This window comes from Pseudomonas sp. TE9122 (assembly GCF_056278925.1).
On record NZ_JBWBQI010000001.1, the window covers coordinates 3,246,162 to 3,475,791 of the forward strand.

General features: G+C 59.9%; 206 protein-coding genes, 4 tRNA genes and 4 pseudogenes (2 of these 214 only partly in view). 90 read left to right on the forward strand and 124 right to left on the reverse strand.

The annotated features are described in order from the left end of the window. A protein-coding gene (locus tag ACZ9BE_RS14520) for an acetyl/propionyl/methylcrotonyl-CoA carboxylase subunit alpha (RefSeq protein ID WP_476249608.1) crosses the window boundary here: on the forward strand, positions 1-1,592 show its 3' portion. Its footprint begins 358 nt before the window's first position; 1,592 of the gene's 1,950 nt are visible here — the last part of the coding sequence; its start codon lies off the left edge, out of view; it ends in the stop codon at positions 1,590-1,592. 42 nt (positions 1,593-1,634) lie between these two features. Here ACZ9BE_RS14520 and ACZ9BE_RS14525 read toward each other — a convergent pair whose 3' ends face one another. Next, positions 1,635-2,294: a LexA family protein gene (locus ACZ9BE_RS14525; protein ID WP_071172928.1), complete on the reverse strand. Its 660-nt coding sequence runs from the start codon at positions 2,292-2,294 to the stop codon at positions 1,635-1,637. Between the two features lie 130 nt (positions 2,295-2,424). On the opposite strand from ACZ9BE_RS14525, the gene ACZ9BE_RS14530 reads away from it, so the two are divergent. Continuing rightward, positions 2,425-2,823 carry a DUF6124 family protein gene (locus tag ACZ9BE_RS14530; protein ID WP_056789870.1) on the forward strand — a complete coding sequence of 133 codons (399 nt, stop codon included), beginning with the start codon at positions 2,425-2,427 and terminating at the stop codon, positions 2,821-2,823. A gap of 104 nt (positions 2,824-2,927) precedes the next feature. Here the strand turns inward: ACZ9BE_RS14530 and ACZ9BE_RS14535 are convergent, their stop codons facing one another. After that, positions 2,928-3,146 carry a hypothetical protein gene (locus ACZ9BE_RS14535; protein WP_143979101.1) on the reverse strand — a complete coding sequence of 73 codons (219 nt, stop codon included), beginning with the start codon at positions 3,144-3,146 and terminating at the stop codon, positions 2,928-2,930. A 95-nt stretch (positions 3,147-3,241) separates the two neighbouring features. Between ACZ9BE_RS14535 and ACZ9BE_RS14540 the strand changes: the two genes are divergently transcribed. Next, positions 3,242-4,393, forward strand: a complete 1,152-nt coding sequence (locus ACZ9BE_RS14540; protein WP_095182092.1) for a M14 family metallopeptidase — start codon at positions 3,242-3,244, stop codon at positions 4,391-4,393. Positions 4,394-4,452: 59 nt separating this feature from the next. Here ACZ9BE_RS14540 and ACZ9BE_RS14545 read toward each other — a convergent pair whose 3' ends face one another. Together ACZ9BE_RS14545 and ACZ9BE_RS14550 are read right to left on the reverse strand one after the other, a co-directional pair. Further along, entirely contained in the window at positions 4,453-4,998 is a 546-nt protein-coding gene (locus ACZ9BE_RS14545) for a cytochrome b (RefSeq protein ID WP_129999585.1), read from the reverse strand. After that, positions 4,995-6,101 carry a catalase family peroxidase gene (locus tag ACZ9BE_RS14550; RefSeq protein WP_476249609.1) on the reverse strand — a complete coding sequence of 369 codons (1,107 nt, stop codon included), beginning with the start codon at positions 6,099-6,101 and terminating at the stop codon, positions 4,995-4,997. Before ACZ9BE_RS14550 ends, ACZ9BE_RS14545 begins: the two co-directional genes overlap by 4 nt. A gap of 156 nt (positions 6,102-6,257) precedes the next feature. Here ACZ9BE_RS14550 and ACZ9BE_RS14555 point away from each other — a divergent pair, with 156 nt between their 5' ends. The 4 genes from ACZ9BE_RS14555 to ACZ9BE_RS14570 all read left to right on the forward strand — a co-directional run bounded on the left by ACZ9BE_RS14555 (position 6,258) and on the right by ACZ9BE_RS14570 (position 10,385). Next, complete coding sequence (locus ACZ9BE_RS14555) at positions 6,258-6,764, forward strand: sigma-70 family RNA polymerase sigma factor (protein ID WP_041477125.1); 507 nt, start codon at positions 6,258-6,260, stop codon at positions 6,762-6,764. Next, positions 6,761-7,516, forward strand: coding sequence for an anti-sigma factor family protein (locus ACZ9BE_RS14560; RefSeq protein WP_122703728.1), 756 nt, complete (start codon positions 6,761-6,763; stop codon positions 7,514-7,516). The genes ACZ9BE_RS14555 and ACZ9BE_RS14560 overlap by 4 nt, the downstream gene beginning before the upstream one ends. Positions 7,517-7,721: 205 nt before the next feature. After that, positions 7,722-8,852: a cell division protein ZapE gene (zapE, locus tag ACZ9BE_RS14565; RefSeq protein WP_476249610.1), complete on the forward strand. Its 1,131-nt coding sequence runs from the start codon at positions 7,722-7,724 to the stop codon at positions 8,850-8,852. A 219-nt stretch (positions 8,853-9,071) separates the two neighbouring features. After that, complete coding sequence (locus tag ACZ9BE_RS14570) at positions 9,072-10,385, forward strand: protein kinase (RefSeq protein WP_476249611.1); 1,314 nt, start codon at positions 9,072-9,074, stop codon at positions 10,383-10,385. Positions 10,386-10,487: 102 nt separating this feature from the next. Here ACZ9BE_RS14570 and ACZ9BE_RS14575 read toward each other — a convergent pair whose 3' ends face one another. Next, positions 10,488-11,192, reverse strand: a complete 705-nt coding sequence (locus ACZ9BE_RS14575) for a YebC/PmpR family DNA-binding transcriptional regulator (protein WP_252882301.1) — start codon at positions 11,190-11,192, stop codon at positions 10,488-10,490. A gap of 221 nt (positions 11,193-11,413) precedes the next feature. Between ACZ9BE_RS14575 and ACZ9BE_RS14580 the strand changes: the two genes are divergently transcribed. Then, positions 11,414-12,802, forward strand: a complete 1,389-nt coding sequence (locus ACZ9BE_RS14580) for a type VI secretion system Vgr family protein (protein ID WP_476249612.1) — start codon at positions 11,414-11,416, stop codon at positions 12,800-12,802. 8 nt (positions 12,803-12,810) lie between these two features. Here ACZ9BE_RS14580 and ACZ9BE_RS14585 read toward each other — a convergent pair whose 3' ends face one another. Both ACZ9BE_RS14585 and ACZ9BE_RS14590 read right to left on the reverse strand, forming a co-directional pair. Beyond that, positions 12,811-14,202 (reverse strand): FAD-dependent oxidoreductase, encoded by a 1,392-nt coding sequence (locus tag ACZ9BE_RS14585; RefSeq protein WP_476249613.1) that lies wholly within the window; start codon positions 14,200-14,202, stop codon positions 12,811-12,813. A 72-nt stretch (positions 14,203-14,274) separates the two neighbouring features. Further along, positions 14,275-15,600 carry an MFS transporter gene (locus ACZ9BE_RS14590; protein WP_056788787.1) on the reverse strand — a complete coding sequence of 442 codons (1,326 nt, stop codon included), beginning with the start codon at positions 15,598-15,600 and terminating at the stop codon, positions 14,275-14,277. A 270-nt stretch (positions 15,601-15,870) separates the two neighbouring features. Here ACZ9BE_RS14590 and ACZ9BE_RS14595 point away from each other — a divergent pair, with 270 nt between their 5' ends. After that, a complete protein-coding gene (locus ACZ9BE_RS14595) occupies positions 15,871-16,743 on the forward strand; it encodes a LysR family transcriptional regulator (RefSeq protein ID WP_258706936.1) in 873 nt (290 codons plus the stop codon). 96 nt (positions 16,744-16,839) lie between these two features. Here ACZ9BE_RS14595 and ACZ9BE_RS14600 read toward each other — a convergent pair whose 3' ends face one another. Continuing rightward, the gene (locus tag ACZ9BE_RS14600) at positions 16,840-17,700 is read right to left on the reverse strand and encodes a LysR substrate-binding domain-containing protein (protein ID WP_476249614.1); all 861 of its coding nucleotides are present in this window, start codon (positions 17,698-17,700) and stop codon (positions 16,840-16,842) included. Between the two features lie 113 nt (positions 17,701-17,813). On the opposite strand from ACZ9BE_RS14600, the gene ACZ9BE_RS14605 reads away from it, so the two are divergent. After that, the gene (locus ACZ9BE_RS14605; protein ID WP_323621052.1) at positions 17,814-18,923 is read left to right on the forward strand and encodes a 2-aminoethylphosphonate--pyruvate transaminase; all 1,110 of its coding nucleotides are present in this window, start codon (positions 17,814-17,816) and stop codon (positions 18,921-18,923) included. 143 nt (positions 18,924-19,066) lie between these two features. Further along, positions 19,067-19,894 carry a phosphonoacetaldehyde hydrolase gene (gene phnX / locus ACZ9BE_RS14610; RefSeq protein WP_095182103.1) on the forward strand — a complete coding sequence of 276 codons (828 nt, stop codon included), beginning with the start codon at positions 19,067-19,069 and terminating at the stop codon, positions 19,892-19,894. A gap of 86 nt (positions 19,895-19,980) precedes the next feature. Here phnX and ACZ9BE_RS14615 read toward each other — a convergent pair whose 3' ends face one another. Next, positions 19,981-20,322, reverse strand: a complete 342-nt coding sequence (locus tag ACZ9BE_RS14615) for a hypothetical protein (protein WP_143498023.1) — start codon at positions 20,320-20,322, stop codon at positions 19,981-19,983. Between ACZ9BE_RS14615 and ACZ9BE_RS14620 the strand changes: the two genes are divergently transcribed. Continuing rightward, on the forward strand, positions 20,300-20,770 hold the full coding sequence (locus ACZ9BE_RS14620) for a hypothetical protein (RefSeq protein WP_476249615.1): 471 nt from the start codon (positions 20,300-20,302) through the stop codon (positions 20,768-20,770). The genes ACZ9BE_RS14615 and ACZ9BE_RS14620 overlap by 23 nt on opposite strands. 141 nt (positions 20,771-20,911) lie before the next feature. Here the strand turns inward: ACZ9BE_RS14620 and ACZ9BE_RS14625 are convergent, their stop codons facing one another. Both ACZ9BE_RS14625 and ACZ9BE_RS14630 read right to left on the reverse strand, forming a co-directional pair. Continuing rightward, positions 20,912-21,835, reverse strand: coding sequence for a 1-aminocyclopropane-1-carboxylate deaminase/D-cysteine desulfhydrase (locus ACZ9BE_RS14625; protein ID WP_476249616.1), 924 nt, complete (start codon positions 21,833-21,835; stop codon positions 20,912-20,914). A gap of 125 nt (positions 21,836-21,960) precedes the next feature. Continuing rightward, on the reverse strand, positions 21,961-24,000 hold the full coding sequence (locus ACZ9BE_RS14630; RefSeq protein ID WP_056788766.1) for an NADPH-dependent 2,4-dienoyl-CoA reductase: 2,040 nt from the start codon (positions 23,998-24,000) through the stop codon (positions 21,961-21,963). A 208-nt stretch (positions 24,001-24,208) separates the two neighbouring features. On the opposite strand from ACZ9BE_RS14630, the gene ACZ9BE_RS14635 reads away from it, so the two are divergent. Both ACZ9BE_RS14635 and ACZ9BE_RS14640 read left to right on the forward strand, forming a co-directional pair. After that, on the forward strand, positions 24,209-25,339 hold the full coding sequence (locus ACZ9BE_RS14635; RefSeq protein ID WP_476249617.1) for a nitrilase-related carbon-nitrogen hydrolase: 1,131 nt from the start codon (positions 24,209-24,211) through the stop codon (positions 25,337-25,339). 3 nt (positions 25,340-25,342) lie between these two features. Beyond that, positions 25,343-26,383 carry an AraC family transcriptional regulator gene (locus tag ACZ9BE_RS14640; protein ID WP_252876591.1) on the forward strand — a complete coding sequence of 347 codons (1,041 nt, stop codon included), beginning with the start codon at positions 25,343-25,345 and terminating at the stop codon, positions 26,381-26,383. Positions 26,384-26,769: 386 nt separating this feature from the next. Here ACZ9BE_RS14640 and ACZ9BE_RS14645 read toward each other — a convergent pair whose 3' ends face one another. From ACZ9BE_RS14645 to ACZ9BE_RS14695, 11 genes are all read right to left on the reverse strand, one after another. Next, complete coding sequence (locus ACZ9BE_RS14645) at positions 26,770-27,624, reverse strand: DUF2242 domain-containing protein (RefSeq protein ID WP_252886453.1); 855 nt, start codon at positions 27,622-27,624, stop codon at positions 26,770-26,772. 749 nt (positions 27,625-28,373) lie between these two features. Further along, entirely contained in the window at positions 28,374-30,245 is a 1,872-nt protein-coding gene (locus ACZ9BE_RS14650; RefSeq protein ID WP_150634904.1) for a SurA N-terminal domain-containing protein, read from the reverse strand. A 227-nt stretch (positions 30,246-30,472) separates the two neighbouring features. Then, complete coding sequence (locus tag ACZ9BE_RS14655; RefSeq protein ID WP_016775333.1) at positions 30,473-30,745, reverse strand: HU family DNA-binding protein; 273 nt, start codon at positions 30,743-30,745, stop codon at positions 30,473-30,475. A 149-nt stretch (positions 30,746-30,894) separates the two neighbouring features. After that, positions 30,895-33,291, reverse strand: coding sequence for an endopeptidase La (gene lon / locus ACZ9BE_RS14660; RefSeq protein WP_016775334.1), 2,397 nt, complete (start codon positions 33,289-33,291; stop codon positions 30,895-30,897). A 163-nt stretch (positions 33,292-33,454) separates the two neighbouring features. Continuing rightward, complete coding sequence (clpX, locus tag ACZ9BE_RS14665; protein WP_016775335.1) at positions 33,455-34,738, reverse strand: ATP-dependent Clp protease ATP-binding subunit ClpX; 1,284 nt, start codon at positions 34,736-34,738, stop codon at positions 33,455-33,457. A gap of 112 nt (positions 34,739-34,850) precedes the next feature. Beyond that, positions 34,851-35,486 (reverse strand): ATP-dependent Clp endopeptidase proteolytic subunit ClpP, encoded by a 636-nt coding sequence (gene clpP / locus ACZ9BE_RS14670; RefSeq protein WP_016775336.1) that lies wholly within the window; start codon positions 35,484-35,486, stop codon positions 34,851-34,853. Between the two features lie 92 nt (positions 35,487-35,578). Continuing rightward, entirely contained in the window at positions 35,579-36,889 is a 1,311-nt protein-coding gene (tig, locus tag ACZ9BE_RS14675) for a trigger factor (protein ID WP_016775337.1), read from the reverse strand. Positions 36,890-37,290: 401 nt separating this feature from the next. Further along, positions 37,291-37,366, reverse strand: a tRNA-His gene (locus tag ACZ9BE_RS14680). Positions 37,367-37,443: 77 nt separating this feature from the next. After that, positions 37,444-37,528, reverse strand: a tRNA-Leu gene (locus ACZ9BE_RS14685). A 57-nt stretch (positions 37,529-37,585) separates the two neighbouring features. Next, positions 37,586-37,661: transfer RNA gene (locus ACZ9BE_RS14690), tRNA-His, on the reverse strand. 32 nt (positions 37,662-37,693) lie between these two features. Continuing rightward, positions 37,694-37,770: transfer RNA gene (locus tag ACZ9BE_RS14695), tRNA-Arg, on the reverse strand. Positions 37,771-38,045: 275 nt separating this feature from the next. On the opposite strand from ACZ9BE_RS14695, the gene folD reads away from it, so the two are divergent. Continuing rightward, positions 38,046-38,900, forward strand: coding sequence for a bifunctional methylenetetrahydrofolate dehydrogenase/methenyltetrahydrofolate cyclohydrolase FolD (gene folD / locus ACZ9BE_RS14700; protein WP_016775338.1), 855 nt, complete (start codon positions 38,046-38,048; stop codon positions 38,898-38,900). 230 nt (positions 38,901-39,130) lie between these two features. Then, on the forward strand, positions 39,131-40,069 hold the full coding sequence (gene pbpG / locus ACZ9BE_RS14705; RefSeq protein WP_056788757.1) for a D-alanyl-D-alanine endopeptidase: 939 nt from the start codon (positions 39,131-39,133) through the stop codon (positions 40,067-40,069). Positions 40,070-40,123: 54 nt separating this feature from the next. Here the strand turns inward: pbpG and ACZ9BE_RS14710 are convergent, their stop codons facing one another. The 3 genes from ACZ9BE_RS14710 to ACZ9BE_RS14720 form a co-directional block, all read right to left on the reverse strand. Further along, positions 40,124-40,330, reverse strand: a complete 207-nt coding sequence (locus ACZ9BE_RS14710; RefSeq protein ID WP_041477156.1) for a hypothetical protein — start codon at positions 40,328-40,330, stop codon at positions 40,124-40,126. A 12-nt stretch (positions 40,331-40,342) separates the two neighbouring features. Further along, positions 40,343-40,549 carry a DUF6021 family protein gene (locus tag ACZ9BE_RS14715; protein ID WP_056788754.1) on the reverse strand — a complete coding sequence of 69 codons (207 nt, stop codon included), beginning with the start codon at positions 40,547-40,549 and terminating at the stop codon, positions 40,343-40,345. Between the two features lie 90 nt (positions 40,550-40,639). After that, positions 40,640-41,311 (reverse strand): cysteine peptidase family C39 domain-containing protein, encoded by a 672-nt coding sequence (locus tag ACZ9BE_RS14720; protein WP_252882310.1) that lies wholly within the window; start codon positions 41,309-41,311, stop codon positions 40,640-40,642. A gap of 235 nt (positions 41,312-41,546) precedes the next feature. Here ACZ9BE_RS14720 and ACZ9BE_RS14725 point away from each other — a divergent pair, with 235 nt between their 5' ends. Further along, the gene (locus ACZ9BE_RS14725) at positions 41,547-41,711 is read left to right on the forward strand and encodes a hypothetical protein (protein WP_252867897.1); all 165 of its coding nucleotides are present in this window, start codon (positions 41,547-41,549) and stop codon (positions 41,709-41,711) included. A 261-nt stretch (positions 41,712-41,972) separates the two neighbouring features. On the opposite strand, the gene ACZ9BE_RS14730 is transcribed toward ACZ9BE_RS14725, so the two are convergent. After that, the gene (locus tag ACZ9BE_RS14730; RefSeq protein WP_056788748.1) at positions 41,973-42,722 is read right to left on the reverse strand and encodes a TerC family protein; all 750 of its coding nucleotides are present in this window, start codon (positions 42,720-42,722) and stop codon (positions 41,973-41,975) included. 29 nt (positions 42,723-42,751) lie between these two features. Further along, positions 42,752-42,994: a hypothetical protein gene (locus ACZ9BE_RS14735; RefSeq protein ID WP_024013465.1), complete on the reverse strand. Its 243-nt coding sequence runs from the start codon at positions 42,992-42,994 to the stop codon at positions 42,752-42,754. A gap of 133 nt (positions 42,995-43,127) precedes the next feature. Between ACZ9BE_RS14735 and nhaR the strand changes: the two genes are divergently transcribed. Further along, the gene (gene nhaR, locus ACZ9BE_RS14740) at positions 43,128-44,027 is read left to right on the forward strand and encodes a transcriptional activator NhaR (protein ID WP_016775345.1); all 900 of its coding nucleotides are present in this window, start codon (positions 43,128-43,130) and stop codon (positions 44,025-44,027) included. On the opposite strand, the gene ACZ9BE_RS14745 is transcribed toward nhaR, so the two are convergent. After that, on the reverse strand, positions 44,022-45,179 hold the full coding sequence (locus tag ACZ9BE_RS14745; protein WP_024013467.1) for an MFS transporter: 1,158 nt from the start codon (positions 45,177-45,179) through the stop codon (positions 44,022-44,024). The two genes, nhaR and ACZ9BE_RS14745, sit on opposite strands and share 6 nt — an antisense overlap. Before the next feature lie 307 nt (positions 45,180-45,486). On the opposite strand from ACZ9BE_RS14745, the gene sstT reads away from it, so the two are divergent. Continuing rightward, complete coding sequence (gene sstT / locus ACZ9BE_RS14750) at positions 45,487-46,719, forward strand: serine/threonine transporter SstT (RefSeq protein ID WP_150741182.1); 1,233 nt, start codon at positions 45,487-45,489, stop codon at positions 46,717-46,719. Between the two features lie 158 nt (positions 46,720-46,877). Here the strand turns inward: sstT and ACZ9BE_RS14755 are convergent, their stop codons facing one another. Continuing rightward, complete coding sequence (locus ACZ9BE_RS14755; RefSeq protein ID WP_041477165.1) at positions 46,878-47,387, reverse strand: DUF1993 domain-containing protein; 510 nt, start codon at positions 47,385-47,387, stop codon at positions 46,878-46,880. A 125-nt stretch (positions 47,388-47,512) separates the two neighbouring features. Between ACZ9BE_RS14755 and ACZ9BE_RS14760 the strand changes: the two genes are divergently transcribed. Then, entirely contained in the window at positions 47,513-48,157 is a 645-nt protein-coding gene (locus tag ACZ9BE_RS14760; protein WP_150741184.1) for a YceH family protein, read from the forward strand. Positions 48,158-48,285: 128 nt separating this feature from the next. Here the strand turns inward: ACZ9BE_RS14760 and ACZ9BE_RS14765 are convergent, their stop codons facing one another. Together ACZ9BE_RS14765 and ACZ9BE_RS14770 are read right to left on the reverse strand one after the other, a co-directional pair. After that, the gene (locus ACZ9BE_RS14765; RefSeq protein ID WP_041477167.1) at positions 48,286-48,804 is read right to left on the reverse strand and encodes a cupin domain-containing protein; all 519 of its coding nucleotides are present in this window, start codon (positions 48,802-48,804) and stop codon (positions 48,286-48,288) included. A 187-nt stretch (positions 48,805-48,991) separates the two neighbouring features. Continuing rightward, positions 48,992-49,810 carry a shikimate 5-dehydrogenase gene (locus ACZ9BE_RS14770; RefSeq protein ID WP_476249618.1) on the reverse strand — a complete coding sequence of 273 codons (819 nt, stop codon included), beginning with the start codon at positions 49,808-49,810 and terminating at the stop codon, positions 48,992-48,994. A 243-nt stretch (positions 49,811-50,053) separates the two neighbouring features. Between ACZ9BE_RS14770 and ACZ9BE_RS14775 the strand changes: the two genes are divergently transcribed. The 3 genes from ACZ9BE_RS14775 (at position 50,054) to ACZ9BE_RS14785 (ending at position 51,145) form a co-directional block, all read left to right on the forward strand. Then, entirely contained in the window at positions 50,054-50,434 is a 381-nt protein-coding gene (locus tag ACZ9BE_RS14775; RefSeq protein WP_024013471.1) for a hypothetical protein, read from the forward strand. A gap of 230 nt (positions 50,435-50,664) precedes the next feature. Next, a complete protein-coding gene (locus tag ACZ9BE_RS14780) occupies positions 50,665-50,859 on the forward strand; it encodes a hypothetical protein (RefSeq protein ID WP_016770691.1) in 195 nt (64 codons plus the stop codon). A 103-nt stretch (positions 50,860-50,962) separates the two neighbouring features. After that, complete coding sequence (locus ACZ9BE_RS14785; protein ID WP_041477171.1) at positions 50,963-51,145, forward strand: hypothetical protein; 183 nt, start codon at positions 50,963-50,965, stop codon at positions 51,143-51,145. Here the strand turns inward: ACZ9BE_RS14785 and ACZ9BE_RS14790 are convergent. Further along, positions 51,142-52,203, reverse strand: coding sequence for an AI-2E family transporter (locus tag ACZ9BE_RS14790; protein WP_041477173.1), 1,062 nt, complete (start codon positions 52,201-52,203; stop codon positions 51,142-51,144). The genes ACZ9BE_RS14785 and ACZ9BE_RS14790 overlap by 4 nt on opposite strands. Before the next feature lie 156 nt (positions 52,204-52,359). On the opposite strand from ACZ9BE_RS14790, the gene trhP reads away from it, so the two are divergent. Next, positions 52,360-53,688 carry a prephenate-dependent tRNA uridine(34) hydroxylase TrhP gene (gene trhP, locus ACZ9BE_RS14795; protein WP_476249619.1) on the forward strand — a complete coding sequence of 443 codons (1,329 nt, stop codon included), beginning with the start codon at positions 52,360-52,362 and terminating at the stop codon, positions 53,686-53,688. A 159-nt stretch (positions 53,689-53,847) separates the two neighbouring features. On the opposite strand, the gene ACZ9BE_RS14800 is transcribed toward trhP, so the two are convergent. Both ACZ9BE_RS14800 and ACZ9BE_RS14805 read right to left on the reverse strand, forming a co-directional pair. After that, positions 53,848-54,078: a hypothetical protein gene (locus ACZ9BE_RS14800; protein WP_353188401.1), complete on the reverse strand. Its 231-nt coding sequence runs from the start codon at positions 54,076-54,078 to the stop codon at positions 53,848-53,850. 91 nt (positions 54,079-54,169) lie between these two features. Beyond that, entirely contained in the window at positions 54,170-54,883 is a 714-nt protein-coding gene (locus ACZ9BE_RS14805; protein ID WP_460095048.1) for a FadR/GntR family transcriptional regulator, read from the reverse strand. Positions 54,884-55,237: 354 nt separating this feature from the next. Between ACZ9BE_RS14805 and ACZ9BE_RS14810 the strand changes: the two genes are divergently transcribed. Further along, positions 55,238-56,584, forward strand: a complete 1,347-nt coding sequence (locus ACZ9BE_RS14810; RefSeq protein ID WP_323167920.1) for an MFS transporter — start codon at positions 55,238-55,240, stop codon at positions 56,582-56,584. Between the two features lie 25 nt (positions 56,585-56,609). Next, on the forward strand, positions 56,610-57,953 hold the full coding sequence (gene gudD / locus ACZ9BE_RS14815; RefSeq protein WP_476249620.1) for a glucarate dehydratase: 1,344 nt from the start codon (positions 56,610-56,612) through the stop codon (positions 57,951-57,953). Positions 57,954-58,083: 130 nt separating this feature from the next. Here gudD and ACZ9BE_RS14820 read toward each other — a convergent pair whose 3' ends face one another. Continuing rightward, complete coding sequence (locus ACZ9BE_RS14820) at positions 58,084-58,956, reverse strand: LysR family transcriptional regulator (protein ID WP_476249621.1); 873 nt, start codon at positions 58,954-58,956, stop codon at positions 58,084-58,086. 160 nt (positions 58,957-59,116) lie between these two features. On the opposite strand from ACZ9BE_RS14820, the gene ampC reads away from it, so the two are divergent. Next, on the forward strand, positions 59,117-60,283 hold the full coding sequence (ampC, locus tag ACZ9BE_RS14825) for a class C beta-lactamase (protein ID WP_476249622.1): 1,167 nt from the start codon (positions 59,117-59,119) through the stop codon (positions 60,281-60,283). 282 nt (positions 60,284-60,565) lie between these two features. Here the strand turns inward: ampC and ACZ9BE_RS14830 are convergent, their stop codons facing one another. The 3 genes from ACZ9BE_RS14830 to ACZ9BE_RS14840 all read right to left on the reverse strand — a co-directional run bounded on the left by ACZ9BE_RS14830 (position 60,566) and on the right by ACZ9BE_RS14840 (position 63,084). Then, positions 60,566-61,126, reverse strand: a complete 561-nt coding sequence (locus tag ACZ9BE_RS14830; RefSeq protein ID WP_116659119.1) for a DUF4174 domain-containing protein — start codon at positions 61,124-61,126, stop codon at positions 60,566-60,568. Positions 61,127-61,312: 186 nt separating this feature from the next. After that, on the reverse strand, positions 61,313-62,098 hold the full coding sequence (locus tag ACZ9BE_RS14835) for a sulfite exporter TauE/SafE family protein (protein ID WP_041477188.1): 786 nt from the start codon (positions 62,096-62,098) through the stop codon (positions 61,313-61,315). Between the two features lie 236 nt (positions 62,099-62,334). Continuing rightward, entirely contained in the window at positions 62,335-63,084 is a 750-nt protein-coding gene (locus ACZ9BE_RS14840; protein ID WP_016775367.1) for a hypothetical protein, read from the reverse strand. A gap of 277 nt (positions 63,085-63,361) precedes the next feature. On the opposite strand from ACZ9BE_RS14840, the gene ACZ9BE_RS14845 reads away from it, so the two are divergent. The 3 genes from ACZ9BE_RS14845 (at position 63,362) to ACZ9BE_RS14855 (ending at position 66,076) form a co-directional block, all read left to right on the forward strand. Next, positions 63,362-64,510 (forward strand): aldose epimerase family protein, encoded by a 1,149-nt coding sequence (locus tag ACZ9BE_RS14845; RefSeq protein WP_476249623.1) that lies wholly within the window; start codon positions 63,362-63,364, stop codon positions 64,508-64,510. Between the two features lie 249 nt (positions 64,511-64,759). Then, positions 64,760-65,581: an aldo/keto reductase gene (locus ACZ9BE_RS14850; RefSeq protein WP_476249624.1), complete on the forward strand. Its 822-nt coding sequence runs from the start codon at positions 64,760-64,762 to the stop codon at positions 65,579-65,581. A 24-nt stretch (positions 65,582-65,605) separates the two neighbouring features. After that, complete coding sequence (locus ACZ9BE_RS14855) at positions 65,606-66,076, forward strand: DUF1810 domain-containing protein (protein WP_423662271.1); 471 nt, start codon at positions 65,606-65,608, stop codon at positions 66,074-66,076. On the opposite strand, the gene ACZ9BE_RS14860 is transcribed toward ACZ9BE_RS14855, so the two are convergent. After that, positions 66,041-68,401 carry a DNA polymerase II gene (locus tag ACZ9BE_RS14860; RefSeq protein WP_476249625.1) on the reverse strand — a complete coding sequence of 787 codons (2,361 nt, stop codon included), beginning with the start codon at positions 68,399-68,401 and terminating at the stop codon, positions 66,041-66,043. The two genes, ACZ9BE_RS14855 and ACZ9BE_RS14860, sit on opposite strands and share 36 nt — an antisense overlap. A 396-nt stretch (positions 68,402-68,797) precedes the next feature. Between ACZ9BE_RS14860 and ACZ9BE_RS14865 the strand changes: the two genes are divergently transcribed. Beyond that, a complete protein-coding gene (locus ACZ9BE_RS14865) occupies positions 68,798-69,238 on the forward strand; it encodes a CBS domain-containing protein (protein ID WP_041477195.1) in 441 nt (146 codons plus the stop codon). 178 nt (positions 69,239-69,416) lie between these two features. Here ACZ9BE_RS14865 and ACZ9BE_RS14870 read toward each other — a convergent pair whose 3' ends face one another. Continuing rightward, positions 69,417-70,040, reverse strand: coding sequence for a glutathione S-transferase N-terminal domain-containing protein (locus tag ACZ9BE_RS14870; protein WP_073471360.1), 624 nt, complete (start codon positions 70,038-70,040; stop codon positions 69,417-69,419). Between the two features lie 1,071 nt (positions 70,041-71,111). On the opposite strand from ACZ9BE_RS14870, the gene ACZ9BE_RS14875 reads away from it, so the two are divergent. The 12 genes from ACZ9BE_RS14875 (at position 71,112) to ACZ9BE_RS14930 (ending at position 84,552) form a co-directional block, all read left to right on the forward strand. After that, entirely contained in the window at positions 71,112-71,936 is an 825-nt protein-coding gene (locus ACZ9BE_RS14875; RefSeq protein ID WP_252882360.1) for an energy transducer TonB, read from the forward strand. Between the two features lie 45 nt (positions 71,937-71,981). Then, the gene (locus ACZ9BE_RS14880; RefSeq protein WP_041477200.1) at positions 71,982-72,689 is read left to right on the forward strand and encodes a MotA/TolQ/ExbB proton channel family protein; all 708 of its coding nucleotides are present in this window, start codon (positions 71,982-71,984) and stop codon (positions 72,687-72,689) included. Continuing rightward, positions 72,689-73,090 (forward strand): ExbD/TolR family protein, encoded by a 402-nt coding sequence (locus tag ACZ9BE_RS14885; protein ID WP_041477201.1) that lies wholly within the window; start codon positions 72,689-72,691, stop codon positions 73,088-73,090. Before ACZ9BE_RS14880 ends, ACZ9BE_RS14885 begins: the two co-directional genes overlap by 1 nt. A 211-nt stretch (positions 73,091-73,301) precedes the next feature. Then, a complete protein-coding gene (locus ACZ9BE_RS14890) occupies positions 73,302-76,013 on the forward strand; it encodes a TonB-dependent receptor (protein ID WP_041477203.1) in 2,712 nt (903 codons plus the stop codon). 228 nt (positions 76,014-76,241) lie between these two features. Further along, complete coding sequence (locus ACZ9BE_RS14895) at positions 76,242-78,107, forward strand: extracellular solute-binding protein (RefSeq protein WP_476249626.1); 1,866 nt, start codon at positions 76,242-76,244, stop codon at positions 78,105-78,107. 1 nt (position 78,108) lies between these two features. Beyond that, complete coding sequence (locus tag ACZ9BE_RS14900; protein ID WP_476249627.1) at positions 78,109-79,173, forward strand: microcin C ABC transporter permease YejB; 1,065 nt, start codon at positions 78,109-78,111, stop codon at positions 79,171-79,173. After that, positions 79,173-80,195 (forward strand): ABC transporter permease, encoded by a 1,023-nt coding sequence (locus ACZ9BE_RS14905; protein WP_056788667.1) that lies wholly within the window; start codon positions 79,173-79,175, stop codon positions 80,193-80,195. Before ACZ9BE_RS14900 ends, ACZ9BE_RS14905 begins: the two co-directional genes overlap by 1 nt. Before the next feature lies 1 nt (position 80,196). After that, a complete protein-coding gene (locus ACZ9BE_RS14910; RefSeq protein ID WP_476249628.1) occupies positions 80,197-81,831 on the forward strand; it encodes an ABC transporter ATP-binding protein in 1,635 nt (544 codons plus the stop codon). Positions 81,832-82,001: 170 nt separating this feature from the next. Continuing rightward, positions 82,002-82,523 carry a DUF3455 domain-containing protein gene (locus tag ACZ9BE_RS14915; protein ID WP_476249629.1) on the forward strand — a complete coding sequence of 174 codons (522 nt, stop codon included), beginning with the start codon at positions 82,002-82,004 and terminating at the stop codon, positions 82,521-82,523. Positions 82,524-82,684: 161 nt separating this feature from the next. Then, positions 82,685-83,212, forward strand: coding sequence for a sigma-70 family RNA polymerase sigma factor (locus tag ACZ9BE_RS14920; RefSeq protein ID WP_095182134.1), 528 nt, complete (start codon positions 82,685-82,687; stop codon positions 83,210-83,212). Then, entirely contained in the window at positions 83,209-83,901 is a 693-nt protein-coding gene (locus tag ACZ9BE_RS14925) for an anti-sigma factor (protein WP_095182135.1), read from the forward strand. Before ACZ9BE_RS14920 ends, ACZ9BE_RS14925 begins: the two co-directional genes overlap by 4 nt. A gap of 132 nt (positions 83,902-84,033) precedes the next feature. Further along, positions 84,034-84,552: a phage infection protein gene (locus ACZ9BE_RS14930; protein WP_217862971.1), complete on the forward strand. Its 519-nt coding sequence runs from the start codon at positions 84,034-84,036 to the stop codon at positions 84,550-84,552. Positions 84,553-84,622: 70 nt separating this feature from the next. Here the strand turns inward: ACZ9BE_RS14930 and ACZ9BE_RS14935 are convergent, their stop codons facing one another. Continuing rightward, positions 84,623-85,705 carry a DUF1615 domain-containing protein gene (locus ACZ9BE_RS14935; RefSeq protein ID WP_460161083.1) on the reverse strand — a complete coding sequence of 361 codons (1,083 nt, stop codon included), beginning with the start codon at positions 85,703-85,705 and terminating at the stop codon, positions 84,623-84,625. Between the two features lie 268 nt (positions 85,706-85,973). Here ACZ9BE_RS14935 and ACZ9BE_RS14940 point away from each other — a divergent pair, with 268 nt between their 5' ends. The 4 genes and pseudogenes from ACZ9BE_RS14940 to ACZ9BE_RS14955 all read left to right on the forward strand — a co-directional run bounded on the left by ACZ9BE_RS14940 (position 85,974) and on the right by ACZ9BE_RS14955 (position 90,474). Next, a complete protein-coding gene (locus ACZ9BE_RS14940) occupies positions 85,974-88,178 on the forward strand; it encodes a TonB-dependent receptor (RefSeq protein ID WP_110646956.1) in 2,205 nt (734 codons plus the stop codon). A 202-nt stretch (positions 88,179-88,380) separates the two neighbouring features. After that, positions 88,381-88,587: pseudogene (locus ACZ9BE_RS14945) on the forward strand (FAD-dependent oxidoreductase); the annotation flags it as partial. Between the two features lie 130 nt (positions 88,588-88,717). Continuing rightward, positions 88,718-89,908, forward strand: a complete 1,191-nt coding sequence (locus tag ACZ9BE_RS14950) for an FAD-dependent monooxygenase (protein WP_476249630.1) — start codon at positions 88,718-88,720, stop codon at positions 89,906-89,908. A 122-nt stretch (positions 89,909-90,030) separates the two neighbouring features. Next, the gene (locus ACZ9BE_RS14955) at positions 90,031-90,474 is read left to right on the forward strand and encodes a hypothetical protein (RefSeq protein WP_150634883.1); all 444 of its coding nucleotides are present in this window, start codon (positions 90,031-90,033) and stop codon (positions 90,472-90,474) included. Between the two features lie 96 nt (positions 90,475-90,570). On the opposite strand, the gene hemB is transcribed toward ACZ9BE_RS14955, so the two are convergent. Further along, complete coding sequence (gene hemB, locus ACZ9BE_RS14960) at positions 90,571-91,545, reverse strand: porphobilinogen synthase (RefSeq protein WP_016775388.1); 975 nt, start codon at positions 91,543-91,545, stop codon at positions 90,571-90,573. 223 nt (positions 91,546-91,768) lie between these two features. Further along, positions 91,769-92,467 (reverse strand): glutathione binding-like protein, encoded by a 699-nt coding sequence (locus ACZ9BE_RS14965; RefSeq protein WP_041477217.1) that lies wholly within the window; start codon positions 92,465-92,467, stop codon positions 91,769-91,771. A gap of 283 nt (positions 92,468-92,750) precedes the next feature. On the opposite strand from ACZ9BE_RS14965, the gene ACZ9BE_RS14970 reads away from it, so the two are divergent. Continuing rightward, positions 92,751-93,425 carry a hypothetical protein gene (locus ACZ9BE_RS14970; RefSeq protein ID WP_024013504.1) on the forward strand — a complete coding sequence of 225 codons (675 nt, stop codon included), beginning with the start codon at positions 92,751-92,753 and terminating at the stop codon, positions 93,423-93,425. A gap of 109 nt (positions 93,426-93,534) precedes the next feature. Here ACZ9BE_RS14970 and mnmH read toward each other — a convergent pair whose 3' ends face one another. The 9 genes from mnmH to ACZ9BE_RS15015 all read right to left on the reverse strand — a co-directional run bounded on the left by mnmH (position 93,535) and on the right by ACZ9BE_RS15015 (position 105,813). Continuing rightward, positions 93,535-94,641 (reverse strand): tRNA 2-selenouridine(34) synthase MnmH, encoded by a 1,107-nt coding sequence (gene mnmH, locus ACZ9BE_RS14975; RefSeq protein WP_460143504.1) that lies wholly within the window; start codon positions 94,639-94,641, stop codon positions 93,535-93,537. Further along, on the reverse strand, positions 94,641-95,675 hold the full coding sequence (selD, locus tag ACZ9BE_RS14980) for a selenide, water dikinase SelD (protein WP_073471375.1): 1,035 nt from the start codon (positions 95,673-95,675) through the stop codon (positions 94,641-94,643). Before selD ends, mnmH begins: the two co-directional genes overlap by 1 nt. Positions 95,676-95,847: 172 nt before the next feature. Then, positions 95,848-96,957, reverse strand: coding sequence for a hypothetical protein (locus tag ACZ9BE_RS14985; RefSeq protein WP_476249631.1), 1,110 nt, complete (start codon positions 96,955-96,957; stop codon positions 95,848-95,850). Beyond that, a complete protein-coding gene (locus ACZ9BE_RS14990; protein WP_476249632.1) occupies positions 96,947-100,531 on the reverse strand; it encodes a toxin VasX in 3,585 nt (1,194 codons plus the stop codon). The genes ACZ9BE_RS14985 and ACZ9BE_RS14990 overlap by 11 nt, the downstream gene beginning before the upstream one ends. Continuing rightward, on the reverse strand, positions 100,528-101,394 hold the full coding sequence (locus ACZ9BE_RS14995) for a DUF4123 domain-containing protein (protein WP_476249633.1): 867 nt from the start codon (positions 101,392-101,394) through the stop codon (positions 100,528-100,530). Before ACZ9BE_RS14995 ends, ACZ9BE_RS14990 begins: the two co-directional genes overlap by 4 nt. Beyond that, positions 101,391-103,394, reverse strand: a complete 2,004-nt coding sequence (gene tssI / locus ACZ9BE_RS15000; protein ID WP_476249634.1) for a type VI secretion system tip protein TssI/VgrG — start codon at positions 103,392-103,394, stop codon at positions 101,391-101,393. The genes ACZ9BE_RS14995 and tssI overlap by 4 nt, the downstream gene beginning before the upstream one ends. A 270-nt stretch (positions 103,395-103,664) precedes the next feature. Continuing rightward, positions 103,665-104,621, reverse strand: coding sequence for a quinone oxidoreductase family protein (locus tag ACZ9BE_RS15005; RefSeq protein ID WP_150634877.1), 957 nt, complete (start codon positions 104,619-104,621; stop codon positions 103,665-103,667). Between the two features lie 30 nt (positions 104,622-104,651). Further along, positions 104,652-104,825, reverse strand: a complete 174-nt coding sequence (locus ACZ9BE_RS15010; RefSeq protein WP_081932387.1) for a DUF1427 family protein — start codon at positions 104,823-104,825, stop codon at positions 104,652-104,654. Between the two features lie 211 nt (positions 104,826-105,036). Beyond that, on the reverse strand, positions 105,037-105,813 hold the full coding sequence (locus ACZ9BE_RS15015; protein WP_056791359.1) for an AraC family transcriptional regulator: 777 nt from the start codon (positions 105,811-105,813) through the stop codon (positions 105,037-105,039). Positions 105,814-105,950: 137 nt separating this feature from the next. Here ACZ9BE_RS15015 and ACZ9BE_RS15020 point away from each other — a divergent pair, with 137 nt between their 5' ends. Together ACZ9BE_RS15020 and ACZ9BE_RS15025 are read left to right on the forward strand one after the other, a co-directional pair. Continuing rightward, complete coding sequence (locus ACZ9BE_RS15020) at positions 105,951-106,178, forward strand: DUF6555 family protein (protein WP_016775403.1); 228 nt, start codon at positions 105,951-105,953, stop codon at positions 106,176-106,178. 49 nt (positions 106,179-106,227) lie between these two features. Then, complete coding sequence (locus ACZ9BE_RS15025; protein ID WP_056791362.1) at positions 106,228-106,500, forward strand: hypothetical protein; 273 nt, start codon at positions 106,228-106,230, stop codon at positions 106,498-106,500. A gap of 22 nt (positions 106,501-106,522) precedes the next feature. Here the strand turns inward: ACZ9BE_RS15025 and ACZ9BE_RS15030 are convergent, their stop codons facing one another. From ACZ9BE_RS15030 to ACZ9BE_RS15040, 3 genes are all read right to left on the reverse strand, one after another. Then, positions 106,523-106,690, reverse strand: a complete 168-nt coding sequence (locus tag ACZ9BE_RS15030; protein WP_016775405.1) for a metallothionein — start codon at positions 106,688-106,690, stop codon at positions 106,523-106,525. Between the two features lie 510 nt (positions 106,691-107,200). Further along, positions 107,201-107,653 carry a DMT family transporter gene (locus tag ACZ9BE_RS15035; RefSeq protein ID WP_476249635.1) on the reverse strand — a complete coding sequence of 151 codons (453 nt, stop codon included), beginning with the start codon at positions 107,651-107,653 and terminating at the stop codon, positions 107,201-107,203. A gap of 3 nt (positions 107,654-107,656) precedes the next feature. Beyond that, the gene (locus tag ACZ9BE_RS15040; protein WP_095182149.1) at positions 107,657-108,142 is read right to left on the reverse strand and encodes a DMT family transporter; all 486 of its coding nucleotides are present in this window, start codon (positions 108,140-108,142) and stop codon (positions 107,657-107,659) included. Between the two features lie 113 nt (positions 108,143-108,255). Here ACZ9BE_RS15040 and ACZ9BE_RS15045 point away from each other — a divergent pair, with 113 nt between their 5' ends. Then, positions 108,256-109,191: a LysR family transcriptional regulator gene (locus ACZ9BE_RS15045; RefSeq protein WP_476249636.1), complete on the forward strand. Its 936-nt coding sequence runs from the start codon at positions 108,256-108,258 to the stop codon at positions 109,189-109,191. A 200-nt stretch (positions 109,192-109,391) separates the two neighbouring features. Here the strand turns inward: ACZ9BE_RS15045 and ACZ9BE_RS15050 are convergent, their stop codons facing one another. The 3 genes and pseudogenes from ACZ9BE_RS15050 to ACZ9BE_RS15060 form a co-directional block, all read right to left on the reverse strand. Then, entirely contained in the window at positions 109,392-110,213 is an 822-nt protein-coding gene (locus ACZ9BE_RS15050) for a methyl-accepting chemotaxis protein (RefSeq protein ID WP_370695145.1), read from the reverse strand. A gap of 36 nt (positions 110,214-110,249) precedes the next feature. Beyond that, a pseudogene (locus ACZ9BE_RS15055) lies at positions 110,250-111,074 on the reverse strand (cache domain-containing protein); the annotation flags it as partial. Between the two features lie 202 nt (positions 111,075-111,276). Next, on the reverse strand, positions 111,277-112,593 hold the full coding sequence (locus ACZ9BE_RS15060) for a Na+/H+ antiporter family protein (protein ID WP_056791374.1): 1,317 nt from the start codon (positions 112,591-112,593) through the stop codon (positions 111,277-111,279). Positions 112,594-114,162: 1,569 nt separating this feature from the next. On the opposite strand from ACZ9BE_RS15060, the pseudogene ACZ9BE_RS15065 reads away from it, so the two are divergent. Both ACZ9BE_RS15065 and ACZ9BE_RS15070 read left to right on the forward strand, forming a co-directional pair. After that, positions 114,163-114,309: pseudogene (locus ACZ9BE_RS15065) on the forward strand (HAMP domain-containing protein); the annotation flags it as partial. A 102-nt stretch (positions 114,310-114,411) separates the two neighbouring features. Further along, entirely contained in the window at positions 114,412-115,167 is a 756-nt protein-coding gene (locus ACZ9BE_RS15070; protein ID WP_370593523.1) for a methyl-accepting chemotaxis protein, read from the forward strand. 203 nt (positions 115,168-115,370) lie between these two features. Here the strand turns inward: ACZ9BE_RS15070 and ACZ9BE_RS15075 are convergent, their stop codons facing one another. The 4 genes from ACZ9BE_RS15075 to ACZ9BE_RS15090 are packed head-to-tail and all read right to left on the reverse strand — an operon-like array spanning position 115,371 to position 117,972. Further along, positions 115,371-116,684, reverse strand: coding sequence for a sensor histidine kinase (locus ACZ9BE_RS15075; RefSeq protein WP_476249637.1), 1,314 nt, complete (start codon positions 116,682-116,684; stop codon positions 115,371-115,373). Continuing rightward, positions 116,681-117,349: a response regulator transcription factor gene (locus tag ACZ9BE_RS15080; protein WP_016775412.1), complete on the reverse strand. Its 669-nt coding sequence runs from the start codon at positions 117,347-117,349 to the stop codon at positions 116,681-116,683. The genes ACZ9BE_RS15075 and ACZ9BE_RS15080 overlap by 4 nt, the downstream gene beginning before the upstream one ends. 3 nt (positions 117,350-117,352) lie before the next feature. Next, positions 117,353-117,664: a PepSY domain-containing protein gene (locus tag ACZ9BE_RS15085; protein ID WP_016775413.1), complete on the reverse strand. Its 312-nt coding sequence runs from the start codon at positions 117,662-117,664 to the stop codon at positions 117,353-117,355. Continuing rightward, positions 117,664-117,972, reverse strand: a complete 309-nt coding sequence (locus ACZ9BE_RS15090) for a PepSY domain-containing protein (RefSeq protein ID WP_236169380.1) — start codon at positions 117,970-117,972, stop codon at positions 117,664-117,666. Before ACZ9BE_RS15090 ends, ACZ9BE_RS15085 begins: the two co-directional genes overlap by 1 nt. Positions 117,973-118,263: 291 nt before the next feature. On the opposite strand from ACZ9BE_RS15090, the gene ACZ9BE_RS15095 reads away from it, so the two are divergent. The 4 genes from ACZ9BE_RS15095 to codA all read left to right on the forward strand — a co-directional run bounded on the left by ACZ9BE_RS15095 (position 118,264) and on the right by codA (position 122,666). Continuing rightward, on the forward strand, positions 118,264-119,343 hold the full coding sequence (locus ACZ9BE_RS15095; protein WP_476249638.1) for a patatin-like phospholipase family protein: 1,080 nt from the start codon (positions 118,264-118,266) through the stop codon (positions 119,341-119,343). An 85-nt stretch (positions 119,344-119,428) separates the two neighbouring features. After that, a complete protein-coding gene (queD, locus tag ACZ9BE_RS15100; protein ID WP_007915588.1) occupies positions 119,429-119,785 on the forward strand; it encodes a 6-carboxytetrahydropterin synthase QueD in 357 nt (118 codons plus the stop codon). Between the two features lie 359 nt (positions 119,786-120,144). Next, on the forward strand, positions 120,145-121,416 hold the full coding sequence (gene codB / locus ACZ9BE_RS15105) for a cytosine permease (protein ID WP_056791386.1): 1,272 nt from the start codon (positions 120,145-120,147) through the stop codon (positions 121,414-121,416). Positions 121,417-121,430: 14 nt separating this feature from the next. Then, a complete protein-coding gene (gene codA / locus ACZ9BE_RS15110) occupies positions 121,431-122,666 on the forward strand; it encodes a cytosine deaminase (RefSeq protein WP_039763460.1) in 1,236 nt (411 codons plus the stop codon). Between the two features lie 129 nt (positions 122,667-122,795). Here the strand turns inward: codA and ACZ9BE_RS15115 are convergent, their stop codons facing one another. Next, positions 122,796-123,776 (reverse strand): diaminopimelate epimerase, encoded by a 981-nt coding sequence (locus tag ACZ9BE_RS15115; protein ID WP_476249639.1) that lies wholly within the window; start codon positions 123,774-123,776, stop codon positions 122,796-122,798. Between the two features lie 244 nt (positions 123,777-124,020). Here ACZ9BE_RS15115 and ACZ9BE_RS15120 point away from each other — a divergent pair, with 244 nt between their 5' ends. Continuing rightward, positions 124,021-125,172, forward strand: coding sequence for an MFS transporter (locus ACZ9BE_RS15120; RefSeq protein ID WP_095182435.1), 1,152 nt, complete (start codon positions 124,021-124,023; stop codon positions 125,170-125,172). A gap of 92 nt (positions 125,173-125,264) precedes the next feature. Here the strand turns inward: ACZ9BE_RS15120 and ACZ9BE_RS15125 are convergent, their stop codons facing one another. The 13 genes from ACZ9BE_RS15125 to ACZ9BE_RS15185 all read right to left on the reverse strand — a co-directional run bounded on the left by ACZ9BE_RS15125 (position 125,265) and on the right by ACZ9BE_RS15185 (position 137,681). Continuing rightward, positions 125,265-127,691 carry a TonB-dependent siderophore receptor gene (locus ACZ9BE_RS15125; RefSeq protein ID WP_476249640.1) on the reverse strand — a complete coding sequence of 809 codons (2,427 nt, stop codon included), beginning with the start codon at positions 127,689-127,691 and terminating at the stop codon, positions 125,265-125,267. A gap of 98 nt (positions 127,692-127,789) precedes the next feature. Next, a complete protein-coding gene (locus ACZ9BE_RS15130; RefSeq protein ID WP_476249641.1) occupies positions 127,790-128,773 on the reverse strand; it encodes a FecR family protein in 984 nt (327 codons plus the stop codon). Between the two features lie 88 nt (positions 128,774-128,861). Continuing rightward, on the reverse strand, positions 128,862-129,353 hold the full coding sequence (locus tag ACZ9BE_RS15135) for a sigma-70 family RNA polymerase sigma factor (RefSeq protein ID WP_476249642.1): 492 nt from the start codon (positions 129,351-129,353) through the stop codon (positions 128,862-128,864). 85 nt (positions 129,354-129,438) lie between these two features. Further along, positions 129,439-130,044 carry an anthranilate synthase component II gene (locus tag ACZ9BE_RS15140; RefSeq protein WP_476249643.1) on the reverse strand — a complete coding sequence of 202 codons (606 nt, stop codon included), beginning with the start codon at positions 130,042-130,044 and terminating at the stop codon, positions 129,439-129,441. Next, a complete protein-coding gene (locus ACZ9BE_RS15145) occupies positions 130,025-131,548 on the reverse strand; it encodes an anthranilate synthase component I family protein (protein WP_460143520.1) in 1,524 nt (507 codons plus the stop codon). Before ACZ9BE_RS15145 ends, ACZ9BE_RS15140 begins: the two co-directional genes overlap by 20 nt. Before the next feature lie 156 nt (positions 131,549-131,704). Next, positions 131,705-132,316: a glutathione S-transferase family protein gene (locus tag ACZ9BE_RS15150; protein WP_460143521.1), complete on the reverse strand. Its 612-nt coding sequence runs from the start codon at positions 132,314-132,316 to the stop codon at positions 131,705-131,707. Positions 132,317-132,407: 91 nt separating this feature from the next. Beyond that, positions 132,408-133,220, reverse strand: coding sequence for a glutamate racemase (murI, locus tag ACZ9BE_RS15155; RefSeq protein WP_476249644.1), 813 nt, complete (start codon positions 133,218-133,220; stop codon positions 132,408-132,410). A gap of 31 nt (positions 133,221-133,251) precedes the next feature. Further along, complete coding sequence (locus tag ACZ9BE_RS15160) at positions 133,252-133,854, reverse strand: LysE family translocator (protein ID WP_476249645.1); 603 nt, start codon at positions 133,852-133,854, stop codon at positions 133,252-133,254. Positions 133,855-133,941: 87 nt separating this feature from the next. Then, positions 133,942-134,655: a glutamine amidotransferase-related protein gene (locus ACZ9BE_RS15165; RefSeq protein WP_460143523.1), complete on the reverse strand. Its 714-nt coding sequence runs from the start codon at positions 134,653-134,655 to the stop codon at positions 133,942-133,944. A 45-nt stretch (positions 134,656-134,700) separates the two neighbouring features. After that, a complete protein-coding gene (locus tag ACZ9BE_RS15170) occupies positions 134,701-135,879 on the reverse strand; it encodes a 4-hydroxybenzoate 3-monooxygenase (protein WP_476249646.1) in 1,179 nt (392 codons plus the stop codon). An 82-nt stretch (positions 135,880-135,961) separates the two neighbouring features. Further along, positions 135,962-136,339, reverse strand: coding sequence for a c-type cytochrome (locus tag ACZ9BE_RS15175; protein ID WP_073471400.1), 378 nt, complete (start codon positions 136,337-136,339; stop codon positions 135,962-135,964). A gap of 617 nt (positions 136,340-136,956) precedes the next feature. Next, on the reverse strand, positions 136,957-137,127 hold the full coding sequence (locus tag ACZ9BE_RS15180) for a hypothetical protein (RefSeq protein WP_157115956.1): 171 nt from the start codon (positions 137,125-137,127) through the stop codon (positions 136,957-136,959). A gap of 113 nt (positions 137,128-137,240) precedes the next feature. Next, positions 137,241-137,681, reverse strand: a complete 441-nt coding sequence (locus ACZ9BE_RS15185) for a carboxymuconolactone decarboxylase family protein (protein WP_016775423.1) — start codon at positions 137,679-137,681, stop codon at positions 137,241-137,243. Between the two features lie 189 nt (positions 137,682-137,870). Between ACZ9BE_RS15185 and ACZ9BE_RS15190 the strand changes: the two genes are divergently transcribed. Next, positions 137,871-138,236: a hypothetical protein gene (locus ACZ9BE_RS15190; protein WP_476249647.1), complete on the forward strand. Its 366-nt coding sequence runs from the start codon at positions 137,871-137,873 to the stop codon at positions 138,234-138,236. A 159-nt stretch (positions 138,237-138,395) separates the two neighbouring features. Here ACZ9BE_RS15190 and ACZ9BE_RS15195 read toward each other — a convergent pair whose 3' ends face one another. The 3 genes from ACZ9BE_RS15195 to ACZ9BE_RS15205 form a co-directional block, all read right to left on the reverse strand. After that, entirely contained in the window at positions 138,396-139,964 is a 1,569-nt protein-coding gene (locus ACZ9BE_RS15195; RefSeq protein ID WP_460062136.1) for a sensor domain-containing diguanylate cyclase, read from the reverse strand. A 174-nt stretch (positions 139,965-140,138) separates the two neighbouring features. Then, positions 140,139-140,912, reverse strand: coding sequence for an aldolase (locus ACZ9BE_RS15200; RefSeq protein WP_476249648.1), 774 nt, complete (start codon positions 140,910-140,912; stop codon positions 140,139-140,141). An 11-nt stretch (positions 140,913-140,923) separates the two neighbouring features. Then, entirely contained in the window at positions 140,924-141,631 is a 708-nt protein-coding gene (locus ACZ9BE_RS15205) for a haloacid dehalogenase type II (protein WP_315435427.1), read from the reverse strand. 108 nt (positions 141,632-141,739) lie between these two features. Here ACZ9BE_RS15205 and ACZ9BE_RS15210 point away from each other — a divergent pair, with 108 nt between their 5' ends. Next, on the forward strand, positions 141,740-142,597 hold the full coding sequence (locus ACZ9BE_RS15210) for a LysR substrate-binding domain-containing protein (RefSeq protein ID WP_217852083.1): 858 nt from the start codon (positions 141,740-141,742) through the stop codon (positions 142,595-142,597). A 177-nt stretch (positions 142,598-142,774) separates the two neighbouring features. Here ACZ9BE_RS15210 and ACZ9BE_RS15215 read toward each other — a convergent pair whose 3' ends face one another. Then, positions 142,775-143,443 (reverse strand): ribonuclease T2 family protein, encoded by a 669-nt coding sequence (locus ACZ9BE_RS15215; protein ID WP_476249649.1) that lies wholly within the window; start codon positions 143,441-143,443, stop codon positions 142,775-142,777. Between the two features lie 164 nt (positions 143,444-143,607). On the opposite strand from ACZ9BE_RS15215, the gene ACZ9BE_RS15220 reads away from it, so the two are divergent. The 5 genes from ACZ9BE_RS15220 to ACZ9BE_RS15240 all read left to right on the forward strand — a co-directional run bounded on the left by ACZ9BE_RS15220 (position 143,608) and on the right by ACZ9BE_RS15240 (position 147,310). Continuing rightward, positions 143,608-144,078, forward strand: coding sequence for a hypothetical protein (locus ACZ9BE_RS15220; protein ID WP_252867940.1), 471 nt, complete (start codon positions 143,608-143,610; stop codon positions 144,076-144,078). Between the two features lie 108 nt (positions 144,079-144,186). Continuing rightward, positions 144,187-145,455 (forward strand): hypothetical protein, encoded by a 1,269-nt coding sequence (locus ACZ9BE_RS15225; protein WP_252867941.1) that lies wholly within the window; start codon positions 144,187-144,189, stop codon positions 145,453-145,455. Between the two features lie 34 nt (positions 145,456-145,489). After that, positions 145,490-146,275 (forward strand): transporter substrate-binding domain-containing protein, encoded by a 786-nt coding sequence (locus ACZ9BE_RS15230; RefSeq protein WP_353188503.1) that lies wholly within the window; start codon positions 145,490-145,492, stop codon positions 146,273-146,275. A 178-nt stretch (positions 146,276-146,453) separates the two neighbouring features. After that, positions 146,454-146,888, forward strand: coding sequence for a YeeE/YedE family protein (locus ACZ9BE_RS15235; RefSeq protein WP_476249650.1), 435 nt, complete (start codon positions 146,454-146,456; stop codon positions 146,886-146,888). 2 nt (positions 146,889-146,890) lie between these two features. Next, positions 146,891-147,310, forward strand: coding sequence for a DUF6691 family protein (locus ACZ9BE_RS15240; protein ID WP_076563632.1), 420 nt, complete (start codon positions 146,891-146,893; stop codon positions 147,308-147,310). 58 nt (positions 147,311-147,368) lie between these two features. Here ACZ9BE_RS15240 and rimA read toward each other — a convergent pair whose 3' ends face one another. The 4 genes and pseudogenes from rimA to lepB form a co-directional block, all read right to left on the reverse strand. Continuing rightward, positions 147,369-148,178, reverse strand: coding sequence for a S6 modification regulatory phosphodiesterase RimA (gene rimA, locus ACZ9BE_RS15245; RefSeq protein ID WP_460068242.1), 810 nt, complete (start codon positions 148,176-148,178; stop codon positions 147,369-147,371). 141 nt (positions 148,179-148,319) lie between these two features. Continuing rightward, positions 148,320-149,192 (reverse strand): methyl-accepting chemotaxis protein, encoded by an 873-nt coding sequence (locus ACZ9BE_RS15250; RefSeq protein WP_370695147.1) that lies wholly within the window; start codon positions 149,190-149,192, stop codon positions 148,320-148,322. A gap of 33 nt (positions 149,193-149,225) precedes the next feature. Next, positions 149,226-150,254 (reverse strand): annotated as a pseudogene (locus ACZ9BE_RS15255) (methyl-accepting chemotaxis protein); the annotation flags it as partial. 622 nt (positions 150,255-150,876) lie between these two features. Continuing rightward, positions 150,877-151,674, reverse strand: coding sequence for a signal peptidase I (gene lepB / locus ACZ9BE_RS15260; RefSeq protein WP_476249651.1), 798 nt, complete (start codon positions 151,672-151,674; stop codon positions 150,877-150,879). 647 nt (positions 151,675-152,321) lie between these two features. Between lepB and dusA the strand changes: the two genes are divergently transcribed. Together dusA and ACZ9BE_RS15270 are read left to right on the forward strand one after the other, a co-directional pair. Continuing rightward, positions 152,322-153,308, forward strand: a complete 987-nt coding sequence (dusA, locus tag ACZ9BE_RS15265; protein ID WP_476249652.1) for a tRNA dihydrouridine(20/20a) synthase DusA — start codon at positions 152,322-152,324, stop codon at positions 153,306-153,308. 27 nt (positions 153,309-153,335) lie between these two features. Beyond that, positions 153,336-153,755, forward strand: coding sequence for a DUF2388 domain-containing protein (locus tag ACZ9BE_RS15270; RefSeq protein WP_252884584.1), 420 nt, complete (start codon positions 153,336-153,338; stop codon positions 153,753-153,755). On the opposite strand, the gene ACZ9BE_RS15275 is transcribed toward ACZ9BE_RS15270, so the two are convergent. Further along, positions 153,756-154,589 (reverse strand): undecaprenyl-diphosphate phosphatase, encoded by an 834-nt coding sequence (locus ACZ9BE_RS15275; RefSeq protein WP_150741238.1) that lies wholly within the window; start codon positions 154,587-154,589, stop codon positions 153,756-153,758. Between the two features lie 573 nt (positions 154,590-155,162). Here ACZ9BE_RS15275 and ACZ9BE_RS15280 point away from each other — a divergent pair. The 3 genes from ACZ9BE_RS15280 to ACZ9BE_RS15290 all read left to right on the forward strand — a co-directional run bounded on the left by ACZ9BE_RS15280 (position 155,163) and on the right by ACZ9BE_RS15290 (position 158,625). Then, positions 155,163-155,903 carry a winged helix-turn-helix domain-containing protein gene (locus tag ACZ9BE_RS15280; protein WP_476249653.1) on the forward strand — a complete coding sequence of 247 codons (741 nt, stop codon included), beginning with the start codon at positions 155,163-155,165 and terminating at the stop codon, positions 155,901-155,903. A gap of 277 nt (positions 155,904-156,180) precedes the next feature. Continuing rightward, positions 156,181-156,840, forward strand: a complete 660-nt coding sequence (locus ACZ9BE_RS15285; RefSeq protein WP_041477289.1) for a winged helix-turn-helix domain-containing protein — start codon at positions 156,181-156,183, stop codon at positions 156,838-156,840. Positions 156,841-157,230: 390 nt separating this feature from the next. Continuing rightward, a complete protein-coding gene (locus ACZ9BE_RS15290) occupies positions 157,231-158,625 on the forward strand; it encodes an undecaprenyl-phosphate glucose phosphotransferase (protein ID WP_252867993.1) in 1,395 nt (464 codons plus the stop codon). Between the two features lie 323 nt (positions 158,626-158,948). On the opposite strand, the gene ACZ9BE_RS15295 is transcribed toward ACZ9BE_RS15290, so the two are convergent. The 6 genes from ACZ9BE_RS15295 to galE form a co-directional block, all read right to left on the reverse strand. Further along, positions 158,949-161,027, reverse strand: a complete 2,079-nt coding sequence (locus ACZ9BE_RS15295; RefSeq protein WP_252867994.1) for a YjbH domain-containing protein — start codon at positions 161,025-161,027, stop codon at positions 158,949-158,951. Then, a complete protein-coding gene (locus ACZ9BE_RS15300; protein WP_476249654.1) occupies positions 161,024-161,785 on the reverse strand; it encodes a capsule biosynthesis GfcC family protein in 762 nt (253 codons plus the stop codon). The genes ACZ9BE_RS15295 and ACZ9BE_RS15300 overlap by 4 nt, the downstream gene beginning before the upstream one ends. Then, complete coding sequence (locus ACZ9BE_RS15305) at positions 161,782-162,447, reverse strand: YjbF family lipoprotein (RefSeq protein ID WP_476249655.1); 666 nt, start codon at positions 162,445-162,447, stop codon at positions 161,782-161,784. Before ACZ9BE_RS15305 ends, ACZ9BE_RS15300 begins: the two co-directional genes overlap by 4 nt. Positions 162,448-162,459: 12 nt before the next feature. Beyond that, positions 162,460-163,575 carry a polysaccharide biosynthesis/export family protein gene (locus ACZ9BE_RS15310; protein WP_177180896.1) on the reverse strand — a complete coding sequence of 372 codons (1,116 nt, stop codon included), beginning with the start codon at positions 163,573-163,575 and terminating at the stop codon, positions 162,460-162,462. A 91-nt stretch (positions 163,576-163,666) separates the two neighbouring features. Continuing rightward, positions 163,667-163,903 carry a hypothetical protein gene (locus ACZ9BE_RS15315; protein ID WP_016775457.1) on the reverse strand — a complete coding sequence of 79 codons (237 nt, stop codon included), beginning with the start codon at positions 163,901-163,903 and terminating at the stop codon, positions 163,667-163,669. 230 nt (positions 163,904-164,133) lie between these two features. Further along, complete coding sequence (gene galE / locus ACZ9BE_RS15320; protein ID WP_073471420.1) at positions 164,134-165,150, reverse strand: UDP-glucose 4-epimerase GalE; 1,017 nt, start codon at positions 165,148-165,150, stop codon at positions 164,134-164,136. Positions 165,151-165,537: 387 nt separating this feature from the next. Here galE and galU point away from each other — a divergent pair, with 387 nt between their 5' ends. Both galU and ACZ9BE_RS15330 read left to right on the forward strand, forming a co-directional pair. Further along, positions 165,538-166,371 carry a UTP--glucose-1-phosphate uridylyltransferase GalU gene (galU, locus tag ACZ9BE_RS15325; protein WP_041477294.1) on the forward strand — a complete coding sequence of 278 codons (834 nt, stop codon included), beginning with the start codon at positions 165,538-165,540 and terminating at the stop codon, positions 166,369-166,371. A gap of 32 nt (positions 166,372-166,403) precedes the next feature. Then, positions 166,404-166,817 carry a mannose-1-phosphate guanylyltransferase gene (locus ACZ9BE_RS15330; RefSeq protein ID WP_150634839.1) on the forward strand — a complete coding sequence of 138 codons (414 nt, stop codon included), beginning with the start codon at positions 166,404-166,406 and terminating at the stop codon, positions 166,815-166,817. A gap of 178 nt (positions 166,818-166,995) precedes the next feature. On the opposite strand, the gene ACZ9BE_RS15335 is transcribed toward ACZ9BE_RS15330, so the two are convergent. The 8 genes from ACZ9BE_RS15335 to ACZ9BE_RS15370 all read right to left on the reverse strand — a co-directional run bounded on the left by ACZ9BE_RS15335 (position 166,996) and on the right by ACZ9BE_RS15370 (position 176,567). Further along, positions 166,996-168,126: an SGNH/GDSL hydrolase family protein gene (locus ACZ9BE_RS15335; RefSeq protein ID WP_476249656.1), complete on the reverse strand. Its 1,131-nt coding sequence runs from the start codon at positions 168,124-168,126 to the stop codon at positions 166,996-166,998. Positions 168,127-168,231: 105 nt separating this feature from the next. Continuing rightward, positions 168,232-169,278, reverse strand: a complete 1,047-nt coding sequence (locus ACZ9BE_RS15340) for an acyltransferase family protein (RefSeq protein WP_476249657.1) — start codon at positions 169,276-169,278, stop codon at positions 168,232-168,234. Positions 169,279-169,290: 12 nt separating this feature from the next. Further along, entirely contained in the window at positions 169,291-170,394 is a 1,104-nt protein-coding gene (locus ACZ9BE_RS15345; RefSeq protein WP_476249658.1) for a hypothetical protein, read from the reverse strand. Beyond that, a complete protein-coding gene (locus tag ACZ9BE_RS15350; protein WP_476249659.1) occupies positions 170,385-171,617 on the reverse strand; it encodes an MATE family efflux transporter in 1,233 nt (410 codons plus the stop codon). Before ACZ9BE_RS15350 ends, ACZ9BE_RS15345 begins: the two co-directional genes overlap by 10 nt. Next, positions 171,614-172,726, reverse strand: a complete 1,113-nt coding sequence (locus ACZ9BE_RS15355; RefSeq protein ID WP_041477306.1) for a polysaccharide pyruvyl transferase family protein — start codon at positions 172,724-172,726, stop codon at positions 171,614-171,616. The genes ACZ9BE_RS15350 and ACZ9BE_RS15355 overlap by 4 nt, the downstream gene beginning before the upstream one ends. Positions 172,727-172,741: 15 nt before the next feature. Then, entirely contained in the window at positions 172,742-173,824 is a 1,083-nt protein-coding gene (locus tag ACZ9BE_RS15360; RefSeq protein ID WP_116657877.1) for a glycosyltransferase, read from the reverse strand. Positions 173,825-173,864: 40 nt separating this feature from the next. Then, positions 173,865-176,087 (reverse strand): polysaccharide biosynthesis tyrosine autokinase, encoded by a 2,223-nt coding sequence (locus tag ACZ9BE_RS15365; protein ID WP_460143538.1) that lies wholly within the window; start codon positions 176,085-176,087, stop codon positions 173,865-173,867. A 39-nt stretch (positions 176,088-176,126) separates the two neighbouring features. After that, positions 176,127-176,567: a low molecular weight protein-tyrosine-phosphatase gene (locus ACZ9BE_RS15370; RefSeq protein ID WP_016775466.1), complete on the reverse strand. Its 441-nt coding sequence runs from the start codon at positions 176,565-176,567 to the stop codon at positions 176,127-176,129. Positions 176,568-176,856: 289 nt separating this feature from the next. On the opposite strand from ACZ9BE_RS15370, the gene ACZ9BE_RS15375 reads away from it, so the two are divergent. Together ACZ9BE_RS15375 and tal are read left to right on the forward strand one after the other, a co-directional pair. Beyond that, positions 176,857-177,813 carry a glycosyl hydrolase family 5 gene (locus tag ACZ9BE_RS15375; RefSeq protein WP_476249660.1) on the forward strand — a complete coding sequence of 319 codons (957 nt, stop codon included), beginning with the start codon at positions 176,857-176,859 and terminating at the stop codon, positions 177,811-177,813. A 202-nt stretch (positions 177,814-178,015) separates the two neighbouring features. Next, positions 178,016-178,942, forward strand: coding sequence for a transaldolase (tal, locus tag ACZ9BE_RS15380; protein ID WP_016775468.1), 927 nt, complete (start codon positions 178,016-178,018; stop codon positions 178,940-178,942). Positions 178,943-179,156: 214 nt separating this feature from the next. Here tal and rssC read toward each other — a convergent pair whose 3' ends face one another. The 3 genes from rssC to ACZ9BE_RS15395 all read right to left on the reverse strand — a co-directional run bounded on the left by rssC (position 179,157) and on the right by ACZ9BE_RS15395 (position 181,856). Further along, positions 179,157-179,639, reverse strand: coding sequence for an anti-sigma factor antagonist RssC (rssC, locus tag ACZ9BE_RS15385; protein WP_003226553.1), 483 nt, complete (start codon positions 179,637-179,639; stop codon positions 179,157-179,159). Beyond that, positions 179,639-180,820, reverse strand: coding sequence for a two-component system response regulator RssB (gene rssB, locus ACZ9BE_RS15390; protein ID WP_041477317.1), 1,182 nt, complete (start codon positions 180,818-180,820; stop codon positions 179,639-179,641). Before rssB ends, rssC begins: the two co-directional genes overlap by 1 nt. Before the next feature lie 346 nt (positions 180,821-181,166). Continuing rightward, positions 181,167-181,856, reverse strand: coding sequence for an MlaA family lipoprotein (locus tag ACZ9BE_RS15395; protein WP_016775470.1), 690 nt, complete (start codon positions 181,854-181,856; stop codon positions 181,167-181,169). Between the two features lie 199 nt (positions 181,857-182,055). Between ACZ9BE_RS15395 and ACZ9BE_RS15400 the strand changes: the two genes are divergently transcribed. Then, positions 182,056-182,676, forward strand: coding sequence for an HAD family phosphatase (locus ACZ9BE_RS15400; RefSeq protein WP_150634833.1), 621 nt, complete (start codon positions 182,056-182,058; stop codon positions 182,674-182,676). Between the two features lie 108 nt (positions 182,677-182,784). Beyond that, the gene (locus tag ACZ9BE_RS15405) at positions 182,785-183,051 is read left to right on the forward strand and encodes a DUF4404 family protein (RefSeq protein WP_056791483.1); all 267 of its coding nucleotides are present in this window, start codon (positions 182,785-182,787) and stop codon (positions 183,049-183,051) included. 187 nt (positions 183,052-183,238) lie between these two features. Here ACZ9BE_RS15405 and queF read toward each other — a convergent pair whose 3' ends face one another. Next, positions 183,239-184,069, reverse strand: coding sequence for an NADPH-dependent 7-cyano-7-deazaguanine reductase QueF (queF, locus tag ACZ9BE_RS15410; protein WP_150634831.1), 831 nt, complete (start codon positions 184,067-184,069; stop codon positions 183,239-183,241). 61 nt (positions 184,070-184,130) lie between these two features. Continuing rightward, entirely contained in the window at positions 184,131-184,664 is a 534-nt protein-coding gene (gene copI / locus ACZ9BE_RS15415) for a copper-resistant cuproprotein CopI (RefSeq protein ID WP_056791490.1), read from the reverse strand. Between the two features lie 166 nt (positions 184,665-184,830). Between copI and ACZ9BE_RS15420 the strand changes: the two genes are divergently transcribed. Both ACZ9BE_RS15420 and ACZ9BE_RS15425 read left to right on the forward strand, forming a co-directional pair. Next, complete coding sequence (locus ACZ9BE_RS15420) at positions 184,831-185,511, forward strand: heavy metal response regulator transcription factor (protein ID WP_252868006.1); 681 nt, start codon at positions 184,831-184,833, stop codon at positions 185,509-185,511. Next, a complete protein-coding gene (locus tag ACZ9BE_RS15425) occupies positions 185,511-186,857 on the forward strand; it encodes a heavy metal sensor histidine kinase (RefSeq protein WP_476249661.1) in 1,347 nt (448 codons plus the stop codon). Before ACZ9BE_RS15420 ends, ACZ9BE_RS15425 begins: the two co-directional genes overlap by 1 nt. 119 nt (positions 186,858-186,976) lie before the next feature. Here ACZ9BE_RS15425 and ACZ9BE_RS15430 read toward each other — a convergent pair whose 3' ends face one another. From ACZ9BE_RS15430 to ACZ9BE_RS15440, 3 genes are all read right to left on the reverse strand, one after another. Next, entirely contained in the window at positions 186,977-188,221 is a 1,245-nt protein-coding gene (locus ACZ9BE_RS15430) for a lipoprotein-releasing ABC transporter permease subunit (RefSeq protein ID WP_310217257.1), read from the reverse strand. Between the two features lie 63 nt (positions 188,222-188,284). After that, positions 188,285-188,983 carry a lipoprotein-releasing ABC transporter ATP-binding protein LolD gene (gene lolD, locus ACZ9BE_RS15435; protein ID WP_024013628.1) on the reverse strand — a complete coding sequence of 233 codons (699 nt, stop codon included), beginning with the start codon at positions 188,981-188,983 and terminating at the stop codon, positions 188,285-188,287. After that, positions 188,976-190,226, reverse strand: a complete 1,251-nt coding sequence (locus ACZ9BE_RS15440; protein WP_041477329.1) for a lipoprotein-releasing ABC transporter permease subunit — start codon at positions 190,224-190,226, stop codon at positions 188,976-188,978. Before ACZ9BE_RS15440 ends, lolD begins: the two co-directional genes overlap by 8 nt. Positions 190,227-190,320: 94 nt before the next feature. On the opposite strand from ACZ9BE_RS15440, the gene ACZ9BE_RS15445 reads away from it, so the two are divergent. Both ACZ9BE_RS15445 and ACZ9BE_RS15450 read left to right on the forward strand, forming a co-directional pair. Further along, a complete protein-coding gene (locus ACZ9BE_RS15445) occupies positions 190,321-190,902 on the forward strand; it encodes a PilZ domain-containing protein (protein WP_016775478.1) in 582 nt (193 codons plus the stop codon). Positions 190,903-190,916: 14 nt separating this feature from the next. Beyond that, on the forward strand, positions 190,917-191,639 hold the full coding sequence (locus ACZ9BE_RS15450; protein ID WP_041477331.1) for a glycerophosphodiester phosphodiesterase: 723 nt from the start codon (positions 190,917-190,919) through the stop codon (positions 191,637-191,639). Between the two features lie 42 nt (positions 191,640-191,681). On the opposite strand, the gene sthA is transcribed toward ACZ9BE_RS15450, so the two are convergent. After that, positions 191,682-193,076 carry a Si-specific NAD(P)(+) transhydrogenase gene (sthA, locus tag ACZ9BE_RS15455; RefSeq protein ID WP_039760770.1) on the reverse strand — a complete coding sequence of 465 codons (1,395 nt, stop codon included), beginning with the start codon at positions 193,074-193,076 and terminating at the stop codon, positions 191,682-191,684. A 201-nt stretch (positions 193,077-193,277) separates the two neighbouring features. After that, on the reverse strand, positions 193,278-194,324 hold the full coding sequence (locus tag ACZ9BE_RS15460; RefSeq protein ID WP_310217266.1) for an FAD:protein FMN transferase: 1,047 nt from the start codon (positions 194,322-194,324) through the stop codon (positions 193,278-193,280). Positions 194,325-194,399: 75 nt separating this feature from the next. Here ACZ9BE_RS15460 and tcuC point away from each other — a divergent pair, with 75 nt between their 5' ends. Continuing rightward, a complete protein-coding gene (tcuC, locus tag ACZ9BE_RS15465) occupies positions 194,400-195,698 on the forward strand; it encodes an MFS transporter (RefSeq protein ID WP_041477332.1) in 1,299 nt (432 codons plus the stop codon). 172 nt (positions 195,699-195,870) lie between these two features. Here tcuC and ACZ9BE_RS15470 read toward each other — a convergent pair whose 3' ends face one another. Beyond that, complete coding sequence (locus tag ACZ9BE_RS15470) at positions 195,871-197,334, reverse strand: glyceraldehyde-3-phosphate dehydrogenase (protein ID WP_016775482.1); 1,464 nt, start codon at positions 197,332-197,334, stop codon at positions 195,871-195,873. A 354-nt stretch (positions 197,335-197,688) separates the two neighbouring features. Between ACZ9BE_RS15470 and mfd the strand changes: the two genes are divergently transcribed. Genes mfd through ACZ9BE_RS15485 form a run of 3 tightly spaced genes read left to right on the forward strand, consistent with a single transcriptional unit; the run spans position 197,689 to position 204,417 of the window. After that, positions 197,689-201,138, forward strand: coding sequence for a transcription-repair coupling factor (gene mfd, locus ACZ9BE_RS15475; protein WP_024013632.1), 3,450 nt, complete (start codon positions 197,689-197,691; stop codon positions 201,136-201,138). 10 nt (positions 201,139-201,148) lie between these two features. Beyond that, positions 201,149-201,715: a CsiV family protein gene (locus ACZ9BE_RS15480; RefSeq protein ID WP_056791507.1), complete on the forward strand. Its 567-nt coding sequence runs from the start codon at positions 201,149-201,151 to the stop codon at positions 201,713-201,715. A gap of 11 nt (positions 201,716-201,726) precedes the next feature. Further along, positions 201,727-204,417, forward strand: coding sequence for a DEAD/DEAH box helicase (locus ACZ9BE_RS15485; RefSeq protein ID WP_041477338.1), 2,691 nt, complete (start codon positions 201,727-201,729; stop codon positions 204,415-204,417). A 125-nt stretch (positions 204,418-204,542) separates the two neighbouring features. Here the strand turns inward: ACZ9BE_RS15485 and ACZ9BE_RS15490 are convergent, their stop codons facing one another. The 4 genes from ACZ9BE_RS15490 to ACZ9BE_RS15505 all read right to left on the reverse strand — a co-directional run bounded on the left by ACZ9BE_RS15490 (position 204,543) and on the right by ACZ9BE_RS15505 (position 210,473). Next, the gene (locus ACZ9BE_RS15490; RefSeq protein WP_476249662.1) at positions 204,543-207,836 is read right to left on the reverse strand and encodes a DEAD/DEAH box helicase; all 3,294 of its coding nucleotides are present in this window, start codon (positions 207,834-207,836) and stop codon (positions 204,543-204,545) included. Positions 207,837-207,845: 9 nt separating this feature from the next. After that, positions 207,846-208,583, reverse strand: a complete 738-nt coding sequence (locus ACZ9BE_RS15495) for an S-methyl-5'-thioinosine phosphorylase (protein ID WP_476249663.1) — start codon at positions 208,581-208,583, stop codon at positions 207,846-207,848. A gap of 13 nt (positions 208,584-208,596) precedes the next feature. After that, positions 208,597-209,595 carry a beta-N-acetylhexosaminidase gene (nagZ, locus tag ACZ9BE_RS15500; protein ID WP_177434164.1) on the reverse strand — a complete coding sequence of 333 codons (999 nt, stop codon included), beginning with the start codon at positions 209,593-209,595 and terminating at the stop codon, positions 208,597-208,599. A 170-nt stretch (positions 209,596-209,765) separates the two neighbouring features. Continuing rightward, complete coding sequence (locus tag ACZ9BE_RS15505) at positions 209,766-210,473, reverse strand: TetR/AcrR family transcriptional regulator (RefSeq protein WP_056791523.1); 708 nt, start codon at positions 210,471-210,473, stop codon at positions 209,766-209,768. Positions 210,474-210,702: 229 nt separating this feature from the next. Between ACZ9BE_RS15505 and lexA the strand changes: the two genes are divergently transcribed. Further along, the gene (lexA, locus tag ACZ9BE_RS15510; protein ID WP_016775490.1) at positions 210,703-211,311 is read left to right on the forward strand and encodes a transcriptional repressor LexA; all 609 of its coding nucleotides are present in this window, start codon (positions 210,703-210,705) and stop codon (positions 211,309-211,311) included. Between the two features lie 10 nt (positions 211,312-211,321). Further along, on the forward strand, positions 211,322-211,795 hold the full coding sequence (gene sulA, locus ACZ9BE_RS15515; protein WP_476249664.1) for an SOS-induced cell division inhibitor SulA: 474 nt from the start codon (positions 211,322-211,324) through the stop codon (positions 211,793-211,795). 97 nt (positions 211,796-211,892) lie between these two features. Here the strand turns inward: sulA and ACZ9BE_RS15520 are convergent, their stop codons facing one another. The 7 genes from ACZ9BE_RS15520 to ACZ9BE_RS15550 form a co-directional block, all read right to left on the reverse strand. Next, positions 211,893-212,126: a hypothetical protein gene (locus ACZ9BE_RS15520; protein WP_003226592.1), complete on the reverse strand. Its 234-nt coding sequence runs from the start codon at positions 212,124-212,126 to the stop codon at positions 211,893-211,895. 106 nt (positions 212,127-212,232) lie between these two features. After that, positions 212,233-212,757 (reverse strand): DUF6586 family protein, encoded by a 525-nt coding sequence (locus ACZ9BE_RS15525; RefSeq protein ID WP_150634824.1) that lies wholly within the window; start codon positions 212,755-212,757, stop codon positions 212,233-212,235. Positions 212,758-212,901: 144 nt separating this feature from the next. Further along, positions 212,902-215,535 carry a type I DNA topoisomerase gene (gene topA, locus ACZ9BE_RS15530; protein WP_041477349.1) on the reverse strand — a complete coding sequence of 878 codons (2,634 nt, stop codon included), beginning with the start codon at positions 215,533-215,535 and terminating at the stop codon, positions 212,902-212,904. A 114-nt stretch (positions 215,536-215,649) separates the two neighbouring features. Beyond that, entirely contained in the window at positions 215,650-215,886 is a 237-nt protein-coding gene (locus ACZ9BE_RS15535; protein ID WP_133340511.1) for a DUF1653 domain-containing protein, read from the reverse strand. A gap of 93 nt (positions 215,887-215,979) precedes the next feature. Continuing rightward, a complete protein-coding gene (fadA, locus tag ACZ9BE_RS15540; protein WP_095182362.1) occupies positions 215,980-217,155 on the reverse strand; it encodes an acetyl-CoA C-acyltransferase FadA in 1,176 nt (391 codons plus the stop codon). A gap of 29 nt (positions 217,156-217,184) precedes the next feature. Continuing rightward, positions 217,185-219,332 carry a fatty acid oxidation complex subunit alpha FadB gene (fadB, locus tag ACZ9BE_RS15545; protein WP_024013640.1) on the reverse strand — a complete coding sequence of 716 codons (2,148 nt, stop codon included), beginning with the start codon at positions 219,330-219,332 and terminating at the stop codon, positions 217,185-217,187. Positions 219,333-219,857: 525 nt separating this feature from the next. Next, complete coding sequence (locus ACZ9BE_RS15550; protein ID WP_056791532.1) at positions 219,858-220,295, reverse strand: hypothetical protein; 438 nt, start codon at positions 220,293-220,295, stop codon at positions 219,858-219,860. A gap of 103 nt (positions 220,296-220,398) precedes the next feature. On the opposite strand from ACZ9BE_RS15550, the gene ACZ9BE_RS15555 reads away from it, so the two are divergent. Continuing rightward, positions 220,399-220,836 (forward strand): universal stress protein, encoded by a 438-nt coding sequence (locus ACZ9BE_RS15555; protein ID WP_016775498.1) that lies wholly within the window; start codon positions 220,399-220,401, stop codon positions 220,834-220,836. A 192-nt stretch (positions 220,837-221,028) separates the two neighbouring features. Here the strand turns inward: ACZ9BE_RS15555 and ACZ9BE_RS15560 are convergent, their stop codons facing one another. After that, entirely contained in the window at positions 221,029-222,951 is a 1,923-nt protein-coding gene (locus ACZ9BE_RS15560) for an ATP-binding cassette domain-containing protein (protein WP_039760799.1), read from the reverse strand. 214 nt (positions 222,952-223,165) lie between these two features. On the opposite strand from ACZ9BE_RS15560, the gene ACZ9BE_RS15565 reads away from it, so the two are divergent. Next, positions 223,166-225,094: a transglycosylase SLT domain-containing protein gene (locus tag ACZ9BE_RS15565; RefSeq protein ID WP_056791535.1), complete on the forward strand. Its 1,929-nt coding sequence runs from the start codon at positions 223,166-223,168 to the stop codon at positions 225,092-225,094. A gap of 82 nt (positions 225,095-225,176) precedes the next feature. Here the strand turns inward: ACZ9BE_RS15565 and ACZ9BE_RS15570 are convergent, their stop codons facing one another. After that, positions 225,177-226,958, reverse strand: coding sequence for an ABC transporter transmembrane domain-containing protein (locus ACZ9BE_RS15570; protein WP_476249665.1), 1,782 nt, complete (start codon positions 226,956-226,958; stop codon positions 225,177-225,179). A gap of 258 nt (positions 226,959-227,216) precedes the next feature. Here ACZ9BE_RS15570 and ACZ9BE_RS15575 point away from each other — a divergent pair, with 258 nt between their 5' ends. Next, entirely contained in the window at positions 227,217-227,396 is a 180-nt protein-coding gene (locus tag ACZ9BE_RS15575) for a PA1571 family protein (RefSeq protein WP_024013646.1), read from the forward strand. Positions 227,397-227,563: 167 nt separating this feature from the next. Here ACZ9BE_RS15575 and pdxB read toward each other — a convergent pair whose 3' ends face one another. Then, positions 227,564-228,706, reverse strand: a complete 1,143-nt coding sequence (gene pdxB, locus ACZ9BE_RS15580; RefSeq protein WP_476249666.1) for a 4-phosphoerythronate dehydrogenase PdxB — start codon at positions 228,704-228,706, stop codon at positions 227,564-227,566. A 160-nt stretch (positions 228,707-228,866) separates the two neighbouring features. Here pdxB and ACZ9BE_RS15585 point away from each other — a divergent pair, with 160 nt between their 5' ends. Then, positions 228,867-229,630, forward strand: the 5' portion of a protein-coding gene (locus ACZ9BE_RS15585) for an MATE family efflux transporter (protein WP_038862250.1). It continues 646 nt past the right edge of the window; only the first 764 of its 1,410 coding nucleotides appear in the window; it begins with the start codon at positions 228,867-228,869; its stop codon lies off the right edge, out of view.

Sequence of the window (229,630 nt, forward strand, 5' to 3'; positions counted from 1 at the left end):
AATCCGCCGCCAAAGCGTTGATGGAAAAGGCCGGTGTGCCTTTGGTGCCGGGCTATCACGGCGAGGCGCAGGACCTCGACACCTTCCGCGAAGCCTGCGAACGCATCGGTTATCCGGTGCTGCTCAAGGCTACGGCCGGCGGCGGTGGTAAAGGCATGAAAGTCGTCGAGGATGTCAGCCAACTGGCTGAAGCCCTCGCCTCGGCGCAGCGCGAAGCGCAATCGTCGTTTGGCGACTCGCGGATGCTGGTGGAAAAGTATTTGCTCAAGCCACGTCACGTGGAGATTCAGGTGTTCGCCGATCAGCACGGCAACTGCCTGTATCTCAACGAGCGCGACTGCTCGATCCAGCGTCGTCACCAGAAAGTCGTCGAAGAAGCCCCGGCGCCGGGCCTGACGCCCGAGCTACGCCGGGCAATGGGCGAAGCGGCCGTGCGTTCAGCGCAGGCAATCGGTTATGTCGGCGCCGGCACCGTGGAGTTTTTGCTGGATGCGCGCGGCGAGTTTTTCTTCATGGAGATGAACACGCGGCTGCAGGTCGAGCACCCGGTGACCGAAGCAATCACCGGGCTTGATCTGGTCGCCTGGCAGATTCGCGTCGCCCGTGGGGAAACGCTGCCGATCACTCAGGCGCAGGTGCCGCTCAATGGTCATGCGATCGAAGTGCGTTTGTATGCCGAGGATCCGGCGAATGATTTCCTGCCGGCCACCGGGCGGCTGGACTTGTATCGCGAATCGGCACAGGGCGCGGGGCGGCGGGTGGACAGCGGCGTTGAGGAAGGTGACGAGATATCGCCCTTCTACGACCCGATGCTCGGCAAGCTGATTGCTTGGGGTGAAGATCGCGAACAGGCGCGCTTGCGTCTGTTGAGCATGCTCGACGAGTTTGCGATTGGCGGGCTGAAGACCAACATCAATTTCCTGCGCCGGATCATCGCGCATCCGGCGTTTGCGGCGGCAGAGCTGGATACCGGGTTCATTCCGCGCTATCAGGAGCAATTGCTGCCAGCACCAGGCACGTTGAGCGATGAGTTCTGGCAGGCGGCGGCGCAGGCGTTTGCGCAGAGTCTGCCGCAGCGTGCTCGGGCGGATGATCCCGCTTCGCCGTGGGCTTCAGGTGGCGGATTGCGAGCAGGTTTGCCGGCGCAAATCACCTTGCATTTGAGTTGCGAGGGACAGGATCGCGCGTTGACCTTGAGAACTGCGGCCCATGCAAAACTGCTGGGCGAAGCACTAATCGTCGAGCATGACGGCGTGCGCCGCACATTGCGGGCGATTCGTCAGGCTGGCGCGTTGTATCTGGAATGGGACGGCGAGTTGCGGCGCATCGAAGCGTTCGATCCGATCAGCGCCGTCGAGGCCAGCCACAGCCATCAGGGCGGTCTGACCGCGCCAATGAACGGCAGCATCGTACGCGTGCTGGTCGAAACGGGACAGTCGGTTGAGGCCGGGGCGCAACTGGTGGTGCTGGAAGCCATGAAGATGGAACACAGCATCCGCGCGCCGCAGGCCGGTGTGATCAAAGCGCTGTACTGCCAGGAAGGCGATATGGTCAGTGAAGGCAGCGCTTTGGTTGAACTGGAAGAGGGATGAAATAAAAGGATCGATCCTGGCCTTGAGCGAGGATCGATCCGTTCAGTAACGCGCCGTTGCCTGAACCACCACGCCGATGATCCGGCATTCATCGGTGAGCAGGGTTTTCGGCCAGGTCGGATTGAGCGGCACCAGGTAACGCTGGCCGGCCTGTTCGTCGAGTTTGCGGAAAATCGCCTCTTCGCTGTCCGGCCACTGGGCGATCACCAGTTTGCCAGGCACTGCCTCCAACTCCGGATCGACCAGAATCAGCATGCCCTCGGCAACGCTCTGGCCGCTCGGCGCGGTCATCGAATCCCCCGTCACCGTCAGCCAGAACGCCGCACCGCCGCGAGCGTGGTAATCCGTCAGTTCGAAGCGCTGCTTCGCTGATGCTCCGGGATAGCTCGCCGCAGTGTCACGCACTTCGCACGGTGCACGCCAATCGCAGACCGGATAACGGAAGTACGGGTTGTACTTCTGCGCCAGCGGCATCTCGTCTTCCGGCGTCGGCTGCGGTTCGCGAATCACCAGAACGACTTCGAGGAAGTCCATTCCCAGCGCCTTGAGCACGCGGTTCATTTCGGTAACACCGGGTTCGCGACGCTTGTTCAGCCAATGACCGATCCCGCCCTGGGACATGCCGACGCGCTCTCCGAGCTCTGTTTGAGTGACTTTGAGTTCACTCATCTTGGCCTTGACCAACTCAATCCATTTATCCATGTGCCGCACCTTACGCGGACGTCTTCGACCGGCAAAACACATATTGTAGTATTTAAATCCTAGTCACAAATACAGGCGGTACTATCCTAGAGGAACGGACTTTCAATCGAACATGGAGTGACGTTTCATGATGAACATCAGCAGCAAAGACATGCCCGATCTGCAAATTGACACCAGCTTCACCTCCCCTCAGGGCAATGCCGCCGCACAGCGCGCGCTGGACTACTACTTGAAACCGACTGTTTCGAAATCCGAGACGGACGAACGTTTTTTCAATGTCAAAGGCCATCTCAGCGGCGAGGAAGCACTGGTGCATGCCTCGGATCTGTTGCGATGTGCGGCCGCCACCGCGTTCAAGGCCGCAGAAAACCTGCAAGGCACCAGTCGCGATCTGGCCTTTTCGGTGGTGCACATGGTGGATATGGCGCGGGCGATGGTCGACCATTCGATCGACAACGATGAAGTCACGGCGGACAAGGTACGGGCGGACAGGAAAGAATTTTCCCATCGCGCAGATAAAAACATTTGACTTGCAAATGATAATGATTATTATTGCAAGCAGCTGGTCGCGAGATCAGTCGATGGACCAGAGACCTTAGGTCGGTCTTCTGGACTATCTCCTCATCAGGCTAATCACGGTTTTTGACCCGGCTTTTTGCCGGGTCTTTTTTTGCCCGTTTTTCGGGCTTGTGTCTTCAGGCTAATGAAGTCTTTGGGTGCTGCAAATTCGATGGCGCGGATAATATCAAAAGAATATTGATTGGCAAGCCGAGCCCAGCCACATTGGGCGAAACTAATGGCAATCAGCACTTGAGAATCAATCGCATAGCCTCTAAGCTGCTGGCGCGTCACGGAAGACGCCCCCCGCTACACCCGCGATTCCCCTCGGTTTCAGCCCTGCCTGCGTGTAAAGTACCGGTCATAAAAATCCTGATCAGGAACCGACCATGACCGTGGCCAAATCTTCGTTCGACATCAGCGCCAATTTCGACAGCGGCAATATCCAAGTCATCGATATCAGCAACCCGCTCAGTCCCGTCCTGGCCATCCGCCCGGACACCCGCAGCGCTCATTTTCAGTGGTTCCACTTCAAGGCCAGCGGCCTGCATGTGCACCAGGAACACTGGTTCCGCCTGGTCAACGCCAGCCAATCGACCTACAGCAAAGGCTGGCCGGGCTATCAAGCGGTGGCGTCGTATGATCACGTCAACTGGTTCCGCATCCCTACCAGCTTCGAAGGCGACAGCCTGCGCTTCTGCCTCGAAGCCGAACAGACCCACGCCTGGTTCGCCTACTTCGAACCCTACAGCCGCGGCCGTCACAATTGGTTGATCGAGCAAGCGCTGAGCAAGGCTGGCACCGAATTGCTGGCGACCGGCAAAAGTGTCGAGGGCCGCGACATTCAGCTGCTGCGCAAAGGTACCGGTGCCGAAGGCCAGCGCAAGATCTGGATCATCGCCCAGCAGCATCCGGGCGAGCACATGGCTGAATGGTTCATGGAAGGTGTGATCGAGCGTCTGGAGCGCCAGGACGATCCGGTATTGAACAAACTGTTGGCCAGCGCCGATCTTTATCTGGTGCCGAACATGAACCCGGACGGCGCGTTCCACGGCCACCTGCGCACCAATGCCATGGGGCAGGACTTGAACCGGGCCTGGCGGAACGCCAGCCAGGACATCAGCCCGGAAGTGCTATTCGTTCAGCAGCAGATGCAAAAGTATGGCGTCGATGCGTTTATCGACGTACACGGCGACGAAACCATACCTCACGTTTTCACCGCCGGCTGTGAAGGCAATCCTGGTTTTACGCCGCGCATCGAAAAGCTTGAAGAGCATTTCCGCAGCCACTTGAAGCACACCACCAAAGACTTCCAGACCACCTATGGCTACACCCGCGACGAACCGGGACAGGCCAACATGACCCTGGCCTGCAACAGCGTCGGACAGAAATACGACTGCCTGTCGCTGACCCTGGAGATGCCGTTCAAGGACCACGACGACCACCCGGACAAGATCACCGGCTGGTCGGGCAAACGTTCCAAGCAACTGGGTAAAGACGTGTTGACCACCCTCGCCGACATGGTCGACACCCTGCGCTGATCCCCTTCCCTGCAACAACAAAAGATCGCAGCCGGCCTGCGATCTTTTGCGTTATAGGGTCAGCCGCGATCGCGCCCGCGCAACATGCTGTCGAGCACTTCGTCACGACGCACCCAGCCATGGAACAGCGCCGCCGCCAGGTGCAGCAGCACTGTCAGAAACAGCAGATACGCCAAATAGCCATGGGACTTGCGCAGCAACGCAAACAGTTGCGCGTCGGCCGGCACAATTGGCGGCAGATGCAGCGACGCCGAGAGCATCACCGGCTCGCCCGAGGCACTGATCATCGCCCAGCCGAGCAACGGCAACACCAGCATCAACGCATACAACAAGACGTGGGAAGCCTTGGCTGCGAGCACCTGCCAGCCCGGCAGATCATCCGGCAGCGGCGGTTGGCGCGTGGTGAAACGCACCAGCAGGCGCACGATCACCAGCGCCAGAATCGCGATGCCCAGGGGCTTGTGCAGATGAATCAGCCATTCATGGCGAGACGACACCGAAGTGACCATGCCCGCGCCGATAAACAGCATGGCGATGATCATCAGCGCCATCAGCCAGTGCAGCAGGCGCGCCAGCAAAACGAAATGCGTCGGTTGCTTGTTCATGGACGAGCCTCCTGTTTGGCGGCGGGCAACTGGCTGACTTCGCTGGTGCGACGCAGGTAGGAATCGGCATAGCCGGCAGAACGCGCGGCCAGCAGTGGATCTTCCGATCCTTGAATCCCGGCCGGCAGCACCAGCGGGTCGTAGTTGATGTCACGGCACTCGCCACTGAGTTGCGGCTGGGTCTTCACCAGCACCAGGGTTCCGGCGTTCAACACTTTGCGATCTGCGGGCCAGGTCTTGCTGGCATCGTTCACCGGGTCACCGGCGTTGGCCAGGGTGATGTTCAACTGAAAGCGCAAGGGTGCGGCGGCCAAGCGTTGCACCAGATCCTTCTCGAGAAAGTCCGCGCCTTCAGGGGCCGTGGCACCCGCCGCGTCCTGCGCCAGCGGCGTCATGCTCCAGCGTACGGCCTGTTTTTTACCGTTGCCATCGATCAGATAGAACGCATTGATGCTGTTATAGGTTTCGGTGGCGTAGCTGGCCGAAGGCTTGGCGGTCTTCACCCACGTCAGAAACGGCACGGCTTCCGGATGTGCGGCAAAAAACGCCGGCACCTTCGTCGGGTCTGGCTTGCCGGTGGCTGGATCCGGCGACTGCGCCTGCTGCAATTGGTAGAACGCTTCGGGCGTGCCCACCGGAAATACCGGCATGCTGTTCATCCCGGTGCGCCATTGCTGACCGTTCGCCTGGGTGAAGCGCAGCGCCAGGCTGCGGATCGGTACGGCGCTGTCCGGCGCGTAGGGATTGCCGGCCGGCAAGGCGAAACGCCCCACCACCGGTGTCTGCGGCAGGTTGAACACCTGTGCCGTGGAGAACGCGCGCGCCTCGCCGCTGCTTTCGAAATGGCCGATCACGCAGACACCCTTGGCGTGATTGCGACGAAAGCCGGGATGCACGCCGTTGTTCTTTTCCAGCACATCGACCAACGCTTTTGGCGTCAATCGTTGTGGGTCAAGGTTGCCATGCACGTAGGCAAACGCCCCGGCCACGGCAGCGACAATCACGGCAATGCCGCCCAGACGTAAAACCAGGCTCGCGGCGCTCAGTGGCTCGCGCGGCGGCCTGCCGGGCGGTGCAGCGTTTGGGGACGAGCGATCAACCATGAATATCTCCAGGCCATCGGCCACAAGTGGAAAGAGTCAGCAAGACGCCCCCCGTCCGGGTTTATTCCACGGTGCGGTATTTATTTTCGCGCGCGGGGAATAACCTGCGCTGACGGGCGTCTTCCTAGTCCACAGCGTAGCGACCAGCAGACATTCATGAGCGAATTCGACGAACAGTTGAGAGAAATCATTCCCAGATTGCGCCGCTTCGCCGTGTCGTTGACGCGCAACAGCAGCAGCGCTGACGATCTGGTCCAGGCCAGCCTCGAGCGGGCGCTGTCGGCGTGGGGCGAAAAACGCGCCGATGGCGACTTGCGCGCCTGGCTGTTTGCAATCCTCTATCGGCAATTTCTCGATGCGCACCGTCGTTCGCGGCGCTATGCGCGGATGCTGGAATTTTTCACCGGTCGCGACGATGCCGAGCCGTCTGTGGAACGCACGGTGATTGCCCAGTCGACCCTGCAAGCCTTCGAACGCCTGCCCACCGAACAGCGCGCTTTGCTGCTGATGGTCTCGGTGGAAGGCCTGTCCTATAAAGAGGTCGCCGAGATCCTCGGCGCCCCGATCGGCACCGTGATGTCGCGCCTGTCCCGCGCCCGCCAGGCCTTGCGCCAACTCAGCGACGGCGAAATCAGCAGCCCTTCCTTGCGGATACTCAAATGATCAGCCTGCCTCCCAGCGAACGTGATTTGCACGCCTATGTCGACCACCAGCTCAGCGACGCCGATCGGCGCGTGCTCGAGACCTGGCTGGCCAGTCACCCTGAAGAAGCGGCGCAGGTGCGCGCCTGGCAACGCGACGCCCAGCAGCTGCGCGCAGCGCTGAGTGGCGCGTTGCAGCAACCGGCCAATCCGGCGCTTGACCCGATGATGATTCGCCAGCGCCGCCGCCAGCAGTCCCGTCGGCACCTGGCCAGCGCGGCGGTGCTGCTGATTGCCGTGAGCATTGGTGGTTTCAGTGGCTGGCAGGCACGGGAAATGACCTTGGTGCGCCCTGCGCAATTGCCGATGACTGACGCGTTGCAAGCCTATCGCCTGATCGCCCAGCAAGGCGTACTGCCCGCCGATTACAAGGTCGACAGCGACGGCGACATGCAGCGTTGGCTCGACCGCTACTTCAGCGGTGCCGGGCGCTTGCCGGACTTGAAAGCTGCCGGATTCGAGCCGGTCAGCGGGCGTTTGCTCAGCACCGATGAAGGCGCGGCGGCAATGGTGATGTATGAGGATGGCAGCGGTCACAAGGTCAGTTTCTACCTGCGTCCACCGGGGCCGAAAAACACCCTGCTGCCGCGCGGTTCGCGCAGCGATGGCGATCTGCAGGCCGATTACTGGTCAGGGCCGGGTTACAACTATGCGGTGGTCAGCCCGACCGACTCGCCGGCAGCAGAGTTGCTCAAGCAATCGCCACCGTTCTGAAATCCGCCTCTGGTAGGAGCTGACGAGTGCAACGAGGCTGCGATCTGTTGGCGGCAACCCAGATCAAAAGATCGCAGCCTCGTTGCACTCGTCAGCTCCTACAGGGGAATCATGCATATTTCATGGAGCCTATGTCCGAGGTCTGGTTAAACTTTAGCGCCGAGCTCCGGTGGAGTCGGCCCAATCAACCAGGAGCCTGCCCCGCGTGCCCGCCCGAACGCCGAAACGATCACGACTGAGCCAACGCTGGCCGTTGTTGCGCCGCCTGTTCGGCAAAAGCCTGCCCGTCAGCGCCGGGCACGATGCTCATGCCGCGACCATCCGCGATTATTTCCGCGACAAAGCCAAAAGCCAGGGCTACACCCTTAGCCGCAGTCAGCAGCACGTCATCGACTGCATGGCGCAGCAGGCCAGCGTACTGCTGGGCGACAGCGGCCACACACCGCCGAGTCTGTACCTGTACGGAGCCGTCGGGCGCGGCAAGAGCTGGTTGCTCGAGGGGTTCTTCCAGGCGCTGCCGATCACGCGCAAACGTCGCCTGCATTTCCATCAGTTTTTTGCCCGGCTGCACGACGGCATGTTCCGTCACCGCCTGCAGGAAGACGCGCTGGAAATCACCCTGGATGAGTTGCTGGAAGATTGCCAGGTGCTGTGTTTCGACGAATTTCATGTGCACGACATCGGCGACGCGATGCTGATCACGCGTTTGTTCAAGGCACTGTTCAAACGGCGGATCATGCTGCTGGTAACCTCCAACTACGCGCCGGAAGGCCTGCTGCCCAATCCGCTGTATCACGCACGCTTCAAACCGGTGATCGAGCTGATCAACACGCGCATGCAGGTGATGGAAGTCGGCGGCGACCACGACTACCGCACACTCAACCGCCAACACACGCATCAAGTGTTTACCCAAGGGCATTACGTCTGGCCGGCTTCAACAGCCCAGCGCCAGGCTCTGGACCTGCCACCAGCCGACGCGCCTGCCCTTGCCCTCGAGGTTGGCAAGCGCCAGCTTCAGGCCCGTTTTTGCCAAGGCCGGCGAGTCGCGTTCACCTTCAACGATCTGTGTGAACAGCCAACGGCAGTGATGGATTATCTGCAACTGTGCCAGCGTTTCGACCAGTGGATCATCGATGACCTGCCGCCGCTCGGCGAGTGTCCGATCGCCGTGCAACAGCGCTTCATCAATCTGATCGACGTGCTCTACGATCAGGACAAGCACCTGACCCTGCTCGGCCAACTGCCGCTAGGCCAGAGCCTGGAAGGTCACGCCATTGACCTGGCGCGCACGCGCAGCCGGTTGGGTCAGTTGCAGGAAATTCACGAACCCAACTGACACCCTACCCTGTGAGAGCGAGCCCTGTGGGAGCGAGCCTGCTCGCGAAAGCGGTATGTCAGTCAGGGTTCATTTAACTGATACGCCGCTTTCGCGAGCAGGCTCGCTCCCACAAGGTCCCGGGACAACTCAAAATCCGTTCAGCATCCGCTTTACCGCTATCATGTCGCCCATTCCAGCGCCCCCGCGTCGCTCCACCGATCAATAGCGAAACCAGACATGCACACCCTTGCTCAACTCCGCGCCGGCGAGCTGTCAGGCATTACCCGCCTCGACCTGTCCTGCGGGCTGACCGAATTCCCCCGCGAAATATTCCAACTGGCCGACACGCTGGAAGTGCTCAACCTCAGCGGCAACGCGCTGAGCAGCCTGCCCGATGACCTGCATCGCCTGACCCGCCTGCGCGTGCTGTTCTGCTCCGACAACCAGTTCACCGATCTGCCGACCTGCCTCGGCCAATGCACCGCGCTGACCATGGTCGGCTTCAAGGCCAACCGCATCGTCAATGTCCCTGGTGACGCTCTGCCGCCGCAGCTGCGCTGGCTGATCCTCACCGATAACCGCATCGAGAACCTGCCGAAGGAACTGGGTGAACGCCGCGCTTTGCAGAAGCTCATGCTCGCCGGCAATCGCCTGCGCTCGCTGCCAGACTCCCTGCGTCACTGCCATCGGCTGGAATTGCTGCGCATCGCCGCCAACCAGCTCAACGAACTGCCGCAGTGGCTGCTGACCTTGCCGAGCCTGACCTGGCTGGCCTACGCCGGCAATCCGCTGGAAACCGAAGCCGATGCCGCTGCCCTTGAGGCCACGCCGCTGATCGCCTGGTCGACGCTGCGCATGGAACAGCAACTAGGCGAAGGCGCTTCCGGGGTGATTTCCCGGGCAGTCTGGCAGCGTGACGATGGCACGGCGCAGGCGGTTGCGGTGAAGCTGTACAAAGGCGAGATGACCAGCGACGGCTCGCCGTTGCATGAGATGAACGCCTGCATCACCGCCGGTTTGCACCCCAACCTGATCCGCGTCGAGGGCCGCATCAGCGGCCACCCCGATCAACAGCAGGGGCTGGTGATGCAACTGATTGATCCGAGCTTCGGCAATCTCGCCGGCTTGCCGAGCCTGGCCTCGTGCTCGCGGGATGTTTATGCCGAGGACTGCCGGTTCACGGCGGAGGTTGCCCTGCGCGTCGCCAAAGGCATCGCCTCAGCGGCCGAGCACCTGCACCGCCAAGGCATTACCCACGGCGATCTGTATGGCCACAACATTCTGTTGAACGATCAGGGCGATTGTCTGCTGGGGGATTTCGGCGCGGCGTCGTTTCATGCCACCGGCGATGATGTGCAGACGCGCGCATTGCAGCGCCTGGAAGTACGTGCGTTCGGTGTGTTGTTGGGGGAATTGCTGGAGCGTGTCGACTCAGGATTGAGTACGGAGCGGCGCGCGCACCTGGAGGCGCTGGAACGACGTTGCTGTCAGGCGGATGTGCTGGGGCGGCCGGGGTTCAGTGAAGTCATCGAGATGCTGGAGAATCTGTGACCGCTGCGCGGTCATTCGCGAGCAGGCTCGCTCCCACATTGGAATGCATTGCAAATGTGGGAGCCAGCCTGCTCGCGAAGAGGTCATTCCTGGCGCGACAGATCAGCCAGCCAGACCAACAAACATGTCCTGCACGTCATCATGGTTGTCGAGGCCTTCGAGGAACGCTTCGACTTCAGCCATCTGCTCGTCGCTCAAGCCGCTGACCGGATTCTTCGGCTGGTAGCCGAGTTTCGCCGACAATACGGTGAAACCTTGTTCCGGCAGGGCTTTCTGCACAGCGTCGAGGTCGGTCGGGTCGGTGAGGAACAGCGTCGCGCCCTCTTCGCCCGGCTCGAAATCCTGGGCACCGGCTTCGATCGCAGCCATTTCCGGATCGGCTTCCGGGCTGTCCGGCGCGGCTTCGATCATGCCGACGTGGTTGAACATCCACGCAACCGAACCCGAAGCGCCCAACTGGCCCTTGCGGAACGCCACACGAATTTCCGCGACGGTGCGGTTGATGTTGTCGGTGACGCATTCGACGATCAGCGGCACCTGATGCGGCGCGAAGCCTTCGTAGGTCACGCGATGGTATTGCACGGTTTCACCCAACAGACCGGCGCCTTTCTTGATCGCGCGATCGAGGGTTTCTTTTGGCATCGAGGCTTTTTTCGCCTGTTCGACCACCAGACGCAGGTGTGCGTTGGTGGCGGTATCGGCACCGTTGCGTGCAGCAATGGTGATTTCCTTCACCAGTTTGCCGAAGATCTTCCCTTTGGCGTTGGCTGCCGCTTCTTTGTGTTTAACCTTCCACTGTGCGCCCATTACTCACTCTCTTGATCTGTGGCGCCGAGACATCTATTGGCCGACGCGTGGCGGCAAGTTTATACGGCCTAAAGTCGGCAATCGACCAAAAAAACAGCCGACGGAATCGACATCTTCATCAAAGCATGTAGGGGGATTCTGAAAAGCGCCTTTGACATGAACATTCAGCCCGACGGTTTCGTACCCTTGAAACCCCGTATCGCCTGACAGGGCCTGCTCGAATGCTCAATGACAAGGAAAGTCCCTTCACCCTTACGCTGACCGACAGCGGATTGCGCCTGCCGATGGTGCGTTTTCGCGGCGAGGAAGCGCTGAACCAGCCTTACCGTTTCGACATCGAACTGCTCGGACTGGCCCCGGCCATCGTCCCGGGATCCTTCCTGCACAGGCCAGCCTTTTTGCGGCTCAGTGAGCAGCACGGATTCCACGGCGTCATTTCCAGCGCCAGCTGCGAACATCGCGGGACGCATCGGGTCGGCTATCGACTGATTCTGGTGCCGCATCTGCAACAACTGGCGCAAACGCATAAGCGCCGCGTGTTTACTCACCTGAGTGTGCCGCAGATCATTCAACAACTGCTCGAAGAACATGCCCTGCCAGCGCACAGCTATCGCATTGAAATGAGCGTCGGTCACTACCCGGCAAGGGCGTTTTGCATTCAGTACGAAGAAAGCGATCTGGCACTGGTGCAGCGGCTATGCGAAGAAGAAGGCATCCACTATCACTTCGAACACGGGCCGGACGGACATGTCGTGGTGTTCGCTGACGACAGCCTGAGCCTGCCGCAGGAACCGGTCGAAATCCCTTTCAGTGCTGATGAGCAACCACCGTCGCCCTGCGTCAGCGCGCTCTATCAACAGCATCGCGCGGCGCCTGTACCGATGCTGCATGCGGTGCGCAATCGCGGTCAGCCAACCGGCAATGCCGAAGCCGCCAACGAGGTCTCGACCGAGTTGCCGATGCCCGCGCGATCGCCGGAACGTCTGCACGCCGAACAACGCAGTCGACGTCATCTGCAACGCCAACGCTGCCAGTTGCGCTCCATTCACGGGCGCAGTGATTGCAGCGATTTGCTCAGTGGCCGACTGCTGCTTGTGGCCGACCACCCGATTCATCATTTCAACGAACAATGGCTGATCAGCGCGGTGCGCCACCACGGGCAGCACCCTTCGATCCTTGATCCGGCGCCAAGCGTTCAGCGTTATCACAACGACTTCACTGCGCAGCCCTGGTCGACCGACTTCCGTCCGCCACTCAAACAAGCTCGCCCGAATATTGCCGGTTATCACTTGGCGAAAGTGGCGGGTGCGCCTGGGCAACCTGCGCAAGTGGACGAAAACGGCTGCCTCGCTGTAAGCCTGTGGCCGTCTGCGGATAAATCCGCCAGCGACGCCCTGTGGCTGCCGATCGCCATGAGCCGGCTCAGCGGCCCTGTCGCCATCGATCAATTACCGCGTGCTGGCAGTGAAGTGTGGGTGAGTTTCCTCGACAGCGATCCGGACCGACCGATCCTGTGCCTCAGCCACGCACGCCAGCCGCCGGAACGCGAATCAGAACCCGTGCGCGACAGCCTGTTGCTCGACTGGCTGAGCCACCGCGCCGAGCATTGATCGGCGCCTCAGCCTTTGTCCGCCTTGCCCGCCGCCGCCGCGAACCTGGCCAGGCGCACGTCCAGATGCCGAGGCCGGCGCCCGTGATCTTCGGCGCGCTCCTTACGGCGGATGGCGTTGCGCACCATCAACGAGCCGAGGTAGCGGATGGGTTCCGGCGGGAAATAACCCAGCGGCCCGTTGACCAGCGGCGAACGGGTCCACGGGTTATCCAGGCCCTGCACCAGCGCGGCGAGAATCTGCCCGCCCATGTGACACGGGCCGACGCCGCTGCCGGAATAACCGAAGCCGTAAAACACATTGCCCGCCCCGCTCATCTGGCCGAAAAACGGTAAACCGGTCACCGAACGATCCGACGGGCCGTTCCACGTCGCGTCGATTTTGATCTCGGCGAACGCCGGGAAAAAATCCGCGAGACTGCGCTTGAGCAAGCCGGCATAAGGCGACGGCTGATCGAACACCGGCAGCATCCGCCCGCCATAGGCGAAGGTGTTGCCGCCCTTGCCGAGCATGATCCGGCCGTCCGGGGTGTTGTGGTAGTAATGCACGAAAATCCGCGAATCGAGGACGCTGACGCCGCTGGTCAAACCGATTTGCTGCAGCAGGTCCGGGCGCGGCTCGGTGATCAGCATGTCACTGGAAACGATCGCCACACTGCGTTCGAACTGAGGAAACGCGCGGGCCATCCACGCATTCATCGCCAGCACCACCCGGTCGGCGATGACCTTGCCGCCGGGCGTGTGGATGCGTGCCGGGCGGCCCTCTTCCAGCCCGGTCATCGCCGTGCCTTCATGGATCTTCACGCCCGATTGCAGCGCCACCCGGCGCAGGCCGCGCACCAGTTTGCCCGGTTGCACGCTGGCAGCCGCCGGGGAAAACCAGCCCTCCAGGTGTTTTGCTGAACCAGCCATGCGCTGCACATCGGCGAGCGGTCGCTGGCTGAACGAGTTGATGCCGTTACGCTCCAGCGCCGCGATCACCGCGTCAGTTGCGCCGACCTGAGCGCGATTGGTCGCGGTGTACAGCGTGCCGTCGAGGCGGTAATCGGCATCGACGCCGTACTGCTCGCAGAACTCGCCGATCGCATGGATGCTGCGCTCCGATTCCCTGACCAGACGCACCGCTTCTTCGACGCCGAACAAGCGCTCCAGGGTGAAATACTTGGCCGACCATGACAGTGCGCAACCACCATTACGGCCACTGGCGCCGGCACCGCAGATGTCAGCTTCGATCAGCAACACCTCCAGCTCGGGGTTTTGCTGCTTGAGCATGATCGCCGTCCACAATCCGGTGTAGCCGCCGCCAACGATGCACACATCGGTGCGCACCTCGCCTTGCAGCGGTGGACACTGCTCGGATGGGTCGGCCTGCAAGGCTTGCTCGAGCCAGAACGGTCGCATGGGAAATCTCCAGTCAGAAGGTCACGACGCAACCTGCCGCGCACCGCGCAGCAGGCGACGGGGCGAAGGGTTTCAGGAACGCAGCGGTTTGACGCTCAGCGGGCAGTTGGGGATCGTTGCGCGCGGCTCCATCACGCCGACCGGCCGACTGTTCCAGTGCGGAATCAGCACCAGCGCCGAGAACAGCGCGCATCCGGCGAAGACGATAAACACCGTCACCGAGTCGAAGTAGCCCGGCAGCAAACCGCCGAGCACCGCGCCTACGGAGCCGCAGCCGTTGACGAAACCGGCGGCGGTGGCACCGGCCTTGGCCTTGCCGAAATCGATGGCGGCCGCACCGCTGATCATCGAGTCCGGGCCGTACAACGTCAGGCCCATGACGAACAGCAACGCGACGACCAACAACACGCTGCCGGTGTTCAGCGCAGCCATGAACAGCGCCAGCGTTACGGTCAGCGCCAACAGACTCAGCACGCAGGCCGGCATGCGTCGGGCGCCGAAGAGTTTGTCCGAGGCCAGGCCGATCATGATCGGCCCGAGCAATCCGGCCAGTTCAAACGCGGTGGGAATGATCGCCGCGCCAACCTTGCCGACACTGGGCATCTGCTCGAAAACAATCACTGGCCCCCACAACAGAATCGCGTAGCGCGCCGGTTTCAGCAGGAAATACGCCAGGCCCAGCACCAGCACCGTGCGGTTGCGCAGGATTTCCTTTAACGGCTCCCACACGCTGAGTTTGCTGTTGGCTGCGGTTTCCTCGGCGGTCAGTTCCGGCTCGGGCTCCACCGCCGGCAAGCCGACGTCTTCCGGTTTGTTGCGCTGGAAGATAAAGAACAGCACGGCCACCACCGCGACCACCGCCGCGCTGGAAATGAATGCCGCGTGCCAGGTGCCGACCAGCGTGTAGGCCCACCAGCCGGCGAACGGCGAGGCGACCAGACCACCAAACGCGTAACAGGAACTCCACAAGCCGAGCACGCGCCCGCGCTGCTCTGACGGGAAGAAGCTGCCAAGGTTTTTACACAGCCCCGACCAGCCAGTGGACTGCGCCAGACCTTGAATCAACATGCACGTGGCGAAGATCGGCAATGTAGCGAAACTGCCCATCACCAGCGCCGCAGCGGCGGATATCAGCAAACCGCCAAGCACTACGACTCGCGGGCCAAAGCGATCGGCGAGCATGCCCCAGGTGAACTGTCCGAGGGCATACGCCGCCAGATAGATCGCGTCGAGGTTGGCCATGGCCATTTTGTCGAGGGTGAAATCGGGGTCTTCGGCGATGCCCAGTTTGGCCACCGAAAACGCTTTGCGGGTGAAGTAGAACGCGGCGTACGCGAGCCAGGTAATAGCGAAGATCTGCACGCGCCAACGCGCCAGGGTGCCGATGTGCTTGTTCATGGTGGTTCTGACCTCAGGGTGTGAGTGTGCCGGCAGAATCGTTAAGAAAAACGCCTGTGTTTTTTATTGTTGAGCACTGCGATACCGCCCCTTCCCTTCGGCGATAACGGTCAGATGAGTCTGCTGTTGCACGCACAGGCTCATGGGCCAGCGCTGCTGCTCGACCGAGCAGTCAGCGATGGCGTGAGCCGATGAAAGCAATTACTGTTTAATAAATAAAATCGATTTATCGTATTTCACACATAAGCCGAGCTTGTTACTGGAGCCACCATGTCTGTCTCTCACGCCCAACTCAAAGCGTTCCACGCGGTGGCCGTCCATGGCAGCTTCACCCGCGCCGCCGAGCGGCTTTATCTGACGCAACCGGCGATTTCCGACCAGGTGCGCAAACTCGAAGAACGCTTCGGCGTGCTGCTGTTTCACCGCAATAAACGTTCCGTACGCCTGACCGATCTCGGCGAGCGCCTGCTGGCGATCACCCAGCGCCTGTTCGTGATCGAAGCCGAAGCGCAGGAATTGCTGCAGGAATCCCAGGCCCTGCAGACCGGCAGCCTGATTCTCGCGGTGGACGCGCCGATCCACGTGTTGCCGCAGATCGCACGGTTCTGCGAGCGCTACCCGGGCATCAGCGTGAAAATCGAAACCGGCAATACCGATGAATCGCTGTTTCGCCTGTTCAACTATCAGGCCGATCTGGCGCTGCTCGGCCGCGACGTAACCGATGAACGCTTGCTGTGTGTGCCGTTGCGCAACGATCCGATGGTGGCGTTCGTTTCGCGCAATCATCCGTGGGCCGAGCGCGAATCGATCTGTCTGGCCGATCTGGATGACACGCCACTGGTGCTGCGTGAGACCGGTTCGGTGACCCGGCAGACCCTGGAAGAGGAAATGGCCCGCGCAGGTTTGCGCATCCGCCCGGCGATTCAGGTTGAAGGTCGGGAAGCGGCGCGCGAAGCCGTGGTGGTGGGGATCGGGGTTGGTGTGGTTTCAGCGGCGGAGTTCGGCGCCGACTCACGGGTCTGCGCGTTGCCGATCACCGACTGCACGAGGCGCCTGACCGAAACCCTGGTGTGCTTGCGCGAACAGAGTTCGCGGCGGGTGGTGGCGACGTTTCTCGATATGGTTCGCGAGAGTCTTGCGTAAACAGTATCGGCCCCTTCGCGAGCAGGCTCGCTCCCACATGGGACCGCGCTCTGCAATGTGGGAGCGAGCCTGCTCGCGAAAAAGTCGCCACGGTTTTCAGGCTGGTGCCAGATCAAAAAAAGCCTGAATCAAGCGCAACTCGCGCCGGCGCTCCATGCAGCCAATCATGTGCCGGTTCATCAGCCCTTCCCCGGCAATCGGGATCGCCACCACGCGCGGGTCATGACTGACCTCCACCGATGACACCACACCGACCCCCAACTCGGCCGCGACCGCTTCGGTCACCGCCTCGCGACTGTCCAGCTCCAGCAACACCCGCGGCTGAATCGAGGCCTGCGCACACGCTTGATCAAAAGTGCGCCGGGTAATCGAACTCGGCTCGCGCAGGACCATGATCACTTGGTCCAGCTCCTTGACTTTCACTTCCCCGGAGCGATTCGCCCAGCGATGCCCCGCCGGCACCAACGCGCAGATCCGCGATTCGCTCAGCGCTTGCAGATGCAGGCCCTTGCGCGGCTCGACCTCGGTCAGCACCGCGACATCGGCGTGTTCCGACAACAGCGCCGCCAGGGTTTCCTGGGCATTGCCCAGACGCAGGTTGACGGTGATCCCCGGATAGCGCGCGCGCAAACTTGCCAACATCGGCATGACCATGTGCGGCCCATCCGCCGCCACCTCCAGACGCCCGGTCAACAATTGCCGATTGGCCTCGAGCAGCGTCTGCGCTTCTTCCGCCAGACCGAACATGGCGCGGGTGATCGCTGCCAGTTTGGTGCCCTCCTCGGTCAGTTCCACCCGTCGCGCGGTGCGCCGCAGCAAGGTGATCTGGTAGTGCTCTTCCAGTGCCTTGATGTGTCCGGTAACCGCCGGCTGGCTGATGAACAACCGCGCAGCCGCGCGGGTGAAGCTGCCTTCGCGGGCCACGGCATCGAAGGCGCGCAGCTGAAACAGATTCATGGATAACTCTCACTGATGGCTGGCATAACAACAAACAATTTGATTGATGCAGCGGCGAATTGCAACGTAGGCCCCGTAGCTTCATCCCACAGCGTTTTCGCGAGGACACACGAATGAGTACCGCCGCACCGATTCTGCTCACTCCCGGCCCGTTGACCACTTCGGCCCGCACCCGTCAGGCCATGATGGTCGACTGGGGTTCGTGGGACGACCGCTTCAACCAGCTGACCGCCAGCCTGTGCGAGCAATTGCTGGCCATCCTCAACGGCGCCGCCAGCCACCATTGCGTACCGTTACAGGGCAGCGGCACCTTCGCCGTCGAAGCGGCGATCGGCACGCTGGTACCGCGCGACGGCAAAATCCTCGTGTTGATCAATGGCGCGTATGGCAAGCGCCTGGCGAAGATCTGCGAAGTGCTCGGCCGCTCGTTCAGCACCTTCGAAACCGCCGAAGACGAACCGACCACCGCCGCTGACGTCGACCGCTTGCTGCGCGCCGACGCTGACATCACCCACGTGGCGCTGATCCACTGCGAAACCAGCACTGGCATTCTCAATCCGCTGGCCGAGATCGCCGAGGTCGTTGCGCAACATGGCAAACGTCTGATCATCGACGCCATGAGCTCATTCGGCGCGTTGCCGGTGGATGCGCAAAAAGTGCCATTCGACGCGCTGATTGCCGCTTCCGGCAAATGCCTGGAAGGCGTACCGGGGATGGGTTTTGTCTTCGCCCGCAAGGAATCGCTGGCCGCATCTGCCGGTAACTCGCACTCGCTGGCGATGGACCTGTACGACCAGCACGCCTACATGATGAAAACCGGGCAATGGCGCTTCACCCCGCCCACCCATGTGGTCGCGGCGCTGCACGAAGCGTTGCTGCAATACCGCGAAGAAGGCGGTCTGCCGGCGCGGCATGCGCGTTATGCCGCCAACTGTCAGGCGCTGATGGAAGAGATGAACAAGCTCGGCTTGCGCAGCTTCCTGCCGGCGGCGATTCAGGCGCCGATCATCGCCACTTTCCATGCCCCGCAGGATCCGCGCTACCAGTTCAAGGACTTCTATGAGCGGGTCAAGGCCAAGGGTTACATCCTCTACCCCGGCAAACTGACCCAGGTTGAAACTTTCCGCGTCGGCTGCATCGGCCACGTCACCCCGGACGAAATGCGCCAGGCCGTGGCAGCAGTAGGTGAAGTGCTGCGCGAGATGGAAGTGCTCGACATCTGAGCCTCACCAAAAATCCCCCTGTGGGAGCGAGCCTGCTCGCGAAAGCGTCGTCCCAGGCGACACATACGCTGATGTCAGACCGCTTTCGCGAGCAGGCTCGCTCCCACATTTTGATCTCATTTTCAAATCAGGAATTGATTACCATGAACTACACCAATCCAAGCAAGCTGCAAGCCGCGATCCTCGACTGGGCCGGTACCGTGGTCGATTTTGGCTCGTTCGCGCCGACGCAGATCTTCGTCGAAGCCTTCGCCGAGTTCGATGTGCAGGTGTCGATCGAAGAGGCCCGTGGGCCGATGGGCATGGGCAAGTGGGATCACATCCGCACCCTCTGTGATCAGCCGCAAGTGGCCGAGCGTTATCGCAAGGTATTCGGTCGCACGCCGACCGACGATGATGTTACCGCTATCTACAACCGCTTCATGCCGTTGCAGATCGAGAAAATCGCCGAGCACTCGGCACTGATTCCCGGCGCGCTGGACGCCATCGCCCAACTGCGCGCACAAGGCATCAAGATCGGTTCCTGCTCCGGTTACCCGAAAGCGGTCATGGACAAAGTCGTCGAACTCGCCGCCAGCAACGGCTACGTCGCCGACCACGTGGTCGCCACCGACGAAGTGCCAAACGGTCGTCCATGGCCAGCGCAAGCGTTGGCCAACGTGATCGCTCTGGGCATCGACGATGTTGCAGCGTGCGTGAAGATCGACGACACCGTGCCGGGCATTCTCGAAGGCCGCCGGGCCGGCATGTGGACGGTTGCGCTGATTTGCTCGGGCAACGCGCTGGGTCTGGATTATGAGGGTTTCCGCGCGCTGGGCAGCGATGAACTGGCCAGCGAGCGCCAGCGCATCCACGCGCTGTTCGCAAGTTCGCGGCCGCATTACATGATCGACACCATCAGCGATCTGCCGGAAGTGATCGCCGACATCAACAAGCGTCTGGCCAACGGTGAGATGCCGCAAAACGCCTGAGGCCGATAACCGGAACACCGCTGATCCATGACAATCAGCGGTGTTTTTTTGCACTGTCTTAAATAAATATATTGCCCGGTTATTACTTACTCTGAAACAAGGTTGCCCTCTGCGTCGTACGCACTACCATCGGGATGTTTAACGCTTCCGTCAGGCAATTGTTCAGTACCATCTTCCCAGACAATACGGCCATCCGGATATTCAACGGTATTATCAGACCATACGATTCGCCCGTCCGGATACTCTACCCGGCCGTCGTCATATTGAATGATGCCGTCGGGACGCTTGATCGAAGTCTTATCAACGTCAACCACGCTACCGTCAGGCAGTGTGGTCGAACCATCGACATTGACGGTCGCACCGAGTGTTTGAATCAGCGTAATCAAGGCCACCGGATCGATGTTGATGTTAAGGGTCGGCCATGGCATTGGCGGACGCTTGGTATCGACCGGCGCCACTGGTTTGGTCGGTGCTACTGGCTTGGTTGGCGCCACTGGCTTGGTCGGCGCTACCGGTTTGGTTGGTGCCACTGGCTTGGTCGGCGCTACCGGTTTGGTTGGTGCTACTGGCTTGGTTGGTGCTACTGGCTTGGTTGGCGCTACCGGCTTGGTCGGCGCTACCGGTTTGGTTGGTGCTACTGGCTTGGTTGGTGCCACTGGTTTGGTCGGTGCTACGGGTTTGGTCGGTGCTACGGGTTTGGTTGGCGCCACTGGCTTTGGTGTAGTGGTAGTGGGGCGAGGCTTGGAGATCGGACTTTTCATATTCACACTCAAATTTACAAATATAATTATGATCTTTAATAACAAACTAAAGAGCCGAACCAACAATAATCACGCACAACAAACTATTCAAACCAAAAGAACCTACAAGATATAAGCAACATAGAGTTACGCCCACAGTTCAACGCACACCAACAACTTTAAATAAGCAGAAATAATAAACCGTACAAATAAGACTTTTGTGTGTTGCAAATATCATTACGCCGAAACGCTGGCATGTACTGATCGCGTCCATCGGCTATGTCATTGCAAATCCGCGTCGCCCCTGCAAGCCCCCCGTGTGGATAAAGATCAGACGCGTGCCGATGGCAAATTCGCCTGCTTCGACATGCTGCTTGAGCGCCAGCAAGGCCTTGCCGGTGTACAGCGGTTCCAAAGGGATGCCGCTGGTTTGCTCGGTCTGATCGATGAAGGTCAGCAACGCCTCGTCAACTTTGGCGAAACCACCACGGCTGGCGTCGATCAGTTGATAGCCCGCCGCATGCTCGGTGGCGGGCGCGAGGATCGACTCGATGTTCGGCGCTACGCCGTGATCATCCGGTACCGCCAGAGCACCGTACACCGCGCGCTTGCCTTGCTCGGCGAGCGCCAGCCCGGCCAGTGTCGTGCCGGTGCCACAGGCCAGCCACCAGGCGTCGAAATCATCCCAGCCCAGCTTGGCCAATTGCTCTTCGGCTTGCTGCCTGATCGCTGCGCAACCCAGTGCGCCGGCCAGTCCACCACCGCCCTCGGGCACTGCACGCAGCGTCGGATATTGCGCTTGCCATGGCGTCCAGAATCCCGCTTCGTGCCGCGCGCGATAGCCGGCGTAACCGAGCCAATGCAACTGCATGCCGAACGCTTGCAGATCCCGCACTGTCGGCGTGTCCTGCGGGTGCCCGCGCAGCAGTCCCACGGTTTTGAAACCCAGCCGTTTGCCCGCCGCCGCCAGCGCGTGCAGGTGATTGGAATGTGCACCGCCGAGGCTGATGATACCCTCGGCGCCGGCACGCTCGGCGGCTTTGAGGTGTTCGACGAGTTTGAACCACTTGTTGCCGCTGATCAGCGGGTCGATGCGGTCCAGGCGCAGGATCGCAACCTCGATGCCGGCAGCTGCAAGCCAGTCCAGATGGAGCGGTTCGAGAGGGGCCGGGGGTAGCCAGTTGGGGGGAGGCAAAAGCATGGGCACTGCACAATCTGGAAAAGACCACATACTAGTAGGAGCTGCCGCAGGCTGCGATCTTTTGATCTTGCTTTTGAAATCAGGATCAACAGATCGCAGCCTTCGGCAGCTCCTACAGAATGTGTTTACAACTCAGCCGCCAGCCGCGAACCCTGATTGATCGCGCGCTTGGCGTCCAGCTCCGCCGCCACATCCGCGCCGCCGATCAAGTGTACGTTCTGCCCGGCTTCAACCAGACCATCGTGCAACTCACGCAACGGATCCTGCCCCGCGCAGATCACGATGTTGTCCACTGCCAGCAGTTGCGGCTCGCCGGATTCGCCGATGCGAATGTGCAAGCCTTGGTCATCAATGCTCAGGTATTCGACGCTGTTGAGCATCTGCACCTGTTTGTTCTTCAGACCGGTGCGGTGAATCCAGCCGGTGGTTTTGCCCAGACCGTCGCCAACCTTGGTTTTCTTGCGCTGCAACAGGAACACCTCGCGGGCCGGCGCATGCGGTGCCGCTTTGATTCCCGCCACACCACCACGGGCCTCCAGTTGCGTGTCGATGCCCCACTCCTTCCAGAACGCCGCGCGATCAAGACTGGTGGCCACGCCTTGATGAACGAGAAATTCCGAGACATCGAAACCGATCCCGCCCGCACCGATTACCGCGACACGCTTGCCGACCGGTTTGCGCTCGAGGATCACGTCCAGATAACTCAGCACCTTGGCATTTTCGATGCCCGGAATCGCCGGCACGCGTGGGGCGATACCGGTGGCGAGAATGATTTCGTCGTAGCCGCCCTCAACCAACTTGGCCACGTCGACGCGGGTGTTCAGGCACACCTCGACATTGGTGGTTTGCAGCTTGCGGTTGAAGTAGCGCAGGGTTTCGAAAAATTCCTCCTTGCCCGGCACGCGCTTGGCAATGTTGAACTGGCCACCGATCTCACTGGCCGAATCGAACAACGTCACCTGATGACCGCGCTCGGCGGCCACGGTGGCGGCAGACAAGCCGGCAGGGCCGGCACCGACCACGGCGATTTTCTTGATCTGCTGCACCGGCAGGTAATTGAGTTCGGTTTCGTGGCAGGCGCGCGGGTTGACCAGGCAACTGGTGAGCTTGCCGCCAAAGGTGTGGTCGAGGCACGCCTGGTTGCAGCCGATGCAGGTGTTGATTTCGTCGGCGCGGCCTTCGGCGGCTTTGTTGACGAAGTCCGGATCGGCGAGGAATGGTCGGGCCATGGAGACCATGTCGGCATCGCCCTCGGCAAGAATCTGCTCGGCAATTTCCGGGGTATTGATGCGGTTGGTGGTGATCAGCGGGATGCTCACCGAGCCGCGCAACTTGGCCGTAACCTTGCTGAACGCTGCACGCGGAACCTTGGTGGCGATGGTCGGAATCCGCGCTTCGTGCCAGCCGATACCAGTGTTGATGATGGTCGCACCGGCCTGCTCGATGGCTTTGGCCAGCATGACGATTTCATCCCAGGTACTGCCACCTTCGACCAGATCGAGCATCGACAGGCGGAAGATGATAATGAAGTTCGGCCCGACCGCTTCGCGCACACGGCGGACGATTTCCACCGGCAAGCGCATGCGGTTTTCGTAGCTGCCACCCCAGCGGTCGGTGCGGTGGTTGGTGTGCGCGGCGAGGAACTGGTTAATGAAATAACCTTCCGAGCCCATGATCTCGACGCCGTCGTATTCGGCGGTTTGCGCCAATACCGAGCAGGTGACGAAATCACTGATCTGCTTTTCGATGCCCTCTTCGTCCAGCTCTTTGGGCTTGAACGGGTTGATCGGCGCCTGAATCGCGCTCGGTGCTACTTGTTTCGGGCTGTAGGCGTAACGCCCGGCGTGAAGAATCTGCATGCAGATCTTGCCGCCCGCCTCGTGCACCGCGCGAGTGACGATGCGGTGCTTGAGCGCCTCTTCCTCGGTAGTGAGCTTGGCCGCGCCGGAATACACGCCGCCCTCGTCATTCGGGCCGATGCCGCCGGTGACCATCAGGCCGACACCGCCACGGGCACGTTCGGCGAAGTACGCCGCCATGCGTTCGAAGCCACCCGGCTTTTCTTCAAGGCCAGTGTGCATCGAGCCCATCAGGGTGCGGTTGCGCAGCGTGGTGAATCCCAGGTCCAGCGGGGCCAGCAGATGCGGGTAATGAGCGGCGGTCATCGGTAACTCCACAACGAGCGATCACGGAAAAGTTGCGGGAGCTCTGCGTCCCCCGTCAGTCATGTTCGACAGACTAAGAGTCGCACCGCTGTCACTCAATGACCGTAACTGACAAGTTATTGATCCAAATGCGCAGCGCCCCTTGGCAACCCGGGCCATGAGCCCTACCCTAGTCGCCACATCCTGTACCCGGCTGTTGTTGGTTTTCATGCGCAAACTTCTGTATCTGTTTTTCTCCATGGCCCTCGTTGCCGCCCTGACCACCTATGCCATGTGGGCGGCAGACCGGCCGGCGGGACATTACCTGTCGGACCTGCGCATCAAGCTCGCCGTCAATCAGGGCACGCCCGGCGACCGTGGCAATCTGCTCGGCATCCAGCCCGAACTGTTCCCCACCGATTACCAAAGCTCCGCACGCCTGCACCGCAAACTCGCGGCGTATCTGCAGCAGGCCCGCGATCAGGGCTTGCTCAACGAAAAAACCGTGGTGGTGTTGCCCGAGCACGTCGGCACCTGGTTGATGATCAGCGGCGAGAAAGACGAGTTGTATCAGGCGCCAACGCTGGCGGAGGCAATGAACTGGCTGGCGGCGAGCAATCCACTGCTGTTTGCCCGAGCGTGGCTGCGGGCCAAGGGCGAGCAACGCCTGGATGACGCTTATCTGCGGATGAAAGCGAAGGCCATGGCCAAGGATTACCAGGCGCTGTTCGGCGGTCTGGCCAAGGAGTTCCAGGTCACCCTGGTGGCCGGCTCCATCGTGCTGCCGGAGCCAAGCATCCGCGACGGCCGGCTCAAGCCCGGCAGCGGCGCCCTGTTCAACAGCAGCGTGGTGTTTGGTCGCGACGGCGTACCGTTGGGCCAGCCGCAGCGGCAGATGCATCCGATCTTTGATCAGCAAGGTGTGATTCAAGCCGAAGACAAACACGCCATACAGGTCGTCGACACACCGGCCGGACGCCTGGGCATCCTGATCGGCAGTGACAGCTGGTACCCCGCCAACTACCGCACCCTCGATGAGCAAGGCGCGCAACTGGTGGCGGTGCCGGCGCAGGTTATCGGCCAAGGCGCCTGGGACAAGCCATGGCGCGGCTACAAGGGTTCAAGCACGCCGGGCTCGGTCAGCCTCAAGCCCGGCGACCTCAGTGAAGGTCAGGCCTGGCACCGACTGACCCTCACCGCACAACCACCGAGCAGCCGCGCGATTGCCGGCGTCAGTGTGTTCATGCGCGGGCAGTTCTGGGATAAGTCGAGTACCGGCACAAGCTTCCTCAGCAGCAACGGCCAGCAGTTCGCCGATGGCGAGGCCCGTGGTGCGCGCTTGCTGAACGTCTGGCTGTAAACCATGAAGCCGCAGCCGATGCGCCTCGGGGATCTGTCGGTGGGTTTCGTCCATAGTCTGGCCGACGCCGTGCGCAGCCACGACGTCGATCCGCTGCCCCTGCTTGAACAATATGGCCTTGATGCAGCGCGACTGGCCGAGGCCGGGGCGCGCTTGTCGATCCCGCGTTATATGCGCCTGGGCCATGCGGCGATTCAACTCACCGGCGACCCGGCCCTGGGCCTGCGCATGGGCCGGATGATCCGCTTGAATCAGGCCGGTCTGGCCGGCATCACTGCGGCGCAAGCACCCACCGTGCGTGAAGCGGCCCGCTGCCTGACGCGCTTCGAGCCGCTTTACGGCTCGAACTATCGCGGGCAGTCCAGTTTTCATGAAGATGCCAACGGTGCCTGGTTGCGCTTCTACTCGATCAGCCCATACAACGCCTATAACCGCTTCGTGGTCGACTCGATCCTCGCCGGATGGCTGCATCAGTTGTCGAGCCTTTGCGGCGAAACGTTGCGCGCCGAGCGAATTGAAATCGAATTCGAAGCGCCGGATTACCGCGAAGCCTACACAATGCTCGGTGACTGCCCGATCCAGTTCAGCGCCGAGCGCAACCAACTGCGCCTGAGCCTGAGCAGCCTCGCCCTGCGCAACCCTGAACATTGCCCGAGCACCTGGCGACATCTGCTGCAATTGTGCGAGCGGGAGCTGGAACAACTGACCCGCACCCGCAGCCTGCGCGAGCGCATCACTCAGTTGCTCGGCCCGCTGCTCAATGGCGGCCGCGAGCCGGACCTTGAAGAAGTCGCGGCACGCCTGAAACTGCCGACCTGGACCTTGCGCCGCAAGCTCACTGAGGAAGGCACGCAATTTCGCGCGATCCTCAATGACACACGCCGCGATTTGGCGATGACCTACATCCGCGACACCGAACTGGCGTTCGGCGAAATCGCGTACCTGCTGGGCTTCGCCTCAGCTGAAGCCTTCCAGCGCGCATTCAAGCGCTGGAGCGGGCAGACGCCCGGCGAATCCCGACGAAATTACCGCTCGGGGGCCTGAAGCTCAGAGTTCCGTCGCGTCGTCAGCCGGTTCTGGTTGATCCAGTTCAAAGGCCTGGTATTCAAGCAGTTCTTCCTGATACTCATCCATCGTATGAATCCCCCAACTGCTCGCTATGAAAATGGCCTGATCAATCGACCTGTGCCCCGAGCATAAAGTGCCCGTGTGAAGGAAAAGTGAAACGCTGCCTTCATGAATAAAACGTAGCAGGTGGTTGGGGATTTATCGCGGCGATGATGCCGCAGGTGTGTAACCAGATTTTAAGCCAACCCGAAAACCACTGTGGGAGCGAGCCTGCTCGCGAAGCGGTGTGTCAGTCTAATCATCTGTCGACTGATACACCGCTTCGCGAGCAGGCTCGCTCCCACAGGGTTTCGCTTGGTTTCTTATTGGCCCGAAGCCGGCATCGCCGGAATCGGCTCGGATGGTGGCGGAATATCCGGGTTGGTCGGCGGAGTGATGGTTTCGCTGGCCGGCGCTGGCTCTTCCACGGGCGCTGGCGCAGGCGTAATCGGCGTCGACTCCGCTGGGGGCACCATCGGTTCGGAACTCACTGGCGCGGTTTCAACCGGGGCCGGTGCAGTTTCCGCAGCCGGCACGGGGACCGGTTCCGCTGCAGGTGTCGGCGCCAGAGGCGCAGGTGCAGGTGCCGCTTTTGGTTCTGGCACACCAAGATCGGTTTTCGGCTTTTCTTCGATGTGTGCAGCTTTCTTCGCATCGGCGGGCAGGAACTGCTCCACCAGCGTGAAGAAACGCTCGTAGAACTTCTGCGCAATGACCGTCTCACTGGCGACCTTGACCATCGAGTCGTCCGAGGAGCCGATCGGCATCGACACCGAGCCCAACACACCAACCCCGAGGCTGGCCGAGTTGTTGGTCTTCTTCAGCGCATAACGGTCCTGCAAGGCGTTGGCGAACACCGTCGCATGATGCCCGGCGCTGCCATCTTCGGCGCAGACCACGTTGAAGCTGATCTCGAGGTGCGTCTCGCCGGTCTGCTGGAAGCTCTTGTGCCCGCTGACCAGCTTCGGATCACTGCTGGTAATGATGTAGCCCTGACTGAGCAACGCGCGCCGGGCCGCTTCGCAACTGGCGGTGTCGGTTACCGGGTAATTGCGCGAAAAGGTGCCGGAGTCATCGAAGTTCTCATGCTCATAGATCGGCTTGTCCTTCGAACAACCGGCCACCGCAGTCAATAACAGCGCCAGCCCGACAACACGCATGGGAGTGGAAATCAACATTGAACATCCTGAGGGAAAACAGTCCGGGGCGTATTGTGCAACAGATCGTTGCCCCATGGCGCATGGAATAGTGTCAAGAATCGGTTACAACTTTACCGGTCATGGCCGTCAGGAAAAAGCCGCGTGGACAAATGATCGATCAACGCGCGCAATTTCGCCATGGCTTGTCGGCTCGACGGCCATAACACCCCAGAACCGACCGGCGTGTTCTAAAGCAAAAGAAAGGTAAAAACTCAAGATCAGGTCGGCTGCCAAGCCGCCTTCGCGAGCAGGCTCGCTCCCACAAAAGCAAAAGCAAAGCAGCGCAGCTGCCCGCGGCAAAGCCGCCCCACTCAACAATGAGCGCAAGCTCGAGTGCTTTTGATCTTGCTTTTGATCCACCGGCGACATCGGAAGGCTGAGTGGAGGGATTGATCCGGGCGTGGGAGCGCAGCGACCGTCTGGCGCAGCCAGACACAGCGGAAGGAGGTGCAGCGAAGCAAACCGGAGCCGCTGCGCCTGGATCGATCCCGCAGCGAAGGAACCCGAGCCTGCGAGGGCCGAACGTAGGAGCAAGCCTTTTTGGGTACTTTTTCGGCGTCTGGAAAAAGTGCCTCGCCGTAAGGGCGAAACCGCCAGCCGCCGCACCCGAAGAAACGGATATTCACCCAAACCACCCAGAGCATGGCCGGCCCAAAGGCCGCCAAGCCACCAAAAACAAAAAAGCCCCGACCATCAGGCCGGGGCTCCTTCAAACGTCAGTCAAAAGATCAGAACCGCTCGATCTTCGCCTCAGCTTCCAACTGCTTGCGATACGCCGCAAAGTCCTGCTGGCCCTCACGGGAAGCGAGGAAACGACGATATTGCGCTTTCTCTTCTTCCGTCGGTGCAGCTGCTTCATTGACGCCATTCAGACGCACAATCATCAGGCTGCCATCCGGCAAGGTAACGCTGGAGAACGTCGGCTTGTCCTTGGCAGCCGGCTTCGGCATACGGAACAGTGCCTGCAGCACAGCCGGATCAACCCCTTCCTGACCACGGGTGGCCGCTTCGGTGATCTTCCAGTTCTGACCGTCAATGGCCTTGTCCAGCGGCGCCTTGCCGTCGCGCAGATCAGCGATCAGCTTCTCGGCGCGGGTCTTGGCCTCGGCACTGGCGTGCTCCTTGGTCAACTGAGTGCGGATCGCCGCGCTCACGCTTTCCAGTGGCAATTGCGCAGGCTTGAGATGCTCCTTGGCGCGCAGCACGATCACGGTTTCCGGGTCCAGCTCGATGGCGGTGCTGTTGGCACCTTCATCAATCACTTCCGGACTGAACGCGGCAGTGACCACGGCACGGTTGGCTGCAACACCTTCGCCACCTTCACGGCCGAACGGCTTGGAAGTATGCACGGTCAGTTTCAGATCTGCTGCTGGCTGCGCCAGGTCAGAAGCTTCGAACGCCGAGTCTTCCAGTTGTTTGGTCGCCTCAACAAAACGCTGCTCGACCTGAGCGGCTTTCAGCTCGCGGGTCAGCTTGTCTTTCAGGCTGGCCAGGGTCGGCACTTCAGGCGCTTCCACGCCCAACAGCTTGATCAGGTGATAACCGAAGTCGGTACGAATCGGCTCGGACACCTGGTCTTTCGACAAGGAGTACAGCGCTTTTTCGAAAGCCGGGTCGTAAACGCCAGGACCGGCATAACCAAGGTCACCACCATTGTTGGCGGAACCCGGATCCTGCGAGAACTCCTTGGCCAACGCTTCGAACTTCTCGCCCTTGGCCAGACGCGCCTGGACTTCGTCGATCTTCGCCTTTGCCTGCGCTTCGGTAGTCTTGTCGTTCACTTCGATGAGGATGTGCGCGGCACGACGCTGTTCCGACAGGTTGGCGATCTCTTTCTGGTAAGCCGCCTCAAGATCTTCATCCTTGACCGCAACCTGATCGAAGAACGACGATTTCTTCAGCTCGACGTAATCGATGATCACCTGATCCGGCGTCATGAATTCCTTGGCGTGCTCGTCGTAGTAAGCCTTGACCTCGTCATCGGTCAGCTTGACCGCAGCCGGGTCGGCCTTGACGTTAAGAGTAGCGAAATCACGGGTCTGTTTTTCCAGACGGGCAAAAGCCAGCACTTCGGCGTCGGTGACGAAACCGCTGCCGGCAACACCAGCGCGCAACTGGCCGATAAGCATTTCCTGAGCCAGCATCTGACGGAACTGCATGCGGCTGTAGCCCAGTTGACGGATCACCTGGTCGAAGCGCTCGGAGCTGAACTTGCCGTCGACCTGGAATTCAGGCGTCTGCAGGATCACTTGATCCAGCGCGGCTTCGGAGAACGAGAACTTCGCCTGTTCGGCGCCTTGCAGCAGCAACTTGCGGTCGATCAGGCCTTTGAGCGCCGATTCGCGGAGCATTTTTTCGTCGAGCAAGGACGCATCGAAGTCCTTGCCCAGTTGTTGCATCAGCTGACGGCGTTGCATATCAACGGCCTGGCTCAGCTCGTTCTGGCTGATTTCGTCACCGTTGACCTTGGCCGCCTCGTTCTTGTGAGTCGTGGCCTGGAAAATGGCATCGAAACCGGTCAGGGCCATCAGTGCAACGATGACCCCGATAATGGTCTTGGCAATCCAGCCTTGTGAATTGTCCCTGATATTTTGCAGCATGCGTCCCCCAGAAACGGTTGAACTTCAATTTAGGCAACCGTGGAGCGTGGGTAGAATCCGGATAGAAGAAAGGCGCATCCGAGGATGCGCCTTCTCGTAACTGGCGGAGCGGACAGGGCTCGAACCCTCGATCCCGGCGTTACAGGTGCCTGTTCCAGCCACCTGCTCTACCGCTCCGCTGCCAAGTCAGGCTTGACCCCGACCCGGATGGGTAAAAACCTGGAAACTCAGTTAACAGCTTCTTTCAGCGCTTTACCGGCTTTGAAACCTGGCTTCTTGGCAGCCGGGATTTCCAGAGACTTGCCAGTTTGCGGGTTGCGACCGGTACGAGCCGGACGGTCAGTCACGGAGAAAGTACCGAAACCAACCAGAACAACGGAGTCGCCAGCCTTCAGAGCGCCAGTGACGGATTCGATTACAGCGTCCAGCGCACGGCCAGCAGCAGCTTTCGGGATATCAGCGGATGCAGCGATAGCATCAATCAGTTCCGACTTGTTCACTCTAAGTCCCCTTATATCTATTTTGAGATGTTTCTAAGTTTTTTGGTGAAAGCAAAAACGAGTGCTGAATGGCCTACAGACACTTAAGAGCCGCTTTATAACAAGGGCTCTAAAATGCTGTCAAGGAAAGCCCCCCAGGCTAAAACGTATTAATGCGTGCTAATTCTTTCCTTGGCATCAGACTCGCGTTTTTCGTCCTTGGCAACTATCTCCGGAGCCACATCCGGCAAGGGCTCCGGCGCGTATTGCAGCGCAATTTGCAGGACCTCGTCAATCCATTTAACCGGCTTGATCTGCAGATCCTGCTTGATATTGTCAGGAATCTCCTTCAGATCGCGGACGTTTTCTTCCGGAATAATCACAATCTTGATTCCGCCACGATGTGCCGCCAGCAGTTTTTCTTTCAAACCGCCAATTGCCAGCACTTGCCCACGCAGAGTGATCTCACCGGTCATGGCGACATCGGCGCGCACCGGAATACCGGTCAATGCCGAAACCAGCGCCGTGCACATACCGACGCCAGCACTTGGGCCGTCTTTCGGCGTAGCACCTTCCGGCATGTGAATGTGCGTGTCGCGCTTCTCGTGGAAGTCCAGCGGGATGCCCAGACTCTTGGCGCGGCTGCGCACAACGGTCTGTGCGGCAGTGATCGATTCGACCATCACATCACCCAGCGAACCGGTCTTGATCAGTTGACCTTTACCCGGAATCACTGCGGCTTCGATAGTCAGCAATTCACCGCCAACCTGAGTCCACGCCAGGCCAGTCACCTGCCCCACCTGATCCTGCTGCTCGGCCAGGCCGTAGCGGAACTTGCGCACGCCGAGGAAATGCTCGAGCAGGTCAGCTGTCACTTTTACCGAGAAGCGTTTTTCCAGCGCATGCTCTTTGACTGCCTTGCGGCAGACCTTGGCGATCTGTCGCTCGAGCCCCCGCACGCCCGCTTCACGGGTGTAATAACGGATGATGTCGCGAATCGCTTCCTCATCGAACTCCAGCTCGCCCTTCTTCAGACCATTGGCGGCGATCTGTTTCGGCGAGAGGTATTTCACAGCGATGTTGATCTTCTCGTCTTCGGTGTAACCCGGCAGACGGATGACTTCCATCCGGTCCAGCAGCGCTGGCGGGATATTCATCGAGTTCGAGGTGCACAGGAACATCACATCAGAGAGGTCGTAATCGACTTCCAGATAGTGATCGTTGAAGTTGTGATTTTGCTCGGGATCAAGCACTTCCAGCAACGCCGAAGCCGGATCGCCACGCATATCGCTGCCCATTTTGTCGATTTCATCGAGCAGGAACAGCGGGTTGCGTACGCCCACTTTTGTCATCTTTTGAATCAATCTACCCGGCATCGAACCGATGTAAGTCCGGCGGTGACCACGAATTTCCGCTTCGTCACGCACGCCGCCCAAGGCCATACGTACGAATTTGCGATTGGTGGCGTGGGCAATCGATTCCGCCAGCGAGGTTTTACCCACACCTGGAGGACCAACCAGGCACAACACCGGGCCACGGATTTTCTTCACGCGCTTCTGCACGGCGAGGTATTCAAGGATGCGCTCCTTGACCTCTTCGAGGCCGTAGTGATCGGCGTCGAGAATGTCTTCTGCACGGGCCAGGTCGAGGCGTACTTTGCTCTGCGCCTTCCACGGCACCTGCACCAGCCAGTCGATGTAGGAACGCACCACAGTGGCTTCAGCCGACATCGGCGACATCTGCTTGAGCTTGTTCAGCTCAGCGGTGGCCTTGGCCAGCGCGTCTTTCGGCAAGCCGGCAGCATCGATGCGCTTTTTCAGCTCTTCGATTTCGTTGTGGCCTTCGTCGCCGTCACCGAGTTCTTTCTGAATGGCCTTCATCTGCTCATTCAGGTAGTACTCGCGCTGGCTGCGCTCCATCTGCTTTTTGACGCGACCGCGAATGCGCTTTTCAACCTGCAGCAGGTCGATTTCGGCATCCAGCAGCGCCAGCACGTGCTCGACACGGGCCGACAGATCGATGATCTCGAGGATTTCCTGCTTCTGCTCGATTTTCAGCGCCATGTGCGCGGCCATGGTGTCGACCAGACGACCGGGCTCATCGATGCTGTTGAGCGACGACAGGACTTCAGCCGGAACCTTCTTGCCCAGCTGGACGTATTGTTCGAACTGCGACAGCAGCGTGCGCACGAAGACTTCCGACTCGCGCTCGGCGGCGTCGACTTCTTCGATCAGAGAAACTTCGGCGCGGCAGTGGCCATCGACTTCGCTGAAGCGCTCGACAGTACCACGCTGCTCGCCTTCGACCAGAACCTTGACGGTGCCGTCAGGCAGCTTCAGCAGTTGCAGAACCGTGGCAATTGTACCTACGCGATAGAGAGCGTCTTCACCGGGATCATCGTCAGCCGGGTTTCGCTGGGCCAGCAGCAGAATCTGCTTGTCACCCGTCATCGCTGCCTCGAGGGCTTCGATGGATTTCTCGCGCCCCACGAACAGCGGGATAACCATGTGCGGATAAACCACGACATCACGCAATGGCAGGAGAGGCAATTCGATGGTTGTCTTCATGATTTCGCCTCTACGGCGGCCGTATGGCCGTAATCAGATGGAATTAAGCTTGAAACCAAGATGGGGGCTGCCTCGAAAAAAAACAAGCGCAAAGCGGAGGTAAAAAACGACTTAAAAAAAAAGAGGCCCGAAGGCCCCTTCTTTGTTGCGGCGCTGTGAACGCTTACGCGTCCGGCGCTGCCTTGGCCGTCGGCTCACTGTTTTCGTAGATATACAGTGGCTTGGACTTGCCTTCGATCACGCTTTCATCGATCACGACTTTGCTCACCTCGGACTGCGAGGGGATTTCATACATCGTGTCGAGCAATACACCTTCGAGAATCGAACGCAGGCCACGGGCACCGGTTTTACGTTCCAGGGCACGCTTGGCGACCGATTTCAGCGCGTCGGAACGGAATTCCAGATCCACGCCTTCCATCTCGAACAGCTTGGCATACTGTTTGGTCAGAGCATTTTTCGGCTCGGTGAGGATTTGCATCAGCGCAGCCTCGTCGAGCTCGTCCAGTGTCGCCAGGACCGGCAGACGACCGACGAATTCCGGGATCAGACCGAACTTGACCAGATCGTCAGGCTCGACTTCACGCAGGGATTCACCGACTTTCTTGCCCTCTTCCTTGCTGCGCACTTCGGCATTGAAGCCGATGCCGCCTTTGGTGGAACGGTTCTGAATGACCTTTTCCAGGCCGGAGAACGCACCACCGCAGATGAACAGGATGTTACGGGTGTCGACCTGCAGGAATTCCTGCTGCGGATGCTTGCGGCCACCTTGCGGCGGTACCGAAGCGACCGTGCCTTCGATCAACTTGAGCAAGGCCTGCTGCACGCCTTCACCGGAAACATCGCGGGTGATCGACGGGTTGTCGGACTTGCGGGAAATCTTGTCGATTTCGTCGATGTAGACAATGCCCATCTGGGCTTTCTCTACGTCGTAATCGCACTTCTGCAGCAGCTTCTGAATGATGTTCTCGACATCTTCACCCACGTAACCGGCCTCAGTGAGGGTGGTTGCGTCGGCAATGGTGAACGGAACGTTCAGCAAGCGGGCCAGTGTTTCGGCCAGCAGGGTTTTACCGGAGCCTGTCGGGCCGATCAGCAGAATGTTGCTCTTGCCGAGTTCGACGTCGTCAGCCTTTTTGTCACGCTGGTTCAGGCGCTTGTAGTGGTTGTACACCGCTACGGCCAAAACCTTTTTCGCACGCTCCTGACCAATGACGTACTGGTCAAGGATGCCGCTGATTTCTTTAGGCGAAGGCAATTTATGCGCGCTGCTTTCGGCCTGTGCTTCCTGCACCTCCTCGCGGATGATGTCATTGCACAGGTCGACGCACTCGTCGCAGATAAAGACCGAGGGGCCGGCAATCAATTTGCGCACTTCATGCTGGCTTTTGCCACAGAAGGAGCAATAGAGCAGCTTGCCGTTGTCCTCGCCGTTGCGGGTGTCAGTCATTCGTTCGATCCAAATCCGATAGGCTTGCAACACAAGATGAAGGCTATTGCGGGCTTTTTCAAGCCCGCCGCTGATCGGACATGCCGATCAGGCCTGTTTTGCGCTGCTTATATTAAGCTGGACGCTGGTTGATCACTTCGTCGATCAGGCCGTATTCCTTCGCAGCTTCGGCACTCATGAAGTTGTCGCGATTGGTATCGCGCTCGATTTCTTCCAGAGTACGGCCGCTGTGCTTGGCCATCAGCATGTTCAGACGCTCGCGGATGAAGAGGATTTCCTTGGCGTGGATTTCGATGTCCGACGCCTGGCCCTGGAAACCGCCCAGTGGCTGGTGAATCATCACGCGCGAGTTCGGCAGGCAGAAACGCTTGCCCGGTGCACCTGCGGTAAGCAGGAATGCGCCCATGCTGCACGCCTGACCGATGCAGGTGGTCGACACGTTCGGCTTGATGAACTGCATGGTGTCGTAGATCGACATGCCGGCAGTCACCGAACCGCCCGGCGAGTTGATGTACAGATGGATGTCCTTGTCCGGGTTTTCCGCTTCAAGGAACAGCAGTTGCGCACAGATCAGGTTGGCCATGTAGTCCTCTACCGGGCCCACCAGAAAGATCACTCGCTCCTTGAGCAGGCGCGAGTAGATGTCGTAGGCGCGTTCGCCACGAGCGGACTGCTCGACAACCATCGGGACCAGGCCGCCGGCGGCCTGGATATCAGAGTTCTGCTGAATATAAGAATTACGGAACATGCTCTGCAGTCGCTCCCAAATAGTTATGTCTTGAATACGCATAAGCCAGCTCGAGAGCTGGCTTATGGTGTGCACTTCTAACGCAAAATCAATCAGTCGGCTGCTGGAGCTTCTACCGGCTTGACTGCTTCTTCGTAGGAGACCGATTTGTCGGTCACACTAGCTTTCTGCAGAACAGTATCCACAACTTGTTCTTCCAGCACAACCGAACGCACTTCGTTCAGTTGCTGCTCGTTTTTGTAGTACCACGACACGACCTGCTCTGGCTCCTGGTAAGCGGAAGCCATTTCCTGAATCATTTCGCGAACGCGAGCTTCGTCAGGCTTGAGGTCGAACTGCTTGACCACTTCAGCAACGATCAGGCCCAGCACGACGCGGCGCTTGGCTTGCTCTTCGAACAGCTCGGCCGGCAGTTGGTCTGGCTTGATGTTGCCGCCGAACTGCTGAACAGCCTGTACGCGCAGACGGTCAACTTCGTTGGACAGCAGAGCCTTTGGCACTTCGATCGGGTTGGTGGCCAGCAGACCGTCCATTACCTGATTCTTGACCTTGGATTTGATCGCTTGACGCAGTTCACGCTCCATGTTCTTGCGAACTTCGGTGCGGAAGCCGTCGATGCCGCTTTCCTTGATGCCGAATTGAGCGAAGAACTCTTCGTTCAGCTCAGGCAGCTTAGGCTCGGACACAGTGTTGACGGTCACGGTGAACTCGGCGGTTTTGCCAGCCAGGTCCAGGTTCTGATAGTCCTCAGGGAAGGTCAGGTTCAGAACGCGTTCTTCGCCGGCTTTAGCGCCAACCAGGCCTTCTTCGAAGCCCGGGATCATACGGCCGGAACCCAGTACCAGCTGAGTGCCCTTGGCGGAGCCGCCAGCGAACACTTCGCCGTCAACCTTGCCAACGAAATCGATGTTCAGCTGGTCTTCGTTCTGAGCAGCGCGGTCGGCCACTTCGAAACGGGTGTTCTGCTTGCGCAGGATGTCGAGCATCTTGTCCAGATCAGCGTCAGCCACTTCAGCGCTCAGACGCTCAACGGTGATGCCTTCGAAGCCAGCAACGGTGAACTCAGGGAAGACTTCGAATACAGCAACGTATTCCAGATCCTTGCCCGCTTCGAGCGACTTTGGCTCGATCGAAGGCGAACCGGCAGGGTTGAGCTTCTGCTCGACCACAGCTTCGTAGAAGGAAGACTGGATGACGTCGCCTACCGCTTCCTGACGCGCATCAGCACCGAAACGGCGCTTGATTTCGCTCATTGGCACTTTGCCTGGACGGAAGCCAGCAATTTTGGCCTTTTGGGCAGTCTGCTGCAGACGCTTGTTGACCTGAGTCTCGATGCGCTCTGCCGGCACGGTGACGCTCATGCGGCGCTCGAGAGCAGTAGTATTTTCAACAGAAACTTGCATGGATATTCCTCGTTGCACAGACGTTAGCCGGCCGTTTCCGACCCCAGAATCAAGGGCATGCATTCTAGTGGGTCAAACTCAAGAAGTCACCCTACTGGAAACGGGTAAAAAAACAGCAGGCAATTTATAGGGAGCGCCGCACGAATGCCGTGCACTCCACTGGCGAATACAAGCGATCACGTCAGGGCTCTGCAACAACGCTTCTATATATAGAAGCAACTACCAGATAGGCCCCGACAGGCGTTCCGGCAAAACCGGAACGACGAGCAGTTCAGCGTCATCCGATCCTTTAAAAGCGATGAAGTGCCCTGCCCTGCGCCTCGAAATCGGCCATGGCCGGATTTCGAAACCGCTAAAACAAAAAAGGCGCCAGACTGTTAAATCTGGCGCCTTTCGAAATATGGGGTGGACGATGGGGATCGAACCCACGACAACGGGAGTCACAATCCCGTGCTCTACCAACTGAGCTACGCCCACCATATTGCGTAACAAAAAAGCCAAACAACTTCTTTGTCGAAACTTCATCAGGCCCTAGGCACAGGTGAAGCTTTATTTGGTGCGGATGAAGAGACTCGAACTCTTACGCCTCGCGGCGCTGGAACCTAAATCCAGTGTGTCTACCAATTCCACCACATCCGCGGATGAAGCTTTTAAAGCAAAGGCGCCAGACCGTTAAATCTGGCGCCTTTCGAAATATGGGGTGGACGATGGGGATCGAACCCACGACAACGGGAGTCACAATCCCGTGCTCTACCAACTGAGCTACGCCCACCATATCGCGTTACTTGTGCCAAAGCTGCCTAATGGCGCACCCGGCAGGACTCGAACCTGCGACCATCCGCTTAGAAGGCGGATGCTCTATCCAGCTGAGCTACGGGCGCCTTGTTAATCTGTACTCTTAAAGGACTACAAACTAAGTGCTTTCCAGCGTCGCAGAACCTTGATTCCGCTTCACCTTCTTAACCAGTGCTAGGCTGTGCCCGACAAGTGCGACGAATAGTATAGAGGGCTCCAAAGGTCGTCAAATCCTTTTTGAAAAAAATTCATTTAATTAAAGGAGTTAGAGGAATTTGCTGACCAAGCGCCTTTGCCCTCACCGCTCGACATGCGAGAATGCGTTCTCATTTTTTCCCCTCTCGATGGTTAATCACGCGCAATGACTGCACAACTAATCGACGGCAAATCGATCGCCGCCAGCCTGCGCCAGCAGATCGCCCAACGAGTTGCCGAGCGTCGCCAGCAAGGCCTGCGCACGCCCGGCCTCGCGGTGATCCTGGTCGGCAGCGATCCTGCCTCTCAGGTTTATGTCTCGCACAAGCGTAAAGACTGTGAAGAGGTTGGCTTCCTCTCTCAAGCCTACGACCTGCCCTCCGACACCACTCAGGACGCCCTGACCGATCTGATCGATCGCCTCAACGACGATCCGGCTATCGACGGCGTTCTCCTGCAGTTGCCTCTGCCCGAACACCTCGACGCGTCCAAGCTGCTGGAACGCATCCGCCCGGACAAAGACGTCGACGGCTTCCACCCGTACAACGTCGGTCGCCTGGCCCAGCGTATTCCGCTGCTGCGCCCCTGCACCCCGAAAGGCATCATGACCTTGCTGGAAAGCACTGGCGCTGATCTTTACGGGATGGACGCGGTAGTCGTGGGCGCCTCCAATATCGTCGGTCGCCCGATGGCCATGGAATTGCTGCTGGCCGGCTGCACCGTCACTGTGACTCACCGCTTCACCAAGGATCTGGCGGGCCACGTCGGCCGCGCTGATCTGGTGGTCGTTGCCGCCGGCAAGCCGGGCCTGGTCAAGGGCGAGTGGATCAAGGAAGGCGCGATCGTGATCGACGTCGGCATCAACCGTCAGGACGACGGCAAACTGGTCGGTGATGTCGTTTACGAAACCGCCCTGCCCCGCGCCGGCTGGATCACCCCGGTACCGGGCGGCGTTGGCCCGATGACCCGCGCCTGCCTGCTGGAAAACACGCTCTACGCCGCAGAAACCCTGCACGTCTGATCGAATTTTTCCGCTGCACCAGAACCCCGCCTCGTGCGGGGTTTTTAGTGCCTGAGAAAAAACTTCAACCGTTCGCCGGAAACCGCTCTTTTTACAGGCCTTTTCACGAGATTTTCAGGTCTTACAAACAACCATCGACAGTTCTTCAGCCATACTCCTAAAATGCGCCGGTTTTGAGAAATAACCCGTTACAAACTAACGGTATATCCAACCTTTTAGAGTTCGCCCGCGTGAAAATTCTGCTCTCGATTCTGAGCCTGTTGTTTGCTGTTACAGGCACATTCATCACGCCAACGATCAACGCTGCGGAAACCACCGCTGCTCCACGTGACGCTTCGACATTGAAGATCGCGTCTGGCAGCGCCCTGCTCATGGATATGCAGACCAACAAAGTCATTTATTCCAGCAACCCTGACGTGATCGTACCGATCGCTTCCGTCAGCAAGCTGATGACTGGCCTTGTCGTGGTGGAAGCTCGACAGAACATGGACGAATGGATCGATGTCGATATCAGGAACACCCCGGAAATGAAGGGTGTGTTCTCCCGCGTCAAACTCAAGAGTGAGCTGCCGCGCCGCGAGATGCTGCTGATCGCCTTGATGTCTTCGGAAAACCGTGCCGCCGCCAGCCTCGCGCACCACTATCCAGGTGGCTACGCTGCTTTTATCGCGGCAATGAACGCCAAGGCCAAGGCGCTTGGCATGACCAGCACGCACTTTGTCGAGCCGACCGGGCTGTCAGAGCGCAACGTTTCCACCGCCCGCGACCTGAGCAAATTGCTGGTGGCCGCGCACAAGCAACCGCTTCTGGTGCAACTGACCACCACCAAGGAAAAGACCGTGGCGTTCCGCAAGCCCAACTACACCTTGGGCTTCCGCAATACCGACCACTTGGTCAATAAGGCCGATTGGGACATCAAGATTACCAAGACCGGTTTTACCAACCCGGCCGGCCATTGCCTGGTGCTGGTGACGAAGATGGGCAACCGTCCGGTCGCCCTGGTGATTCTCGATGCGTTCGGCAAATACACGCATTTTGCCGACGCCAGCCGTATCCGCAGCTGGGTGGAAACCGGGCGCAGCGCCAACGTGCCTGCCGTGGCACAGCAATACAAAGCCGACAAGAACCTCAAGAGCCGTCAGAGCGGCGTGGTCGAAGCGGCAAAGTAGATCCGGCAATCATGAAGAAGCCCCGAATGTTCGGGGCTTTTTTTCGTCTGCGCGTCAGTCGTTGGGCAGTGGCATCTTGTCGTCATCAGGAATGCCATCGCCCGAGCTCGGCTCTGGCGAAACGTCCGGCGTCAGCACATTTGGCCGCGCCATCGGGTCGCGCATCGGGCTGTCCGGGTCCAGCACCGGATCAACCTCCGGCTCCGGCGTGGTCGGTACGCTGTCAGGTTTGTGGTCATCGAAGCTTGAATCGGTACTCATACGCACCTCACATCAAGGTTTCAGATCGGCTAACGGATCATAGGGCTTGGCCGGTTTCTTCGGATCTTCACCGGGCTCGACATCCTGCGGGGCCTTAGCCGGACCGACCGGATCAACTTGCGGATCCTCGAGGTCCGGCGAATCCGGATCGAAGCCCAGATCATCGCCCGAGGAATGTTCGGACGAGTGTGGGCCTTTCGGGGTTTGGGAATCTGCCATGTTGCCTCCTTGATTCACCCGCGAAGCACGGGCATTAATCTTCAGAGGCCGGCCCGGCGCAGTCGTGCCCGGCAGATGACGAACGGAGGTTTATTGCGCCGCCAGAGCCTTTCGCGCCTGCGCCGCAGCGTTTTCTTCACCGGCCTGCGCCAGTTCATCGGCGGCTTTCAGCCAACGGGAGCGGTCGACGGCTGCCGGGATCTGCGACGGTTTCTGAATCAGGATCGCCCAGCCACCGGCCTTTTCGAGCGCTGCTTGAAAGCTGCCGAAATCCATCAACTGCCGACGATTCATGCCGGCGCGCAGCAGGACCTTCTGTTTGTTGCGGTCGTAGCCGGACAGGATCGCGTAACGCGGCTCGGCCCAGAATGCCGAACCTTCACTGAAACGCACCATGACCGGGTAGCCCGCCGCGACCTGGGTCAGCAAGGCTGGCAGCTGGCTGTCGAGCGGATAAACCACCAGGCCATATTCGCGGGCGAGGTTCTGCATGTTCTGCTGCAGCTTGTCCTCAGCGCCCGGCAAGTGCAGCGGTTTTTCCAGAAGGCCCGGGGTGATGACGATGCCTTGTTGCGACAGCAGACTGGCCAGCACCTGCGGCCCGCTCTGATTGGCTTCGCCACGATAAAAGGTGCCGCTGAGTTCAACTCGCTCCGGCAAGCGTTTGACTTCTGGCGCTACGTTGCCCGCACATCCGCTCAGCACCACCGCGCAAGCGCCGGCAAGCAACGCTCCGCGCACTCGAGAAAATACCTGCACCATCAATCACTCTCTTCCAGACGCCGGTCATCGTGTTCCGGCAACGCCAGCGATCATAGAGCCGCACCCGCCAGAGGTATAGCCTTAAACGGCAGAGCGGGCGATTGCATAGAGCAAACTGATTGGTCACTAACGACCTTTGGTCAATAGCTTGAAACACCCCATTGACTAGACTGTCACTGAAATAGAGCGAATTGCGAAAAGCGAGCGCCCGACGCAGGGCGAAGAGGAGGCACCAATGAGCCTGACCATGACCATCGTAATGTTGATAGCCGGCTGGCTGGCCGTGGCGACTGCCATGTTGTGGGGTGTGCTGCGGATTTCGCGGCGGCATCATCCGGTGCAGACGATGCCGGTTGAGGAAACAGAGAAGCATCCAGTGCGGCACGCTGCTGCGCATTGAAGATCAAGAGCCCCTCACCCTGGCCCTCTCCCGGAGGGAGAGGGAACTGACCGGGTTGTTCTTCCGAATTAGGTCGACGTGAAATATCCAGCCGAACTCAGGATCTGAAAAGCCCCCCCAATCGGCCCCCTCTCCCTCGGGAGAGGGCTGGGCGGGCGGCGTTCCGATGAGGGGCAAGCTCTAAACCACACCCCCCAACATCAAAGCGAAAAAAAACCGCCTGAGCTCAACAGCCCAGGCGGTTTTTTGTGTTCTCAGCGATTACGCCTGCTGAACAACCTTCTTCTGCTTCGCCCGGCGCGACAGCATGTTCAACACTTCGATACCGGCCGAGAACGCCATGGCCGCGTACACATAACCTTTCGGAACATGGGCGCCGAAGCCTTCGGCGATCAGCGTCATGCCGATCATGATCAGGAAGCCCAGCGCCAGCATGACCACGGTCGGGTTGTCGTTGATGAACTTGGCCAGCGGATCAGCCGCCAGCAGCATCACCAGCACCGACACCACCACCGCGATGATCATGATCGGCAAGTGTTCGGTCATGCCGACAGCGGTAATGATGCTGTCGATCGAGAACACCATGTCGAGCATCAGGATCTGACCGATGGCCGCGGCAAAACCCAGGGTTACGGTCGAAGTCGCGGTCTTCGGGTCTTCCGGCGACGGGTCCATGCTGTGATGGATCTCGGTCGTGGCCTTCCACACCAGGAACAGGCCACCGGCGATCAGGATCATGTCCTTCCAGGAGAACGCCTGGCCAAGGATTTCGATCACAGGCTCGGTCAACTGCACGATGAACGCGATGGTGCTCAACAGGGCCAGACGCAGAATCAGGGCCATGCCGATACCGATACGACGCGCCTTCTGCCGATGCTGTTCGGGCAATTTGTTGGTCAGGATCGAAATAAAGATCAGGTTATCGATGCCGAGCACGATTTCCATTACCACCAGTGTGGCCAAAGCAACCCAAGCGGTGGGGCTGGCGGCGAGTTCTAACAGATATTCCATGGGTCAGTCCTGACTCTGTGTAAGACGGTTTAGATGGTCTTGGAGGAAGATTCGGATTCTTCCGCTTGTTTTTCCGGTGTTTCTTTTTTCTCGATCAAACCACCAGTGGCATCGCTGAGCGCTTGCTCAGCGGCTTTATGGGTGTCGTCGATTGCTTGTTTGGCGGTTTCAGCCGCCGCGCCCATCAGTTGTTGGGCGCTTTTTTCCGCCTGATCACAACCGGCCAGAACCAGTAAAGACGCAAACATCACTGCGGGAAATGTGTATTTCATAAGGTTTCCTTCGAATGAACAGACAGGCGCACACACCGGCCGTCGATGGCTGGGCATTCTAGGGAGATGAACACTTCAGGAAAATTCGTATTTTTAGCGGCTATACTTCGGTTTTCACGAAGTGGCCATCACTATGCTCAATTACCGACAACTGCATTACTTCTGGGTTGTAGCCAAAACCGGCAGCATCGTCCGGGCGTGCGAGCAGCTGAACCTGACGCCACAGACGATCAGCGGACAGATTTCACTGCTCGAACAAACCTATGGCGTGGAATTGTTTCGCCGGGTTGGCCGACAGCTGGAGCTCACGGAAGCCGGGCGCCAGGCCCTGCCCTACGCCGAGCAGATGTTTCAACTGGGCGGCGAGCTGGAGCTGATGCTGCGAGCGCAGCCCAACGAGCAGCAGATCCTCTTTCGCGTCGGCGTGGCCGACGTGGTGCCCAAATCCATTGTTTATCGCCTGATCGCGCCGACCATGGAATTGAGCGAGCCGCTGCGCATCACCTGTCGCGAAGACAAACTCGAACGTCTGCTCGCTGATCTGGCCATCCAGCGTCTGGATCTGGTGATTTCCGACAGCCCGATGCCTTCGCATCTGGACATCAAAGGCTACAGCCAGAAGCTCGGTGAGTGCGGGATCAGCTTCTTCGCCACCGCCGAACTTGCCGCGCAGTATGGCCAGGATTTCCCGCGCAGCCTGCACGGCGCACCGTTGCTGATTCCCGGCGCGGAAACCGTGGTGCGCAGCCGTTTGCAGCGCTGGTTCGCCGAACAGCAGATCCAGCCGCAGATTGTCGGCGAGTTCGATGACAGTGCTTTGATGCAGGCCTTCGGCCAATCCGGCAGCGGGATTTTTATTGGTCCGAGCGTGATTGCCGAGGAAGTGAAGCGCCAGTACGGCGTCGAGCTGATTGGCCAGACCGACGCGGTGAGCGAGTCGTTCTATGCCATTTCCGTGGAGCGCAAGGTCAAGCACCCTGGCATCGTAGCGATTACCGAAGGTGCCCGACGCGAGCTGTTTACCGGATTATGAAGCGCAGACTTCACGCGGCTTCAGCGTCATCAGCACCATGGCGAGGAACACCGACAGCAGGATGAACCCAGCAGCGGCAAAGCCGAGAAAGCCCAGCCCGGCACTGTCGATCACCCGACCGCCAACCATTGCGCCCAGGCCGATACCGAGGTTGGCTCCGGCGATGTTCAGCGACGCAGCAAAGGCCGGCGCTTCCGGCGCGGCTTTCATCAGACGCACATGGCTGACCAGGAACAACGCCGCCTGGGTCACGCCCCAGATGCCCATCGCCACCGCCAGACCCACTGGCGAATGAATGTTCGGCACCAGCGAAACCATGCCCGCGATCATGAACGCACAGAACAACACCGACGCCCCCAGCGGATGCCGATCCACCGCGCGCCCGCCAAGCGAGTTGCCGATCAGCCCGACTGCGCCAAACGCCATCAGGCACCAGCCGACCACGGTGCCGTTGAAACCGGCGAGTCGTTCGAGGATGTCGGCAAGGTAGGTGTAAGCGGTAAACATGCCGCTGAACACCAGAATCGACAACAAGATATGGCCGAGCATCAGCGGGCTGCGCAGGATCTTGAACTGTGAACGGAAGCTGACCTGATGCTGGTGCAGACTGGTTTTCGGCAGATAGACAAACAGCAGCAAGGCTTTGGCAAACGCGATCAACGCGAGAATGCCGAATGCGCTGCGCCAGCCGAACGCATCGGAAATCAACGTACCGACCGGAATGCCGAACACCGTGGCGCAGACAATACCGAAGCCGATCTTGGCGATGGCGCGGCCGGCGAAATCCGGGCCGACGATGTCCACCGCCGTCTCACTGGCCAAGGCCCAGAACACCGGCAAACCCAACGCCGGAATCAGACGCGCGATGGCCATCACCCAGATATTCGGCGCCAACGCTGCAACGGTATTGGCCAGACCGAACATGATCAGAATGCTGATGAACAGTTTGCGCCGTTCGAATCGGGCGAAATACGCGGTCAGAAACGGGCCGAACAGCGCCACGGTAAAGGCGAACAAGGTCACCAGCAGCCCGGCTTGCGGGATGCTGACTTCGAGGTCTCGGGCGATCGCCGGCAACAGGCCGACAATGACGAATTCCGTGGTCAGCACCGTGAACCCGGCGGCGGACAACAGAAGAATAGGCAACAGCATGCGCAACTCCAGCAAAACGACGACACCAGCGATGACCCGGAGGCCCGCTGGCAGAACTTGAAAATGAGGATGGCGAAGCTTAACAGACTGCGTCCGCACTGAGTTGCCCAAAACTGCCGATCTGCCGGGCCGATCCGGTGGCAGATCGTCACAGGCCTGAAGGTTCACGCCTACGCTGTGATAAAGTCCGCGCCCTGAAAATCGTACAGCTGTTCAACGTGCCGTTTGGCGGCGTTGATGTCACTTCGACAGGCGTTTCGTGACTGCCCACGACGCTTCGCACCCTATAAAAAACAGAGATGCCGCTATGACCGCTTCATCCCCTTCGTTACTGCAACGCCTGAAACGCCTGAGTCTGGTGACCCAGATCGTCATTGGTCTGATCGCCGGTATCGCCCTGGCCCTGATTGCACCGGAGCTGGCGAAGTCCACCGCGTTCATCGGCAAAGTGTTTGTCTCGGCGTTGAAAGCCGTGGCGCCGATTCTGGTGTTCGTGCTGGTGATGGCCTCGATCGCCAACCACAAGCACGGCCAGGAAACCCACATCCGGCCGATCCTGTTCCTCTACCTGCTGGGCACTTTCGCCGCAGCGGTGGTGGCCGTGGTTGCCAGCATGAGCTTTCCGTCGAATCTGGTGCTGTCGACGGAAAACGTTGCTGTGACTGCGCCCGGCGGCATCGGCGAAGTCCTGCAAAGCCTGTTGCTGAGCGTCGTCGATAACCCGGTCAGCGCGCTGATGAATGCCAACTTCATCGGCATTCTGGCCTGGGCGATCGGCATGGGCATTGCCATCCGCCACGCTGGCGACACCACTCGCGAAGTGCTCGGTGACTTGTCCAACGGCGTCACCGTGATCGTCCGCGTGGTCATTCGCTTCGCGCCGCTGGGCATTTTCGGCCTGGTCGCTTCGACACTGGCCACCTCCGGTTTCGGCGCGCTGCTCGGCTACGCGCACCTGCTGGCGGTGCTGCTGGGCTGCATGCTGTTCGTCGCGCTGGTGATGAACCCGCTGATCGTGTTCTGGAAGCTGCGCCGCAATCCCTACCCGCTGACCCTGATGTGCCTGCGCGAAAGCGGCATCACCGCGTTCTTCACCCGCAGCTCGGCGGCGAACATTCCGGTCAACCTGGAATTGAGCAAGCGCCTGGGCCTGCACGAAGACACCTACTCGGTATCGATCCCGCTGGGTGCGACCATCAACATGGCCGGTGCGGCGATCACCATTACCGTGCTGACCCTGGCGGCGGTGCACACTTTAGGCATCGCAGTGGACATTCCGACCGCAATCCTGCTCAGCGTAGTCGCAGCCATTTGCGCGTGTGGTGCCTCGGGTGTGGCCGGTGGTTCGCTGCTGCTGATTCCGCTGGCGTGCAGCCTGTTCGGCATCCCGAGCGAAATCGCCATGCAGGTCGTGGCGGTGGGCTTCATTATTGGCGTGCTGCAGGATTCGGCGGAGACCGCGCTGAACTCGTCGACTGACGTGCTGTTTACAGCAGCGGCTTGCCTGGGCGAGGAAGAGAAGGCTCAGCGTACGGCGTAACCGCCTTACCTTGTGGGAGCGAGCCTGCTCGCGAAAGGGGCGAGACATTCAGCATTAATATCGCCTGATACGCTGCATTCGCGAGCAGGCTCGCTCCCACAGAAAAACAAAAGCCCGCCAAGGCGCGAACCTTGGCGGGCTTTTTCGTATCCGGGTGTTTAGAACGCGCCCATGTAATCGCGCTTGCCCACTTCAACGCCGTTATGACGCAGCAGCGCGTAGGTGGTGGTGACGTGGAAGAAGAACTGCGGCAAGCCGTAAGTCAGCAGATACGCCTGACCACTGAAGCGCTTCTCTTTCGGCGTGCCCGGACGGGTCACGATTTCGATGCCTTCCTTGCCGTCGATCTGCTCTGGCTTGATCTCGCCAATGAAGGCCAGAACCTTGGTGATCAGCGCTTGCAGTTCGGCAAAGGTAGTTTCAGTGTCGTCGTACTTCGGCAGTTCGACTTCGGCCAGACGCGCCGACACGCCTTTGGCGAAATCCACGGCGATCTGCACCTGACGCACCAGCGGGAACATGTCCGGGTACAGACGCGCTTGCAGGAAGACGCTCTGGTCGATGTTTTTCGCGCTGGCGTGGGCTTCGGCCTTTTTCAGCACATCGCTCAGGGCGTTGAGCATTTGTTGAAAAACCGGGACGGATGCGGCGTACAGTGAAATGGTCATGGCAGTCTCATGTGATGGCTGGGTAATACGTGGTGGCGATTATAGCCATGCTTGATGAGCACACGGCTTGCCTTTTGTTTGGCAAGGATTAGGCTAGGCGGCTTCGACTGCAGAGGGAACGCGCGATGAGCAACGAACAAGAATCCACCTCCGAACAGCCACGGTTAAATGCCACGGAAATCCGCATTCTCGGTGCGCTGATCGAAAAACAGGCCACCAGCCCGGAAACCTATCCGCTGACCCTCAACGCGCTGGTGCTGGCCTGCAATCAGAAAACCAGTCGCGAGCCGGTGATGAACCTCAATCAGGGTCAGGTCGGGCAGAGCCTGCGGGCGCTGGAAGGTCGAGGTTTCACCCGGCTGGTGATGGGCAGCCGTGCCGACCGCTGGGAGCACAAGGTAGACAAGGCGCTGGAGCTGGTGCCGGCACAGGTGATTCTGACTGGCTTGATGTTTCTGCGCGGCCCGCAGACCGTCAACGAACTGCTGACCCGCAGCGGGCGCATGCACGAGTTCGAGGACGCCGAGCAGGTAGTTCATCAGCTTGAACGGCTGATCGCGCGCGGTCTGGCGGTATTGATTCCGCGTCAGGCCGGGCAGCGTGAGGATCGTTATACCCATGCCCTGGGCGACCCGGCGGATGTCGAGGCAATATTGGCGGCGCGGCAAAATCCTGGGGAGCGCTCGAGCGCTGGCGTTTCCCTGGAGCGTATCGAAGAACTGGAAGCGCGGATCGCCGCACTCGAAGAACGCCTGGCCCGCCTCGAATAATCGCAACAGAACCTCTGTGGGAGCGAGCCTGCTCGCGAAAGCGTAGTGTCAGTCACCACGACCTCGAATGACCTGCCGCCTTCGCGAGCAGGCTCGCTCCCACAGGGGACATCTGCGAATTTCAGATGTTATTCCCCATCCCAATAATCCACCCCATCCACCTGCCGCGCGACAGCGACAAAGCCCGAGGCCTTGCCCTCGGCATCCACCGTGAAATTATCCATCACCGCATACTTGTTCGAATCCGGATACTCGCAGATCTCCGGCTGCTGCTGAGTGCTGATCGCCAGATAACGCAGCTCATCCGCGCTGGTATTGATGATCTGGTGAGCCTTTTCCGGTCCGCCGGGTGGGCAGGCGATCACATCACCGGCGCGGATCGGAAAACGCTCGCCTCCCAACCGCACCTCGCCCTCCCCGGCCACCACGTAGAACATCTCCTCATTGACCCGATGGCTGTGGAATGGACTGCCGCGCATGCCCGCTGGCAGTGCATACAGGCGATAACCGAGTTTCTGCGCACCGAGTTGCTGGCCGATCCGCGCGAAACGCTGCTGATAACGCCCGGCGGTGTCGCCTTCAGGGGCCAGGGCTTCGGGAAGGGCTTCGAGTTCGACCTCGTTGAGGTTGAGGATGGGCGGATGCATGGGCGGCCTCGGTTATGGTTTTTGTGGTGGGCACATCTGTGCGTGCTGGCGAGGATTATAGATAGTGATCCAGAACCGCAGCGCGGCCTTCGCGAGCAGGCTCGCTCCCACATTCAATCGCATTCCAGCTCAACCTGTGGGAGCGAGCCTGCTCGCGAAGAGGCCAGCCCAGCCACTAAAAGATCAATCAGCCACGCGCAAAATCCACCGCCGCCGCAAACTGCGCCTCATTCGGCCGCACCCCGGTGTACAGCACAAACTGCTCCAGCGCCTGGATCGCTATCACTTCCAGCCCGGTGATCACTCGCTTGCCCTCGGCCCGCGCCCGCACAATCAGCGGCGTCTCCGAAGGGATCGCCACCACGTCGAATACAGTCTCAGCCGCTTTGATCACTTCAGGCTCGAACGCCAGTTGCCCCGCCTCCGGCCCGCCGTCCATGCCTACCGGGGTGACATTGATCAGCATCTGAGGGCGCTCGTCACCCAGCTCGGCCTGCCAGCGATAACCCAGCGAATCCGCCAGGGCGCGGCCGGCCCGCTCGTTACGGGCGACAATCAAACCGTTCTTGTAGCCACCATCGCGCAGGGCGCTGGCCACCGCTTTGGCCATGCCGCCGCTGCCGCGCAGGGCGAAGGTGGAATCCTTCGGCACCGCGTGGCTCTCCAGCAATTGCGCGACGGCGATGTAATCGGTGTTGTAGGCCTTGAGGTGGCCGCCAGTGTTGACGATGGTGTTGATCGACTGGATCGCCGCCGCCGACGCATCCAGCTCATCGACCAGCGCAATGCAGGCTTCCTTGAACGGCATCGACACGCCGCAGCCACGAATGCCCAGTGCCCGGATGCCACCGACCGCGCCGGTCAGGTCCTGGCTGCTGAACGCCTTGTAGTAGAAGTTCAGGCCCAGCTGTTCATACAAATGGTTGTGAAAACGCAGACCGAAATTCCCCGGCCGCCCGGACAGGGACATGCACAATTGGGTGTCTTTGTTCGGGTTCATCTGCATGAAACTTCTCCTTCAAACGCACTTTCGGATGGACGGGATTGGCCAGCCCACCGGGTTCTGAATCATCATTTGGGCTTGTTTGTGGCGCCGCGTAGCCGGGTAAAGAAGCCGGTACAGACCTTACACAAAATTTACCCAGCGGCTGTGCTGAATTTCGCAAATTTGCTGTCTTAGCTGTATCCCCGCGACAACTGTGGGCCTGATTCAGGCCGCGGCGCCGGGTCGAAGAACCGAGGACTTATCATGATTCGTAAACTTCCCATCATGGCTTTGTTGATTGGCGCACTTGCCGTCACCGGCCAGGCTGAAGCGGGTGGTGGCCATGGCTGGCAGGGCCCTGCAGTGTTTGGCGCGATCGTCGGCTCGGCCATCATCGGCTCGGCACTGATCAACCAGGATCGGCCGGTGTACGTGCAGCAGCAGCCGGTTTATGTACAGCCGCAACCGGTCTACGTGCAGCAACCGCCACCGCCGGTCTATTACCAGCCGGCGCCGGTGTATGTGCAGCAACCGGTCTACGTGCAGCCGGCCCCCGTCTATTACGGCCCGCCTCGTGGTTATTACGGTCGCCCCCACGGCTACTACGGCGGCCCGCATGGCTACTACGGCGGTCCACGCTGGTAAGCGCAACACAGAGCCCCGTTTTCAAGCGGGGCTTTTTTATGACCGCTGGTCGGCCAACGTCTGAAAAAATCTCGCCAAGGTCGCTGTGAGAACAGTTTGAGCAGCTAAAGTCGGCATGATGGAATCGACCGTAGAGATTTTTTTCATCAAACGGTCACCGCTTTGTCATGACGGAACCGCAATCTGAATCCGTCCGTAAACAACAGATCGATAACAACAAGGACGACTGTATGCCCACACAAAACCCGCACCGCATCGTCGGTCTGTGCACCTCGAGCAAGGTGTACAGCGCACTCACCGAGCTCAAGCATCTGGAAGGCCATCGCTGCGCCAAGCTGCTGTCCCTGCTCGCCGAAAACCTCGTGCACAAGGGCCTGCTCAATGAGCGCGAAGTCATGCACATGCTCGATCAAGTGGTCGAATGACGCCAGACCTCACTGGCATCAATGACCACTATCGAAAGCGTTGATTGTCCGTCGTGCCGGCAAATCCCTAAGGTAGCCCCATCAGTTTGATGGAGGTTTTCCCATGGCACAGGTTCAAATCATGTCGGTGATCGGCAGCGCAGTTCCCGCTTCGCTGCGTGCATCCGGTTTGCTCGCTTGCTGGTATCTGGTGCGCGATGGCGAGCCGATCAGCGGCCCGCTCACCTCGTTACCAGCGGCGCAGGCCTTGTCGCAACAGGTCGCCAGCAGCACGTTTCATGCTTAAGGCAGTTGCACCTTGGGCTTGGTCTCGACGAACAGCGCCCAGCTCGACAGGAACAATGCGGCAATCAGCGGCCCGATCACAAAGCCATTGAGGCCGAAGACCGCGAGGCCGCCGAGGGTCGAGACCAGAATCAAGTAATCGGGCATTTTCGTATCTTTGCCCACCAGAATCGGGCGCAGCACGTTGTCGACCAGGCCGATCACGAATACGCCGAACAAGCCTAGCACCACGCCCTGCCAGATCATGCCGCTGAGCAGGAAGTACACCGCCACCGGCGCCCAGACAATCCCCGCACCCACCGCTGGCAACAGCGACAGAAACGCCATCAGTACCGCCCAGAGCAACGCGCTGGGAATGTCGAGAAACCAGAAAATCAGCCCGCCCAGCGCACCTTGGGTCACGGCCACCACCACGTTGCCTTTGACTGTCGCGCGCACCACGCGGTTGAACTTCAGTTGCAGGCGGCGCTTGTGGTTTTCTTCCAGCGGCACGGCGGTTCGCATCTTGCGCGCCAGCTCGGGGCCGTCACGCAGAAAGAAAAACAGCAGATAGAGCATGATGAAAAAGCTCACCACGAATTCGAACGTGCCCTGACCGAAACTGAACGCCTGAGTCGCCAGCGCCTGGCTGCCCTGCATCGCCGCTTTGACGATCTTCTCGCGCAAGCTGTCGAGTTCGCCCATGCCAAAGCGGTCGAGCAAGTGCTGAAAGTAAGGCGGCAGGCTGTGTTTGAACTGCGCCAGATACGCAGCGATGTCCAGCTCGCCGCTTTCAATGTTCTTGTAGACAGTCGCCCCTTCCTGCACCAGCAGGATGCTGACGATGATCACCGGCAGAATCGCGACCACCAGGCACAGGCTCAAGGTGCACAGCGACGTCACGTTGCGTTGCCAGCCGAACTTCTGCTGCAACCTGCGCTGTACCGGCGCAAACAGAATGCCGAGGATGACAGCCCAGAATACCGCGCCGTAGAACGGCAGCAGAATCCAGATAAAGGCCACCGTGACCAGCACCAGCAGCACTGTCAGGGATTTGAATTGCAGACTCTTTTCGTTCATATCCGGTCCATGTCAGTCAGGCGTCACGCACGCCCGCCCCACTTAGTCAGCCGCCGAGCGCGCGAGTGCCATGTTTATTCATGGAGCATAGATCCAGATCAATGAACCCTCGCAACAGCTGCCCTACCCTGCGCGGCTTTTGCGACCGACATCCAAATGCAGACTCTCATCGCCCCCGAGCTTCTCGCCCCCGCCGGCACCCTGAAAAACATGCGCTACGCCTTCGCCTACGGCGCCGATGCGGTCTACGCTGGCCAACCGCGCTACAGCCTGCGGGTGCGCAACAACGAGTTCGATCATGCCAACCTGGCGCTGGGCATCCGTGAGGCGCAGGCGCAGGGCAAGCGCTTCTACGTCGTGGTCAACATCGCCCCGCACAACGCCAAGCTGAAGACGTTTCTCAAGGATCTGGCGCCGGTGATCGAGATGGCCCCGGATGCGCTGATCATGTCCGATCCGGGCCTGATCATGCTGGTGCGCCAGCATTTTCCGCAGATGCCGATTCACCTGTCGGTGCAGGCCAACACGGTGAATTGGGCGAGCGTCGAGTTCTGGCAGCAACAGGGGCTGAGCCGGATCATCCTGTCGCGCGAACTGTCCCTCGAAGAAATCGGTGAAATCCGCGAACAGGTGCCGGACATGGAGCTGGAGGTGTTCGTGCATGGCGCGCTGTGCATGGCCTATTCCGGGCGCTGCCTGCTTTCCGGTTACATGAACAAGCGCGATGCCAATCAGGGCACCTGCACCAACGCCTGCCGCTGGAAGTACACGGCGCAGGAAGCCACGGAAAACCAGCTCGGCGAGATCGTCCAGACCTTTCAGCCCGAGCCGACGCTGGGTCTCGGCGCACCGACCGATCAAGTCTTCCTGCTCCAGGAAGCCAACCGCCCCGACGAATTGATGCCGGCGTTCGAAGACGAACACGGCACCTACATCATGAACGCCAAGGATCTGCGCGCGGTGCAGCATGTCGAGCGGCTGACGCGCATGGGCGTGCACTCCTTGAAAATCGAAGGCCGGACCAAATCGCATTTCTACTGCGCACGCACCACCCAGGTATATCGCCGGGCGATCGATGATGCCGTGGCCGGGCGCGAGTTCGATCGCAGCCTGATGCTGGATCTGGAATCGCTGGCCCAGCGCGGCTACACCGAAGGTTTTCTGCGCCGACATGTGCACGACGAATATCAGAATTATCAACACGGCAGTTCGGTGTCGGAGCGTCAGCAGTTCGTTGGCGAGCTGACCGGCGAGCGCCGTGATCGCCTGGCCGAAGTGAAAGTGAAGAATCGTTTTGCCGTGGGCGATCATCTGGAACTGATGACGCCCAAGGGCAATTTCCATTTTGATCTGCATGAGTTGCAGAGTGTCAGCGGGCAAGCGATCGAAGTGGCGCCGGGGGACGGGCATACGGTGTACGTGCCGATTCCGGACGCGGTGGATTTGCGCTTTGGGTTGTTGATGCGGGATTTGCGTGTTGGTTGACTGGCGATCTTGTCTGGCACTCGCAGCATGGCCGTAATTTGCTGCGAAGCCGATGCCGTCTTCGCGAGCAGGCTCGCTCCCACAGGGAGTTTGTGTCATCCACTGTGGGAGCGAGCCTGCTCGCGAAGAGGCCGGCGAACTCAGCGGATCATCCGGACTTCAGCGCAAATCATCCGACAACGGCGTCGGCTCGTCCGCCGGCGGTACATTGTCGTCATCCGGCGGATCCTTCCAGTCATCCGGCCGGTCGGCATCGCTCAATGGGTCGCGGCCCAGGTCCATGCCCGGCGGGGCGTCGTGATCGCTCAGGGTCGGCTCGTCAGTGCCGGATACGGGGCGGGTCTGCTCGGTGGGCGCCACGCCACCGGGAACAAGCGAGTCATCAGCCATGCTGCACCTCACAATACTGGCCCGGATTATCCGGGGCGTATTGTTTGGAAGCGCGACCGTTGACGGCGTGCGATAGATCAGACCAGCGGCATCAGCCTTGGGCGGTAAAGCGATCGCGACTGTTGGTCAGGTGCAACCACATCGCGGCACGGGCGGCATCGGCGTCCTGACGTTTGATCGCATTCAGAATCGCCTCGTGTTCCAGATTGGCCAAGTGGCCGAGCTTGCTCAGATCCGCCGCGCCGCGCTCGGCGGCATTCAGGCGATTGCGCGGGATCATCGCACTGCCCAGGTGCTGCATGATCTCGCTGAAACAAGCGTTGCCGGTGGCCTCGGCGATCAGCAGATGAAAACGCCGATCGGCTTCCACGCAGCTGTCATTGTTTGCCAGCATCCGTTGATAGTCATCCAGCGCCTGACGCATCTGCTGCACCTGCTGCTCACTGCGCCGCTGCGCCGCCAGCGCCGCCGCTTGCGTTTCCAGGCCCATGCGCAGCTCAAGAATGCTGCGCACGCCGAGCGCCGTGTCGACATTCAGGCGCAGGCCCTGCTCCGCTGCGCGCTCGATGACGAAAGTACCGATGCCATGGCGCGTCTCCACCAGCCCCGAGGCCTGCAACTTGGAAATCGCCTCGCGCACCACCGTGCGGCTGACGCCGTGCTCCTGAACGATGGAGTTCTCCGAAGGCAGCTTGTCACCGGGCGACAGTTGCCCGAGCAGGATGCTCTGGGTGAGCTTTTCCACCAGGTCATGAGCGAGGTTGTGCGTGCGTTTGCGCGCGGGCGCGTCGAGGTCTTCTTGCATGGTCGGTTCCGGTGATCGGGGCTTGCCGATCGTAGCACTGCGGAATGACGGTTGAGATGGATTTTAGCGGTCGATAGGCCATCTACTTGTATGACAACACTCAATTACGTCGAATATTTTCGATAGCCAGCCATCACGCATCACCATTCATATCTCAAAAAGGCGCTCCGCTCGACTGGCGCAACAATCAATAAATACGAGCTTAAATCCTGTTTTCGCATAAGAAACCGAACAATCAGAAGAATTTAATCGCCCTCCCCACTTGTAGGACAAAAAATTACAGTTGTATGATGTCTAGCAACAACGCAGCACCCAGCTCTACCCGCATAAAAATAATCAGTGGGAGAAACATCAGTGAAAACCTCCATCTCCGGGGTGCAGGACAGCGTCGACCCGACGCTCGCCTCAGCCATCTCGAAAGTGAAACGCCACGTCCTGCCGCTCTTCGTGATCATGTTCATCGTCAATTACATTGACCGGGTGAACATCGGCTTCGTCCGCACCCACATGGAAACCGATCTGGGCATTGGTGCTGCCGCCTACGGCTTCGGCGCCGGGCTGTTCTTCATCGGCTACGCGCTGTTCGAAGTGCCGTCCAACATGCTTCTGCAAAAAGTCGGCGCGCGGATCTGGCTGACCCGCATCATGTTCACCTGGGGCATAGTCGCGGCCTGCATGGCGTTCATCCAGAACGAAACCCACTTCTATATTCTGCGTTTCCTGCTCGGTGTCGCCGAGGCCGGGTTCTTTCCCGGGGTGATTTATTACTTCACCCGTTGGCTGCCCGGCGTCGAGCGCGGCAAGGCGATCGCGATTTTCCTCAGCGGCTCGGCCGTGGCCTCGCTGATCTCCGGCCCGCTGTCCGGTCTGCTCCTGCAGATCAATGGGCTGGGCATGCACGGCTGGCAATGGATGTATTTCATCGAGGGGATGTTCTCGGTGTGCCTGTGCGTGTTTGTCTGGTTCTGGCTGGATGCCAAACCCCACGACGCCAAATGGCTGAGCCGCGCCGAACAGGATGCGCTGGTCAGCGCCATCGACGACGAGCAAAAGGCCCGCGAAGCGGCGACGCCGATCCGGCCGTCGCTGGGCAAACTGCTCAAGGACCGGCAGATCATTCTGTTCTGCCTGATCTACTTCTTCATTCAGTTGACCATTTATGCGGCGACTTTCTGGCTGCCGAGCATCATCAAGAAGATGGGCGAACTCAGCGACGTGCAGGTCGGCCTGTTCAACTCGATTCCATGGTTGCTGTCGATCGTCGGCATGTACGCCTTCGCCTCGCTGTCGGCGAAGTGGAAACATCAACAAGCTTGGGTCGCCACCGCCCTGTTGATCGCCGCAGCGGGGATGTTCATGTCCACCACTGGCGGGCCGATCTTCGCCTTCGTCGCGATCTGCTTTGCGGCGCTGGGCTTCAAATCCGCCTCGTCACTGTTCTGGCCGATTCCCCAGGCTTATCTGGATGCACGCATCGCGGCGGCAGTGATCGCGCTGATCAACTCGGTGGGCAACCTCGGCGGCTTCGTCGCACCGACCACTTTTGGCCTGCTTGAGCAACACACCGGCTCGATTCAGGGCGGCCTCTATGGTCTGGCCGCGACCTCGATCATCGCCGCAATTATCGTCTTCGCCGCGCGCACCACGCCGAAACCCGCTGCTGAAAAGGCTGTGGCCGACGCCGCGCCGAAACACGCCTGACTTCGTCTCGACAAGGAAAACAATAATGACTGTTCACGACACCGCCAAAGCTCCGATCATCACCGACATGCAGGTCATTCCGGTGGCCGGTCACGACGGCATGCTGCTCAACCTGAGCGGCGCCCACGGGCCGTTTTTCACCCGCAACATCGTCATCCTCAAGGACAACGCCGGCCATACCGGCGTCGGCGAAGTGCCCGGTGGCGAGCGCATTCGCCAGACCCTGGAAGACGCGCGCAATCTGGTGGTCGGCAGCCCGATCGGCACGTACCAGAAAATTCTCAACCAGGTGCGCCAGACCTTCGCCGACCGCGATGCCGGCGGCCGTGGTCTGCAGACGTTCGACCTGCGCATCACCATTCACGCGGTCACCGGCCTGGAAGCCGCCCTCCTCGACCTGCTCGGCCAGCATCTGGACGTGCCGGTGGCGGCGCTGCTCGGTGAAGGTCAGCAACGCGACGAAGTGAAGATGCTCGGTTATCTGTTCTACGTCGGCGATCAACACGAAACCGATCTCGCCTACCGCAGCGAACCGGACGCCGACAACGACTGGTTCCGCGTGCGCCACGAGAAAGCCATGACCGCCGAAGCGGTCGTGCGTCTGGCCGAGGCGGCGCACGCCAAGTACGGCTTCAAGGATTTCAAACTCAAGGGCGGCGTGCTCAGCGGCGATGCCGAAATCGAAGCGGTCACAGCACTGGCCGAACGCTTCCCCGACGCGCGGATTACCCTCGACCCGAACGGTGCATGGTCATTGAAAGAGGCGATTCGTCTATGCCGCGATCAGCATCACGTACTCGCCTACGCCGAAGACCCGTGCGGTGCGGAAAACGGTTATTCCGGTCGCGAAGTCATGGCTGAATTCCGCCGCGCCACCGGGCTGAAAACCGCGACCAACATGATCGCCACCGACTGGCGCGAAATGGGCCACGCGATTCAGTTGCAGTCAGTGGACATCCCGCTGGCCGACCCGCACTTCTGGACCATGCAGGGTTCGGTGCGGGTCGCGCAGATGTGCCACGAATGGGGCCTGACTTGGGGTTCGCATTCCAACAACCACTTCGATATCTCTCTGGCGATGTTTACCCACGTCGCCGCTGCGGCACCGGGCGACATCACGGCCATCGACACCCATTGGATCTGGCAGGACGGCCAGCGTCTGACCAAGGCACCGCTGCAAATTGTCGACGGCTGCGTGCAAGTGCCGCAGAAACCGGGACTGGGCGTGGAGCTGGATCTGGATCAAGTGGCCAAGGCCCACGAACTGTACAAAAGCATGGGCCTCGGCGCGCGGGACGACAGTGTGGCGATGCAGTTCCTGATTCCGGGGTGGAAATTCGATAACAAGCGGCCGTGTCTGGTGCGGTGATCCAGCAGGCGCCGCTGATTTCAATTGTGGGAGCGAGCCTGCTCGCGAAGGCGTCAGGTCAGTCGATAGTGCTGTCGCTGATGCACCGCTTTCGCGAGCAGGCTCGCTCCCACAAGGGGGGGGGTTTGTGTCAGGCAGAAACTTGCAGTAACCACGCCTTGAACGCGTTCATCGCCACCGTTTCCGCTCGCGACTGCAACCGCGTCAGCCAGTAACTGCCGGTGGTGATCTCGATCGCGAACGGCTGGCAAATCGCATCAGCCGCCAGTTGCCGGGCGAACATCAGCGGTGGTGCCAACGCCACGCCGCCGCCCTGCAACGCCGTTTCCATCATCGCCAGTGAAGAGTCGAAGACGATGCTTTGCGGTGGCGCGGCCTGCGCCGCCAGTCCCGCTGCGTGAAACCACTGCGGCCATTCATCAGTGCGATAGGAACGCAGCAAGGTTTGCTGCAACAGGTCCGCCGGCGCGTGCAGTTGCCGGGCAATCTCCGGCACGCATAACACCGACAACGGCGCATCGAGCAAGCGTGTCGCCTCGATGCCATGCCAGGCGCCAGCGCCGAAACGAATCGCGTAATCCAGCCCTTCCGCCGCCACATCGACCCGGTTGTTATTCGTCGAGAGGCGTAAATCGATCAGCGGATATTTCGCCCGAAAGTCCGCCAGCCTCGGCAACAGCCAGCCCACGGCAAACGTGCCCACCGCGCCGACCGTCAACATGTCGCGATACTGCCCACCAGCCAGACGCTCGAGCATCTGCGCAATGTGGTCGAATGAGGTGCTGAGCACCGGCAGCAAGGTTTCGCCTTCACTGGTCAGCATCAGACCACGGGGCAGGCGTTTGAACAGGGTCAGGTTGAGCTGCGCTTCCAGGCTTTTGACCTGATGGCTGACCGCTGCCTGCGTTACGCACAGTTCGACGGCGGCGCGGGTGAAGCTCAGGTGGCGTGCCGAAGCTTCAAACGCGCGCAGAGCGTTGAGCGGCAGTTGCGGTCGAATCATGGGTTGTCCCAAATTTTTCTAAGGGTTCGTGCGAGTTTTCATCGTTTGTCGAAGGTCGGCAAAGTGCCTAAATTAACCGCGCTGATCAGCCGCCCGATGAAAAAATCACCCGCAGTGTAGCGGGATACAACAAACGACACTCATGGAGAGTGATTCACTCATGTGTTCCTTCAAACCGAGCAAGGTCTTTTCCCACAGCGCTTTCGCACTGTTCTTTGGCAGCGTTGCCTGTCATGCCGCAACGCCGACCGATGGGCAATTGCAGGCACTGGTCAGCCAAGCCGTCACCCCGGTGATGCAGCAAAACAACATCCCGGGGCTGACCGTGGCGATCACGCTGAATGGCCAGGCGCATTACTTTAACTACGGGGTTGCCGCTAAAGACACCGGGCAAAAGGTCAGCGAAAACACCCTGTTCGAAGTCGGCTCGGTGAGCAAAACCTTCACCGCCACCCTCGCCGGTTACGCCCAGGCCACCGGCAAACTCGACCTGTCGAGCAAGGCCAGCCAGCTCTGGCCTGAGCTCAAGGGCAGCGCCTTCGACAACATCAGCGTGCTGCAACTGGGCACCTACAGTGCTGGCGGTCTGCCGCTGCAATTTCCTGCTGAGGCGGATTCTTCCGACAAGATGCTCGGCTATTACCAACAGTGGAAACCGCAATTTCCCGCCGGCAGCCATCGCCTGTATTCCAACCCGAGCCTGGGCCTGTTCGGCTACCTGACGGCGAAAAGCCTCGGCCAACCGTTCGAGCAGTCAATGACCCAATCCCTGCTGCCGAAACTCGGTTTGCAGCACACCTTCCTCAGCGTGCCGCCAGCGCAGTCGAAGCTTTACGCCCAAGGCTACGACAGCGCCGACCAACCCGTGCGCGTCAGCCCCGGCGCCCTTGACGCCGAGGCCTACGGCATCAAAACCAGCGCCGCCGACCTGCTGCGTTACGTCCAGGCACAACTGAAACCGGCCAGCCTTGCGCCTGATCTGCACCAAGCCATCGCCAACACCCACATCGGTTATTACCGCGTCGGCGACATGACCCAAGGCCTGGGCTGGGAACGCTACGCCTACCCGATCACCCTGGAAAAACTGCAAAACGGCAACTCGACCCCCATGGCCATGGAACCTCACAAAGTCGAGTGGCTGACCCCGCCGCAAGCTGAGCCGGCCAATGTGCTGTTCAATAAAACAGGTTCTACACGGGGCTTTGGCGCGTATGTGGCGTTTGTGCCGTCGCGGGACATGGGCATTGTGATTCTTGCCAACAAGAATTACCCGAATGCCGAACGGGTGAAGATTGCGCACACGGTTTTCGCGGCGTTGGCGGATTAAGAGCAAAAGATCGCGGCCCGAGCCTTCTGCGGCTCCTACAGGATCGGGTTTTCACTCGGTTAACGTTGGAGGTGTCGCAGGCTGCAACAACTTTCGATCAGAAGATGACTTGTGGGAGCGAGCCTGCTCGCGACTGCGCTCGATCAGTCACCTTTCAGCGCCTGAAAAACCGCTATCGCGAGCAGGCTCGCTCCCACATTTGAACTGTGCACTTCACAAAAAAATGTGGGAGCTGGTCTACCAGCTCCCACAGGGATTTTGCTTCACTCACGCAACGCGCAATCAATCATCCGGCATCTGCGGCGGTTTGCTCGGTTTTGCCGGTTTGCTGCCCTTCGCGCCTTTAGCCGGTTCCGGCTCGGTGGCGGCAGGCGTTTGTGCGGCGGCCGCAGCGGCGGCTTCTTTTTCGGCCATGGGCATGGCGTCGATGGTTTCGAAGATTTTCGCCAGGCTCAATGCCTTGGCTTCGTCACCCGAGGCGGAGAGCTTGGTTTCGCCGTCCTTGCCCACCAGGAACACTTTTGGATAAGCGCCGGCGCCGAGCTTCAGCGAGCGCAGCAGGGCCATGGTGTCCTGCTGGCCCATGTCCTTGCCGTCGAGCTGGCCGGACATGCTGAGGATGGTGTAGACCTTGATGTTGCGGTCGGTGACGCCCTTTTTGTTGGCCGGGTCTTCCAGTGACTTTTTCAGGCTCAGCCAGACCGGGTCGACGGTGCTTTGCGCAATCACGATCAGCGGGCGGGCGCGGCCCACGTCCCCGGCCAGGGGTGAATCGCTGTCAGCGGCGAACAGGGGGCCGGCGATTGCCAGCAAGAGGGTCAGGGTCAGGGACCTGATGAGCATGCGCATCTCCTTTTGATATCCACGCACTACTGATTGCGCATCGTGGCGATTGTTCCGGCGGCGTCTGGCAAAAAGGCATTGCCCTGTCAGAAGCTTAGGTCAGGGAGAGCTTTGCGCAACATGGCGCGAGCGATCATCGGCACCTCCCTACGGCCGCTGCACAGGAAGTGTTTTTTCCAGGCTGAGTCAGAACGCCAACTTGTAACCAATCAACACCAGCATCGTCGCCAGGCACGGGCGCAGGACTTCGTCGGAGATGCGACCGGTCAGGTGGCTGCCGAGCCAGATGCCCGGCAGCGAGCCCATCAGCAGGAAGCCCAGCACGCCCCAGTCCATGTTGCCCATGCTTGCGTGGCCGAGGCCGGCGACGAGGGTCAGTGGAACGGCGTGGGCGATTTCCGTGCCGACCAGGCGCCGGGTTGGCAGCAGTGGGTAAAGGATGAACAAGGCGACGGTGCCCAGTGCGCCGGCACCGATCGAGGTCAGGGCAACCATGGTGCCGAGGATCAGACCGGTGATCACCGTCATCACGTTAAGCCGCGAACCGCTCGGGTTGTAGTTGCCGCCGGCGCGTTTGTGGGCAAATTCGAGCAAGCGTTTCTTGAAGAAAATCGCCAGGGCGGTGGCGAAGAGGACGAAGCCGAGCGCCTGCTTGATAATGGCGTTCATCGCGTCCGGCGCGGTGTGCAGGGTGCTGAGGAACCACAGGGTCATGGCCACGGCTGGCACACTGCCGAGGGTCAGCCAGCCGGTGATCGCCCAGTCGATGTTCTTGTTCTTCTTGTGAACGAGGACGCCGCTGGATTTGGTGATCGCGGCGTACAACAGGTCCGTACCCACCGCCGTCGCCGGGTTGATGCCGAACCACAGCAGGATCGGCGTCATCAACGAACCGCCGCCGACACCGGTCATGCCGACGATAAACCCCACCACCAGCCCGGCAATCACCAGGCCGAAATTTGCCAATTCCATTCAAACGTCCAGAAAACGACAGGAAAATCTGGCCCGCAGCATAGCGATTTTTCTTATAACCACATATATCGATGCGGTCTATGGTTATGCCATATCGAATTTGCTGCAGTTCCCTGTGGGAGCGAGCCTGCTCGCGAAGGGGTGTGTCGGCCGACCGATGAGTTGAATAACGCAACGCATTCGCGAGCAGACTCGCTCCCACAGTGGATCTTTGCGCTACAGAAAACCTGCCGTGCTCACTGCACCGGGAGGAAATTCAGAAACAGCAGGCTCTGCGCGTAATTCAGTCCGATCCTGCGATAGCGCTCATCGAGCATCTGCGTGAGCAGGTCGAGGCGCGCGACGATTTTGCTGAATTCGGTGGCGAAGCTGAGGTTGCTGCCCTCCTCCGAGATTTCGTTGGAGAACAGCAACGGCTGGCCTTCCTTGTTTTGTCGTTGCGACAGAATCCACATGGCTTTTTCGATGTTACGCGCGGCGTTGTGCACGAAAGTCGGGTTGATCGCGTCGGTCATGTAGAACTCGGTGCGATTGCCGTGAGCGGTAACCAGCATGCTGCCGATTGCATAGATGAAGGCGCCGACGCGGTCGCCGAGGAATTCCGGGCTCATCGCATAGCTCAGCGCCGCCAGATCCTTACGCCCGCCCAGCACGGGCAACGGCTGCTGTTGCTCGACAGCGAGACGCACCTGTTTCACTGCGGCGTTGACGGTGAGGAAACCGGATTTGCGCAGTTCTTCGGGGTTGCGCAGGTAGAGCTTGCCCATCAGCCGGTAAAGGCTGTCGAGGTTGTCGCGCATCGCCAGGGTGGCCATGCGGTCGACGCTGGTCTGCAGAAATTCCTGCGGCTGCCCTTCACGTATCTGATTGAAAAATCCATTGCCGTTCTGGTGACTGCAGCCGCTGAGCAACAGCGACAACAGACAGGCCAGCAGCAGGCACGGGCGGCGGTGAGCGGCGGTGATCAGGGCAAAAACACTCGGCATGAAATCTCGGACAGGCACATTCCTGTGCGGCGGGAGTCACCGCATCCTGGCCATGCATAGAGCCGCCGATTGCGAAAAAGTGCAGTGCTCCGGCGGTGAAGCCGACCTTCGGCGCTTTTCGCCATGTCAATTAGTCGGACTTTATATTTGCCAACAGCGGTAAATCCGCTATAAATCTTCTTTCTCGACTCAAATAGCATGACTAGTGACATATAGGAGCAGCCTTCGGCAGCTCCTACGGTCAATACGAAAACAACAACAAAAAGGAAGGTCAACCATGCTTCAATCCCGTCACCTGCTCTCCGGCCTCGGACTGTCCCTGATGATCGCTACCCTTTCCGCCAACGCGGCGGGCCTGACCGCCGAACACAAAGCCTTCGGCAAAACCAATGACGGCACGCCTGTCGAACAGTACATCCTGCGCAACAGCCACGGCATGCAGGCCACCGTGATCACCTACGGCGCGACCCTGCAAGCGCTGAAAGTCGCCGACAAGCACGGCAAGTTCGACGACATCGTGTTGGGTTTTGACGATGTGCAGGGCTATCAGAAAGGCACCGCGTACTTCGGCGCGACCATCGGCCGCTTCGGCAATCGTTTGGCCGAAGGTGCTTTCGAACTTGATGGCAAGCGTTATCAAGTGCCGCAGAACGACAAATCCAACGCCCTGCACGGCGGCCCCGAAGGTTTCGACAAGAAAGTCTGGAAGGCCAAAGAAACCAAGGACAAGGATTCGGTTGGCGTAACCCTGACCTACCTCTCGGCCGACGGCGAGATGGGCTTCCCAGGCAATCTGACCGCCGAAGTCACCTATCGCCTGACCGACAACAACGAGCTGCGCATCGACTACAAGGCCAGCACCGACAAGCCGACCGTGCTCAACCTGACCAACCATAGCTACTTCAACCTGGCCGGTGCCGGCAATGGCGATATTCTCAAGCAAGTCGCCATGATCAACTCCAGCCATTACACGCCAGTCACCGCCAAACTGATCCCGACCGGGGAGCTGGCGCCTGTCGCCGGTACGCCGATGGACTTCAGCAAACCGACGGCAATCGGCACGCACATCAAGGCTGATCATCCGCAGCTGAAGTTCGCCGAGCCGAAACAGGGCGGCTTCGATTTCAACTGGGCGCTGGACACCAAGGGCGATGTCAGCAAGCTCGCCACCGAAGTCAGCGACCCGCAATCCGGACGCGTCCTGCAACTGTTCACCAGCGAGCCGGGCGTGCAGTTCTATACCAGCAACTTCCTCGACGGCACGGTCAAGGGCAAGGGCGGCAAGGTCTATCCACACTGGGGCGCGTTCACCCTCGAGACCCAACACTACCCGGATTCGCCGAACCAGCCGGACTTCCCGAGCACGCGGCTTGATCCGGGGCAGACTTACGCCCACAGCGTGATCCTGAAGTTCTCCACCAAGTAACCTGCCATGCTCCCCCTGTGGCGAGGGGATTCATCCCCGTTGGGATGCGAAGCAGCCCCAAAAACCTGCAATAGAACGCTGTCTGATACAGCGCGAGTTGCAGGATCGGGGCTGCTTCGCAGCCCAGCGGGGATAAATCCCCTCGCCACGATTGACCGGTTTCATCCTTGGCTCCTCCTTCCTTCCGGGAACCCTTGCTCTATCCTGCTGCCCACTAAAGATATCGACTCTTTAAGGCAGGAGGTTTGGATGCGTACTCTTGAATTGGCCGGCGTACAGGTTCCCGTGATTGGTCAGGGCACCTGGCGCATGGGCGAGGATCGTTCGGCGCACAGCCGTGAAGTGGCGGCGCTGCGCACGGGCATCGAGCTCGGCATGACCCTGATCGACACCGCCGAGATGTACGCCGAGGGCGGTGCCGAAACGGTGGTCGGCGAAGCCATCGCCGGTCTGCGCGATCAAGTCTTTCTGGTCAGCAAGGTCTACCCGCACAACGCCAGCCGCCAGGGCATCCCGCAAGCCTGCGAGCGCAGTTTGCGTCGGCTCGGTACCGACTACATCGATCTGTATCTGCTGCACTGGCGCGGTCAGTATCCGCTGGAGGAAACCGTCGAAGCCTTCGAACGCCTGCGCGAGGACGGCAAGATCGGCCGTTGGGGTGTGTCGAATTTCGATGTCGACGACCTCGAAGAACTGTCCAGCTCGGCCTGCGCCACCAATCAGGTGCTGTACAACCTCGAGGAGCGCGGCATCGAATTCGATCTGCTGCCGTGGTGCCAGCATCAGCGCCTGCCGTTGATGGCTTACTGCCCGATCGGCCAGGGCGGCGCGATGCTCGCCGAGCCGGTCCTGCAAGACATTGCCAGCCGTCACAACGCCACCCCGGCGCAGGTTTCGCTGGCGTGGCTCCTGCGCCATGACGGCGTGATTGCGATTCCCAAGGCTGTGCGCCCGGAGCATGTGCAACTCAATGCCCAGGCGGCCCAGTTGCAACTGGACGCCGGGGATCTGGCGGCGCTGGACAAGGTGTTTCCGGCGCCACAACGCAAGCAGCGGCTGGCCATGGTCTGAGCTGCCGACTGTGAGGGCTTCGCCATGAGAAGCACAGATCTGCACGACCCGTACAACCTGCAACGTTTTGTCCAGGCACAGGACCCGGTGTTCGACCGGGTCCAGCGTGAACTTGAAACTGGCCGCAAGCGCAGCCACTGGATGTGGTTCGTCTTCCCGCAATTCGCCGGGTTGGGCGGCAGCGAGATGGCCCGGCGCTTTGCCATTGGTTCAGCCGAGGAAGCCCAGGCGTATCTGGCCCAGGAGCTGCTCGGGGCGCGGCTGCGCACTTGCACGCAACTGGTGCTGAATGTGCCGCAGCGCTCGATTGCAGACATTTTCGGCCATCCCGATGACCTGAAATTTCATTCTTCGATGACTCTGTTCGCCCAGTTCAGCGCCGAGGACAGCCTGTTCCATCAGGCACTGGAGCGGTACTTCCACGGCATTCTCGATGAATGGACGCTGCAATTGCTCGACTCAAAACAGGCCCAGTTGCCCACCGATCAGGGTTGAGAAGTCGTCGTCGACAAACGGCAGAATCGCATCCGCTACCGGTTGCAATTGGCGGGTGATGTAGTGGTCGTAGTCGATGGCGGCGCGGCGTACCTCCAGCGGCTCCGGGCCGGCCAGGGTGATGACGTAGCTGATCCAGCCGCCGTTCTGATATTGCCGTGGCCGCCCGTGCTCGGCGTTGTATTCGTCGGCCAGCCGCGCCGCGCGGACGTGCGGCGGCACGTTGCGTTCATAATCGTCGAGGGTGCGGCGCAGGCGCTTGCGGTAGATCAGCCGATCGTCGAACTCGCCAGCGAGCGTCTTGCGCACGTAGTCGCGCACGTAATCCTGATACGGCTTGCGCTGGAAAATCCGCTCATACAGCTCCTGCTGAAATTGCCGCGCCAGCAGCGACCAGTCGGTGCGCACGGTCTCTAGGCCCTTGTAGACCATTTCTTCGCTGCCATCGGCGCGGGTAACGAGGCCGGCGTAGCGCTTCTTGCTGCCCTCCTCGGCGCCGCGAATCGTCGGCATCAGAAAGCGCTTGTAGTGAATCTCGAACTGCAATTCCAGCGCGCTTTCCAGCCCGTATTCCTCGCGCACATGCGCGCGCCACCAATCGTTGACGTGCTTGACCAGCGCATGGCCGATCTGCGCTGCTTCTTCCTGGCCGTGCAGACTGCGCAGCCAGACGAAGGTTGAATCGGTGTCGCCGTAAATGACCGCGTGGCCCTGTTCTTCGATCAACTGGCGGGTGCGCAGCATGATTTCGTGGCCGCGCAAAGTGATCGACGAGGCGAGCCGGGTATCGAAAAAACGGCAACCACTGGAGCCGAGCACGCCGTAGAAGGCGTTCATGATGATCTTTAACGCCTGGGACAGCGGCGCATTGTGCTCGCGCTTGGCGGTTTCGCGCCCTTCGGCCACCCGCGCCACGATGGACGGCAGACAATGGCGGGTGCGCGAGAAGCGTGCGCCACGAAAACCCGGCACCGAGTCGGCGTCATCCGGGTGTTGCAGGCCCTCGATCAAGCCCACCGGGTCGATCAGAAAGGTGCGGATGATCGACGGGTAAAGGCTTTTGTAATCGAGGACCAACACCGATTCGTAAAGCCCCGGGCGTGAATCCATGACAAACCCGCCGGGGCTGGCCTGCGGTGGATTGGTGCCCAGATTGGGTGCAACGAAGCCCTGGCGATGCATCAACGGCATGTACAAATGGGTGAACGCGGCGACCGAACCGCCGCTGCGGTCGGCCGGCAAACCGGTGACGCTGGCGCGTTCGAGCAAAAACGTCAGCAGTTCGGTCTTGGCGAAGATCCGCGTGACCAGTTCGCAGTCCTTGAGGTTGTACTTGGCCAGCGCCGGTTTGTCCTCGGCGAACATGCGGTTGATCTCGTCCATGCGCTGGTATGGGTTGTTGATCGCCTTGCCTTCGCCGAGCAGGGTCTGCGCGACGTTTTCCAGACTGAACGAGGGAAAACTCCAGGTCGCCGAACGCAACGACTCGATGCCATCGATGATCAGCCGCCCCGCTGCCGAGGCGAAGTAGTGATTGCGGCTGCCGTGCTCGCGCCACTGCATTTCTTCGCCGCCACGACCGATCTTCAGCGGCACGCCAAGACGCCGTGCGTGTTCATGGAGGATGCGCAAATCGAACTGCACGACGTTCCAGCCAATGATCGCGTCAGGGTCGTGGCGGGCGAACCAGTCGTTGAGCTTCTTCAGAATGAGCGTGCGCGAATCGCAGTATTCAAGGTCGAAATCGACAATGCTGGCATCGCCATTCGGCGCGCCGAGCATGTACACCTGGCGCTCGCCACAGCCTTCCAGCGCGATGGAATACAGCTCGCCGTTTTCGGTGGTCTCGATGTCGAGTGAGACCAAGCGCAGTTTCGGCCGGTAAATGGGGTCGGGTTTCAGTTGGGCGTTGATCAGCACGCCGTCAGCATCAGGCGTGCCGCCGAACAGCACCGGCGCGGTGATGAAGCGCTCCATCAGATAGCGTTCCGGGGGGCGCACGTCGGCTTCAAAGACGTCGACGCCGGCGCGGTTGAGCGCGGTTTCGAGGCGCATCAACTGGCCGTGCTGCTGGCAATACAGACCGAGCACCGGACGATGCTGAAAATCCAGCAGCGCCAACGGTCGCAGTTCCACATTCTTTTCATCGTGCAGCAGACGCTCGGCCGCTTCACGCTGGGCGGCGGGAATAAACGCCACCGATGGCTGATGCGCCAGACGCACACGGCGCGGCCCGGCGTCCGTTGCCAGCCAGAACTCGACTTCGGTGCCGGCCGGCGTATCGCGCCAATGCCGGGTCAGGACGAAGCCCTGCTGTAAATCCACCACTGCGACCTCAACGTTTCAATCAGAACGCCATTCTACGCAGCATTTGTGGCGAGGGGATTTATCCCCGCTGGCCGCGAAGCGGCCCCGCTTTTAATGAAAGGGCCTGCTGCGCAGGCCAGCGGGGATAAATCCCCTCGCCACAGATAAATCCCATCACCACAGATAAATCCCATCACCACAGATAAATCTTATTGCCACAGATAAATCCTCTGCCACAGATAATCCCCCTTGTTACAGATAAATCCCCTAGCCACAGACGCTTCATTCACCGATACAAAGATGTTTTTTCCGGCAAATGGCGTTTTTTGCACGCTAACTGCCGCTTTGCCACCTTGCTCTGCGCAGCTGCGTCTACGATGCTTGATGAACAACGACAACACCTGAGTAACCGCCATGAAGACCGTCGCCCAACTGCTCAAGCTCAAAGATCAGAAAAATCAGGAAGTGCACCAGATCAAACCCGATCACATGGTGCTCGAAGCGCTGATGAAGATGGCCGAGAAAAACGTCGGCGCCTTGCTGGTGGTCGAAGACGACAAAGTGGTCGGCATCATCAGCGAGCGTGATTACGCACGCAAACTGGTACTGCACGGACGCTCTTCGGTGGGCACGCCAGTGCGCGACATCATGGTCAAGGACGTGATCACCGTGGATACCCGACAAACCGTCGACACCTGCCTTGGCATCATGTCGGACAAACGCCTGCGCCACTTGCCGGTGGTCGAGGACGGCCAGTTGATCGGCCTGTTGTCGATCGGCGACCTGGTGAAAGAGGCGATTGCCGAACAGGCCGAACTGATCAAACAGCTGGAGCAGTACATTCGCGGCGACTGAGCCCACCGCCGTGATCCCCTTGTGGGAGCGAGCCTGCTCGCGAATGCGCCAGGTCAGAGATAATCGTTCCCACGCTCTGCGTGGGAATGCAGCCCGGGACGCTCCGCGTCCCTCTAAAGCCGAACGCGGAGCGTCCGTTGAGGCATTCCCACGCAGAGCGTGGGAACGATCGCGCCTGTCAGGCCGGCCAGTGCCGCTCGAACACCGGTGCCAGCACCGGGTGCCGGTCGATCCTTTGCAGCCATGCATAAAAGCCCGGGCGGGTCTGGCGCAGGTGTTCGCGGCTGCCGGCCCAGCGGCTCACCACGGCCGCCAGCACATCCAGTGCGCCGGGCGTTTCATCATCCAGATACAGCTCCCCGGAAAACTGATCGGCAAACACCTCCCAACTGAAGTGCAGGCGCTGGCGGGTGCCGGCGATCAGGTTTTGCCGTGCGCTCTCGTCGGGCGTGCTCAGCCAGCGCTCGGGGTAATCGATGATGCCGACCGCTGCGTAGCAATTGCTGACGATATAGGCGAGGCCGCGAATTGCCTGATCACGATCGGCAGCCTTGCTCGGCAGCAGGCCGGACTTGGGAAACGTCAGGCCCAAGTGAATAAGGATCGCCGCACTTTCGGTCATGGCGCTGCCGTCCGGCAGTTGCAGGGTCGGTATCTGTTTCAGCGGATTGAGTTTGCCCAGCGCCTCGTCGGCCTCGGCGCTGGCTTCGGTATCAATGAAGCGATAGGCGATCTGGCACAACTCCAGTGCCGCCTCGATGGCAGCCGCGCCGGAATTCTTGTGCCCGTAGAGCTGGTACATGTCCGTTCCCCCGATAAGGCCTCTGCACAGGGTAGATGGCTGGCTGGCCTGACGTAGAAAATTCTGCAAATGTGTCGTGATTGGCACGTTTTTCCCATGCACTGCCGACTTGCGAAATCGACCTTCGCCAATCAGCGCTGGCGGTGCCCATCCCGCACCAAGAGCATTCATCGAACGCTATCCGCGTTCTTGTAAGGTGCGACAGCGAACCAAAAGTTCGCCTGTCCGAGCTGGCAATAAGGAGTTCCTCCGTGAATCTTCAAATGCTCCGCCGTACGACATACCCGACTCACTCGCAAATCCAGCCCAAAGTTCAGCCGAACCTATTCAGCCTGGCGCGTTTCTCCTTTATTACCTGAAACCCAATGCACACTTTGCGTGCCTGGCGATCGAGCGATCGCCGGACGCAGAGTGTTATTTATTTTTTAAATACGGCAATTAATAAAAGGCACAACAACAAGATTGTCGAACAATGACTTTCCGTCATTGAAGTTGCACCAAAACCGCACGCCCGAATGTGATGCAGTTACCAATACTCCAGAATCAAAATAAGGAACTTGTCCCGTGAGCCGCTGAATGACTGACCTGCACCAAATCGATTCGCTACGCACCGATAGGTGCTAAGCCTGATCACCGAGCAGCCGCTCTATCCCGTCGATTGGCGTGATACAGCGTTCCCTCTGACTCGCTCTGGAAAAAGCCCTTCTGCGAGGACTTGAGGAGCGCTTCGCGCCGAATAAACAGTGGGCAAACTTGAAACTTATATAAATGCGACATCAATAACACCGAAGATATGCGTTCAACCCGTTTCAGCAACATCTGGCACACCTGTTGCAAACTGTAACAAACCTGAGACAGCTCACGTCTCCACACAACAACAAGCCACGGAATGGATAATGAACAATCGATATAGATGCTACTAAACCACTAAGTTTGTTCGAGGCCGTTTGTACAGATAGTCCAACTATCGGCTCGCGTACACCTTGAAGAAAGTTGCACCCACTCACTCGAACATCAGCCATATGTTCGGACGGCACCTTATTGCCCTTCATCTGACCCGAGGGAGCTTTAATGAACGATGCGGTAAAGCACAAAACCCTGCCGGGGCCGTTGCAGCAAGCGCCGGTCCCGCCGGCAACGGGCAAGCCGGCGTTTGCAGCCAACACGTCACGACCCGGCGGGTTGAACAAACCACAGATGCTTTTGCTGATCGCGGTATCGGCGCTGATACACGGCGGCGCGTGGTGGTTCTTTCATCAGGCACGGCCGGAGCCACTGCCGACGCCGCCGGAAATTCCGGAAATGACCGTCGAGTTGACCAGCCCGACGCCTCCGGCCCCACCGACACCGGAACCACCACCGCCGCCCCCGCCTCCACCGCCGCCGGAACCCGAGCAGCCTGTGGAAGACGAGGACGCGGTCAAGCCGCCGCCCAAACCGGTGGAGAAGCCCAAGCCAATCGAAAAACCAAAACCGGTCGAGAAACCCAAACCGGTGAAGAAAGTCGAGCCACCGAAAGCGCCGCCGGCCCCGGCGCAACCTGCCGCACCTGCGGCGCCGACGACACCGAGCGCACCACCGGCACCCCCTGCTGCGCCCGCTCCGGTCAAGGAGTCGGCAGCGATTTCCGGCCTGGCCAGCCTTGGCAACCCGCCGCCGGAATACCCGTCGCTGGCGCTGCGCCGCAATTGGGAAGGCAGCGTGGTGCTGCGCATTCAGGTGCTGGCCAACGGCCGTGCCGGTGCGGTGACGGTGACCAAGTCCAGCGGCAAACCGCAACTGGATGAGGCGGCCGTCGCGGCGGTGAAGAACTGGAAGTTCATTCCGGCCAAGCGCGGTGACACGCCGATCGACGGCTTCGCCACCCAGACCATCGATTTCAAATTGCCGCAATGACGGCGCAACCGACTCATTACTGATTAACGCAAGCGAGGTGTAGCCATGAACGATTCACTGTCTTCGATGATTGTCCCCGGTGTGCTCTGGGGTCTGGTGCTGTTTTCCGTGGTCAGTTGGGCGATCCTGCTGGTCAAGTCGGCCCAGTACCTGCGCCAGAAAGCGCAGAACAAACAGTTCGCCAAAGCCTTCTGGAGCGCGCCGGACCTGCTCACCGCCGCCGAACACGCCAGCCAGTATCCGGGCTCGCTGGCGCGCATCGCCAGCAGTGGTTTCGAAGCCCTGCTGGTGGAAGATTCGCCGCGCACCACGCAGCAACTGGCGCACACCATCAACCGCTCCGACCGCCTGGAACGCAACCTGCGCCAGCAGATCCAGAAAGAACGTCGCTCGCTGGAAAACGGCCAGGCGATCCTCGCCAGTATCGGCAGCACCGCGCCGTTCATTGGTCTGTTCGGCACCGTGTGGGGAATCATGGAAGCCCTGCAAAGCATTGGCGAAACCGGCTCGGCCAGCCTTGAAGCGGTCGCCGGGCCTATCGGCCACGCGCTGATCGCCACCGGCGTGGGCATCGCCGTCGCCGTGCCGGCAGTGCTGATCTACAACTTCTTCCTGCGTCGGCTGAAACTCGCCTCGGCGGACATGGACGACTTCGCCCACGACTTCGACGCCCTCGCCTCGCGCAGTGCCTTTTCCATCAGCCGCCAGGCCATTGCCAGCAAAAGCACCACCGCCGTGCGGGAGGCTAGCTGATGTCGTTTTCCACTCAAGACAGCGATGAAGTGCTCAGCGAAATGAACGTCACGCCGCTGGTCGACGTGATGCTCGTGCTGCTGGTGGTGTTCATTGTCACCGCGCCGCTAATGACCAACGCGATCAAGGTCAACCTGCCGAAAACCGACGCCGTCGCCCCTGCCGAAAAGAAAGACCCGGTGGTGGTCAGCGTCGATCAGGACGGCAAGTTCTATCTGGCCAAGACCGAACTGGCCCCGGAATCCCTCGAGGCCAGTCTCAAGGAGGTCAAGGCCAAGGACGCCGACGTGCGCGTGCAGTTGCAGGCCGACGCCGCCGTCAATTACGGCCAGGTGGCCAAGGCCATGGCATCGATCGAACGCTCCGGCATCAGCAAGATTTCGGTGATGACCACCCACTGAGTGCGGTGCCGGATGGGTGTTGAAACACCCGCCCGGCGCCGCTGAAAAAAAGAAATCCCGTCGCACCCGGCCGACCGAAAAAACGCCACGCGTCTTCGGAGGGGATCGGCTTGCTTGAAGAAAGTGGTTTTCCGCGCGCGGTATCACCGGAAGCGGAGCAATGAGCGGCTCACAAGGCCAATTCGATAACGTCTGAAAATCGGAAACAACCATGCTGATGAACACTCCACGCTTCACGCTCAAACCTTTGGTGGCAACGATGTCTCGCCACCGTTTCGTTCCGCTGTATCTGGTGGCCATGGGGATGGGCGCCGGGACCGTGCAAGCGGCCGAGGACGACAACAATGCCACGCCGGCAGCCGCTGTCGTGGCGGCGCCGACCACGCAACTGCAACGGGTCGAAGTGACCGGTTCGGCGATTCGCCGGGTCGATGCGGAAACGGCGGTGCCGATCACCATCCTCAAGGCTGACGAGCTGCGCAAACAGGGCGTGACCACCACCGCCGAACTGGTGCAGCGCATCACCGGCAGCCAGTCGATCAACAACAGCGCCGGCTCTGTCGGCGCGGCAACGGGCGGTGCGTCGTTTGCCGACATGCGCGGCATCGGCGCGAACAAAACGCTGGTGCTGCTCAACGGTCGACGCCTGGCCAACAATGCCTTGTCCGGCACCAACTCCGCCGGCGGCGCGGTGGATCTGAACATGATCCCGTTCGCCGCCATCGAGCGCGTGGAAGTGCTGCGCGACGGCGCCTCGGCCCTGTACGGCACCGACGCCATCGGCGGTGTGATCAACTTCATCACCAAAAAATCTCTCACCGATGGCGCCCTGACCCTGGGCGGCGAAACGCCGACCCACAGCGGTGGCGGCGCGACCAAAGACATGAGCGCCAGTTGGGGCTACGGCGATCTGGAAGAAGACCGCTTCAACGTCCTCGGCGTGTTCAACTACAACAAGCAGCAGAACCTCGACGCCAACGACCGCTCCTTCGCCACCGACTATGCGCCCGGTCGCGGTCTCGATCAGACTTCCGGCACCGCGTTCCCCGGCAACTACAGCCAGAACGGCAACGCCACCAACCCGTTGGCCAACAGCAATTGCAACGGCCCCAACCTGATCGCCCGCGACGGCTTGTGCCGCTTCAGCACCCGTGAATACATCGATCTGGTGCCACAGACCGAGAAGACCTCGTTCTTCGGCAAGACCACTGCCAAGCTCGGTGATGATCACAACGCCAACCTTGAATATTTCTGGTCGCGCAACAACAACGCCGTCGCCGTCGGCCCGGCGCCACTGACTGGTCTGAGCCTGGATTCCTCGTCGCCGTACTACCCCGGCAACGGCATCACCCCGGCGCCGACCGATTTCGCCCTCGACCCGACGCAGCCGGTGGACGTCAACTGGCGCGAGACTGCCGCCGGCCCGCGTGAATCGAAAGACCAGAACACCAGCCAGCGCTTTCTGCTGAGCTTCGATGGTCTGGTTGGCGGCTGGGATTACAACGTCGGCGCCTCGTACAACCAGAACAAAATCGTCTCCAGCGTCACCAGTGGCTATGTCAGCGATCAGGCGATGATTGACGGCCTGGCCAGCGGTTTGCTCAACCCGTTCGGCCCGCAGACCGCTGCCGGCCAGCAGTACATCGATGCCGCCGCGTACCACGGCGCCTACTCCACAGCCGTGGGTCGCGTGGCCGGGTTCGATGGTCGCGTCAGCCGTGAAATCGGCGACTGGTTCGGCGCAGGTCCGTCCGGTCTGGCTCTGGGCGGCGAGTACCGCAAGGAGAAATTCCATCAGGACTTCGAGTCGTTCGCCGGCGACATCCAGAGCCTCGGCATCGACCCGGCCGGCAGCGTCGAGGGCGACCGCAGCGTCAAGGCCGCCTATGCCGAACTCAACGTGCCGGTGCTCGACAGCCTCGAACTGTCCGCCGCTGTGCGCCACGACAAATACAGCGACTTCGGCAGCACCACCAACCCGAAATATTCGTTCCGTTATCAGCCGATCAAAGAGCTGGTGGTGCGTGGTGCCTACAGCGAAGGTTTCCGCGCGCCATCGCTGTACGAGCTGTATTCGCCGCGCAGCATCACGTTCACTCAGGGTTACTACAACGATCCGGTGCTGTGTACCGGCGGCGTGGTGCAACCGGGCGGCAACGGCGGGCGCGATTGCGGTCAGCAGTTCCTCAACCAGATCGGTGGCAACGAAGATCTGGCCCCGGAGAAGGCGCGCAACGTGACGTTGGGCTTCGTCTACCAGCCGATCAGCAATCTGTCAGTGGGTCTGGATTTCTGGTGGATTCACATCTCCAACCAGATCCAGCCGTTCCCGGAATCCACCGTGTTCGATCAGGCTGGCTCCTACCCGGACCGCTTCGTGCGCAACGCCGACGGCACGCTCAACTACATCGTCACCGGCAACGCCAACCTCGGCATCGTCGAAACCAATGGTGTCGATGTGTCGCTCGACTATCGCTTCCCGAACACGCCGTACGGTCAGTTCGGCCTCGGCCTGCAAGGCACCTATGTCGACGAGTACGACTTCCAGAGCACCATCAAAGGCCCGTTCACCGACAAGGTCGGCGACTTTCAGGGTGACGGCGTGATCGCGCGCTGGAAGCACAACCTCACCGGCAGCTGGAGCCTGGGTGCGGCGCGAGCAGCGCTGACCAACCGCTTCACCACCGGTTACAACGATTACGACCGCGAGACGCACGCGCGGGTGGCGTCGTATTCGGTGTGGGATCTGTCGGCCGGTTACACCTTCAACAAAGTGCTCGACGTTGATGCCGGGATGAAGAATGTGTTCGACCGCAACCCGCCGTTCTCCAACCAGGCCTACAACTTCCAGAGCGGCTATGACCCGCGCTACACCGACCCGCTGGGCCGGACATTGTTTGCGCGCATGACTTACCACTTCTAACCGGAAACAGAACACATCTCCCCCTGTGGGAGCGAGCCTTTGTGGTGAGGGGATTTATCCCCGATGGGGTGCGAAGCGCCCCCAAGACCTGCCGACGCGGAGCATCAGAAGTACCGCATGCATTGATCTTGCGACTGCTGCGCAGCCGATCGGGGATAAATCCCCTCGCCACAAGGGCTCGCTCCCACATTGGGTCCGTGGACTTTCAGGGATTTTCAGGGTGACTTCATGAGTTTTTTGCGCAACATGGCTGGCCTGCTGCTCGGCAGTGCGCTGCTGTGCTTCGGCACTTCGGCGCTGGCCGGCGGCAGTTATGCGCTGACGGTGTACGGCGAGGCGCCGAAGTATCCGGCCGGCTTCAAGCATTTCGATTTTGTTAACCCCGACGCGCCCAAGGGCGGTTCGCTCAGCCGTGCATCGATGGAGATCGGTCAGTACAACTACATCACGCCGTATGCCGAACAGGGCATTTCGGTGGTGCAGGTCAATGACTGGGTATACGCGCCGCTGGCGTTCCGCTCGCTGGACGAGCCCTACACGGTTTACGCTCTGGTCGCGCAGCAGATCGAGCGCGATCCCGAAGGTTTGTGGGTGCGCTTCACCCTCAACCCCAAGGCACGCTTTGCCGACGGCACGCCGATCACCGCCGAAGACGTGCGCTACACCTTCAACCTGCTGATGACCAAGGGCAGCCTGAGTTATCGCCAGCAATATACCGACGTGCAAGACGTGCTGGTCGAAGGTCCACGGCAGGTCCGTTTCACCTTCAAGAACAACCTCAATCGCACCCTTGCACTGGATCTGGCGACGCTGCGCGTGCTGCCCGAGCACTGGTGGAAAACCCGCGACTTCGCCAACGGCGGCGGCTTCGAGCCACCGCTGGGCAGCGGGCCGTACCGGGTGAGCAAGGTCGACGCCGGGCGCAGCATCAGTTTCCAGCGTGACCCGGACTGGTGGGGCAAGGACCTGCCGGTCAGTCGCGGCATGTACAACTTCGACAGCCTGACGGTGAATTTCTACGGCGATACCGACGTCGCTCGCCAACTGCTGCAGGCCGGTGCATTCGATTACAACCGTGAGTTCTCCTCCTCTGGTTACGTGGTCGGCTATGACAGCCCGGCACTGCGTGACGGCCGCTTGCAGCAGTCGATCCTCGCTCCGGACAAACCCACCGCTGCTCAGGGCTTCGTGTTCAACCTGCAGAACCCGTTCTTCAAGGATCGCCGCGTGCGTCAGGCGATCAGCCTGCTCTGGGATTTCGAGTGGACCAACAAACAGATGATGCGCGGCTTCTACGTGCGTCAGAACAGCTTCTGGCCCAAGAGTGAAATGGCCGCCAGCGCCCTGCCCGATGCCGAGGAATTGAAGATCCTCGAACCGCTGCGCGGCAAGGTCCCTGACGAGGTGTTCACCACGGTCTATGAAGCGCCGAAAACCGATGGCAGCGGCTACATCCGCGACAAGCAACTGCAAGCGCTGAAGCTGCTCGCCGAAGCCGGTTGGACGGCGAAAAACAATCGTCTGGTCAACGCCGCCGGCGAGCCGCTGGAATTCACCTTTCTCGATGGCCAGGGCGGCTTCGATCGCATGCTGCTGCCGTTCAAACGCACCCTCGCTCAGATCGGCATCACGCTCAATCTGCGCCGCATCGATTCGGCGCAATACATCAACCGTCTCAACGCCCGCGATTACGACATGATCGTCTGCGCGTTCCCGCGCAGTGGCGATCCGATCGTCTCCCCGGGCCGCGAGTTGTACAGCCTGTACGGCTCGCAAAGTGCCACGCAAGTCGGCAGCTCGAACGCGATGGTGCTGGCCGATCCGGCAATCGATCAACTGATTGACGGGCTGGTCCAGGCCAACAGCCGCGAAGCCATGGTGCATTACGCCCGCGCCCTCGACCGGGTGCTGCAATGGGGTTACTACATGATTCCCAACTACTACTCCAAAGGCACGCCGACGGTGTATCAGAACCGCTTCGGCATGCCCGCCGTGCAACCTTCGTATGACGAAGGTCTCAACACCTGGTGGGAAGTCTCGGCCAGGCCGCTGACGACTCAGCAGATGAGCGCTCAGCTTGCGGGAGGCCAGTGACATGCTGCGTTATCTGAGTCGCCGATTGCTGCTGATCATCCCCACGCTGTTGTGCATTCTGGTGGTGAATTTTCTTATCGTGCAGGCCGCGCCCGGCGGGCCGGTGGAACAAGCCATCGCCCGCCTGCAAGGCATTGGCGGGCACAGCATGGGCGGCGGTGGCGAAGTCGCGGCGGTCGGCGGTGCCGGGCGCAGCAGCCGTGGGCTGGACCCGGCGCTGATCGAGGAAATCAAACACCATTACGGCTTCGACAAACCGCTGCACGAACGCCTGTGGCTGCTGCTGAAAAACTACGCACAACTGGATCTGGGCAACAGCTTCTTTCGCGGCGCCAAGGTCACCGACCTGATCGTGCAGAAGCTGCCAGTGTCGCTGTCGCTGGGCTTGTGGGCGACGCTGATCACCTACCTGATTTCGATTCCGCTGGGCATTCGCAAGGCGATCAGGAACGGCAGCGCCTTCGATGTCTGGAGCAGCACCGCGATCATCGTTGGCTATGCCATGCCAGCGTTTCTCTTCGCCATTCTGTTGATCGTGGTGTTCGCCGGGGGCAGCTACGTCAACTGGTTTCCGGTGCAGGGATTGGTCTCGGACGACTTCGCCACACTGAGCACATTGGGCAAGGTCGGCGACTACCTCTGGCACCTCGTACTGCCGGTCACGGCGCTGGTGATCGGCGGCTTCGCCACGCTGACGATCCTGACCAAAAACAGCTTTCTCAACGAGATCAGTCGCCAGTACGTGATCACCGCACGAGCCAAGGGCCTGACCGAGCGGCGCGTGCTGTACGGCCACGTGTTTCGCAACGCCATGCTGCTGGTGGTGGCCGGCGTGCCGTCGGCGCTGATCGAAGTGTTTTTCGCCGGTTCCCTGCTGATCGAAACCATCTTCAACCTCGACGGCCTCGGGCGCATGAGCTACGAAGCGGCGGTGTCGCGTGACTATCCGGTGGTGTTCGGCGCGCTGTTTCTGTTCACCCTGTTCGGCCTGCTGATCAAGCTGATCGGCGACCTCTGTTACACCCTGCTCGACCCGCGCATCGATTTTTCGGCGAGGACTGCCTGATGTTCACACTGTCGCCTCTGGGCCAGCGCCGCGTCGCGCAATTCAAGGCCAACCGCCGTGGGCGCTGGTCGCTGTGGCTGTTTATCGGCCTGTGCCTGATCTGCCTCGGTGGCGAGCTGATCGCCAATGACAAGCCGCTGGTGATCCGCTACCACGACGCCTTTTACTTCCCGATCCTCAGCGATTATCTGGAAACCGATTTCGGCGGCGAGTTGCCGTTCCAACCGGATTACGCCAGCAGCTATGTGCACAAACTGATCGAGGATCAGGGCGGCTGGATGCTGTTTCCGCCGATCCCGTTCAGTTACGACACGGTCAACTACGACCTCACCGAACCGGCGCCCAGCCCGCCGTCATCAAGCAATTGGCTGGGCACCGATGATCAGGCTCGCGATGTTCTGGCGCGGGTGATTTTCGGCACGCGGATCTCGATTCTGTTCGCGCTGATCCTCACCGCGATCAGCGCGTTGATCGGCATTCTCGCCGGGGCCTTGCAGGGCTACTACGGCGGCTGGGTCGACTTGCTCGGGCAGCGCGTTCTGGAAATCTGGTCGGGGCTGCCGGTGCTGTATCTGCTGATCATTCTGTCCGGCTTCGTCTCGCCGAGTTTCTGGTGGCTGCTGGGGATCATGGCGCTGTTTTCCTGGCTGGCGCTGGTCGACGTGGTGCGCGCCGAGTTCCTGCGGGGGCGCAATCTCGAATACGTGAAAGCCGCGCGCGCGCTGGGCCTGACCGACAGCGAACTGATGCGCCGGCACATTCTGCCCAACGCCATGACTTCCACCCTCACCTACCTGCCGTTCATTCTCACCGGCGCCATCGCCACCCTGACCGCGCTGGATTTCCTCGGCTTCGGCATGCCCGCCGGCACCGCATCGCTGGGCGAGTTGATCGGCCAGGCCAAACGCAATCTGCAGGCACCGTGGCTGGGGCTGACGGCGTTTTTTGCCCTGGCGCTGATCCTGTCTTTGTTGGTTTTCATCGGTGAAGCGTGCCGAGATGCCTTTGATCCGAGGAGCTGACATGCAAGACAACCTGATTGAAATTCGCGACCTGCGGGTGGCCTTCGCCGGGCAAGAAGTGGTGCACGGTGTGAGCCTCGATATTCGCCGTGGCGAGTGTCTGGCGCTGGTCGGCGAGTCCGGCTCGGGCAAGTCGGTGACGGCGCATTCGATCCTGCGCCTGCTGCCTGGCCAGAGCGTCAGCAGCAGCGGAGCGATTCGCTACAACGGCGTGGATTTGCTGCACGCCAGCGAACAGCAGATGCGTGGTCTGCGCGGCAATCGCATTGCGATGATTTTCCAGGAGCCGATGACTTCGCTGAACCCGCTGCACACGGTGGAAAAACAGATCAGCGAAGTGCTGGAAATCCACAAGGGCCTCAAGGGCCGCGCCGCCCGCGCGCGGACGCTGGAGCTGCTGGAACTGGTGGGTATTCGCCAGCCGTTGCAGCGACTCAAAGCCTATCCGCATCAGCTTTCCGGTGGTCAGCGCCAACGGGTAATGATCGCCATGGCGCTGGCCAACGAGCCGGAACTGTTGATTGCCGATGAACCGACCACGGCACTGGACGTGACCGTACAGCAGAAGATTCTTGAGCTGCTGATCGAGTTGCAGCAGCGCCTCGGCATGTCGCTGTTGCTGATCAGCCACGACCTCAATCTGGTACGCCGGATCGCTCAGCGCGTGTGCGTAATGCGTCAGGGCGAGATCGTTGAACAGGCCGATTGCGAGACGCTGTTCCAAGCGCCGCAACACCCCTATAGCCGGTTGTTGATCGAAGCGGAACCGAGCGGCGCGCCAGTGCCCAGTAAGTACGAGCACAACCTGCTGGAAGTCGATGATTTGAAGGTGTGGTTTGCCCTGCCGAAAAAACTCTTCAGCCGCCAGCAGGATTACATCAAAGCGGTGGACGGCGTCAGTTTCACCCTGCAACGCGGCAAGACCCTGGGGATTGTCGGCGAATCGGGGTCGGGCAAGTCGACGCTGGGCCAGGCGATCCTGCGCCTGGTCGAATCAGAGGGCAATATCCGTTTCGGCAACAAGCAGTTGAGCCTGCTCAATCAGCGTCTGATGCGCCCGTTGCGCCGGCAGATTCAGGTGGTGTTTCAGGACCCGTTCGGCAGCCTCAGCCCACGCATGTCGGTGCAGCAGATCATTGCCGAAGGCTTGCTGACCCACGGCATCGGCAGCGAGGCCGAGCGCGAGGCAGCGGTGATTCGCGTGCTGGAGGAAGTCGGCCTCGATCCGCAAAGCCGCCATCGTTATCCCCACGAATTTTCCGGCGGCCAGCGCCAGCGCATCTCCATCGCCCGCGCACTGGTGCTGGAACCGGCGCTGATCCTGCTCGACGAACCGACGTCGGCGCTGGATCGCACGGTGCAGAAGCAAGTGGTGGAGTTGTTGCGCCAGTTGCAGATCAGGCATGGGCTGACGTACCTCTTCATCAGCCATGACCTGGCGGTGGTGCATGCGCTGGCGCATGACTTGATGGTGATCAAGGACGGCAAGGTGGTTGAACAAGGCTCGTCGCGGGAGATTTTCGCTGCGCCGCAACATCCGTATACCCAGGAACTCCTGAAAGCCTCCGGCCTGAAGCCTGATGAAGAACCTTGTGGGAGCGAGCCTGCTCGCGAATGCGGTGCATCAGTCACATAAGTGCTGGCTGGCCCGACGCTTTCGCGAGCAGGCTCGCTCCCACAGGTTTGATAGGTGGTGTTTGAAATTTATTTTTCCGGCACTGCATCCAATCGCCTCCGCCACGGGTAGTCCCTGTAACAGCCCACTCTGGTGCTGTCAGCGCCCTACCCTTTTCGGAGAATCATCGGATGAACATCACCCAGCTGATTGGCTTCACCGGTTTGCTCGCCTTCACCGCGACCACCTTCGCCCAGAGCAGTTATCCCGACGCGATCAAGGTGCCGGACGGGCACAAGATTGCCCTGGAAACCACCGGGGTTGGCGAGATCACCTACGAATGCCGCGACAAACCCAATATGGCCGGGCAGACCGAGTGGACCTTTGTCGGCCCGAAAGCGGTGCTCAATGATCGCAGCGGCAAACAGGTCGGCACCTATTTCGGCCCGCCAGCGACCTGGCAAGCCAAGGACGGTTCGAAAGTCACCGGCACGCAATTGGCCGTGGCACCGTCGAGCCCGGGCAACCTGCCCTATCAACTGGTCAAGGCCAATCCGGCCGAGGGCAAAGGCGCGATGACCGGGGTCAGCTACATCCAGCGTGTCGCGCTCAAGGGCGGCATCGCGCCGGGCAGTGAGTGCACCATGGCGAACAAGGGCAAGCAGGAAGTGGTGAAGTACCAAGCGGATTATATTTTCTGGGCGGCTAACTGATATCCGGAAGCAGTGCACAATCCTGTGGGAGCGAGCTTGCTCGCGAAGAAGGAGTGTCAGTCGCCTTATTACTTTCTGACCCACCGCATTCGCGAGCAAGCTCGCTCCCACAGGGAACCATGCCTCTGGATGTTTGGGAAATGTGAGCTAGATTGCACCCCATGCCTTTACCCGAATCCGTTTTCGATTACGAAGCCCGCCTCGCCGCCTGTGCCCGAGGCGAGCGCGCGGCTTTGCGCGATTTGTATGTGCAGGAAGGCCCGCGCCTGCTCGGTGTGGCCAAGCGGCTGGTGCGCGATACGGCGCTGGCGGAGGACATTGTGCATGAGGCATTCATCAAGATCTGGCACGGCGCGGCCGGGTTCGACCCGGCGCGCGGCTCGGCGCGGGGCTGGATGTTCAGCGTGACCCGGCACCTGGCCTTGAATCAGTTGCGCAAGCAAAGTCGGGAAACGCCGTTCAGCGAAGAACATGAGACAGCGGCGTCTGATGAGGCGGTCGATGTTCACTCGGCGCGCATTCATCGCTGCCTCGAACAACTGGAACCGCAGCGGCGCAGCTGCATCCTCCATGCCTACGTCGACGGTTATAGCCACGCGCAGATTTCCGCGCGCCTCGACACGCCGCTGGGCACGGTCAAAGCGTGGATCAAGCGCAGCCTCAATGCTTTGCGGGAGTGCATGGGATGACCGGCGAATCAGCGCAGGAACGGGATGAACTGGCCGGCGAATACGTGCTCGGCACCTTGTCGTTCGAACAGCGCATCGAGGTGCAACGGCGCCTGCCGAACGATCCTGAGTTGCGCGCGGCAGTCGACGCATGGGAGCGACGTCTGCTGGAGCTGACCGATCTGGCCGAACCTCAGCAACCCTCGGCGCAGTTATGGCCACGTATCGAGCGCAGTCTCGAGCGGCTGACGGTGAGAAAACCTCTCGCTTCCTGGTGGAACCTGCTGCCGCTGTGGCGCGGTTTGAGTGCGGCGGGCCTGGCTGCGACGCTGATTCTGGGCGCGATGCTACTGACCCAGACTGCGCCGAAACCGAGTTATCTGGTCGTGCTGGTGGCGCCGCAGGACAAGGCGCCGGGTTGGGTGATTCAGGCGAGCAATGCGCGGGAGATCCAGTTGATTCCGCTGGGGGTGGTCGAGGTGCCGGCGGACAAGGCGCTGGAGTTCTGGACCAAGGCTGACGGCTGGTCGGGACCGGTTTCATTGGGACTGGTCAAACCGGGGCAAGCGTTGTCGGTGCCGCTGGACAAGTTGCCGCCGCTGCAACCCAACCAGCTGTTTGAGCTGACCCTGGAAGGCGCCAATGGCTCACCGATCGGCAAACCGACCGGGCCGATTCAGGCGATCGGGCGTGCGGTGAAGGTGCTCTGAGGCTCTGCTACGCGGTTGTCCGCAACCATCATCGACGTCGATGTTCACCATCACGGCAATGAAGTTCTCATAAAAAATTCCGGGCGTAACATCAGCTCCATACCAACCAACAACACCCCGGAGCACACCATCATGAAACGCCAGACTCTTCTCAGCATTGCTTTCTCGGTTTTCGCAGTTAACGCTTTCGCCGCCACCCCGGCGCACACCATGATCGCCGAAGGCGGTTCGGACAAGCTGATCGAAAGCCGTCTGGCCGAAGGTGGTTCCGATCGTCTGATCGAACGCCGCGTTGCCGAAGGTGGCTCGGATCGTCTGATCGAACGCCGCGTTGCTGAAGGCGGTTCGGATCGTCTGATCGAACGCCGCGTTGCCGAAGGTGGTTCCGATCGTCTGATCGAACGCCGCGTTGCCGAAGGTGGTTCGGATCGTCTGATCGAACGCCGCGTTGCCGAAGGTGGCTCGGATCGTCTGATCGAGCGCCGTGTTGCCGAAGGTGGTTCGGATCGTCTGATCGAACGCCGTGTTGCTGAAGGTGGTTCGGATCGTCTGATCGAACGCCGCGTTGCTGAAGGTGGTTCGGATCGTCTGATCGAACGCCGTGTTGCCGAAGGTGGCTCGGATCGTCTGATCGAACGCCGTGTTGCCTGATGCATGACTGCAAGCGCAACACCGCAGAGAAACCCGGCTCCCGCAGCCGGGTTTTTTATGTCTGCGTGTTTTATCCGGCCTTGGCCATGCAGCGCTTGTAGCGCTCGTCCACGCGCTTGGCGAACCAGGCTGTGGTGAGTTTGCGGGTGATCTTCGGACTCTGCAGCACAATCCCCGGCAATACCGCGCGCGGTAACGCCTTGCCTTCGGCCCGCTCCGCCAGTTCGAACACGCGCTGATAGAGTTTGGTCTCTTCGAATTCCAGGGTTTTGCCCTTCTCCAGTTGATCGCGAATCGTCGGGTTGCGCATGCCCAGCGACTTGCCGAGGGTGCGCACCGCCAGTTCGGTGCTACCGGGCATGATCGAGTCGTAGCGAATCAGGTCGCCGTCCAGAGTCAGCGGAATGCCGGACGCGCGGCTGACCGCATTCTGAAACGCGGCATTGCGACTGGCGTACCAGCCGGCGTTGAAATCGGCGAAACGATACAACGGCTCGCGGTAATTCACCGGGTAACCAAGCAAATGGGCGATGCCGAAATACATGCCGCCGCGCCGGCTGAACACTTCACGGCGGATCGTGCCGTCCACCGTGTACGGATAATCCTTGGCGTGCTCCTCGGCGAATTCGATGCTGACCTGCATCGGCCCGCCGGTGTGCACCGGGTTGAAGCCGCCGAACAGCGTGCGGCCCATCGGCACCATGCCGATGAAGTCGTCGAAAATCGCGCTCAGTTCCTTTTCACTGCGCGCCGCATTCAGACGCTCGCTGTAGGTCTTGCCGTTGGGCGAGCGCACTTGCAGAGCGCCGCTGACCAACAGGCTGGGGATGTGCACCTTGGCGGCGCGGCGGTCGATTTCGTCGCGGGCGATCTTGCCCAGGCCGGGCACCGTCGGGTCGGCCTGGAAAGTGGATTCCTGCTCGGCCACGGCCAGTACCGAACACAGATTCTGCGTGGTGGTATTGATGCCTTGTGCGGCAAACGCAGCGTAGATGTCCGTGGCCCAGCCCTGACGGTCGGCGGTTTTTGCCGGCAACAGCCGAACGATTTCCGCCTTCACTTCAGCCGGCGGACGCGGCGCCGGTTCGTTGCTGCGCTGGCTGGCGCAACCGGCGAGCAGTAGCACGGCGCCGAGAGTAATGAGTAATCGCATGTTGCTCCATCCAATCAAATTAGCCACAACACCATACACAACCCCCGTAGGAGCTGCCGCAGGCTGCGATCTTTTGATCTTGCTTTTTGCAGATCAGATCAAGATCAAAATCAGAAGATCGCAGCCTTCGGCAGCTCCTACACGCTGATGACAAACTGATTGCAAAACGTTACTGAGAAAACCTATCATTCGCGCCTGGAGTCGCATTAGCGCAAGGAGTTCCGCGCCGCCCTTATTTTTCTTTGGCCGCTCGCCTCCAGGATCCGACATGCCCGCTTCAGCTCGACTCGGCGCTCCATTTCGCCCGACTTTGCTTGCCCTGCTGTGCTCCCTGACCGTTACCGCTCACGCTGCTGAAGACAACAGCAAAGAACTGGTGCTCGACGACGTCAACGTCAATGCCCAGGCCCCTGCGCCCAACGCCCTGCCCCCGGTCTACGCTGGCGGTCAGGTTGCGCGCGGCGGCCAGTTGGGCGTGCTCGGCAATCAGGACATGATGGACGTGCCGTTCAGCGCAGCGTCCTACACCGAGCAATTGATCCAGGATCAGCAGGCGGAAAACGTCGCCGACGTGCTGCTCAACGATTCTTCCGTGCGCCAGGCCTCGGGCTTCTCCAACCAGGCGCAGGTCTTCATGATTCGCGGCCTGCCGCTCAATGGCGATGATATTTCCTATAATGGCCTGTACGGCGTATTGCCCCGGCAGATCATTTCCACCGATGCGCTGGAGCGCGTGGAAGTGTTCAAAGGCCCCAACGCTTTCATCAACGGCGTGACCCCGACCGGTTCCGGCATCGGCGGCGGCGTCAACCTGCAACCCAAGCGGGCCGGCGACGTGCCGCTGCGTCGTTACACCACCGACATCAACAGCGAAGGCCGCATCGGTCATCACTTCGACATCGGCCAGCGTTTCGGTGAAGACAACCGCTTCGGTGCGCGGGTCAACCTGTCGCAACGCGAGGGCGACACCGGCATCGATCACGAGAACCAGCGCTCGAAACTGTTCGCCATCGGTCTGGATTATCGCGGCGATGCGCTACGGGTTTCCGGTGACTTCGCCTATCAGAAGGAACGCGTCAACGGCGGCCGCAGCTCGGTCAACCTCGGCACCGCCACGCACATCCCGGATGCGCCATCGGCGGACACCAACTACGCGCCGAAATGGGGTTACACCGACATCGAAGACACCTTCGGCATGCTCCGCGCCGAGTACGACCTCAACGACAACTGGACCGCCTACGCCGCCGGTGGCGCCAAGCACACCCGTGAAGTCGGGCGCTATAACTCGACCACGCTGGTCGGCAACAGCGGCGCCTCGTTCACCACCGGCTCGTTCGTCCCGCATGACGAGGACAACACCAGCGTCATGGCCGGCCTCAACGGCAAATTCAACACCGGCCCGGTCAGCCACAAGCTGAATTTCGGCCTGACCGGGATCTGGGCCGAGCAGCGCAGCGCTTATGACTTCGACCTGACCCGCTACTCCAACAACATCTATCACCCGATCACTACCCCAGCGCCGGTCGGCAACTTCGCCGGTGGCGATCTCAACGATCCGGGCATCGTCGGCAAGACCTTCAACCGCAGCGTGGCGATTTCCGACACCCTCGGTTTCTTCGATGATCGCCTGCTGGTCACCGCCGGTCTGCGTCGCCAGCAACTGGTGGTGCAGGGTTACAGCTACGCCAGCTACGGCAGCGGCCCGCGTTCGTCGAGCTACGACGAATCGATCACCACTCCGGTGTACGGCATCGTGTTCAAGCCGTGGGAGCATGTGTCGTTCTACGCCAACCATATCGAAGGCCTGGCCCAAGGGCCGACTTCGCCGACCAGCTCCGGCGGTTTCCGCGTCACCAACGGCAACGAGGTCTACGCACCGAAACGCTCCAAGCAGACCGAACTGGGCGTGAAAGTCGACATGGGCACCTACGGTGCGAGCCTCGGTGTTTACCGCATCGAACAGCCAAGCGATGGCTACTGCGAAATCAACAGTCCGACCACTTGCACCTACGTCCGTGAAGGCGAACAGATCAACAAAGGCGTGGAGATGAACGTGTTCGGCGAGCCGATCGACGGCCTGCGCCTGATCAGTGGCCTGACCCTGATGGACACCGAACTGAAAAACACCCTCAACGGCGCCAACGACGGTAACCACGCCATCGGCGTGCCGACCTTCCAGTTCAACGCTGGCGTGGACTGGGACGTGCCGGGCCTGCAAGGCGTTGCGCTGAACGCGCGGATGCTGCGCACCGGCGGACAATACGCCGACGCAGCAAACAACCTCAGCCTGCCGACGTGGAACCGCTTCGATGCAGGCGCGCGTTATGCGTTCAAGGTGTCGGAGAAGGATGTGACCGTGCGGTTCGGTGTTGAGAACCTGGCGAACAAGAAGTACTGGGAATCGGCTCAGGGCGGCTACCTGACCCAGGGCGAACCGCGAGTGGCGAAGTTGTCGGGGACGATCGACTTCTAAGCGTCATTGCGTCGTAAAAAAAGGCCCCGCAGCTTCACGGTTGCGGGGCCTTTCTGGTTTTTGTGGTGCTTGACCGGACGCTTCGCGAGCAGGCTCGCTCCCACACTGGAATGCGTTCCCTGTGGGAGCGAGCCTGCTCGCGAAGAGGCCGGAACTGGCGACCTGATCCATACTTGCTGCACAGCCACAGGAGGACAGCCCCATGAACCGCAGCGACGTGCTGATCATCGGCGCCGGCCCGACCGGTCTGGTCCTGGCGCTGTGGCTGAGCAAACTCGGCGTGCGCGTGCGCATCATCGACAAGACCTCGGCGCCAGGCACCACTTCCCGCGCTCTGGCCGTGCAGGCACGCACCCTCGAGCTGTATCGCCAACTCGACCTCGCCGACACCATCGTGCCGTCGCGGCCATCAGGTCGCTGCGGCGAATTTCTGGGTCAACGGCAAACCGGTCGCGCACCTGCCACTCAAGCGCATCGGCGAAGGCCTGACGCCCTACGCGTTTGTCGAGATTTTCCCGCAGGACGAGCACGAACGGCTGTTGCTCGAGCGCCTCGAAGATTACGGCGTCAGTGTGGAGCGCAATACCGCACTGGACAGCTTCGAGGAAACCGGCGACACCCTCACCGCCCACCTGCGCCTGCCCGATGGCCGGCAGGAAGTCTGTCAGGCCTGCTATCTGGCCGGTTGCGACGGCGCCCGTTCGGTGGTGCGCAAAGCCCTCGACACCGACTTCCCCGGCGGCACCTATCAGCAGATTTTCTACGTCGCCGATATCACGGCCAGCGGCCCGGCGCTCAATGGCGAGTTGCATCTGGACCTGGACCAAGCGGATTTTCTCGCGGTGTTTCCACTGGCCGGCGAAGGCCGCGCGCGACTGATCGGCACGGTGCTTGACGAACGCGCCGAGCGTGCCGAAACCCTGCAATTTGCCGACGTCAGCAGCCGCGCCATCGAACACCTGAAAGTGCATATCGAAGACGTGCACTGGTTCTCCACTTACCGCGTGCATCACCGCGTGGCCGAGCACTTTCGCAACGGCCGGGCGTTTCTGCTCGGCGATGCCGCCCATGTACACAGTCCGGCCGGTGGCCAGGGCATGAACACGGGCATTGGCGATGCAATCAATCTGGCCTGGAAGCTCGCCGCCGTGCTCAGCGGTGGTGCCGAACCGAAACTGCTCGACACCTACGAAACCGAGCGCATCGCCTTCGCTCGCCGACTGGTCTCCACCACCGACAAGGTCTTCAGTTTCGTCACCGCGCAGGGTCGCATGGCCGATCTGCTACGGATGCGTGTGGCGCCGTTTCTGCTGCCGAAAATGGCCGGGTTCGAAGCCAGCCGCGAATTCCTGTTTCGCACGGTCTCGCAAGTCACCCTCAACTATCGCGGCATGCCACTGAGCCAGGGTGAAGCCGGCCACGTGCACGGCGGCGACCGCTTGCCGTGGGCGCATGATGGCGAAGGGGATAATTTCGAACCGCTACGGCAGCCATGCTGGCAGGTGCATGTGTACGGCGACACCAGCGACGAGATGATCGCCTGGTGCGCCGAACACCACTTGCCGCTGCACGTCTTCGACTGGCGCCCGGCGTTTGAAACGGCGGGATTGGGGCGCAACGGATTTTATCTGTTGCGGCCGGATACCTATGTGGCGATTGCCGATAGCAGCGCCGATCCGAAGGTGATCGAACGCTACTTCCTCGATCACGGCATCCGGCCTTTTCAGTGACCTTCACACTTTGTTGGCCAGCCATTCGTCGGAAAGACCTGAACACCTGTCAACTCTGACAGTGGACGCATTGCGCAGCGCCACCTCTAATCATTGCTCACCGTTTTCAAGGAGCAATCAAGATGGAACTGTCCACCGCAGACCAAGTGCAAGACATAGAGGTCACTGGAACATTAAACGCACTGTTCGAAGTCGCCGACCACCAACCTTTAAATGCTGCTTTGATCGAGTTGCGTTCAACCCAGCGGGTAAAATATGAGTTCCGAGGGAGAACGGAGGCCAACGACAGGTCTTTTATATTTCAAATTTTCAGCGATCTGGAAGATGGAACATATGAAATACCTTCGACCTACTACCAGTACGCCGCATTCTACTTTGCAAATCATGCAGGTTGGACGTACGCATCGCCCAATCAATCAATCTTGCATCTAACGATTTCTGAAAATAAAACTCGTTTCAGTGGAGTAATCAAAGCTGATTTCGATCCAGTCGAACACAAAACTGGTGCTTCAACGCTGTATGTCACTGCGTCGCTAGGTGTCAAACTCAGCAAAGCTCTTTTCTGATAAAAATCGAATCATGGAGACGATCGCAACCTGACGCCTCTGCCTACAAGGAGCAACCATTCCATACAGGCAATGCTGCAAGTTGCGATTCCTTTCTCAGATCCCCGCCAACGCCAGATCCATCGCAAAGTAAGTGAAGATCAGATCCGCCCCGGCACGCTTGATCGCGCCAAGGCTTTCGCGGACCACGCGATCCTCATCGATCGCCCCAGCCTGGGCGCCGAACTTGATCATCGCGTATTCACCGCTGACCTGATACGCCGCCAATGGCAGGTTCGAGGCCTGGCGGATGTCGCGGATGATGTCGAGGTAGGCGCCGGCCGGTTTGACCATCAGCGCATCGGCGCCTTCCTGTTCATCGAGCAGCGATTCGCGCAGGGCTTCGCGGCGGTTCATCGGGTTCATCTGATAGCTTTTGCGGTCGCCCTTGAGCGCGCTGCCGCCGGCCTCGCGGAACGGGCCGTAGAGTGCCGAAGCGAATTTGGTCGAGTAGGCCATGATCGGAATCTGCGTGAAGCCGGCAGCGTCGAGCGCCTGGCGAATCGCGCGCACCTGGCCGTCCATCGCCGCCGACGGCGCAATCACGTCAGCACCGGCGCGGGCGGCCGCTACGGCTTGTTTACCGAGGTTGATCAGGGTCTGGTCATTGTCGACTTCGTGGTTGTGCATCACGCCGCAATGGCCGTGATCGGTGTACTCGCAGAAGCAGGTGTCGGACATCACGATCATTTCCGGCACGGCGTCCTTGGCAATGCGCGACATGCGCGACACCAGACCGTCTTCGCGCCAGGTGTCGCTGCCGTTGGCATCGAGATGATGGGACACGCCAAAGGTCATCACCGACTTGATCCCGGCACGGGCATAGCGCTCGATTTCACTGGCCAGTTTACGCTCGGGGATGCGCTGCACGCCGGGCATGCTGGTGATCGGCACGAAGTCGTCGATGTCTTCCTCGACGAAGATTGGCAGCACCAGATCGTTCAGGCTGAACTCGGTTTCCTGGAACAGACTGCGCAGGCTCGCATTGCGGCGCAGACGGCGGGGACGTGCTTCGGGGAACTGACTGGACATGGGGCCTTTCCTGAAAACAGCGGATGAGACGAAAGTCGTAGGGGGCGAAGCTTATGCCTTGCGGCGGGTGCGGGACAAACCTGGATCAATCAAGAGAGCGTTACCGCAGGTGCAATAATCCTTGTAGGAGCTGCCGAAGGCTGCGATCTCTTGATCTTGTTTTTTAGGATCAAAGTCAAAAGATCGCAGCCTTCGGCAGCTCCTACAGGGGGAACGCGGTGAGTCAGGACGGGATGGTCAGGCCACGAATGACTGCCGGGCGAGCTAGAAACCGCTCCAGCACTCGGGTGACGTTGGGGAAATTCTCAATCCCGACCAGATCCCCCGCCTCGTAAAATCCGAGCAGATTGCGCACCCACGGGAACGTGGCGATGTCGGCGATGGTGTAGCGCTCGCCCATGATCCAGTCGCGGCCTTCGAGGCGAGTGTTGAGCACATTCAGCAGGCGTTTGCTCTCCTCGACATACCGATCGCGGGGACGCTTGTCCTCGTAATCCTTGCCGGCAAATTTGTTGAAGAAACCGAGCTGGCCGAACATCGGGCCGATGCCGCCCATCTGCCACATCAGCCATTGGATGGTCTCGTAGCGCAGCGCGCCTTCCTGAGCGAGCAGCTGGCCGCTCTTGTCGGCCAGATAAATCAGGATCGCGCCGGATTCGAACAGCGGCAGCGGTTTATCTTCAGGGCCATGTGGGTCAAGGATCGCCGGGATCTTGTTGTTCGGGTTCAGCGAGAGAAATTCCGCCGAGGTCTGGTCGTTGGTGTCGAAACCGACGCGGTGCGGCTCGTAGGGCAAGCCGATCTCTTCGAGCATGATCGACACTTTGACGCCGTTGGGGGTCGGCAGGGAGTAGAGCTGAATCCAGTCCGGGTACTGCGCCGGCCATTTCTGAGTAATCGGGAATGCAGACAGATCGGTCATTGGAAGCATCCAGTCACAAATTGAAAACCGATCATAAAGTAGGCCTGCCGCTGCGCCTACACGAACCGTAACATCCTGTCGCTAACCTGCCTGCATGCCCGCAAAGGTTGCCGTTAGAGTGCTGCGCACTGGCCCGGATCGAACCAAACGGGCATTACAGGACTCTGAGTTATGCCTTTCTCGCAGAGGAAGCTGTTTATGACAGGGAAACACCCGGTGCTGGGAGCCCGCGGTGCAAAGGTTTGTCAGCCTTAACCGATTTTGCTGAAGAACCCTTGAATTGATGACGAACCTGATGAGTTTCGCCAAACGTTTCAAACATCGCGCGTACGTGGCCCTGCCCTCCCTGCTGGCAGTCAGCGCGCTTTTTCTGTCCCTCGAATCCAGCGAAAGCCGCGCCCAACCGGCGGACGGCACACAGACGCTGGTGTTCCTGCGCCACGCGGAAAAGCCCGAAGGCGGCCTCGGCCAGCTCAACTGCCAGGGCCTGAACCGCGCCATCGACCTGTCGACGCTGCTGCCGGAAAAATTCGGCAAGGCCGATTACGTATTCGCCGCCAACCCGACACGCAACGTCGAGGAAGGCGAGCTGGACAATTCCTACAGCTACATTCGTCCGCTGATGACCATCAGCCCGGCCGCGATCAAGCTCGGCCTGCCGGTGAACATCGAATTCTCTGCCAACGACACCAGCGATCTGGCCCGCGAGCTGCTGGATGAGAAGTACCACAACTCGACGATCTACACCGCCTGGTCCCACGGTTATCTGCCGGATCTGATCAACAAGGTCGCTGGCAACGCAGTGGGCGAGCGGCAGAAGATCACCGATGACTGGGCCGGCGATGACTTCGACTCGCTGTATGTGCTGACCCTGAAGTGGCACAACGGCAAGGCCAGTTTGCAGAGCCATGTCTACAAACAGGGGCTGGATAACGGCAAGGACACTTGCCCGACCTGAGTTTTGTATCGCCCGATCTTGCGTCTTCGCGAGCAGGCTCGCTCCCACAGGGGAACGCATTTCAACTGTGGGAGCGAGCCTGCTCGCGAAGAGGCCAGTTGCTTGCACCTCAAGCCTTCTGGCTCACCCGCTCGCGCAAATACTCGATCACCGCCTGACGCTCCCCGGCAAACTCGATCCGCCCGCCCTTCTTCTCGCGCTGGAATACATACATCGGGTCGTAGTACTCGCGCAGCAACACGCTTGTCCAATCGCGAAACAACTCGACCGAACCGCTAAGGGCCTGTTCGGCCAGTGCAGCCTCCATCTGACCGTACAGTCGTTGATAGCGCTCGCCACCCAGGCGACGCTGAATATTGTTCAGGCTGGCAATCAATCGCTCGGCATATAGGGCGAAACCCACCTGCTCGCCATGCAAGGCGACGAACTCGGCGTGCAGGTCAATCACGTAATCCTGCAGGATTCGCTCTACCCGATTCTCGAGGCTGTCTTCAAGCCAGACCAGCGGTGCCGCTTGCATGCCCCGGTACAGCGGCAACGGCAAGGCACAGCTGCCGACCACCCGACTCTCATCTTCCAGGACAAATTGCCCGATCCCGCGGGCGCGCTTTTTCAGCACATCGACAGCCAGGTGATTTTCGAAATCGATGTTGCCCGGTTGCCCGGTGGCGCGCTTGCCGAAACTCGAACCGCGGTGATTGGCATGGCCTTCCAGATCCAGACCATTGCTCAACTGCACCAGCACTTCGGTCTTGCCAGTACCGGTCATGCCACCGAGCAGAACCAGATCGCATTCGGCCACAGCCTGATCGACGGTTTCCAGGAGGAACGTGCGCATGGCCTTGTAGCCACCGCCCACACGCGGGTAATCGATGCCACCCTCGTCCTTGATCCATTGCTGGACGATCTGTGAACGCAGGCCACCGCGGAAACAATAGAGATAGCCGTCGGGGTGGTTACGGGCGAATTCGACCCAGCCCTGAATGCGTGCCTCCCGAACCTCGGCCGACACCAGCCGCTCACCCAGTGCAATCGCGGCTTGCTGCCCGTGCTGTTTGTAACAGGTGCCGACCTGTTCGCGCTCACGGTCGTTCATCAGCGGCAGATTGATCACACCCGGGAACGCGCCGTGGGAAAATTCAACCGGCGCGCGGACATCCATCATTGGCCGGTCGTTGAGGAAAATATCGCGGTAGTCGGTGCAGTCGCGGAGCATCAAATCACCTCGACCGCGTTCGTCTGTCGCTCAACCAGTTCGCCGATCGGCGCAAGGCTCAGGCCCAGTTCGGCGGCGACGCCGAGGAACTCGGCATTACCTTCAGGCGTGACCGCAATCAGCAGACCACCGCTGGTCTGCGGATCGCACAGCACGCGTTTGTGCAACTCCTGCACGCGGCCAACCTTGCTCGAATAGCTGTCGAAGTTGCGCAGCGTACCGCCCGGCACGCAGCCCTGATCGAGGTAGTACTCGACGCTGTCCAGACGCGGCACGCGGTCATAGGCGATGCGCGCGGTCAACTGGCTGCCGTCGGCCATTTCCACCAAGTGCCCGAGCAGGCCGAAACCGGTGACGTCGGTCATCGCCGTAACGCCGGCGAGTTTGCCGAAGCGGCTGCCAGGCTTGTTCAGGGTGCACATCCAGTCGCGGGCGACACCGACGTCGGCGGCGCGCAACTTGCCCTTCTTTTCCGCGGTAGTGAGGATGCCGATGCCCAACGGTTTGGTCAGGTACAACAGGCAACCGGCGGTAGCGGTGTCGTTGCGTTTCATGTGGCGCTTTTCCACGAGGCCGGTGACGGCGAGGCCGAAGATCGGCTCCGGCGCATCGATCGAATGCCCCCCCGCCAACGGAATGCCCGCCGCGTCGCACACCGAGCGACCGCCACGAATCACTTCCCGCGCCACCTCCGGCGCCAGCACATTCACCGGCCAGCCGAGGATCGCGATCGCCATCAACGGATCGCCGCCCATCGCGTAGATGTCGCTGATCGCGTTGGTCGCGGCGATGCGGCCGAAGTCGAACGGGTCATCGACAATCGGCATGAAAAAATCGGTGGTCGACACCACACCGCGCTCGGCATCGATCGCATACACCGCCGCGTCATCACGCGATGCATTGCCGACCCAGAGTTTTGGATCGAGGTTCTGTGCGCCGCTGCCGGCGAGGATCACTTCCAGCACCTGTGGGGAAATCTTGCAGCCACAACCGGCGCCATGGCTGTATTGGGTCAGACGAATCGGCTCGCTCATGGGAGAGTCTCTGGCAATGAATGGGGCGGATTCTAGCAGAGCGCGAGAGCGCAGATTTTTGTGCTGACCGAGCGGCCCCTTCGCGAGCAGGCTCGCTCCCACATTTGTACGGTGGTCTCCTGTGGGAGCGAGCCCGCTCGCGAAGGCAATCGAACCTGCCTGCACCGCCCAGTCAGCCCCGCCTGCAAACCTCAGCAAAAATCTGCGTAATCGGCCGATGCGGCTGGCGCTTGTGCATCCGCCGCACTTGTTCACTCAGTCGCAACAACTCTTCACTGGGCTTGGCCCATTGCTCTTCGGGCAGCGGCTCGGACCAGGCGCGCATGACTTCCGGCAACGCCTGTTTGTCGATTCTTTCCAGACGGCGCACTTCCCATTCAACCAGGCGATTGGGAATCGTCCATAAAGTCATGATGTGATACAGGTACCAAAAGAACCCCGAAAGCCGCGAGCGGCGGCCTTCACGGATCTGCTGATGCATCCGCGCCCGGGCGTTACGAAAAGTGTGCAGGCCTTCGTAGGGCGGGTCGTCCGGGCCTTGCAGATCCTGCAAATCCTGAATTGATTTGAGGTCGTTGACTTCGTACTCCATGTAGCCACGAATCGCTTCCCAATGACTGATCGCGAGCTCCAGGCCGGCGCATTGGAATTCCTGGCTTATGAGGGTTTCACCTTGGTAGAAACCGATGCCCATGCCGTATTGGCGGTGGATGCCGAACTGGGTGGCACCCTTGGCTTCGATGATCCAGGCGCTGAGCGACTCCCACGGGACAAAGACCGGCTCGGTGGCGCCTTCGGGCATGAAGCAGACTTCGCGGCGTTGACGGTTGAAGCGGGTTGGGATGAGGGAGAGACGTTTTTTGTGGTGGTGATGCCAGACACCAATACCGATGAGCAAGATCAAGGGACCGCAAATTAATTCATTTTCCAACGCCACTTCGAATACACCAACCATTGATTCCCAAATCGCCTCGTTTCCATAGCCAAAAAGAATCCCTAGCAAGCCCGTAAATAAAGGAATCAAAACGAGAACCATAAAAGTTCCTGCGGTCGTCGCGCCGAGAATTAGCTGCCATGGGAATACCTCCAGTGAGCCGAGACCAAAGTCCATGTATCCGTCATTGAACGCTCCGATATGAGGTCCGTAAGGCGGCATTGATGTAGGTAATGGCAACGGTGCGAGATAGGTAATCTTCCCGCTTGGGAACGGCTCAATATCGCCCGCTTTTTTTACCCTCTCATATTCCGAACTGGAAAGAGGATTACTACGATTATTCAGCATGGTCAGCCCATTCGAGGTATTGAGTTTCTACCAGCAAAACCGGAGGGTTGTCTTTAATTGAGCCGGGAGTTACTACAGCAAAATGACCGCTATCCAGAGGGTCAATATGAATCACGCGCGTTCTTGACTCCGCCCCACCTTTGCCATTGACGGTCTGGATACATATGGCAAGTTCGAGCGTTTCTTTTGCAGGCGTATAGTCAGAATCGGGACGGATGGGGTACTGAAGACAAAGCACCAAACCATCTGGTGATGACTTCACGATTCGCAGACTGCTCAATATCTCCTCACTGATGACTTCCTTGCGCACTTGCGGCACACCGCGACCATGCAGCGGTGCAACAAGTCGATGGGCGCCGATTCCCAAGCGTCGACTCGGTTTACCGTTTAACGGCGGCAGAAGATCGTTTAGCGCCAGCCTCGGCAGAACCAAATGAATATCACTGGGTTTGGCGCCAAATAATAAAGTCTTCAGCCAGGTGTCACTGGGATCAGGTCCTGATTGGGCGTAAGGAGCGTGTATCAAAAACGCCAGATAATTTTGATAGTCATCCAGGGAGTGGTCACCGCGCATCTCTTCATCACGGCTCCAGGGCGTGACTTTCAACCACTTATCGTGGGCAGAGAGGTTGTAGCGATGGAATAGCCACGTTCCGACGAATTCCAGCACGGTGAACAACGCACCGGCGAGATTGAAGCGAAAAAATACAGTAGAAAGACGTGTGCCAGCGGCAGCCCACGCCGCTGCGCGTGCCGAACTGTTCGCTGCAGTCAACACTTTAAAAGAAGCGTGAAAAGTGTTGCTCGCCCCATATCCGTTAGTTGCAACTATACCTGCGGCGCCCAACGTCGCCACCGCAGCCGCTTTCTGCTCAAATTGAGTGCCACTACGAATTGCATCTTGCCACTTTCGATCGCTAATTCTGAAGCTGGCAAACGAAGTTCTCAAACCCAGAACATAAGTAAACGCCCCCAACCCAACATGCAACTTCCCCATCTGCACATGAACCTGTCGCAGCGCTTCAACCTGCATGCTGGCAATAAGACTCGCGCTTCGAGCCTTGAGCGCCGTATCGGCAAGCCCTTGCGCAGCGGTAAATCCGGCTGCGCCTGTCGCGATTACGGCAGCAACAAAATCCGCTCGTTTCTTCCTGTCCCTCGTCTGCTTCATCACCTCTCGATAAGCCCCCACCAAATTCACCACCTGCACCAACACCACCAACAACCCCATCCCCTCCGTCCGCACCAGGCTCGCCTTCGAAACTCCCGCCACTCCCGCGCGAATGTTCTCCAGCAATCCTCGCAATTCCCCTTGCTGCGCCGGCGGAAACACCACCGTCAATCCCGCTTTCGCCGGGGTGGCGCCGTACAGCCGCGCCGAGCGATCCGGCAGTTCGTCGATCGGGCTTAACGCTGCCGCCAGTCTTCCTTCGAACAAGGCCAGTTGCGTGCGCACGCGGACGATTTCCTGCTGCAATTCCACCGCGCGGGCGGTTTTGTGGCCTTGGCGGTTTTTATTGTGGGTGAGCTGGTTGCGTTCGCGGTTGAGGGTTTTCAGGTAGTCGCGCTCGCGCAGCACTTCCTTGATCGTGGCTTGCAGCGCCGCTTGCTCCGCCGGGGTGGACACGGTGAAGGTCACGCCGCTGGTTCGCGCGGCGTCGAACACGCGCAGGCGCAGGGCTTTGGGCAGGCGCTGGAACAGTTCGTCGAGGTCGGGAATTTTCTCGCCGGCGAGATCAAAGCCTTCCAGCGCCCGGCTCAGGCCGAGGTTCAGCGCCGGGCTGTAGGTGTCCTGCACGGCATCGGCGAGGACGCGGCTGTGTGCCGGCAGATCATCCAGCGCGGGCAGCTGCGGCTGCTCGATGCTCTGCAATTTGGCCAGCCAGTCCGGCAGGTTGTTGAACATCGCCATGCCGGCGTTGAACAGCGTTGAATATTGCCCGGCCTGTTCGGTCTGCAAACGCAGCGACAAGGTGTAGAACAACGGGCGGGTCAGTTGCGGGTGTTGTTCGAGGTAATCGAGCATTTGTTCGTTGGCCGCGTCGCTGCGGCCGATGTCCTTGAGGCAGGCGTATTCGCTGGCGAGCGCCTGATCGATCTGCACTTGACCGTCGAAATACCACGCCGAGCGATGGAAACGCCCGGCGCACAGCAGTTGCGCGCGATCGGCGGTGATGCGTTCGAGCAGGCGATTCCAGCGTCCGAGGTTGTCGCGATGACTGTTCAGAACCTCGTCCATCGCCGGGCGGTCGATCAGGTCGTTGATGCCGCGTTTGCCGCTGAGCAACGGGCCGTCGAGCACGTCTCTCATGCGTCGGTTCTGATCCTTGCCGAGGTCGACCAGTGTGTTCAGGTGGCGCTCGACGAAGTCGGCCGGGGCGACTTCAGCAAAATATTCGCGGGTGTAAAAGCGTCGGTCCGCCTCGGCGGTGACGCGAGCGTGCGCGGTGAAATCAGGGGCGACGCCATCAAAGCGGTTCAGCGCCAATGACTCGTCTAAAGCCTTTTCGCGCTGTTGCTGCAGTTCAGGTCGAGCCTGGGTATCGGTCGGGACAACCTCACCACCTTTGTTCAAATACTCGAGCAGCGCCTGCCGGGTATTTTCCCGATCCGGCTCGGGCAATTGCTCCAGTTCAGCAAACAATGCCTGGGCGCGCGGATCGTCGCTGGCCTTGGCCAGGGTGTCGAAATCCTGAGCGCCCAACTGGCTCAGCGACTCGATGTAGCTGGCCAGCAGATAGTCGCGCTCGTTGTTGTCGGTGTTGCTCCACTGCTCGATCCAGCCGACTACCAGGTCCTGATAATCGGCCAGATCGCGCATCACCCCGAGGTCGTCGTTGACCAGCAGAAACAGCGTGTCGTCCTGATAAGGCCCGCGCACCCGACCAAGAAATTCGCCGATATGCGCCTCGCGAAAACGTCGTGGGTTTTCCCACAGATAGGGTTCGCGTTCGTGCTCCGGCGCATCGCTGACCTGCACCGCCGGCATCCGCGTGGCGTCTGCCTCGGCCAGCGGTTTCGCTGTGCAGGCCACTTCCGCCAGCCACTGTTTCGCCTGAGCCACGGTGAGCAAATGCTCGCCGCCGATCAGACAATGCACCGGGCCGAGATCGACGGCCTGCATGAAGTGCTCGCGTTCCTCCGCGCTGTCCAGCACCTGTCGGCATTTCGCCGCGCTCAACTGCACATCGGCGAAGGTCACGTAGAGCGTGCTTTTGCGCGAGAAGATCAACGCCGGACGTTCTTCGATGGCGCTGCGCTGATCCTCGCTGACGCTTTTGCCGCGATGCAGCAATGCGCTGATGACGCCTTCCAGCACGCGGTATTCGTAGAGCTCGCCGCTGAGACTGTCGACGATGTACAGCCAACCGTCGCGCAGGCGGCGGATGCCCATGGGGCGCGTGGTCAGGGTGTACGGCAGCGTGATTTCGGTGCTGGGGTCGAAGGGTTTTTCCACCAGGCCGTACGCGAGGGGCAACAGTTGCACGTGGGTGTTGCGCAAGGGGCAGGCGGCGGGTGCACCAATGGGCGCTTTCGAGGCGGCTAACGCATCGAGGTTGGCGGGGTGGTTCATGATTGATGTCTCTCAGAGGCCCATCGAAAGGCTATTGCAGCGGCAATCGCAACGCGCTCGCCGGGGGATTGCAGCGAAGGTGTGTGCATCAGCTGATGGATCTGCGGATGCCGACTGCACGCTGCATCGTCCAGCCATGCCACCACGTTGGCGTACAGCAGAATCTCGGACGGGCTGCTCAAGGCAAGCTCGCTGGCATGGGCGTGGATGCGTTCCAGCAATTGCCAACGTTCAACTGCCGTGTCCCCGGCATGAAAGTCAGGAAAGTGCTTGAGCAGATGGGTATCGATGTCGAGCAACACCCGCCGCCGATCCACCCGATCCAGCGCGGCATCCTGCTCCGCACTCAACCGATACGGCGCCACCAGCGCCCCACCCTGCCCGTGCCGAGGTCGCTGACAGTGCCAGACTCCCCGCGCGCCATCCGCCGTGACCACGCACCCCAGCGGCCCGAACAGACTCGCATCGCCGCTGGCAAACAGCGCCTGCGCCACGGCGGCATCCGCCAGCCGCAACAACACCGGCGAGCCGACCGGCAACTCGACGATCAGCAACTGACGCAAGTGCGCGACGATTTCATGCGCCGGCGCGGCGCTGAACAACAGCACGCCCCATTCCTGTTGGGCGTGCTGGCGATAAAACCGCGCTACCGGATCGTCAGCGTCAGCGAGCGCCACCAGCAGCGGCGAGACGTCACGCAGGGCCGAAAACGGTGGCTGGTCGTATAGCGCAAAAGCGTTGGCGGCGGGGTCGAGCCTTCGCAGTTGCGCCGGCAAATCGGCGATCGTCGCACCGTCGAGCAGCACAAACGCCTGCTGCTCAGCCCACGGCAAACCTTCAGGCCAATCCGTCAAAAGGCTCATGCCTGGGCTGCCTCGCAGATCAGGCAACGCGAGGTCCGCGTGGTCAGCAGCGCATGCCGTTGCTGCACGGCATCGAACGTCGCCTTGAGCAACGGCGCGGCCCCCGGCAGCAAGGGTTCCGCTGGCAGACACACCGTCGGCGCCCCGCCCTGCACCACCGGCACACTGCTGAAAATGCCGGCGGCGCCGACCGTCAGCCAATGCCCGCCAGCAGCCAGGGTGATCTGCAGGCCACTGTTGAAAACCACCTGCTCGCCCGCGCCGAAATGCAGCTGCTGCGCGGCACTGACGCGCTGGCTGGCGACCCGCACATGCTGCTCGCCCTGCACCCACAGATGATCGTCCTGCTTGAGTTCAGTCAGGCGATTGCCATGGGTCAGATGATGTTCTTCGTCGCGCAACTCAAGGCTGGAGACGCCGCCAATCACTTGGCTGTGCAGGTTGTCGATCTGCACACGCAAGTCATTGAGCACGTGCTGCACCAAGTCGCGCTGCGCCCTGATGGAGATTTCTTCCGCGCCTTGCCGGTCCTCGATGCGCAGTTCGTTGTAACCACCGCCACCGGGACTGCTCTGGCTGCGCCAGATGCTACGCGTCTGTTGCGCCGGCAGGTCCAGTGGCACCGGGGTTTCGGCGTTGGGCAGGCAGGCGAGCACATGCGGTTTGTCCGGATCGCCATCGGTGAACCCCACCAGCACTTCCATACCGACGCGAGGAATCTGCACGCTGCCGTAGCGGTCATGTGCCCAGGCAGTGGCCACGCGCAGCCAGCAACTTGACTGTTCATCACGCTGGCCGTCGCGATCCCAGAGCATTTGCACTTTCACGCGGCCGTAGGCATCGCTGTAGATTTCTTCGCCGGGCGGGCCGGTCACCACCGCCAGCTGACTGCCGCTGACGCGCGGTTTGACATGCCTGAGCTGCGCGCGAAACACCACGTCCCACGGCGTCGCGACGAAATGGTTGCGATAGCCCTGACTGAAACCATCTGCGTCAGCCTGCTCGGTGAACGCTTCCTCGAGCACTTGCGGCTGTTTGCCGATGTGCTCGACCTCGGTCAGCAACCATAAATCGTTGCAGTCGGCGCGCGAGTAATCCGCCATGGTCATGAAACTGCCGCCGCGCATCAGCGCCTGATTGCTGCGCCCGTTAGCCAGACGATAGTCGGCACCATGGCGCTCCAGCGCACGCTGGCTGAGGTGCTTGCCGCGCTCGCGATGGGTGAACTGCCCGGGAAACTCATAATCTTCCAGCAGCGGAAACCGCGCTGCACTGACCTTGGCGTCCAACTGCACCGCAGGCTTTTCGAAGTGATAATCGCGGCGCTCGACGAGGTTGGAGCGTGGCTCCAGGCGCACAGTGAACTGGTCGATAACCGGCGCATCGGCAACCAGGCCGTTGCCCTGCACATAGCGCGTCGTCACGTCGTGTTTGAGGAACGCCGTTTGATCGTCGCCGAACACCAACAGGTGCGCCTCACGGCGGTGGCGGAAGTGAAAGTGCAGGCCCTCCTCTTCGCACAGCCTCTGGATGAAGTGCAGATCGGATTCCTGGTATTGCACGCAATACACCCGCGCCGGGTACTCGGCGCTGAGCTGAAAACACCAGGCATCGGCCTGCATGCCGTGATCGCTCAACACATTGGCGATGATCTGCGGCACGCTCAGGTTCTGGAAAATCCGCTGATTGCGCCGATGCGCGAGGTAGGCAAGATGCGGCGCCAGGGTGATCTGGTAACGGCTCAGCCGAACACCGCAATCACCCTGACCGACCCGATAGACCAGCCCGTGCATGCCGCTACCGTCGGCACCGAAACAGAGAAAGGCCGGCCGATGCAGCAAGCCTTCCAGATCCACATCGGGCCGCTCGCTGACCAGCTCGAGATCCAGTTCGTAGGTCTGGTTGAGCACTTCCCGGGTGCGAAAACCGAACACTTGAAGATCGTGGGCAACGCCTTCTATCTCGAGAGTGAAAACAACGGGCCTGCCAGCGATGCGCATCCACCTGTCCCTGTGTCTGATTGAAAGACGGGACTGTGCAACGGTGCACTGCAATGGGTGAAGTCAGAGGTTTCCCTGTTTTGCCGGTCTGCGAGCGAAAAGGACGTGGCCCACAGAGAAGCGGCCTGGATCCTACGGAAATGATCCCGAATCCTATGCCTTTCCACTGTGGGAGCGAGCCTGCTCGCGAAAGCGGTGTGTCAGTCGGCGAATGTTTAACTGATCCACCGTCATCGCGAGCAGGCTCGCTCCCACAGGGATTTGCGTGAGTCAGGGCAGCAAAATGATCTTGTCGCCACCGCCCTGATTGACCTCTTCATAGCGCGCCGGCCCTTCAGCCAGCGGCACTTGCATCAGGCCCTGCGGCAGCGGCAAGCGATCCTCATCGAAGAAGCGCCCGAACTGCTCGAGCATCGCCGCGCACGCCTCGACGCCGTACAACAACGAGTTGATCCCGACCACCGAGCCGCCCTTGCGATACAGCGCCAGCGCCGGCAATTGCACATGGCCGTCGACCGGTGCGGCGATGATGGCGATGCGGCCGAAGGTCGCCAGTGCCGCCACCGAGGCGGGCAGCCAGAAACCGGTGGTGTCGAAGATCACATCGGCGCCGCCGCGATACACCGCGTTGACCTGGGAACCGAGGTCTTCTGGCTTATCCAGTTGAATCGTCTGATAGCCCTGCTGCTGCAGATCGGCTACCTGCTCGGGCCGGCGCGCCGCCGCCAGCAATTGCGCGCCGCGCACTTTTGCCAGGGCCAAAGCCGCGGTTGCCACTGCCCCGCCGCCGATCACCAGCAAGCGCGTGTCGGCGCTGACCAGGCTGCGTTCCAGCGCATCCCACGCCGTGGTGTACGGCACGCCAAGGCTGGCCGCCTGAGCGAAACTCAAATGCGCCGGTTTGTGCGCCACGCCACGGGCCGGCAATTTGACGAATTGCGCATGTGCGCCGTCGGCGAAGAAGCCCAGCTCGCGCCCGGTACCCCAGACTTCCTGACCGATCAACGCTTGCGGCCCCTCGACCACCACCCCGGCAAAATCCCGCCCCGGAACCCGTGGCAGTGTGGTGTAGGGAAAACGCCCGAGGACGTTTTTCACATCGCTGGGATTGAGCCCGGCAGCCTTGATCTGCACCAGCACTTCATCGGCGCCGGGCACCGGGGTCGGAACGTCGACGAAACGCAGGGAAGACAGGTCGCCGGTCTGATCGAATTGCAACGCTTTCATGGGCACATCCACCGAAAAGAAAAAGGAAATTCAGGACACCCAGCCAGCGACCAGTTGCCGGCCCAACGGCCACAACTGCTCACCGGCCAACATGCCGAGCAGACCGACCAGCGCGATGGCCGGTGGGGCGGGAGAACGGAAATCGAGCGCGCCGTAGAGCAGGCCGACGCCCAGGCCGATGGCCAGAGAAATGAGGTAGTTCATGAAAGGAACTCCGCCGCGATAAGTGATGGGCAGAGTCTAGGGAAACGGGCGGAGCGGTATCGGCCAAGGACTTCTGAATTTCGGACAAACCTTCTGCAGCCGCCATAGAACCGTGTGGGAGCGAGCCTGCTCGCGAATGCGGTCTTCCAGTCAGCACTTCATTGCCTGGTGCAAAGCTTTCGCGAGCAGGCTCGCTCCCACATGGATCTGTTCAAGTTGCCGAGAATTGCGAAGGCGCTACGCCAAGTTCCCGGCGAAACATGTCGCTGAAACTGCTCGGTGAATAACCCAGTTCGCGAGCAATGACGCTCACCGCCACGCCTTGAATCAACGCCGCCACCGCCGTCGCCAACTGCACCTGCCGTCGCCATTCGGCGAAGCCCATGCCGAGGCTGTCCTTGAACAACCGCGCCAGGGTGCGCACGCTGGCCCCGGCGTTCTGCGCATGCTGCTCGAACGGGATCTCCAGCGACGGCGCGGCCATCACCGCCTGACACAGATTCATCAGACGCCGGTCGGACTCGTCCGGCAGTGGAATCTTCAACTGCGAACGCCTGGCCCGGCGCAGTTCCAGCAATGCCAGCCCGACCAGTGCATCGTAATACTCAGCCTCGCCGTCATCGCCCTGCGCCACCAGTCCGACGATCAACTCGCGCAGCAGACCACCGACTTCGATCACCTGCACCGTCGCATCCAGCGTCGCCGCCAGCGCCGGGCGCAGGTAGATATTGCGCATCTGCAAATCCGACACCACCCGAATCCCGTGCGGCACCCCCGGCGGCAACCACACCGCCCGCTGCGGCGGCACCACCAGCGCTTCGTGCGGGGTTTCGACCCACATCACCCCGCTCATCGCATACAGCAACTGCCCCCAGACATGCTCGTGCGGCTCGATGAACAAACCACGCGGATAGGTTCGCGCCAGCGGTTGCACGGGCACATCGGTGTCGGTCAGATCAGGGGGCGCGGCGAGGGCCATGGCGAGCATTCACAGGGGGTTGGCGAAGCCGCCATGGTAACCAGCACGCCGCGCACTCGCCAACGATAGATACCGTCGGACAATCCGAATGAATTTTCCCGGCACAGCGCGATCCGTTTAATACCACAGGGAGGAATTCGGGCTTTATGAACAACGCAAAACTTTACGTCATCGACTACACACTGCATGGCACCCCCAAGTCGTTCATTATCCGCTCGGACAAAATGGACAACGCCGAAGCCTGGCATTGGGCAAGCTGCGACGCGGGCGTGGGTCGCATCCCGCGCTTCGGCCGCGAGAAAGTGCAAAAGACCAGCAAACCGATGGCAGAAAAATTCGGTCTGGAAAACGTCACCTGGCGCCAGACCAACTGACCCCACCGCCTCCACCGCAGGCTTGGCAATCGACAGGGGGAATCGACCGATGACCGACACTTATCACACGGCCCGACTGGACTACGGCCTGACCACCTTCTTCGGCCAGATCACCAAAACGGTGAATTGCGCAGTCGCACTGGAAACGGTCGCGGATGACCCTTACCGCTTCACCTTGTGCGTCCAGGCACCGGTACCGGAAGACCTCCACCAAGCCAAGGTTGTGGTGGTCAAGGTCGAAGGGCGAACACTGCAAGGCACGGTGAGGCACTTTGAACGACAGGAAGACGACAGTCTGAAAATGGAAGTGGAGCCTGATTAGGCTCCACTTTTTTTTGCCGCGCTTATTTCGGATGAGCGCAACCGCAGCCCTTCATCGCACATTCTTCACCGTGTTTGTGGTGATGAGCGCAAGCCTCGCAGCAATAGTGTTTACCGTGTACAGCGTAGGAATGTTCGCCTTCTTTGATCGTGCAGTTGCAGCCCGGGCAGTCGCATTTTTTATCGGACATGGGACAGACTCCTTGCGTAGTGGTTGTCTGAGGCTTGAGTGGTAAGCCGTAAGGGACAGTGTAGAAGGTGGTGTTGCAGGCTGACCAACTGTTGAGAGATTGGGCGACGCAGAGATGGCTTTCGCGAGCAGGCTCGCTCCAACAAAACAGCAAAAGCAAAAGATCGCAGCCTTCGGCAGCTCCTACACACAATGAGCGCAAGCTCGAGTACCGCCCTTGATCTTGCCGTGCCGGCCCCATCGGCAGGCTGAGCGAAGGGATTGATCCGGGCGTGGGAGCGCAGCGACCGTTTGGCGCAGCCAAACACAGCGAGTGTAGGTGCAGCGAAGCAAACCGGAGCCGCTGCGCCAGGATCGATCCCGCAGCGAAGGAACCCCGAGCCCCAGCGAGCGGGCCGAACGCCGGGGCCAAGCCTTTTGGTTACTTTTTGGCGTCTGAAAAAGTGACCCGCTGTAAGAGCGGAACCGTAATCAGCAACAACCGCAGCAACGGATATGTACTCAAATCCAATCACTCAGAACGCAAACTGCTCCGATACATAAACACCAAAGCCACCGCCAGACACACCATCGCCAACATCCGACTCGCAGACAAGCCGATCGCCGGATTCCCCAACCAGCCAAAATTGTCGATCAACATCCCCATCCCCAACTGCCCGACAATCACCGCCACCGTCGCCACAGCCGTCCCGACCACCGGCACCGCGCCAACCATCACCATCATGTACACCACACCAAACAGCGCCCCGGTCAACTGCCACTTCGGCACCTCAAGCAGACTCACCGCCTGCGCCGGCTCGAAAAACAGAATCAACAACCCGGTCACCACCGCGCCCACCGCAAAGGTCAGCAGACTGCTACGCAGCACCCCCACCGTTTCACCCAGACGACCATTGATCGCGGCCTGCACACTCAACACCGCACCGGCCAGTACCACCACCGCCAACAAAATCACCAGACCCATCACTCACCCCCGCGCAATCAGAACCAAAGCCACCACAATCAAGCCCAACGCCAGCCAGCGCTCGCCGTTGACCTTCTTGCGCGTCGCGCCGAACCAGCCGAAATGGTCGATCAGCACACTCTTGCCGACCTGACCGGACAAAATCGCGATCATCGTCATGGCAATGCCGATATGCGGCGTCGCCAGCGTCAACACCACCACGTAGATCGGCCCGAGAAAACCGCCGATCAACTGCCAGCGCGGCAACTGGGTCAGCGCCGGACCTTTCTGTGGGCCGGCGAACAGCAAGAGCAAAAACAGAATTGCCGAACCCACGCCGAAGATGCTCAACGTCGCCCACAAATGCCCGACCTGCTCACCCAGCGGCCCGAGCAAACCAGCCTCGACCGACAAGCCCATACCAGCGAGAATCACCAGCGGCAGCAACAGCAGACGCAACACCGATCTTTTTAGCGGTGCAGCAACCACCCCTTCATTCAACGTCTGCATACATAACCTTCCACGCTCAAAAACAATGGCGCGGATTATCGGCTGGCGCCGCTGTGCGATAAATGGGAGCATCCGGACAACACTTTTGCGCAACACGCACAGCGAGACACGGCATGCACGGGCTCAACGAACTCGGATTCAAAGCGTTAAGGCTGTTTGTGGCGGTCCTCGACCACGGCAGTTTTTCCGAAGTCGCCCGCCGCGAAGGGGTCGCGCCCTCCTCCATTTCGCGGCAGATCCAGTTGATGGAACAGGCGCTGAACCAGCAATTGCTCTACCGCCACACCCGCGCCGTCACGCCGACCGAAGCCGGGCGCACGCTCGGCCACCATGCGCGGTTGCTGCTGGTGCAATTGGAAGAAGCCGAGCAGGCGTTGCAGGAACAGCAAAGCGAGCCCACCGGACTGGTGCGCATCAACGCCCCGGTGGTGTTTGGCCAACGCCATCTGACGCCTTGGCTCGGCCAGCTCTGCGCGCGCTATCCGAAGCTGCAACTGGATATCCAGCAAACCGACCATTACGTCGACCCGCTACAGGAAGGCGCCGACCTGCTGTTTCGCATCGGCGCGCTGCACGATTCGAGCATGCAGGCACGCATTCTGGCGCCGCACCGTTTTCAGGTCGCCGCCAGCCCGGCCTACCTCAAACGCCACGGCAGGCCGCAGCACCCGGACGAACTCGCGCAGCATCAGTGCCTGGCCTATAAAGGCGCGGCCGGTCAGCAGCGTTGGTTTTTCCGCCGCGACGGCGAGGACTGGACGCCATACACGGTCAGAGGCCCGATCACCGGCAACCACGCCGACACCCTGACCCAGGCCGCCCAGCAAGGCTTAGGGCTGGTGATGTTTCCGTCGTGGCTGATTGGCGAAGCGGTGCGCGAGGGCACGCTGGTGCCGGTGCTGAGGGAGTATCAGGTGTCGAACAGCCTGGAACCGCAGCAGATCGCGGTGCTGTGGCCGGGGAGTCGGCGGTTGTCGGTGAAGGTGAGGACGGTGATTGATTTTTTTGTCGAGTGCTTTGGCGAGATTCCCTATTGGGACAGAGCCTGAAGATCAAGAGCCCCTCACCCTAGCCCTCTCCCTGAGGGAGAGGGAACCGACCGAGGTGTCCCACCTACTGCATCGACCTGAAAAACCGCGTCGATTATGGATTCAAAGCAGGACTTTCAGGTCGGCGTAATCCCGCAATATTCCCCAATCGGTTCCCTCTCCCTCTGGGAGAGGGCTAGGGTAAGGGGCTTTTCAGGCCATCAGATACGGAACTGCCCCACCAGCTTGCCCAACCGCTGCCCCAGCTCCGCCAGACTGCGCGACGTTTGCGCGCCCAGTTGCGTTTCATCGGCGACGCTGTCCACCGCCACGGCAATCTGATGCACGCTGCGGTTGATCTCTTCGGCCACCGCCGTCTGCTCTTCCGCTGCGCTGGCGATCTGCGCGTTCATCGAGTTGATCGTCGCGATCAACTGCGCCATGGCGTCCAGCGATGCGCCAGCCTGATTGGCTTGCTGCGAAGTGCCGTCGCCGGCCTCGCTGGAACGGCGCATCGCTTCGACCGCCTGCTGCGTGCCGGCCTGCAAGCGGTCGATCATGCCCTGGATTTCCTGGGTGCTGATCTGCGTGCGGCTGGCCAGCGCGCGTACTTCGTCCGCAACCACCGCAAACCCGCGCCCGGCCTCACCGGCGCGCGCCGCTTCGATCGCGGCGTTGAGCGCCAGCAGGTTGGTCTGCTCGGCAATCGAACGGATCACCCCAAGCACGCCGACGATCGAACTGACGTCCTGCTGCAGGCTGTCCAGCGACACGCCGCTGTTGCGGATGTCGTCGACCAGCGCATGAATCTGTTTGATGCTGCCCGCGACCACGCGCTTGGCGCTCTGGCCTTCTTCGTCGGTCTGCTGAGCGGCGACGGCGGCGTTCTGTGCGCTCTTGGCGACTTCCTGGGCGGCGGCGGACATTTCGTTGATCGCCGTGGCGACCTGATCGGTTTCGTGGCGTTGACGCTCCATGGCCTGATCGGAACGCTGCGCCTGTTCCGAGACCTGGGTGACCAGACCGGTCAGTTGCGTGGTCATCTCGGTGATCTGCCGCACCAGGCCGTGGATCTTGTCGACGAAACGATTGAACGAGCCGGCCAGTTCGCCGAGTTCGTCCTGGCTGGTGATGTTCAGGCGCCGGGTCAGGTCGCCCTCGCCCGCCGCGATGTCGTCGAGGTTGGCTTTCATCAGGGTCAGCGGGCGCAGAATGGTGTTGGCCAGCAGCATGCCCGCTGCCGCGATCACCAACAGCACCAGCACCGCAACGCCGACGATGCTCAGCACCACGCCTTGCACGCGCTCCTGCACTTGCGCCTCGACCTGCGCCACTTGCGCTTCGATGCCGTCGAGGTTGACCGAGGTGCCGACCGCCATGTCCCACTTCGGCAGGTATTCGGTGTAGCCGAGTTTCGGCACCAGCACCTTGGCGTTACCCGGCAGCGGTGAGCTGTATTGCAGATAGTGGGTGCCGTCCTTGGCCACTTTGACCAGGCCGAGGTTGACGTAGACGCCGTTCGGATCGCGGTTGTCCTTGAAGCTTTTGCCCACGCCGTCGGGGTCGTTGGCCTTGAACAGGCGCACGGTTTCGGAGTCGTAGCCGAAGAAGTAGCCATCCTTGCCGTAGCGGATGCCCGAGAGCAATTTGATCGCCTGCGCCCGCGCCGCGTCGTCGCCCGGTGCGGCGGCGTCGTACAGCGGTTTGATCGTGGTCATGGCCACGGCGACGTAACTTTGCAGGGTGGCCTTGGCGTCGCTGAGCAGCCGCTCGCGGGTCTGTTCGACCTCCTTGCGCGCCTGTTCCTGGAGGATGAACAGCGTGGTCACGCTGATGACCAGCGCAAAGAGCAGCACCGGCAGAACGGCAAGGGACAGGACTTTAGCCTTGAGACTCAGGCGCATCGGGGGACTCACTCTTTTGATTTTGTTGGCGTGGTTAAAGGCTTTAACGGCACGCCGGGGCAAAAGTTGAGTCTTGAAACATCGCCGCCCCCCCTGTGGGAGCGAGCCTGCTCGCGAAAGCGTTGGCTCAGCAACCTGTGTGTCGACTGACACGACGCCTTCGCGAGCAGGCTCGCTCCCACATGGGGCAATTGTGGATTTTTTAGAGAACCATCGCCGCCACCCAGCCAAACACCAGCAGCGGCAGGTTGTAGTGCAGGAAGGTCGGTACGACGGTGTCCCAGATGTGGTGATGCTGGCCGTCGATGTTCAGGCCCGAGGTCGGGCCGAGGGTCGAGTCCGAGGCCGGCGAACCGGCATCGCCCAGCGCACCGGCAGTGCCAACGATGCAGACGATGGCGATCGGGCTGAAGCCCAGTTGCACGCACAACGGCACGAAAATCGCCGCCAGAATCGGCACCGTGGAGAACGACGAACCGATGCCCATGGTCACCAGCAAGCCCACCAGCAGCATCAACAAAGCCCCGACGCCTTTGCTGTGATTGATCCAGGCCGCCGACGATTCGACCAGCGTCTGCACCTGCCCGGTGGCCTTCATCACTTCGGCAAAGCCTGAGGCGGCGATCATGATGAAGCCGATCATCGCCATCATTTTCATGCCTTCGGTGAACAGGTCATCGGTCTCGCGCCATTTGACGATGCCCGACACCGAGAAAATCAGGAACCCGACCAGAGCGCCGATAATCATCGAGTCCAACAGCAACTGCACGACAAACGCCGAAGCGATGGCCACACCGGCGATCATCAGGCTCAGCGGGTTGTAGTGCACCGCCGTCTGCTCGACCTGTTCGATTTTGGCCAGGTCATAAACGCGCTTCTTGCGGTAGCTGATGAACGCGATCGCCAGTCCGAAAACCATGCCCAGCGCCGGAATGCCCATGGCGTGGGTGACATTGATGCCGCTGATGTCGACGCCGCTGCGGGCGACGTTGGCCAGCAGGATTTCGTTGAGGAAGATGTTGCCGAAACCCACCGGCAGAAACATGTACGGGGTGATCAGGCCAAAGGTCATGACGCAGGCGATCAGACGGCGATCGAGTTGCAGCTTGGTCAGTACATATAGAAGTGGTGGCACCAGCAGCGGAATGAAGGCGATGTGGATCGGCAGGATGTTCTGCGAGGCAATCGCCACCACCCACAGCAGGCCGATCAGCAGCCATTTGACGTTACCGCCGCCGGTTGCGTGCTGCCGATCCACCATCGCCAAAGCCTTGTCGGCCAGCGCATGGGCCAGGCCGGATTTGGCAATCGCCACGGCGAACGCGCCGAGCAAGGCGTACGACAACGCCACCGTCGCGCCGCCGCCCAGACCGCTGTTGAACGCCTTGAGTGTTGCGTCGATGCCCAGACCGCCGGTCAGGCCACCGACCAGCGCCCCGACGATCAGCGCGATCACCACATGCACGCGCGACAGGCTGAGGATCAGCATGACGCCGACGGCTGCTATGACTGCATTCATTTCACTACCTCAAAAAACACTGCGGGTGGAAACACACCGCCAGACAGGATGAGTCCGCCCGGCGCTGGCCGGCGGATTTGTATGAAGGGTCTTATTAGAGGGCGCGCACTGTGCCGCAGAGTGGCGGCGCTGTCAAAGCCCTGTGGCGAGGGGATTTATCCCCGTTGGGTGGCGAAGCCGCCCCCGGCAAACTTTAAATCAACCCTGTACGCAGGTGTCACGACTGCTTCGCAGCCGAACGGGGATAAATCCCCTCGCCACAGGACTACAGGACTACCGGACCACAGGACCACAGGACCACAGGACTACAGGACCACAGGCCCCGCATGCGGCAATCGGTCATATTGCGCTCACGGCATAAAGAAAGCCGAAACGCGGCCGCTACAGTGCAAAGTCTCAGATATTTATCGGATAAGGATGTTTTCCATGTCGCTCAGACAACTTTCCATCCAGTGGAAAATCACCCTGCTCGCCGGCCTCTGCCTGGCCGGTATCGTGACCCTGTTGGTCGGTCTTTCGCTGTATCGCATGGAACACAGCTCGGCGCTGGTCAAGGCCTCGAGCATGGAGATGCTCACCGAATCGGCGCAGGCGCGGATCGAATCGCAAGGTGAAGTGCAGGCCGCCGGCATTCGTCAGCAATTCATGGACGCCTATCAGTACGGCCACGGTTTCTCGCGGCAGGTGCTGTTTTTGCGTGAGCAGGCCGAGAAGCGCTTTCTCGATGCCTTCGATCTGCGCGAGGACATGACCCGTCAGGTCAAATCCGCGCTGCAAGCCAACCCGGACCTGCTCGGCCTGTCGCTGGTGTTCGAAGCCAATGCGCTGGACGGCAAGGACGAACTGTTCGCCGATCAGGCTGAACTGGGCAGCAACGACAAGGGCCGTTTTGCCCTGTACTGGTCGCAGCCGACCCCGGGCAAAGTCACTTCGATGGCGCTGCCGGAAAGCGACATGAGCGACACCAGCACCGGCCCCAGCGGTCAGGCTGCGAATGCCTGGTTCACCTGCCCGCGCACCACGCTCAAACCCTGCGTGATCGAGCCGTACTTCTATGTCATCGATGGCCAGAAAGTGCTGATGACCAGCATCGTCTTCCCGCTGCAGGTCAACGGCAAAGTCATCGCCTCGCTGTCGGTTGACATCAACCTCAACAGCCTGCAAGCGATCAGCCAGAACGCCAGTCGCAAGCTGTATGACGGTCAGACCGCCATCAGTATCGTCAGCCCCGCCGGCCTGCTCGCCGGTTACAGCCCGGATGCCGGCAAACTCAGCCAGCGTCTGGATGCGGTGGATCAGGCCAGCGGCAGTGAGTTGCTGCGCTTGCTCGCCTCAAGCACTGGCGTGAGCAGCCTGCACAGCAACGGCCAGTTGAAAGTGCTGTCGCCGTTCCAGCCGATTCCCGACGGACCGGCATGGGGCGTGTTGCTCGATGTGCCGGAGAAAGTCCTGGTCAGCCGCGCCGAAGCGCTCAAGCAGCAACTGGATGCGAGCAATACCTCAGGCACGCTGATCGAACTGAGCCTGGGCCTGTTCGCCGCGCTGATCGGTCTGTTGCTGGTGTGGCTGATGGCGCGCAGCGTGACCAAGCCGATCCTCGGTGTGGCGCACATGCTTGAAGACATCGCCAGCGGCGAAGGCGACCTGACCCGGCGTCTGGCCTACGACAAGCAGGACGAGCTCGGCCAGTTGGCCGGTTGGTTCAACAAGTTCCTCGACAAGTTGCAGCCGATCATCGCCGAGGTGAAGCGCTCGGTGCAGGACGCGCGCAACACTGCCGACCAGTCCTCAGCCATCGCCACCCAGACCAGCGCCGGCATGGAGCAGCAATACCGTCAGGTCGATCAGGTCGCCACCGCTTCCCACGAAATGAGCGCCACCGCCCAGGACGTCGCGCGCAGTGCCGCCCAGGCCGCCGAAGCTGCCAAGGACGCCGACCGCGCCACCCGCCAGGGTCTGACCGTGATCGACCACACCACCGCGAGCATCGACACCCTCGCCGCCGACATGAGCGCAGCGATGGTCCAGGTCGAAGGCCTGGCCGCCAACAGTGAGAAGATCGGCACGGTGCTGGAGACCATCCGCGCCATCGCCGAGCAGACCAACCTGCTCGCACTCAACGCCGCCATCGAAGCCGCCCGTGCCGGTGAAGCCGGACGCGGTTTTGCTGTGGTCGCCGATGAAGTGCGCAACCTCGCGCGCCGCACTCAGGAGTCGGTGGAGGAAACCCGCCAGGTCATCGAGCAATTGCAGAACGGCACGCAGGAAGTGGTCGGTGCGATGGGCAACAGCCATCGTCAGGCCCAGGGCAGCGTTGAGCAGGTGGGTCAGGCTGTCACGGCGTTGCGGCAGATCGGCGATGCGGTGACGGTGATCAGCGACATGAACCTGCAAATCGCCAGTGCCGCCGAAGAGCAGAGCGCAGTGGCTGAAGAGATCAATAACAACGTGGCAACGATTCGCGATGTGACCGAGTCGCTGTCCGGGCAGGCCAATGAATCGGCGCGCGTGAGCCAGTCGCTCAACAGCCTGGCGAATCAGCAGCAGCGGTTGATGGATCAGTTTCGCGTTTGATGCACAAGTGCGGGGTGTCAGTTCCAATCCCCCCTCACCCCAGCCCTCTCCCCCCAAGGGGGCGAGGGGGAAAGGGAGCCGATCTTCATGCCATTCAAGTCCTGAGTTCGACTCGGATTTCAAGTGGGTGCATCTCTCAAGAACAACACAATCAGTCCCCTCTCCCTCTGGGAGAGGGTTAGGGTGAGGGGCTTTTCAAGGGCTCACCGCCGAGGCAGTTCAATCACCACTTTCAACCCGCCCCACTCGCTTTCGCCCAACACCAGCAAGCCACCCCACGTTTCGACAATATCCCGCACGATCCCAAGGCCGAGCCCATGCCCGTGGGTCTGCTCATCCAGCCGCGTGCCACGGCTGAACACCTGAGACCGCTGCTCCTCGGGAATCCCCGGGCCGTCATCTTCCACGCTCAGGGCAAAGCCGTCAGACCGTTCGATTACACTCAAGCGCACCTCGGCATCGGCCCATTTGCAGGCGTTGTCGAGCAGGTTACCGAGCAGTTCGAGCAAATCCTCGCGGTCCCACGGCAGCTGCAAACCCGGCGGTGCGACGTAGCTCAGGGCCAGATGCTCGCCGTGAATCATGTTCAGCGTCGCCAGCAACCCCGGCAACTCGGCATCGCAATCAAACAACGCGCCGGGCAGCGCATCCCCCGCCAACCGCGCGCGATTGAGTTCGCGATTGAGGCGCTGCTGCACCTGCTCCAGTTGTTCCTTGAGGATCCTGCGCAGCTCGGGATGGTCATCGAGCTTGTCGCTGGAGGCCAGGCTGAGCAGCACCGCCAACGGGGTTTTCAGCGCGTGGCCAAGGTTGCCCAAGGCATTGCGCGAGCGCTTGAGGCTGTCTTCGGTGTGGGCGAGCAAATGGTTGATCTGCGCCACCAGCGGTTCCAGCTCCACCGGCACCTGATCGTCGAGTTGCGAGCGCTGGCCCTGCTGCAACTGAGCGATCTGCTCGCGCGCGCGTTCCAGCGGTTTCAGCGCGCGGCGCACGGTCAGGCGTTGCAGGAACAGGATCAACAGCAACGCCGCCAGCCCCAGACCGAGGCCGATCTGGCGCATGCGCTGGAAGCTGTCGCTGACCGGCGTGTAATCCTGGGCGACACTGATCGAGATCGACTGCCCCAGGCGTCGGTAGTCCGAGCGCAGTATCAGCAGGCGTTGCCCGCCCGGGCCTAGTTGCAGGTTGCTGTGCAGCCCCGGGTGCTGCAGCAGCGGCAGTTCCTGATCCCACAGCGAGCGCGAACGCCAGTGGCTGTCGGAGAAATCGATGCGAAAGTAGTGCCCGGAAAACGGCCGCTGATAGGCCGGCGACAGATGCCGCTCATCCAGCTGCAAACCTTGCGGGCCGCGCACCAGCGCTACCAGCAGGCTTTCGCTGTCGTTGCGCAGGCCGGCTTCGAGGTAGCGCTGCAAACCGACTTCGAACAACCACAGGCTGGTTTGCGCCAGCACCAGACCGACCACCACCATCACGCTGATCAGACCCAGGCTCAAACGGCGCTGGATTGATCTCATGAAGCTTGTCCGCCGAACAGGTATCCCTGACCGCGACGGGTTTCGATCACGCTTTTGCCGAGCTTGCGCCGCAGGTGATTGACGTGGACTTCGAGGACGTTGGAGTCACGCTCGGTCTCACCGTCGTAGAGGTGTTCGGCGAGGTGGCTTTTCGAGAGGATCTGTTCGGGGTGCAGCATGAAATAGCGCAGCAGGCGGAATTCAGCGGCGGTCAGCTGGATGTCGGCGCCGTCGCGAACCACGCACTGGCGGCCTTCGTCCAGATGCAGGCCGGCGGCTTGCAGGGTCGGCTGGTTGGCCTGGCCCTTGGAGCGGCGCAGCAGTGACTGAATGCGCAGGTACAGTTCTTCCGGGTGGAACGGTTTGGTCAGGTAATCGTCAGCGCCGGCTTTCAGCCCTTCGATGCGCTCGGCCCAGGAGTCGCGCGCGGTAAGGATCAGCACCGGAATCGCCAGACCGGCAGCGCGCCACTGCGCCAACACGTCCAGCCCCGGCACGCCGGGCAGGCCGAGATCGAGGATGATCAGGTCATAGGGCTCGCTGCTGCCCTGATACACCGCGTCACGACCATCGGCCAGCCAATCCACCGCGTAGCCTTGGCGCTGCAGGCCGGCGAGCAATTCGTCGGCCAGCGGTACATGGTCTTCCACCAGAAGCAAACGCATCGATCAATCTTCCTTGTCTTTGACTAACTCGCCGGTATCGGCCTTCAGGTGCAGCTCGCGCGCCACGCCTTCGACCGTCAGCAATTCGACTTCGTAAATGTACACGTCGTGTTTTTCTTCCAGCTCGACTTCCAGCAGTTTGGCGCCGGGGTAGCGATCCATGGCCTGCTGCAGCACTTGCTCCAGCGGCAGGATCACACCATCGCGACGCAGGGCCAGCGCCTCGTCCTGATCGAGGTCGCGGGCCATTGCCGTGCTGCACAACAACACCAGCGCCAGCGCCGTCAGGCGGGTGGCGCGACTATTCAGCTTCATTACGTATCCTGATGATCCCTGAGCACTTCACCATCGACCGCGTTCAACTCCAGATCCCACTTCAGCCCTTTCGGGTCGCGCAGTTCGATCTGGTAAATGAACTTGCCGTACTCTTCCTCCAGCTCGGTTTCGGTGATTTCCGAACCGGGGTGTTTTTCCAGGGCGATGGCGTTGAGCTTCTCGAAGGAGACGATAGTACCAGCGTCGCGCAAACGAAGCGCTTCGTCAGGCCCGAGATCGCGCGCCTGCGCGGTATTGGCAATGAGGCCGAGGATCGAGGCAGTGGTCAGGGCAGTCAGGGTTTTCATGGTGTCTCCGAATTCTTATATGTTGCTTACGGTGGGCACCATAGCGAGGTCAACTTAACTGAAACTGAATGGCCATCATTGTGCCCCACTGTTGGCAAGATTCCCTGTGGGAGCGAGTCTGCTCGCGAAGACGGAGTGTCAGCTGCAGCGATGTTTCTGACCCGCCGCTTTCGCGAGCAGGCTCGCTCCCACACTGGTTTTGCGTCTGCCCCGTTTGTGGGACAGGCTCACTCCTACATGGGCCTGCAACATGTGCTTATAATCGCCAGCTTGCTAACGATCGAGACCGGTATGACCGCCATCCACATCAAGTTTCCCGCCCTCACCCTCAAGGCCGGCCCACGGGCCATGGCGCGCATTCGTGCGCAGGGATTGCACGCCGCTGACGTCGGCACCCTGCCCGGTGCGGCCGGTGGGCCGAAGGCGTTGGGGATTCAGGGGCTGGATCTGGCGTTGTTCGGCGAGTGGCTGCCGGGTGCGCCGCGTGAGCGTTCGCTGATCGGCGCCTCGGTGGGTTCCTGGCGCTTCGCCAGCGCCTGCCTGCCGGACGCCGCCGAAGGCATTCGCCGCCTCGGTGAGCTGTACGCCGAGCAGCATTTCAACAAAGGCGTGACCATGGCCGAGATCAGCCAGAGCTCGCAGCGCATGCTCAATGACCTGCTCGACGGCCGCGATGCGAGCATTCTTGAAAACGCCGATTACCGCTTGAACATCATGGTGGTGAAAAGCCAGGGCCGCCTCGCCGAGGATCATCGCGGGCGCCTCGGTCTGGCGTTGGGCTCGGTGATCGCCGACAACCTGCGCGGCCGTGCACGGCTGTCGCGGCACTTCGAACGGCTGATCATCCACGATCCACGCCTGGCGCCGCCGCTTGATGCCTTGACCGATTTCCCCTCGCGTTTCGTTGCCCTCAATACCGGCAACCTGCGCCAGGCCCTGCTCGCTTCCGGGTCGATTCCGATGGTCATGGAAGGCGTGCGCGACCTGCCCGGCGCCGGCGCGGGTACGTTCCGCGATGGCGGTTTGCTCGACTACCACCTCGACCTGCCCTACAGCGGCGACGGCATCGTGCTCTATCCGCACTTCACCGATCGGGTGATTCCCGGCTGGTTCGACAAGACCCTGCCATGGCGCCGCGCTTCGGTGCAGCGTCTGCAGGATGTGCTGCTGGTCGCGCCATCGAAGGAATATCTGGCGCGCCTGCCCTACGGCAAACTGCCCGATCGAAATGACTTCAAACGCTTTATGGGCGATGCGCCGGGCCGGCAGAAATACTGGCACGCGGCGATGGACGAGAGCCGGAGACTGGGTGACGAATTCCTCGAGCTGACGGCCAACGGTCGCCTCGCCGAGCGCTTGCTGACCCTTTAGTCAGCACGGCCAAAGACAAGCTGATAAACTCGCCGCCTGCCCGAATCGCTGCGGCGAACGCCATCTGAACAGAGCCGAAAATACTGTGGAAATCTTCAAGGAATTTACTTTCGAATCCGCCCACCGCCTGCCGCACGTCCCGGACGGCCACAAGTGCGGCCGCCTGCACGGCCACTCATTCAAGGTCGCGCTGCACCTGAGCGGCGACCTCGATCCGCACACTGGCTGGATTCGCGATTTCTCCGAGATCAAAGCGATTTTCAAGCCGCTGTATGAGCGCCTCGACCACAACTACCTGAACGACATTCCTGGCCTGGAAAACCCGACCAGCGAAGTGCTGGCCAAATTCATCTGGAATGAGATGAAGCCATTGCTGCCGGAACTCAGCGCGATCCGCATTCATGAGACGTGCACCAGCGGCTGCATCTATCGCGGCGAATAAGCCGATCCGAAGACCACTGCAAAACCCTGTGGGAGCGGGCTTGCCCGCGATAGCGGAGTGTCGGACACATCAATGTTGGATGTTCCGACGCCATCGCGGGCAAGCCCGCTCCCACAGGGTTCAGTGCCGGATTGAGTTCAGAAACAGCCTCCACGGCTGTTTTTTTATGCCTATGCTGTCCGCTCCCCGCCAAGAGGGCAGCCCCATGACGGCTCGCTCCCACATTGGGCTCCTGGTGCATTCAGTGCACTGCTTTCGCGCTGAAAACCTCAGTCGCGTCTACACATTCGTTCACTTGCGCCGTTTGGCACGACCGCTGCAACCCTTCTGCGTCTTCCCCTTCCAGCAAGGACTGCCCCATGACGCAGAACGCCTCCGGCAACGATTACCCGCTCAGTGAAGTCCCCATGCACGCGCGCAAAGGCCTGGCCTCGACGGCGATGGTGTTACTGGGCTTCACGTTTTTCACTGCGACCATGTTTGCCGGCGGCAAGCTCGGGGTTGCGTTCGGTTTCGCCGAGATGATGGCGGTGATCATTGTTGGCAATCTGCTGCTGGGCCTTTACGCCGCAGGGCTGGGTTACATCGCCTTCAAGAGCGGCCTCAATTCGGTACTGATGGGCCGCTTCTGTTTTGGCGAGGTCGGCAGCAAGCTCAGCGATCTGATTCTCGGCTTCACCCAGATTGGTTGGTACGCGTGGGGCACGGCGACGGCAGCGGTGGTGATCGGCAAGTATTTCAATCTCGATGAAAGCACCGTGCTGGTCCTGATGGTGCTGTTCGGCCTCGGCTTCTGCGCTACGGCGTACATCGGTTATCGCGGACTGGAGATTCTCTCGTACATCGCGGTGCCGGCGATGATGTTGCTGCTGATGCTGTCGATGTGGGCAGCGACCGTGAAAGTCGGCGGCTTCGAAGGCTTGCTCAGCGTGGTGCCGAGCGGTTCGCTGGACTGGTCGACAGCGATCACCCTGGTGTTCGGCACCTTCGTCAGCGGCGCAACGCAAGCCACCAACTGGACGCGATTTTCGCGCTCGGCAAAAGTCGCGGTGCTGGCCAGCCTGATCGGTTTTTTCATCGGCAACGGGCTGATGGTGCTGATCGGCGCGTACGGCGCGATCGTCTATCAACAGCCGGATGTGGTTGAAGTGCTGCTGTTGCAGGGCTTCGCCATGGCCGCGATGGCCATGCTGTTGCTGAACATCTGGAGCACTCAGGACAACACCATCTACAACTTCGCCGTGGCCGGCTGCAACCTGCTGCGCACCGGGCGGCGCAAGACCGTGACCCTCGGTGGCGCGGTGATCGGCACTCTGCTCGCCCTGCTGGGCATGTACGACATGCTGGTGCCGTATCTCATCCTGCTCGGCACGGTGATTCCGCCGATTGGCGGGGTGATCATGGCTGACTTCTTCTACCGCTGGCGCGGGCACTATCCGCGTCTGGCCGACGCACGGTTGCCAGCGTTCAACTGGCCGGGCCTCGGGGCCTACGGGGTCGGAACCGTCGCTGCGTTCAGCTCGCCCTGGGTCGCGCCGCTGGTAGGAATCGCCGCTGCCGCGCTAACGTATGTCATCGTCACCGGTGTGCTGGGCGCCCGTCGCGTCAGCGCACCACTACAAGACCTATAAAGAGGATTTGCTTGATGCACATCATCAACGCCCGCCTGCGCAACCAGGAAGGCCTGCACGAATTGCACCTCGAAGACGGCCTGATCCACAGCATCGCCCGTCAGACCGAAGCGCCGACCCTCGGCGCGGATGACCTCGATGCCGGCGGCAATCTGGTGGTGCCGCCCTTCGTCGAGCCGCACATCCACCTCGACGCCACCCTCACCGCCGGCGAGCCGCGCTGGAACATGAGCGGCACGCTGTTCGAAGGCATTGAATGCTGGGGCGAGCGCAAAGTCACCATCACCGAAGAAGACACCAAGACCCGCGCCAAGAAGACCATTCAGGCCCTGGCCGCCCACGGCATTCAGCACGTGCGCACCCACGTCGACGTCACCGACCCGCAACTCACCGCGCTCAAAGCCATGCTCGAAGTGCGCGAGGAAAGCCGTCACCTGATTGACCTGCAGATCGTCGCGTTCCCGCAGGAAGGCATCGAGTCGTTCCGCAACGGGCGCGAGCTGATGGAAGAGGCGATCCGCATGGGCGCCGACGTGGTCGGCGGCATTCCGCATTTCGAGTACACCCGCGATCAGGGCGTCAGCTCGGTGAAGTTCCTCATGGACCTGGCCGAGCGTACCGGCTGCCTGGTCGATGTGCATTGCGACGAGACCGACGATCCGCATTCACGTTTCCTCGAAGTGCTTGCCGAAGAAGCGCGCAGCCGCGACATGGGCGCCCGCGTCACCGCCAGCCACACCACGGCGATGGGTTCTTATGACAATGCCTACTGCGCCAAACTGTTCCGCCTGCTCGGCCATTCCGGCATCAGCTTTGTTTCCTGCCCGACCGAAAGCATTCACCTGCAAGGACGTTTCGACAACTTCCCGAAACGCCGGGGCGTGACCCGCGTCAACGAACTGCTCGAAGCCGGCATGAACGTGTGTTTCGGTCAGGATTCGATCGTCGACCCGTGGTATCCGCTGGGTAACGGCAACATCCTGCGCGTACTTGAAGCGGGTTTGCACATCTGCCACATGCTCGGTTATCGCAACCTGCAAAGCGCGCTGGATCTGGTCACCGACAACAGCGCCAAAGCCATGCACCTGGGCGAGCGTTACGGACTGGAACAGGGCCGCCCGGCGAACCTGCTGATTCTCTCGGCGGACAGCGACTACGAAGTGATCCGCAGCCAAGGCCTGCCGCTGTATTCGATTCGCGGCGGCAAGGTGTTGATGAAGCGGCAGATGCCGGTGGTGGAGTTCAGTTGAGATTGCGCTGGGGCTGATGGCCTCATCGCTGGCAAGCCAGGCTCCCACAGGTTTTGTGTTGAGCACATGATTGGGCCCTCATGCAAAACCCTGTGGGAGCCTGGCTTGCCAGCGATGGCGTCGGCCGAATCAATCCATCAACCGCGCCGTGCCAAACAATCTGACGCGCAGCAATTCCCCTTCCGAAACCTCAAGCAAAACCGGTGCGGTGCCACCCGGCATGACCACCCGCACTTCACCCGCCTCGACCCAACCCACCCGCCACGCCGCACACGCCACTGCGCTGGCGCTGGTGCCGGATGACGCGGTTGGTCCTTCGCCACGCTCGAATACCCGGGCGAGGACTTGCTGCGGCGACGCCAGCCTGGCCCATTGCAGATTGACGCCCGCCGGGCAGGGATTGCCGGCACCGTTGGGCATGGCATAGGCGATTGCTGTAAGCCGTTGGTTCAGGGTGGGTTCACGCATCTGTTCGTTGCTCGGCAAAGCGCTTGCATCGCTGAGCAGCGTTACACAGTGCGGATTGCCGATACGGACGAATTGGCTGTGGGTCCAAGTGGGATCGAGTTGCGCCAGGGGCTGGACATGGCTGACGTCGCGATTATTGATTTGAACGCTCTCGACTGCCTGCGCCCCAACGGCTCGCGGGCCGAATCCGGGCCGGCCGAGGTCGAGCCAGAAACCGCGCACGCCTTCGACTTCGGCGGGTCTCACTGAGGTTTCCAGCGCCGCGCCTTTGTCATGATGAACGCGCAGCATGGCGCCCTGCTCCGCCATCAAGCCTTGCTCGGTTAATGCCTGAGAAAAAATCGTCAGGCCGTTACCGCTGCGCTCGGCGAGACTGCCGTCGGTGTTGACGATCAGCACATCGAACGGCGCAGATGCCTGAAACGGGCCGATCAGCAGGCCGTCACTGCGGTGGGGTTTGCCGTTGGCCGGACGCTGGCCTTCCGGCCAATCGTAGCACAGGGCGATAGCGGCTTCGCTCCAGTGCTGCCGAGATGCGGCGCAGGCGTCGGCGCTTGTGGGCAACGCGATTCCGGCCTCGCGCAAGGCTTGGGGTGAGACCACGGCGTAGATATTGCCGCGTGCGTCGTAGAACTTCGTCATGCCTTGTTCCCATATTCCATGCTGGCGAAAATCCGACTGTAAACCGCAAACCAGTGTGGGAGCGAGCCTGCTCGCGAAGGCGGTGCGTCAGTCGACAATTCCATATTTGACCCACCGCTTTCGCGAGCAGGCTCGCTCCCACAGGGTAGGATGTTCACCGTTATGCCCCGAAAGGCCTGAGATCGAACCTCAACGCCGCCAGAATGTCACTCGGGATGCAGTTGTTTTTTTGCCAAGGATCGATATGACCAGCCTCAACCCCCAAGACACGTTCGTCCCCGGACGCCTGCAACAGATGTCCACCCGCGTCGCTTTTTTCATCGCTGGCCTCGGCATCGCCGCGTGGGCGCCGCTGGTGCCGTATGCCAAGGCGCGGGCCGGGCTGGATGAGGGCACGCTGGGATTACTGCTGCTGTGCCTGGGTGTCGGCTCGATTCTGGCGATGCCGCTGGCGGGGATTCTCGCCACGCGTTTTGGTTGCCGACGAGTGGCCACCGGCGGCACCTTGCTGATCTGCGCGGCGCTGCCGTTGCTGGCGACGGTGTCATCGATCCCGGCGCTGATCGCCACGCTGTTCATGTTCGGCGCCGGTCTCGGCACGGTGGATTCGACGGTGAACCTGCAAGCAGTGATCGTCGAGCGCGCCAGCGGCAAGCACATGATGTCGGGGTTCCACGGCCTGTTCAGCCTCGGCGGCATCGTCGGTGCGGCGGGTGTCAGCGCCCTGCTCGGCCTCGGCCTGACACCGCTGGCGGCGATGCTGGTGGTAGTGGTTTTGCTGATCGGCGCCTTGCTCAAATGCGTGCCGCACATGCTGCCCTATGGCAGCGAAAGCTCCGGCCCGGCGTTCGCGATTCCCCATGGCATCGTGCTGTTTATCGGCGGCATGTGCTTCATCGTTTTCCTTACCGAAGGCGCGGCGCTGGACTGGAGCGCAGTGTTCCTCGCTCAGGAACGGGGGATCGACACGGCTTATGCGGGAATGGGTTACGCAGCGTTTGCCCTGACCATGACCGTCGGCCGTCTGCTTGGTGATCGCATCGTGCGCAAGCTGGGGGCCACGCGGATCATTCTGTTCGGCGGTCTGTTGGCGGCGGCGGGGTTGTTTCTCGCCACCTTCGCGCCGAGCTGGCAAGCGGCGCTGCTCGGTTATGCGCTGGTCGGCGCCGGTTGCTCGAACATCGTGCCGGTGCTGTACACGGCGGTGGGCAAGCAGACGGTGATGCCGGAGAGCATCGCGGTGCCGGCGATTACCACGCTGGGTTATGCAGGGATTCTCGCCGGGCCAGCGGTGATCGGTTTTGTCGCCCATGCCAGCAGCCTGAGTTTTGCCTTTGGACTGATGGCGGTATTGCTGGTGGCTGTGGCGATTGGCGGTAAAGTTCTGAAGGTCTAAAGCAAAAGATCGCAGCCTTCGGCAGCTCCTACAGGGGATCGGCGAACATCCTGTAGGAGCTGCCGAAGGCTGCGATCTTTTGCTCTTGTGTTTTAAAAACCGACGCTGGCCTGCACGAAGAACGTGCGCGGTGCGCCGACATACATCCCCGAGTTGTTGTCGCTGGAGCGGGTGAAGTATTGCTTGTCGAAGACGTTCTTCACCCCGGCACCAAGCTTGAGGTTCGACACCTGCGGACCAAAGTCATAACCGCCGCGCACGTTCCAGGTCACGTAACCCGGGATGTCGCCGTACTGCCCGTCTGCTGTGCCTTCGGTGATGTAGTTGCCGTTGAAGCTGCCATTCGCATTCACACCGGTGCCCGGCGAACGCTGTTTCGATTGGGCGAAGCCATCGATGTTCCAGGTCCAGCGATTGATGTCGTAACGCAAACCGACCGTCGCAACCTGCCGCGAATAGAACGGCAGATCGCGGCCCTTGAAGCCGGGGATCTCGCCTTCATAGGTGGCGCGGGTGTAGGTGAAACCGGCGTTGGCAGTCAAACCATCGAGGCGCGGGTCGAGTGCGGCCATGTCGTAATGCACCGAGGCTTCAATGCCCTGGTGCTTGGTCGCGCCGAGGTTGGTCCAGCCGACGTCGTTGCTGATGTATTGCAGTTCGTCATCGAAATCGATGTAGAACAGCGTCACCTCGCCGCCCCAGACATCATCGTTGTAGCGCGTGCCGATCTCGTAGGTCTTGGCCTTTTCCGGCTCCAGACCGTTGGCGGTGCTGTCACCCGAACCGCCCTGGCCGAGCTGGAAATACTGCAGGCTGCCGAACGAGGTTTCGTAATTAGCGAACAGCTTCCAGGCATCGGACAGGTGATACATCACGCTCAGCGCCGGCAGCGGCTCATTGCTTTCGATGCTGCGGTTTTTCTCCTGGACCGGCCGGCCAGCGGTGTCGAGCACGGCGCGGTCGTGCCAATCGGTGCTGATGTGTTCGAAGCGAATGCCCGGGGTGATGGTCCAGTTGCCGACGTCGATCTTGTTGTCGACATACACCGAATTGGCCTCGGTGCCGCCGGTGCGATCCTGGAACACATGGCCGTCGGAGGTCGGCGTGACCACCGGCTGGTTGTTGACCAGCGCCAGACGACTCGATTCTTCGTGCATCGCCTCTTTCAGATAGCGATAACCGACGCTGACTTCCTGGGTGGTCGGGCCGACATCGAACACCCGCGACACGCGCGGTTCGATGCCGAGGGTGTAGTAGGAACGCGGGTATGAGCTGAGGGTGCGCTGATCGCGCGCGGCGATGGTGCTGCCGCGAAAGCTGTCGGTGTAATAGGTGAGAATTTCTGCCTGGGTGCGCTCGTCGATCTGGCGGATCCACTTGAACGACACGTCTTTGCGCCGGCCTGTGAACTGGTCGTAGTCACGCACCGACTCGTACGGTTTGTCGTCGTACTGACGCTGCGTCAGGCCACCCGGCATGTCGGCACTGGCGTCGTAGTAGTGGAAGTTGAGGCTGAAATCGTCCTGATCGGTCGGCGCCCAGTGCGTCTTGAGCAGCACGTCGTCGATGTCGTTGCCGTTGTTGCGCTCGCGATAGCCGTGGCCGTTGACGCCGGAATACAACAGCGCGACGCCCATGCCGTTGTCGGCGGTGCCGCCAAGAAATGCGGTGTCGATGTGTTTCCAGCCGCCGTACTGCGTGGTTTCCAGGGCGGTGCCGATTTCGCCGGTGGTTTTCTCCGGAATCGCGCGGGTCACGAAGTTGATCACGCCGCCGACGTTCTGCGGCCCGTAGCGCACGGAACCGGCGCCGCGCACGACGTCGATGCTGTCGAGATTGCCAGAGGAAATCGGCGCCATCGACAGTTGCGGCTGGCCGTAAGGCGCGAACGCCGCTGGTACGCCATCGATCAAAACAGTCGAGCGTGGCGACAGGCGCGAAGTCAGACCGCGCACGCCGACGTTGAGGGAAATATCACTGCCGCCGGTGCCATTGGAGTCCTGCACCTGCACGCCAGGCACGCGCTTGAGCACGTCGCTGACGTTCATCGCGCCCTGCTCGACCATCGCTTCGCGGCGAATCACCGTGCGTGCGCCGGGGTGGTTCTGCACCACCGCAGCGTCCGCGTCACCGAGCCAGTCGCCGACCACTTTGATGTCGGTCACACCCAGTTCCAGGGGGCCGTTGCTGGCTGCGGAAGTCGCGGCTGGGGCGAGCGTCACCGAGCCTTCATTGATCTGATAATCGAGGCCGCTGCCCTGCAGCAACTGCCGCAGCGCCTGCTCTGGCGCGAGGTCGCCGTCTACCGCTGGAGCTTGTTTGCCGGCCACCAGCTCGGGGCTGAAAAACACCTGCAGCGAGGTTTGCTGGCCCAGTTCGCTCAAGGCCTGGCCCAGCGGTTGCGCGCGGATATGAATGGCTTCAGCGGCAAACGCCAACGGCATCGCGGCACTGACCGCGAGCGCCAAGGCCAGTGGCAACCAAGGGGATTTTTTATTGTGGGTTGTGGTGATGTTCACGTCGTACGGAGTCCTGTGGATCGCAAGAGTGTGCGGCTGTTAATGCAAACCAGTTGCAGTTGAACAGGAAGACGATGAACGGCGAAAAAACCTGAATGCTATCTGGAAATTATTTCCTGACTGCCATCGGCAAGGGTGCGCACCGTCACCGGCAGGATGCTCGGCAAGGCTTTGAGCAAGGCGTCGGTGTCGTCGGATTTGAACACGCTGGTCAGGCGCAGGCTGGCTACGTTCGGCTGGGTTACGGTCAGCGGCTTGTCGCGATAGCGCGATACTTCTGCAGCTACTTCGCTGAGGCTGGCGTTGTTGAACACCAGTTTGCCGTTGCGCCACGCGGTCAGCTGCGCCGGGTTGACCGCGTAGGCCGGCAGGACTTTGCCTTGGGCATCGACCGCAGTGCCGAGGCCTGCGGTGAGGTTGATGAATTGGTTGTCCGGGGCAGCACTTCCCTGCACCTTCACCGTGCCCTGCTCCACCGCCACGCGGGTTTGCGTGGCATCGCGGCGCACATCGAAACGCGTACCGGTGACCGTGACCCTGCCGCTGCCGGCTTCGACAATAAACGGACGCGAGGCGTCGTGTTCAACGCTGAACATCGCCTCGCCCGCGCTCAATTCGATAACCCGTCGATCCTGCTCATAACGCACCTGCAAGCGGCTGCGACTGTTCAGATCGATTACAGAACCGTCCGGCAACGCCACATGCTTGCGCTCGCCCGGCGCCGTGGCGAATTCAGCGCGGTAACCGCCCGGATGATTCAGCCCGCTGAACAGGCCAAGCCCCAGCGCCACGGCCAGAACACTCGCGGCGACGGCATAACGCAGCATCGGCCGACGTTGGCGGCGAGCTGGCGGAGTTTCGGCAAGCGCCTGCAGACGCGACGTCGGCAGCAGATCAGCAGCCGCCCACAAGTCCTGTAGCAGCTGGAATTCTGCACGGTGCTGCGGATGCTCGTTCAGCCAGGCCTCGAAGCGCTGCTGTTGCTCGACGCTGACATTCGGCTCCTGCAATCGCACGAACCATGCCGCCGCCTCGTCACGCACCGCCGCTTGCCCACAGGCGCAATCTCTCGTCTCCATCATGGAATATTCTGTCCGGCTGAGGTTGAGAGCAGGCAGGCCCCCCTGTAGGAGCTGCCGAAGGCTGCGATCTTTTCGACGTCACACGTCATCATGACTGCAAGCCATCCAGCCGCTCACGCAGATGGCGCAGGGTGCGGATCATATACTTTTCGACCATGTTCTTGGACAGCCCCAGGCGTTCGGCGATTTCTGCCTGCGTCAGGCCTTCGATCTTCTGCCATACAAAGATCTTGCGGCAGTTGAGCGGCAGCTCGGTGAGCGCGCGTTCGATGGAATCGGCCAACTGGATCGCGTGCATGTAATGCTCCGGATCGCCCGCCGACGACGCACTGTCATCGACCGCCTCCGCCTCCAGGGCGCCCCGCCGGTCCTCCCGCCGATAACCATCGACCGCGATATTGCGCGCGGTCTGATGCAGATACGCGCGGGGCTGCTGCACCGCCGCCGAATCCGCCTCGAGCACCCGCACAAAGGTGTCGTGCGCCAGATCCTCGGCCTGCGCGCGATTGCGCAGGCGACGAGTCCAGGTGCCGATCAACTCTTCGTAATGCTCGAAAAAGCCGGGTCTGCGGGGACGCATGAGGGTTGGCGACGCGCTGAGGAAAGAGGCGCGAATAGTAATGCTTCCTATTAAGGCGAGGCAATCGATTCCTCGAACAGAGCGCTCAAAGCGCGTACCTGGTCAGCCGGGTTCGCTCAACCAGTTGCAGGTAGTTTGCCAACATCGCCAGACCTTGCGGCGTCATCAATGACTCCGGGTGAAACTGCACGCCATAGATCGGCAGGTCTCGGTGCCGAAGCGCCATGATCTCACCCGGCATGCCGTCGTCATCCAGCACGTGCGCAGTAGCCACCAATTCGCCGGGCAAGACACCCGCCACCAGAGAGTGGTACCGCGCGACTTGCAAGCCGTCAGGCAAGCCGTCGAACAGGTCACGACTGTCGTGACTGATACGGGAAACCTTGCCGTGCAGCACCTGCCTCGCCCTGCGCACCTCGCCGCCGAAAGCAGCGGTAACGCATTGATGCCCCAGACAGATGCCCAATATCGGCAAACGGCCTGCGAAATGATGGATGGCCGCAAGGGAAATGCCCGCTTCTGTTGGAGAGCACGGCCCAGGCGAGACAATCAAAGACTCTGGCGCCAGCGCTTCGATGTCAGCCAAGGTCATTTCGTCATTACGACGCACTTCAACCTCAGCCCCGAGCATGCCCAGGTACTGCACGATGTTGTAGGTGAAGGAGTCGTAGTTATCGATCATTAAGTGCATATGGCAATTCCTGGCGTTGGGCGATCGATTGACAGCGGCCGGCGGCGACCCGCAGCAACTGGCTTTTCTCCAGCGTTTCCTGCCACTCACGATCGGCTACCGAATCCTGCACCACGCCGGCGCCGGCCTGAACGTAGAGACGGGCGTCTTGCAGCAGTGCGGTTCGAATGGCGATCGCCAGGTCGGCACGGCCGCTCCAGTCGAGATAACCGATCGCGCCGCCATACACCCCGCGAGAATGCGGTTCCAGTTCGGCAATGATCTCCAGCGCCCGCACCTTCGAGGCCCCGCTCAGCGTGCCTGCGGGGAAAATGCTTTTGAGCAGGTCCAGCCCGGTCACGTGGTCCGGCACCTGCCCGGTCACGGTTGAGACGATGTGCATGACATGGGAGAAATATTCCACGTTCAGCAACTGCGTCACCTGCACACTGCCGACGCGAGCCAATCGGCCGAGGTCATTGCGCGACAGGTCAACGAGCATCATATGCTCGGCAATTTCCTTCGGATCAGCGAGCAGTTCATCCCTGAGTCGGTGGTCTTCGACTGCCCCACTGCCCCGCCGGCGTGTACCAGCCATTGGCCGGGTGGCCACCGTTTGTTGCTCCTGACGAAACAACATTTCCGGAGAGGCGCCAACCACCTGGCAGTCGCCCAGGTTCAACAAGTAGCGATAAGGCGTGTGGCCCAGATCGGACAGGGATCGGTACAGCGCGACGGCGTCCTCGTCGAAAGGCAGGCTCATGCGTTGGGATAAAACCACCTGCATCACATCGCCCGCAGCGATGTAGTCCTTGATCCTGGCTACGGCCTCAATGAACGCTGACTTCGGGAAGGCCGATTCGACGACCGGCGTTGTCACCTCGACCACATGCCCGCCAGAGGCGCGCGGTACGAGCAACGGGCGCACATTTGCGATCAGTCGGTTGAGCCGATCCTGCCCACACTGGTAATCGCCCAGCGCCTTCGGGGGTTCATGCACGATGCAATAAGCCAGATGCTCGCGGTGATCCAGCACGACGAGATCCATGCTGATCAATTGCAATACATCAGGCAGCTGAAACCCAGAGGGCTTGCGCGGCACTCGACGCAGACGCGACTCGATGAGCCGAGTCGTTTCGAAACCGAAATAGCCAAAGAACCCACCGCTGAAACATGGCAGGCCCGGGCATTGCGGTATACGAAAGCCCTTCTGCAACTTGCCCAGTTCTGCCAACGGATCAATACAGTCAATCGTCACCGAAATCTGTCCGTCACGGTACAGGCGCAAGACACCCTCATCGAGTTCGACGCGCTGACTGCAAGGCAGGCCAATCACCGAGTACGCCGGCGCGAACACACCCTCGTGCCAGTGGCCGGTTTCGAACAGATAATCTTGCCCGCAGTTGGCTAGAGCCTGATACAGCGCAACGGCTTCCACCTCTGGCGGCAATGACAGGGTTTGCCAAAGCGGCACATGGGTATACCCCGCCTCGCCATAGGCAAAAAAATCTTCTAGGCTCAACATCCTTGTGTCTCCGGTTGATCACGCAGTAACAGATCGGCCAACAGCGTCATAGCCCTGCGATCAGATTTGCCATTGCGATTGAGAGGGATCTTGTAGGGTGCGGTGATGCGAATCGGACGGTTGCGGCCTGCCCCGATACCGGGGCAGGCACAGCGCTTATTTCAGCGGCGTAGCAACAAACTCGGGCAGTTGCTCCACCCGGTCAGCGTAAGCGGCAAGCGCTGTGTAGTTCTGGACCTCGACCAAGTGGGAGACCCTGAACTGGGTGAAGCGCCAGGCGGCGGCCACGGTTACATCGGCCTGAGACAACTGCGCCGTTGCAAGCCAAGGATTGGCGCTGGCTGCAGCCTTTTCCAGAAGCGCCAACGCGGCATGCAATTGCTCGGTGACGCGCGTTTGCCAAGGCTCATAGTGAAAAGCGACCGGTTTGTTGTATTCATACTCTAGCTGGACCGCTTTTTCGCATACCGCGAGGCCGAGCCCGATGAGCGACAGCACCTTTTGATGCTCCGCCGAATCCTTCGGCATCAAACTGCGGTCCGGTGCGACCTGCGCCTCCAGATAATCAAGGATCATCGATGAGTCCATGATCATTTCGCCGTTTTCGCAAATCAGCGTCGGCGCCTTGACCACCGAATTGATGGTTCGAAATTCATCCGTATCGCGAAACACCGAGATCTGCCGATGTTCATGTTCCAGCCCCATCAGCCGCATAGAAACGGCCACGCGCCGAACATAGGGTGATCCCATCATGCCAACCAGTTTCATCGCTTTCTCCTGAAATATTGACTATCCGTTTCATCGCCCCTTCCACTCCGTGTGACACTGGTGAACAAAGGGCGAAACTTGTGGTAATCGGCTATGCATCAATTGGTGCAAACGCCACCCTCGCCCCGTAGAACAACGAGGCTCGTTGTGAAACCGTTGCACTATCGCCTGTCGTCAAGAACCTGTTGCCGCCTGCTCTTGCACTTGAGAGATGAGGATTACTTTTCAGGTACTCCACCAGACTCTCAGCGGCGGCGTCGGACTGGGAAATCAGCCGCATGGAATCCGGCAGCTCGAGCCGCCAGAGGTGTTCAATAATCGGATAATGCGTACAGCCCAGTATGCAAACATCTGGCACCTGTGGAGCAGCACTCAGGAGCGCATTGACATGTTTACGAATCTCAGTGCGCAGCATGTCCTCAGGCACACCTTGTTCAATGAGCAACGCCAGGCCCTGACAGGCTTGTTGGTACACCTTTATATCGGCACGCCGATTATTGATTTGCGACGCAAAGATATTTGACTGAACCGTGTGCTGAGTCGCGAAGACCGCGACGCTTTGCACTGGATAATCACAAGCAGAGTTCGCGATCCTGTCGGCGACAGGTGCAACAACGCCGATCACCCTGCGACCGGGATGAACCTCAGCAAGCCACGTCTGCTGCAATCTTTGCAGACTGGTGGCAACCGCCGTGTTACAGGCGATGACAACTAATGAGCAGCCATACTTGAAAAGGCGAGTAATGGCGGCCTGGGTAAGATCATGGATATCGTCGACTGCATCATTGCCATAAGGTGCGTTTCCATGATCGCCCAAATAGACGAACTGCTCATCGGGCAGGGCCGACTCAAACGCGCGCATTACCGTTAAACCACCGCTGCCGAAATCAAATACGCCAATCAATCCGAATCCCTCCTTGAATACCCGTAAGTTTTCAGATAGTTGTCGCAATGGTCGCAGCGACGCCGATATATAAAACCCCTGTTACGACACTCATTTGGCGTTTTGTGCGAAGAATCTTCGCCGCATGCCCCGCCATGAGCATATACAGTGCATATACTGTGGTAGAGATGAATATTGCCGTCGACACCAATGCAATGCACTGCGGAATATACGGCAAGGCGTTATCGATGAACGTTGGAAACAAGATGATGTTGGTCAATATCCCCTTGGGATTTGTAAACGAAACGATCATCGCTCCGGTAAACATTTGCAGAGGGGTTCGCTTGCGCGAAGTGGCAACTGCAACCTGGGTATGCGAACGCAGCGCTTTAAAAGCGAGATAGAGCAGGTAAACAACGCCCACCCATTTCAGCCAGAACAAAATACCGGGGTTATCTCTTACCAATATCCCTAGACCGGACAAAACAATAACGGCGTGCCCGCCACTGGCCAGGCCGAAACCAATGGCAGCTGGAAACGATTCCTTGAAACCGTGATCCAGGGCTTGTGCCATGGAAAAGGCAACATTCGGCCCGGGAAGTATCGCGGCCGATAGAAATACTACGCAAAACAATATCCAAAGTTGAAAATCCATACCGCGCAATCCCCGCATAAGTCGCGAATTCAAGACAATATTTATTGAAGTTATTCAGTCAGGTTTTGATACTCGGACTTTCAGTTCTCAAGCAGGCGATCCGATCCATTTGGGAAGAAACGCTTTGATCCAGGTCGCCACCGCGCAATCATATTGATGCCAACCGGCAGTATGTTCGGCTGCAGGCCGGGTACCCGGCGCTTTGAGTCGTTCGCCACCGAGCATTGCCCAACGGTCGATCGTCTCGTAAGTCACTTCCGGGTGAAACTGCAGAGCGTAGGCGTTAGTTGCATATCGATAGGCTTGAACCGGAAAGGTCGAACCTTCGGCTAGCTGCGTAGCGCCTGGCGGCAGATCGAAGCCTTCGCTGTGCCATTGATAGACATGGTCTGGAAAAGGAGCGCAGGCGTCAGCCGTTATCTCGTGAGCAGCAGCCAGCGGTGTTATCGGGTAATAACCGGCCTCGGTTATCCCACCATCCAGTCGGTAGACGCGCGATCCCAAGTGCCGAGTCAGCATTTGCCCGCCCAGACAAAGACCCAGCAAAGGCTTGCCTTCCTTCAACGGCTTGGCCAACCAGTCGATCTCGTCGCGAATATAAGCGTCGTTATCATTAGCGCTCATCGGGCCGCCGTAAACGGCCACGCCCGCGTGCTCTGCCATGCACTGCGGAAGCGGATCACCGAATCGTGGTCGGCGGACATCCAGCTCAAATCCCATTTGATTCAGGAGGACGCCTACGCGGCCGGGCGTCGAGTGTCCCTGATGCAAAATAATCAAGACCTTGCGTGTTTGAGCCATTGCACAACTCCATGTGTTCACTGATCAACTTGATCTAGGCCTGATTTAAATCGACGCGGCGAAGGGAGGACTGCCCACCCACAGTTCGGCGAAATTCTGCGCCGCCGGGCCAGTGCCGAGAATGCGATCAAGTTCAGCTATTTGAAGTCGTCTGTGGAATTGAGCATTGTCGTCATAACGATGCAGCAACATCGCCATCGAATGGGAAAATTGCACATCCCGCCACACCTGTTTCAACGCAATGCCGGAATACGACAGCAACAGATCGTCCTTGTCGCTGGCATAAAAATGCTCGAAGCCACGAGCCAGAATATTGGCATCGGAGACAGCCAGGTTAAGCCCCTTGGCAGCAGTAGGCGGCACGATGTGCGCAGCATCACCCGCGAGGAACAACCTGCCCTTTTGCATTTTTTCGGCAACGAAACTTCTCAGTTGCACAATACTTTTTTCAATAATGGCCCCGCCGTCAACTTTCTCCGGCCGCCCTTCAATCCGCGATTGCAAGAGATCCCAGATGCGCGCGGCAGACCACTCATTGGGATCTTCGTCCGGAGAACATTGCAGATAAATTCTTGAAACCTTCGCCGAGCGCATGGTGAACAATGCCAGCCCGGTTTCGTGGCTGGAAAAGATGACATCCTTGGCAATTGGCGTCATTTCGGCGAGTACCGCCAGCCATGCAAACGGGTAAGCGTGAGAATAACAAGTGAGTGCGTTAGCGATTTGCGGCCGGCAAATGCCATGAAAGCCGTCGCAGCCGACAACAAAATCACATTCAACACTCTGCTGCCTGCCGTCATGTCGGAACGTCACCGAAGGCGAGTTACCATCAGTGCCATGCACTTGGACATCGGCAGCGCCAAACAGCAGCGGATACTCTGTCCGCAACCGTGCTGCGACGAGATCCTTGATGATTTCCTGTTGCCCGTAAATCATTACGGTTTGCCCGGTGAGTGCCTCGAAATCCAGTTCACGGGTAGATCCGTCGTAATGGAACTGCAGGGTGGAATGTTTCATCCCTTCAGCATGAACTCTTTCACCCACACCACTTTGTGTCAGGATGCGGACAGTCGCGGGTGTAATCTGGCCCGCACGACTGCGTCCCTCGACGTATTCCCTGGATCGGCTTTCAACAATGATATTGCTGATGTTCATCTGCGAAAGCAGTTGCCCCAACATTAATCCAGCCGGCCCTGCTCCAACGATTGCAACCTTTGTCCGCATGGGGTTGTCCCTCTGAGTAATAAGGCTTAAAGCAAACACAATTCAAATGGCCGGGACGCTGCCTTCGCCATCCATGTCGAAATCAGTTCTTCCTGAAAATCACACTGCTCATGTACTGATGCAAATCACGAAGGTCGTTAATACTCCACGCATGTGGCGGTATCTTTACCCCGTTTTCTCGCAATGTTTTCGGGATCAAATTCCCGCTGGGCCGAAGTATCACCGACGAAACGATAACCCCCGGATATTCATCAAGTCTTTTTCTGAAACCTGGCAGAGTAAGATCAGGAGTTGCCGGATTGCTTTTGTTCGCCAAGGGACCTGTCCCTCTGATGTCTGCTCCGTGGCAAACTGCGCATCGCTGCAGATACAGTTTTTTCCCGTTAGCGTTATCCGCGACGGACACGGATGTTTGCGCAGCCAATACCAAACTCAGCAACACAGTGATTTTCTTACTCATATTTTTGATGCTGCCTATTTGTACCGATGGATATGAACGACCTTGTTCCAGCGTAATCAAGGCTTGTCAAAAACCAGACGAAAGACTTCATCCGACATGCAGGCGGCCCACGATAACTTGTTGGTCGCTTCTTTCATTCCGGTTACCAAAACGTATCGCGCGCTTCCAAAAAGAAACGAACGAGTTCCAGGATCTGGTTATTTTCCGGAATTACCGGTCGGTAAGAAATTTTCCCGCGCCGAGGGTTGAAGAATAACTATTGCTACAGCGCAGAAGAAAAACAGAGCAACGATTGACTGCCTTGACGGTAAAGGCATGCGGAGGCGAACAGATAAGTAATGCGATGAGATGAAACATGCCAATCCCTTGAGCCGTTCATAGTCTGATCTATAGCGATGAGTACATCCTTACTCACGACGACTAATCTCACACTTGTTTCAGAATATGTCAACACCTGATAATCAAATTGACAACACTGAAAATATCCTGAAGCAATCAAAGTTCCGTGGTCTGAATGGTCAGCGCCAACGCCCAAGCGCTACAGACCATCAGTGTTTCTCCCAAACCCTGAAACCGGCCGGCGTGCATCAGACCCGTGCCTATCAACCAGGCATACATCAAGCCCAGCAACGCGCCTGCCGTACCCAAGCGATCGCCAAAGCGCAGCCGTGATGACTGACCGGTTCCAGGGCACCGGCGCCATGCTGGCCGGTGATGATCACGGTCTGCTTCATCATCGCCACAGCGATGGCGCCCTTGATGCGCAAGAGCGCCGAGCGCACGGGCATTGATGCCCCGCCTGCGGGAGCTGCCGCAGGCTGCGAGCTTTTGACTTTGCTTTTAAAGGACAAGATCAAATTATCGCAGCCTTGCGCAGCTCCTTCAGGGGATTGTGGGCAGCTTAGGCCTGCGGCAGTTTGCGGAAGCCCACTGCCAGGCGATTCCAGCCATTGATGGTGTTGATCGCCACCGTCAGGTCAACCAGTTCCTTCGGCGAAAACTGCGCAGCGACGACTTCATAGTCTTCGTCCGGCGCGTGGGTCAGGCTCAGTTGTGTCAGCGACTCGGTCCACAGCAGTGCGGCACGTTCACGCTCGCTGAAGAACGGCGCTTCCCGCCATGCTGTCACGGCGAACAGGCGGCGTGGGGTTTCGCCGTCCTTGATCGCGTCGGCGGTGTGCATGTCGATGCAGAATGCGCAGCCGTTGATCTGTGAAGAGCGCAGCTTGACCAGTTCGAGCAGGCTCTTTTCCAGCGACAGTTTCGAGACGGCATTTTCCAGCGCCATCATCGCTTTCATGGCATCGGGGGAAGCGGTGTAGAAATCGGCACGAGGTTGCATGGTGGGCTCCGGGGTAGCGATTGAATGTGTGGCTACGTTAGTCCCCGGGGGTGGTTCGGCAAATAGCCAATATTGCAGAAGAACGGTAGGCCACTTGGCGCGGCGACTGACCGCTCGTCACTCGACGGGCACCAAGGTTTCAGTGCGCCTGACCAATATCAGGTAATCCCCTTTATCAGGAGACGTACCATGATGACGCGCAAATTCACTTCGTTATTGTTGGCCGGCCTGCTCGCCACGGCATCCGCCGCCAGCTTCGCTGCCAATGACAGCACCGATGCGACGGGCACCAAGTCCGGCGGCGCCAGCAGTTCGACCATGCCGCCAGACAGCACGCCGGGCTCGCCTTCCGTTGACAGCAATTCTGGTGGAACCAATAACGGAACTGGCACAGGAACCGGGACAGGAACCGGGACAGGGACAGGCACTGGTTCGGGCATGGGCACTGGAACGGGCACCAATGGCGGCGTCAGCGGTTCGGGGTCCGGCGCGGGTGGCGGCACCGGTTCGGCCGGCGGCGGCACGGGTGGTGCGGGCGGTGGCACGGGCAGCTGAACGAACAAGAGCCATCCCAGATAGTCCTGCTTACATCAGGACCCAATGTGGGAGCGAGCCTGCTCGCGAAAGCGGTCTGTCAGCCAACCTTGATGCAAGCTGACACACCGATTCGCGCGCAGGCTCGCTCCCACTTCTGATGTCTGTTGATTGAAAGAATCAGCGATCCGAACGCATCAGCTCGGCAAAACCCTCTTCAGCTGTAAACACCGCCGCGCGATTGCGCCCGGCATTTTTCGCCTCATACAACGCCGCGTCCGCGCGCTGGATAAACACCTGCGGGCTGTCGTTGCCATGCGGAATGAATGAATAACAGCCCAGGCTCACGGTGAGATAACCGGTCGGCGAGCCGCTGTGGATGATGTGCTTGTCGATCACGCTGCGGCGAATCTGCCCGGCTATCGCCAGCGCGCCGTTGATGTCCGTGTCCGGCAACAGCACGGCAAACTCTTCGCCGCCATAACGCACCGCCAGATCCGACTTGCGCTGGCAGCAGGCCTTCACCACTTGCGCCACCTGCGCCAGGCATTGATCGCCGGCGACATGGCCGTAAGCGTCGTTGTAGCGCTTGAAGAAATCGATATCAAGCATGATCAGGCTGACCGGACTGACCTGGCGCGCGCCCCGGGCAAATTCGATGTCCAGCGAGCGCTCGAACAAGCGCCGATTGGCAAGTCCCGTGAGGCTGTCGTGGGTGGCGATCTGCTCCAGCGCCAGTTGCGCCTTGCGCAGGTTTTTCTCGATACGCTCGCCGTCGCGCACTTGATGAATGAACACCCAGCCGAACAGGCCAACCCCGAGAATCACCAGCGCGACAATCACGCTGGACTGAAAGGCGCGGTCATACCAGCCCTGCAGAATCGTGTCTTGCGACGTCGCCGCAGAGACCACCAGCGGATACGAGGCGAGCTGTCGATAGCCATACAAGCGGGTCACGCCGTCGACCACGGAGTTGAGCATCGCGGTGCCAGCGTTAGCGTTCGGCAGCAGGGTTTGATAGATCTCGCCGTGGGCCACCGAGGTGTTGATCAACGACTCATCAAAGGGCCGTCGCGCCAGCAAGGTGCCGTCGGTCAGCGCCAGAAACATGATGCCGCTGTCATCGAGGCTGAAGCTTTTGAAGAACTGATCGAAGTAGGACATGCGGATGCCCGCCATCAGCACGCCCTGAAAGTTGCCGAGCTGGTCGTTGACGCGTCTGGAAATCGGAATGATCCACTCGCCGTTTTCGCGGCTGCGAATCGCCGGACCGATGTGCGCAACGGTCGACGCATTCTGCTGATGGAACTTGAAATATTCGCGATCGGCCACGCCATTGCCACGAGGCAGATCGGCGAACGAAGTAATGACCCACTGCCCTTCGCGATCGAAGAGAAAGATGCCATGCAACTGATCCAGTTGCTGCGCGCGGCGGGCAAAGATCCGCTGCAACCGAGGGCGCTGCACCGCCCCGTAACCATCGTCCTGAATCCAGTCGACCAGGCTGGTCATCACCAGATCCGCCGCCCGCACAGTGTCCTCGGCCTGCTGCGCCATGGCCCTGGTCAGGTTGCCCGAAGCCATTTTCGCCACCGCCAGATCCTGACGCCGCGACTGCTCCAGTTGCAGGTACAGCAGACCGCAGAGGCATAGGCTCACCGCAACGATAAACAGCACCGCCGCTTTGCGAAGCGGCAACCGTTTGAGCGTGCCGGGGGCCTGATGCGGATCGTTATTGGGGATTGGCAAAAGCATGTCCTGGGCAGGTACGACAGGGGCGCGAGCCCGAAACCCTTGTATGTGTGAGCGTAGCCCACCGGGATGTACCGGGCAAACGCCCGCCTCCCGCCCAGTTATCGGCGCGTCGCGAGTTTGGATGATCGCTTTTCGTCGATTTATTTACGATTGCTTCTTTACGGTTAATCAGTTGTGCAGGGCCAGCCGCCGCATCGCGCTGGTCAGGTGCGCGCGGGCACTTTGCGCATCGCCTTCACGCATTTGTTCATAGGCGCGCTGCGCAATCGCATGGGGCACCGGTTTCAATTCGCGCTGAGTGGCCAGTGCCAGCAGTTGCACCTGCGCGGCGCGTTCCAGGTAATACAGATCGTCCCAGGCTTCGGCAATGCTCGGCGCGGCGATAATCACCCCGTGGTTTTTCAGAAAGAGAATGTCGGCGTCGCCCATGACGCTGGCGATGCGGTCACCTTCGGATGCGTCCAGTGCGAGACCGTTGTAATCCTCGTCCACCGCTGTGCGCCCGTAAAACTTCAGCGCAGTCTGCCCCAGCCACAGCAGCGGCGGGCCTTGCAACAGGCACAACGCGGTGGCGTGCGGCATGTGCGTGTGGAACGCGACTTTTACTCGTGGCAGTTGCTTGTGCAGGCGCGCGTGGATGTAGAACGCGGTCGCTTCGGGCTCGCCTTCGCCATCGACCACGTTGCCGGCGAAGTCGCAGACCAGCAGATTCTGCGCGGTCACTTCCGAAAAAGCGTAGCCGTATGGATTGACCAGAAACAGATCATCATGCCCCGGCAGCATCGCCGAAAAATGATTGCAGATGCCCTCCTCCAGACCATGCAATGCGGCCAGTTGAAAGCACGCAGCGAGTTCGTTGCGGGCGGTGATGACCGCTTCGGTTTCCAGGTTCAGCGTCGCGGTTGGTCTGGCTTTGCCAGTGCCGCTCAAGATATGAGCCATGGCAATTCTCCTTAGGTCCAGCCGAGGGATTTGAACAGCGGCAGCACTTGATCGAGGCTGGACAGGATCGCGTCGGGGCGATAGTCCGGCAATAACTGACGACCCGTGCCGCGATCGATCCACACGCATCGAAAGCCCATGTCCCGCGCCGCCGTGTGATCGAGCATGGGGCTGGCGCAGATGTGCACCACTTCATCCCGGGACACGCCCAATTGCTCATGAGCGTAGTCGAACAGGCGCGGCGCCGGTTTGTAGGCACCGGCCTGTTGCGCGGTGATCACCCGGTCGATATGGCCGCCGAGTTGCGCGACGTTACCGGCGATGATGTCGTCGTCAGTGTTGGAGACAATGCACAGCTTGAAGCCCATGGCTTTGAGCTGCGCGAGGGTGTCGACCACTTCGGCAAATGGCGGCATGTTCGGGATGGCCGCCGCCAGACGCTGACTGTCCTCGGACTGGCTCGGCAAGCCCAGTTCTGCCAGCGCCAGTTGCAGGCCGAGGGTGCTGAGTTCGCGAAAGGAACGGTGCGGCGGCGTTTGTTCGAGACGGTGCTCGTGACGGTCGTAGACTTCGATCAACTTAGTGGCGTCGACGGCGTGCTCGCCCTTGTCGCTGAGCATTTTTTCGACCACGGCTTTCAGGCCTTCATCCCACTGAATCAGCGTGCCGTAGCAATCGAAGGTCAGCCAGTGCGGGCGTGGCGTGTTGTTCAAGGTCATCGGTCAATCCTCCAGAGTGAGGACTTCAGCTTATGAGCGCGCAGTGATAGTGTGAAATTAAATAAACACGCCATCGTCATTCGCAAATCCACTATCAGGAACGCCGTCATGCTGGATCTGGAATTGCTGAAAACCTTTGTCTGCGTGGTCGATGAAGGCAGCTTCACCCGTGCTGCCGAACGTGTGCACCGCACCCAATCGACGGTCAGCCAGCAGGTGCGCAAACTCGAGGATCTGGTCGGCCACCCGCTACTCCTGCGCGACCGCACCGGAGTGAACGTCGCGGTCACCGAACACGGCGAACTGCTGATCCACTATGCGCGCCGATTGCTGGCGCTGTCCGCCGAAGCCACGCAAGCGCTGGCCAGTGACGTCGACCTGGAAGTGCTGCGCATCGGCATGCCGGAAGACTTCGACGCCCGGCGCATGGCCCTGATCCTCGCCGGCTTCACCCGCAACCATCCGCAGGCGCGCCTGGAAACCATCAGCGGCATGAGCCTCGACCTGCGCCAACGCCTCGACGCCGGCGACATCGACATTGCCCTGATCAAACGCGAACCCGACAGCGGCCCGGCATGGGCCACCTGGCCGGAACGACTGGTCTGGGTCAAAGGCACCGACTTCGACACCTCCAGCGGTGTGCTGCCGCTGGCGCTGTTTCCGCAGGGCTGCCTGTACCGACAACGGGCGATTCGCCTGCTCGATGTGGCGCAGCGACCGTGGCGAGTGGCGTTCGGCAGCCACAGCCTGACCGGGATTCAAGCGGCGGTAGCGTCTGGGTTAGGGATTTCGGTTTTGCCGGTTTCGGCGCTATTGCCAGAGCATGAGGTGTGTAGGGATCTGCCGGAGTTGGCGCCGACGGAACTGGCGCTGGTCAGCCGCGAGGGGGTATTGAGTGGGTTGCAGCGGGGGCTGGTGGAGTTTTTGCGTGGGGAATTGGGGGTGGATGCGGGGGGATTTGCCTGAATCCCCCGAGGATCTTTATTCGGGTTTGTTGATTTCGCGGAGGAGGTCGGCGGTGGGGATGTTCATGGTGTTTGAGTAGTAGCGTGGATCGTATTCATATTCACATTTCCAAATCCTCAGGCCAAAAAAACAGGCGCTCACGGGAGCGCCTGTTTTCCCTGGCTCATTACGGATGGTTCACCGTACCGGCGGCACCCGAATATCCCCCGCCCGGCACTGAGTCTTCACCCCTTTGCCACACGCGCCGAACTGCAAATCCTTGTCCATGCACACCCGCACTTCCGACAGCTGCGGGCCGCTGCAAATCACCGCAATTCCATCCTCGGAAATACCCGGATTGGCCTTGCGAAACAGATCGACAATCTCTTGCGCTTCGAAGTAGTACGACGTCGAGCCGAACGGCTGTAACGCCTGCGGAATCTTCACCGCGCCGAGGGCCTGATCGGACTTGTCCAGATAACCCATTGCGCCAAGACCGCTGCAGGTACCGTGCTTGGACCATTCGTGATCAAGGAGTTTTTTCGTCGGGTACATCGTCAGGCCCTTGCTGGTTTCTGCCGCCGATAGCCTGGTCAGCGGCGGGCAGGATTGCGGCCAGCCGCCCTTGGCGTATTGCGGCCACAAACCGTGCAGGACAAAACCATAACCCTTGCCTGTGCACTGCGCATCGTCCTTGTGCGTCAGACAAAAAGTCGGTGACCAGGACAGCGCCAGCAGGTAGTAGTCGAACACCCCCGCCACCGATTCGGCCTGCGCTTTCATCGACGCCGGCTGACGCGCCGAACTCGTGCCGATGCTACCGGCCGTCAGCGCGATCAGCGCCAGAATTGTAAACAGCTTTTTCATTAACCCGTTCCTTGGGACGCCTGCGTCCGTGGTTTTCGTTGTTGGCCAGACCTGGCCAGTGCTGATTTCGACACGCTTGTATTGCAAGCGCATGACGCAAGGCAAGGCCCTGCGCCGTGCAAAGGTCTACGCTGAACAGGCAGACATCCAACAAGGGAACCGACATGAGTAAAGCAGACGAACTCGCCGCCAGACTCAAGCAGACACGGCACACCCAGGCTGATGCGGCGCTGGAAATCGATTGCTGGCCTGCTCAGGTGTACGACTTGTACCACCGCATTGAGGGCTGGCTGCAACCAGTCACCGAAGTAGGACTGAAGATTCGGCGAAATCCTACGCACGTTTGCGAAAGTTCGCCGGATGGTGAAAGCCATGATTACGCGATCGACCAGTTGGTGATCGAGGCTAATCATCACAGCCTTACGTTCGATCCGATTGCGCGGTTTACCGAGGATGGCGCCGGGCGCGTGCAGATTACTCTGGAAGACAGGAATACCTATCTGCTGCGCACTGTCGATGAACACCACGAAAGTCACTGGTGGTTGCAGACGGTTGAAACCGGGCAGGAGCTGGATGCCATTGCCTTGACCGAAAATAATCTGCTGCAAGTGGTCCAGGAGGGGTTGGGACTTTAGCTCCTCGCTTTTCGTGACTGCGATACCCGCCCCGCTGATATGGCCTGCCTTCCGACGAAGGCCGGCCGCTTTTTAGACTCACAACCAATGAATGGAATCTCTGATTACATGGATGCTTCAACCGCCCCGACCTTCTCGCTTTTCTTTAAACGCAACTTCAAACACGTCCTCGATTACTGGAGTCAAATCACCGTTACGCTAGGGTTCCTGGGTGCAGGCATGGCTATTCTCGGCTTGTACATTTACACGCGCGCAATTGGCCGCACAGACTTGTTTCTAGCAGCCATCGATGCGAAAGCTGCATTGGCGCTCTGGTTGCTGTTGATCGTTTTGATCATGGTCGGCTACTTGGGTGTACTTTTTGCCAGCGCCTGGTTCTATGGCGTCACCGTATCAATGTTTGACAAAGTGCCGGAAAAGCACAGTCGAGTCGCCGCTTGGTTGCTGCTTCCCCTGTGCATCGGTTTCTGTGTGTTCATTATTTTGTTGTTTATCTACCCGAACACTTTCAGTGCCGGAATTTCAGTAGGAATGATCTTTTTCCTCACACTGACCGCCTACTTTGCATTGTTCTTTTTCAGACAATTTCGAGCCATTGTCGATGAAGACACAATGCACTTGAACAGGTGGAAGAAAAATGGCTTTCGCTTGTTTGTGGGGGGTGTCATAGGACTCGCAGTTTTGTTTGCTTCACTGCCAACGTTGCTGATCCTCTCTACCTACGTTGGGGAAGACAACGCTAAAGCCGTGACAATTATTGGCCTGTTTTCTCTCGGCACACTCATCCTGAGTCTGGTTCCCGTTTTCATCTTTTACATCAGTAAAGGTCACTTCCTTGCGCGCATCGCGTATGGAGCCGTGGCGGCATTGGTGCTCTTCGCTGCGTTTCTGCTCCTGTCGCCCGGCGCCATGCCAACCATTACATACGCTGCGGCCGGGAATCTGGCGATACGTCAGCAAGGTCCGGCACGCTTTATTCTCGACGCGGAGATCAGTCTTGGAGACGTGGACAACCGGCAATGGCGGACTCGGCTCAACGAAAAGAAAAAGGTCGAAGTTACCGCGTTTCCACTGTTTTCATTCGGAGACATTCTGCTTTTATGCAGTAGCGACCTGCGCTATCTGAATTTGTACGAATTGCCTCGCTATACCCCTTTCTGTATAGCAACCCGTCACAGCAAGGTAACGCGAAAACCGTTGCGGCCCGCGATGACTCGCGGACTTACATGGCAACAAAGGGCGGAACATTTGCTCAATTGGGAGACAGTTCATTCAGCAGTTTTGACACCGATCACTTCACCACCACAAGACTCTGCACGTGTAGAAACTCCTCGATTGAGAACCATTGGGATGACACGTGAAAGAACCATTCACTAGACTGGCCCACCGCCCCTTGAACAAGACGGATTTCATGACAACTCCAAAAAGCACGATGATCCTCTGCGGCCTGCTGACCCTGGCCGCCAGCGCTCACGCCGCTCCAGGCACTTCCCACCTCGACAGCATTCAGCAACAAGGCCAGTTGCGTGTCTGCACCACCGGCGACTACAAGCCCTACACCTTCAAGCGCAGCGACGGCGACTTCGAAGGCATCGACATCAGCATGGCCCGCTCCCTGGCCGACAGTCTCGGCGTCAAGGTGCAATGGGTGCAGACCACCTGGAAAAACCTGATGCCCGACATGCAGGCCGGCAAATGCGACATTGGCATGGGGGGCATCTCGGTCACATTGGAACGGCAGAAAAAAGCCTACTTCAGCAACACCCTCGATACCGACGGCAAAATCCCGCTGGTGCGCTGCGCCGACCAGTCCAAATACCAGACCATCGACCAGATCAACCAGCCCAACGTGCGCTTGGTGGAACCTGCCGGCGGCACCAACGAAGCCTTCGTCCACGCCTTCCTGCCCAAGGCGCAACTGGCCCTGCACGACAACGTGACGATCTTCCAGCAACTGCTCGACAACAAGGCCGACGTGATGATCACCGACGCCTCGGAAGCGCTGTATCAGCAGAAACTCAAACCCGGTTTGTGCGCGGTGAATCCGCATCAATACATGCAATACGGCGAGAAGGCTTATCTGCTGCCGCGCGATGACATCAGTTGGAAACTGTATGTCGATCAGTGGCTGCATTTGAGCAAGGTCACTGGCAAGTATCAGCAGACGTTGAGTGAGTGGATTGCGGTGCCGCAGTAAGCCACGGAACCCGGCGGACGCGCGCATTGAGGGAACCGTTCGCTCAATGCACGCGTTGGAGAAAAGTGGCAGCCGTGATTCAAAAAGCAGACAAGGCCTACACTGAAATCACAGCGACACGTTCGCTTCTGCCGAGAGGCAAACCGCACATCAACCACTACTGCGCTCGAGGCATCCCATGAATGTCGACTGGCTCAATTTCACGCCTTGGTCTTCCCTTGCCGGCGGCGCGCTGATCGGTCTGGCCGCGAGTCTGTTCGTGGTCGGCAATGGGCGTATTGCCGGCATCAGCGGCCTGATCGGCAGCCTGCTGCAAAGCAATCGTGAAGGCGCCAGTGAGAAGGCGCTGTTCATCCTAGGCCTGTTGGTGGCGCCACTGCTGTGGGGATTGTTCAAGGCGTTACCGCTGATCGAGTTCCAGAGCGGCTGGTCAGGGCTGATTCTCGCAGGGTTACTCGTAGGGCTTGGCACACGCTACGGCTCAGGTTGCACCAGCGGCCATGGCGTTTGTGGCATATCGCGCCTTTCGCCACGTTCGATGCTCGCCACTGCCTGCTTTATGCTCAGTGGGTTCCTCACCGTGTTTGTCCTGCGCCATCTGACGGGAGTTTGAACGTGCTCAAACTGAATGCATTCCTGGCCGGCCTGCTGTTCGGCGTCGGGTTACTTCTGGCGGGCATGGCCAATCCAACAAAAGTCCTGGCGTTCCTCGACGTGGCCGGGGCCTGGGATCCCTCGCTGGCATTGGTCATGGTGGGCGCCATTGCCATCGCTATCGGCCCGCTGACCTGGGCACGCCGGCAACGCAAATCGGTACTGGGCAACCCCATGCAACTACCCGCCCGAAAAGAGCTGGACCGACGTCTGGTTGGTGGCAGCCTGCTGTTCGGGGTCGGTTGGGGGATAGCCGGCATCTGCCCTGGCCCGGCAGTGACCATCCTGTTGACGGGCCACTGGCAAGCAATCGTTTTCGTATTGGCGATGCTCGCAGGCATGGGGCTATTTACGCTGCTGGAAACCCGACGCAACCCGTGACCGCAGAACAACCGACATTAAGGCGCAGGGCACCCACGGCAGCCATTGTTGGTGGCTGTCAATGTTTTGCAGAAGAGCGCGGATTGGATGATCTCCCCAGCCACGCACTCGTCGAGATCTGCGCCAACGATTTGAACGAGGGCCTGGCGAACCAGTAGCCCTGCATCAGATAAATGCCGCAATCGGCGAGAAAGTCTCTTTCCTCGGCCTCTTCTATGCCCTCGGCGATCACTTCCACGCCTAACTCTCTACACATGTTCACCACGTTGCGCACGATGGTCTGGCGTACGCGGTCACGGTGAATATTGCGGATCAGCGCCATATCCAGCTTGATCAGGTCCGGTTGAAAATCCGCCAACAAATTAAGGCCGGAATAGCCTGCGCCAAAGTCGTCGATGGCCGTCTTGAAACCAAACTCACGATACTCACGCAAGATATTCATCAAGTGTTTGTTGCTTTCGACGTGCTCGCCTTCCACTGCTTCGAAGATCAGCCGCTCCAGCGGAAAGCCGTATGTGCGCGCCGCTTCCAATGTGCTGCGGATACACATTTCCGGACGGTACACGGCGTTCGGCAGAAAGTTGATCGACAGGTACTGCGTCATGCCTAACTCAGCCGCCGTGGAAATCGCCCGCACACGACACAGTTGATCGAATCGATAACGGTTCTGATCGTCCACCTGCTCGAGGACAGACAAGGCGCCTTCACCGTTTACGCCGCGAACCAACGCTTCATGGGCAAACGTCGTTTGATCGCGCAGATCCACAATGGGCTGGAAAGCGAAGGCGAAATCCATCTCTGGCACACCTTTGTTTCTACAGCCCTGGCAGCCACCGGGAGACGCGAATGATTTTGGAAAGTCGGTCATGAACCACCTGATGACGGCGTGCAACCTTCCATGGCGATAAATAAAACAGCTGCTGGCCTTAGTTATCTGCAAACAAGGCAATAACTGTAGCCCTGCGGCGCCTGAATAGTTGAAGGCACCGCGTGCGCCAAGTTGAAAAGATCAGGTGCGGAAATGCGCGGTCATTCGCTGCAGGTCCTGCCCCAGGGACGCCAATTCGATCGTCGCCGCCGCACTTTCTTCGCTGGCGACAGCCGACTGGTCAGCCACATCACGCACACTGACAATGCTGCGGTTGATTTCGTCGGCCACGGCACTTTGCTGCTCGGCGGCGGCCGAGATCTGCAGACTCATCTCCTGGATCGTACCGATGGACTGATTGATCTCGGTAATCGCCAATTCGGCCTTCTGCGCCAGTACCACCGTATCGAGGGTGCGCTCGCGGCTTGAGGTCATCAGCGTCGCGGCCGCTTGCGTGCCTTGTTGCAGGGTGACGATCAGCGCTTCGATTTCCTTGGTCGAGTCCTGCGTGCGCTGTGCCAGCGAGCGCACTTCGTCTGCTACCACAGCAAAACCACGACCCTGCTCACCCGCCCGCGCGGCTTCGATAGCGGCGTTCAACGCGAGCAGATTGGTCTGCTCGGCGACGGCTTTGATCACATCGATGACTTTGCCGATCTGCTCGCTGTCCTGAGTCAGCACATTCATCGCACCGCCCAACTCTTCAATGGCCATGGCAAGTTCGCTGATCTGCACCGTCGCCTGCTTGACCACCGTGCTGCCGTGGCGCGCCTGCTGATCGGCGAGGGTCGCGGCAGCGGAGGCATCGGTGGTGTTACGCGCAACTTCCTGCACCGTCGAAGCCATTTCGTGCATCGCCGTGGCAACTTGATCCACTTCACTTTTTTGCTGACGTACACCTGCGCTGGTCTGCTCGCTCATGGCCGAGAGCTTTTCCGCAGAGGTGGAAATCTGCGTGACGCCATTGCCGATACCTTGCACCAGCGTGTTCAGGTTCTGCGCCATCTCCTGCATCGCATTTTGCAGATCGCCCAACTCATCTTTGCGCGCAGACCTGGCCTGGACCGTGAGGTCGCCTTTGGCAATCCGTCGTGCCAGATCAACCGTCAGCGCTAGCGGCGCAGTGATCTGGCGCGAGATAACCACCGAAGCCAACAGCCCGATCACCAGCGCCAACGCAGTCAATACCGCCATCTGAATAAAAGCCGAATGCTGATCCTCATGCGCAAGGCGCTGCTGGGTGTCCATCAGGCCACTCATGATCTTGTCCATCGCCTTGCTTTCCTGGTCGACCTGCTCGCGCATGTTCTGCTTCTGCTCAAACAGCCCGGCCACTTCCACCAATACTTCGCGATAACGCCGCATGCCGGAGTGGGCTTCTTCCAGTTGGCTCGACAGCGCCGTCGGCAGGCTGGTGCGCGCCTTGCTGATATCACTCAAGAAGCTATCGATGGTTTCCATCAGCAGTTTTTTGTTCACGTCGTTGGGCACCGCAATGTAACGACGCAACATCAGGCGAAACGTGGTCATGCCATTGCGCAAATCGGCCACCGTGCGCAGCTCCCGAACGCGTTCACCATCGGCAGACGCCAAGGCACTGGTCGTGGTGCTTTCAAGCATGCCGGCAAAAGTTTGCGCGTACTTGTCCGACAGCGCCGTCAGCGGTTTCAGCGCATCGGTGGTCGACTGATCGGCAGCGATCAGCCGTTTGACCTTCTGGTCGTAGGCAACAATCGTGGTTTGCAAAGCCTTCAAGGCTTGCTGGTTTTCAGCGCGAGTCAAGGTGTCCAGCGCCTTGCTCACAAGGCCCTGCAAGACATTCAACTGCGCGTTATAGGACTCGGCGAACGCTGCGTCAGCGGCGGCTTCGTACTGTTTCTCGGACAGACGCATATTTTGCGTAGCGTCATTCAACGTGCCGATCAGACGCGTCGTACTCAAGCGATCAACCAGCACGCTGTTGCTGTTATAGCCAATGAAGGCAACCGCCAAAACGGCCAGCAGAAGAATGCCGAAGCCGGTTCCCAGCTTGCGGGAAACTTTGATGTCACCGAGGAAATTCGATGCTACTGCCATATTCAGCCTCAAACGTCCTGACGCGAAACGCCAGGCACAAAAAAATTGATCTCCGGTAACCACAGTCACCGTCCAGACATTCGGGGGTCGTCATCCAGGGCGTAATACGGGACGCTCCAGCTGTCCCGGAAATACAAATGCCGATGCTGTTGAAGCGTCGAAAACAACCCGACGCGAGCACCGGCAGACAAACCCAGCACGTCGCAACAGAGCATTTGCACGCTGGATTTATCGTTTCAGCAAAGGTGTCTGGAGGGATGCTATTAATTTTGCGAAAACTTGTACAACTTTATATTTTTGTATAATCGTTGAACTTTTTGAGTAGCGTGATGACGCATTGCCATCATTACCTATGGCACATCGCTACTGGCGTGAAAGGGGATTGAAAATGCGGATTCAAATGCCTGGCCACGCAATCACTGCCTCGACGCGTCCGGTGTGTGGTATGTCGCGTGTGGTGGGCATGGGTGCACGCAGATTGCCTTGAGGGCCATGCAGTGATGGTTTGGATTGCTTACCAGCGGACCCGGTTGAGGAAGCCGAAATCTGCGGTTGAGTCGGCGAGTCAGTTTGGCTAGATCTGCAAGCGTAAGCCGTCACCTTAAGGTGACGGCTTTTGTGTTCATTGAAAGGCTGTGCCAATCCTCGATCGATCGGATGAATACCAGATACCGGTGACTTTACCGGTAATGTCCTGGACTGCGACCTGACCCATAAAGCGGCTGTCGTTACTGCTGTCGCGGTTATCGCCGAGCAGATAAACATGATCTTTATCGACCACCGTCTGCGGCGTTTGCAGATAACGAGGATCCTTCACGCGCTCTGGCGGCGCAAAGAACAGCCCCATGTTTTCGCCGTTGCGAATGACCTTACCGTCAACAATCGACAAGGTATCGCCACCCACTGCCGCCACACGTTTGACCGCCTCCGTGCCGTTGTAGCGATACACCACAATGTCGCCCACCTGCGGCTCGTCGATGCGCATATTGGTGACGATATAGTCACCGATGGAAAGGGTCGGAATCATCGAGCCGGAGGGGATCAAGTAAGTCTTGAACCCTAGCGTCGGGCCTCGCAATGGACCGAAAAGAACCAGCGTAAAGATGACCAGCGCCACCACGTAAAGCACATGGAAACGGGTGCTGGGGCTGTTCACCGGACGGTCGTTTCTACGCACCGATATCGCAGCCGCCGTGGCCGAGCCGAGTTTCACCAGGACGATAAACGTAGCGAAGACATACAGGCCCAATGGCGTGGCAGGCACCCCGCAGACACCGAGTAAAATCACCCCCAGATAAAGCATAGCGGCAACACGCACCGCCCACTTCACCTGACCGGCATACACCAGACCCCAGCCGGCCACTAGGCACGACATCACAAATGCTTGCAGCGGCAACTTCGGCTTATCAGGAGTAGACATAAATTCTCTTCACGTAAATAGCTAACAATCAAGCTCCCGGCCTATTCAGCCAATAGGGCGCTACGGGCAATGCAGTGGGGGTTATTTAGCGGAAAAATAACCGGTCGTGCGCAATTGCAGGCTGTACAACTCCTGACAGATGAACAAAAAGGAGCCATCACTCTCGCTACCAAACGAAGGGTGGAGGCCATACGCAGGTTGGTAGACCGGTCGTCGGGAACCCCGGCGCATCCGAAGATGCCCCGCGCATGACCACCATAAAACAAAGACGAGAAACGTCGTCGCAAGACGGTAGTCTTGTGCTTTTGACGGAACGCGCTACCAAACCCGATCACTGTTTTCAGTGACCCGGAGACGATAAAACCCGCAGGCTAAACGCACAAGCCGGCGGATTCTGTCTTAGGTGTAGGGGAGGCGCAAGACAAGGTAGGCTTCGGATGACTTTCACCAGTCAGATTTAAACAAGCGCCTGCGCAATCGTTTAAACGGATACTGAAGGACAGAAAACAGGCAGAAATACACCTCCTCCCATCAGGCCGAGCGCGTCGGAGCCCAGTTCAAACCACAAACAGCGGCTCGCAAGCCTTTGCCTGTTCGCAGACCTGATAAACTCTTGCGCCTTCGCCTTCTTGATCCAGATTCCTCACATGTCCCTACAACCCGTCACACTCTCCCGCCGCTTCTCCGTCGCCCCCATGATGGATTGGACGGACCGCCACTGCCGTTTCTTCCTACGCCTCCTGTCGAAGAACGCCCTGCTCTACACCGAAATGGTCACCACCGGCGCGCTGCTCAACGGCGATCACGAGCGTTTCCTCCGCCACAACGAAGCCGAGCACCCGCTCGCCTTGCAGCTCGGCGGTAGTGTTCCGTTGGATCTCGCCGCCTGCGCGCGCATGGCCGAGGAACACGGCTACGACGAGGTGAACCTTAACGTCGGCTGCCCAAGCGATCGTGTGCAGAACAACATGATCGGCGCCTGCCTGATGGGGCATCCGCAGTTGGTGGCCGATTGTGTGAAGGCGATGCGTGATGCGGTGTCGATTCCGGTAACGGTGAAGCATCGCATCGGGATCAACGGTCGGGACAGTTACGCTGAGCTGTGTGATTTCGTCGGTACTGTGCGGGATGCCGGCTGCACGAGTTTTACCGTGCATGCGCGGATTGCGATTCTGGAGGGGTTGTCGCCGAAGGAGAATCGTGACATTCCGCCGTTGCGCTATGACGTCGCGGCGCAGCTGAAGGCGGATTTTCCGGAGCTGGAGATTGTGCTGAATGGCGGGATCAAGACCATGGAGGCCTGCCATGAGCATCTGCAGACGTTCGATGGCGTGATGTTGGGGCGTGAGGCTTATCACAATCCGTATTTGCTGGCGGAGGTCGATCAGCAACTGTTCGGCAGTACCGCGCCGGTGATCAGTCGGGCTGAGGCGTTGGCGCAGTTGCGGCCGTATATCGCCGAACATCTGCTGGCCGGTGGGGCGATGCATCACATCACTCGGCATGTGCTGGGCCTGGGCACCGGTTTCCCCGGGGCGCGGAAATTCCGTCAGTTGTTGTCGGTGGATATTCACAAGGCCAAGGATCCGCTGGCGTTGCTGGATCAGGCGGCTGAGTTGCTTGAAGGTCGTTGATTGATGGATTGAGCGTGCGGGCGACGCATGAGCGTTGCCCGGTGTTTTGATGTACTGACAGGATGTCTTTCGTTTATGCCCGCGTTTACTTGTTCAGGTTTCAAGCGTTTCACCCTCCTCGCTTTGTTCAGCTTCACCTCCAACGTTTATGCGCACTGCGATGGCTTTTGCATGGGCCGTACCGATACGCCGTGGGAGGTGACGCAGTTTTCCGGCTTCACTTTGGTGTCTTTGATCCTCGCACCTATTTCGTCTAGCCAGGAAACGACCGACAGTCACAAGCGTGTTTACTCTGCCGAGGAGCAAGAAGACGCGCGACTCTATCTGGCCAGCGACGGCATGCTGCAAGCCGCGTATTTCACCTCGGCCTTGCAGCGCTATCGCCAGGAGTCGGCGGATTCGGGGTTAAATGATCTCGCCGTGGCGGCGTTGATCAGCGCTCAGTGATCAGGCGGCCGCTGCGGCGGTCCAGTTCACCCAGCCGAACAGCCAAGTCGCCAGAATCAACAAACCAAACGCGATCCGATACCACGCGAACGCGGCATAGCTGTGGTTGGCGATAAATTTCAGCAGGCCACGCACGGCGATCATGGCGAAGATGAATGCGGTGACGAAGCCGAGGGCGAAGACAGGCAGGTCGTTGGGTTGGAACAGGTCGCGGTATTTGTAGCCGGAGTACACGGCAGCGCCAACCATGGTCGGCATGGCGAGGAAGAACGAGAACTCGGTGGCGGCTTTGCGCGAGAGGCCGAAGAGCAGACCGCCGATGATGGTCGAGCCGGAGCGTGAGGTGCCGGGAATCATCGCCAGGCACTGTACGAAACCGACCTTCAACGCGTGAGACCAGCGCATGTCATCGACATGTTCGACGCTGACCACATGGCTTCGCTGTTCGGCCCATAACATGACGATGCCGCCGACAACCAGGGCGACGGCAACGGTGATCGGGTTAAACAGGTATTCATGAATCGCGTCGGCGAACAACACACCGAGGACAACGGCCGGGAAAAACGCGATCAGCAGATTAAGGGTGAAACGTTGCGCGTTGCGCTCGGTGGGCAGGCCTTTGACGATTTCGAAGATCTTCGGACGAAACTCCCAGACCACCGCAAGAATGGCCCCCAGTTGAATAATGATGTTGAACGCCATGGCGCGTTCGCCGCCAAACTCGAGCAGGTCGGCGACAATAATCTGGTGGCCGGTACTCGAGATGGGCAAGAACTCGGTCAGGCCTTCAACCGCGCCTAATATCAATACCTGGAAAAGGGTCCAGAAATCCATTAATCCTCCGTCAGAGCACTCAGGGTGAGCGACCAGTCAATAACACTCAGGGGTTGAGTATCTGAATTACACAATTGGCGCATATAAAGATCTAAAGAGATCGCAGCCTTCGACAGCTCCTACATTTGGAATGCATTTCCATGTAGAAGCTGCCGAAGGCCGCGACCTTTTGATTTCGAAGAATAGGTTTAACGGACTGCCACACTCAAGTCATGTTAGTAATCGTCGGCCGACGAACTAAACGGAAAAAATTTACATCTATCACAACAAATATTTCAGTTCAGATATGAAGTGTGATCAACTTCACACATTGTTGACATGGCCAATCAGTGGCAAAAGGACATAGACAACGCCATCGTCACAAGCTCAAAATAGTGGCACCATCGCATATAGCCATCACTTATCCATTAGTTCACAAGCCCGAGAAAATCAACTAAAAGCCTGAAAAGCTTAGTTATTGTTAGAAAACTCGGGAGGCACGTCTAAAATCCGCGCAAATGTTACCAATTGTCAGTCACAGATGAGAACCGGTGCTTTAACATCCCGATGTCAGCACCTAATTCGAGTCAACGCATGATGCTCTCAGGGAACTTGGCGACGAGAAGTCCGCGCCCGACAAATGATGAATCCGGTGTTCTTGCGCTGGGTCGTACACTGGGTGTGGCTGATCATTTGAGATCGGTGATCGCAAAGCACGTGCAGCCCGATATGACTCTGGAAACAGGTGCTTTCACTAGTTCATATAAGCAGCACGGTTACATCGGTTCCTACCGCGCCATTTTCGTTATCATCGATAATCCACAAGCTATCGAAGAAAATCTGGCCCTGGTGCAGAACCTGCGCGATGACAACTTGAAGCCACTTATTTGCGCAATTGTCACCGGCCGCGGTGCCGTCAACAAGATCAAATATTTCCTCGCCGGGGCGGATGCCTGTATCAAGCTCCACACATTGAGCGATGACAGCGAAGACTTGCTCGCGGAGTTCTTCAACAGCGAAGACTGGCAACGAGATATCAATCTCACGCTTGATCCGACGCGGATCTGCCTGATGGACAGTCGGCGCAAACTGGATATCTCTTTCGCCGAGATGAAGATCCTCGAGGCCTTTGCGCACACCGGCAATCACATTCTGAGTCATGATGAAATCGCCAGCATCATGGGCCTCAACAGCAATTTCTACGATCCTCGGGCACTGGAAAAATCAATCAGTCGCTTGCGTGGAAAAATCAAGGACATGTATGGTACAAACGCGATTCAGAGCATCCGCGGCTACGGCTATCGCCTGATGCGGGGCCTGATATCGACTGCCTGAGTCTCGGGCAGTCTTCCCTTTTGCATACGTACGAAGGATCGTCTGATGCAGCCATATCGTTCCAATTGCGCCTCATACTTATTAAAACTCAAGCACTTGAATGAGCACGGCATCACGCCACATAACAATAAAACTCCATAACATAGCAGCAGATCGAGTGGAATTTATCGATGGCCATTTTCGGCCAGAACCCTGCCTACGATTACTTCCGAGGAAGTCATTGCTCGCCTGCCGATTTATCTTTTAGCCAATTTTGGTGTGTATTTAGGAGAGAGACATGGAAACGAGTACAACCCTCCCCAGAAAATATTTTGTTGTTGTGACGCACAGCACAACGTCGCAACGTGAACTGGAAAGCATCTTGTCCAGTGAGCGTTTCAATTCGTTTGGCACGTCGCAGGCACAAATGTTTGTTGAAGGTGTTGCTTCGCCCTCTTCCGCCCCGATGGTCATGGAGTTCAGTTACCCAAGCCTCAGCCGAAAGAATGTTGCGCGCAGTATCGAACATGATACTCAACGCATACTGGCCACTCTTGAAAATGAATGGCGAGCCGCGCAAACAGACAATCCGTTTCAAAGCTTCCCGACCCGCAGTGCAGAACGCGCTCATATCTCCAATGTCAGCGAGAGCACTGAGCCTTGCAGCGATACCTGGCATCTCGACGATGAACAAGGCGTGTTGCTCAAGGACAATGTTGCGATCAGCCTGACTGGCCTTGAAACCGCGCTGGTGAGGAAAATGCTGAGCCATGAAGAGCGTGTGGTCAGTCGTGATGACCTGATCATCAGTATTGGCCGGGAACCGGAACAATACCGTGGCCTGGAAATGTGCCTGAGCCGGTTGCAGGACAAGTTCAAAAGTGCGAGTAATGGCGAGCGATTGTTCCGTGCCGTAAGAAATCGCGGATATTGCCTGATCCAGGAAGTCGTAGCGTAATCACCGGCGCCACTAAAACCGAGACAAACAGATATAAAGTGCGACTACAACAACAAGAAGAGCACTCTGTCTGGTTTTCCCTCCCTGATTCAATAAAAGCTTCCCTGCCTCCACCCTGCAACAGTAACAAATACCCCCGCGCCTTTTCACCCCCCGCTCTACGACCTTTTCTAACAGCCATCTATTTAATTATTAAAAAGTTGGCACTGTGCCATCTTGTTAGAACTCGTCAGACACCATTCCCGGCAATAACTTAGTCTATTGGCTGACGACAGTTCGGCTCTCGATGTTGTTACCTCAAGACACTCGCTAAAACAAAAACAATAAGTCTGCATAACAACTCGGCTTTCAACTGTTGAAACCTGAATGGACGTCTTTTGGGGATATCGTATGGATCTTTCTCTCAGTATTAATCGAAGCACGGGCCTCAAGGGACTGACCTTTTGGGGCCAATGGGCGCTGGCACAGGCTTTCGTTGTGACGCTGCTGTTCATCCTCGCTGAACAGCACACAGGCACCGTCGCGTTCTACTACCGAATGTGCGCCACCCTCGCCGTCCTGGCCTCGGTGCCCGCTTACACATTCACGGGTGTTTACCGCAAACGCGACAACTACCTGACCGGCCTCGGCCGCCTGTTCATGGGTTGGTCGATAACCATGGCCGCGCTGGCGTGCATCGCGTTTGTCTGCCAGGCCGATGAGTTGTTTTCCCGTCAGGTGATTCTGAGTTGGGCGGTGTACGGCTTCCTCGGTCAGGCGTTTCTCTACGCGCCGCTGCATGCATTTTCCAAGTTCTACCAGCGTTCGCGTAAAAGCGAACACCGGACGCTGATTGTCGGCACTGGCGAACTGGCGCTGGGCCTGGCGAAGAAACTCAGCCAACTGGAAAACCTGCCGCTGATCGGGCTGGTCAGCAACGGAGACAAGCCCGCTCTCGGCTCCGATGCACCGCGTGTCGTTGGTGCTCAGGACGAGTTGCTTGAGCTGATCGAAGCCCACGACATCCGTCGTTTGTACATCACCCTGCCCCTGTGCGAAGCCGCGAAGATCGAAGCGATGTATGTCGATTTGCTCGGGGCCAACGTCGATGTGGTGTGGGTGCCGGACTTGAACAGCCTGACCCTGCTCAACCACTCGGTGAAAGTCGTGGACGGCCTGCCGGCGATTTACCTGAACGAAAGCCCGCTGACCAGCCGCCCGACCGCTGCCCTGAGCAAGAGTCTGGTGGAGAAAACCGTGGCATTCCTGGCGATCATCGCGCTCAGTCCGCTGCTGTTGATCATCGCTCTGGCAGTGAAAATCAACTCGCCCGGCCCGGTGTTTTTCAAGCAGGACCGCCATGGCTGGAACGGCAAGGTGATCAAGGTGTGGAAATTTCGCTCGATGCGTGTTCACGATGACCGTGAAGTGAAACAGGCCAGCCGTAATGACTCGCGCATCACCGCAGTAGGTCGTTTTATCCGCCGTACTTCGCTGGATGAGTTGCCGCAGTTGTTCAACGTGTTGCAGGGGCACATGGCGCTTGTGGGGCCACGGCCGCATGCGGTGGCGCACAACAATTACTACTCGGGCAAGATCCTCGCTTACATGGCGCGTCACCGAATCAAACCGGGCATCACTGGCCTGGCACAGATCAGCGGCTGCCGGGGTGAGACCGACACCATCGACAAGATGCAGAAGCGTGTCGAGATCGACCTGCAGTACATCAACAGTTGGTCGTTGTGGCTGGATCTGAAGATCCTCGTGAAGACGCCGTTTACGTTGTTGTCGAAGGATATTTACTGAGGCTCAGCGCTGCAGATCACAAGGGGACGAAAGTCCCCTTTTTTGTGGGCGGGATTTTGGTAACCAGTATCGACTACCGGCACAAACCTTGTAGGAGTGAGCCTGCTCGCGATGGCGGTGGGTCAGTCAATGACGATGTCGGCTGACACGAAGCTATCGCGAGCAGGCTCGCTCCCACAGGGATTCGGGTGATGACCTGGATGTGTGGCGTGACGCCGATCAACTGTGGGAGCGAGCCTGCTCGCGAAAGCGGTGTGTCAGGCACTGGAGATATTGGATGTGCCGGACCATTCGCGAGCAGGCTCGCTCCCACAGACCAGCGCTTACTCGGTAATCTTCTCGAAGTTGCGATAGAACATGTCCCCTTCCCGGCTATCCGTCATCGAGTGCAGTTGATAGCTGCGGCTCAGTCTGGCGCCGCCATCTCGGGTCAGTGGCGCCCAGACCAGGTTGGCGCGGCGCATGGTCGACATGCTCATCATTTCGTCGAACGGGATCGACAGATACAGGCCTTTGTCGAAGCTACCTTCGCCATATTCGGCGCTGCTGGCCGTGGTGATGGTTGCCCAGGCACCGACGCGTACGCCGTTGAAAAACTCGCGCGAGATGTCCACGGTCGTGCCCCAATCACCGGCCAGATAGCGACCGACACTGACCGCCGCCAGCGTGTCGAACGGCAGGTCGGTATAGCCGGTGATATGCCCGGTCACTACCGAATAATCGCGCAAGGCAAAGCCCTGATCGAAATCACGCTGGCGCACCCAGTTCAGATCCGCACCCAGCGACCAGCGTTCGCCGGTCGGGCGGAACAACACTTCCGCGCCAACGCCGGCAAACATCGACTCCAGATAGCCGCCGTACACCATGCCGTATAGGTCTTTATCCAACTGCTCGGCATGGCTGAGCTGAAACAACGGCATGGTCGTGTTTGAGGTGGTCAGGTACTGGCGCAAATCCGTGCGCACGCGGGGCAATCCGCTCGGCGCGTCGTAGACGAATTTGTCGAAGTTGTTGACCAGGTTGGCGCTGAGCAAACCGCTCCACCAGGTGTTGCGGTTGAAACGATATTCCGCGTCCGCATCGGCACTGAATTGATAGAGCAAACCATCCGGGCCGCCGACGTTCTGCTTGAAGCCCAGACCCACGCCATAGCTGAAATGCTGCGGCGCTTCGGTGTAGAGGGTCTTCTCGTTGCGCGGCATCGCCGGGTTGATTTCGGTGGTGCGATGCAGCGACTCCAACGGTTCTTCATTGTTGATCACTTCGCGGAAGGTCTGGCGCGGCAGGCTGGTTTCTTCCAGCGGCAGGTCGTAGCGCTTGTTGACCACGGTGAACCAGTCGATGTCGTCGTTGACGCTGTTGTCGAGAATCCGGCTCGCGCGGCCAACGGCTTTGGACGAATGGAAATACCGCTGCTGCTCGCCGTAGACGATCAATTCGGAATCGCGCTGACTGATGCGCTCGACCTTGTACCCGGCATTCTGCTGCAAACGCCGCGACACATCGGCCCAGTTGACCTGTTCCATCGAGGTCGTCGGCGCCTTCGCCGGCAGCGGTTCGGGGGTCGGATCGTAGGTCTTGGCCGGCGCCTTGCGGCTGACGAAATTGGTGTGAAAGGTCACGCCGAACATCGCCGTATTGCCCCGTTCCCAGGCAGCGCTCAGATCGATCGAATCGGTCACCTTGAACACCGCGCCAAGGTTGATCGGCGAGTCCTGTTTGATCTCGTTGTCCTTCGGCTCGTTCTTGTAGTCGTTGCCTTCGAATTCCAGCTTCAGGCTCAGCCGATCCCACGGCGTCTGGTAGCTCACGCCACCGAACAGTGAAGGCTTGCCGCGAAAGTACGAGCCGGAGTTGACGTCGCCGGTGCCTTCCAGCGCCGGGCGCGTATCGAAGCGATTGCTGACGTAGCCCAGCGGGTTGTCGAAGTCGCCGCGATTACCGATGTAGCCCCAGGCAATGCCGGCGCTGAAGTCGAAATTGTCGAAGCGCTTGTTGGCGACGAAGAATTCGCTGGAGAACAAACCGGTACCACCGATATCTCGGAAGCCCAGCGCCACTTCCGGCGCCCAGTGGCTTTCCTGCCAAAGGCGCACTTTGGCGTCGACCGCCTTGTCCTTGTAGCTTTGACTGCCGCTGAGGGCCTCCGAGCCGTACGGCCGGTTGGTGATCGCGGTGTAGCGGAACGAACCTTCGAGCCAGTCCAGCGGCTGCAACGACACGCTGTAGCGGCTGTACGGGTCGGTGCGGTTGGCATTGACGCTCAACTCCCCCGCCGGGGCCATGCGCGCCGTCGGCGTCTGCAACAGACCGGTGCCTCCGAAGTCATTCTGGGTGATGCGCGGCTCGGCGTGAGCCAGACCGCAGGGCAATAACAACACAGCTGCAAAACGTAACTTCAACGAACCACCTCGGCCAGCTGCGTGGCAATGAATTCGGCCAACTGCTGATTCAATTCAGGAAGAGGCGGATCAAGATCATCATTTTTTATCGGCACCAGAATCCTGCTGCCGGCCACCGGAAACTGCCCGGACTCGCGATTCCAGTGCGCGATGCCGACGCGCCGCGACACGCCGTTGGGCTGGATCAACCACAGGTAATCGGCCTCGGCATCGTCGAGAATCGAGCAGCCTTCGAGATATTCGCGGGCCTCCTGCAATGGCTGGTACGGCAGGTGGCACGGCTCGGTGACCGCGCCCAACACCAGCACTTCATCAACCCGTTTCGGATAGATCAGCCGATCGCCGTCATCCAGACGAATGTTGCGGGCGAAGCCGACTTCCACCGCCACCGGATCGAGGTCAGCGATCTGCCGTCCGGTCACTGGCATTTGTCGGACTTCTTCGGCAATGCGCTGCGCCAGTGCCGCGCGGCTTGGCCGATCAAACAGCGTCGCCATGCGCTGCAGCACCTCGAGATCGAACAGCACGCCGACCTTGAGCCGCGTCTGTTCCTCGACCAGCGACTGGCGCAACAAGCCGCCCGCCAGCCAATAGCCTTCGGCATTGGGCACGGCTTCGCTGATCACATCGAACAGGCGTCCACCCGGCGGCAATGCAATCGGACCGGGATTGGCGACGTCGCCGGACACAGTGACGGCGGCCTGACTCGCCCCAGCGATCAGCAAAAGGCCCGCTGCCAAAATGCTAAAGCGCTTCACGGCAGATGCCTGCGATCAGGCGTCAGCTGAACCAGCTTGACGCGCAATTGCGAGGTCAGTTGTTGCTCGCTCTGCAGAATGAAACCGTCGCGCGGGTCGACCCAATAACGGTTGGTCGCACTGAGGCCGATGGCTGGCGCGTCAATCTGTTCATCGACGCGCAGCACCGAGTAAGCCTTGTCGAGAATCTCCAGGGTCTCGGTGGAACGGCGGGAAAAGCGGCTGTTGACGATCACGCCGACTTCCTGGCCCTTGTACAGATCAATCCAGCGCCGTGTGGTGAAACCGTCGGCGACGTGATGCAGGCCGTGCTTGAACGGCGAATCATCGGCCAGCCGTGTGCCATCCAGATCACCTTGCAGACCGAGGCCGATGCTGCGCACGGCGAGGCCATCGCGCAGCAGCAAAACCTGCTTGCCGGAGGCGACCCAGAATTGCAGGTCTTCGCGCTCGCGCACCAGCGCCAGCACGCCTGAGCCGGACGGTGTGGTCAGTTTCAGTTGCGGGTAGTTGACCCCAGCGACTTCGGCCACTGTCACATCAACCTCGTCGGGGCCGACGACGGCGGCTTTGAGGTTGTTCAGCGATGCGCTCATCAGCGGGTTACAGCCGCACAGCAACGAGGCCGCCATCAGGCAGACGCCCACTTTCAATAGGTTCACAGTCGGGCGGCCTTATTTGCTGTTGTTGCTGTATTCGCTCCAGTTCTTCGCTGCCGAAGCCCCGGTGCCGACAATCGACGCCGACGGCACCAACTGGCTGATGAAACGGTTCCAGCGCGTAACGTTGGCCGGGCCGACGTAGACCACATCCTGTGGCCGCACCTGGAAGTGCGAAGCCAGTGCCATGGCGGTCGGTGATTCGGCTTCGAGCTGATAGATCTTCGCCGGCTCGACGTCGAGATTTTCCACGCCGCGAATCACGTACACCGCGTTGCCATTGGAACTGGTCTGACTCAGGCCACCGACCGAACCGAGCACGTCGGAAAGATTCATGGTTGCGGTCTTGAAGCTCAGCGCGCGCGGCTGGTTGACCTCGCCCATGACGTAGATGCGCTTGTTGTCGTTGTACGGCAGATACAGCTGATCGCCGCCCTTGAGGTAGACGTTCTGCAGTTCGGAATCCTGCTGATTGAGCGTGTCGAGATTGAGTGGATAGACCCGCCCGTTGCGCGTCAGCAGCAGGCCCGACAAGTCGGCGTTATTGGTGTCGATGCCAGCGGAACCGAGGGCTTCGACCACACTCAGCGGATTGGTCGAAATCGCTTGCGGGCCGGCCTTCGTCACGGCGCCGGTGACCACGACTTTCTGACTGGCGAAGCGCAACACCGCGACGTCGACCTGCGGCTCGGCGATGAATGCCGACAGGCGTTGTTCGATGTCCGCGCGCAGTTGCTGGATGGTCCGGCCGGCGGCCTGGACTTCCTTGATGAACGGGTAATACAGCGTGCCATCGGAGCGCACCAGTCGGCCGTTGGCATCGATCTGTTGTTGCGCGCCGGAGGGGGCGGTGAGCTCCGGGTGATCCCAGACGGTGATGTACAAGACGTCGTTGTTGCCGATGCGATATTCCGCCGGCGTCACCAGCAGCTCCGCCGGCAGTGACTCACGCTTTTGCGTGGCGCGGTTCATGGCGATCAGCTTCGGGGTGATCGGAATCAGCTCGACCCGACTGCTTTCGCTGGCACCCTGGCGGGTGATATCGCTGGTGCTCAGGTACTGGCCGGGGGAAAACATGCAACCTTGCAAAGCGAGACTTGCCAACATTAAAAGATAAACACTACGAGTCATAATGGCACTACGCTATTCAAGGGCGAATCCAAAAAACAAAGTCACCCGACTTGCGTCGGGCGACTCTGTACTGCACTAACAAATGTTCCTGTTAGTTATGCGTGCCGGTTGTACCGGTGGTACCCGTCGTACCGGTGGTACCGCCGTTGGCACTGCCACCGCTGTTGGACGCCGCTACAGCACTGGCAACCATTGCAGTACTGGCCGCGGGCGCTTGCGAAGCCGCCACACTGCCACCTACATTGGTTACCGCTGTCAACGGCGCTTCAGCGGCGGCAGCCCAGTTGCTCAACATCGTCAACAGGGCAACTGCCATCACTTTTTTCATAACAACTCCTTTCTAACATTCGAACTGTTAAAAAACAGATCTGTGTCAGAGCTGGTAGCTTTCAAGTCCGCAAAGAGCGCGAACAAGATCCGTTGTTCTTTCACAGTCCTGTGCAACTGCTAAAGTCGAACGGCAGGTTTATATCTACGGACTTGCAAAAGGCATTGCCAGTGTAATTTCCCGACGTTATCTAACAACCTGACTGAAACTAACATCGGACTAAATGGCCATCACCCTGAATAACCATTGGGATGATTCGACTGCCAGCGCCAAGTGTCGGCAACCATGTCCTGCAAGTTGCGCGTGGCTTTCCAGCCGAGTTCTTTCGCCGCTTTCGAAGCATCGGCAAAACTCTCGGCGATATCACCGGCGCGGCGCGGCATCATCCGGTACGGCACCGGCCGCCCGCAGGCCTGTTCGAAGGCATGTAGCACCTGCAGCACGCTGTAGCCGTCGCCGGTGCCGAGGTTCCAGGTGTGAATGCCGGTGCGCTCGCTGATCGACTGCAACGCTTTCAAATGCCCATCCGCCAGATCGACGACATGAATGTAATCGCGCACGCCGGTGCCATCGGCGGTCGGGTAATCGTTACCGAAGATCGACAGCTCGCGCAGGCTGCCGACCGCAACCTGGCTGATATACGGCACCAGATTGTTCGGGATGCCGTTGGGGTCTTCGCCCATGTGCCCGCTGGCGTGAGCGCCGATCGGATTGAAATAGCGCAGCAGCGCGATACTCCAGCGCGGCTCGGCGAGGCTCAGGTCGCGCAGCACGTTCTCGACGATCAGCTTGGATTGGCCGTAGGGATTGGTCGGATTGCCCGTCGGAAAATCCTCGCGAATCGGCATCTCTTCGGGCTCGCCGTACACCGTTGCCGAGGAACTGAACACCAGCCGGAACACCCCCGCCGCCGCCATCGCCTGGCACAGGGTGATGCTGCCGCCGACGTTGGTTTCGTAGTATTCGAGCGGCTTGCGCACACTCTCGCCCACGGCTTTCAGCCCGGCGAAATGCAGCACGGCGTCGATCTGATGCTCGCGGAAAATCCGGTCGAGCAGCGGCCGATCGCAGACATCGCCGCGAATCATCCATGCACTTTTGCCGCAAATGGCCTCAACGGCGTGGAGTGCTGCATCGCTGCTGTTACAAAGATTATCCAGAACGACAACTTCATAACCTGCTTCAAGCAATGCAAGTGTGGTATGCGAGCCGATATAGCCGGCACCACCCGTTACCAGAATCTTCATAGCGCGGTCCGTCATTGAATAAATACCCGGTAGCGTGTCAAGCCATGCCTGGTGGATATGCGGAGCAATTCACACAAACAGGGCGACAACAACCTCAAACAAATTTAGTTCAACCACTGGCAATAATTATTTTTGCCGGTCAAACTGTTTGACGGGTACTTATTAGCACTCCCTGGATACTTATCACTATCGACGGATACCGACTAAAAATAACTTATAACCAAGTAGTCGACATCTCATAACATTAGCGCTTTTTAACAGCGCAACTAATTGCCAGCAACAACCTGACTCGGGTATTAAAGTAAGCCTTCAATAATCATTGAAACTTGCCGCCACTTTCTGGTGCGCAACCGTCGCCTGTGTTCCATGACTGTCCAGGATACTTTTATGATTCGTAAATGTTTGTTCCCCGCTGCCGGCTACGGCACGCGTTTCTTGCCGGCGACCAAAGCCATGCCGAAAGAGATGCTGCCGATCGTCAACAAGCCGTTGATCGAATACGCCGTTGAAGAAGCACGGGACGCTGGCCTGCAACACATGGCCATCGTCACCGGCCGGGGCAAGCGCGCGCTGGAAGACCACTTCGACATCAGCTACGAACTCGAGCACCAGATCCGTGGCACCGAGAAAGAGAAATTCCTCGCCGGCACCCGCGAGCTGATCGACACCTGCACCTTCTCCTACACCCGTCAGGTGGAAATGAAAGGCCTTGGGCATGCGATCCTCAGCGGCCGCCCATTGATTGGCGACGAGCCGTTTGCCGTGGTGCTGGCTGACGACCTGTGCCTGAACCTCGAAGGCGACGGCGTGCTGTCGCAGATGATCCAGCTGTACAGGAAATTCCGCTGCTCGATCGTCGCCATCCAGGAAGTCCCCGCCGACCAGACTCACAAGTACGGCGTGATTGCCGGTGAGCTGATTTCCGAGGGCATCTACCGGGTCAACAACATGGTGGAAAAACCGGCGCCGCAGGACGCGCCGTCGAACCTGGCGATCATCGGGCGCTACATCCTCACCCCGGACATCTTCGACCTGATTGCCGACACTGAACCGGGCAAGGGCGGCGAAATCCAGATCACCGACGCACTGATGAAACAGGCGCAGAACGGCTGCGTGCTGGCCTACAAATTCAAAGGCCTGCGCTTCGATTGCGGCGATGCCGAGGGTTACTTGCAGGCGACCAATTTCTGCTACGACAACGTGTACCTCAAAGGCCGCTGAGACGGCTTTTCTCTCCCCACAGGCAGGCAACCATGAACATTGCACAACATTCGACAGAGATTGAACGTGAGGTGGGCAACCTCGGGGTGATGAGCTGGTTGTCGCGCCATCAACCGCTGCCCAGCGCCAACGAAACCTGGCTGGGCACGATTCTGCTGGTGGAGCGGATCGGTGTGTTTCCTGCGTCCGGCGATATTCGCCGGCCGCTGCGCGATCCCTATCCGCTGCTCGCGCATCTCAAGGCGCTATATGGCGAACAGGCGCTGGAAATGGATGACGGCGACGGCCTGAAAGTGATTCTCAGCGACTGGCGCTTTCGCGTGCGCATCTGCTGCAACGACCCGGCGATCATCATCAACGTGGAAACCCGTTGTGATGCGCGGTTGATGCCGCGCAAGCTTGACGAACTGCTGGGGCTCATCGACGCCTTCAAGCACGACGCCTGATCACCCGGGCTTCACGCCGATCCATTGTGGGAGCGAGCCTGCTCGCGAAAGCGGCGGCACAGTCAGCATTGATCGTTCCCACGCTCCGCGTGGGAATGCATCCGGTGACGCTCTGCGTCACGCTGCGGAGGGACGCGGAGCGTCCCGGGCGGCATTCCCACGCGGAGCGTGGGAACGATCATGGTGGCGAGTCGTCGCAACCGGTACTCGTACCAGTTATCCAGCCATAAAAATAATCGGCAATCACCTTCCCGCCCGTGGCCGGCAACGGATGAATCCTGTCCGGGCCGATCATCGCGCTGGCGTAGCGTTTGACGTCGGGGCCGAATGCGCATTGCAGGTTGGCGAAACCGAGCTGCTGCTCACGCGCCCACGGCTCGAGCACCTGCGCGTAGGCCGACATCGGATAAGCGCTGGAGCGCGTAGTGTCCTGACGCATGATCAGGTTGATGCTCGCCGCTGGCTGGATCTCGCGCAGCATGCTCACCAGGCCCTGAACGTTCTGCAGGTACTGCGCAGGTTTGACGCCGAAGCCCTGATCGTTGCCGCCGAGCATGATCAGGTACACGTCGGCCGGAATCTTCGACACCACAGCTTTCCATTGCGTCTGCCACTGCGGATCGGCGTGATAGAAATCCGCCGATGCCGCGCCGGAGGCCGCCAGTTTCGACACTCGCACGCCCTGCTGATGGTTACCCAGCCACAGGCCGAACAGCGTCGGCGCGCCCTTCACCACTTCCAGTCTGAATGACCAGTCTGCGGCTGATGGAACGCCCGCTAGCGCGACTTCCTGAACACCTGAGCCTGCGAGTTTCAACGGTTGCCAGTCTTGGGCGGGCGACCAGCGATAGCGCAGCTCATCGGATTCTCCGTTGCCCAGATATAACAGTTTCGCCTGAGTGACCGTGGTATCGATGCGCGGCGAAGGGTTGGCATCGACTTGCAACCAGGCGCCCGGCTTGCCGCTGATCGTGCGACTGTCCGGGCTGGCCTGGCCCAGGTCGGAAACCTTCCAGCCGCCGCCGAAGTATTTGTCGCTGCTGCGGGTGTATTTGAAGTGCGTGCCGCCCAGCGCCGCGCCGTGGTTGAAACCGACGTAACCGGGGCCGGCAAAACCCACCTCGGCGGCCACTCGCTGCACCAGTTTGTTCAGGTAGAAATCCTGCCCGGCGGTGTAGCTGTCGCCGATCACCGAAACCGCCAGCACCTTGCCGGTCTTGCCGTCGCGCCACTGCGCAAAGCGCTGGCGGGCATCGTCTACCGTGATGGCCGAGGTGGCGACTGTTTGAGGGGCGTCTACTGGCATCATTGAATATTTTCCTTTGTCCGGGATGGCCCCTTCGCGAGCAGGCTCGCTCCCACAAAAGACGCAATCCACACAACCTCTGTGGGAGCGAGCCTGCTCGCGAAGCTTTCAGCTGTTCTGCGTCTGCACCACCGGAGCGACAATCACCGGTGCTTTCCTCTTCGCCGCCCGCTCTCCAAGGAACAACACCGAGGTGAAATTGAACCGACTGAACACCATCGCCAACAGCACCGGCCCGAGCAATCCACAACTCAGACCACCGAGCACCAGCAAGCTCTCATCCTTCACGCCGAGGCGCCCGAGGACAAACCGCGAGGTCGCCGCGAACAAAACATGAAAAAGGAAAATCGCATAGGAATATCCACCGAGCCAGGTCAGCGCTTTCGAACGCACGTCACTCGACAGCAACGCAATGCAAGACACGCAACCCACCGTCAAACCAATCAGGCTGCGGCGATCAACAATCAGCTCTCGATCAATCGCCGCGACGTACAGCAACGTCAGCGAGATCAGCACAAACAACAGCGGCCCGATCACTTTGAAACGCTGTTTCAAAACATCGACATTTTCCTGACCGATCATCCCCGCAACAAAAAACGGCAGCAGGTAAATCGCACCGTTGATACCGAACGCATCCAGCGGCAACGGCGGCAGCAGGAACAACACCGCCGCAAACGCAAACAAGCCATACAGCCGCGTCGCCGAACGCAGCAGGCCGCGCCACTCCAGCAAGCCGACGAAGATGAAAATGCTGAACACCGCCTGCAGAAACCAGAAGTGGTTGATCGGCACCCAGAACGACAACAACGCATCGATCACGCCGACGTCCTTGTTCACCCCCGGCCCTACCGCTTGCAGCACCGAGAACGGCACGCCGACGCAGAACAGCGGCACGATCAGCCGCCGCACCTTGCCGGCGAAGAACGCGGAAAAGTCATTGCCGCGAATCTTGTAGATCGAATAGATGTAGCCGGAGATAAACGTGAACAGCGGCATGCGCACGTACACCATCGAGTCGGCGATGACCCGGAACGGCGAGCCGATGTCGATCTTCAAGCCGCCGCCCAGCGGGCCGATGACGTGATAGAGCACCAGCAGCAGGCACGCCAGGCCGCGTAGGGTTTCGATCTCCAGGGATTTTTTCTTGCTCGACATAGAGCACCTGCCTTAAGTGAGAATTCTTGATTCGACCTGCACCGATTTGTTCGCGCGCAGCATCAAGCCCAGGCCGACGAACAACACCGGCACGACCATCGAGAAGTGTCGGGCGAAGGAGCCGAAGTCCGGCTCGAACAAGCCTTGCACCAACAGAAACGCCAGCGGAATCGCGATCAGTTCCTTGGGTTTGGTCTGGATCGGCGCGCCCTTGTAGTCGGTCGAAGTGATGACTTTGAACAGTAGCAGCGCGGTCATGATCATCAGCGCAACGAAGATCACCTGCCCCGGCCCGGACAGCAGAATCAGCTCAACCGGAAACGACAGGCGGAAGAAAATGATCATCGAATCCAGCGCCTGGGAGACGAAGTCACTGCCGCTGAGCCACGAGACGATGAGCGACTTCGAGCCCTCCTCGCCCGCCGTGCGCAGCTCGTTGTTGCTCGCCCGGATCGATGACACCGGAAAGCCCAGCGCCAGCTGAATGGCCATGGCCACCGCCAGATAAAACAGGAACAGCATCAGAAAGAAGGTGAACCGCGAGACGTACTTTTTCATCACGCAGACGCCGACCCACGACAGCGAAAACAGAATCCAGTACGGCCGGATCAACACGCCGTAAATCACCGCCGAAAGAAAAAAACCGCCGCGATATTTGCGCGTCAATGCGCTGAGCAGAATGCTCAACACCGCTACCGACACGATGATTTCCTTGGTCAGGTTCTCGAGGAAAAACGAGCGCACGATGCCCCACAGGCACAGGGTGCCGAAGATGGTCAACGGCATGCGCCGGAACACCACTACCGGAATTGCGGTGAGGAAGAAATTGCAGAACATGCCGTAGGCCCAGGCATTGGTCAGGTTGATCCCGGTAGGCCGCAGCAGGAACGCCGAACACTCGTAGGACGAGCGATCCGGTGAGAACGGATTCCAGAAATTGCAGTTGTCGGCACGCGCATATGACGACCACAACGTCATCGCGTCCGGCCCCGGATCGCGTGGCACCAGCAACGGCATCGCCACTGACAGAAACAGCCCGGTGAACAGGATCAGAAAGGAAATCGACGAATCGAATGTGCGCCCGCGAAACTCGATGCGCGGCAGCTTCAGGCCCATGACAGCGCAGCCTTCTTCGCGCCGGTGACACGGGTCAACACTGCAATCACAGCAAGCTGCACGACGATGGCGAAGACGTTGCCCCACGCCGCGCCATAGATTGAGTAATGCTTGATCAGCACATAGCTGACCGGCACCGAAATCAGCAGACAGATCGCCGCGCTGGCCAGCGACACTCGGCTGTTTTTCGAAGCAATCAAACCGCCCCAGACGATGTCGCCAATCGCCCGCAAAGCGAAGGAAAAGATCAGCACCGCGAGTAGCGCGTTATCGGGACGCGGCACGCTGGCGGCGACGTAATCGAGCAGCACATTGAAAAACACATAGATCGCCACGGCCACAACGGCGGAGACCGCTAGCGAGCGCATCACCCATTTGTTGACGAACAGTTGCTTGACCGTGAATGCCTGCTGATCGGCCTGGAAACGCTTGGCCAGCACCGGAATGCCGACCACCGCCACCACCGCATACGACAACGCCTGCAAAGTGTTGGCCGCCGACCACGCGTACACATATTTACCGAGGCTGGCGTAGGGCTCCAGGTCGATGATCAGAAAGCGCTCGGCGTACTGACTCAGGGCGATCAGACCGGTCCCAAGATAGAACGGCAACCCGGCCTTCCACACCGTCGCGGTGTCCAGCGACGCGGCTTCGCGGCCCTTGTGCACGTTCACCACGATCAAATAACCGGCGATGATTACCATCACGTTGGCGGCGACCCACAGCCACAACACACTGGCGATGCCCGCGACCCAGCCGAGCACCATGCCGCCCACCGCCAATACCGCCCACAGGCCGGTCTTGATGAAGAACAGCAAGGCGCCGGCGGTGGCTTTCTGCGCAGAAAACACGAAGGAATTGATTTCGAACGACAGGTGCTCGGTGAGCAACACCAGCGTCACGCACAGGATCAGCGTGGCGGTCGCTTCCACCGACTGGAACAGCGAATAGACCAGCACCGTCAGTACCGACAACAACAGCCCCACCGCCAGATACAGCAGCAGAACCTTGTCGACTACCCGCCGCGAGCTGCCGCCGACGCTGATCAAACGGTTGATTTCGGAACTGAAGCCGACGCTGTAGAACTTCGAAGCGATCAGCGAAGCCGCGACCACCACACCGTAAAAACCCAGCGCCTCGTATCCGAGGTAATGGGTGATGGCCAACACCAGCAAGAACTTCGCGCCCAAGGCTCCGCCGCGAAGCAACAGCCGAAATATCATCGAACGACACCCTTGATGATTTCGTCCATGGCCACGGTTTTCGCTTCGATTTCGCGGCAGGTGTCAGTCAGGCGCTTGCCGAAATCCGCCAAGGCATTGGGCGCGTAAACGGTGTTGATGATGGTGTCGACGTCGATGTCGCCGCCATTGATCACCCAGTCCTCGACGCCCATGTCCTGATAGGCGCCAAAGCCTTTGCGCTCGTAGCTGATGTGATACGCCGGCACGCCGGAGAGCAGCGATTCGATGGCGCCGTGCAGACGCACCGAGATCACCAGGTCCGGTTGGTATTTGGCGATGGTTGCCTTCAGCGACAGCAGGTCTTCGTTGATGCCCAGCTCGCGGTAGAACGCGCCGTCATCGTTGCCACGCACCGCGCTCTGTACCGCGCAGACCACTTTGCTTTTGTTCTTCAGACGCTGCAGCAGCAGTTTCAGATTGGCCACGTAAGCGACCTTCTTCTCTTTGCTCCACTCCGGCGGCTTGCGCAGCACCACGCACACCGTCGCCGGCGAGGCGGCGCAGCGGGTGAATTTCGGTTGCTGAAGAATCTTGCTTGCCAGCGACTGCACGGCCAGATCCGGCGCGCGGTAGACGTTTTCGCAAGCGTCAAAAATCGCCGAGGAACGGTTGTCACGCACGAACACCGCATCGGCGCTGGCGTAGTGCTCGACGATCTTGCTGCTCTCGCCGTGGAACGGGCCGATGCTCTGCGGCAGGTACACCGACGGCACTTTGCTGAGGATCGCGGTTTCCAATTGCTTGGCATGGCCGAGCTTCAGCTTGATGTGCTCGAAGGCGCTTTTCGAACGCATGTAACCGCCGCCGACACCGACGATCAGATCGGTTTTCTTCAGCAGATCGGCGAGCCCGGCGTAGGACTGATTGAGAAACACCGCTTGCTTGACCCGTCCCAGACCCTTGGCCGCCATCACCGGCGCATCGAAACGCGGGTGCGGCAGATAGTTGAACGACTCAGGGTCGGACGCCACGACACTGATCGCGGTGTCGTCACCGAAGTTACGCTGCACCAGAGCAATGGCCAGATCGACGAGCAGACCGTCACCGGAGTTGGACGCACTGTAGCCATGCAAAATCGTTACGTTCATAAGCTTGAGTTCTACTTAATAAGTGGGAGCGTGATACAGGTCGTAGGTCTGGCGGATCATCAACGCGGCGCTGAAACGTTCGCGGACAATGCTCCGGCCTTCGTTGCCGAGGTCGAGCAGGCGCGGCTTCTGGATGATCGTCAAAACGTCGGCCAGCGCCTGGTGATCGCCGGAGGGGAAGACGTAGCCGGACACTTCATTGGTGACCAGTTCCGGCAGTGAAGTGCAGTTGCTGGCGATCACCGGCAGCCCCATGGCCATGCCTTCCAGCGGCACCATGGCAAAGCCTTCCCAGCGACTCGGCACGATCAGCGCATCGGCTTTCTGATACAGCGCCTGCACTTCACTCGGGGTCACCCATGGCAGGTACTCGACCGAATCCATCGGCGGGCACTCGACCGAATCTTCGTTGACCGCACTGCCGACCACGGTGAGTTTCAGGTCGTTGCGGTTGACCTTGGCGTAGGCTTTGAGCAGCACATCGAAGCCTTTCTGGTAATCCAGGCGCCCGACGAACAGCAGATGAATCGGCTCGGCGCCAGCGGTTTTTGGCGCGTCATCCTTGTGATGAATGCCGTTGTAGATCAGCTTCATGCGCTTGCGCTCGATACCGAAACGCGCGGCTTTATCCAGCTCGTACTGGCTGACACAGATGATCACGTCGGTGACTTTCTGCAGAACGCGTTCGATCCACGCGTAGACCTTCTGCTTGGTCGGCGAGCTTTCCATCAGGAACGAAAACGCGTGCGGGCAATAGACGATTTTCGGCTTGCGCCATGGTCGCAACAGCACGCACACAACACGGCCGATCACTCCGGAAAAGGTGCTGTGCAAATGCACGACGTCGGGCTTTTCCTTGAGCAGCACCTGGCTCAGGCGCCAGGCGAAACGCAGCAGCGATGGCACGTTGCGACCGCTGCGCGGGAAGGTGCGCACTTGTTGCGGGGCGATGCCGTGCAGCTCTTTGGCCTGATCCTCGGGGACCAGGTAGACCAGTTGATAATTCGCCGCGTCGTCTTCGGGCGATGCCGAGATCGTGCGGATCACCGTCGCCACGCCACCTTTGATCGTCTCTGCCACGTGCAGTATTTTTTTCACAACTCACCCACTTCAAACAGGAAAGAACAATCGGCAACCATCAGGATTTGTCGGACGCGTATTCGTAGTTGTAATAGCCAGTGCCGCCGTAATAGCTGGCCGCACGCTTCTCGACGCCGTTGAACACCGCGCCTTTCAACTCGATGCCGTTCTGGGCGAAGCGGCGAATGGTCAGTTCAATCTCCTTGGCCGGGTTCACCCCGAAGCGGGTGACGATCAGGCTGATGCCAGCCTCGCGACCGACGATGGCGGCATCCGTCACCGCCAGAAGCGGCGGCGTGTCGATGATCACCAGGTCGTAGCGCTCGCTGAGTTCTGCCAGCAGTTCGCGGAAGTTGGCGTGCATCAGCAGCTCGGAAGGATTGGGCGGCACCTGCCCCCGGCTGATGAAATGCAGGTTGTCGACTTCGACTTTGTTGATCGCCTGCTCAAGGGTGCAGCGCTTGACCAGCAGGTCGGACAAACCATTGCTGATCGGCGTGTTGAGGGTTTTGTGCAGGTGCCCTTTGCGCATGTCGGCATCGATCAGCACCACGCGCTGGCCGCTGAGGGCCATGACCGCCGCAAGGTTGGACGAGACGAAGGTCTTGCCGACCTGCGGGCTCGGCCCGGAAATCATGATGCGGTTGTTGGTCGAATCGAGCCCGGCAAAATGCAGGCAGGTGCGCAGGCTGCGGATCGATTCGATCGACAGATCGGTCGGGTTGCGCAGCGCCAGCAGGTACGCCGGCTTGTCGACGCCATCGCGGGCGCGGCCCTTTTTGTTGTCCTCTTCTTCCTGCAAGGCGCTGTAGGGAATCGACGCGTAAACCGGCAGGCCCAACTGCTCGATGCCCTCCGGACCTTCAAGGCCTCGGCTGAGGGATTTGCGCAGCAGCACCAGCGCCACGCCGACAAACGCGCCGAGCAATGTCGCGATCAGCACGATCAGTGGTTTCTTCGGTTTGATCGGATTGGTCAGGTCGACATCGGCAGTGTCGATCAGGCGCACGTTGCCGACGGCCCCGGCGCGGACGATGTCGAGTTCTTGGGATTTGTTCAGCAACTGCGTGTAGATCTGCGAAGCCACCTCGACGTCGCGGGTCAGGTTGAGCAGTTCCTGCTGGGTGGCCGGCAAGTCCTGAACCTTGCCTTCGAGGGATTTCTGCTGCTGGGTCAGCTCGCCGATCTGCGTCATCAAGGCGCGATAGGCCGGGTGCTGTTTGGTGAACTTGCGATCGAGCTCGGCCTGCTGCATTTTCAGCTCGGAGATGCGCGTTTCCAGCGCCACCGACTGGCCCAGCACCGACTGGGTTTCCAGCGAGATGTTCACGGTCTTGCCGTGGGTCTGGTAGGCATTCAAGGCGTCGCTGGCCTTGGCCAGATCACGCTTGACCTGGGGCAACTGGCTTTGCAGGAAGGCCAGGCTCTGCGCGGCTTCCGCCGAAGTGCGGCGTACGTTCTGTTCGACGTAGAGCGAGGCGATTTTGTTGAGGATCTTCACTGCCTCGGCCGCGTCCGAGCTGGCCAGCGCCAGACGAATGATCCCCGACTCCTTGCCTTGTTCGGAGATATCCAGCGCGTCCTGATAGCCCTGAATGGTCACGATCCGAGGATTGCGCACCACCTGAAAGCGCGTGCCGGGGTTGGCCATCAGGTGCGCGATCTGCCCTTCTACACCGTCATTGGCAAACGCTTCGCCGGCCACGCCTTCGGCGAGCAGATTGTCGTTTTCATCGAACAGCTGAAAACTCTGCTGCTCGCCGGCGATCAGGGTAAGTTTCTTGCCGAGCAGGTCTTTCGGCAATTGCAGCCGATTGAATTCCAGACGTTCGCCGCCCCAGGCATAACTGTTCAAACCGAAACGCGGCGGCGCGACGCTGGTCTCGCTGTCTCCGCGATAACGCCGCGAAAGAAAGCCGCCGATCAACGGGAACGTGTTGGGGGTGACGTCGATATCCAGGCGCAGGTCGTCAACGGTTTTGCCGATCACCGCGCGGGATTTGATGATGCCGATTTCGGTCACCGACGGCGATTGCCCACCGAGCATGCTGTTGAGGTCGGAGAAACCGAGCATGTCGTTCTTTTTCGGTTCGACCTGCACCAGCGCGTTCGCCAGGTACACCGGCGTCGCCAGAACCGCATAGGCGACGCCGGTGACCATGAAGGCGCCCGTCAGCGCGCCGATCAGCCACTTCTGGTCGATCAGGCTGCCGAAGATGCCGAGCAGATCAATACTGTCTTGATCTTTGTCGCGGGTGCCGATTACGGACGGTAACTGCATAAGTCTGTTCTTACCATTTACTGTTCTGAAGAAGATTCATCAATGCCCGAGACGCTTCGCCCATGAACTAACAGCATCTTCAATCAATGCGTGGGCATGAATAAACGCGGCTTTGCCTTGACGATACGGATCATGTATTTCGCGCTCGCTCTGCCACTTGCCGAGCAGAAACACTTTGCCTCGGGCGTGCGAGGCAATCTTCAGCACTTGATTGACGTGGGCTTTTTCCATGACCAGGATCAGGTCCGAGTCATTGACGATGTCCGAAGTCAGTTGCCGCGCCTTGAAGGCCTCGGCGCAATGCCCGTGTTCTTCGAGAACCTGCCGCGCCGAGGCCTCCACGCCCTCGCCGACGCGGGCGGACAGGCCGGCGGAGGACACCGTGATGGCGGACGGCCCCAGCGCGTTGCGCAGCAGCAGTTCGGCCGTCGGACTTCGGCATATATTGCCCACGCAGACAACGAGGATCTTTTTGAACAAGTCTTGCTTTCCTGTGTAATATCAAACAGCCAACATGTCGCGAAAGTTAATGAACCCTCACGACTTTCCTGCACTCAGAAATAGCTTCGCCCTGTTAGTACAGGAACATTAAGTACCACAGCGTTTTAAGCCGCCCCAACCACAATTAGCGGACTAAAAATAACTGTGATTTTCAGTTGCTGTTTTCCTGACAAAAAATAACATTCGCGCACTTAGTGCCATCACCGTTATCGGAAATTGAGTAACGGGATAAATATTCGTAGTTGTCATTCTCTTCAGGAGAGCAGACATGAAAACAGCACAGCGCAATAAACTCGCCGCCCTCGCCCTGATGGCGCTCGGTGCCACCAGCCAGGTTCACGCCAGTGAGCTGTTCCCCAACCTTCCAGCTAAAACCATCGGCGTGCAGGTGAAAATCCAGAGCTTTACCGCCGCCGATGCCGCGCAGATCAAGGCAGCAGGCTTCAGCTTTGTACGCTTCGGTGTGTGGAGCGACAGCCTCACCGCCAAGACTTATCAGAAACAGGTCAGCGACGCCTTCGCCGCCGCCGCTTCCGCCGGCCTGCCGGTGCTGCTGACGGTGCGCGCGATCAAGGCACTGCCGGCCACTTCGCCCGAGGAACTGAACGCCGCCGGCGGTAAGTTCGCCAACACCGTGACCGGGCTGGAAAAATCCTGGAGCTCGCAATTGGTGGCGATCGAAATATGGAACGAACCGGACCTGGAAACCTATTGGCCGACGCGCAATTTCGACACCACCTTCGTGCCGTTCATGGCTGGCATGTGCAAGGCCTTCGAAGCTCAGCCACAGACGACACCACGGGTCGGTTTCGGCTTCGCCCGGCCGCCAAGCGCGGGCTCGGCGTCGACGGTGGCGATGAAAAGCATCGTCAGCGATTACCCCAAATGCTTGAACGCCGTGTCCTACCACCCTTACGGCATGACCGCCACGCAGATCAGCAACGCGCAGACCTTCATCCAGCAGAACTTCAATCTGCCGGGGGTCATCAGTGAATGGGGGGTTTCGGCCCTCGCCTCCAACGGCGGTCCTGAGGGGCAAGCGACCAAGATCAACGCGTTTATTACCGACGTGAAACGCCTCAATATTCCCCTGACCTCTATCTATGAATGGCGGAACAGTGATTCCGGCAGCAACGATCGCGAGAAGAACTTCGGCTTTCTCACCTCTGACGGCCAGCCAAAACCGGCGCGGTTATCCGTGGAAGGTGTGTTGAACGCTGAGTAGAGCTCGAGCAACCGGCCTGTTCACAGGTCGGTTGCTTTGAACCTGTGGGCTGTTTTGGCATCGTATTCAGCGACACCGCGCCCCGCCTTTCAAACAATCGTTTTCAGGTTGTTGCCGCAGGGGCCATCGATCCACCAATGCACCCTTGAGTGCCCGTCAGCGCTCGGGTAATGTCTTCAGACCCATAGGATAGAGCACGCCCATGACTTCCAAGCTGGAACAACTCAAACAGTTCACCACCGTGGTTGCCGACACCGGCGACTTCGAAGCGATCGCCCGAGTCAAACCGACCGATGCCACCACCAACCCTTCCCTGCTGCTCAAGGCTTCGGCGATTCACGGTTACGCCGAACTGCTGAACGATTGCGTTCGCGACTGCAAGGGCGATGTAGGCCTGGCCAGCGACCGTTTCGGCGTCGCAGTGGGCAAGGAAATTCTCAACGTGGTTCCAGGCCGCATCTCCACCGAAGTGGATGCGCGCCTGTCCTTCGACCAGGATGCGATCCTCAAGCGTGCGCATCGCCTGATCGAGCTGTACGACAAGGCCGGCGTTGGCCGTGACCGCGTGCTGATCAAGATCGCCTCGACCTGGGAAGGCATCCGCGCCGCCGAGATCCTCGAGAAGGAAGGCATCCAGACCAACCTGACCCTGCTGTTCTCTTTCGCCCAGGCCGCCGCCTGCGCCGATGCCGGGGTGTTCCTGATTTCGCCGTTCGTGGGCCGTATCTACGACTGGTACAAGAAGGCCAACGGCAACGACTACACCGGCGCCGATGATCCGGGCGTGCAGTCGGTGACGCGCATCTACAACTACTACAAGGCCAACGACTACAAGACCGTGGTCATGGGCGCGAGCTTCCGTAACATCAACCAGATCGAGCAACTGGCTGGCTGCGATCGCCTGACCATCAGCCCGGAACTGCTGGAGAAGCTCGCCGCCGACACCGGCAAGCTGGAACGCAAACTGGCGCCGGGCAATGCCGGTGAAGCACGTCTGAGCCTCAACGAAGCGCAATTCCGCTGGTTGTCCAACGAAGACGCGATGGCCACCGAGAAACTGGCTGAAGGCATCCGTCAGTTCGCCCGCGACCAGGAGAAGCTGGAAGCGTTGCTGCAGGCCAAGCTGTGATTTGATTTTGTAGAACGCAAAAAGGGCGAACCTGTGAGGGTTCGCCCTTTTTCATTTGCCTGCACTGATAAATGTATCGACCGACCCGACGCCATCGCGGGCAAGCCCGCTCCCACAGGGTATGTGGAGAACCTAAGTTTGAGGTTTCACGCGATCATTGTGGGAGCGGGCTTGCCCGCGATGAGGCCAGCCCAGACACCATCAATTCATGAGGTCAGTGTCTTTCCAGGGCATTGACCAGATCATGAAACGCTTCACGATTGGAATCGTTCAGGCCCATGAGAATCTTGTGCGCTTCCAGCACCTTGATTCGCACCACTTCTTCGGACTGGTCCTGATCCGGCAGGTCGTCCAGGCACTCCGGGCACGGCACCGGGTGGTTGACGATGTTGAACACCTGCTCGAAGCCCATCGACTGCAAAAGCCGAGTGATGTCTTCGTGGGTGGTGACAACCGTCGGCAACAGGCCGACCTTCTGCCGCGACAGGATCGACAGTTTGGCCAGCAGGCCCAGGGTGGTGCTGTCGATGCTGCGGGTTTCGGTCAAATCGATCACGATCGCGTTGAAATTCAGCGCGGTGAAGATTTTCTCAATAGTCGCATCCAACGCCGAACACAGGGTCAGGCGAACTTCACCGACGAACTTCAGGACAAAGGTGCCGTCCTGCTCGGCGAACTGGATTCTACCGGTACTCATTAAAGATTCCTGCTCAACACCAACAGGGCGATATCATCCGGCATCTCCCCTAGCGTGGCCAAACCAAACACTTGCCGCAGACCATCCAGGCTGCCGCCCGCTGACTTCACCCGTTCGGGCAAAGCAGCCTCTTTTTCTTTGAGCGTTGCTTCCGGCAAAAGGTCCAGAATGCCATCAGACATCAGCGTCAGGCTGAACGTCGGCGGCAGCTCAAGCACGTGGTCTTCGTAGGTGGCTTCGTTGAAAAGCCCCACCGGCAGACCACGGCCTTCGAGATAACGAACACTGTCAGGCGTGTACAACACAGGCAAAGGCAGATGGCCGCCGATGCTATAGGTCAACAAACCGGTCTCCTCGTCGATGACTCCACCGACCATTGTGACGTGTTTACCCAGCTTACAACTGATCAGCCCCCGGTTGATATGACCGAGCACTTCCGAAGGTTTGAACTCCGGCAAGGTACCGCTGCGTTTCGATTCGAAGAGCAGACGCGTGGTCATGAACTTCAGCAGCACGGTGACGAAGGCTGATGACGCGCCATGCCCGGAAACATCCGCCAGATAAAACGCGACCCGGCGCTCGTCAACGCGGAAATAGTCGACAAAATCACCCGACAGGTACAGCGACGGGATGATCTGGTGGGCAAAATTGAATTCGTCAATGCTCCACGGGCTTTCCGGCAGCATGTTCATCTGCACCTGGCGACCGGCGTTCTGGTCTTCCTGGAGCAGGTTCAGGCTGGCTTCGAGCTCGCGGTTGGCCTTTTCCAGCTTCTCGCTGTAGCGCTGGTTTTCCAGCAGCAGCCGCGCACGATCCAGGGCCCGGCGCACGGAGTGCTCGAGCACAGCCAGATCTTCGAGAGGCTTGATCAGGTAATCCGCCGCACCAAGGCGCAGGGCCTCGACTGCGTCGTTCATCACCCCGGCACCCGAGACCACGATCACCGGCGTCTCCGGTGAGCGCTCGGTAACCTGACGGATCAGTTCGAGACCGCCCATCTGCGGCATGCGCAGATCGCAGATGACCAGATCGGGCTCGTCTTGCTCGAATACCTGAAGACCCTGTTGACCGTTGCCGGCCTGCAGGACGCTGAAACCACTGTCTTCCAGATAGGCCGCGAGGCTCGCGCGCACTACCTCGTCATCATCGATTATCAGCAGCGTGGCACTGGTTTTTGGCATGTGGGCAAACGGCGCCAGAATTAGGTTGGCGTAGTGAGCGGGGGCAACGGCCCTGCGCAGACTACTGGATTCGCTTTCTAGCCTCTCTGTTGCAGCGCTTTCAAGCATTCGCCTGGCGCGCGGTTTTAAACAGAGGTGCCCTTCTAAGGCGCAGACGGTACTCCCATCCGCAGAGCGTTTCAAGCATGCGCCGATTGTCGCTTGACGACTTTGTTTGTCAAATCACCGGGAGTTATAAGAACCGCTCCAACGGTAACCCGATGGAAGGTAGCGGCAGTCGCAGGCGACACTCTGGCGCGGACAAAAAAGGCGACCCGAGGGCCGCCTTTTTCATCACCGGTCAAAATCAGAAATCGTCTTCAACCTGACCGTCCTTCACCTTGAACTCGCGGTTCTGCAGGTAAGCGTTGCGGATGAAGGTATATTTGTCGCCGCTGATCAGCTTCTCGCTCGACAGCAGGCTGGCGCGGGTGTCGACGATGTTCAGGCCGAAGATCGAGTTACGCGTCGGCACGTGGTCGATGTAGCGGTACGCGCCGGTGAAGCTGTCGACATATTTCGACGGTGCGTCACGCAGGGTGCTCGGCCCCATCAGCGGCAGCATAACGTACGGGCCGCTGCCCACGCCCCAGTAACCGAGGGTCTGACCGAAGTCTTCGTCGCTGCGGTTCAAGCCCATCTTGGTGCCGACATCAAAGAAGCCGAGCAGACCGAAGGTGGTGTTGAAGATCAGTCGGGCGGTATCAACGCCCGCCGCAGCCGGTTTGGCCTGGAGAATGTTGTTCGCCAGGTTGGTCACGTCACCGACGTTGCGGAACATATTGTGAATGCCGTCTTCAACGAACTGCGGGGTGATGAACTCATAACCCTGGGCCAGTGGCTTCAGCGCGTAGGTGTCAACGAAGTCGTTGAACTGGAAAATCGGCCGGTTGACGCTTTCCCAAGGGTCTTCTTCGGTGGCCGCCTGGGTGGCGAACGGCGCCAGCAACAGGCTGGCACATACACTTAGCTGAGTGAGCGAAGGGCTCCAGCGCATAGAAAAACTCCTTGGATTCGATACTGGCGCGGTCCTCTCGGCCCGGGCATTAAGGCCGCTAGTATAAGCGTAAACGGCGATTTGGGCAGTGCGCCGCTGCAACGATATGCAGGAAGTTTCCTACGCAGGCTTTCACCCGCCTGTCATGCAACTGTCACCCCAGTGCCTTAGTCTTGAGCGTTATTTCAGGGACGTTGCCATGACTCACGCCGAAACCTTGCCCGTCGCCGCGCCCGGCCTGACTGCCGTGCTGTTCGGCCTGAGCGGTTGCCTGGTGGATTTCGGTGCCCGCGCCGCGCGAGAGCTCAACTCCCAGCCGGAACATGCCAAAACTACACCGGGCGCACTCGATAGCCTGAAAAGTTTGCAGCGCCAGGGAATTCCCTGCGCGTGGCTCGACGAATTGCCCCCTGCCCTCGCTCAGCCACTGGCCGCGTCGCTGCCGGACTGGATCAAACCGACGCAACATTCAGCAACAATGAATCCATGGCCAGCGCCCAACGCGTGCTGGCAGGCGTTGATGAGTTTGAACATCGACCGCCTCGACGGTTGCGTGCTGGTCAGTGGTGAGCCGCGCCTGTTACAGGCCGGTCTGAATGCCGGGTTATGGACGATTGGCCTGGCGTCCTGTGGCTCGCTATGCGGCCTGAGCCCGAGCGAGTGGCAGGCGCTCTCGCAAAAGGAACGCGAAAAGTTGCGCGGCAAGGCAACCGTGCAGTTGTTCGGCCTGGGCGTGCATTCGGTAATCGATCATCTCGGCGAACTGGACGCCTGCCTCGCCGACATCAGCTTGCGCCGCGCCAAAGGCGAAAAGCCCTGACCGGCGTCATGCAGGTTTACCGAGAGTGGATTAATCTAAAGGTCAGCCATAGACCTTTGGCGCGTGGCTGCGGTCAATGCCAGTGCCTATTGATAAAAGGAAACCACCATGCCCGCCCGACGAGAACTGCAGGATCAGCTCAACACCTTGCGTGATCAATTGGAGCAGAACCCGCCTCTGTCCGAGTCTGAACGTGAAAACTTACACCGGTTGATGGCGCAGATCGAAGCAGAAATTCAATTGGAAAATCAGCTACAGGACAACAACCTGGTGGACGGGGTGAACCTTGCCGTGGAGCGCTTCGAAGTCGAACACCCGGCGATCGCCGGCACCCTGCGCAACATCGTCAACGCGCTGGGCAGCATGGGCATCTGACGCCCCGCCGCACAAAAAAGCCCTGCCAGCGATGGCAGGGCTTTTTCATTTGCAAAATGTGCATGCAAGCCCTTGTGGGAGCGAGCCTGCTCGCGAAGGCGTCGTGTCAGTCGACATCATCGTTTAATGACACACCGCATTCGCGAGCAGACTCGCTTCCACATTGGATGTCGCACATTCAGGATCTTTATTGACGTACGAGCCGATGATTCGGCAGTTGTACGCTTTCGGTACTGCGATACGGATTGATATCCAGCCCACCCCGGCGAACGTAACGTGCAAACACGGTGAGCTTTTCAGGTTTCAACAACCGCTGCAGATCGAGGAAAATCCGCTCAACGCATTGTTCATGGAAGTCCGAATGCTGGCGGAAGCTGACGATGTACTCCAGCAGGCTGGCGTGATCCAGCGCCGCGCCGCGATATTCCACCACGACGCTGCCCCAGTCCGGCTGGCTGGTCACCGGGCAGTTGGATTTGAGCAGGTGGCTGTGCACGCTCTCCTCGACCACGCGCGAATTGTCGCAACGCAGCAGCTCCGGACGCGGATGCTCATAGTTGCTCACGCTGATATCCAGATCGTCGATGCACACGCCCGGCAACGCCACCACGCCTTCGGCTTCGACGTCCTTCAGACTGCGAACCCGAACGCCCACAGGTTTACCGGCAGCGGCGGACAGATCCTTGACCAGCGTCGCTTGCAATGTGGCAACGTCGGCGAACGGCGTCTGGTTCAGCGAGTTGAGGTAGAGCTTGAACGACTTCGATTCGATGATGTTCGGCGAGTCCGCCGGGATGCTGAATTCAGCGATCGCCACCACCGGTTTGCCCGAGGGCAGCAGCCACGACAGCTCGAAGCAGTTCCAGAAATCCACGCCTTTATACGGCAGGGTTTCGGCGGTCAGGCCCAGCTCGGCCCATTTCGCGGTGCGCGGAATCGGGAACAGCAGGGACGGCGTGTAGGTGGCGATGTATTCGCTGGATTTGCCCAGCGGCGAATGTTCGGCTGCGGGATGCATGGCGGAAACCTGACTGAAGAATCAGCGGATTCTACCAGCCTTTGCCCGCGCCTTTGAGTGCTTACTGACTGACTGTCAGTTTGCCGACCATGCCCGCCTGATAATGCCCGGGGATATTGCAGGCAAACTCGAGCGCCGTGGCCTTGCTGAAGGTCCAGGTCAACTCGGCGGTTTTACCGGGCTCGACCAGCACGCTGTTGGGGTCGTCATGCTGCATGCCGTGGCCCATCGCCGCGTGATTCATGCCCGCCATGTCGTGGGACATTTCTTTCATGCCGGTAGGCGTAAGCATGCCGCTTTGCTGCATCTGCAACATTTCCTGCTGGTGACTGGCATGCATCGCCGCATCACCGAGGTTGAATTCATGCAGCAACTGGCCTTTATTCACCAGTACAAAGCGAACCGTCTCACCGGCCTTGACCTGTATGGCTTTCGGGTCGAAGTTCATGTCGCCCATGACGATTTCGATACTGCGCGTAGCCTGGCTCGCCGCTGCCGGCTGGCCGAAGGCGAAGGTGTGCGCGGGTGCCGCCCAGGCTGGCGAACTCAATGCCAGCAGACAGGTGGCTATTTTCAGCGAGGTGCGCAAAAACATGGTCGTACTCCAACAAGACAAGGTTCAGCCTGTGGGAAACTCTAACCACCCAGTGCTGGCATCGACCTGACAGGCAGATTACAACTTTGTCAGCTTGGCGCTTATCGCCGGATCTCACGGTATAACGCCCTCGCCCTTCCAAATACCAACCCCGCCCGAGTCGCCCATGAAACTGTTGATCGTCGAAGACCAAGCGAAAACCGGCCAATACCTGCGTCAGGGCCTGACCGAGGCCGGATTCAATACCGAGCTGGTGGCCGATGGCATCAGCGGCCAGCAATTGGCCTTGAGCGGCGATTACGCGCTGTTGATCCTCGATGTGATGCTGCCCGGGCGCAGTGGCTGGCAGATTCTGCAAGCGGTGCGCCGCGCTGGCCTCGAAACGCCGGTACTTTTTCTCACCGCCAAAGACGCCGTGGAGGACAGGGTTCACGGCCTCGAACTGGGCGCCGACGATTATCTGGTCAAGCCATTCGCCTTCTCCGAATTGCTCGCCCGGGTGCGCAGCCTGTTGCGACGCGGCAGCGCAATCGCCCAGGAAACCAGCCTGCAACTGGCCGATCTGCGCCTGGATCTGATCCGCCGCCGGGTCGAACGCAGCGGCCAGCGCATCGACCTGACCGCCAAGGAATTCGCCCTGCTGGAAATGCTCCTGCGCCGCCAGGGTGAAGTGTTGCCGAAGTCGCTGATCGCTTCGCAGGTCTGGGACATGAATTTTGACAGCGACACCAACGTCATCGAAGTGGCGATCCGCCGCTTGCGCCTGAAGATCGACGATGACTTCCCCAACAAGCTGATCCACACCGTGCGCGGCATGGGTTACGTGCTCGAAGAGCGTTCGCTGTGATGCGTAGCCTGTCCTTGAGCACGCGCCTGGCCCTGTTGTTTGCCGCCTGCACTGCGGTGGTCTCGCTGTTCGCCGGGGTGCTGTTCGACCGCGCCAGCGAGGCGCACTTCATCGAACTCGATCAGCAACAACTGGAGACGAAACTGATCGGCCTGCGCCTCGCCTTGCAGGATCTCCAACCTGCCCAGCGCGAGGCGCGGCTGGCCGATGAACTCAGCCGTCAGGCGGATCTGTCATTGCGCATCACCAGTGGCGACGGGCAGCACTGGTACGACAGCTCGGTGCAGATTCCGAAGAATCTGCCCCTGCAAACCGGCCTGTCGACCATCAGCCATGACGGCACCGATTACCGCGTGCTGCGCGCCCCGCTCTATCCAGACACAGCGGATTCGCCGCAACTGACGCTGCTGCTGGACATCACCCATCACCAGCATTTTCTTACGCGCATGCAGCATCTGATCTGGCTGACCGTCGGCCTGTCGGCGCTGGCTACTGCCGTGCTCGGGGCCTGGGCCGCGCGCAGCGGTCTGCGCCCGTTGCGGCGGATGAGCGCAGTGGCCCGTGGGATTTCTGCGCAATCGCTCAACGCCCGACTGCCTGAAGAGAAGATGCCACCAGAGCTTGCAGAAATGGCCTACAGCTTCAACGCCATGCTCGCACGCCTCGACGACTCGTTTCAGCGCCTCTCGGCGTTCTCCGCCGACATCGCCCATGAACTGCGCACACCGTTGTCGAATCTGCTGACCCACACCCAGGTCACCCTCACCCGCCCCCGGGCACTGGAGGATTACCGCGAAGCGCTGCACAGCAACCTCGAAGAACTGCAATGGATGGCGCAACTGGTCAACGACATGCTCTACCTGGCCAAGGCTGACCACGGCTTGCTGATGCCCAAGCGCGAACCACTGGAGCTGGCGGATGAGGCCGACATGTTGCTGGAGTTTTTTGCGCCATTGGCGGAAGACGCTGGCGTGAGCTTGAGCCGTGAAGGTGAGGCGCGTATCGAAGGTGATCGCGGCATGTTGCGCCGGGCCTTGTCGAACCTGCTGGATAACGCACTGCGGTTTACCCCGGCCGAGGGTTATGTGCGCTTGAGCATCGTCGACGAGGGGGAAACCGTGCGCGTCTGCGTCGAGAACAGTGGCGAGGGTATTTCCGCGCAATTACTGCCACGTCTGTTCGACCGCTTCTATCGAGCGGATCCGGCGCGGCAGGAAGGCAGCAGTGAGCATGCGGGGTTGGGGCTGGCGATTACTCAGTCGATCGTGCGGGCACATGGCGGGCAGATTCGTTGTGAATCTGAAGCGGGTTGGACGCGGTTTGTGATCGAGTTGCCTCGGACCTGATCGTTCCCACGCTCTGCGTGGGAATGCAGCCCGGGACGCTCCGCGTCCCTTCAAGAGCCGAACGCAGAGCGTCCGTTGAGGCATTCCCACGCAGAGCGTGGGAACGAGCATGGAGTCGCTTACGAATATCTCAAGGCATGCGCCGGTTCGATCTTCGCCGCCCGCCACGCCGGATACACCGTCGCCAGGAAGCTCAGGATGAAACCCGCCGAGCAGATCAACAGCACATCCCCACCCTGCAATTCCGAGGGCAGGTTGCTGACGAAATACACGTCCGAACTGAAGATATGCTGGCCGGTCACACGCTCGATCCAGCCGACCAGTTCGCTGACATTGAGCGCCGCAATCACGCCCAGCACGCCGCCAATGATGGTGCCGACAATACCGATCACCGTGCCCTGCACCATGAAGATCGCCATGATCTGCCGTGGTGTGGCGCCGATCGTGCGCAGGATCGCGATGTCGGCGCCCTTGTCGTTCACCACCATGATCAGCGTCGCGATGATGTTGAACGCCGCAACCGCGACGATCATCAGCAACAGCAGGCCGATCATGGTTTTTTCCATCTTCATCGCGCTGAACAGGCTGCCCTGGGTGTGAGTCCAGTCGTCAGCCTTGAAGTCAGCACCGAGGCCACCGGCAATGTCCGCAGACACCTTCGGCGCGGCGTACAGATCCTTGACCGCCAGCCGCACGCTCTGCACCTGATTCGGCTGCCAGTGCTGCATGGTCGCGGCGTCGGCGACGTGAATCAGGCCCATCGAGCCGTCCAGCTCGGCGCCGACCTTGAACACGCCAACCACATTCAGGCGCTGCATGCGCGGGGTGATACCGCCCGGCGCGGTGCTGACTTCCGGGACGATCAGAGTGATCTTGTCGCCGACATTGAGGCGGAAACGCCGCGCGGTGATTTCACCGATCACCACACCGAATTCGCCCGGCTTCAAGGCATCCAGACGACCCTGGACGATGTGCTGGGCAACGATCGACACCTTGCCTTCCTGGGCCGGATCAACGCCGCTGATCTGGATCGGCTGCATCGAACCCTTGTAGGAAAGCATACCTTCCATTTCTGTGAACGGCACGGCGGCCGTCACTTCGGGATTTTTCATCGCAGCGGCAGCGACTGGCTGCCAGTCATCGATCGGCTTGACGCCAACGATGGTCGCATGGGGCACCATGCCGAGGATGCGCGAGCTCATTTCGCGCTGAAAGCCGTTCATCACCGACAGCACCACGATCATCGCCAGCACGCCGAGGGCGAGGCCGATCATCGAGGTCATCGAAATGAACGAAACAAAGCGATTGCGGCGCTTGGCGCGGGTATAGCGCGTGCCGATAAAGATCGATAACGGTCTGAACATTCGCTGGGGCACCGTATAGAAATAAAAGACCCGGCGCCGTTACGGGCGCCGGGTTTCAGCCAGTCAGATGGGGGTCAGGCAACCTTCCTGCAACTGCAGGACGCGGTCCATCTGGCGAGCCAGGTTCATGTCGTGCGTCACCACCAGGAACGCTGTGCGCATCGAAGTGCTCAGCTCCAGCATCAGATCCTGAATGCCTTCGGCGGTATGCAGGTCAAGGTTGCCGGTTGGCTCATCGAGCATCACCAGCCCCGGGTTGTTCACCAGTGCACGGGCAATGGCCACGCGCTGACGTTCGCCGCCGGAGAGTTCCGCCGGTTTGTGTTCCAGACGATGGCCGAGACCGACGCGCTCCAGCAATGCCGTGGCACGCTGGCGCGCCTCCGGGATGGCGGTCTTGCCGATCAACAGCGGCATGCAGACGTTTTCCAGCGCGGTGAATTCCGGCAGCAAGTGGTGAAACTGGTAAACGAAACCAAGCGCGCGATTGCGCAGCAGGCCCCGCTTCTTCTCACTCAACGCCGACAGTTCTTCACCGTCGAGCCAGACGCTGCCCTTGCTCGGCGTATCGAGGCCGCCGAGCAGGTTGAGCAAGGTACTTTTGCCGGAACCGGATTTACCCACGATCGCCACACGCTCGCCCGGGTGCAACTCCAGTTGCAGGCCGGCCAGCACTTGTACCGACTCAGGCCCCTCCTCGTAGGACTTGCCCAGGTTACGGCAGCTCAGAATTGCTTGTTCACTCATGCCCGACTCACTCATAACGTAACGCCTCCGCCGGCTGGGTGCGCGCGGCACGCCAGGCGGGATACAGGGTGGCGAGGAAACTCAGGACCAACGCAGCGGCGCAGACCATGACGACGTCCTGGCTCTGTACCTGCGAAGGAAGATAATCAATGAAATACACGTCAGCATTAAGGAACTTGTGGCCGATCAGCCCTTCAAGCGCCGAAATGGCCGCACTGACATTCAGTGCCGCGAGGATCCCGACCACCGCGCCGATCGCCGTGCCGACCACGCCGATTACCGTGCCCTGAACCATGAACGTGCGCATGATCGTGCCCGGAGTGGCGCCGAGGGTACGCAGAATGGCGATGTCACCCTTCTTGTCGTTCACCACCATCACCAGCGTGGAAATGATGTTGAACGCGGCGACGGCGACGATCAGCAGCAACAGCAGCCCGATCATGGCTTTTTCCATGCGGATCGCCTGATACAGGTTGCCGTGGGTGCGGGTCCAGTCGCGGGCGTAGTAACGATCTTCGCCGAGCTGCTGGGCGATGTTCCACGCCTCGCGCGGCGCCTGGAACAGGTCGTCGAACTTCAGCCGCAGGCCCTGCACCTGATCGGCTTTCCAGCGGTGCATTTTCGCCAGATCCTGCAGATTGGTCACGCCGAGGTAGCCGTCGAGCTCACCGGCGCCGACATGGAAAATCCCGACCACGGTGAAGCGCTTCATGCGCGGGAACATCCCGGCCGGGGTCACGCTGACCTCCGGTGCGACGAAGGTGACCTTGTCACCGATGCCGACGCCGAGCTTGGTCGCGGCCTTGTCGCCGATGACGATGCCGAAGCTGCCGGGCGTCAGGTCGTCGAGTTTGCCCTGCTTCATGAAGTTGTCGATGATCGACACATTGCGCTCGAGCGCAGGATCAATGGCATTGAGCAACACCTTGGAAACCTGACCGTTGTTGGTCAGCAGGCCCTGCATCTGGGTGAACGGCGCCACCGCCGTCACCTGCCGGTTCTGCCTGACCTTGTCGGCCAGGCTTTGCCAGTCGTTGATAGGCTCACCGGTCTCGAGAGTGGCGTGGGGCACCATACCCAGCACGCGGGTGCGCATCTCATGGTCGAAGCCGTTCATCACCGACAGCACGACGATCATCACGACCACGCCAAGGGCGAGCCCGATCATCGAAGTCAGGGAAATGAATGACACAAAATGATTGCGACGCTTTGCACGGGTATAACGCGTGCCGATAAATACGAAGAGAGGTCTGAACATGTCGGGGCTTGTTCGGAGGGAAAAGGAACGTCCTTGTGGCGGGGGTCGAAAACCAGCTTTACACTCAGACCACCGCCGCTACCATGGGTTCGCCATGTCGACATTAGATGAAGAAGATCGCCGCGAATACTACCGTATCGAGGACACGATCGCACTGGAAATTCGGCCCCTGTCCGCTCCCGAAGCCGCAGGCCAGGAAGTGTTGCAGGATGCTTCCCCACTCTTCAACCTGCTCAGCGAACTGCACCTGAGCGAATTCGAGTCCCAGCACCTGCTGCGACAGATCAGCGAGCGCGACCGCGCCATCGCCGCGTTCCTCAAATCGCAGAACAAACGCATCGACCTGCTCAGCCAGGTAATCGCCCTGACGGTGCTCGGACACATCGGCGAGCCGCAGCCGGTGATCATCTCCGAGGGCGGGATCGACTTTCAGTACCCGACGCCGATTGCCACCGGCGCGCACCTGTCGGTGAAACTGGTACTGATGCCGCAGGCACTCGGCCTGCTGCTGCGCGCCCGGGTCACCCATTGCGATCCCAAGGGCGATGGCTATGACGTCGGCACCGAGTTCGAGCGCCCGACCGATGCCCAGCGCCAATTGCTCGCGCGCTACATCTTGCAGAAGCAGGCTCAGGAACGCCGTCTGGCCCGCGAACAGAACGAATCTGGCATTTAACTTAAGGAAGCACCGTGACCCTCATCTACGGCCACCGCGGCGCCAAGGGCGAAGCACCGGAAAACACCCTGAGCAGCTTTCAGGAGTGCCTCAAGCACGGCGTGCGCCGCTGCGAACTGGATCTGCACCTGTCCAAGGACGGCGAGCTGATGGTCATCCATGACCCGACGCTCAAACGCACCACCGACCGTCGCGGCAAAGTCGTCGAGCACACCGCCGCCGAACTGGTGACCTACGACGCGCGCAAGGGTGGCCCGGGCTGGATCCAGCCGTGCCCGATTCCGACGCTGGAAGAGTTGTTCGAGAAATGTGATTTCGAGCACTGGCAGCTGGAAGTCAAAAGCGCTTCACGCACCCGCGCGGCGACTACCGTGCTGGCGATTCGGGAAATGGCTCAACGGCATGGCCTGCTCGACAAGGTGACGATCACCTCGAGTTCACGGGAAGTCTTGAAGGCAGCGCTGGACCTGGTACCGGACGTATCCCGTGGCCTGGTGGCCGAATACGCCTGGCTCGATCCGTTGAAGGTGGCGGCCAGCTACGGTTGCGAAATTCTCGCGTTGAACTGGACGCTGTGTACGCCGGAACGCCTGCAGAAGGCGCAGCGTCAGGGCCTGCATGTGTCGGTGTGGACCGTCAACGAGCCTGCACTGATGCGCAGACTCGCCGACTTCGGCGTTGACAGCCTGATTACAGACTTTCCCGGTTTGGCCACTGCCACCCTTGAGAATTGCTGAAATCGGTCTCCCCGGCCGGCTCAGGCCACCGGCCGGAGCCCGTCAAAAAAGCCGGTTGAGGCCGTCGTACGCTGCGACCCGATAGGCTTCGGCCATGGTCGGGTAGTTGAACGTGGTGTTGACGAAATACTTCAGGGTGTTCAGCTCGCCCGGCTGATTCATGATCGCCTGACCGATGTGCACGATCTCCGACGCCTGATAACCGAAGCAATGCACGCCGAGCACTTCCAGCGTCTCGCGGTGGAACAGGATCTTCAGCATGCCCTGCGGCTCACCGGCAATCTGCGCCCGCGCCATGCTCTTGAAGAAGGCCTTGCCGACTTCGTACGGCACTTTGGCCTGGGTCAGCTCCTGCTCGTTCTTGCCGATCGAGCTGATCTCCGGAATGGTGTAGATGCCGGTCGGCACGTCATTGACGAAGCGCCAGCTGCCATTGTCGACGATGCTGCCAGCGGCCGAACGACCCTGGTCGTGGGCGGCACTGGCCAGGCTTGGCCAGCCGATCACGTCACCGGCGCCGTAGATGTTCTCTATGCAGGTGCGGTAGTTCTGGTCGACTTCGATCTGGCCACGGCTGTTGACCTTGACCCCGATGTTTTCCAGACCCAGCGTGTCGGTATTGCCGGTACGGCCGTTGCACCAGAGCAAGGCGTCCGCCTTGATCTTCTTGCCGGATTTCAGGTGCAGGATCACGCCGTTGTCCACGCCTTCGACGCGGTCGTACTCTTCGTTGTGACGCACGGTGATGTTGTTGTTGCTGAAGTGGTAGCTCAGCGCCTGGGAAATTTCCGAGTCAAGGAAGCTCAGCAACTGGCCACGGTTGTCGACCAGTTCGACCAGCACACCCAGACCACTGAAGATCGATGCGTATTCGCAACCGATTACACCAGCGCCGTAAACGATCAGTTTGCGCGGGGTGTGACCGAGGCTGAGGATGGTGTCGCTATCGTAGATGCGCGGGTGGTGGAAATCGATGTCCGCCGGGCGATACGGGCGCGAACCGGTGGCGATGATGATGTGCTTGGCCACCAGCTTCTCGACCACGCCGTTGCCGCAGACCACTTCGATGGTTTGCTCGTCGGCGAAGCTGCCGGTGCCGAAGAACACGTCGACGCGGTTACGGGCGTAGTAGCCGGTGCGCGAGGCGACTTGTTTGGAAATGACTTTTTCGGCGCTTTTCAACACGTCCGGGAAGGAAAACCAGCGTGGCTCGCCGATCGCGCGGAACATCGGGTTGGTGTTGAACTGCATGATCTGCCGCACCGAGTGACGCAGTGCCTTGGACGGGATGGTGCCGAGGTGGGTGCAGTTGCCGCCGACCTGACGACGGCTGTCGACCATCGCGACCTTGCGCCCCGCTTTGGCGGCGTTCATTGCCGCGCCTTCTCCCGCCGGGCCGGAACCCAGTACCACCACGTCGTAGTTGTAGACAGCCATGCGTACTCCTCAGAACAGGCCGCGGTGCCAGCAGCACCGGCGGCTAAATCACGCCGAACGGCGGCGCGAAGGAACAATTGGGGGCCAGTGAAGAACCCGGACACAGTCTATAGAAGCGTCAACGCCGCGCACATTAACCCTTGGTCGCGTCGTAGGCTACTTTTGCCTGCACTACAACGCCAGCTTTCGTCTTGTCTCCGGTCAGTTTTTTTCACCGACAAGCTGCGTAAATGCCTGACTGCTGCGGGTGACGAAACCTGTATCGGCACGCAAGACAAAGAATGCAGCAATGTCATGCTTTTGGGCATAGTCCCGTGCCCTTTCCGGCCCGAGAATCAGCAACAGCGTCGATAGTCCATCGGCCATCAACGCTGAAGGATGAATCACCGTGACTGACGCCAGATCATGTAGGACCGGCCTTCCGCTGCGCGCATCGAAGGTGTGGGAATAACGCCGACCGTCCTGCAGAAAATAATGGCGGTAGTCACCGGAGGTGGACACGCCGTAGCCATCGACATCGATAATCCGCTCGGCCACTTGCTGGTCATCGCGAGGCTCTTCGAGAGCGATGCGCCACGCTGAACCATCCGGCTTCTTGCCCCGGGCCTTGAGTTCGCCCGTGGCTTCGACCAGGTAATTGTCGATGCCCATGCCCTGCAATCTGGCGGCGATGGTATCCACGGCGTAACCGGCGGCAATGCTGTTGAAGTCGACTTCGACGGCGGCGTCCTTGCACAACCGCTCGCCATCGATGCGCAGATGCTGATGGCCGACCCGCTGCATGACCTCGGCCACAGCGGCCGCATCAGGGATCTTTTCTTCGCGTCCTTGCGGGCCGAATCCCCAGAGGTCCAGCAGCGGTTCCACGGTCAGGTCGTAGGAGCCTTCGCTTTGGATTGAAAGCTGTTCGCCGATGCGGACCAATTCGAGCACCGCTGTCGGCATGCCTTGGCAGCTATCGGCGGGCAAGGCGTTGAAACGCTCGATGACGGAGTCACTGCGGTAAGTCGACAGCTGTTGATCGACTTCACCGAGGATGGCCTGCACTTTGCTGCGCACCTGCGCAGGATCGGCGACCCCGGGGTGGCGCACGTACTTGACCGACCAGGTACTGCCCATGGTCGAGCCACCGACCTGTTCCAGGGAATCGCCGTTGCCGCAGCCGCCGATTGCCACCGCCAACACCACAAGCCCCAACCAGCGTCCAGTTAACAATTCTTCATCTCCCCGCAAAACCACGGCGGCCATTATGAACTACAAGCGCCCGCTCGCTTCCCCATGGCTGCAACGCCTTTATACAAAATTGAACAGTGAGTACCTCCCATGTCCTCCACCACGGGCAAAGGCAAAGCGATCTTTCGCGTTGTCAGCGGCAACTTCCTCGAAATGTTCGACTTCATGGTCTACGGCTTCTATGCCACGGCCATCGCCAAAACCTTCTTCCCCACCGACAGCGCGTTCGCTTCGCTGATGCTGTCGCTGGCGACCTTCGGCGCCGGCTTCCTGATGCGTCCGCTGGGGGCGATTTTCCTCGGTGCCTATATCGACCGTCACGGACGGCGCAAAGGGCTGATCATCACTTTGGCGATGATGGCCGCCGGTACAGTGCTGATTGCCTGCGTACCCGGCTACGCGACGCTCGGTGTCGCCGCGCCGCTGCTGGTGTTGTTCGGCCGTTTGCTGCAAGGCTTCTCGGCGGGCGTGGAACTGGGCGGCGTGTCGGTGTATCTGGCGGAAATTTCGACGCCGGGGCGTAAAGGCTTTTTCGTCAGTTGGCAGTCCGCCAGCCAACAGGCAGCCGTGGTGTTCGCCGGTCTGCTCGGCGTTGGCCTCAACCACTGGCTGAGCCCTGAGCAGATGGGCGAATGGGGCTGGCGCGTACCGTTTCTGATTGGCTGCATGATCGTGCCGGTGATTTTTTTCATCCGTCGCTCGCTGGAAGAAACCCCGGAGTTCCAGGCGCGCACCCACCGCCCTACCCTCGGCGAAATCGTCCGCTCGATCGGGCAGAACTTCGGCATCGTCATTGCCGGCATGGCGCTGGTGGTGATGACCACGGTGTCGTTCTACCTGATCACCGCTTACACCCCGACGTTCGGCAAGGCCGAACTGCACCTGTCTGATCTCGATGCGCTGTTGGTGACGGTGTGCATCGGCTTGTCGAACTTCTTCTGGCTACCGGTGATGGGCGCGGTATCCGACAAGATCGGCCGAAAACCCCTACTGCTGGCGGCGACGATTCTGGCGATCCTCACTGCGTATCCGGCGCTGTCGTGGCTGGTGGCGAACCCGAGCTTCAGCCATTTGCTGATTGTCGAATTGTGGCTGTCGTTCCTGTACGGCTCGTACAACGGCGCGATGGTGGTGGCGCTGACCGAGATCATGCCGGTGGAAGTGCGCACGACCGGGTTTTCCCTGGCCTACAGTTTGGCAACGGCGACGTTCGGCGGATTTACTCCGGCAGCGTGCACCTATCTGATTCATGTGCTGGACAACAAGGCAGCACCGGGCATCTGGCTCAGTGGCGCGGCGGTGTTGGGGTTGATTGCGACGTTGGTGTTGTTCCGTGGCAACCGGCATGAGTTGCGCACGGCGCAGGCCTCGGTAGCCAGCGGCGCCTGACAGAATGCTTTCGCGAGCAGGCTCGCTCCCACAGAAGATTGTGAACGACACTGATCCAGTGTGGGAGCGAGCCTGCTCGCGAAGAGGCCGGCAAGGACGCCGAAGATCCAACAGGCCCACAAACAAAAACGCCCCGACAAAATGCCGGGGCGTTTTCATTCAAGCCTGAAGCTTAGCGCGGGAACGCTGGCGGATTCACATCAGCCATGTCTTCCATCACACGAACCACCTGGCAGCTGTAGCCGAACTCGTTGTCGTACCAGACGTACAGAACGACACGGTTGTCCTGCACGATGGTCGCTTCAGCGTCGACTACACCGGCGTGACGCGAGCCAACGAAGTCAGTCGACACCACTTCCTGCGAATTGACGAAGTCGATCTGCTTGTGCAGCTCGGAGTGCAGCGCCATGTAGCGCAGGTACTCGTTCATCTCTTCGCGGGTGGCGGCTTTCTCAAGGTTGAGGTTGAGAATGGCCATCGACACGTTTGGCGTCGGAACACGAATCGCGTTACCGGTCAGCTTGCCGGCCAGCTCAGGCAGAGCCTTGGCAGCAGCGGTAGCGGCGCCGGTCTCGGTGATCACCATGTTCAGCGCGGCGCTGCGGCCACGGCGATCGCCCTTGTGGAAGTTGTCGATCAGGTTCTGGTCGTTGGTGTACGAATGAACGGTTTCGACGTGACCGTTGATGATGCCGAACTTGTCGTTGACCGCTTTGAGCACCGGCACGATGGCGTTGGTGGTGCAGGAAGCAGCCGAGACGATCTTGTCGTCAGCGGTGATTTCACCGTGGTTGATGCCGTGAACGATGTTCTTCAGCTTGCCCTTGCCAGGCGCGGTCAGAACAACGCGATCGATACCCGGGCAGGCCAGGTGCTGACCCAGGCCATCGGCGTCACGCCATACACCGGTGTTGTCCACCAGCAGCGCGTCTTTGATGCCGTACTGGGTGTAATCCACCTCGGTCGGGTTCTTCGCGTAGATCACCTGGATCAGGTTACCGTTGGCGGTGATGGTGTTGTTTTCTTCGTCGATGGTAATGGTGCCGTTGAACGAACCGTGTACCGAATCGCGACGCAGCAGGCTGGCGCGTTTGGTCAGGTCGTTTTCGGCGCCTTTGCGCACGACGATGGCGCGCAGACGCAGGCCGTCGCCACCACCGGTTTTCTCGATCAGGATGCGCGCCAGCAGACGGCCGATACGACCGAAGCCGTACAGAACAACGTCGGTGCCTTTGCGGGCCGAGGCGTTCTGCTGGCCAACCACGTCAGCCATCTCTTCACGCACGAACTGCTCGGCGCTGCGACCGTTGCCTTCGTTACGGAATTTGAACGCCAGCTTGCCCAGATCCACCGACGCCGCGCCAAGCTTGAGCTCGCTCATGGCCTTGAGCAGTGGGAATGTTTCGTGGACGGAGAGTTCGCTGTCGTCGGAAGAACGGTGGCGAGCAAAGCGGTGAGCTTTGAGAATCGCGATGACAGACTGGTTGATCAGGCTGCGGCCATAGATCGAGCTAACCACGTTGTTATTGCGGTAGAGCTGACCGATAAGCGGAATCATCGCTTCTGCGAGTGCTTCACGGTCGATCCATTCACCAAGACACTGGTCGGGCTTCTGAGTCACGGTAACCTTCCACATGTAGGGGCAGAAAAAAGGGGCTACATTATGCCGCCGACAAGCCCTTTCAGCAATGCGCGCTTGTCGCGCAATCGGTAACAAAATCCCGTTCAAAAAATTTACGCCTTTCTCCAGCCCAGTAAAACCGGGGCTTTCAGCGCAGTCAATTTTTCGACGACTGTTAGACGATGTCTGTAACCCTCCGTAACACCACCCGGTTTCGGCACTACATAACCATGAAAAAAGTGCTCGTTTTTATGGTTACCACTACATTTCGTCCAAACCGTGAAGATAGACGCAGTCTGCAACTGACAGGCGGCACCGGAGGCCGCTACAATTACCGACTTTGTCGCAACGCCTGGAGCTCAACCTTCCGTGCCTGTTCTGCGTCTACCGTTACTCCCTGCCGAAGCAGGTAAACAGCACTGGGGCAATCTGCCCGGTGCCGCCCTCAGCCTGGCGATTGCCGAGGCTGCCAGCGCTGCCAAGCGCTTTACCCTGCTGCTGACCGCCGACAGCCAAAGCGCCGAACGGCTGGAACAGGAGCTGAGTTTCTTCGCCCCGGATTTGCCCGTACTGCATTTCCCCGACTGGGAAACCCTGCCCTACGACCTGTTCTCGCCGCACCAGGACATCATCTCCCAGCGCATCGCCAGCCTGTATCGCCTGCCGGAACTGGCCCACGGCGTGCTGGTGGTACCGATCACCACCGCCCTGCATCGCTTGGCGCCGACCAAGTTCCTGCTCGGCAGCAGCCTGGTGCTGGATATCGGCCAGAAGCTCGACGTCGAACAGATGCGCGCGCGGCTCGAAGCCAGCGGCTATCGCTATGTCGACACGGTGTACGAGCACGGCGAGTTCACCGTACGCGGCGCGCTGATCGACCTGTTCCCGATGGGCAGCAAACTGCCGTATCGCATCGACCTGTTCGACGACGAAATCGAAACCCTGCGCACCTTCGATCCGGAAACCCAGCGTTCAATCGACAAGGTCGAGTCGGTCAAGCTGCTGCCGGCCCGCGAATTCCCGTTGCAGAAAGACGCAGTCACCCGCTTCAAGGCGCGCTTTCGCGAGCGCTTCGACGTCGACTTCCGCCGCTGCCCGATCTTTCAGGACCTGAGCAGCGGTATCACCCCGGCCGGTATCGAGTACTACCTGCCGCTGTTCTTCGACGAAACTTCGACGCTGTTCGATTACCTGCCTCAGGACACACAAGTGTTCTCGCTGCCGGGCATCGAGCAGGCGGCGGAAAACTTCTGGAACGACGTGCGCAATCGTTACGAAGAACGCCGCGTCGATCCATCGCGTCCTTTATTGCCACCGGCCGAATTGTTCCTGCCGGTGGAAGACTGCTTTGCGCGCCTGAAGAACTGGCCACGGGTCGTTGCCAGTCAACAGGACGTTGAAAGCGGCGTCGGCCGTGAACGCTTCCCGGCACATGCGCTGCCGGATCTGGCCATCGAGGCCAAGGCCACGCAACCGCTGGCGGCGCTGGCCGGGTTCCTCGAAGAATTCCCCGGGCGCGTGCTGTTCACCGCTGAATCGGCGGGTCGTCGCGAAGTCCTGCTGGAACTGCTGGAACGTCTGAAGCTGCGGCCGAAAACCGTCGACAGCTGGCCGGACTTCGTCGCCAGCAAGGATCGTCTGGCGATCACCATCGCCCCGCTCGACGAGGGTCTGCTGCTCGACGACCCGGCGCTGGCGCTGGTGGCGGAAAGTCCGCTGTTCGGCCAACGGGTCATGCAACGTCGTCGCCGCGAGAAGCGCAGCGACGTCAGCAACGATGCGGTGATCAAGAACCTCACCGAACTGCGTGAAGGCGCGCCGGTGGTGCATATCGATCACGGCGTCGGCCGCTACCTGGGCCTGACGATCCTGGAAATCGACAATCAGGCCGCCGAATTCCTCACCCTCGAATACGCCGAGAACGCCAAGCTCTACGTACCGGTGGCCAACCTGCACCTGATCGCGCGCTATACCGGCAGCGACGATTCGCTCGCGCCGCTGCACCGCCTCGGCTCGGAAACCTGGCAGAAAGCCAAGCGCAAGGCCGCCGAGCAGGTGCGTGACGTCGCCGCCGAATTGCTCGACATTTACGCCCGTCGCGCCGCCCGTGAAGGTTACGCCTTCGCCGACCCGAAGGCCGACTACGCCACCTTCAGCGCCGGTTTCCCGTTCGAGGAAACACCCGATCAGCAAGCCACCATCGAGGCGGTACGCGAAGACATGCTCGCGCCGAAACCGATGGATCGCCTGGTCTGCGGCGACGTTGGCTTCGGCAAGACCGAAGTGGCCATGCGCGCCGCGTTCATTGCCGTGCACGGCGGTCGTCAGGTGGCGATTCTGGTGCCGACCACCCTGCTCGCCCAGCAGCACTACAACAGCTTCCGCGACCGCTTCGCCGACTGGCCGGTGACCGTGGAAGTGATGAGTCGCTTCAAATCGGCCAAGGAAGTCAACGCGGCGATCGCCGATCTGGCGGAAGGCAAGATCGACATCGTCATCGGCACGCACAAGCTGCTGTCCGATGATGTGAAGATCAAAAACCTCGGGCTGGTGATCATCGACGAAGAACACCGTTTTGGCGTACGCCAGAAAGAACAGCTCAAGGCCCTGCGCAGCGAGGTCGATATCCTGACCCTGACCGCGACGCCGATTCCGCGGACGCTGAACATGGCGGTGTCGGGCATGCGCGATCTGTCGATCATCGCCACGCCGCCAGCGCGGCGCCTGTCGGTGCGCACTTTTGTCATGGAGCAGAACAAGAGCACGGTCAAAGAGGCCCTGCTGCGTGAACTGCTGCGTGGCGGTCAGGTTTACTACCTGCACAACGATGTGAAGACCATCGAGAAGTGCGCCGCCGACCTCGCCGAACTGGTGCCGGAAGCGCGCATCGGTATCGGCCACGGGCAGATGCGCGAACGTGAACTCGAACAGGTGATGAGCGACTTCTACCACAAGCGCTTCAACGTGCTGATCGCCTCGACCATCATCGAGACCGGCATCGACGTGCCAAGCGCCAACACCATCATCATCGAGCGCGCTGACAAGTTCGGTCTGGCCCAGCTGCACCAGTTGCGTGGTCGTGTCGGCCGCAGTCACCACCAGGCTTACGCCTACCTGCTGACACCGCCGCGCCAGCAAATCACTTCGGACGCGGAAAAACGTCTGGAAGCGATCGCCAATACCCAGGACCTCGGCGCCGGTTTCGTGCTGGCCACCAACGATCTGGAAATCCGTGGCGCAGGCGAACTGCTCGGCGACGGTCAGAGCGGGCAGATTCAGGCCGTCGGTTTCACCCTGTACATGGAAATGCTCGAGCGCGCGGTGAAGTCGATCCGCAAGGGCGAGCAGCCGAACCTCGATCAACCGCTGGGTGGCGGCCCGGAAGTCAATCTGCGGGTGCCGGCGCTGATTCCGGAAGATTATCTGCCGGATGTGCATGCGCGGCTGATTCTGTATAAACGCATCGCCTCGGCCACCGACGAGGAAGGCCTCAAGGACCTGCAGGTGGAGATGATCGACCGCTTTGGCCTGTTGCCGGAACCGACCAAGAACCTGGTGCGGATCACCGCGTTGAAATTGCAGGCGGAAAAGCTCGGCATCAAGAAAGTCGACGGCGGGCCGCAAGGCGGACGCATCGAGTTCGAAGCGCAGACGCCGGTTGACCCGATGACCCTGATCAAGCTGATCCAGACGCAGCCCAAGCGCTACAAGTTCGAAGGCGCGACGATGTTTAAATTCCAGGTGCCGATGGAGCGCCCGGAAGAACGTTTCAATACTGTCGAGGCGCTGTTTGAGCGTCTCATCCCGAAATCCGCTTGAAGGACGCCCGATGCGCCTGTTCCGCTCCCTGACTTTGTTGCTTGCACTTGCAGCACCGACGGCGTTTGCCGATGACACGTATCAGGTCGAAATGATCCTGGTGCGCCAGAATGCCGTCCCGGCCATCGTCAGCCGCGCCGCCCCGGAAGACTGGGCCGCAGGCGCCCAGCGTCTGGGCAGCGACAGCCAGCGCACCCCAGCGCTGAATGATGTAGTGAACAAACTCACCGCCAGCGGCGAGTACACCGTGTTGATGCACAAAGCCTGGCAGCAGAGCCTCGGCGAAGCACCGGCGAAAGTCGCAGTGAGCGAAGGTCAGGAACAGTTCGGCCAGTTCCCCATCGAGGGCACGCTGGAAATGAAACTCGGCCGCTTCACCGACGTGACCGCCGATTTCTGGGTCAATCAGATCGACGCCAATGGCCTGGTCACTGCCAGTGAGCGCCTGCGTCAGGACAGCCACACCAAGAACGGCCAGCTCAATTACCTCGACAACGGCCACCTGGCCCTGCTGATCAAGATCACTTCCCTGACCGCGCCAGCGCCTCGCGAAGCGCCTGAAGTCGTGCCGGACTGATCGAAGTCCTTATGCCGCCGCCCCTGAGCAAACCGCTGGCCCCGTCGTGGGTCAGCCGATTCAAAGAACAGAGTCTGGAGCGCGGCCGCCGCTACGCTTTGGAGAATCGAGTGCGCATCGCCCAGGTCGGCGATGCGACCATCACCGCCAGTTGCGAAGGTTCTGGCGGCAGTGTCTACCGGCAGACCATCCATCTGCGCGAGTCAGCCAAAGCGACGCTGTTGCTGGTCGACGCCACCTGCACCTGTCCGGTGCGCAGCAACTGCAAACACTGCGCGGCGGTGCTGCTGAAAATCCAGGAAACCCTCGATTACCCCGCCGCCGCTAAAGATGCCGAGCTGCTGGAGAAGCTCCAGGCCGTGCTGGAAAACCGCAGCCCGAAAGCGCCACCGCAAGTGCTGGTGGACAACGTGCAGCCGGTGCCGCGCCTGTGGCTGGCGAGCGTCGAGTTCAGCGCCTTCGAGCCGCGCAACGGCAAGATGCAGCGCTACATTCAGCACCGCGCGGCGCTGTCGTTCAGCTATCTGGACGAATACGTCAGCGGGCAAAAACACAGCGATATCCTGATCCGTCAGGAAGCCCAGACCCTGCGGATAAAACGCCACCCGGATGTCGAACAGTCCTACCGCGAACAGTTACGCATCCTCGGTTTCCGCATCGCCACAAGGCAGAGCAAAGCCCTGCCGGAAAGCGCCGGCGAACTCTACGAGATGGTCAATGACAGCGCCTGGCTGACCTTCACCCTGAATGACTTGCCGAAGTTGCGCAGCCAGGGCTGGGAGTTGCAGATCGATGAGGAATTCGGTTTCGACCTGACCGCCGTCGACGACTGGTACGCCACCGTCGAACAGGCGCCGGAACGCGACTGGTTCGATCTGGAGCTGGGCATCATCGTCAACGGCGAGCGCCTGAGCCTGCTGCCGATTCTGCTGAATCTGATGCGCTCGCACACCGAGATCCTCAACCCGGAACGCCTCGCCCGCCGTCGCGATGACGAGCTGATTCTGGTCAACATTCCGCAACGCACCAGCGAGCATGGACCGTTGCAAGTGGCGCTGCCGCTCGGTCGCTTGAAGCCGGTATTGATGACGCTGGGCGAGTTCTATTTGCAGGAGCCGGGCGAAACAACGCTGCGCCTGAGTAAGGCTGACGCCACCCGGCTCAATTCGCTGGAAGGCCTGCCGCTGTTGTGGGAAGGCGGCGAGCAGATGCGCACCTTCGCCCAGCGCCTGCGCGACATCCGCGATTTCACGGCCGAAGCGCCGCAAGGTCTGAATGCAACGCTGCGCCCGTATCAGCTCGAAGGTTTGAGCTGGATGCAATCGCTGCGACAACTCGAAGTCGGCGGCATTCTCGCGGACGACATGGGCCTGGGCAAAACCCTACAGACCCTGGCGCATATTCTCAGCGAGAAGAACGCCGGACGCCTTGATCGTCCGTGCATGGTGGTGATGCCGACCAGCCTGATTCCGAACTGGCTAGATGAAGCGGCGCACTTCACCCCGCAACTGAAAGTCCTCGCACTGTACGGCGCGACGCGAAAAAAGCACTTCGACAATCTGGCCGACTTCGACCTGATCCTCACCACTTACGCCCTATTGCCCAAGGACCTTGAGCGCCTGGCCAAACAGCCGCTGCACGTGCTGGTGCTGGACGAAGCGCAATACATCAAGAACCCCAACAGCAAAGCCGCTCAGGCCGCGCGCGAACTGAACGCGCGCCAGCGCCTGTGCCTCAGCGGCACGCCGCTGGAAAACCACTTGGGCGAGCTCTGGTCGCTGTTCCACTTCCTGTTACCGGGCTGGCTTGGCGACGTGAAAAGCTTCAATGCCGATTACCGTGTGCCGATCGAAAAGCGCGGCAGTGAAGTCAGACTGCAACACCTCAACGGTCGGATAAAACCGTTTCTGCTGCGCCGCACCAAAGAGCAGGTCGCAACCGAGCTGCCGCCGAAGACCGAAATCATCCATTGGGTCGAACTCAACGAAGCGCAGCGCGACGTGTACGAGACCATGCGCCTGGCAATGGACAAGAAGGTCCGCGACGAGATCACCCGCAAAGGCGTGGCACGCAGCCAGATCATCATCCTCGAAGCACTGCTCAAGCTGCGCCAGGTCTGCTGCGATCTGCGCCTGGTCAACGACGCCACCCTGCCCGCGCGCGGCAGCACCTCGGGCAAGCTCGACAGCCTGATGGAAATGCTTGAGGAACTGTTCGAAGAAGGCCGGCGGATTCTGCTGTTCTCGCAATTCACTTCGATGCTGACATTGATCGAAGAGGAATTGAAAAAACGCAAGATCGCTTACGCCCTCCTCACTGGTCAGACCCGCGACCGGCGCACACCGGTGAAGGAATTCCAGAGCGGCACGCGTCAGATTTTTCTGATCAGCCTGAAGGCCGGTGGCGTCGGCTTGAACCTGACCGAAGCCGATACGGTGATTCACTACGACCCGTGGTGGAACCCGGCAACCGAGAATCAGGCCACCGACCGGGCCTATCGCATTGGCCAGGAAAAACCGGTGTTCGTCTACAAGATGATTGCCCGGGGCACAGTGGAAGAGAAAATTCAGCACCTGCAGAAGGAAAAGTCTGACCTGGCAGCGGGCGTGCTCGATGGGCGCAAGGCCGGGGACTGGAAGTTGCAGAGCGATGATATTGAAGCGCTGTTTGCGCCGTTGCCGGACAAGATCGACAAGCGCTGAAAGCGGCGTTGCTAGTTAGATAGCTTTTCGCGAGCAGGCTCGCTCCCACAATTAATCCAGATTCGCTCGAGATCCAATGTGGGAGCGAGCCTGCTCGCGAATGGCCCCACCGCGATTCAAACCCTTCAATCTCTGGAAACCGGCAAAGGCGCAAACAGCGCCTCGATATCACTCTGTTCCAGTTTGAATCCCCCAGTCGTGCCACCCTCCAGTACCGCCCCGGCCAGCGCCGCTTTCTCCTGCTGTAACGCCTGGATCTTTTCCTCCACGGTGCCTTTGGCAATCAACTTGTAGACGAACACCGGATTGTTCTGCCCGATCCGGTACGCCCGATCAGTCGCCTGATTCTCCACTGCCGGGTTCCACCACGGATCGAAGTGAATCACCGTGTCCGCCGCCGTCAGGTTAAGACCGGTGCCGCCGGCCTTGAGGCTGATCAGGAACAACGGCACCTTGCCGCTCTGAAAATCCCTCACCGGTGTGCGCCGATCGGTGGTGTCGCCGGTCAGCAATGAGTAGGCAAGACCGCGCTGTTGCAACTCCTGCTCGATCAGCGCCAGCATCGAGGTGAATTGGGAAAACAGCAGAATGCGCCGCCCTTCGCCGAGCAATTCTTCGAGCATCTCCATCAGGCTGATCAGCTTGCCGCTGCCCGAGCGCAACGCCTTTGCCGTGAGCGGCATATTGACCAGGCGCAGATCGCAGCAGACCTGACGCAGCTTGAGCAGCGCATCGAGGATGATGATCTGACTGCGCGCCACGCCGCTGCGGGCGATTTCGTCGCGGACCTTTTTGTCCATCGCCACGCGCACCGTCTCATAGACGTCGCGCTGACCATCACTGAGTTCGACCCAGTGGATGATCTCGGTTTTCGGCGGCAACTCGGTGGCGACCTGATCCTTCTTGCGCCGCAGCAAAAACGGCTTGATGCGCGCGGTCAGGTGCTGCATGCGCTGCACATTGCCGTGCTTCTCGATCGGCGTGCGGTAATCGCGGTTGAAGGATTTGCTGTCGCCGAGCCAGCCGGGCATGAGGAAATGGAACTGCGACCACAGCTCACCGAGGTGGTTTTCCAGCGGCGTACCGCTCAAACACAAGCGCTGACGGGCCTGTAAGTCACGGGCGGCCTGGGCGGCTTTGCTCAGCGGGTTCTTGATGTTCTGCGCTTCGTCGAGAATCAGCACGCTCCACGGCTGCGGCTGCAAGATCTCCAGATCCCTGGGCAGCAATGCGTAAGTGGTCAGCACCAAGTCGTATTCGGCGAGATTGGCAAAGTCCTTCTGCCGCCCGGTGCCGTGCAGCGCCAGGACTTTCAACTGCGGCGTGAAGCGCTCGGCTTCGTCGAGCCAGTTGGGAATCAGGCTGGTCGGCATCACCGCCAGTGCCGGACAGTCCAGGCGCCCGGCGTGTTTTTCGGTGAGCAGATGCGCCAGTGTCTGCAGGGTTTTGCCCAGGCCCATGTCATCGCCCAGAATGCCGCCGACCTCCAGCTCGCGCAGGGTCTGCATCCAGTTCAAGCCTTCGAGCTGATACGGGCGCAATTGCGCGTTGAGGCCGGCCGGCGCAGCGATGTGGGCGTGACTGGAATTTTGCAGGCGCTTGGCAAAGGTCCGCAGACGTTCGCCGCCCTGCCAGTCCAGCGGTACGCCATCGAGCATACTCAGGCGTGCGGCGTCTGGAGCGGTCAAGCGCAGCGCATCGCCCTGGTGTCCGCCCAGATACAGCTCGCCCAGCGTCGCCATCAGCGGTTTGACCCGACTCAGCGGCAACGCGACCTTGGCGCCGGCCGGGTCGCCAAAACCGCTGGGCTTGAGCTCGATCAGGAGTTTTTCATCATCGCTGCGCTGCGCCAGATTGACCGGGTCGAGCAAGCGCGGCTGGGTCCGCAACAGGTGCAGAAGGATCGGCAGCAAGCTGTAGCGCTCGCCGTTGACGACGATACCCAACTGCAGATCAAACCACTGATGCGTGGCCTCTTCTTCGACCTCGGCGTACCACTGTTCAACCGGTTGTACATCGAAATGGAAACCGGGACTGATCTCGATTTTCCAATCTGCGGCGCGCAGTGTGGCCAGCCCTTCGTGCATGAACCCGAGCCAGGCGGAATCATCCGGCAAGGTAAACATCTCACCGGGACGATCCATTGCACTCTTGCGCGTGGCTTTCTTGAAGCCATGTTTTTGCAGGCTCTGGCGCAGCTTCTTTTCCAGCGCCGGTTGACGCTGAATGCGCTGGGTTTCGCTGCCGTTGAGGATCATCACTTCCGGGTTGCGATCCACCGCCGGATGACCGTTGTAGGTAAACAGCAGAGCGGCGCGGTGCTCCAGCACATATTCCCAGCGCGAGCGTTCTCGGCCGCTGACCAGGGTCAGTTGCGGCTGCGGCAGCACGTCATCGATGATCCGTTCGGTGAGCTTGTGCGGTGGCGCAATTTGGGTCGCCGCGCTCATGCGATGGCTGAACTGCATGGCCTGACGCGCCGGAACGTCTGGCGCCAGGGTCAAATGGCAGGCGAGCTTTTCTTCCAGCTCAGTGAACAGCGGGCCAACCTGGCGCTGCTCGCGATCAAGATAATAAAGCGGCTCCAGCGCCAGCACGGTTTCCTGCGCGGCTTCGGCACTGCTCCATTGCGCGCGGAATCCGCCATCGGCCTGCTCAGCCCAAGAGAACTGACCCACGCGTTTCGCCCCCGGTGTCAGCGCTCGCAGGTCTTCGAAATCGAGGAACAGCCGCGAGGTGCGCAGGAGCATTTCCAGCAGTTCGGCGCCACTGCTGCCTTCCAGCGGATAGCCGCTGTAATAGGCGTGATGGGAATGCATGGCGACCAACAGCCGGGCGATGCGCAGATCCAGTTCGGACAGGTAGCCCGGCTGGCGCATGAGCATTTCCGCGAGCGAGTACATCGGTTTGACCTCGCGTAACTCGCCGCTCTTGAGCTGATAGACCTTGAAAATATCGAGCAGCCACTTGCCGTTCGCAGACGTCGGTTTGAGCTTGTAAAACAGACGCGTGCCTGCGGTTTGCGCACTTTCTTCAGCGGGCTTGGCCGGCACGGGAATTGTTGAAAGCCAATGCTCGAGCGCTCGCCCCAACGGGATCTGTGCATCATTGTCAGACGCATCCTCACCCGTGCCCAGCAGGTGATAGATCACCGCCGCGCTGTGCTTACAGTCGATTGCAACAGGACAGCTGCACAGGCAACGCAGGTTTACGGACCCCAGCCGATCTTCGGACAGATAAATGCTTTGCTCATAGGCCTGAAGTTGCGAACCGACGCAGAACGCCTCGATCTTCCTGTCATCGATCTCGAGGATCTCGACCCGGTCATCGGCGGCATAAGCGCGGGCCTTGGCCAACGCCTTGCTACTGAATGCGTGGGTCCATGTCAGCCCTTTAAGCCGCTCGATGAAAATGCTCATGGACAGTCCTTAGCTGACCAGCACTCGCGCCAACGTTGATTTCACCTTGCCCATGCCATCGTGCAAGGCCTGCTCGATTTCGGCCATGGTGATGACTTCGGTGGTCTTGCCGGCTGCAGGATTCACCACCAGCGCCAGACAGGCGTAATCCAGATCCAGCTCACGCGCCAGCGCCGCTTCCGGCATGCCGGTCATGCCGACGATGTCGCAGCCGTCACGCTCCAGTCGCACGATCTCGGCGACCGTTTCCAGACGCGGACCCTGGGTGCAGGCATACACGCCTTGATCGCTGTATTCGCAGCCTTCGGCGGCGATCGCGGCAATCAGTTGCTGACGCAACGGCTCGCTGTAGGGAAAGCTGAAATCGATGTGGGTGACGTGCTCCAGATCATCGGCGAAATAGGTGTGCTCGCGCCCACTGGTGTAGTCGACGATCTGGTGCGGCACGCAGAAATGCCCGGTGCCCATGGCCGGATGGATCCCGCCAACGGCATTTACGGCGATGATCGCTTCGGCACCCGCCTGCTTCAACGCCCACAGGTTGGCGCGGTAGTTGACCTTGTGCGGCGGGAAACGATGCGGGTGACCGTGACGGGCGAGGAACAGCACTTCCTTGCCGGCGTATTCACCAATCTGCACCTCGGCCGAAGGCGCGCCGTAAGGGGTGTCGACTGCCAGCGACTGGCGAATGCTCAGGCCTTCGAGCTGAGTCAGGCCAGTGCCACCGATGATTGCGTAAACGGTCATAACGAAAAAATCCTTAATCGATCAGTTGAGCGTCTTTGAGCGCGCCGAGGGCGGTGAGCCAACGCGGGTCCTGACGATAATCGGTACTGGCGAAGGCTTGACCGCGCATCTTCGCGATGCGCGCGGAAGGCTTGACCTTCATACGCTGGGCGGCACTCAACGCCAGCTCGGCTGCCGCGCGGTCGTTGCATACCAGGCCCATATCGCAACCGGCACTCAGCGCGGCTTCGATGCGGCTGGCAGCGTCGCCGACCACGTGGGCGCCGGCCATCGACAGATCATCGCTGAAGATCACGCCATCGAACTGCAACTCGCCGCGCAGAATCTCCTGCAGCCAGCGTCGGGAGAAACCGGCGGGCTGCGAGTCGACTTGCGGATAGATGACGTGGGCCGGCATGACGGCGGCCAGCTGCTTGCTCAAACGGGCGAAGGGCACCAGATCATTGGCGCGGATTTCGTCGAGACTGCGCTCGTCGTTCGGAATCGCCACATGGGAGTCGGCTTCGGCCCAGCCGTGTCCCGGGAAATGTTTGCCGGTGGCGGCCATGCCGGCGCTGTTCATGCCGCGAATGAATGCACCGGCGAGCAAGGCTGCGCGCTCGGGATCGCCTTCGAAGGAACGGGTGCCCACCACGGCGCTGCGCTGATAGTCCAGATCCAGCACCGGGGCGAAACTCAGATCGAGCCCGACCGCCAGCACTTCGGTGGCCATGATCCAGCCGCATTGCTCGGCGAGATACTCTGCATTCGGGTTATCGGCGATGGCGCGCATCGCTGGCAGACGGACGAAACCCTGACGCAAGCGCTGCACACGCCCGCCCTCTTGATCCACCGCCAGCAGCAGATCCGGACGAATCGCGCGGATCGCGGCGCTCAGTTCGCGCACCTGGCGTGGATGCTCGATATTGCGGGCGAAAATGATCAGGCCGCCCACTTCGGGCTGACGCAACAATTGGCGATCTTCAGCCGTCAGCCAGGTACCGGCGACGTCCACCATCAACGAGCCTTGCAGGCCAGCAGTCATAGAGATTCCTTGAAAACAAAAAACCCGATCTGCTTGCATTCGCTACCGTGGGCATTGCCCGGACGGTCAGCAGAATTCATGCAGATCGGGTTCAGTACGAGAGTCGGCATGGCCGGCTAGCTTAGCGGATACCAGCTGCCGCGCCCACCCGTGCGCGGTCAAACCTTGGCGGCGACCGGTATGGATTTGCTGCGCGGACGCAATTGCGCGCTGGCCATGGCTGTATCGGTGACGCCGGTTTCGGCGCGCATGCCGGCAGCGAGGAACGGCACCATCAGGCGCATCACTTGTTCGATAGAGGTATTGACGCCGAAATCGGTCTCGGCGATCGCGCGCAAGGCCTTGATCCCGGACATGCTGAACGCTGCGGCGCCGAGCATGAAGTGCACGCGCCAGAACAGCTCGATCGGTGGAATGCGTGGCGCCGCTTCATTGACCAGCAGCATGTAGCGGCGGAACACCTTGCCGTACATGTCTTCCAGATAACGCCGCAAGTGGCCCTGGCTCTGGCTGAACGCGAGGCCGAGCAAACGCATGAAGATCGACAGATCGTTACCGCTGCGAGGCTGCACGACGAGCGCTTGCTCGACGAGGATTTCCAGCAGCTCTTCGAGGGTCGGCTTGTTCTCAGGCTTGGCCTGACGGCGCTCCAGCTCTTTATCGAGGCTGACGCAGAACGGACCGAGGAAGCGCGAGAACACGGCCTGGATCAGCGCCTTTTTCGAGCCGAAGTGATAATTCACCGCAGCCAGATTGACGCCAGCCTTGCTGGTGATCAAACGCAATGAGGTTTCAGCGAATCCTTTCTCCGCGAACAACTGCTCGGCAGCATCAAGAATGCGTTCAACGGTTTCCGACTGGGCCATGGCTACTCCGCCTGACAAACACTTGTTTGAAACATACGTTTCAGCCTAAGCCTTGTCAAGCCTGCCGGTTCGTTTTGGGAATGGTCGGTCAGCTATTTAACCACACAAGGCGCCAGCATTAATAAGCGCCCTTCGCGACCGCTCGGCGGGCGGCAAAAAAACGCCCATTGCCAAGACTGCTTCACTGTATATAATCCCAGTCACTGTATAAAAAGACAGAGCGATCAATATGCTAAAGCTGACGCCACGCCAAGCCGAGATTCTGGCCTTCATCAAACGTTGCCTCGAAGACAACGGCTATCCGCCCACCCGTGCGGAAATCGCTCAGGAATTGGGTTTCAAATCGCCCAACGCGGCGGAAGAACATCTCAAGGCCCTGGCCCGCAAAGGCGCGATCGAGATGACCCCGGGCGCTTCCCGCGGCATTCGTATTCCCGGCTTCGAAGCCAAGGCCGACGACTCCACCCTGCCGATCATTGGCCGAGTGGCTGCCGGCGCGCCGATCCTCGCCCAGCAGCACATCGAAGAATCCTGCAACATCAACCCGACCTTCTTCCATCCTCGCGCCGACTACCTGTTGCGTGTGCACGGCATGAGCATGAAGGATATCGGCATCTTCGACGGCGACCTGCTGGCAGTGCATACCACCCGCGAAGCGCGTAACGGCCAGGTTGTGGTTGCGCGTATCGGCGACGAAGTGACGGTCAAACGCTTCAAGCGTGAAGGCAGCAAAGTCTGGCTGATTGCCGAGAACCCCGAGTTTGCCCCTATCGAAGTCGACCTGAAAGATCAGGAACTGGTGATCGAAGGCTTGAGTGTCGGCGTCATTCGCCGCTAAAGGAGGCTCCATGCAGTTCCCACACACACCTCAGCAAACACAACTGCCTTTATTTGAAGCGTTTCTGGCGCAACCGATTGCGCCGATCCTCAAAGACGTGGTCGAGCGTGACTGGAATGCCAAACCTGACGCCTTCAGTGAGCTATCACTGCGTGGTGCGGCCGGGAACTGCCTGAACCTGCTAGCGCCGATCCTCCGTGAATTGAGCGAGGATAAGGATGCGCGCTGGCTGACGCTGATAGCCCCACCCGCCAGCCTGACGCAAACCTGGCTGCGCGATGCCGGCCTGAACCGCGAACGCATCCTGCTGCTGCAACCGCGTGGCACGCAGAGTGCTCAGCAACTGGCGTGCGAAGCGTTGCGACTGGGTCGCAGCCACACCGTGGTGACCTGGCTAAACCCGTTGAATGCCAATTCACGGCAACAACTGATCAGCGCCGCGCGCACGGGCGAAGCTCAGAGCCTGAACATTCGTTTGGGTTGATTGTTGAGTAATGCGCGCTGTGTGAAGCGCAGGGCTTCTCCAAGGACAGAGAAGCCGATCTGAAGCGCAAGCGACCGAGAAAAGGCCAAAGCGTGGATCAATGAAGAACCCGCGGCCCTTCTTCCTTATCAAACTCGCCTTCAACCATACGACCTGCCATCTGCACGCCGACGCTCAACATCGCTTTGGCAATTTCAACGTGCTGGCCTTGCAGGAACGCCTTGGCATCCTCGGAGAAATCCAGCGTCACCAGAGAACCTTCGTCCTCGGCCCTGCGCAGTTCGATTCGGCCGTCTGGTAACTCGACAATTTCTAGAAAGGACGTTGGCATATAAGTCTGTTCTCCACGAAAGGCAGCGATTATATAGACATCATTCGAGCTTCGCTCGGGATCTTGACCAGCAGCATGTTTCAGATTGCCACTGCGCCAAACTACCTCAACACTCGTTCAAGCCTTCCCGGAAACGCAGGGCCAGACCTTTGAGGTTCTGCCGCCAGCTCTCCAGCTCATCTCGATTGAGCTCTTCCGGCGTCTCTTCTTCATCAAGATTAATCGCTTGGATCAGCGGCTGCGTCACGTCGCCTTTTGGCTTGCGTGGCGCCCTCGGTGGCTGAAACAGTGCTGCGTGCGCCGCCAGCAGTTTCGCCAGCCAGGTTTCCGGATTACCGGCCAGCTCGACCATTTCGGCCAACTCCGGAATGGCGATCAACTCCAGCACTTCGCGCTTCAACAACTCCTCTGCCCTCGGCGAATTGGCCTGCGGCAGACGATAAAAACCGGCGATCTCATGACACAAGCCCAGCAGTGCGCCGTAGAGGTGGAACAACGCCGACTCACGCCCGGCCTGGATCAGCGCCAGAGAATTCATCGCCCGCCCTTCTTCAGCACGAGCCAGAGCTTCGAGTGACAGGCCGGCGAAATAGATCTTCTGGTTGGTGCGGGTATAGAGTTCGTGGGCCATGACGGCAGCCTCCACAACGAAATAATTGCTTCACACAGGCCCGGCAGTGTCATGGATCAGCCGATGCCAGCGCAAGCACAAAACAAAAAGGCCGCATGAAAACCCGAAGGGTTCATGCGGCCTTTTTGCTGTTCAGACTAGCGCTTACTCAGCCTTGGCCTTTGCGCTGCGCTTGTCTTCAACAGTCCACTTGCCACCGTCGTAATACGCTTTCCAGCCTGTCGGCTTGCCGTCGACTTCGGTCTGTACGTATTGCTCCTTGGTCTTGCGGCTGTAGCGGATGACCGCTGGCAGACCGTCAGGATCCTTTTGCGGAGCCTCGCACAGGAAGTGGTACTTCGGATCGATCTCGTCCTTGTGCGGCAGAATCTCGATCACCAGCGGAGCGCGGGTCTCGCGGTTTTTCGGGAACTGACTGGCAGCCAGGAACAGACCGGAGGCACCATCGCGCAGGATGTAGGTGTCGTTGACCTTTTCGCATTTCAGCTCAGGCATCTTCACCGGATCCATCTTCGGCGGTGCCGCGTCACCGCTCTTCAGCAACTTGCGGGTGTTCTTGCACTCAGGGTTGGTGCAACCGAAGAACTTGCCGAAACGGCCGGTCTTGAGCTGCATTTCGCTGCCGCACTTATCGCATTCCAGACTCGGACCTTCGTAGCCCTTGATGCGATAGCTGCCCTCTTCAATTTCGTAACCGGCGCAATCCGGGTTGTTGCCGCAGATGTGCAACTTGCGCTTTTCGTCCAGCAGGTAGGCGTCCATCGCCGTACTGCAGATCGGGCAGCGATGCTTGCCACGCAGGACCAGCGATTCCGATTCGCCCTCGTCGTCCGCGGCAATTTCATCGCCTGGCACCAGGTTGACGGTGGCCTTGCAGCGCTCTTTCGGCGGCAGGCTGTAGCCCGAGCAGCCGAGGAACACGCCAGTCGATGCGGTACGAATTTGCATCGGACGACCGCACGTGGTGCACGGAATGTCAGTCATGACCGGCTGGTTGGCGCGCATGCCGCTGTCCGGGTTTTCCGCTACTTCGAGTTTCTTCTTGAAGTCGCCATAGAACTCGTCCAGCACGTTTTTCCAGTCGCGCTCGCCCTGCGCCACGTCATCGAGGTTCTCTTCCATGCCGGCGGTGAAGCCGTAGTCCATGAGATTGGAGAAGCTCTCGGACAGACGTTCGGTGACGATGTCACCCATCTTTTCCGAGTAGAAACGACGGTTGTGCAGGGTCACATAACCGCGATCCTGAATGGTCGAAATGATCGCAGCGTAAGTCGAAGGACGACCGATGCCGCGTTTTTCCATCTCCTTGACCAGACTGGCTTCGGAATAACGCGCCGGTGGCTTGGTGAAATGCTGCGACGGGTCAAGCTTGATCAGCTTCATCACATCGCCCTGGGCCATGTCCGGCAGCACGTCATCATCGCCAGGCTTGGCAATTTGCGGCATCACCCGGGTGTAACCGTCGAACTTGAGGATACGGCCCTTGGCACGCAGCTCGAAGTCGCCAGCGCCGACGCTGACGGTGGTCGACAGGTACTGCGCCGGCAGCATCTGGCAGGCTAGGAACTGGCGCCAGATCAGCTCATACAAACGCTCGGCATCGCGCTCCATACCCGCCAGCTTGCTCGGCGTGGTGTTGGCGTCGGACGGACGAATCGCTTCGTGAGCCTCTTGCGCGCCTTCCTTGCTGCTGTAGACGTTCGGCGTTTCCGGCAGGTACTTCTTGCCGAACTCGTCCTCAATGTATGTGCGCGCCATCGCCACGGCGTCGGCCGAGAGATTGGTCGAGTCGGTACGCATGTAAGTGATGTAGCCGGCTTCGTAAAGACGCTGGGCCATCATCATGGTTTTCTTCACGCCGAAACCGAGGCGGTTGCTTGCGGCCTGCTGCAAGGTCGACGTGATGAACGGCGCCGACGGCTTGCTGCTGGTCGGTTTGTCTTCGCGCTTGACGATGCTGTAGCTGGAGGACTTGAGCTTCTCCAGCGCAGCCATGGCCTGGGCTTCGTTCAGCGGCTTGAAGGCTTCGCCTTTTTCGCGAGCCACTTCGAAACGCACGGTCGAGCCTTTGGTGGTGCCGAGATCAGCGTGCACTTCCCAGTATTCTTCGGGATTGAAAGCACGGATTTCACGCTCACGCTCGACTACCAGCTTCACCGCAACCGATTGCACGCGACCGGCGGACAGACCACGGGCGATCTTGGCCCACAGCAGCGGCGAGACCATGTAGCCGACGACGCGGTCGAGGAAGCGACGCGCCTGCTGGGCGTTGACACGATCAATGTCCAGCTCGCCCGGCTCGGAGAAGGCTTCCTGGATCGCCTTCTTGGTGATTTCGTTGAACACCACGCGCTTGTAACGGCTGTCGTCACCACCGATGGCTTCGCGCAGGTGCCAGGCAATGGCTTCCCCCTCGCGATCCAAGTCGGTTGCGAGATAGATGGTGTCAGCATCCTTGGCGAGCCGGCGCAGCTCTTCGATGACCTTTTCTTTGCCCGGGAGGATCTCGTACTGGGCTTTCCAGCCGTGTTCGGGATCGACGCCCATGCGCGAGACCAGCTGCTTGCGCGCTTTCTCTTTCGGCGAGAGCACCGGACCTTCGCCCGCAGCAGCCTTGCCGCGCTTGGCGGCTGGCTCTTTGCTGGCGCTAGCCGAACCGCTGGTGGGCAGGTCTCGGATATGGCCGATACTCGACTTCACCACGTATTGGTTACCCAGATACTTGTTGATGGTCTTGGCCTTAGCCGGGGATTCCACAATGACCAGCGATTTGCCCATGGATCAGAAAATTCCTGAATTCTAGAAGTGAAAGGCGGTTGGCGCCTGACGCGGCACCGCTATATATAGTTGATACAAGGTGAGGTCAAGCGCAGGGTTGTCTGCGCAGTCGCCTCATGCCTTGTCAAAAAGGCTCGGTTCGGCTTGCACCAAAGCAAAGCGCGGCACCTGCTCGCCGTCAACCTCGACTGACTCGACGAACATGCTCAGCGGGCGCACCCAATAGCCGTAATCGCCATACAGGGCTTGGTAAAAGACCACTTCTTCTTCGGTTTCGGAATGCCGCGCAACACTGAATACACGGTATTGCGGACCTTTGTAATGTTGGTAGAGCCCAGGTTGTATCGGCATGCTTCGGCCCTCACTGAAATCTTTTCAAAAATAAATAAAAAACCCAAAAACAAAAACCGGGGCACTGGGCCCCGGCTTCCATCGACGAGACGCTTAAACGCGTTCGAAGACGGTGGAGATGCCTTGGCCGAGACCAATGCACATAGTGGCCACCCCGAAGGTGCCGCTATTCTGCTTCATCACGTTCAACAGGGTGCCGGAAATACGCGCACCGGAGCAACCGAACGGGTGACCCAGGGCGATCGCGCCGCCGTGCAGGTTAACCTTCTCGTTCATCTTGTCGAGCACTTTCAGATCTTTCAGCACTGGCAGAGCCTGTGCGGCGAAAGCTTCGTTGAGCTCGAAGAAGTCGATATCGTTGATGCCAAGGCCTGCGCGCTTCAGGGCTTTTTGTGTTGCCGGCACTGGACCATAGCCCATGATTGCCGGATCCACACCTGCCACTGCCATCGAACGGATCACCGCCATAGGCTGGATACCCAGGTCCTGTGCACGCTGCGCCGACATCACGATCATGCACGAAGCACCGTCAGTGATCTGCGACGAAGTACCAGCAGTCACGGTGCCGCCCTTCGGATTGAATGCCGGCTTGAGCGCCGCCAGACTTTCCAGGGTGGTTTCCGGACGAATGGTTTCGTCGTAGTCGTACAGTTTCAGGAAACCGTTCTCGTCGTAACCCTGCATCGGGATGATTTCGTCCTTGAACTTGCCTTCCACGGTTGCCTTGTGGGCCAACTGGTGGGAACGCACGCCAAAGGCATCCTGCTGCTCACGGGTGATGCCGTGCATCTTGCCGAGCATTTCAGCGGTCAGGCCCATCATGCCCGAGGCTTTCGCCGCGTACAGCGACATGTGCGGGTTCGGATCGACACCGTGCATCATGCTCACGTGGCCCATGTGCTCGACGCCGCCGACCACGAACACGTCACCGTTGCCGGTCATGATCGCTTGCGCAGCAGTGTGCAGCGCGCTCATCGACGAACCGCACAGACGGCTGACGGTCTGGCCGGCCGAAGTGTGCGGAATCTGGGTCATCAGCGACGCCATGCGCGCGATGTTCCAGCCCTGCTCCAGGGTCTGGTTGACGCAGCCCCAGATCACGTCCTCGACTTCCGCCGGGTCGACCTTGGTGTTGCGTTCCAGCAGTTTGCTGATCAGGTGCGCCGACATGTCTTCAGCGCGGGTGTTGCGGTGCATGCCGCCCTTGGAGCGGCCCATCGGAGTACGACCGAAGTCGACAATCACGACGTCTCTAGGATTCAAGCTCATAAGTTCACTCTCACTCTAGTTGGGGGCGCTTAACCGAAGAAGCTCTGGCCGTTCTTGGCCATTTCGCGCAGCTTCGCGGTCGGGTGGTACAGCGCGCCCAAATCAGCGTACTGGTCAGCCAGGGCAACGAACTCGGCAACACCGATCGAATCGATGTAGCGCAGCGCACCGCCACGGAATGGAGGGAAACCGATACCGTAGACCAGACCCATGTCGGCTTCGGCGGCGGTTTCAACGATGCCGTCTTCCAGGCAGCGCACGGTTTCCAGGCACAGCGGGATCATCATCCAGTTGATGATGTCTTCGTCAGTGACTTCGCGCTGCTCGTAAACGATCGGCTTGAGCACTTCGAGTACCGACGGATCGGCGACTTTCTTCTGCTTGCCTTTCTTGTCGGCCTCGTAGGCGTAGAAGCCCTTGCCGTTCTTCTGGCCCAGGCGTTTGGCTTCGTACAGCACGTCGATGGCCGAACGACGGTCATCCTTCATGCGATCCGGGAAACCTTCAGCCATGACGTCGCGACCGTGGTGACCGGTGTCGATGCCGACCACGTCCATCAGGTAAGCCGGGCCCATTGGCCAGCCGAATTTTTCCATCACTTTGTCGATGCGAACGAAGTCGACACCGGCGCTGACCAGCTTGGCGAAACCGCCGAAGTACGGGAACAGCACGCGGTTGACCAAAAAGCCCGGGCAGTCATTGACGACGATCGGGTTCTTGCCCATTTTCTTCGCGTAGGCAACGGTGGTGGCGATCGCCAGTTCACTGGACTTCTCGCCACGGATGACTTCCACCAGCGGCATCATGTGCACCGGGTTGAAGAAGTGCATGCCGACGAAGTTTTCCGGACGCTTGAGGGCCTTGGCCAGCAGGCTGATGGAAATGGTCGAGGTGTTGGACGCGAGGATGGTGTCCTCTTTGACCTTGTCTTCGACTTCAGCCAGTACCGCTTGCTTGACCTTCGGGTTTTCGACCACAGCTTCGACGACCAGATCGACGTGACCGAAGTCGCCGTAGGACAGGGTCGGACGAATGCCGTTGAGCACTTCAGCCATCTTCGCCGCGGTCATGCGACCCTTGTCAACACGGCCGACCAGCAGCTTGGCGGCTTCGGCCAGACCCTGCTCGATACCGTGCTCGTTGATGTCCTTCATCAGGATCGGCGTGCCTTTGGAGGCCGACTGATAAGCGATACCGCCACCCATGATGCCGGCGCCGAGTACGGCAGCCTGCTTCACGTCTTTGGCGATTTCGTCGTAGGCCTTGGCCTTTTTCTTCAGCTCCTGATCGTTCAGGAACAGGCCGATCAGGCTCTGTGCGGCAGAGGTCTTGGCCAGTTTGACGAAGCCTGCAGCTTCCACTTCCAGCGCTTTGTCGCGACCGAAGTTCGCGGCTTTCTGGATGGTCTTGATCGCTTCAACCGGCGCCGGGTAGTTCGGGCCGGCCTGGCCAGCCACGAAACCTTTGGCGGTTTCGAAAGCCATCATTTGCTCAATGGCGTTCAACTTGAGTTTTTCAAGTTTCGGCTGACGCTTGGCCTTGTAATCGAACTCGCCGGAGATGGCGCGCTTGATCAGCTCAAGGGCAGCTTCCTGCAATTTTTCAGGGGCGACTACGGCGTCGACGGCGCTGACTTTCAGCGCGTCTTCAGGGCGGTTTTCCTTGCCGGCGGCAATCCACTCGATGGCGTTGTCGACACCGATCAGGCGTGGCAGGCGTACGGTACCGCCGAAGCCCGGGTAGATGCCCAGTTTCACTTCCGGCAGACCAATCTTGGCCTTGGTGGACATGACGCGATAGTCAGCCGCCAGGCACATTTCCAGACCGCCACCGAGGGCGATGCCGTTGATGGCCGCGACGGTCGGCACGTTGAGGTCTTCGAAATCGCTGAAGATCTTGTTGGCTTCGAGATTGCCTGCAACCAGCTCGGCATCCGGCAGCTTGAAGTTGTCGACAAATTCGGTGATGTCGGCGCCGACGATGAACACGTCCTTGCCGCTGCTGACGATCACGCCCTTGATCGAAGCATCTGCCTTGATGGTGTCTACGGCCTGACGCAGTTCGTTCAGGGTTAGACGGTTGAACTTGTTGACGGACTCACCCTTGAGGTCGAATTTCAATTCGACGATGCCACTTTCAAGAGCTTTAACCGTGATGGCTTTACCTTCGTAAATCATCAACTGATCTCCACGATATGGAAGCTGAACAGTACACGTCGGACGCAGGCTTATGGCTCAGAAGGACGTTTTGCTCGTCGATACTGACACCGTCCGCCTGGCACACCCGCCAACGCGATAGTCGGGATTCTGTAGGAGCAGTCTGTAAGACAAACGCTCAATTCATACGCCCGTTTGATTCGGGTACGTCACCTTCACGGAATTTCAGACAATTGTCAATCGCCCTAAATTCGGGCTGAAATGCGACTTTGCGGTCATTTCTGCACCATGATGAGCAGCAACACCCGCCCCGATGTTCAGCAATTCATAGAATCAATAGTTAGAAAAGTCGCCCTAATTTCCGCCGAGCCCTGTTCAGAAGGCTACGCTGGGTGGACTGCGAAGAAATTTGCCGAGGCGATCAAAGCGCCTGCCGCAAAAAAAGTTACCGGCCTGCCTGGCCAATCCGCCCGACGAATCATGTCGGGCTTTTTATTGCGCGTCTGCCGGACGTTTCACACCGTTGCAGTGAGAAAAGTCCGCGCATCACGCCAGTGCTTTCAGGGTCGCGTCGATATCCTGCAGAACCGTCGCCTCGCCCTTCTCGCCCCAGTACAAGGCGATCATCTGCTTGTCCGCTTCGATCTTGAAAACATTGCCCGGCAATTTTTCGAAATAATCGAGCAGGATCCGGTCATCGCAGACTTCCTGCCATTGATTGACCCAGACGCCCGGGGTTTTCTGCCAGTACGTCCAGCACGCCGGTTGGCTGCCACGCCGCGGCCGATGGTACTGGGCGCAGGGGTTTGGCGGCTCTGGCAGCAGCCAGTGCGGCCACTCCTGCGGCGCCAGTTGCATGGCCAGGCCGATGCGTCGAGCCTCCATGCGCAGGGCCATGCGCCCGCTCTGCGCGCGAGACGGGCGCAACCATGCCAGCGGACTTAAAACTACCAGCAGGATTGACACCACCAGCCAGACCGTCATATCTGTACTCCCGATTTTTGATGAGCCCATTGTGTCACTTGCGAACCAATGCGCTTGAAACCAGCCATACTTACCAATATCGAACCCTCAGGAGGAGCACCTCATGCCCTACCACCACATACTGGTCGCTGTAGATCTGACCGAAGAGTGCGACCCTGTGATCCACCGCGCCCGCGAGCTGTCGGTGAGCAACGCTGCCAAGTTGTCGCTGGTGCATATCGTTGAACCGATGGCCATGGCCTTCGGTGGCGACGTGCCAATGGACCTGTCACAACTGCAACAACAGCAGTTCGATCAGGCCAAGGAGCGTCTTGAAAAACTCAAATCGAAATACCCCGAGCTCGAAGGCGCCAATTGCCATCTGACCTACGGCCAGCCACGCCAGGAAATCCATCATTTCGCCAAGGAACAAGCGTGCGATCTGATCGTGGTCGGAAGCCATGGCCGTCATGGCTTGGCACTGCTGCTCGGCTCGACCGCGAATGACGTGCTGCACGGTGCGCCATGCGATGTGCTGGCGGTACACCTGGTCAAACGCTGATCTGTCTTGCTCTTTGTGGGAGCGAGCCTGCTCGCGAATACGTCGGCACATTCAATATGAGTGCCGCCTGACACACCGCTTTCGCGAGCAGGCTCGCTCTCACAGTTGACCTGCTCCAGCCTGTAGATCGCGCTACATATGAAAAGCCCGGCGCTCATCACTGAGCGCCGGGCTTTTTCACATCAGGAGCAATCAGGCATCCAGCTCGGCCCAACGCTCCACCAACGCATCCAGCTCGGCCTGCAATTGCTCCAGCGAAGCAATCACCTTGGCCGTTTCCGCCGGCGGACGCTGATAGAAACCGGCTTCAGCCATTTCCGCTTCAACCGCGGCGATTTGCTGCTCCTTGGCGTCGATGTCGCCCGGCAAGGCTTCCAGCTCGCGCTGCAGCTTGTAGCTCAGTTTCTTCTTGGCAACCGGAGCAGCCGCCGCAGGCGCAGCCACCGGAGCCGGCTCAGCGGTAACCACCGCCGAGTTCAGGTCAGCCTTGCCCGACTTGCTTTCAGTCACGCCCAGCAAACGCGGCGAACCGCCCTGACGGATCCAGTCCTGATAGCCGCCGACGTATTCACGAACCTTGCCTTCACCTTCGAAGACCAGGGTGCTGGTCACCACGTTGTCGAGAAATGCCCGGTCGTGGCTGACCATCAGCACGGTGCCGTTGAAAGTCAGCAGCACTTCTTCGAGCAGCTCGAGAGTTTCCACATCGAGGTCGTTGGTCGGTTCGTCGAGCACCAGCAGGTTCGCCGGTTTGCTGAACAGCTTCGCCAGCAACAGACGCGCACGTTCACCACCCGACAACGCCTTGACCGGCGTGCGTGCACGCTGCGGGCTGAACAGGAAGTCGCCGAGATAGCTCAGCACGTGACGGCTCTGCCCGTCGATGTCGATGAAGTCGCGACCTTCGGCGACGTTGTCGATCACGGTTTTTTCCAGATCCAGCTGATGGCGCAACTGGTCGAAGTACGCCACGTCGATCCGGGTGCCCTCTTCCACTTTACCGCTGGTCGGTTGCAGACCGCTGAGCATCAGTTTCAACAGGGTGGTCTTGCCGGTACCGTTGGCGCCGAGCAGACCGATACGGTCGCCGCGCTGCAGGACCATGGAGAAATCCTTGATCAGGAACGGCCCGCCCGGATGCGCGAAGCTCACGTTCTCGAGGACCATCACCTGCTTGCCGGATTTGTCGGCGGTTTCCAGCTGGATGTTGGCCTTGCCGGTACGCTCGCGACGCTCACTGCGCTCAACGCGCAGGGCTTTCAGAGCGCGCACACGACCTTCGTTACGAGTGCGGCGGGCCTTGATGCCCTGACGGATCCAGACTTCTTCCTGAGCCAGACGCTTGTCGAACAGCGCGTTGGCGGTTTCTTCAGCGGCCAGCGCAGCTTCTTTGTGCACGAGGAAACTGGCGTAGTCGCCGTTCCAGTCAATCAGCCCACCGCGATCCAGTTCGAGGATGCGCGTGGCGAGGTTTTGCAGGAAGGAACGGTCGTGCGTGATGAACAGCACGGCGCCCTGGAAATCTTTCAACGCTTCTTCGAGCCAGGCAATCGCACCGATGTCCAGGTGGTTGGTTGGTTCGTCGAGCAGCAGCAGGTCCGGTTCGGACACCAGCGCCTGCGCCAGCAGCACGCGACGACGCCAGCCACCGGAGAGTTCGGCGAGAGTCTTGTCGGCCGGCAGTTGCAGACGGCTCAGGGTGCTGTCGACCAGCGTTTGAAGGCGCCAGCCATCACGGGCTTCAAGGTCGTGCTGAACGTGCATCAGCTTGTCCAGATCGGCGTCGGTGACGATGTTCTGGCTCAGGTGATGATATTCGGCGAGCAAGGCGCCAACACCATCGAGGCCTTCAGCCACCACGTCGAATACCGTCCGGTCGTCGGCAACTGGCAATTCTTGCGGCAATTCGCCGATTTTCAGACCGGGGGCACGCCATACCGAGCCGTCATCGGGCTTCTGGTCGCCCTTGACCAGTTTCATCATGCTGGACTTGCCAGTGCCGTTGCGGCCGATGATGCACACCCGCTCACCACGGGCGATCTGCCAGGACACCTTGTCCAACAACGGCATAGCGCCGAACGCAAGGGACACATCGCTGAATTTGAGCAGGGTCATGAGCTTCTCCAAAAACCGGGCGCGCATTCTACCTGACTTGGGGCTTCAACAGGCCGGCAATTTGTCTGTCGAAGCACTCTGCACAACAATTGTTGCGAACTTGTGCTGAGAGGCCCGCAAAGCTTTCGCCGCTTGCTGGCAAAAGGCTAAGCTACAGTCAATTCAGTGCGGATTTCGATCGGCACTTGTCATGATTTCTCTGCCCGGATGTCTCATGCGCAGTCGCCTTTTCAGTGTTTTGTCCTGCTTGTTTCTTACCGCCGCTGCCGCTCAATCCGTCCAGGCGGTGGACTTGTCCACCCAACGCCAGTATTACGATGAAGCCAAGCGCGCCTTGGCCAAGGGTGATACCGGCCCGTATTTCCGTTACAGCCAGGCGCTGGCCGATTATCCGCTGGAACCGTATCTGGCCTACGACGAACTGACCGCGCGTCTGAAGACCGCGAGCAACGCAGAAATCGAGAAATTCCTCGCCGAACACGGTGACCTGCCGCAGGCCAATTGGATGAAACTGCGCTGGTTGCGCTGGCTCGCCGACCGTGGCGACTGGGCGACCTTCGTCAAGTACTACGATCCGAAGCTGAATTTCACTGAGCTCGACTGCCTCAACGCGCAATACCAAATCAGCCACGACAAGAAGGCTGAAGGCTATGCGAACGCAGAAAAACTCTGGCTGACCGGCAAATCGCAACCCGCCGCCTGTGACGCGCTGTTCGGCATCTGGGCTGCCGACGGCCAACTGACCGAGCAGAAACGCTGGGAGCGCACCAAGCTTGCCGCGCAGGCCCGCAACTATCCGCTGGCCAACAGCCTGATCAACGGCCTGACCACCCTCGCCCCGCGCGGTCGTTTGCTGGTCGACGTGGCGCAGAAACCCGAATTGCTCAATCAGCCGTCGCGCTTCAGCCCGGCCGACGAGCCGATGTCAGACGTCGTCAGCCTCGGCTTGCGCCGCCTCGCTCGGCAGGATCCGGACAAGGCCATGGCTTTGCTCGACGGTTACGCCAGCAGCATGCATTTCTCTCGCGATGAGAAGGTCGCGATCGCTCGCGAGATCGGCCTGACCCTCGCGCGCCGCTTCGACAGCCGCGCGCTGGACGTGATGACCAAATACGATCCGGAGCTGCGCGACAACACCGTCTCGGAATGGCGCCTGCGCCTGCTGCTGCGTCTGGCACGCTGGAACGATGCCTACGAATTGACCAAACGTCTGCCGCAAGACCTGGCCACCACCAACCGTTGGCGCTATTGGCAGGCGCGCAGTCTGGAGCTGGCCGAGCCACAAAACCCGCAAGCGCTGACCCTGTACAAGAATCTGGCGCGGGAACGAGACTTCTACGGCTTCCTCGCCGCAGACCGTTCACAGTCGCCTTACTCGCTGAACAACAAGCCGCTGGTGCTCAGCCAGGCGTTGATCAACAAGGTTCGTAACACCCCCGGCGTGCGGCGCGCGCTGGAGTTTCATGCACGCGGGCAGATCGTCGACGGGCGTCGCGAGTGGTATCACGTCAGCCGTCATTTCAACCGCGATGAAATGGTCGCCCAGGCCAAACTGGCCTACGACCTGAAATGGTACTTCCCGGCGATTCGCACCATCAGTCAGGCGCAGTACTGGGACGACCTGGACATCCGCTTCCCGATGGCGCACCGCGATACCCTCGTGCGTGAAGCCAAGGTTCGCGGCCTGCATTCGAGCTGGGTGTTCGCCATAACCCGGCAGGAAAGCGCCTTCATGGACGACGCGCGCTCCGGCGTCGGCGCCAGCGGTCTGATGCAATTGATGCCCGGCACCGCCAAGGAAACCGCGCGCAAGTTCAGCATTCCATTGGCCTCGCCCCAGCAAGTGCTCGATCCAGACAAGAACATTCAGCTCGGCGCCGCTTACCTCAGCCAGGTGCACAGCCAGTTCAACGGCAACCGCGTGCTCGCCTCCGCCGCTTATAACGCCGGGCCAGGCCGCGTGCGTCAGTGGCTGCGCGGCGCTGATCACCTGAGTTTCGACGTCTGGGTGGAAAGCATCCCGTTCGACGAAACCCGTCAATACGTGCAGAACGTGTTGTCCTACTCGGTGATCTACGGGCAAAAGCTCAACTCGCCGCAACCGCTGGTGGATTGGCATGAGCGGTATTTTGATGATCAATGAGCAATCAGCGACCGCCGGAGAATGAAAAATGCCCGTATCGTGAGATGCGGGCATTTTTTTGGACGGTTACTTGGTCGATTGCTCAGTCTGCTGTGACAGATCGACCATCATTGAACTGCAACGCCGCCAGCCGTGCGTACAGCGGATTGCTGGCGATCAACTCCTGATGTGTCCCCACCGCTACTAGCTTGCCTTGATCCATCACCGCAATCCGGTCAGCGTTCTTCACCGTGGCCAGCCTGTGAGCGATCACCAGCGTGGTGCGGTTTTCCATCAGCGTTGGCAGGGCCTGCTGGATCAGATGTTCGCTCTGTGCGTCGAGGGCGCTGGTGGCTTCGTCAAGGAGCAGGATCGGCGCGTCCACTAGCAAGGCGCGGGCAATGGCCAGACGTTGGCGCTGACCGCCGGACAACCCGAGGCCGCCATCGCCGAGATGAGTTTGATAGCCGTCCGGCATTTGTTCGATGAAGTCGTGGGCGTGGGCAATTCGCGCAGCTTCCTTGACCTGTTCAAGCGTGGCCGTCGGGCAGCCGTAGCGAATGTTGTCCTCCACGCTGCCGAAAAACAACGCGGGGGTTTGCGAGACCAGGGCGAAACAGCGGCGCAGATCCAGCGGGTCAAGGCTGGTCAGCGGCACGCCCTCGAGGAAAATCTGCCCCTCGCGTGGATCGTAGAAGCGCAGCAACAAGTCGTAAACCGTGGACTTGCCCGCGCCCGACGGCCCCACTAATGCCAAGGTCTCGCCCGCCCTCACCGTCAGATTCAAGCCATCGACGGCGTAGCTTTCCGGACGCGAGGGGTAGGAAAAGCGCACGTCGCGCAGTTCAAGTTCACCTTTGACTCGCGCTGGCAGAGTGACCAGTCCGGTCAACGGTGGCTGGATGATGTTTTCCGAACGCAGCAATTCTGCGATCCGCTCCGCTGCGCCAGCAGCGCGCTGCAGCTCGCCGATCACTTCGCTCAGCGTGCCGAACGCACTGCCGACAATCAGGCTGTAGAAAACGAACGCCGCCAGTTCCCCAGCCGAAATCCGCCCCGCCATCACATCCATGCCGCCGACCCACAACATCACCGCCACCGCGCCAAGCACCAGCACGATCACTAGCGTGATCAACCACGCCCTCTGGAAGATCCTCTTACGCGCGGTTTCGAACGCCTGCTCGACGGTAGAAGCGAAACGCTGCTCGTCCTGCACTTGATGGTTGTAGGCCTGCACGGTTTTGATCTGACCAAGGGTTTCCGACACATAGCTGCCAATGTCGGCGATGCGATCCTGGCTCTGGCGCGACAGATTGCGCACGCGGCGGCCGAAAATCAGGATCGGCGCGATCACCAGCGGCAGTGCAATCACGACAATGCTGGTCAACTTCGGATTGGTGATGAACAGCAACACCACACCACCGATGACCATCAGCAGATTGCGCAGGAACAGCGAAAGCGACGAGCCGATCACCGATTGCAGCAGCGTGGTATCAGCGGTCAGGCGCGACTGGATTTCCGAGCTGCGGTTGTCCTCATAAAAGCCTGGATGCAGATACACCAGGTGATTGAACACTTGGCGGCGAATGTCGGCGACCACGCGCTCGCCTATCCACGACACCAGATAGAAACGGGCAAAGGTGCCCAGCGCCAGTCCGAGCACCAGCAACATGAAAATGCCGATCGACTGATTCAGCAGATGCGGCGAACGGGTCATGAAACCCTGGTCTACCAACAACTTGATGCCCTGCCCCATCGACAGGGTAACGCCGGCGGTAACGATCAGCGCGAGCAGTGCGCCGAAGGCATGCCAGCGGTACGGCAGGAGAAAATGACTGGTCAGGCGCAGGGCGCGCCGGTGTCGGGAAGAAAGCATGGAGATCATGGAGTTCACGTCTGCGCAGATGGATCGGGCCAGCCTACAGACTCAGATGGGGTGGAACTCTGTAAATCACAATGAGTCAGGTTAAATATGCCCGGGATGTCCGGATGCTAGAAACGATTGGTCTAAGGTTGCGGTTGAGACGAGCGGTCATTTCTGTTTGAGTAGAGATGCCGCCCGCCGACAGACCGCAGGGAGTTGTCACAGCCTGGTCACGTGGCGGTTTTAACTTAGGCACACAACCTGATGAGGAGACAGGCCATGTCCTTGCAACACAGCAGCGAAGACAAGATTGAAGTGATCCGCACCAAACCCGACCAGTCTCTGGGTTGCTCGATTATCGATGAGCAGGGCCGTGAAGTACCGATCACTGAAGACATGATCCAGGACGCGTGCCGCGAACTGGAGAAGCGATTGGTCAAGCCTGCCGAACAAGAGTGATGTAGCCACCGTCTTCCTGACCCGGCCCTGATTGGCCGGGTTTTTTATATCTGCAATTCGGGATTGGTGGTGTGGCTTTCGCGAGCAAGCTCGCTCCCACCTTTAACTTTGCTGCACTGTAGATCCCCTGTGGGAGCGAGCCTGCTCGCGAAAAGGCCAGCGCTGATTCAGACAGCCACCGCCCCCAGCGCCTCAACAATCTGCCGCAACAACGGCGACTCCCCTTCAATCCGCACCTTCAGCCCTTCGATCTCGCGTCGCACCGGATATTGCTTGCGCAACGCGTCAAACGCCGAGCGCTGCTCAGCGACATTTCCCACCAGGCTGCGGCGGAAATCCGCATCATCGCGGCGCGGGTCATACACGCCCCGGCACAACATCGCCAGCGCCCACGCCGGATCGCTGTCACCGTGCAGGGAAACTTCCGACAACCAGGTTGCTGGCAGCAGATCGCTGAGCTGGATAGCTGCAGGTTGGCCGCTGAAAGCGCAGTAGGCCTGATAAATCTGCGCGGTCCCGCGTTGCTTGCCATCGAGGCTGTAACCGGCAATATGTGGCGTGGCCAATACGCAGAGTTCGGCCAACGCAGGGTCGACTTCCGGCTCTTTTTCCCAGACGTCGAGCACCGCTTGCAGGTCCTCGCGCTCCAGCAGCACCTCACGCAGCGCTGCATTGTCCACTACAGGGCCACGCGCCGCGTTGATCAGCCATGCACCCTGCTTGAGTTGCTGCAAACGCTGTTGATCGAACAGGTGCCAGGTTGCAGAGTCGCCGCTGCGGGTCAATGGCGTATGCAGACTGATTACGTCGCACTGCTCGATGATCTGCTCAAGGCTGACATAATCGCCGCCCTCGGCAGCCTGACGCGGCGGATCGCAAACCTTGACGTTCCAGCCCAAGCCCTTGAGAACCTTGATCAAGCGCCCCCCCACTTCACCGGCGCCGACGACGCCGTAAGTACGCTGCGTCAGATCAACCCCTTCGATTTCGGCCAGTGTCATCAGACTGCCCAGCACGTAGTCGACTACACCACGGGCATTGCAACCCGGCGCGCTCGACCAGCAGATCCCGGCCTCGTTGAAGTAATCGAGATCCAGATGATCGGTGCCGATGGTGCAGGTGCCGACAAAGCGCACCTTGCTGCCTTCGAGCAGCGCGCGATTGACGTTAGTCACCGAGCGCACCAGCAACACATCGGCCTGCTCAACCGTCGCGCGGTCAATGGAGCGGCCCGGCACTCTGCGGATGTCGCCGAAACCGGCAAAAAAAGCATCGAGCAGCGGGATATTTTCGTCGGCAACAATCAGCATGGCGGGCTCCTTGGGCGGATCGGCAGTTTAGGTGCTGACGCGTCGATCAGCCAGCAGGGTTTGCGCTTACAAATACGCAACAGAGGATATTTCCTGACCGAGGCGTCAGCGGCGTAGAATGCGCCGCTCTGCGCATCAATACTTTCTGGACGCTTTGCCTGTGAACCCTGTAACTGACCAACCTGTCGCCGTCTCGCTGAGCCGCCCTGCGCGGATTCGCCTGGAGTTGAAAAACCTGCTCGCCCTGGCCCTGCCGATCATCATCGCGCAACTGGCGACCACGGCCATGGGCTTCGTCGATGCGGTGATGGCCGGGCGCGTCGGCCCCAAGGACCTGGCGGCAGTGGCGCTGGGCAACTCGATCTGGGTTCCGGTATTTCTGTTGATGACCGGCACCCTGCTGGCCACCACACCAAAAGTCGCCCAGCGTTTCGGCGCCGGCAAGCACAGCGAGATCGGCCCGATCGTGCGTCAGGCGTTATGGCTGGCATTGGTAGTCGGACTGATCGCCACCTCGATGCTGGTCGCCGCCGAGCCGGTGCTGCACCTGATGAAGGTCGATCCCGAGCTGATCGGCCCGTGCATGCAATATCTGCACGGCATCGCCAGCGGCTTGCCGGCGGTGGCCTTCTATCACGTGCTGCGCTGCACCAGCGATGGCATCGGCCGCACCCGCCCGGCCATGGTGCTGGGCCTCTGCGGTCTGGCGCTGAACATCCCGCTGAACTACATCTTCATCTACGGCCACTTCGGCGTGCCGGCCATGGGCGGCGTCGGCTGCGGCTGGGCCACGGCGATCGTGATGTGGGTAATGGCGCTGGGCCTGGCCGGGTACGAACGCTGGGCACCGGCCTATCGCTCAAGCGAATTGTTCAGCCGCTTCGACTGGCCGCAGTGGGCGGTGATCAAACGTCTGCTGTCGAT

Coding starts and splice junctions, on each gene's coding strand:
- ACZ9BE_RS14800 (WP_353188401.1), bottom strand. CDS start 54,078: ATGGCTGATGACTCGCTTGTTCCCGGTGGCGTGGCGCCCACCGAGCAG.
- ACZ9BE_RS15085 (WP_016775413.1), bottom strand. CDS start 117,664: ATGAAGCTGAATAGTCGCGCCACCCGCCTGACGGCGCTGGCGCTGGTG.
- ACZ9BE_RS14725 (WP_252867897.1), top strand. CDS start 41,547: ATGAGCCTGACCATGACCATCGTAATGTTGATAGCCGGCTGGCTGGCC.
- ACZ9BE_RS14615 (WP_143498023.1), bottom strand. CDS start 20,322: ATGCCATGGCCGACCCTTAACATCAACATCGATCCGGTGGCCTTGATT.
- ACZ9BE_RS15395 (WP_016775470.1), bottom strand. CDS start 181,856: ATGCGCTGGAGCCCTTCGCTCACTCAGCTAAGTGTATGTGCCAGCCTG.
- tig (WP_016775337.1), bottom strand. CDS start 36,889: ATGCAAGTTTCTGTTGAAAATACTACTGCTCTCGAGCGCCGCATGAGC.
- hemB (WP_016775388.1), bottom strand. CDS start 91,545: ATGTCCAGTCAGTTCCCCGAAGCACGTCCCCGCCGTCTGCGCCGCAAT.
- ACZ9BE_RS15165 (WP_460143523.1), bottom strand. CDS start 134,655: ATGGCTCAAACACGCAAGGTCTTGATTATTTTGCATCAGGGACACTCG.
- ACZ9BE_RS15445 (WP_016775478.1), top strand. CDS start 190,321: ATGTCGACATTAGATGAAGAAGATCGCCGCGAATACTACCGTATCGAG.
- ACZ9BE_RS14625 (WP_476249616.1), bottom strand. CDS start 21,835: ATGCTTTTGCCTCCCCCCAACTGGCTACCCCCGGCCCCTCTCGAACCG.
- ACZ9BE_RS15575 (WP_024013646.1), top strand. CDS start 227,217: ATGTCCTTGCAACACAGCAGCGAAGACAAGATTGAAGTGATCCGCACC.
- ACZ9BE_RS14925 (WP_095182135.1), top strand. CDS start 83,209: ATGACCGGCGAATCAGCGCAGGAACGGGATGAACTGGCCGGCGAATAC.
- pdxB (WP_476249666.1), bottom strand. CDS start 228,706: ATGCTGATTGTTGCCGACGAAAATATCCCGCTGCTCGATGCTTTTTTT.
- ACZ9BE_RS14780 (WP_016770691.1), top strand. CDS start 50,665: ATGCCCACACAAAACCCGCACCGCATCGTCGGTCTGTGCACCTCGAGC.
- galE (WP_073471420.1), bottom strand. CDS start 165,150: ATGAAGATTCTGGTAACGGGTGGTGCCGGCTATATCGGCTCGCATACC.
- ACZ9BE_RS14995 (WP_476249633.1), bottom strand. CDS start 101,394: ATGAGCCTTTTGACGGATTGGCCTGAAGGTTTGCCGTGGGCTGAGCAG.
- ACZ9BE_RS15250 (WP_370695147.1), bottom strand. CDS start 149,192: ATGCAGGAGATGGCGCAGAACCTGAACACGCTGGTGCAAGGTATCGGC.
- ACZ9BE_RS14885 (WP_041477201.1), top strand. CDS start 72,689: ATGTCGTTTTCCACTCAAGACAGCGATGAAGTGCTCAGCGAAATGAAC.
- ACZ9BE_RS14920 (WP_095182134.1), top strand. CDS start 82,685: ATGCCTTTACCCGAATCCGTTTTCGATTACGAAGCCCGCCTCGCCGCC.
- ACZ9BE_RS14760 (WP_150741184.1), top strand. CDS start 47,513: ATGAGCAACGAACAAGAATCCACCTCCGAACAGCCACGGTTAAATGCC.
- ACZ9BE_RS15060 (WP_056791374.1), bottom strand. CDS start 112,593: ATGAATGCAGTCATAGCAGCCGTCGGCGTCATGCTGATCCTCAGCCTG.
- ACZ9BE_RS14830 (WP_116659119.1), bottom strand. CDS start 61,126: ATGCTCATCAGGTCCCTGACCCTGACCCTCTTGCTGGCAATCGCCGGC.
- ACZ9BE_RS15205 (WP_315435427.1), bottom strand. CDS start 141,631: ATGACCTTGAACAACACGCCACGCCCGCACTGGCTGACCTTCGATTGC.
- ACZ9BE_RS15005 (WP_150634877.1), bottom strand. CDS start 104,621: ATGAAAGCGTTGCAATTCGATCAGACCGGCGACCTGTCTTCCCTGCGT.
- ACZ9BE_RS14930 (WP_217862971.1), top strand. CDS start 84,034: ATGAAACGCCAGACTCTTCTCAGCATTGCTTTCTCGGTTTTCGCAGTT.
- ACZ9BE_RS15505 (WP_056791523.1), bottom strand. CDS start 210,473: ATGGCCCAGTCGGAAACCGTTGAACGCATTCTTGATGCTGCCGAGCAG.
- ACZ9BE_RS15330 (WP_150634839.1), top strand. CDS start 166,404: ATGAACATTGCACAACATTCGACAGAGATTGAACGTGAGGTGGGCAAC.
- ACZ9BE_RS14875 (WP_252882360.1), top strand. CDS start 71,112: ATGAACGATGCGGTAAAGCACAAAACCCTGCCGGGGCCGTTGCAGCAA.
- ACZ9BE_RS14905 (WP_056788667.1), top strand. CDS start 79,173: ATGTTCACACTGTCGCCTCTGGGCCAGCGCCGCGTCGCGCAATTCAAG.
- ACZ9BE_RS15035 (WP_476249635.1), bottom strand. CDS start 107,653: ATGGGTCTGGTGATTTTGTTGGCGGTGGTGGTACTGGCCGGTGCGGTG.
- ACZ9BE_RS14970 (WP_024013504.1), top strand. CDS start 92,751: ATGACGAACCTGATGAGTTTCGCCAAACGTTTCAAACATCGCGCGTAC.
- ACZ9BE_RS14590 (WP_056788787.1), bottom strand. CDS start 15,600: ATGAACAAGCACATCGGCACCCTGGCGCGTTGGCGCGTGCAGATCTTC.
- ACZ9BE_RS15160 (WP_476249645.1), bottom strand. CDS start 133,854: ATGGATTTTCAACTTTGGATATTGTTTTGCGTAGTATTTCTATCGGCC.
- ACZ9BE_RS14550 (WP_476249609.1), bottom strand. CDS start 6,101: ATGGTTGATCGCTCGTCCCCAAACGCTGCACCGCCCGGCAGGCCGCCG.
- ACZ9BE_RS14605 (WP_323621052.1), top strand. CDS start 17,814: ATGAGTACCGCCGCACCGATTCTGCTCACTCCCGGCCCGTTGACCACT.
- ACZ9BE_RS15335 (WP_476249656.1), bottom strand. CDS start 168,126: ATGATGCCAGTAGACGCCCCTCAAACAGTCGCCACCTCGGCCATCACG.
- ACZ9BE_RS15235 (WP_476249650.1), top strand. CDS start 146,454: ATGAATGTCGACTGGCTCAATTTCACGCCTTGGTCTTCCCTTGCCGGC.
- sulA (WP_476249664.1), top strand. CDS start 211,322: ATGCAGTTCCCACACACACCTCAGCAAACACAACTGCCTTTATTTGAA.
- ACZ9BE_RS15375 (WP_476249660.1), top strand. CDS start 176,857: ATGAAAACAGCACAGCGCAATAAACTCGCCGCCCTCGCCCTGATGGCG.
- clpX (WP_016775335.1), bottom strand. CDS start 34,738: ATGACTGACACCCGCAACGGCGAGGACAACGGCAAGCTGCTCTATTGC.
- ACZ9BE_RS15350 (WP_476249659.1), bottom strand. CDS start 171,617: ATGATATTTCGGCTGTTGCTTCGCGGCGGAGCCTTGGGCGCGAAGTTC.
- ACZ9BE_RS14820 (WP_476249621.1), bottom strand. CDS start 58,956: ATGATTCGACCGCAACTGCCGCTCAACGCTCTGCGCGCGTTTGAAGCT.
- ACZ9BE_RS14735 (WP_024013465.1), bottom strand. CDS start 42,994: ATGAAATACACATTTCCCGCAGTGATGTTTGCGTCTTTACTGGTTCTG.
- ACZ9BE_RS15490 (WP_476249662.1), bottom strand. CDS start 207,836: ATGAGCATTTTCATCGAGCGGCTTAAAGGGCTGACATGGACCCACGCA.
- queF (WP_150634831.1), bottom strand. CDS start 184,069: ATGCATCCCGCAGCCGAACATTCGCCGCTGGGCAAATCCAGCGAATAC.
- ACZ9BE_RS15135 (WP_476249642.1), bottom strand. CDS start 129,353: ATGCGTCCCCGCAGACCCGGCTTTTTCGAGCATTACGAAGAGTTGATC.
- ACZ9BE_RS14835 (WP_041477188.1), bottom strand. CDS start 62,098: ATGGAATTGGCAAATTTCGGCCTGGTGATTGCCGGGCTGGTGGTGGGG.
- topA (WP_041477349.1), bottom strand. CDS start 215,535: ATGGGCAAATCGCTGGTCATTGTGGAATCCCCGGCTAAGGCCAAGACC.
- ACZ9BE_RS15140 (WP_476249643.1), bottom strand. CDS start 130,044: ATGCACTTAATGATCGATAACTACGACTCCTTCACCTACAACATCGTG.
- ACZ9BE_RS15170 (WP_476249646.1), bottom strand. CDS start 135,879: ATGCGGACAAAGGTTGCAATCGTTGGAGCAGGGCCGGCTGGATTAATG.
- ACZ9BE_RS14775 (WP_024013471.1), top strand. CDS start 50,054: ATGATTCGTAAACTTCCCATCATGGCTTTGTTGATTGGCGCACTTGCC.
- ACZ9BE_RS14585 (WP_476249613.1), bottom strand. CDS start 14,202: ATGCGACCGTTCTGGCTCGAGCAAGCCTTGCAGGCCGACCCATCCGAG.
- ACZ9BE_RS15150 (WP_460143521.1), bottom strand. CDS start 132,316: ATGAAACTGGTTGGCATGATGGGATCACCCTATGTTCGGCGCGTGGCC.
- ACZ9BE_RS15070 (WP_370593523.1), top strand. CDS start 114,412: ATGGAGCAGCAATACCGTCAGGTCGATCAGGTCGCCACCGCTTCCCAC.
- lepB (WP_476249651.1), bottom strand. CDS start 151,674: ATGTCTACTCCTGATAAGCCGAAGTTGCCGCTGCAAGCATTTGTGATG.
- ACZ9BE_RS14730 (WP_056788748.1), bottom strand. CDS start 42,722: ATGGAATATCTGTTAGAACTCGCCGCCAGCCCCACCGCTTGGGTTGCT.
- ACZ9BE_RS14865 (WP_041477195.1), top strand. CDS start 68,798: ATGAAGACCGTCGCCCAACTGCTCAAGCTCAAAGATCAGAAAAATCAG.
- selD (WP_073471375.1), bottom strand. CDS start 95,675: ATGAGCGAGCCGATTCGTCTGACCCAATACAGCCATGGCGCCGGTTGT.
- ACZ9BE_RS15480 (WP_056791507.1), top strand. CDS start 201,149: ATGCGCCTGTTCCGCTCCCTGACTTTGTTGCTTGCACTTGCAGCACCG.
- ACZ9BE_RS15310 (WP_177180896.1), bottom strand. CDS start 163,575: ATGACTCGTAGTGTTTATCTTTTAATGTTGGCAAGTCTCGCTTTGCAA.
- ACZ9BE_RS15270 (WP_252884584.1), top strand. CDS start 153,336: ATGAGCGTTGCCCGGTGTTTTGATGTACTGACAGGATGTCTTTCGTTT.
- sstT (WP_150741182.1), top strand. CDS start 45,487: ATGACCGCTTCATCCCCTTCGTTACTGCAACGCCTGAAACGCCTGAGT.
- ACZ9BE_RS15425 (WP_476249661.1), top strand. CDS start 185,511: ATGCGTAGCCTGTCCTTGAGCACGCGCCTGGCCCTGTTGTTTGCCGCC.
- ACZ9BE_RS15290 (WP_252867993.1), top strand. CDS start 157,231: ATGGATCTTTCTCTCAGTATTAATCGAAGCACGGGCCTCAAGGGACTG.
- ACZ9BE_RS15050 (WP_370695145.1), bottom strand. CDS start 110,213: ATGACCACGCAACTGACCGGTCTGGTCACCCAGGTCTCGGAACAGGCG.
- ACZ9BE_RS14900 (WP_476249627.1), top strand. CDS start 78,109: ATGCTGCGTTATCTGAGTCGCCGATTGCTGCTGATCATCCCCACGCTG.
- ACZ9BE_RS15315 (WP_016775457.1), bottom strand. CDS start 163,903: ATGAAAAAAGTGATGGCAGTTGCCCTGTTGACGATGTTGAGCAACTGG.
- galU (WP_041477294.1), top strand. CDS start 165,538: ATGATTCGTAAATGTTTGTTCCCCGCTGCCGGCTACGGCACGCGTTTC.
- ACZ9BE_RS14955 (WP_150634883.1), top strand. CDS start 90,031: ATGGAACTGTCCACCGCAGACCAAGTGCAAGACATAGAGGTCACTGGA.
- ACZ9BE_RS15405 (WP_056791483.1), top strand. CDS start 182,785: ATGCCCGCCCGACGAGAACTGCAGGATCAGCTCAACACCTTGCGTGAT.
- ACZ9BE_RS15145 (WP_460143520.1), bottom strand. CDS start 131,548: ATGTTGAGCCTAGAAGATTTTTTTGCCTATGGCGAGGCGGGGTATACC.
- ACZ9BE_RS15210 (WP_217852083.1), top strand. CDS start 141,740: ATGCTGGATCTGGAATTGCTGAAAACCTTTGTCTGCGTGGTCGATGAA.
- ACZ9BE_RS15120 (WP_095182435.1), top strand. CDS start 124,021: ATGACCAGCCTCAACCCCCAAGACACGTTCGTCCCCGGACGCCTGCAA.
- codA (WP_039763460.1), top strand. CDS start 121,431: ATGCACATCATCAACGCCCGCCTGCGCAACCAGGAAGGCCTGCACGAA.
- ACZ9BE_RS14600 (WP_476249614.1), bottom strand. CDS start 17,700: ATGAATCTGTTTCAGCTGCGCGCCTTCGATGCCGTGGCCCGCGAAGGC.
- ACZ9BE_RS15520 (WP_003226592.1), bottom strand. CDS start 212,126: ATGCCAACGTCCTTTCTAGAAATTGTCGAGTTACCAGACGGCCGAATC.
- ACZ9BE_RS14650 (WP_150634904.1), bottom strand. CDS start 30,245: ATGCTGCAAAATATCAGGGACAATTCACAAGGCTGGATTGCCAAGACC.
- ACZ9BE_RS14710 (WP_041477156.1), bottom strand. CDS start 40,330: ATGAGTACCGATTCAAGCTTCGATGACCACAAACCTGACAGCGTACCG.
- ACZ9BE_RS14765 (WP_041477167.1), bottom strand. CDS start 48,804: ATGCATCCGCCCATCCTCAACCTCAACGAGGTCGAACTCGAAGCCCTT.
- rssC (WP_003226553.1), bottom strand. CDS start 179,639: ATGAGTACCGGTAGAATCCAGTTCGCCGAGCAGGACGGCACCTTTGTC.
- ACZ9BE_RS15175 (WP_073471400.1), bottom strand. CDS start 136,339: ATGAGTAAGAAAATCACTGTGTTGCTGAGTTTGGTATTGGCTGCGCAA.
- ACZ9BE_RS14570 (WP_476249611.1), top strand. CDS start 9,072: ATGCACACCCTTGCTCAACTCCGCGCCGGCGAGCTGTCAGGCATTACC.
- ACZ9BE_RS14910 (WP_476249628.1), top strand. CDS start 80,197: ATGCAAGACAACCTGATTGAAATTCGCGACCTGCGGGTGGCCTTCGCC.
- ACZ9BE_RS14525 (WP_071172928.1), bottom strand. CDS start 2,294: ATGGATAAATGGATTGAGTTGGTCAAGGCCAAGATGAGTGAACTCAAA.
- folD (WP_016775338.1), top strand. CDS start 38,046: ATGACTGCACAACTAATCGACGGCAAATCGATCGCCGCCAGCCTGCGC.
- ACZ9BE_RS15225 (WP_252867941.1), top strand. CDS start 144,187: ATGGATGCTTCAACCGCCCCGACCTTCTCGCTTTTCTTTAAACGCAAC.
- ACZ9BE_RS14850 (WP_476249624.1), top strand. CDS start 64,760: ATGCGTACTCTTGAATTGGCCGGCGTACAGGTTCCCGTGATTGGTCAG.
- ACZ9BE_RS14895 (WP_476249626.1), top strand. CDS start 76,242: ATGAGTTTTTTGCGCAACATGGCTGGCCTGCTGCTCGGCAGTGCGCTG.
- ACZ9BE_RS14870 (WP_073471360.1), bottom strand. CDS start 70,040: ATGTACCAGCTCTACGGGCACAAGAATTCCGGCGCGGCTGCCATCGAG.
- ACZ9BE_RS15030 (WP_016775405.1), bottom strand. CDS start 106,690: ATGTCCGATAAAAAATGCGACTGCCCGGGCTGCAACTGCACGATCAAA.
- rimA (WP_460068242.1), bottom strand. CDS start 148,178: ATGACCGACTTTCCAAAATCATTCGCGTCTCCCGGTGGCTGCCAGGGC.
- ACZ9BE_RS15025 (WP_056791362.1), top strand. CDS start 106,228: ATGACCGACACTTATCACACGGCCCGACTGGACTACGGCCTGACCACC.
- ACZ9BE_RS14880 (WP_041477200.1), top strand. CDS start 71,982: ATGAACGATTCACTGTCTTCGATGATTGTCCCCGGTGTGCTCTGGGGT.
- ACZ9BE_RS15180 (WP_157115956.1), bottom strand. CDS start 137,127: ATGCCCGTGCGCTCGGCGCTCTTGCGCATCAAGGGCGCCATCGCTGTG.
- codB (WP_056791386.1), top strand. CDS start 120,145: ATGACGCAGAACGCCTCCGGCAACGATTACCCGCTCAGTGAAGTCCCC.
- ACZ9BE_RS15280 (WP_476249653.1), top strand. CDS start 155,163: ATGATGCTCTCAGGGAACTTGGCGACGAGAAGTCCGCGCCCGACAAAT.
- ACZ9BE_RS15420 (WP_252868006.1), top strand. CDS start 184,831: ATGAAACTGTTGATCGTCGAAGACCAAGCGAAAACCGGCCAATACCTG.
- ACZ9BE_RS14745 (WP_024013467.1), bottom strand. CDS start 45,179: ATGCTGTTGCCTATTCTTCTGTTGTCCGCCGCCGGGTTCACGGTGCTG.
- ACZ9BE_RS14785 (WP_041477171.1), top strand. CDS start 50,963: ATGGCACAGGTTCAAATCATGTCGGTGATCGGCAGCGCAGTTCCCGCT.
- fadB (WP_024013640.1), bottom strand. CDS start 219,332: ATGATTTACGAAGGTAAAGCCATCACGGTTAAAGCTCTTGAAAGTGGC.
- ACZ9BE_RS14840 (WP_016775367.1), bottom strand. CDS start 63,084: ATGCCGAGTGTTTTTGCCCTGATCACCGCCGCTCACCGCCGCCCGTGC.
- ACZ9BE_RS15555 (WP_016775498.1), top strand. CDS start 220,399: ATGCCCTACCACCACATACTGGTCGCTGTAGATCTGACCGAAGAGTGC.
- ACZ9BE_RS14555 (WP_041477125.1), top strand. CDS start 6,258: ATGAGCGAATTCGACGAACAGTTGAGAGAAATCATTCCCAGATTGCGC.
- lon (WP_016775334.1), bottom strand. CDS start 33,291: ATGAAGACAACCATCGAATTGCCTCTCCTGCCATTGCGTGATGTCGTG.
- ACZ9BE_RS15015 (WP_056791359.1), bottom strand. CDS start 105,813: ATGCTCGCCATGGCCCTCGCCGCGCCCCCTGATCTGACCGACACCGAT.
- ACZ9BE_RS14890 (WP_041477203.1), top strand. CDS start 73,302: ATGCTGATGAACACTCCACGCTTCACGCTCAAACCTTTGGTGGCAACG.
- ACZ9BE_RS15470 (WP_016775482.1), bottom strand. CDS start 197,334: ATGTGGAAGGTTACCGTGACTCAGAAGCCCGACCAGTGTCTTGGTGAA.
- mnmH (WP_460143504.1), bottom strand. CDS start 94,641: ATGCTCCGCGACTGCACCGACTACCGCGATATTTTCCTCAACGACCGG.
- ACZ9BE_RS15080 (WP_016775412.1), bottom strand. CDS start 117,349: ATGCGTTTGCTTCTGGTGGAAGACCATGTACCGCTGGCCGACGAATTG.
- dusA (WP_476249652.1), top strand. CDS start 152,322: ATGTCCCTACAACCCGTCACACTCTCCCGCCGCTTCTCCGTCGCCCCC.
- ACZ9BE_RS14915 (WP_476249629.1), top strand. CDS start 82,002: ATGAACATCACCCAGCTGATTGGCTTCACCGGTTTGCTCGCCTTCACC.
- ACZ9BE_RS14720 (WP_252882310.1), bottom strand. CDS start 41,311: ATGGTGCAGGTATTTTCTCGAGTGCGCGGAGCGTTGCTTGCCGGCGCT.
- trhP (WP_476249619.1), top strand. CDS start 52,360: ATGCAGACTCTCATCGCCCCCGAGCTTCTCGCCCCCGCCGGCACCCTG.
- ACZ9BE_RS15190 (WP_476249647.1), top strand. CDS start 137,871: ATGATGACGCGCAAATTCACTTCGTTATTGTTGGCCGGCCTGCTCGCC.
- ACZ9BE_RS15560 (WP_039760799.1), bottom strand. CDS start 222,951: ATGACCCTGCTCAAATTCAGCGATGTGTCCCTTGCGTTCGGCGCTATG.
- ACZ9BE_RS15440 (WP_041477329.1), bottom strand. CDS start 190,226: ATGTTCAGACCTCTCTTCGTATTTATCGGCACGCGTTATACCCGTGCA.
- ACZ9BE_RS14770 (WP_476249618.1), bottom strand. CDS start 49,810: ATGCAGATGAACCCGAACAAAGACACCCAATTGTGCATGTCCCTGTCC.
- tcuC (WP_041477332.1), top strand. CDS start 194,400: ATGTCCTCCACCACGGGCAAAGGCAAAGCGATCTTTCGCGTTGTCAGC.
- ACZ9BE_RS15220 (WP_252867940.1), top strand. CDS start 143,608: ATGAGTAAAGCAGACGAACTCGCCGCCAGACTCAAGCAGACACGGCAC.
- ACZ9BE_RS15130 (WP_476249641.1), bottom strand. CDS start 128,773: ATGATGGAGACGAGAGATTGCGCCTGTGGGCAAGCGGCGGTGCGTGAC.
- ACZ9BE_RS14635 (WP_476249617.1), top strand. CDS start 24,209: ATGCGCAAACTTCTGTATCTGTTTTTCTCCATGGCCCTCGTTGCCGCC.
- ACZ9BE_RS14965 (WP_041477217.1), bottom strand. CDS start 92,467: ATGACCGATCTGTCTGCATTCCCGATTACTCAGAAATGGCCGGCGCAG.
- copI (WP_056791490.1), bottom strand. CDS start 184,664: ATGTTTTTGCGCACCTCGCTGAAAATAGCCACCTGTCTGCTGGCATTG.
- ACZ9BE_RS15535 (WP_133340511.1), bottom strand. CDS start 215,886: ATGCCGATACAACCTGGGCTCTACCAACATTACAAAGGTCCGCAATAC.
- ACZ9BE_RS14575 (WP_252882301.1), bottom strand. CDS start 11,192: ATGGGCGCACAGTGGAAGGTTAAACACAAAGAAGCGGCAGCCAACGCC.
- rssB (WP_041477317.1), bottom strand. CDS start 180,820: ATGCCAAAAACCAGTGCCACGCTGCTGATAATCGATGATGACGAGGTA.
- ACZ9BE_RS15045 (WP_476249636.1), top strand. CDS start 108,256: ATGCACGGGCTCAACGAACTCGGATTCAAAGCGTTAAGGCTGTTTGTG.
- ACZ9BE_RS15485 (WP_041477338.1), top strand. CDS start 201,727: ATGCCGCCGCCCCTGAGCAAACCGCTGGCCCCGTCGTGGGTCAGCCGA.
- nhaR (WP_016775345.1), top strand. CDS start 43,128: ATGCTCAATTACCGACAACTGCATTACTTCTGGGTTGTAGCCAAAACC.
- ACZ9BE_RS15365 (WP_460143538.1), bottom strand. CDS start 176,087: ATGCAGTTACCGTCCGTAATCGGCACCCGCGACAAAGATCAAGACAGT.
- tssI (WP_476249634.1), bottom strand. CDS start 103,394: ATGCGCATCGCTGGCAGGCCCGTTGTTTTCACTCTCGAGATAGAAGGC.
- gudD (WP_476249620.1), top strand. CDS start 56,610: ATGACTGTTCACGACACCGCCAAAGCTCCGATCATCACCGACATGCAG.
- ACZ9BE_RS15230 (WP_353188503.1), top strand. CDS start 145,490: ATGACAACTCCAAAAAGCACGATGATCCTCTGCGGCCTGCTGACCCTG.
- ACZ9BE_RS14985 (WP_476249631.1), bottom strand. CDS start 96,957: ATGCTGAATAATCGTAGTAATCCTCTTTCCAGTTCGGAATATGAGAGG.
- ACZ9BE_RS14805 (WP_460095048.1), bottom strand. CDS start 54,883: ATGCAAGAAGACCTCGACGCGCCCGCGCGCAAACGCACGCACAACCTC.
- sthA (WP_039760770.1), bottom strand. CDS start 193,076: ATGGCTGTCTACAACTACGACGTGGTGGTACTGGGTTCCGGCCCGGCG.
- ACZ9BE_RS14580 (WP_476249612.1), top strand. CDS start 11,414: ATGCTCAATGACAAGGAAAGTCCCTTCACCCTTACGCTGACCGACAGC.
- ACZ9BE_RS14640 (WP_252876591.1), top strand. CDS start 25,343: ATGAAGCCGCAGCCGATGCGCCTCGGGGATCTGTCGGTGGGTTTCGTC.
- ACZ9BE_RS14990 (WP_476249632.1), bottom strand. CDS start 100,531: ATGAACCACCCCGCCAACCTCGATGCGTTAGCCGCCTCGAAAGCGCCC.
- phnX (WP_095182103.1), top strand. CDS start 19,067: ATGAACTACACCAATCCAAGCAAGCTGCAAGCCGCGATCCTCGACTGG.
- ACZ9BE_RS15095 (WP_476249638.1), top strand. CDS start 118,264: ATGACCGCCATCCACATCAAGTTTCCCGCCCTCACCCTCAAGGCCGGC.
- ACZ9BE_RS15075 (WP_476249637.1), bottom strand. CDS start 116,684: ATGAGATCAATCCAGCGCCGTTTGAGCCTGGGTCTGATCAGCGTGATG.
- ACZ9BE_RS14855 (WP_423662271.1), top strand. CDS start 65,606: ATGAGAAGCACAGATCTGCACGACCCGTACAACCTGCAACGTTTTGTC.
- ACZ9BE_RS15495 (WP_476249663.1), bottom strand. CDS start 208,583: ATGACCGTTTACGCAATCATCGGTGGCACTGGCCTGACTCAGCTCGAA.
- ACZ9BE_RS15345 (WP_476249658.1), bottom strand. CDS start 170,394: ATGGGCCTGAAGCTGCCGCGCATCGAGTTTCGCGGGCGCACATTCGAT.
- ACZ9BE_RS15200 (WP_476249648.1), bottom strand. CDS start 140,912: ATGGCTCATATCTTGAGCGGCACTGGCAAAGCCAGACCAACCGCGACG.
- ACZ9BE_RS15355 (WP_041477306.1), bottom strand. CDS start 172,726: ATGAACGTAACGATTTTGCATGGCTACAGTGCGTCCAACTCCGGTGAC.
- ACZ9BE_RS15565 (WP_056791535.1), top strand. CDS start 223,166: ATGCGCAGTCGCCTTTTCAGTGTTTTGTCCTGCTTGTTTCTTACCGCC.
- ACZ9BE_RS14540 (WP_095182092.1), top strand. CDS start 3,242: ATGACCGTGGCCAAATCTTCGTTCGACATCAGCGCCAATTTCGACAGC.
- ACZ9BE_RS15275 (WP_150741238.1), bottom strand. CDS start 154,589: ATGGATTTCTGGACCCTTTTCCAGGTATTGATATTAGGCGCGGTTGAA.
- ACZ9BE_RS14595 (WP_258706936.1), top strand. CDS start 15,871: ATGTCTGTCTCTCACGCCCAACTCAAAGCGTTCCACGCGGTGGCCGTC.
- ACZ9BE_RS15400 (WP_150634833.1), top strand. CDS start 182,056: ATGACTCACGCCGAAACCTTGCCCGTCGCCGCGCCCGGCCTGACTGCC.
- ACZ9BE_RS15550 (WP_056791532.1), bottom strand. CDS start 220,295: ATGACGGTCTGGCTGGTGGTGTCAATCCTGCTGGTAGTTTTAAGTCCG.
- ACZ9BE_RS14645 (WP_252886453.1), bottom strand. CDS start 27,624: ATGTTGATTTCCACTCCCATGCGTGTTGTCGGGCTGGCGCTGTTATTG.
- ACZ9BE_RS14940 (WP_110646956.1), top strand. CDS start 85,974: ATGCCCGCTTCAGCTCGACTCGGCGCTCCATTTCGCCCGACTTTGCTT.
- ACZ9BE_RS14790 (WP_041477173.1), bottom strand. CDS start 52,203: ATGAACGAAAAGAGTCTGCAATTCAAATCCCTGACAGTGCTGCTGGTG.
- ACZ9BE_RS15285 (WP_041477289.1), top strand. CDS start 156,181: ATGGAAACGAGTACAACCCTCCCCAGAAAATATTTTGTTGTTGTGACG.
- ACZ9BE_RS15010 (WP_081932387.1), bottom strand. CDS start 104,825: ATGAACTACCTCATTTCTCTGGCCATCGGCCTGGGCGTCGGCCTGCTC.
- ACZ9BE_RS15115 (WP_476249639.1), bottom strand. CDS start 123,776: ATGACGAAGTTCTACGACGCACGCGGCAATATCTACGCCGTGGTCTCA.
- ACZ9BE_RS15215 (WP_476249649.1), bottom strand. CDS start 143,443: ATGAAAAAGCTGTTTACAATTCTGGCGCTGATCGCGCTGACGGCCGGT.
- ACZ9BE_RS14620 (WP_476249615.1), top strand. CDS start 20,300: ATGTTAAGGGTCGGCCATGGCATTGGCGGACGCTTGGTATCGACCGGC.
- ACZ9BE_RS14845 (WP_476249623.1), top strand. CDS start 63,362: ATGCTTCAATCCCGTCACCTGCTCTCCGGCCTCGGACTGTCCCTGATG.
- ACZ9BE_RS15040 (WP_095182149.1), bottom strand. CDS start 108,142: ATGCAGACGTTGAATGAAGGGGTGGTTGCTGCACCGCTAAAAAGATCG.
- lexA (WP_016775490.1), top strand. CDS start 210,703: ATGCTAAAGCTGACGCCACGCCAAGCCGAGATTCTGGCCTTCATCAAA.
- ACZ9BE_RS15460 (WP_310217266.1), bottom strand. CDS start 194,324: ATGGCCGCCGTGGTTTTGCGGGGAGATGAAGAATTGTTAACTGGACGC.
- ACZ9BE_RS15525 (WP_150634824.1), bottom strand. CDS start 212,757: ATGGCCCACGAACTCTATACCCGCACCAACCAGAAGATCTATTTCGCC.
- ACZ9BE_RS15020 (WP_016775403.1), top strand. CDS start 105,951: ATGAACAACGCAAAACTTTACGTCATCGACTACACACTGCATGGCACC.
- lolD (WP_024013628.1), bottom strand. CDS start 188,983: ATGAGTGAGTCGGGCATGAGTGAACAAGCAATTCTGAGCTGCCGTAAC.
- ACZ9BE_RS15185 (WP_016775423.1), bottom strand. CDS start 137,681: ATGCAACCTCGTGCCGATTTCTACACCGCTTCCCCCGATGCCATGAAA.
- ACZ9BE_RS14715 (WP_056788754.1), bottom strand. CDS start 40,549: ATGGCAGATTCCCAAACCCCGAAAGGCCCACACTCGTCCGAACATTCC.
- ACZ9BE_RS14560 (WP_122703728.1), top strand. CDS start 6,761: ATGATCAGCCTGCCTCCCAGCGAACGTGATTTGCACGCCTATGTCGAC.
- ACZ9BE_RS14935 (WP_460161083.1), bottom strand. CDS start 85,705: ATGCGATTACTCATTACTCTCGGCGCCGTGCTACTGCTCGCCGGTTGC.
- fadA (WP_095182362.1), bottom strand. CDS start 217,155: ATGAGCTTGAATCCTAGAGACGTCGTGATTGTCGACTTCGGTCGTACT.
- ACZ9BE_RS15430 (WP_310217257.1), bottom strand. CDS start 188,221: ATGTTCAGACCGTTATCGATCTTTATCGGCACGCGCTATACCCGCGCC.
- ACZ9BE_RS15090 (WP_236169380.1), bottom strand. CDS start 117,972: ATGAAAACCCTGACTGCCCTGACCACTGCCTCGATCCTCGGCCTCATT.
- ACZ9BE_RS14630 (WP_056788766.1), bottom strand. CDS start 24,000: ATGACCGCCGCTCATTACCCGCATCTGCTGGCCCCGCTGGACCTGGGA.
- ACZ9BE_RS15340 (WP_476249657.1), bottom strand. CDS start 169,278: ATGTCGAGCAAGAAAAAATCCCTGGAGATCGAAACCCTACGCGGCCTG.
- ACZ9BE_RS14530 (WP_056789870.1), top strand. CDS start 2,425: ATGAACATCAGCAGCAAAGACATGCCCGATCTGCAAATTGACACCAGC.
- ACZ9BE_RS14545 (WP_129999585.1), bottom strand. CDS start 4,998: ATGAACAAGCAACCGACGCATTTCGTTTTGCTGGCGCGCCTGCTGCAC.
- tal (WP_016775468.1), top strand. CDS start 178,016: ATGACTTCCAAGCTGGAACAACTCAAACAGTTCACCACCGTGGTTGCC.
- ampC (WP_476249622.1), top strand. CDS start 59,117: ATGTGTTCCTTCAAACCGAGCAAGGTCTTTTCCCACAGCGCTTTCGCA.
- clpP (WP_016775336.1), bottom strand. CDS start 35,486: ATGTTCCGTAATTCTTATATTCAGCAGAACTCTGATATCCAGGCCGCC.
- ACZ9BE_RS15570 (WP_476249665.1), bottom strand. CDS start 226,958: ATGATCTCCATGCTTTCTTCCCGACACCGGCGCGCCCTGCGCCTGACC.
- ACZ9BE_RS14755 (WP_041477165.1), bottom strand. CDS start 47,387: ATGACCATTTCACTGTACGCCGCATCCGTCCCGGTTTTTCAACAAATG.